General features: G+C 67.5%; 232 protein-coding genes, 4 tRNA genes and 3 pseudogenes (1 of these 239 running past the window's edge). 134 read left to right on the top strand and 105 right to left on the bottom strand.

Annotation, left to right across the window (positions count from 1 at the left end; genetic code table 11):
• The 7 genes from AVZ66_RS08525 to moaA form a co-directional block, all read right to left on the bottom strand.
• A tRNA-Leu gene (locus AVZ66_RS08525) sits at positions 1 to 85 on the bottom strand.
• A gap of 125 nt (positions 86 to 210) precedes the next feature.
• Positions 211 to 954 carry a DNA-directed RNA polymerase subunit D gene (locus AVZ66_RS08520; protein WP_058983657.1) on the bottom strand — a complete coding sequence of 248 codons (744 nt, stop codon included), beginning with the start codon at positions 952 to 954 and terminating at the stop codon, positions 211 to 213.
• A 3-nt stretch (positions 955 to 957) separates the two neighbouring features.
• Positions 958 to 1,341: a 30S ribosomal protein S11 gene (locus AVZ66_RS08515; RefSeq protein WP_058983656.1), complete on the bottom strand. Its 384-nt coding sequence runs from the start codon at positions 1,339 to 1,341 to the stop codon at positions 958 to 960.
• 6 nt (positions 1,342 to 1,347) lie between these two features.
• Entirely contained in the window at positions 1,348 to 1,860 is a 513-nt protein-coding gene (locus AVZ66_RS08510) for a 30S ribosomal protein S4 (RefSeq protein WP_058983655.1), read from the bottom strand.
• Positions 1,860 to 2,366, bottom strand: coding sequence for a 30S ribosomal protein S13 (locus AVZ66_RS08505; protein WP_058983654.1), 507 nt, complete (start codon positions 2,364 to 2,366; stop codon positions 1,860 to 1,862). Before AVZ66_RS08505 ends, AVZ66_RS08510 begins: the two co-directional genes overlap by 1 nt.
• A gap of 22 nt (positions 2,367 to 2,388) precedes the next feature.
• Positions 2,389 to 2,471: transfer RNA gene (locus tag AVZ66_RS08500), tRNA-Ser, on the bottom strand.
• A 166-nt stretch (positions 2,472 to 2,637) separates the two neighbouring features.
• Positions 2,638 to 3,675 (bottom strand): GTP 3',8-cyclase MoaA, encoded by a 1,038-nt coding sequence (moaA, locus tag AVZ66_RS08495; RefSeq protein WP_058983653.1) that lies wholly within the window; start codon positions 3,673 to 3,675, stop codon positions 2,638 to 2,640.
• Between the two features lie 152 nt (positions 3,676 to 3,827).
• On the opposite strand from moaA, the gene AVZ66_RS08490 reads away from it, so the two are divergent.
• Complete coding sequence (locus AVZ66_RS08490; protein ID WP_058983652.1) at positions 3,828 to 4,871, top strand: Mrp/NBP35 family ATP-binding protein; 1,044 nt, start codon at positions 3,828 to 3,830, stop codon at positions 4,869 to 4,871.
• Positions 4,872 to 4,883: 12 nt separating this feature from the next.
• Positions 4,884 to 5,099, top strand: coding sequence for a hypothetical protein (locus AVZ66_RS08485; RefSeq protein ID WP_058983651.1), 216 nt, complete (start codon positions 4,884 to 4,886; stop codon positions 5,097 to 5,099).
• Between the two features lie 3 nt (positions 5,100 to 5,102).
• On the opposite strand, the gene AVZ66_RS16230 is transcribed toward AVZ66_RS08485, so the two are convergent.
• Positions 5,103 to 6,044: a hypothetical protein gene (locus tag AVZ66_RS16230; RefSeq protein ID WP_157575639.1), complete on the bottom strand. Its 942-nt coding sequence runs from the start codon at positions 6,042 to 6,044 to the stop codon at positions 5,103 to 5,105.
• On the bottom strand, positions 6,034 to 9,327 hold the full coding sequence (locus AVZ66_RS08475; protein WP_058983649.1) for a PKD domain-containing protein: 3,294 nt from the start codon (positions 9,325 to 9,327) through the stop codon (positions 6,034 to 6,036). The genes AVZ66_RS16230 and AVZ66_RS08475 overlap by 11 nt, the downstream gene beginning before the upstream one ends.
• A 223-nt stretch (positions 9,328 to 9,550) precedes the next feature.
• Between AVZ66_RS08475 and AVZ66_RS08470 the strand changes: the two genes are divergently transcribed.
• Together AVZ66_RS08470 and AVZ66_RS08465 are read left to right on the top strand one after the other, a co-directional pair.
• On the top strand, positions 9,551 to 11,437 hold the full coding sequence (locus AVZ66_RS08470; RefSeq protein WP_058983648.1) for a 2-oxoacid:acceptor oxidoreductase subunit alpha: 1,887 nt from the start codon (positions 9,551 to 9,553) through the stop codon (positions 11,435 to 11,437).
• Positions 11,438 to 11,440: 3 nt separating this feature from the next.
• Entirely contained in the window at positions 11,441 to 12,379 is a 939-nt protein-coding gene (locus AVZ66_RS08465; protein WP_058983647.1) for a thiamine pyrophosphate-dependent enzyme, read from the top strand.
• 93 nt (positions 12,380 to 12,472) lie between these two features.
• Here the strand turns inward: AVZ66_RS08465 and AVZ66_RS08460 are convergent, their stop codons facing one another.
• Positions 12,473 to 13,747, bottom strand: coding sequence for an IS200/IS605 family transposase (locus AVZ66_RS08460; protein WP_058983646.1), 1,275 nt, complete (start codon positions 13,745 to 13,747; stop codon positions 12,473 to 12,475).
• Positions 13,748 to 13,800: 53 nt separating this feature from the next.
• Here AVZ66_RS08460 and AVZ66_RS16605 point away from each other — a divergent pair, with 53 nt between their 5' ends.
• The 6 genes from AVZ66_RS16605 to AVZ66_RS08435 all read left to right on the top strand — a co-directional run bounded on the left by AVZ66_RS16605 (position 13,801) and on the right by AVZ66_RS08435 (position 19,071).
• Entirely contained in the window at positions 13,801 to 13,938 is a 138-nt protein-coding gene (locus AVZ66_RS16605) for a hypothetical protein (RefSeq protein WP_197407743.1), read from the top strand.
• Between the two features lie 229 nt (positions 13,939 to 14,167).
• Positions 14,168 to 14,596 (top strand): HTH-type transcriptional regulator LrpA1, encoded by a 429-nt coding sequence (gene lrpA1, locus AVZ66_RS08455; protein ID WP_058983645.1) that lies wholly within the window; start codon positions 14,168 to 14,170, stop codon positions 14,594 to 14,596.
• Positions 14,597 to 14,651: 55 nt separating this feature from the next.
• Positions 14,652 to 15,128, top strand: coding sequence for an SRPBCC family protein (locus AVZ66_RS08450; protein WP_058983644.1), 477 nt, complete (start codon positions 14,652 to 14,654; stop codon positions 15,126 to 15,128).
• Between the two features lie 115 nt (positions 15,129 to 15,243).
• Entirely contained in the window at positions 15,244 to 16,101 is an 858-nt protein-coding gene (locus AVZ66_RS08445) for a DMT family transporter (RefSeq protein ID WP_058984687.1), read from the top strand.
• 102 nt (positions 16,102 to 16,203) lie between these two features.
• Entirely contained in the window at positions 16,204 to 18,264 is a 2,061-nt protein-coding gene (locus AVZ66_RS08440; protein WP_058983643.1) for a bifunctional UDP-sugar hydrolase/5'-nucleotidase, read from the top strand.
• Between the two features lie 66 nt (positions 18,265 to 18,330).
• Entirely contained in the window at positions 18,331 to 19,071 is a 741-nt protein-coding gene (locus tag AVZ66_RS08435; protein ID WP_058983642.1) for a DICT sensory domain-containing protein, read from the top strand.
• On the opposite strand, the gene AVZ66_RS08430 is transcribed toward AVZ66_RS08435, so the two are convergent.
• From AVZ66_RS08430 to AVZ66_RS08420, 3 genes are all read right to left on the bottom strand, one after another.
• Positions 19,072 to 19,470 (bottom strand): thioesterase family protein, encoded by a 399-nt coding sequence (locus AVZ66_RS08430; protein WP_058983641.1) that lies wholly within the window; start codon positions 19,468 to 19,470, stop codon positions 19,072 to 19,074. It lies immediately after the preceding gene.
• Positions 19,471 to 19,522: 52 nt separating this feature from the next.
• Positions 19,523 to 21,322, bottom strand: a complete 1,800-nt coding sequence (locus AVZ66_RS08425; protein ID WP_058983639.1) for a DEAD/DEAH box helicase — start codon at positions 21,320 to 21,322, stop codon at positions 19,523 to 19,525.
• 345 nt (positions 21,323 to 21,667) lie between these two features.
• On the bottom strand, positions 21,668 to 23,602 hold the full coding sequence (locus tag AVZ66_RS08420) for an aldehyde ferredoxin oxidoreductase family protein (protein WP_058983637.1): 1,935 nt from the start codon (positions 23,600 to 23,602) through the stop codon (positions 21,668 to 21,670).
• Between the two features lie 173 nt (positions 23,603 to 23,775).
• Between AVZ66_RS08420 and AVZ66_RS08415 the strand changes: the two genes are divergently transcribed.
• Genes AVZ66_RS08415 through AVZ66_RS08405 form a run of 3 tightly spaced genes read left to right on the top strand, consistent with a single transcriptional unit; the run spans position 23,776 to position 24,706 of the window.
• Positions 23,776 to 24,162, top strand: a complete 387-nt coding sequence (locus tag AVZ66_RS08415; RefSeq protein ID WP_058983635.1) for a hypothetical protein — start codon at positions 23,776 to 23,778, stop codon at positions 24,160 to 24,162.
• The gene (locus tag AVZ66_RS08410) at positions 24,159 to 24,443 is read left to right on the top strand and encodes a ubiquitin-like small modifier protein 1 (RefSeq protein ID WP_058983633.1); all 285 of its coding nucleotides are present in this window, start codon (positions 24,159 to 24,161) and stop codon (positions 24,441 to 24,443) included. The genes AVZ66_RS08415 and AVZ66_RS08410 overlap by 4 nt, the downstream gene beginning before the upstream one ends.
• Positions 24,440 to 24,706 (top strand): hypothetical protein, encoded by a 267-nt coding sequence (locus AVZ66_RS08405; RefSeq protein ID WP_058983631.1) that lies wholly within the window; start codon positions 24,440 to 24,442, stop codon positions 24,704 to 24,706. The genes AVZ66_RS08410 and AVZ66_RS08405 overlap by 4 nt, the downstream gene beginning before the upstream one ends.
• Here the strand turns inward: AVZ66_RS08405 and AVZ66_RS08400 are convergent.
• Positions 24,703 to 25,062, bottom strand: a complete 360-nt coding sequence (locus AVZ66_RS08400; protein ID WP_058983630.1) for a hypothetical protein — start codon at positions 25,060 to 25,062, stop codon at positions 24,703 to 24,705. The genes AVZ66_RS08405 and AVZ66_RS08400 overlap by 4 nt on opposite strands.
• A gap of 102 nt (positions 25,063 to 25,164) precedes the next feature.
• Between AVZ66_RS08400 and AVZ66_RS08395 the strand changes: the two genes are divergently transcribed.
• Positions 25,165 to 25,560, top strand: a complete 396-nt coding sequence (locus tag AVZ66_RS08395) for a MoaD/ThiS family protein (protein WP_058983628.1) — start codon at positions 25,165 to 25,167, stop codon at positions 25,558 to 25,560.
• On the opposite strand, the gene msrB is transcribed toward AVZ66_RS08395, so the two are convergent.
• Together msrB and AVZ66_RS08385 are read right to left on the bottom strand one after the other, a co-directional pair.
• Entirely contained in the window at positions 25,557 to 25,985 is a 429-nt protein-coding gene (gene msrB, locus AVZ66_RS08390) for a peptide-methionine (R)-S-oxide reductase MsrB (protein WP_058983626.1), read from the bottom strand. The two genes, AVZ66_RS08395 and msrB, sit on opposite strands and share 4 nt — an antisense overlap.
• A gap of 44 nt (positions 25,986 to 26,029) precedes the next feature.
• The gene (locus tag AVZ66_RS08385; RefSeq protein ID WP_058983624.1) at positions 26,030 to 26,665 is read right to left on the bottom strand and encodes an alpha/beta hydrolase; all 636 of its coding nucleotides are present in this window, start codon (positions 26,663 to 26,665) and stop codon (positions 26,030 to 26,032) included.
• 141 nt (positions 26,666 to 26,806) lie between these two features.
• Here AVZ66_RS08385 and AVZ66_RS08380 point away from each other — a divergent pair, with 141 nt between their 5' ends.
• Complete coding sequence (locus AVZ66_RS08380; RefSeq protein WP_058983622.1) at positions 26,807 to 27,169, top strand: helix-turn-helix domain-containing protein; 363 nt, start codon at positions 26,807 to 26,809, stop codon at positions 27,167 to 27,169.
• A gap of 202 nt (positions 27,170 to 27,371) precedes the next feature.
• Positions 27,372 to 27,755, top strand: coding sequence for a DUF5820 family protein (locus AVZ66_RS08375; RefSeq protein WP_058983620.1), 384 nt, complete (start codon positions 27,372 to 27,374; stop codon positions 27,753 to 27,755).
• Positions 27,756 to 27,767: 12 nt separating this feature from the next.
• On the opposite strand, the gene AVZ66_RS08370 is transcribed toward AVZ66_RS08375, so the two are convergent.
• Complete coding sequence (locus AVZ66_RS08370) at positions 27,768 to 28,244, bottom strand: AAA family ATPase (RefSeq protein ID WP_082678816.1); 477 nt, start codon at positions 28,242 to 28,244, stop codon at positions 27,768 to 27,770.
• Positions 28,245 to 28,698: 454 nt separating this feature from the next.
• On the opposite strand from AVZ66_RS08370, the gene AVZ66_RS08365 reads away from it, so the two are divergent.
• Complete coding sequence (locus AVZ66_RS08365; protein WP_058983617.1) at positions 28,699 to 29,145, top strand: UPF0179 family protein; 447 nt, start codon at positions 28,699 to 28,701, stop codon at positions 29,143 to 29,145.
• On the opposite strand, the gene AVZ66_RS08360 is transcribed toward AVZ66_RS08365, so the two are convergent.
• Positions 29,088 to 29,924, bottom strand: a complete 837-nt coding sequence (locus AVZ66_RS08360) for a succinylglutamate desuccinylase/aspartoacylase family protein (RefSeq protein WP_058983615.1) — start codon at positions 29,922 to 29,924, stop codon at positions 29,088 to 29,090. The genes AVZ66_RS08365 and AVZ66_RS08360 overlap by 58 nt on opposite strands.
• A 101-nt stretch (positions 29,925 to 30,025) precedes the next feature.
• Here AVZ66_RS08360 and AVZ66_RS08355 point away from each other — a divergent pair, with 101 nt between their 5' ends.
• The 6 genes and pseudogenes from AVZ66_RS08355 (at position 30,026) to AVZ66_RS08330 (ending at position 37,084) form a co-directional block, all read left to right on the top strand.
• Positions 30,026 to 30,508, top strand: coding sequence for a DUF309 domain-containing protein (locus AVZ66_RS08355; protein ID WP_058983613.1), 483 nt, complete (start codon positions 30,026 to 30,028; stop codon positions 30,506 to 30,508).
• Between the two features lie 44 nt (positions 30,509 to 30,552).
• On the top strand, positions 30,553 to 30,975 hold the full coding sequence (locus AVZ66_RS08350) for a DUF5684 domain-containing protein (RefSeq protein ID WP_058983611.1): 423 nt from the start codon (positions 30,553 to 30,555) through the stop codon (positions 30,973 to 30,975).
• 54 nt (positions 30,976 to 31,029) lie between these two features.
• Positions 31,030 to 32,174, top strand: a pseudogene (dgoD, locus tag AVZ66_RS08345) (galactonate dehydratase).
• 148 nt (positions 32,175 to 32,322) lie between these two features.
• Positions 32,323 to 35,877, top strand: a complete 3,555-nt coding sequence (locus AVZ66_RS08340; RefSeq protein WP_058984686.1) for an MMPL family transporter — start codon at positions 32,323 to 32,325, stop codon at positions 35,875 to 35,877.
• Positions 35,874 to 36,626 (top strand): TrmB family transcriptional regulator, encoded by a 753-nt coding sequence (locus tag AVZ66_RS08335; protein ID WP_058983609.1) that lies wholly within the window; start codon positions 35,874 to 35,876, stop codon positions 36,624 to 36,626. The genes AVZ66_RS08340 and AVZ66_RS08335 overlap by 4 nt, the downstream gene beginning before the upstream one ends.
• A gap of 32 nt (positions 36,627 to 36,658) precedes the next feature.
• Entirely contained in the window at positions 36,659 to 37,084 is a 426-nt protein-coding gene (locus AVZ66_RS08330) for a GNAT family N-acetyltransferase (RefSeq protein ID WP_058983607.1), read from the top strand.
• 1 nt (position 37,085) lies between these two features.
• Here the strand turns inward: AVZ66_RS08330 and AVZ66_RS08325 are convergent, their stop codons facing one another.
• The 3 genes from AVZ66_RS08325 to AVZ66_RS08315 form a co-directional block, all read right to left on the bottom strand.
• Complete coding sequence (locus AVZ66_RS08325; protein WP_058983605.1) at positions 37,086 to 38,204, bottom strand: hypothetical protein; 1,119 nt, start codon at positions 38,202 to 38,204, stop codon at positions 37,086 to 37,088.
• A 180-nt stretch (positions 38,205 to 38,384) separates the two neighbouring features.
• On the bottom strand, positions 38,385 to 38,807 hold the full coding sequence (locus AVZ66_RS08320) for a GtrA family protein (protein WP_058983603.1): 423 nt from the start codon (positions 38,805 to 38,807) through the stop codon (positions 38,385 to 38,387).
• Positions 38,808 to 40,235 carry a sulfatase gene (locus AVZ66_RS08315; protein WP_058983600.1) on the bottom strand — a complete coding sequence of 476 codons (1,428 nt, stop codon included), beginning with the start codon at positions 40,233 to 40,235 and terminating at the stop codon, positions 38,808 to 38,810.
• A gap of 199 nt (positions 40,236 to 40,434) precedes the next feature.
• Here AVZ66_RS08315 and AVZ66_RS08310 point away from each other — a divergent pair, with 199 nt between their 5' ends.
• Positions 40,435 to 41,385: a MoxR family ATPase gene (locus tag AVZ66_RS08310; protein ID WP_058983599.1), complete on the top strand. Its 951-nt coding sequence runs from the start codon at positions 40,435 to 40,437 to the stop codon at positions 41,383 to 41,385.
• Here the strand turns inward: AVZ66_RS08310 and AVZ66_RS08305 are convergent, their stop codons facing one another.
• The 7 genes from AVZ66_RS08305 to AVZ66_RS08275 form a co-directional block, all read right to left on the bottom strand.
• The gene (locus AVZ66_RS08305; RefSeq protein WP_058983597.1) at positions 41,386 to 41,628 is read right to left on the bottom strand and encodes a glutathione S-transferase N-terminal domain-containing protein; all 243 of its coding nucleotides are present in this window, start codon (positions 41,626 to 41,628) and stop codon (positions 41,386 to 41,388) included.
• A gap of 33 nt (positions 41,629 to 41,661) precedes the next feature.
• Positions 41,662 to 43,176 (bottom strand): hypothetical protein, encoded by a 1,515-nt coding sequence (locus tag AVZ66_RS08300; protein ID WP_058983595.1) that lies wholly within the window; start codon positions 43,174 to 43,176, stop codon positions 41,662 to 41,664.
• The gene (locus AVZ66_RS08295; protein ID WP_058983593.1) at positions 43,173 to 44,528 is read right to left on the bottom strand and encodes a DUF58 domain-containing protein; all 1,356 of its coding nucleotides are present in this window, start codon (positions 44,526 to 44,528) and stop codon (positions 43,173 to 43,175) included. The genes AVZ66_RS08300 and AVZ66_RS08295 overlap by 4 nt, the downstream gene beginning before the upstream one ends.
• Complete coding sequence (locus AVZ66_RS08290; RefSeq protein WP_058983591.1) at positions 44,525 to 45,112, bottom strand: hypothetical protein; 588 nt, start codon at positions 45,110 to 45,112, stop codon at positions 44,525 to 44,527. The genes AVZ66_RS08295 and AVZ66_RS08290 overlap by 4 nt, the downstream gene beginning before the upstream one ends.
• On the bottom strand, positions 45,109 to 47,655 hold the full coding sequence (locus AVZ66_RS08285; RefSeq protein WP_058983590.1) for a transglutaminase domain-containing protein: 2,547 nt from the start codon (positions 47,653 to 47,655) through the stop codon (positions 45,109 to 45,111). The genes AVZ66_RS08290 and AVZ66_RS08285 overlap by 4 nt, the downstream gene beginning before the upstream one ends.
• A gap of 80 nt (positions 47,656 to 47,735) precedes the next feature.
• Complete coding sequence (locus AVZ66_RS08280; RefSeq protein WP_058983589.1) at positions 47,736 to 47,945, bottom strand: hypothetical protein; 210 nt, start codon at positions 47,943 to 47,945, stop codon at positions 47,736 to 47,738.
• 31 nt (positions 47,946 to 47,976) lie between these two features.
• Positions 47,977 to 48,564 (bottom strand): AsnC family transcriptional regulator, encoded by a 588-nt coding sequence (locus AVZ66_RS08275; RefSeq protein ID WP_058983587.1) that lies wholly within the window; start codon positions 48,562 to 48,564, stop codon positions 47,977 to 47,979.
• A gap of 129 nt (positions 48,565 to 48,693) precedes the next feature.
• Here AVZ66_RS08275 and AVZ66_RS08270 point away from each other — a divergent pair, with 129 nt between their 5' ends.
• The 8 genes from AVZ66_RS08270 (at position 48,694) to fdhF (ending at position 55,894) form a co-directional block, all read left to right on the top strand.
• Positions 48,694 to 48,891 carry a heavy-metal-associated domain-containing protein gene (locus AVZ66_RS08270; RefSeq protein ID WP_058983585.1) on the top strand — a complete coding sequence of 66 codons (198 nt, stop codon included), beginning with the start codon at positions 48,694 to 48,696 and terminating at the stop codon, positions 48,889 to 48,891.
• 58 nt (positions 48,892 to 48,949) lie between these two features.
• Positions 48,950 to 49,318 carry a hypothetical protein gene (locus AVZ66_RS08265; protein ID WP_058983584.1) on the top strand — a complete coding sequence of 123 codons (369 nt, stop codon included), beginning with the start codon at positions 48,950 to 48,952 and terminating at the stop codon, positions 49,316 to 49,318.
• Between the two features lie 47 nt (positions 49,319 to 49,365).
• The gene (gene msrA / locus AVZ66_RS08260; protein WP_058983582.1) at positions 49,366 to 49,899 is read left to right on the top strand and encodes a peptide-methionine (S)-S-oxide reductase MsrA; all 534 of its coding nucleotides are present in this window, start codon (positions 49,366 to 49,368) and stop codon (positions 49,897 to 49,899) included.
• Positions 49,900 to 50,005: 106 nt separating this feature from the next.
• The gene (locus tag AVZ66_RS08255; RefSeq protein ID WP_058983580.1) at positions 50,006 to 51,142 is read left to right on the top strand and encodes an extracellular solute-binding protein; all 1,137 of its coding nucleotides are present in this window, start codon (positions 50,006 to 50,008) and stop codon (positions 51,140 to 51,142) included.
• Complete coding sequence (locus AVZ66_RS08250; protein ID WP_058983578.1) at positions 51,142 to 52,047, top strand: ABC transporter permease; 906 nt, start codon at positions 51,142 to 51,144, stop codon at positions 52,045 to 52,047. Before AVZ66_RS08255 ends, AVZ66_RS08250 begins: the two co-directional genes overlap by 1 nt.
• A gap of 68 nt (positions 52,048 to 52,115) precedes the next feature.
• Entirely contained in the window at positions 52,116 to 52,943 is an 828-nt protein-coding gene (locus tag AVZ66_RS08245; RefSeq protein ID WP_394326158.1) for an ABC transporter permease, read from the top strand.
• Positions 52,944 to 52,945: 2 nt separating this feature from the next.
• The gene (locus AVZ66_RS08240) at positions 52,946 to 53,695 is read left to right on the top strand and encodes an ABC transporter ATP-binding protein (RefSeq protein ID WP_082678815.1); all 750 of its coding nucleotides are present in this window, start codon (positions 52,946 to 52,948) and stop codon (positions 53,693 to 53,695) included.
• Between the two features lie 93 nt (positions 53,696 to 53,788).
• The gene (fdhF, locus tag AVZ66_RS08235; RefSeq protein ID WP_058983575.1) at positions 53,789 to 55,894 is read left to right on the top strand and encodes a formate dehydrogenase subunit alpha; all 2,106 of its coding nucleotides are present in this window, start codon (positions 53,789 to 53,791) and stop codon (positions 55,892 to 55,894) included.
• A 249-nt stretch (positions 55,895 to 56,143) separates the two neighbouring features.
• On the opposite strand, the gene AVZ66_RS16225 is transcribed toward fdhF, so the two are convergent.
• Complete coding sequence (locus tag AVZ66_RS16225) at positions 56,144 to 56,395, bottom strand: hypothetical protein (protein ID WP_157575638.1); 252 nt, start codon at positions 56,393 to 56,395, stop codon at positions 56,144 to 56,146.
• Positions 56,396 to 56,522: 127 nt separating this feature from the next.
• The gene (locus tag AVZ66_RS08230) at positions 56,523 to 58,841 is read right to left on the bottom strand and encodes a cation-translocating P-type ATPase (protein ID WP_058983573.1); all 2,319 of its coding nucleotides are present in this window, start codon (positions 58,839 to 58,841) and stop codon (positions 56,523 to 56,525) included.
• Positions 58,842 to 59,070: 229 nt separating this feature from the next.
• Here AVZ66_RS08230 and AVZ66_RS08225 point away from each other — a divergent pair, with 229 nt between their 5' ends.
• Complete coding sequence (locus AVZ66_RS08225) at positions 59,071 to 59,478, top strand: pyridoxamine 5'-phosphate oxidase family protein (RefSeq protein ID WP_058983570.1); 408 nt, start codon at positions 59,071 to 59,073, stop codon at positions 59,476 to 59,478.
• On the opposite strand, the gene AVZ66_RS08220 is transcribed toward AVZ66_RS08225, so the two are convergent.
• A complete protein-coding gene (locus tag AVZ66_RS08220; RefSeq protein ID WP_082678867.1) occupies positions 59,475 to 59,753 on the bottom strand; it encodes a DUF2249 domain-containing protein in 279 nt (92 codons plus the stop codon). The genes AVZ66_RS08225 and AVZ66_RS08220 overlap by 4 nt on opposite strands.
• A gap of 95 nt (positions 59,754 to 59,848) precedes the next feature.
• Here AVZ66_RS08220 and AVZ66_RS08215 point away from each other — a divergent pair, with 95 nt between their 5' ends.
• Positions 59,849 to 60,502, top strand: coding sequence for a helix-turn-helix domain-containing protein (locus AVZ66_RS08215; RefSeq protein WP_058983566.1), 654 nt, complete (start codon positions 59,849 to 59,851; stop codon positions 60,500 to 60,502).
• Positions 60,503 to 60,505: 3 nt separating this feature from the next.
• Here AVZ66_RS08215 and AVZ66_RS08210 read toward each other — a convergent pair whose 3' ends face one another.
• Both AVZ66_RS08210 and AVZ66_RS08205 read right to left on the bottom strand, forming a co-directional pair.
• Positions 60,506 to 60,937, bottom strand: a complete 432-nt coding sequence (locus tag AVZ66_RS08210) for a type II toxin-antitoxin system VapC family toxin (protein ID WP_058983563.1) — start codon at positions 60,935 to 60,937, stop codon at positions 60,506 to 60,508.
• Positions 60,938 to 61,180, bottom strand: coding sequence for an AbrB/MazE/SpoVT family DNA-binding domain-containing protein (locus AVZ66_RS08205; RefSeq protein ID WP_058983561.1), 243 nt, complete (start codon positions 61,178 to 61,180; stop codon positions 60,938 to 60,940). It lies immediately after the preceding gene.
• A gap of 111 nt (positions 61,181 to 61,291) precedes the next feature.
• Here AVZ66_RS08205 and AVZ66_RS08200 point away from each other — a divergent pair, with 111 nt between their 5' ends.
• Entirely contained in the window at positions 61,292 to 62,620 is a 1,329-nt protein-coding gene (locus tag AVZ66_RS08200; protein ID WP_058983559.1) for a hypothetical protein, read from the top strand.
• On the opposite strand, the gene AVZ66_RS08195 is transcribed toward AVZ66_RS08200, so the two are convergent.
• Positions 62,621 to 63,097, bottom strand: a complete 477-nt coding sequence (locus AVZ66_RS08195) for a hypothetical protein (RefSeq protein WP_058983557.1) — start codon at positions 63,095 to 63,097, stop codon at positions 62,621 to 62,623. It abuts the gene before it with no gap.
• Positions 63,098 to 63,134: 37 nt separating this feature from the next.
• A complete protein-coding gene (locus tag AVZ66_RS08190) occupies positions 63,135 to 63,440 on the bottom strand; it encodes a CGCGG family rSAM-modified RiPP protein (RefSeq protein ID WP_058984685.1) in 306 nt (101 codons plus the stop codon).
• Positions 63,441 to 63,630: 190 nt separating this feature from the next.
• Here AVZ66_RS08190 and nirK point away from each other — a divergent pair, with 190 nt between their 5' ends.
• From nirK to AVZ66_RS08175, 4 genes are all read left to right on the top strand, one after another.
• Positions 63,631 to 64,701 carry a copper-containing nitrite reductase gene (gene nirK / locus AVZ66_RS08185; RefSeq protein WP_058983555.1) on the top strand — a complete coding sequence of 357 codons (1,071 nt, stop codon included), beginning with the start codon at positions 63,631 to 63,633 and terminating at the stop codon, positions 64,699 to 64,701.
• Positions 64,702 to 64,830: 129 nt separating this feature from the next.
• A complete protein-coding gene (locus AVZ66_RS08180) occupies positions 64,831 to 65,367 on the top strand; it encodes a hypothetical protein (RefSeq protein ID WP_197407740.1) in 537 nt (178 codons plus the stop codon).
• Positions 65,367 to 65,540 (top strand): hypothetical protein, encoded by a 174-nt coding sequence (locus AVZ66_RS16220; RefSeq protein ID WP_157575637.1) that lies wholly within the window; start codon positions 65,367 to 65,369, stop codon positions 65,538 to 65,540. Before AVZ66_RS08180 ends, AVZ66_RS16220 begins: the two co-directional genes overlap by 1 nt.
• A gap of 50 nt (positions 65,541 to 65,590) precedes the next feature.
• Positions 65,591 to 65,821, top strand: coding sequence for a DUF2249 domain-containing protein (locus tag AVZ66_RS08175; protein WP_058984684.1), 231 nt, complete (start codon positions 65,591 to 65,593; stop codon positions 65,819 to 65,821).
• Between the two features lie 10 nt (positions 65,822 to 65,831).
• Here AVZ66_RS08175 and AVZ66_RS08170 read toward each other — a convergent pair whose 3' ends face one another.
• The 5 genes from AVZ66_RS08170 to AVZ66_RS08155 all read right to left on the bottom strand — a co-directional run bounded on the left by AVZ66_RS08170 (position 65,832) and on the right by AVZ66_RS08155 (position 69,148).
• Positions 65,832 to 66,869, bottom strand: a complete 1,038-nt coding sequence (locus AVZ66_RS08170; RefSeq protein WP_058983553.1) for a sodium:calcium antiporter — start codon at positions 66,867 to 66,869, stop codon at positions 65,832 to 65,834.
• A 233-nt stretch (positions 66,870 to 67,102) separates the two neighbouring features.
• Positions 67,103 to 67,492 carry a PIN domain-containing protein gene (locus AVZ66_RS08165; RefSeq protein WP_058983551.1) on the bottom strand — a complete coding sequence of 130 codons (390 nt, stop codon included), beginning with the start codon at positions 67,490 to 67,492 and terminating at the stop codon, positions 67,103 to 67,105.
• On the bottom strand, positions 67,489 to 67,641 hold the full coding sequence (locus AVZ66_RS16600; RefSeq protein WP_197407739.1) for a hypothetical protein: 153 nt from the start codon (positions 67,639 to 67,641) through the stop codon (positions 67,489 to 67,491). The genes AVZ66_RS08165 and AVZ66_RS16600 overlap by 4 nt, the downstream gene beginning before the upstream one ends.
• 53 nt (positions 67,642 to 67,694) lie before the next feature.
• A complete protein-coding gene (locus AVZ66_RS08160; protein WP_058983549.1) occupies positions 67,695 to 68,894 on the bottom strand; it encodes a TIGR04347 family pseudo-SAM/SPASM protein in 1,200 nt (399 codons plus the stop codon).
• On the bottom strand, positions 68,891 to 69,148 hold the full coding sequence (locus tag AVZ66_RS08155; protein WP_058983547.1) for an Htur_1727 family rSAM-partnered candidate RiPP: 258 nt from the start codon (positions 69,146 to 69,148) through the stop codon (positions 68,891 to 68,893). The genes AVZ66_RS08160 and AVZ66_RS08155 overlap by 4 nt, the downstream gene beginning before the upstream one ends.
• Positions 69,149 to 69,311: 163 nt before the next feature.
• Here AVZ66_RS08155 and AVZ66_RS08150 point away from each other — a divergent pair, with 163 nt between their 5' ends.
• A complete protein-coding gene (locus AVZ66_RS08150; RefSeq protein ID WP_058983545.1) occupies positions 69,312 to 70,394 on the top strand; it encodes a radical SAM protein in 1,083 nt (360 codons plus the stop codon).
• A gap of 2 nt (positions 70,395 to 70,396) precedes the next feature.
• Here the strand turns inward: AVZ66_RS08150 and AVZ66_RS08145 are convergent, their stop codons facing one another.
• On the bottom strand, positions 70,397 to 70,765 hold the full coding sequence (locus AVZ66_RS08145; protein WP_058983543.1) for a helix-turn-helix domain-containing protein: 369 nt from the start codon (positions 70,763 to 70,765) through the stop codon (positions 70,397 to 70,399).
• 165 nt (positions 70,766 to 70,930) lie between these two features.
• Between AVZ66_RS08145 and AVZ66_RS08140 the strand changes: the two genes are divergently transcribed.
• The 3 genes from AVZ66_RS08140 to AVZ66_RS08130 are packed head-to-tail and all read left to right on the top strand — an operon-like array spanning position 70,931 to position 73,377.
• A complete protein-coding gene (locus AVZ66_RS08140) occupies positions 70,931 to 72,079 on the top strand; it encodes a multicopper oxidase domain-containing protein (protein WP_058983541.1) in 1,149 nt (382 codons plus the stop codon).
• Between the two features lie 9 nt (positions 72,080 to 72,088).
• Positions 72,089 to 73,102 (top strand): halocyanin domain-containing protein, encoded by a 1,014-nt coding sequence (locus AVZ66_RS08135; protein ID WP_058983540.1) that lies wholly within the window; start codon positions 72,089 to 72,091, stop codon positions 73,100 to 73,102.
• A gap of 47 nt (positions 73,103 to 73,149) precedes the next feature.
• Positions 73,150 to 73,377 (top strand): hypothetical protein, encoded by a 228-nt coding sequence (locus AVZ66_RS08130; protein WP_058983537.1) that lies wholly within the window; start codon positions 73,150 to 73,152, stop codon positions 73,375 to 73,377.
• A gap of 2 nt (positions 73,378 to 73,379) precedes the next feature.
• On the opposite strand, the gene AVZ66_RS08125 is transcribed toward AVZ66_RS08130, so the two are convergent.
• The 3 genes from AVZ66_RS08125 to AVZ66_RS08115 all read right to left on the bottom strand — a co-directional run bounded on the left by AVZ66_RS08125 (position 73,380) and on the right by AVZ66_RS08115 (position 75,731).
• Entirely contained in the window at positions 73,380 to 73,976 is a 597-nt protein-coding gene (locus AVZ66_RS08125; RefSeq protein ID WP_058983535.1) for a hypothetical protein, read from the bottom strand.
• An 82-nt stretch (positions 73,977 to 74,058) separates the two neighbouring features.
• Entirely contained in the window at positions 74,059 to 74,661 is a 603-nt protein-coding gene (sod, locus tag AVZ66_RS08120; RefSeq protein WP_058983533.1) for a superoxide dismutase, read from the bottom strand.
• Between the two features lie 68 nt (positions 74,662 to 74,729).
• A complete protein-coding gene (locus AVZ66_RS08115) occupies positions 74,730 to 75,731 on the bottom strand; it encodes a PLP-dependent cysteine synthase family protein (protein ID WP_058983531.1) in 1,002 nt (333 codons plus the stop codon).
• Positions 75,732 to 75,853: 122 nt separating this feature from the next.
• Here AVZ66_RS08115 and AVZ66_RS08110 point away from each other — a divergent pair, with 122 nt between their 5' ends.
• The 7 genes from AVZ66_RS08110 (at position 75,854) to AVZ66_RS08080 (ending at position 83,526) form a co-directional block, all read left to right on the top strand.
• Entirely contained in the window at positions 75,854 to 77,050 is a 1,197-nt protein-coding gene (locus tag AVZ66_RS08110) for an acyl-CoA dehydrogenase family protein (RefSeq protein ID WP_058983530.1), read from the top strand.
• 107 nt (positions 77,051 to 77,157) lie between these two features.
• Positions 77,158 to 79,443, top strand: a complete 2,286-nt coding sequence (locus AVZ66_RS08105) for a nitric-oxide reductase large subunit (RefSeq protein WP_058983528.1) — start codon at positions 77,158 to 77,160, stop codon at positions 79,441 to 79,443.
• A 58-nt stretch (positions 79,444 to 79,501) separates the two neighbouring features.
• Positions 79,502 to 79,586: transfer RNA gene (locus AVZ66_RS08100), tRNA-Leu, on the top strand.
• Between the two features lie 144 nt (positions 79,587 to 79,730).
• On the top strand, positions 79,731 to 80,519 hold the full coding sequence (locus AVZ66_RS08095; RefSeq protein WP_058983526.1) for an inositol monophosphatase: 789 nt from the start codon (positions 79,731 to 79,733) through the stop codon (positions 80,517 to 80,519).
• Between the two features lie 57 nt (positions 80,520 to 80,576).
• Entirely contained in the window at positions 80,577 to 81,026 is a 450-nt protein-coding gene (locus AVZ66_RS08090) for an Lrp/AsnC family transcriptional regulator (RefSeq protein WP_058983524.1), read from the top strand.
• Between the two features lie 57 nt (positions 81,027 to 81,083).
• Complete coding sequence (locus AVZ66_RS08085; RefSeq protein ID WP_058983522.1) at positions 81,084 to 82,220, top strand: DUF63 family protein; 1,137 nt, start codon at positions 81,084 to 81,086, stop codon at positions 82,218 to 82,220.
• A gap of 313 nt (positions 82,221 to 82,533) precedes the next feature.
• Positions 82,534 to 83,526 carry a hypothetical protein gene (locus tag AVZ66_RS08080; protein ID WP_157575636.1) on the top strand — a complete coding sequence of 331 codons (993 nt, stop codon included), beginning with the start codon at positions 82,534 to 82,536 and terminating at the stop codon, positions 83,524 to 83,526.
• Positions 83,527 to 83,964: 438 nt separating this feature from the next.
• Here the strand turns inward: AVZ66_RS08080 and AVZ66_RS08075 are convergent, their stop codons facing one another.
• The 3 genes from AVZ66_RS08075 to AVZ66_RS08065 all read right to left on the bottom strand — a co-directional run bounded on the left by AVZ66_RS08075 (position 83,965) and on the right by AVZ66_RS08065 (position 88,729).
• Complete coding sequence (locus AVZ66_RS08075) at positions 83,965 to 85,665, bottom strand: YcaO-like family protein (protein ID WP_058983519.1); 1,701 nt, start codon at positions 85,663 to 85,665, stop codon at positions 83,965 to 83,967.
• A 72-nt stretch (positions 85,666 to 85,737) separates the two neighbouring features.
• Positions 85,738 to 86,556, bottom strand: a complete 819-nt coding sequence (tbsP, locus tag AVZ66_RS08070; RefSeq protein ID WP_058983515.1) for a transcriptional regulator TbsP — start codon at positions 86,554 to 86,556, stop codon at positions 85,738 to 85,740.
• A 97-nt stretch (positions 86,557 to 86,653) separates the two neighbouring features.
• Positions 86,654 to 88,729: a hypothetical protein gene (locus AVZ66_RS08065; protein ID WP_082678813.1), complete on the bottom strand. Its 2,076-nt coding sequence runs from the start codon at positions 88,727 to 88,729 to the stop codon at positions 86,654 to 86,656.
• Positions 88,730 to 88,833: 104 nt separating this feature from the next.
• Between AVZ66_RS08065 and glyA the strand changes: the two genes are divergently transcribed.
• Both glyA and AVZ66_RS08055 read left to right on the top strand, forming a co-directional pair.
• Positions 88,834 to 90,081, top strand: coding sequence for a serine hydroxymethyltransferase (glyA, locus tag AVZ66_RS08060; RefSeq protein WP_058983514.1), 1,248 nt, complete (start codon positions 88,834 to 88,836; stop codon positions 90,079 to 90,081).
• A gap of 92 nt (positions 90,082 to 90,173) precedes the next feature.
• Positions 90,174 to 91,067: a bifunctional methylenetetrahydrofolate dehydrogenase/methenyltetrahydrofolate cyclohydrolase gene (locus tag AVZ66_RS08055; protein ID WP_058983513.1), complete on the top strand. Its 894-nt coding sequence runs from the start codon at positions 90,174 to 90,176 to the stop codon at positions 91,065 to 91,067.
• Positions 91,068 to 91,079: 12 nt separating this feature from the next.
• Here AVZ66_RS08055 and AVZ66_RS08050 read toward each other — a convergent pair whose 3' ends face one another.
• Positions 91,080 to 91,787, bottom strand: coding sequence for a hypothetical protein (locus AVZ66_RS08050; RefSeq protein ID WP_058983512.1), 708 nt, complete (start codon positions 91,785 to 91,787; stop codon positions 91,080 to 91,082).
• 106 nt (positions 91,788 to 91,893) lie between these two features.
• Here AVZ66_RS08050 and AVZ66_RS08045 point away from each other — a divergent pair, with 106 nt between their 5' ends.
• From AVZ66_RS08045 to AVZ66_RS16595, 4 genes are all read left to right on the top strand, one after another.
• On the top strand, positions 91,894 to 93,189 hold the full coding sequence (locus tag AVZ66_RS08045; RefSeq protein WP_058983511.1) for a S9 family peptidase: 1,296 nt from the start codon (positions 91,894 to 91,896) through the stop codon (positions 93,187 to 93,189).
• A gap of 177 nt (positions 93,190 to 93,366) precedes the next feature.
• Positions 93,367 to 93,780: a hypothetical protein gene (locus tag AVZ66_RS08040; RefSeq protein WP_058983510.1), complete on the top strand. Its 414-nt coding sequence runs from the start codon at positions 93,367 to 93,369 to the stop codon at positions 93,778 to 93,780.
• 31 nt (positions 93,781 to 93,811) lie between these two features.
• Positions 93,812 to 94,771 (top strand): DUF1028 domain-containing protein, encoded by a 960-nt coding sequence (locus tag AVZ66_RS08035; RefSeq protein ID WP_058983508.1) that lies wholly within the window; start codon positions 93,812 to 93,814, stop codon positions 94,769 to 94,771.
• 42 nt (positions 94,772 to 94,813) lie between these two features.
• Positions 94,814 to 94,960, top strand: a complete 147-nt coding sequence (locus tag AVZ66_RS16595; protein ID WP_197407738.1) for a hypothetical protein — start codon at positions 94,814 to 94,816, stop codon at positions 94,958 to 94,960.
• A gap of 256 nt (positions 94,961 to 95,216) precedes the next feature.
• Here AVZ66_RS16595 and AVZ66_RS08030 read toward each other — a convergent pair whose 3' ends face one another.
• Together AVZ66_RS08030 and AVZ66_RS08025 are read right to left on the bottom strand one after the other, a co-directional pair.
• Positions 95,217 to 96,809 carry a DASS family sodium-coupled anion symporter gene (locus AVZ66_RS08030; protein ID WP_058983506.1) on the bottom strand — a complete coding sequence of 531 codons (1,593 nt, stop codon included), beginning with the start codon at positions 96,807 to 96,809 and terminating at the stop codon, positions 95,217 to 95,219.
• 64 nt (positions 96,810 to 96,873) lie between these two features.
• Entirely contained in the window at positions 96,874 to 97,119 is a 246-nt protein-coding gene (locus AVZ66_RS08025) for a helix-turn-helix transcriptional regulator (protein WP_058983505.1), read from the bottom strand.
• Positions 97,120 to 97,293: 174 nt separating this feature from the next.
• On the opposite strand from AVZ66_RS08025, the gene AVZ66_RS08020 reads away from it, so the two are divergent.
• A complete protein-coding gene (locus AVZ66_RS08020; RefSeq protein ID WP_058983503.1) occupies positions 97,294 to 97,572 on the top strand; it encodes a PadR family transcriptional regulator in 279 nt (92 codons plus the stop codon).
• A 2-nt stretch (positions 97,573 to 97,574) separates the two neighbouring features.
• On the top strand, positions 97,575 to 97,823 hold the full coding sequence (locus AVZ66_RS08015) for a hypothetical protein (RefSeq protein ID WP_058983498.1): 249 nt from the start codon (positions 97,575 to 97,577) through the stop codon (positions 97,821 to 97,823).
• Here AVZ66_RS08015 and AVZ66_RS08010 read toward each other — a convergent pair whose 3' ends face one another.
• Positions 97,824 to 98,966: an AI-2E family transporter gene (locus tag AVZ66_RS08010; protein WP_157575635.1), complete on the bottom strand. Its 1,143-nt coding sequence runs from the start codon at positions 98,964 to 98,966 to the stop codon at positions 97,824 to 97,826.
• A gap of 97 nt (positions 98,967 to 99,063) precedes the next feature.
• On the opposite strand from AVZ66_RS08010, the gene AVZ66_RS08005 reads away from it, so the two are divergent.
• The gene (locus AVZ66_RS08005; RefSeq protein WP_231727092.1) at positions 99,064 to 100,368 is read left to right on the top strand and encodes an MgtC/SapB family protein; all 1,305 of its coding nucleotides are present in this window, start codon (positions 99,064 to 99,066) and stop codon (positions 100,366 to 100,368) included.
• Positions 100,369 to 100,433: 65 nt separating this feature from the next.
• Complete coding sequence (locus tag AVZ66_RS08000; protein ID WP_058983495.1) at positions 100,434 to 101,810, top strand: aminotransferase class III-fold pyridoxal phosphate-dependent enzyme; 1,377 nt, start codon at positions 100,434 to 100,436, stop codon at positions 101,808 to 101,810.
• On the opposite strand, the gene AVZ66_RS07995 is transcribed toward AVZ66_RS08000, so the two are convergent.
• Positions 101,811 to 102,218, bottom strand: coding sequence for a plastocyanin/azurin family copper-binding protein (locus tag AVZ66_RS07995; RefSeq protein ID WP_058983492.1), 408 nt, complete (start codon positions 102,216 to 102,218; stop codon positions 101,811 to 101,813).
• A 135-nt stretch (positions 102,219 to 102,353) separates the two neighbouring features.
• Here AVZ66_RS07995 and AVZ66_RS07990 point away from each other — a divergent pair, with 135 nt between their 5' ends.
• Positions 102,354 to 104,246, top strand: a complete 1,893-nt coding sequence (locus tag AVZ66_RS07990; protein ID WP_082678866.1) for a GAF domain-containing sensor histidine kinase — start codon at positions 102,354 to 102,356, stop codon at positions 104,244 to 104,246.
• 9 nt (positions 104,247 to 104,255) lie between these two features.
• Here the strand turns inward: AVZ66_RS07990 and AVZ66_RS07985 are convergent, their stop codons facing one another.
• Together AVZ66_RS07985 and AVZ66_RS07980 are read right to left on the bottom strand one after the other, a co-directional pair.
• Positions 104,256 to 104,573 carry a hypothetical protein gene (locus AVZ66_RS07985; protein WP_058983489.1) on the bottom strand — a complete coding sequence of 106 codons (318 nt, stop codon included), beginning with the start codon at positions 104,571 to 104,573 and terminating at the stop codon, positions 104,256 to 104,258.
• Between the two features lie 56 nt (positions 104,574 to 104,629).
• Positions 104,630 to 105,358 (bottom strand): DUF6612 family protein, encoded by a 729-nt coding sequence (locus AVZ66_RS07980; protein ID WP_058983487.1) that lies wholly within the window; start codon positions 105,356 to 105,358, stop codon positions 104,630 to 104,632.
• Between the two features lie 117 nt (positions 105,359 to 105,475).
• Here AVZ66_RS07980 and AVZ66_RS07975 point away from each other — a divergent pair, with 117 nt between their 5' ends.
• Positions 105,476 to 106,438, top strand: coding sequence for an A/G-specific adenine glycosylase (locus AVZ66_RS07975; protein WP_058983484.1), 963 nt, complete (start codon positions 105,476 to 105,478; stop codon positions 106,436 to 106,438).
• Here the strand turns inward: AVZ66_RS07975 and AVZ66_RS07970 are convergent, their stop codons facing one another.
• Positions 106,439 to 106,870, bottom strand: coding sequence for a universal stress protein (locus tag AVZ66_RS07970; protein WP_058983481.1), 432 nt, complete (start codon positions 106,868 to 106,870; stop codon positions 106,439 to 106,441).
• Positions 106,871 to 106,987: 117 nt separating this feature from the next.
• Between AVZ66_RS07970 and AVZ66_RS07965 the strand changes: the two genes are divergently transcribed.
• The 5 genes and pseudogenes from AVZ66_RS07965 to AVZ66_RS07945 all read left to right on the top strand — a co-directional run bounded on the left by AVZ66_RS07965 (position 106,988) and on the right by AVZ66_RS07945 (position 112,458).
• Complete coding sequence (locus AVZ66_RS07965; RefSeq protein WP_058983479.1) at positions 106,988 to 107,575, top strand: thymidine kinase; 588 nt, start codon at positions 106,988 to 106,990, stop codon at positions 107,573 to 107,575.
• 1 nt (position 107,576) lies between these two features.
• Complete coding sequence (locus tag AVZ66_RS07960) at positions 107,577 to 108,215, top strand: YIP1 family protein (protein ID WP_157575634.1); 639 nt, start codon at positions 107,577 to 107,579, stop codon at positions 108,213 to 108,215.
• A gap of 51 nt (positions 108,216 to 108,266) precedes the next feature.
• Positions 108,267 to 108,503 carry a hypothetical protein gene (locus AVZ66_RS07955; RefSeq protein ID WP_272931448.1) on the top strand — a complete coding sequence of 79 codons (237 nt, stop codon included), beginning with the start codon at positions 108,267 to 108,269 and terminating at the stop codon, positions 108,501 to 108,503.
• Between the two features lie 80 nt (positions 108,504 to 108,583).
• A pseudogene (locus AVZ66_RS07950) lies at positions 108,584 to 110,709 on the top strand (OB-fold nucleic acid binding domain-containing protein).
• Between the two features lie 51 nt (positions 110,710 to 110,760).
• On the top strand, positions 110,761 to 112,458 hold the full coding sequence (locus tag AVZ66_RS07945) for a tRNA uridine(34) 5-carboxymethylaminomethyl modification radical SAM/GNAT enzyme Elp3 (protein ID WP_058983475.1): 1,698 nt from the start codon (positions 110,761 to 110,763) through the stop codon (positions 112,456 to 112,458).
• A gap of 333 nt (positions 112,459 to 112,791) precedes the next feature.
• Here the strand turns inward: AVZ66_RS07945 and surE (AVZ66_RS07940) are convergent, their stop codons facing one another.
• Positions 112,792 to 113,565, bottom strand: a complete 774-nt coding sequence (gene surE / locus AVZ66_RS07940) for a 5'/3'-nucleotidase SurE (protein WP_058983473.1) — start codon at positions 113,563 to 113,565, stop codon at positions 112,792 to 112,794.
• Between the two features lie 104 nt (positions 113,566 to 113,669).
• Between surE (AVZ66_RS07940) and AVZ66_RS07935 the strand changes: the two genes are divergently transcribed.
• The 7 genes from AVZ66_RS07935 to AVZ66_RS07905 all read left to right on the top strand — a co-directional run bounded on the left by AVZ66_RS07935 (position 113,670) and on the right by AVZ66_RS07905 (position 121,833).
• On the top strand, positions 113,670 to 114,476 hold the full coding sequence (locus tag AVZ66_RS07935) for a ZIP family metal transporter (protein WP_058983471.1): 807 nt from the start codon (positions 113,670 to 113,672) through the stop codon (positions 114,474 to 114,476).
• Between the two features lie 192 nt (positions 114,477 to 114,668).
• Positions 114,669 to 116,792 carry a ribosome rescue protein RqcH gene (gene rqcH, locus AVZ66_RS07930; protein WP_058983469.1) on the top strand — a complete coding sequence of 708 codons (2,124 nt, stop codon included), beginning with the start codon at positions 114,669 to 114,671 and terminating at the stop codon, positions 116,790 to 116,792.
• A complete protein-coding gene (locus tag AVZ66_RS07925) occupies positions 116,792 to 117,412 on the top strand; it encodes a DUF4013 domain-containing protein (RefSeq protein WP_058983468.1) in 621 nt (206 codons plus the stop codon). Before rqcH ends, AVZ66_RS07925 begins: the two co-directional genes overlap by 1 nt.
• Before the next feature lie 50 nt (positions 117,413 to 117,462).
• Positions 117,463 to 118,530, top strand: coding sequence for an mRNA surveillance protein pelota (locus tag AVZ66_RS07920; RefSeq protein WP_058983466.1), 1,068 nt, complete (start codon positions 117,463 to 117,465; stop codon positions 118,528 to 118,530).
• Between the two features lie 64 nt (positions 118,531 to 118,594).
• Positions 118,595 to 120,064 (top strand): globin-coupled sensor protein, encoded by a 1,470-nt coding sequence (locus AVZ66_RS07915; protein ID WP_058983465.1) that lies wholly within the window; start codon positions 118,595 to 118,597, stop codon positions 120,062 to 120,064.
• A gap of 41 nt (positions 120,065 to 120,105) precedes the next feature.
• Positions 120,106 to 121,302, top strand: coding sequence for a cation:proton antiporter (locus AVZ66_RS07910; protein ID WP_197407737.1), 1,197 nt, complete (start codon positions 120,106 to 120,108; stop codon positions 121,300 to 121,302).
• Between the two features lie 42 nt (positions 121,303 to 121,344).
• Positions 121,345 to 121,833 carry a cation:proton antiporter regulatory subunit gene (locus AVZ66_RS07905; protein ID WP_058983463.1) on the top strand — a complete coding sequence of 163 codons (489 nt, stop codon included), beginning with the start codon at positions 121,345 to 121,347 and terminating at the stop codon, positions 121,831 to 121,833.
• A 1-nt stretch (position 121,834) separates the two neighbouring features.
• Here the strand turns inward: AVZ66_RS07905 and AVZ66_RS07900 are convergent, their stop codons facing one another.
• Positions 121,835 to 122,620 (bottom strand): MBL fold metallo-hydrolase, encoded by a 786-nt coding sequence (locus AVZ66_RS07900; RefSeq protein WP_058983461.1) that lies wholly within the window; start codon positions 122,618 to 122,620, stop codon positions 121,835 to 121,837.
• Between the two features lie 513 nt (positions 122,621 to 123,133).
• On the opposite strand from AVZ66_RS07900, the gene AVZ66_RS07895 reads away from it, so the two are divergent.
• From AVZ66_RS07895 to AVZ66_RS07890, 3 genes are all read left to right on the top strand, one after another.
• Positions 123,134 to 125,905 carry an ATP-dependent helicase gene (locus tag AVZ66_RS07895; protein ID WP_058983459.1) on the top strand — a complete coding sequence of 924 codons (2,772 nt, stop codon included), beginning with the start codon at positions 123,134 to 123,136 and terminating at the stop codon, positions 125,903 to 125,905.
• A 40-nt stretch (positions 125,906 to 125,945) separates the two neighbouring features.
• The gene (locus AVZ66_RS16215; RefSeq protein ID WP_157575633.1) at positions 125,946 to 126,116 is read left to right on the top strand and encodes a hypothetical protein; all 171 of its coding nucleotides are present in this window, start codon (positions 125,946 to 125,948) and stop codon (positions 126,114 to 126,116) included.
• 137 nt (positions 126,117 to 126,253) lie between these two features.
• Positions 126,254 to 127,357 (top strand): sensor histidine kinase KdpD, encoded by a 1,104-nt coding sequence (locus AVZ66_RS07890; protein WP_058983457.1) that lies wholly within the window; start codon positions 126,254 to 126,256, stop codon positions 127,355 to 127,357.
• Positions 127,358 to 127,360: 3 nt separating this feature from the next.
• Here the strand turns inward: AVZ66_RS07890 and AVZ66_RS07885 are convergent, their stop codons facing one another.
• Positions 127,361 to 127,873 carry a hypothetical protein gene (locus AVZ66_RS07885; RefSeq protein WP_058983456.1) on the bottom strand — a complete coding sequence of 171 codons (513 nt, stop codon included), beginning with the start codon at positions 127,871 to 127,873 and terminating at the stop codon, positions 127,361 to 127,363.
• Between the two features lie 86 nt (positions 127,874 to 127,959).
• On the opposite strand from AVZ66_RS07885, the gene AVZ66_RS07880 reads away from it, so the two are divergent.
• The gene (locus AVZ66_RS07880; protein WP_058983453.1) at positions 127,960 to 128,973 is read left to right on the top strand and encodes an alcohol dehydrogenase catalytic domain-containing protein; all 1,014 of its coding nucleotides are present in this window, start codon (positions 127,960 to 127,962) and stop codon (positions 128,971 to 128,973) included.
• Here AVZ66_RS07880 and AVZ66_RS07875 read toward each other — a convergent pair.
• Together AVZ66_RS07875 and AVZ66_RS07870 are read right to left on the bottom strand one after the other, a co-directional pair.
• Positions 128,970 to 131,684 (bottom strand): ATP-dependent helicase, encoded by a 2,715-nt coding sequence (locus AVZ66_RS07875; protein WP_058983451.1) that lies wholly within the window; start codon positions 131,682 to 131,684, stop codon positions 128,970 to 128,972. The genes AVZ66_RS07880 and AVZ66_RS07875 overlap by 4 nt on opposite strands.
• Positions 131,685 to 131,740: 56 nt before the next feature.
• Complete coding sequence (locus AVZ66_RS07870; RefSeq protein WP_058983449.1) at positions 131,741 to 132,895, bottom strand: hypothetical protein; 1,155 nt, start codon at positions 132,893 to 132,895, stop codon at positions 131,741 to 131,743.
• A gap of 177 nt (positions 132,896 to 133,072) precedes the next feature.
• Between AVZ66_RS07870 and AVZ66_RS07865 the strand changes: the two genes are divergently transcribed.
• The 3 genes from AVZ66_RS07865 (at position 133,073) to AVZ66_RS07855 (ending at position 135,165) form a co-directional block, all read left to right on the top strand.
• Entirely contained in the window at positions 133,073 to 133,321 is a 249-nt protein-coding gene (locus AVZ66_RS07865) for a hypothetical protein (protein WP_058983447.1), read from the top strand.
• 46 nt (positions 133,322 to 133,367) lie between these two features.
• Positions 133,368 to 134,528 (top strand): cystathionine gamma-synthase, encoded by a 1,161-nt coding sequence (locus AVZ66_RS07860; RefSeq protein WP_058983446.1) that lies wholly within the window; start codon positions 133,368 to 133,370, stop codon positions 134,526 to 134,528.
• A gap of 61 nt (positions 134,529 to 134,589) precedes the next feature.
• Positions 134,590 to 135,165 carry a hypothetical protein gene (locus tag AVZ66_RS07855; protein ID WP_058983444.1) on the top strand — a complete coding sequence of 192 codons (576 nt, stop codon included), beginning with the start codon at positions 134,590 to 134,592 and terminating at the stop codon, positions 135,163 to 135,165.
• Positions 135,166 to 135,199: 34 nt separating this feature from the next.
• On the opposite strand, the gene AVZ66_RS07850 is transcribed toward AVZ66_RS07855, so the two are convergent.
• Both AVZ66_RS07850 and cyaB read right to left on the bottom strand, forming a co-directional pair.
• Complete coding sequence (locus AVZ66_RS07850; RefSeq protein WP_058983441.1) at positions 135,200 to 136,420, bottom strand: methionine adenosyltransferase; 1,221 nt, start codon at positions 136,418 to 136,420, stop codon at positions 135,200 to 135,202.
• Between the two features lie 80 nt (positions 136,421 to 136,500).
• Positions 136,501 to 137,121 carry a class IV adenylate cyclase gene (gene cyaB, locus AVZ66_RS07845; RefSeq protein WP_058983440.1) on the bottom strand — a complete coding sequence of 207 codons (621 nt, stop codon included), beginning with the start codon at positions 137,119 to 137,121 and terminating at the stop codon, positions 136,501 to 136,503.
• Positions 137,122 to 137,238: 117 nt separating this feature from the next.
• Here cyaB and AVZ66_RS07840 point away from each other — a divergent pair, with 117 nt between their 5' ends.
• Both AVZ66_RS07840 and AVZ66_RS07835 read left to right on the top strand, forming a co-directional pair.
• Positions 137,239 to 137,439, top strand: coding sequence for a hypothetical protein (locus tag AVZ66_RS07840; protein WP_058983437.1), 201 nt, complete (start codon positions 137,239 to 137,241; stop codon positions 137,437 to 137,439).
• Between the two features lie 72 nt (positions 137,440 to 137,511).
• Positions 137,512 to 138,438 (top strand): peptidylprolyl isomerase, encoded by a 927-nt coding sequence (locus AVZ66_RS07835; RefSeq protein WP_058983434.1) that lies wholly within the window; start codon positions 137,512 to 137,514, stop codon positions 138,436 to 138,438.
• A gap of 73 nt (positions 138,439 to 138,511) precedes the next feature.
• Here the strand turns inward: AVZ66_RS07835 and AVZ66_RS07830 are convergent.
• Both AVZ66_RS07830 and AVZ66_RS07825 read right to left on the bottom strand, forming a co-directional pair.
• A pseudogene (locus AVZ66_RS07830) lies at positions 138,512 to 139,137 on the bottom strand (RAD55 family ATPase).
• 27 nt (positions 139,138 to 139,164) lie between these two features.
• Complete coding sequence (locus tag AVZ66_RS07825; RefSeq protein ID WP_058983432.1) at positions 139,165 to 139,770, bottom strand: hypothetical protein; 606 nt, start codon at positions 139,768 to 139,770, stop codon at positions 139,165 to 139,167.
• A 120-nt stretch (positions 139,771 to 139,890) separates the two neighbouring features.
• Between AVZ66_RS07825 and pyrB the strand changes: the two genes are divergently transcribed.
• The 3 genes from pyrB (at position 139,891) to AVZ66_RS07810 (ending at position 142,428) form a co-directional block, all read left to right on the top strand.
• Positions 139,891 to 140,802: an aspartate carbamoyltransferase gene (pyrB, locus tag AVZ66_RS07820; RefSeq protein WP_058983430.1), complete on the top strand. Its 912-nt coding sequence runs from the start codon at positions 139,891 to 139,893 to the stop codon at positions 140,800 to 140,802.
• Entirely contained in the window at positions 140,795 to 141,253 is a 459-nt protein-coding gene (gene pyrI, locus AVZ66_RS07815; RefSeq protein ID WP_058983428.1) for an aspartate carbamoyltransferase regulatory subunit, read from the top strand. Before pyrB ends, pyrI begins: the two co-directional genes overlap by 8 nt.
• 296 nt (positions 141,254 to 141,549) lie before the next feature.
• Complete coding sequence (locus AVZ66_RS07810) at positions 141,550 to 142,428, top strand: hypothetical protein (protein ID WP_058983426.1); 879 nt, start codon at positions 141,550 to 141,552, stop codon at positions 142,426 to 142,428.
• Here the strand turns inward: AVZ66_RS07810 and AVZ66_RS07805 are convergent, their stop codons facing one another.
• Positions 142,429 to 142,890 (bottom strand): GNAT family N-acetyltransferase, encoded by a 462-nt coding sequence (locus tag AVZ66_RS07805; protein ID WP_058983424.1) that lies wholly within the window; start codon positions 142,888 to 142,890, stop codon positions 142,429 to 142,431.
• Positions 142,891 to 142,921: 31 nt separating this feature from the next.
• Complete coding sequence (locus AVZ66_RS07800) at positions 142,922 to 143,479, bottom strand: NUDIX domain-containing protein (RefSeq protein WP_058983422.1); 558 nt, start codon at positions 143,477 to 143,479, stop codon at positions 142,922 to 142,924.
• Positions 143,480 to 143,627: 148 nt separating this feature from the next.
• On the opposite strand from AVZ66_RS07800, the gene AVZ66_RS07795 reads away from it, so the two are divergent.
• Positions 143,628 to 143,864, top strand: coding sequence for a hypothetical protein (locus AVZ66_RS07795; protein ID WP_058983420.1), 237 nt, complete (start codon positions 143,628 to 143,630; stop codon positions 143,862 to 143,864).
• A 44-nt stretch (positions 143,865 to 143,908) separates the two neighbouring features.
• Here AVZ66_RS07795 and AVZ66_RS07790 read toward each other — a convergent pair whose 3' ends face one another.
• Together AVZ66_RS07790 and AVZ66_RS07785 are read right to left on the bottom strand one after the other, a co-directional pair.
• Positions 143,909 to 145,147: a sulfatase-like hydrolase/transferase gene (locus AVZ66_RS07790; RefSeq protein ID WP_058983417.1), complete on the bottom strand. Its 1,239-nt coding sequence runs from the start codon at positions 145,145 to 145,147 to the stop codon at positions 143,909 to 143,911.
• A 2-nt stretch (positions 145,148 to 145,149) separates the two neighbouring features.
• A complete protein-coding gene (locus tag AVZ66_RS07785) occupies positions 145,150 to 146,082 on the bottom strand; it encodes a hypothetical protein (RefSeq protein ID WP_058983415.1) in 933 nt (310 codons plus the stop codon).
• A 162-nt stretch (positions 146,083 to 146,244) separates the two neighbouring features.
• Here AVZ66_RS07785 and AVZ66_RS07780 point away from each other — a divergent pair, with 162 nt between their 5' ends.
• From AVZ66_RS07780 to AVZ66_RS07755, 6 genes are all read left to right on the top strand, one after another.
• Complete coding sequence (locus tag AVZ66_RS07780) at positions 146,245 to 147,258, top strand: lysylphosphatidylglycerol synthase transmembrane domain-containing protein (protein ID WP_058983413.1); 1,014 nt, start codon at positions 146,245 to 146,247, stop codon at positions 147,256 to 147,258.
• A gap of 65 nt (positions 147,259 to 147,323) precedes the next feature.
• Complete coding sequence (locus AVZ66_RS07775; RefSeq protein ID WP_058983412.1) at positions 147,324 to 148,292, top strand: glycosyltransferase; 969 nt, start codon at positions 147,324 to 147,326, stop codon at positions 148,290 to 148,292.
• A gap of 50 nt (positions 148,293 to 148,342) precedes the next feature.
• Positions 148,343 to 148,762: an RNA-binding protein gene (locus tag AVZ66_RS07770; protein WP_058983410.1), complete on the top strand. Its 420-nt coding sequence runs from the start codon at positions 148,343 to 148,345 to the stop codon at positions 148,760 to 148,762.
• Between the two features lie 47 nt (positions 148,763 to 148,809).
• On the top strand, positions 148,810 to 150,366 hold the full coding sequence (locus AVZ66_RS07765; protein WP_058983408.1) for a hypothetical protein: 1,557 nt from the start codon (positions 148,810 to 148,812) through the stop codon (positions 150,364 to 150,366).
• 50 nt (positions 150,367 to 150,416) lie between these two features.
• On the top strand, positions 150,417 to 151,121 hold the full coding sequence (locus AVZ66_RS07760; RefSeq protein WP_058983405.1) for an RNase P subunit p30 family protein: 705 nt from the start codon (positions 150,417 to 150,419) through the stop codon (positions 151,119 to 151,121).
• Positions 151,105 to 151,767, top strand: a complete 663-nt coding sequence (locus AVZ66_RS07755; protein ID WP_058983403.1) for a class I SAM-dependent methyltransferase — start codon at positions 151,105 to 151,107, stop codon at positions 151,765 to 151,767. Before AVZ66_RS07760 ends, AVZ66_RS07755 begins: the two co-directional genes overlap by 17 nt.
• 285 nt (positions 151,768 to 152,052) lie before the next feature.
• On the opposite strand, the gene AVZ66_RS16210 is transcribed toward AVZ66_RS07755, so the two are convergent.
• On the bottom strand, positions 152,053 to 152,244 hold the full coding sequence (locus AVZ66_RS16210) for a hypothetical protein (protein WP_157575632.1): 192 nt from the start codon (positions 152,242 to 152,244) through the stop codon (positions 152,053 to 152,055).
• Between the two features lie 201 nt (positions 152,245 to 152,445).
• Here AVZ66_RS16210 and AVZ66_RS07750 point away from each other — a divergent pair, with 201 nt between their 5' ends.
• The 3 genes from AVZ66_RS07750 to AVZ66_RS07740 are packed head-to-tail and all read left to right on the top strand — an operon-like array spanning position 152,446 to position 154,526.
• Complete coding sequence (locus tag AVZ66_RS07750) at positions 152,446 to 152,922, top strand: Rpp14/Pop5 family protein (RefSeq protein WP_058983401.1); 477 nt, start codon at positions 152,446 to 152,448, stop codon at positions 152,920 to 152,922.
• Positions 152,923 to 152,924: 2 nt separating this feature from the next.
• Positions 152,925 to 153,740 (top strand): archaeal proteasome endopeptidase complex subunit alpha, encoded by an 816-nt coding sequence (gene psmA, locus AVZ66_RS07745; protein ID WP_058983400.1) that lies wholly within the window; start codon positions 152,925 to 152,927, stop codon positions 153,738 to 153,740.
• A gap of 60 nt (positions 153,741 to 153,800) precedes the next feature.
• Positions 153,801 to 154,526: a ribosome assembly factor SBDS gene (locus tag AVZ66_RS07740; protein WP_058983398.1), complete on the top strand. Its 726-nt coding sequence runs from the start codon at positions 153,801 to 153,803 to the stop codon at positions 154,524 to 154,526.
• Positions 154,527 to 154,550: 24 nt separating this feature from the next.
• Here AVZ66_RS07740 and AVZ66_RS07735 read toward each other — a convergent pair whose 3' ends face one another.
• Positions 154,551 to 154,868 (bottom strand): FUN14 domain-containing protein, encoded by a 318-nt coding sequence (locus AVZ66_RS07735; RefSeq protein WP_058983396.1) that lies wholly within the window; start codon positions 154,866 to 154,868, stop codon positions 154,551 to 154,553.
• 103 nt (positions 154,869 to 154,971) lie between these two features.
• On the opposite strand from AVZ66_RS07735, the gene hflX reads away from it, so the two are divergent.
• Complete coding sequence (gene hflX / locus AVZ66_RS07730; protein ID WP_058983394.1) at positions 154,972 to 156,279, top strand: GTPase HflX; 1,308 nt, start codon at positions 154,972 to 154,974, stop codon at positions 156,277 to 156,279.
• Here the strand turns inward: hflX and moaC are convergent.
• From moaC to AVZ66_RS07715, 3 genes are read right to left on the bottom strand one after another with little or no spacing between them, the layout of a single operon-like run.
• Complete coding sequence (gene moaC / locus AVZ66_RS07725; protein ID WP_058983392.1) at positions 156,276 to 156,857, bottom strand: cyclic pyranopterin monophosphate synthase MoaC; 582 nt, start codon at positions 156,855 to 156,857, stop codon at positions 156,276 to 156,278. The genes hflX and moaC overlap by 4 nt on opposite strands.
• A complete protein-coding gene (locus AVZ66_RS07720; protein WP_058983390.1) occupies positions 156,850 to 158,286 on the bottom strand; it encodes a bifunctional ADP-dependent NAD(P)H-hydrate dehydratase/NAD(P)H-hydrate epimerase in 1,437 nt (478 codons plus the stop codon). Before AVZ66_RS07720 ends, moaC begins: the two co-directional genes overlap by 8 nt.
• Before the next feature lie 39 nt (positions 158,287 to 158,325).
• Positions 158,326 to 158,604 (bottom strand): acylphosphatase, encoded by a 279-nt coding sequence (locus AVZ66_RS07715; RefSeq protein ID WP_058983388.1) that lies wholly within the window; start codon positions 158,602 to 158,604, stop codon positions 158,326 to 158,328.
• Between the two features lie 557 nt (positions 158,605 to 159,161).
• On the opposite strand from AVZ66_RS07715, the gene AVZ66_RS07710 reads away from it, so the two are divergent.
• Positions 159,162 to 159,824, top strand: coding sequence for a hypothetical protein (locus AVZ66_RS07710; RefSeq protein ID WP_058983386.1), 663 nt, complete (start codon positions 159,162 to 159,164; stop codon positions 159,822 to 159,824).
• Positions 159,825 to 160,106: 282 nt separating this feature from the next.
• Here AVZ66_RS07710 and AVZ66_RS07705 read toward each other — a convergent pair whose 3' ends face one another.
• Complete coding sequence (locus tag AVZ66_RS07705) at positions 160,107 to 161,012, bottom strand: DNA-3-methyladenine glycosylase (protein ID WP_058983384.1); 906 nt, start codon at positions 161,010 to 161,012, stop codon at positions 160,107 to 160,109.
• Positions 161,013 to 161,100: 88 nt separating this feature from the next.
• Between AVZ66_RS07705 and AVZ66_RS07700 the strand changes: the two genes are divergently transcribed.
• Positions 161,101 to 161,502, top strand: coding sequence for a DUF555 domain-containing protein (locus AVZ66_RS07700; RefSeq protein WP_058983381.1), 402 nt, complete (start codon positions 161,101 to 161,103; stop codon positions 161,500 to 161,502).
• 45 nt (positions 161,503 to 161,547) lie between these two features.
• Here the strand turns inward: AVZ66_RS07700 and AVZ66_RS07695 are convergent, their stop codons facing one another.
• The gene (locus AVZ66_RS07695; RefSeq protein WP_058983379.1) at positions 161,548 to 161,787 is read right to left on the bottom strand and encodes a UPF0058 family protein; all 240 of its coding nucleotides are present in this window, start codon (positions 161,785 to 161,787) and stop codon (positions 161,548 to 161,550) included.
• Positions 161,788 to 161,922: 135 nt separating this feature from the next.
• Here AVZ66_RS07695 and AVZ66_RS07690 point away from each other — a divergent pair, with 135 nt between their 5' ends.
• On the top strand, positions 161,923 to 162,321 hold the full coding sequence (locus AVZ66_RS07690; RefSeq protein ID WP_058983376.1) for a translation initiation factor IF-2 subunit beta: 399 nt from the start codon (positions 161,923 to 161,925) through the stop codon (positions 162,319 to 162,321).
• Position 162,322: 1 nt separating this feature from the next.
• Here the strand turns inward: AVZ66_RS07690 and AVZ66_RS07685 are convergent, their stop codons facing one another.
• From AVZ66_RS07685 to AVZ66_RS07650, 8 genes are all read right to left on the bottom strand, one after another.
• Entirely contained in the window at positions 162,323 to 162,505 is a 183-nt protein-coding gene (locus tag AVZ66_RS07685) for a hypothetical protein (RefSeq protein ID WP_058983374.1), read from the bottom strand.
• 49 nt (positions 162,506 to 162,554) lie between these two features.
• Positions 162,555 to 162,947 (bottom strand): DUF2267 domain-containing protein, encoded by a 393-nt coding sequence (locus AVZ66_RS07680; RefSeq protein ID WP_058984680.1) that lies wholly within the window; start codon positions 162,945 to 162,947, stop codon positions 162,555 to 162,557.
• Positions 162,948 to 163,032: 85 nt separating this feature from the next.
• Complete coding sequence (locus tag AVZ66_RS07675) at positions 163,033 to 165,045, bottom strand: PGF-CTERM sorting domain-containing protein (RefSeq protein WP_058983372.1); 2,013 nt, start codon at positions 165,043 to 165,045, stop codon at positions 163,033 to 163,035.
• Positions 165,046 to 165,288: 243 nt separating this feature from the next.
• A complete protein-coding gene (locus AVZ66_RS07670) occupies positions 165,289 to 165,591 on the bottom strand; it encodes a hypothetical protein (protein ID WP_058983370.1) in 303 nt (100 codons plus the stop codon).
• A 73-nt stretch (positions 165,592 to 165,664) separates the two neighbouring features.
• Positions 165,665 to 165,940 (bottom strand): winged helix-turn-helix domain-containing protein, encoded by a 276-nt coding sequence (locus tag AVZ66_RS07665; RefSeq protein WP_058983368.1) that lies wholly within the window; start codon positions 165,938 to 165,940, stop codon positions 165,665 to 165,667.
• Positions 165,941 to 166,016: 76 nt separating this feature from the next.
• Positions 166,017 to 166,301, bottom strand: coding sequence for a DUF357 domain-containing protein (locus AVZ66_RS07660; protein WP_058983366.1), 285 nt, complete (start codon positions 166,299 to 166,301; stop codon positions 166,017 to 166,019).
• Between the two features lie 66 nt (positions 166,302 to 166,367).
• Positions 166,368 to 166,574 (bottom strand): type II toxin-antitoxin system RelE/ParE family toxin, encoded by a 207-nt coding sequence (locus AVZ66_RS07655; RefSeq protein WP_082678809.1) that lies wholly within the window; start codon positions 166,572 to 166,574, stop codon positions 166,368 to 166,370.
• Entirely contained in the window at positions 166,564 to 166,839 is a 276-nt protein-coding gene (locus tag AVZ66_RS07650; protein ID WP_058983363.1) for a ribbon-helix-helix domain-containing protein, read from the bottom strand. The genes AVZ66_RS07655 and AVZ66_RS07650 overlap by 11 nt, the downstream gene beginning before the upstream one ends.
• 121 nt (positions 166,840 to 166,960) lie before the next feature.
• On the opposite strand from AVZ66_RS07650, the gene AVZ66_RS07645 reads away from it, so the two are divergent.
• From AVZ66_RS07645 to AVZ66_RS07630, 4 genes are all read left to right on the top strand, one after another.
• Entirely contained in the window at positions 166,961 to 168,283 is a 1,323-nt protein-coding gene (locus tag AVZ66_RS07645) for an FAD-dependent oxidoreductase (protein ID WP_058983362.1), read from the top strand.
• Positions 168,284 to 168,325: 42 nt separating this feature from the next.
• On the top strand, positions 168,326 to 169,087 hold the full coding sequence (locus AVZ66_RS07640) for a hypothetical protein (protein WP_058983360.1): 762 nt from the start codon (positions 168,326 to 168,328) through the stop codon (positions 169,085 to 169,087).
• Between the two features lie 45 nt (positions 169,088 to 169,132).
• A complete protein-coding gene (locus tag AVZ66_RS07635; protein WP_058983358.1) occupies positions 169,133 to 169,417 on the top strand; it encodes a hypothetical protein in 285 nt (94 codons plus the stop codon).
• 122 nt (positions 169,418 to 169,539) lie between these two features.
• Positions 169,540 to 169,728, top strand: coding sequence for a DUF2188 domain-containing protein (locus AVZ66_RS07630; protein WP_058983357.1), 189 nt, complete (start codon positions 169,540 to 169,542; stop codon positions 169,726 to 169,728).
• Between the two features lie 20 nt (positions 169,729 to 169,748).
• Here the strand turns inward: AVZ66_RS07630 and AVZ66_RS07625 are convergent, their stop codons facing one another.
• Positions 169,749 to 169,949 (bottom strand): hypothetical protein, encoded by a 201-nt coding sequence (locus AVZ66_RS07625; protein WP_058983355.1) that lies wholly within the window; start codon positions 169,947 to 169,949, stop codon positions 169,749 to 169,751.
• Positions 169,950 to 170,014: 65 nt separating this feature from the next.
• On the bottom strand, positions 170,015 to 170,674 hold the full coding sequence (locus AVZ66_RS07620) for a 2,5-diamino-6-(ribosylamino)-4(3H)-pyrimidinone 5'-phosphate reductase (RefSeq protein WP_058983352.1): 660 nt from the start codon (positions 170,672 to 170,674) through the stop codon (positions 170,015 to 170,017).
• Between the two features lie 104 nt (positions 170,675 to 170,778).
• Between AVZ66_RS07620 and AVZ66_RS07615 the strand changes: the two genes are divergently transcribed.
• The 4 genes from AVZ66_RS07615 to AVZ66_RS07600 all read left to right on the top strand — a co-directional run bounded on the left by AVZ66_RS07615 (position 170,779) and on the right by AVZ66_RS07600 (position 177,311).
• On the top strand, positions 170,779 to 172,047 hold the full coding sequence (locus AVZ66_RS07615; protein WP_058983350.1) for a Single-stranded DNA binding protein: 1,269 nt from the start codon (positions 170,779 to 170,781) through the stop codon (positions 172,045 to 172,047).
• A 76-nt stretch (positions 172,048 to 172,123) separates the two neighbouring features.
• On the top strand, positions 172,124 to 173,671 hold the full coding sequence (locus AVZ66_RS07610; protein ID WP_157575631.1) for a hypothetical protein: 1,548 nt from the start codon (positions 172,124 to 172,126) through the stop codon (positions 173,669 to 173,671).
• A complete protein-coding gene (locus tag AVZ66_RS07605; protein ID WP_058983345.1) occupies positions 173,672 to 174,421 on the top strand; it encodes a metallophosphoesterase in 750 nt (249 codons plus the stop codon).
• A 61-nt stretch (positions 174,422 to 174,482) separates the two neighbouring features.
• Positions 174,483 to 177,311 carry a DEAD/DEAH box helicase gene (locus tag AVZ66_RS07600; RefSeq protein WP_058983343.1) on the top strand — a complete coding sequence of 943 codons (2,829 nt, stop codon included), beginning with the start codon at positions 174,483 to 174,485 and terminating at the stop codon, positions 177,309 to 177,311.
• Here AVZ66_RS07600 and AVZ66_RS07595 read toward each other — a convergent pair whose 3' ends face one another.
• Positions 177,312 to 177,902 (bottom strand): response regulator, encoded by a 591-nt coding sequence (locus AVZ66_RS07595; RefSeq protein ID WP_058983341.1) that lies wholly within the window; start codon positions 177,900 to 177,902, stop codon positions 177,312 to 177,314. It abuts the gene before it with no gap.
• Positions 177,903 to 177,989: 87 nt separating this feature from the next.
• Positions 177,990 to 179,051, bottom strand: coding sequence for a nitrogen regulation protein NR(II) (locus tag AVZ66_RS07590; RefSeq protein WP_058983339.1), 1,062 nt, complete (start codon positions 179,049 to 179,051; stop codon positions 177,990 to 177,992).
• A gap of 98 nt (positions 179,052 to 179,149) precedes the next feature.
• Between AVZ66_RS07590 and AVZ66_RS07585 the strand changes: the two genes are divergently transcribed.
• Complete coding sequence (locus tag AVZ66_RS07585) at positions 179,150 to 179,707, top strand: GNAT family N-acetyltransferase (protein WP_058983338.1); 558 nt, start codon at positions 179,150 to 179,152, stop codon at positions 179,705 to 179,707.
• A 406-nt stretch (positions 179,708 to 180,113) separates the two neighbouring features.
• Positions 180,114 to 180,248: a hypothetical protein gene (locus tag AVZ66_RS17050; protein ID WP_058983335.1), complete on the top strand. Its 135-nt coding sequence runs from the start codon at positions 180,114 to 180,116 to the stop codon at positions 180,246 to 180,248.
• Between the two features lie 15 nt (positions 180,249 to 180,263).
• Here the strand turns inward: AVZ66_RS17050 and AVZ66_RS07575 are convergent, their stop codons facing one another.
• Positions 180,264 to 180,701 carry a DUF5796 family protein gene (locus tag AVZ66_RS07575; protein WP_058983334.1) on the bottom strand — a complete coding sequence of 146 codons (438 nt, stop codon included), beginning with the start codon at positions 180,699 to 180,701 and terminating at the stop codon, positions 180,264 to 180,266.
• Positions 180,702 to 181,089: 388 nt separating this feature from the next.
• Here AVZ66_RS07575 and AVZ66_RS07570 point away from each other — a divergent pair, with 388 nt between their 5' ends.
• Together AVZ66_RS07570 and AVZ66_RS07565 are read left to right on the top strand one after the other, a co-directional pair.
• Complete coding sequence (locus tag AVZ66_RS07570; RefSeq protein WP_058983332.1) at positions 181,090 to 181,944, top strand: shikimate kinase; 855 nt, start codon at positions 181,090 to 181,092, stop codon at positions 181,942 to 181,944.
• Positions 181,878 to 182,207, top strand: coding sequence for a chorismate mutase (locus AVZ66_RS07565; protein WP_058983330.1), 330 nt, complete (start codon positions 181,878 to 181,880; stop codon positions 182,205 to 182,207). The genes AVZ66_RS07570 and AVZ66_RS07565 overlap by 67 nt, the downstream gene beginning before the upstream one ends.
• A gap of 274 nt (positions 182,208 to 182,481) precedes the next feature.
• Here AVZ66_RS07565 and AVZ66_RS07560 read toward each other — a convergent pair whose 3' ends face one another.
• The gene (locus tag AVZ66_RS07560) at positions 182,482 to 182,898 is read right to left on the bottom strand and encodes a hypothetical protein (protein WP_058983327.1); all 417 of its coding nucleotides are present in this window, start codon (positions 182,896 to 182,898) and stop codon (positions 182,482 to 182,484) included.
• Positions 182,899 to 183,113: 215 nt separating this feature from the next.
• Here AVZ66_RS07560 and AVZ66_RS07555 point away from each other — a divergent pair, with 215 nt between their 5' ends.
• The 3 genes from AVZ66_RS07555 (at position 183,114) to AVZ66_RS16205 (ending at position 184,065) form a co-directional block, all read left to right on the top strand.
• The gene (locus AVZ66_RS07555) at positions 183,114 to 183,344 is read left to right on the top strand and encodes a hypothetical protein (RefSeq protein ID WP_058983326.1); all 231 of its coding nucleotides are present in this window, start codon (positions 183,114 to 183,116) and stop codon (positions 183,342 to 183,344) included.
• 8 nt (positions 183,345 to 183,352) lie between these two features.
• On the top strand, positions 183,353 to 183,754 hold the full coding sequence (locus AVZ66_RS07550; protein WP_058983324.1) for a PIN domain-containing protein: 402 nt from the start codon (positions 183,353 to 183,355) through the stop codon (positions 183,752 to 183,754).
• A 119-nt stretch (positions 183,755 to 183,873) separates the two neighbouring features.
• Positions 183,874 to 184,065 (top strand): hypothetical protein, encoded by a 192-nt coding sequence (locus AVZ66_RS16205; protein WP_157575630.1) that lies wholly within the window; start codon positions 183,874 to 183,876, stop codon positions 184,063 to 184,065.
• Here AVZ66_RS16205 and AVZ66_RS17045 read toward each other — a convergent pair whose 3' ends face one another.
• From AVZ66_RS17045 to AVZ66_RS07530, 3 genes are all read right to left on the bottom strand, one after another.
• Positions 184,066 to 184,197 carry a hypothetical protein gene (locus tag AVZ66_RS17045; protein ID WP_269432467.1) on the bottom strand — a complete coding sequence of 44 codons (132 nt, stop codon included), beginning with the start codon at positions 184,195 to 184,197 and terminating at the stop codon, positions 184,066 to 184,068.
• 185 nt (positions 184,198 to 184,382) lie between these two features.
• Complete coding sequence (locus AVZ66_RS07535) at positions 184,383 to 184,769, bottom strand: PIN domain-containing protein (protein WP_058983318.1); 387 nt, start codon at positions 184,767 to 184,769, stop codon at positions 184,383 to 184,385.
• Complete coding sequence (locus AVZ66_RS07530; protein ID WP_058983316.1) at positions 184,766 to 185,011, bottom strand: AbrB/MazE/SpoVT family DNA-binding domain-containing protein; 246 nt, start codon at positions 185,009 to 185,011, stop codon at positions 184,766 to 184,768. The genes AVZ66_RS07535 and AVZ66_RS07530 overlap by 4 nt, the downstream gene beginning before the upstream one ends.
• A gap of 277 nt (positions 185,012 to 185,288) precedes the next feature.
• Here AVZ66_RS07530 and AVZ66_RS07525 point away from each other — a divergent pair, with 277 nt between their 5' ends.
• From AVZ66_RS07525 to AVZ66_RS07515, 3 genes are all read left to right on the top strand, one after another.
• Positions 185,289 to 185,813 (top strand): hypothetical protein, encoded by a 525-nt coding sequence (locus AVZ66_RS07525; RefSeq protein WP_058983314.1) that lies wholly within the window; start codon positions 185,289 to 185,291, stop codon positions 185,811 to 185,813.
• A gap of 654 nt (positions 185,814 to 186,467) precedes the next feature.
• Complete coding sequence (locus tag AVZ66_RS07520; protein WP_058983312.1) at positions 186,468 to 187,175, top strand: DUF47 domain-containing protein; 708 nt, start codon at positions 186,468 to 186,470, stop codon at positions 187,173 to 187,175.
• A gap of 55 nt (positions 187,176 to 187,230) precedes the next feature.
• A complete protein-coding gene (locus AVZ66_RS07515) occupies positions 187,231 to 187,872 on the top strand; it encodes a hypothetical protein (protein WP_058983310.1) in 642 nt (213 codons plus the stop codon).
• A gap of 78 nt (positions 187,873 to 187,950) precedes the next feature.
• On the opposite strand, the gene AVZ66_RS07510 is transcribed toward AVZ66_RS07515, so the two are convergent.
• From AVZ66_RS07510 to AVZ66_RS07490, 5 genes are all read right to left on the bottom strand, one after another.
• The gene (locus tag AVZ66_RS07510; protein ID WP_058983308.1) at positions 187,951 to 188,184 is read right to left on the bottom strand and encodes a hypothetical protein; all 234 of its coding nucleotides are present in this window, start codon (positions 188,182 to 188,184) and stop codon (positions 187,951 to 187,953) included.
• Positions 188,185 to 188,238: 54 nt separating this feature from the next.
• A complete protein-coding gene (locus AVZ66_RS07505; RefSeq protein WP_082678808.1) occupies positions 188,239 to 188,805 on the bottom strand; it encodes a GNAT family N-acetyltransferase in 567 nt (188 codons plus the stop codon).
• A 66-nt stretch (positions 188,806 to 188,871) separates the two neighbouring features.
• Positions 188,872 to 189,648: a 5'/3'-nucleotidase SurE gene (surE, locus tag AVZ66_RS07500; RefSeq protein ID WP_058983306.1), complete on the bottom strand. Its 777-nt coding sequence runs from the start codon at positions 189,646 to 189,648 to the stop codon at positions 188,872 to 188,874.
• A gap of 95 nt (positions 189,649 to 189,743) precedes the next feature.
• The gene (locus AVZ66_RS07495; protein WP_058983304.1) at positions 189,744 to 191,135 is read right to left on the bottom strand and encodes a small ribosomal subunit Rsm22 family protein; all 1,392 of its coding nucleotides are present in this window, start codon (positions 191,133 to 191,135) and stop codon (positions 189,744 to 189,746) included.
• On the bottom strand, positions 191,122 to 191,853 hold the full coding sequence (locus tag AVZ66_RS07490) for a prephenate dehydrogenase/arogenate dehydrogenase family protein (RefSeq protein ID WP_058983302.1): 732 nt from the start codon (positions 191,851 to 191,853) through the stop codon (positions 191,122 to 191,124). Before AVZ66_RS07490 ends, AVZ66_RS07495 begins: the two co-directional genes overlap by 14 nt.
• Before the next feature lie 134 nt (positions 191,854 to 191,987).
• Here AVZ66_RS07490 and AVZ66_RS07485 point away from each other — a divergent pair, with 134 nt between their 5' ends.
• Genes AVZ66_RS07485 through AVZ66_RS07475 form a run of 3 tightly spaced genes read left to right on the top strand, consistent with a single transcriptional unit; the run spans position 191,988 to position 194,990 of the window.
• The gene (locus AVZ66_RS07485) at positions 191,988 to 193,358 is read left to right on the top strand and encodes an ATP-binding protein (RefSeq protein ID WP_058983300.1); all 1,371 of its coding nucleotides are present in this window, start codon (positions 191,988 to 191,990) and stop codon (positions 193,356 to 193,358) included.
• A 49-nt stretch (positions 193,359 to 193,407) separates the two neighbouring features.
• On the top strand, positions 193,408 to 193,977 hold the full coding sequence (locus AVZ66_RS07480) for a HalX domain-containing protein (RefSeq protein WP_058983298.1): 570 nt from the start codon (positions 193,408 to 193,410) through the stop codon (positions 193,975 to 193,977).
• 50 nt (positions 193,978 to 194,027) lie between these two features.
• The gene (locus AVZ66_RS07475; RefSeq protein WP_058983296.1) at positions 194,028 to 194,990 is read left to right on the top strand and encodes a PAS domain-containing protein; all 963 of its coding nucleotides are present in this window, start codon (positions 194,028 to 194,030) and stop codon (positions 194,988 to 194,990) included.
• Between the two features lie 10 nt (positions 194,991 to 195,000).
• Here AVZ66_RS07475 and AVZ66_RS07470 read toward each other — a convergent pair whose 3' ends face one another.
• On the bottom strand, positions 195,001 to 196,176 hold the full coding sequence (locus AVZ66_RS07470) for a Xaa-Pro peptidase family protein (protein WP_058983295.1): 1,176 nt from the start codon (positions 196,174 to 196,176) through the stop codon (positions 195,001 to 195,003).
• Positions 196,177 to 196,281: 105 nt separating this feature from the next.
• Here AVZ66_RS07470 and aroA point away from each other — a divergent pair, with 105 nt between their 5' ends.
• The 5 genes from aroA (at position 196,282) to AVZ66_RS07445 (ending at position 200,799) form a co-directional block, all read left to right on the top strand.
• On the top strand, positions 196,282 to 197,565 hold the full coding sequence (aroA, locus tag AVZ66_RS07465) for a 3-phosphoshikimate 1-carboxyvinyltransferase (protein WP_058984678.1): 1,284 nt from the start codon (positions 196,282 to 196,284) through the stop codon (positions 197,563 to 197,565).
• Positions 197,566 to 197,631: 66 nt separating this feature from the next.
• Positions 197,632 to 198,783 (top strand): chorismate synthase, encoded by a 1,152-nt coding sequence (gene aroC / locus AVZ66_RS07460; protein WP_058983294.1) that lies wholly within the window; start codon positions 197,632 to 197,634, stop codon positions 198,781 to 198,783.
• A 128-nt stretch (positions 198,784 to 198,911) separates the two neighbouring features.
• Positions 198,912 to 199,241, top strand: coding sequence for a hypothetical protein (locus AVZ66_RS07455; RefSeq protein ID WP_058983292.1), 330 nt, complete (start codon positions 198,912 to 198,914; stop codon positions 199,239 to 199,241).
• A gap of 61 nt (positions 199,242 to 199,302) precedes the next feature.
• Positions 199,303 to 199,935, top strand: coding sequence for a uracil-DNA glycosylase family protein (locus AVZ66_RS07450; protein WP_058983290.1), 633 nt, complete (start codon positions 199,303 to 199,305; stop codon positions 199,933 to 199,935).
• 99 nt (positions 199,936 to 200,034) lie between these two features.
• Positions 200,035 to 200,799, top strand: a complete 765-nt coding sequence (locus tag AVZ66_RS07445; protein ID WP_058983289.1) for a DUF2064 domain-containing protein — start codon at positions 200,035 to 200,037, stop codon at positions 200,797 to 200,799.
• 224 nt (positions 200,800 to 201,023) lie between these two features.
• Here AVZ66_RS07445 and AVZ66_RS07440 read toward each other — a convergent pair whose 3' ends face one another.
• Positions 201,024 to 202,208, bottom strand: coding sequence for an orc1/cdc6 family replication initiation protein (locus tag AVZ66_RS07440; protein WP_058983287.1), 1,185 nt, complete (start codon positions 202,206 to 202,208; stop codon positions 201,024 to 201,026).
• A gap of 353 nt (positions 202,209 to 202,561) precedes the next feature.
• Between AVZ66_RS07440 and AVZ66_RS07435 the strand changes: the two genes are divergently transcribed.
• A tRNA-Ser gene (locus AVZ66_RS07435) sits at positions 202,562 to 202,644 on the top strand.
• A gap of 92 nt (positions 202,645 to 202,736) precedes the next feature.
• Positions 202,737 to 203,063: a DUF5785 family protein gene (locus AVZ66_RS07430; RefSeq protein WP_082678807.1), complete on the top strand. Its 327-nt coding sequence runs from the start codon at positions 202,737 to 202,739 to the stop codon at positions 203,061 to 203,063.
• Between the two features lie 101 nt (positions 203,064 to 203,164).
• On the opposite strand, the gene udk is transcribed toward AVZ66_RS07430, so the two are convergent.
• The gene (gene udk / locus AVZ66_RS07425) at positions 203,165 to 203,914 is read right to left on the bottom strand and encodes a uridine kinase (protein WP_058983285.1); all 750 of its coding nucleotides are present in this window, start codon (positions 203,912 to 203,914) and stop codon (positions 203,165 to 203,167) included.
• A 197-nt stretch (positions 203,915 to 204,111) separates the two neighbouring features.
• Between udk and AVZ66_RS07420 the strand changes: the two genes are divergently transcribed.
• The 3 genes from AVZ66_RS07420 to AVZ66_RS07410 all read left to right on the top strand — a co-directional run bounded on the left by AVZ66_RS07420 (position 204,112) and on the right by AVZ66_RS07410 (position 206,581).
• Complete coding sequence (locus AVZ66_RS07420) at positions 204,112 to 204,657, top strand: cyclic nucleotide-binding/CBS domain-containing protein (RefSeq protein ID WP_058983282.1); 546 nt, start codon at positions 204,112 to 204,114, stop codon at positions 204,655 to 204,657.
• Positions 204,658 to 204,836: 179 nt separating this feature from the next.
• On the top strand, positions 204,837 to 206,033 hold the full coding sequence (locus AVZ66_RS07415; RefSeq protein WP_058983280.1) for a phosphoglycerate kinase: 1,197 nt from the start codon (positions 204,837 to 204,839) through the stop codon (positions 206,031 to 206,033).
• A 38-nt stretch (positions 206,034 to 206,071) separates the two neighbouring features.
• Complete coding sequence (locus AVZ66_RS07410; protein WP_058983277.1) at positions 206,072 to 206,581, top strand: GNAT family N-acetyltransferase; 510 nt, start codon at positions 206,072 to 206,074, stop codon at positions 206,579 to 206,581.
• A gap of 99 nt (positions 206,582 to 206,680) precedes the next feature.
• Here the strand turns inward: AVZ66_RS07410 and AVZ66_RS07405 are convergent, their stop codons facing one another.
• Positions 206,681 to 206,914, bottom strand: coding sequence for a DUF2249 domain-containing protein (locus tag AVZ66_RS07405; protein ID WP_058983275.1), 234 nt, complete (start codon positions 206,912 to 206,914; stop codon positions 206,681 to 206,683).
• 99 nt (positions 206,915 to 207,013) lie between these two features.
• Here AVZ66_RS07405 and AVZ66_RS07400 point away from each other — a divergent pair, with 99 nt between their 5' ends.
• Together AVZ66_RS07400 and AVZ66_RS07395 are read left to right on the top strand one after the other, a co-directional pair.
• Positions 207,014 to 207,247, top strand: coding sequence for a hypothetical protein (locus AVZ66_RS07400; protein WP_058983274.1), 234 nt, complete (start codon positions 207,014 to 207,016; stop codon positions 207,245 to 207,247).
• A gap of 55 nt (positions 207,248 to 207,302) precedes the next feature.
• Positions 207,303 to 208,298 (top strand): DUF5784 family protein, encoded by a 996-nt coding sequence (locus tag AVZ66_RS07395; protein WP_058983269.1) that lies wholly within the window; start codon positions 207,303 to 207,305, stop codon positions 208,296 to 208,298.
• Here the strand turns inward: AVZ66_RS07395 and AVZ66_RS07390 are convergent.
• Genes AVZ66_RS07390 through AVZ66_RS07380 form a run of 3 tightly spaced genes read right to left on the bottom strand, consistent with a single transcriptional unit; the run spans position 208,295 to position 214,421 of the window.
• Entirely contained in the window at positions 208,295 to 210,334 is a 2,040-nt protein-coding gene (locus AVZ66_RS07390) for a bacterio-opsin activator domain-containing protein (RefSeq protein WP_058983267.1), read from the bottom strand. The two genes, AVZ66_RS07395 and AVZ66_RS07390, sit on opposite strands and share 4 nt — an antisense overlap.
• A gap of 3 nt (positions 210,335 to 210,337) precedes the next feature.
• Positions 210,338 to 210,790, bottom strand: coding sequence for a response regulator (locus tag AVZ66_RS07385; RefSeq protein WP_058983265.1), 453 nt, complete (start codon positions 210,788 to 210,790; stop codon positions 210,338 to 210,340).
• Positions 210,783 to 214,421, bottom strand: coding sequence for a PAS domain-containing protein (locus AVZ66_RS07380; RefSeq protein ID WP_058983263.1), 3,639 nt, complete (start codon positions 214,419 to 214,421; stop codon positions 210,783 to 210,785). The genes AVZ66_RS07385 and AVZ66_RS07380 overlap by 8 nt, the downstream gene beginning before the upstream one ends.
• A 93-nt stretch (positions 214,422 to 214,514) precedes the next feature.
• On the opposite strand from AVZ66_RS07380, the gene AVZ66_RS07375 reads away from it, so the two are divergent.
• Positions 214,515 to 216,911 carry an ATP-dependent DNA helicase gene (locus AVZ66_RS07375; RefSeq protein ID WP_058983261.1) on the top strand — a complete coding sequence of 799 codons (2,397 nt, stop codon included), beginning with the start codon at positions 214,515 to 214,517 and terminating at the stop codon, positions 216,909 to 216,911.
• On the opposite strand, the gene AVZ66_RS07370 is transcribed toward AVZ66_RS07375, so the two are convergent.
• Positions 216,908 to 217,756 carry the 3' portion of a Gfo/Idh/MocA family protein gene (locus tag AVZ66_RS07370; RefSeq protein ID WP_058983259.1) on the bottom strand. The gene runs 117 nt beyond the window's last position, so the window shows 849 of its 966 coding nt (coding positions 118–966); the start codon falls outside the window, past its right edge; the stop codon is at positions 216,908 to 216,910. The two genes, AVZ66_RS07375 and AVZ66_RS07370, sit on opposite strands and share 4 nt — an antisense overlap.

The raw sequence follows: 217,756 nt of genomic DNA, 5'->3' as shown, positions 1-217,756 counted from the left end.
TGCAGGGAGCAGGATTTGAACCTGCGAACCCCTACGGGACAGCGCCCTGAACGCTGCGCCTTTGGCCTAACTTGGCTATCCCTGCACGGCCGCGGTGGCGCTTCGCTTCTCTGTAGCTCCCGACCCTTTTTACCGATTTCGATTGCCGGGCCCGAGGCTCCAGGGGCAGGAGTGGGCGTCGGCGCGGTAGTGTGGGTCGGAGCAATCATGTTATATTTGGACTGCCTGTTCGAGTTCGTCCGCGCGGTCGACCAGGGAGTCGACTGCTCGGAGAACTAGCTCTGTTACGGGCATCGAGCCGTCGGATTCGACGTGGAAGACGAACGCGCCGGGGACGTCCTCGACTTCGAGCTCCTTGCCGGGGTACCGGTTCGTGAGGTCGTTGTCGAAGTCGTCGGTCGGCACGAGTTCGCCGTCCTCCTCGAGAACGCCGCGGAGCATCTGTGGCTCCTCGTCGGCGTACTCGTCGGCGTCGCCGACGACGTTCACGCGCTGGAGGTGTCGGTAGCCGACCGCGACGCCGCCTTGGTGTTTGGCGTGGTCGCGGCCGTAGCCGAGTTCCGCGTCGGCCTCCAGTTCGAGACGCTGGTCGTCTTTGAGCTCGATGATGGGGATGTTCTCGTCGGCGGCTGCCACTTCGGGGTCCTGACAGACCAGGTCCCCGGAGTACGCCGTCCCCGGGCCCTCGACGTCGAGCGCGAGCGTGACCGTGTCACCCTCCGCGAAGTCCTCGGGCGTCGTCAGCGGGACGAGGCCGAGGCGCAGCGCGAGCTGTTCGTCGAACATCACACTGGAGTTCTCGACGAACCGGACGCTGTCGATAGACAGCGTCGGAACGTCGGCGATAATCGCTCGCCGAATACCGTTCGCGAACGCCGGCGTGATGTTGCGAACGACGAACCGGGCTTCCCGTTCGTCGCGGTCGATGAATTCGACGTCGAAGTCCGTGCTCATGGCTTAGTACCCGCTGTTCTTCGGCGGACGCGTCCCGTCGTGGGGGACGGGGGTCACGTCCTCGATGCGGCCGATTTCGAGACCGGCGCGAGCGAGCGCGCGGATGGCGGCCTGCGCGCCCGGACCCGGGCTGCGCTGGAGGTTACCACCGGGGCCGCGCACGCGAACGTGCACTTTGTCGATGCCCTGGTCTAAGACGTCTTCGGCGAGCTGTTCGGCCATCTGCATCGCGGCGTACGGCGACGCCTCGTCACGGTTCTGCTTCACCACGGTACCGCCACTCGACTTTGCGAGCGTCTCGGCGCCCGTCTCGTCGGTGACCGTCATGATGGTGTTGTTGAACGAGGCGTGGATGTGCGCGATGCCCCATTTGGTGTCGTCAGCCATATTGTGTTACTCCTGTGCACCGGCGCGAGCCGGGTGCAGTTCGTCTGTGAGGTCGCTTCGTTCGTCGAACGCGATGGCGTCCTCCTCGGAGACGTCGACCTTGTAGGAGGGTTCCGTGACGCGACTCCCGTCGACCGTGATGTGGCCGTGGGAGATGAACTGACGGGCTTGCCCGACAGTGTTCGCGAGACCCTCGCGGTAGACGACCGTCTGCAGGCGGCGTTCGAGGACATCCGTCACGTCGAGCGACAGGACGTCGTCGAGGCTCTCCTGATTGGAGAGCACGCCGATGCGCTGCAGGCGCGAGACGAACTCCTCGCCGCTGACGGCCTCCGTGCGGCCGAGCAGGCGGCGCGCCTCGCGGCGGAAGTTGCGCAGTTCGGACTGCGCACGCCAGAGTTCCTCCTTGTTCTTCAGGCCGTACCGGGAGACGAGGTCGCTCTCCTCGGAGATGCGTTCGCCCTGATACGGGTGATTCGGCGTCTCGTAGAACTTGGTGTTCTCACCTGGGAGCGCCATTATTCTTCCTCACCCGCTGCTTCTTCTGCCTGTTCTTCCTTGATAGCCTCGACGTTGACGCCGATGGTACCTTCCGTACGACCGGTGGACTTGGTGCGCTGACCGCGGACCTTCTGTCCGCGCTCGTGTCGGATGCCCTTGTAGGACCGAATCATCTGCATCCGATTGATGTCCTGGTCGCGCGTCAGGTTGACGTCGTTGCCGGTGACGTGCTGGGTCTCGCCGGAGTAAAAGTCGTTCCGACGGTTCGTGAGCCACTCCGGAGCGTGGTCTGCGAACTCGTTGACGGCTGTCTTGATGTCGTCGATGATGTCGTCATCAAGACGGCCAATCGTCGCGGTGCGGTCGACATCCGCGTTCTCCGCGACGACTCGCGAGACTCGTCGGCCGATGCCGTCGAGTTCCGCGAGCGCACGCTCGACGGACTTGGTACCGTCGAGGTCTGTCTGCCCGATGCGGACGAAGTACTGAATGTCCTCGTCCGCGTCTTGTTCTTCCGAACTCATGTTTTGGTGTTGTGTGGAAAGGCGTCGTGGCGGGGATTTGAACCCCGGAGGCTTACGCCACAGAGTTAGCAACCCTGCGCCTTGACCAGGCTAGGCTACCACGACACGCTTTCGGGTGTATCTTCGCCCTCTCGGACTCGGGACCTGGCGCCCCTACAGTGACTGCGTTCGTGAGAAATCGCGGCCCGTACTTAAACATCACGAAAGGGCGTTGGTGGAGCCTGCCAACCGGACCCACGACTGCATCCCTTCGACCGACAACTGAGCGGCGTCAGTTCGTGTGGTCGGTGCCGCCGTCCGCATACACTTCGACGTAGTCGTCGTTGACCTCCCAGCCGCCGTCGCCGTCCTCGACCATGTACTCGCCGTAGTACGGCACGCGGTTCTCGACGGTCTCGCGGAACGCCTCGCGAATCTCGTCCCTCGACATCTCGCCCATCGACCGCAGGTCGTCGTTGCGGTTCAGACACCCCTTCAGGTAGCCTTCGTGTGTCACGCGCACGCGGTGGCAGTTCGCGCAGAACTCCTCGTTGCCGACGGGGTCGACGATTTCGACCATCCCACCGTCGGACTCGTCCGACGAGGTGTCGCTCGCGTCGCTCGCGACACCACCGTTCACGTAGTACCGCCGTCGGTCGTGCATCTCGCGGTGTTCGACGCGGTCCGCGCGCTCTTCGAGCCAGTCGTGGACGTCGTCGATGTCGACGGCCCACTCCGGGTGGCCCGCGATTTCCGGCATGTACTCGATGAGCTGGAGTTGGAGCGCGTCGTTCTCCGCGACGTGGTCGACCATCTCCGGCACGTAGCCCGCCGTCTTCCGGAACACGACCATGTTCAGTTTCACGGGGTCCAGCCCGGCGTCGACGGCCGCCCGCACGCCTTCGAGGACCTTCTCGTAGGCGCCGCTCTTCGTGAGCGCCTTGAAGTCCTCGGCGTCCAGCGCGTCCTGAGAGACGTTCACTCGTTCGAGGCCCGCGTCCACGAGGTCCTCGGCGCGTCCCGGGAGGAACGTCCCGTTGGTCGTCATCGACACCTCCATCGAATCCGGAGTGCGTCGAATAATCTCTTCGAGGTCGTCCCGGAGCATCGGCTCGCCGCCAGTGAGTTTCACCTTCTCGACGCCGAACTCCTCGACGACTTCGAGGAACCGCACCACGTCGTCCGCGCTCATCTCGTGGTCCCGTGGGTCCATCGGCCCGCGCGTGTCCCCCAGCCCCTCGTTGTGGCAGTAGACACAGTCGAAGTTACAGCGGTCCGTCAGGGAGACCCGGACGCCGGAGACCTCGCGCCCGAACGAGTCCGAGAGCATGCTGGTATGTGGCACGCACAGACGCTTAAACTCGTGGGTGTAAGCGGGGATTTCGTAACCCCTAGACGTTACGTTCGGGTTGCAGTGTGTGCTTGCGGCCGCACGTTCGTTCGACACAACCCTTATCGGCGCACCGTCTCCTACTCGCGGGCATGAACGAAGACGACGTGCTGGACCTCCTCCGCGACGTCGAGGACCCCTCCCTCGACGACGACATCGTCTCCCTCGGCCTCGTCAACGACCTCGACGTCGACGGCGACAAAGTCACGCTCTCGCTCGCACTCGGCGCCCCCTACTCGCCGACCGAAACCGACATTGCCGGCCGCGTCCGCGAAGTCCTCTCCGACGCCGGCCTCGAACCCGACCTCACCGCCGCCATCGCCGACCGCAACGGCGGCGATGTCCTCCCCGGCGTCAAGAACGTCATCGCGGTCGCCTCCGGCAAAGGCGGCGTCGGCAAGTCCACTGTCGCCGTCAACCTCGCGGCCGGGCTCTCCGACCGCGGCGCCCGCGTCGGCCTCTTCGACGCCGACATCTACGGCCCCAACGTCCCCCGCATGGTCGACGCCGACGACCACCCACGAGCCACCGAGAGCGACACCATCGTCCCGCCCGAGCGCCACGGCATGAAACTCATGAGTATGGCGTTCATGGTCGGCGACGACGACCCCGTCATCTGGCGCGGCCCCATGGTCCACAAGGTCCTCACGCAACTCGTCGAAGACGTCGAATGGGGGAACCTCGACTACCTCATCGTCGACCTCCCACCGGGCACCGGCGACACCCAACTCACCATGCTCCAGACGGTTCCGCTCACCGGCGCCGTCGTCGTCACCACTCCGCAGGACGTCGCCGTCGACGACGCCCGCAAAGGACTACGCATGTTCGGTCGGCACGACACCACCGTCCTCGGCATCGCCGAGAACATGAGCGGGTTCGTCTGCCCCGACTGCGGCGGCACCCACGACATCTTCGGCAGCGGCGGCGGCCAAGACTTCGCCGACGAGAACGAACTCCCGTTCCTCGGCTCCATCCCGCTCGACCCCAGCGTCCGCCAAGGCGGCGACAGCGGCGAACCAGTCGTCCTCGACGACGACAACCAGACCGGCGAAGCGTTCCGCGAGTTCGTCGCGGAAACCGCGGACATGATCGGCCTCGTCCACCGGCGCAGCGCCAGCCAACCGGCGAAACACTGACGACCCACGACGATGCCTGACTACGACCACGCCGACAAACGCGACGTCCTCCGAGACGTCGCCGACGACCTCCGGGAAGAAGACTCCGAGGAAGCCGAACGCGTCGCTGCCATCGTCCACCGCGTCAGCGACATCTACGACGAAGACGAGGACGTCGACGCCCAGCACGTCTACCTCAACATGCGGAATATCCTCCAAATCTCCGAGCAGGGCGGTATCGAGCGCTGACGCCTACCGTCGTCGCCAGAGAACTGCCCCAACTAACACGACAACCACGAGTACCGCGCCCGCACGCCGCTGGAACGGTGACAACGCCTCGTCGTCGACATACCCCTCGCGGTACTGCCGCGCCGTCTCGTTACTGTAACTGACATCGGCCGTTCCCCCCGGAACTTGCTCGAAGTCGTCGTCCCACGCGTTTGCCGTCTCGTTCGGCTTCGCGAGGAACTCCTTCTGGTCGAACTTCCCCGCTGATTGGTTGTAATCGTCGTAGACCATCACTTTCCCAGCCACAACTTCGCCCGGTCCCTCGTTCAAATCCAATCTAAACTCGCTCGTGTTTCCAGGCTGTGGAGCCCCGATTTCGAATTCTCCCTCTGTTCCGAATGTCTCCGCTCTTACGTGGATGCCGTAGGCTCGCTTCCCCGGGTTGTGGACTGTAGCGAATAACTTTGTTTGATTACCTCTTCGAACAAGTTGAATATTTTTGATATATGGGGTTGATGTCTCTGGGCTTGATGCGTTTAAGTTCTGAGTGAAATTGAAGTCAAACTCCTGCCCACCAGCATTCACACTAACTGTGTGGTTATCTTGAGCAACGCTCAGATATGGCGTGATGTTGTCTGAGATGGATTTGGACTCTCCGCTTTCCAAATCAGGCATTTTAGGGCTGAATCCGGTATCATCAACCAATAATCCAAATGCACTTGAAACCTTCATCTCTCCCTTATTCTCTACGTTCACGCATATCCTATTTTCATGCTTAGAGAATTGTATTGTATACGTCACATGGAGTCCAACTCCAGGCTTCTTTTCAGTAGCAACATGCTTCGCTGCATCTACACAGGAGTTTTCGGACTGTTTGTGGTTATCTTCTATAGGAACGCTTGTCGCAGGCGGAACAACCACGAGACAGACTACGAGTACTGTGAGAATGATGCCTTTACTCGCCATACTTTTCCTCAACTTTCTCGGTTAATATATCTTCAATCTTTTCTACATCGAATAGCCCGCCCTCGGTATGTTTGACCGTCCGGTAGATATCCTGACTCTCCATCTCTGGCAGTTGTTTCGTGCCTTCGCGTGCGTAGTACTTGGTGAGCGTGACGTCTGCTCGGCCGATGGTTCTCGAAACCGAGCTACGATCTCTGGGGGAGCTTGTTTCCACCGTCTTCGTTCCAGTCTGCTTGCTGAGCGTCCACTGCTTGCTCAGTGAAATTCCACTGATGTGCACGTCTGCAGACTTCGCCGCGCTCTGCGCTTGGAACCGCCCGTGAACCGTCTTCCACGGTTGCCATTCGTACGATGCAGGCTCGACTAGAGTTCGGTTCTCCGCCAAGTACACTGTTCTAGTCTTGGAGTGCTGGCGTTCCACTTCGTACTCGTACTGGCGTTCGTACTCCGGTTCGCGGACGGTGACTCGCCGAAGCTCACCGGTGTAGTCGTGAGTGATGCTTCGGGGGCGTGTCGACCAGTATGTTTCTTCGACTGTTCTACTTCGCGTGACTTCCTTCGTTCGGGTGACCGTGTGTTCCTCCTCTACTGTCTCCCTCGTCTGGTACACCATGCAGCCGAACATACCGCACTTCTCTTTGAGGACGATTTCAGTCTCTGTGGTGGTGTACGTGTCCTCGTAACTGACGCTCGTCTCGTAGTACTCGGTCGTCTCGTAGCTGTACTTCTTCTCGGTTCGGTATCGAGCATCTCTGATCTTTTGCTGACGGGTGTCCCCGGTAAACGTCCCAGTACCACCTCTATCTGACCGCCACTCTGTTTCTGTCGTGGTCCACGTTTGCGTTTCTGTCGTCGTCCCCTTCGCGGACCACTCTGGATTCGATTCGAGGAAAAATCCTCGTCGACCCTGCTCGTAGAACCGCGTCTGGTCTACGTCGTATTTCGCGGGATTGGTCTTCACGTACTTCTCTAACTGGTACTCGCGACCCGTGTCGTCTACTTGCCGAACCTCGTATCCAGAATCCATCAGGTTATCGCGAACGGCCCCGTTGGTCGTTCGTCGGTTCGTGTATTCGGGACGTTCGACCAGATACGATATCGTCGTCGAGACATCTGTTACCTCGCGGTACGCAGACGCGTACACCACTGGCTGAGGCACCGTCGTGTTGTACTCCATGTGGGGGTGCTCTGTGGGGTACGACGAGAGGTTAATCGGGCCGTCACGGAACGCTTTCGCAGGAATCTCGACGGTCCATCGATGATGTCGTCCCATAGCCTCTGGATCTGGGTCATCAAGTTCGCCCGGTTGCTCCTTGAAGAGCGTATGATCGGTTACGTATCCCCGCTCCGGACGAACTTTGAACGAGGTGGCATTCTCGTACGTCATCTTTGTCAGATAGTACCGCTCAGAATATACCGAGACAGTAACTGTCTCGTTCGGGTAGAACGGTCCCGTATCCTCGATCGTGGCCTCGATTAGATCTGGGGCAAACCAATCTAACAAGCCCGACGAATTGGTTTTCTGGTGTTGCCCATCCACCACTTGCAGCCATATGACGCTGGTAGCTGAAAGAGCTATTTGGGAGTCTTCATGCTGATTGCTATCGACTCCTTGCCAGTGGTAGTCTACCGGCGAGCCGTCGGGGTCGAACGACCCACCCGCATCGAGAACCATCCCTTTTATCCGATTGTGCTCGGTCTGCGGGTCAACAGTCTCAATCTGGATTTCTGGCGGAGCGAAAGTAACCTGAATTGAGTCGTTAGTTCTGTTCGTATAGTCATCAATGCGCCAAGCCACCTTAGAACTCGATTCAATGGGTCTGACTTCGTCTCTATATGTGGATTTCTTCAGAACCAACATATTCTCCGATTTTGATTCTTTGATGAGGTTGGAACTCCACTTGGTTCCTGGCATACGTATCGTTGATTCTATTTCATCTGGCTCGACCCCGTTCAGGTCGACCTTAACCCGATACGTAGCCGTGTACCGTGATTCGTCGATGCGTGGATGATACTGGTCGAGCGGGCCCTCTTGTACGAATCCAGCCGAGACGACTTCGGGTGGTCCCGGAACGTTGACAGTACGAATGGCGACGTCGGTCTGACCGCGGGCGTCACGTGCCCGGACGGTAATCGTGTGGGTTCCTGGTTCGAGGGACTCGAGGTACGTGATCGTGGTTAGGCTGTCCCCGCTAACGCGGCCACCGAGATTGTCTGTGGTGTGCGTCTCGACCGATTCTCCGTCCACGTGCACGGTCACAGTGTGGAGGTTCCCGTAGTCGTCCGTGGCGTCGATAGTGACGGGGACGACACTAGCATTTTCGACTTCGACAGTCGTCAGTTTGGGTGCCGGGTCGGCAACGATAGTTCGGCTGCCGTCCGCGAACGTGGCGACACCGGCGTCAGTCGCCGCGTATAGTTCGTGAGTACCTGCAGTGAGCAAACGCGTGGTGCTGGTTCCAATGCCGACTCGTCGCCCGTCTTGGAACCACGAGCCGGAGACGCCGTTCGTGAGTTCGTAGTCGGCGACGAGTTCGCCGTGCCCGGTCACGAGCTGCGGACCGACAATGTCGGCATTATCGGGATTTCCGCCCGAGCCACCGGTTGTCGTGCCTGTATTCGAGGGTTCGGTGACGCTAATGGACGTTTTGGCGTTGTCTCGCTGGCCGTCTTCGTCGATTACGGTGACGGAGACGGCGTGCGTTCCGGTGGTCGGGAACCGGACAGTTCGTGTCGTGGTGTTCGCGTCGCCAGCAATCGCGTCAGTTGTGACGCGTTCGCCGTCGACGCGCCAGACGAGTCGGTCGAGGGGCGCGTTACCGGCGTTTGCGTCGGCGGTGAATCTGACGGGTTCGCTAGTCGTCGTCGCTGTTGGTCCAGCGAGCGACACGGCGGGTGGGTCGCCGGGTTCGACGGTGACGTAGAGAGTGTCGTTCGCCGTGGCACCGTCGTCGTCGATGACTTTGAGGGTGACGCGGTACGTGCCGGTGGCTTCTGCTTCGAAGTTGGTCTGCTGGCAGTTCTGGCACTGTGGCGTCGTGGCGTTCGTCGCGTCGCCGGACTCCGCGGTGACGGTCCACTCGTAGTGTCGGATTGTTCCGTCGGGGTCGCGGGACCCGCCGGCGTCGAGGTAGACGGTCGTGGCGCGAGTTACCGTCTGGTCGAGGCCGGCGTCGGCGAGCGGCGCTTCGTTGGCGGTGGCGGTACCGTTCGTGGGGGCGATTCCAGCGGTCGTAACGGCCGCGATGACGAGACACGCGGTGAACAACCAATCTGCTTTCACGCTACACGAAGTTGAAATCGACACCTGTTATTTAAAAATTCGTAGCTGAATCTCAAGTATTATAATTGCGGGTGTGAGCGCCGGCCTCGGTTACCGTGTCGAAGTTCAGGGTCGCCTACAGCATTCCTTAATCATCTTTCCGTGATAATGGATAGCAAACGATTTAGTGTGAGTATGACGAACACCATACTAACGGTCCGAGCACGGGCCAGAGGGTTACACTATGACTGATGATGAACTCATTTGGCGAGTGGCGGGGGGTTCCGGCGACGGAATCGACTCCACGAGCCAGAACTTCGCGAAGGCGTTGATGCGTTCGGGCCTCGACGTCTTCACGCACCGACACTACCCGTCCCGCATCCGCGGCGGCCACACGTACGTCGAGATTCGTGCGCGGGACGAGAACGTAACGTCGCGCGGCGACGGTTACAACTTCCTGCTCGCGCTCGGGGACTCGTTCGCACGCAACCCCAGCGAGCACGCCGTCTACGGCGACGAGGAAGTGAAGCCGCTCTCCGAGAACCTCGACGACCTCCGCGAGGGCGGGGTCATCGTCTACGACGAGGGCCTCCTCGACGTAGAGGACGTCCCGAACTTCGAGGAGCGCGCCGAGGAGAACAACTGGCACGTCTATCCGCTCGACCTCCGGTCGCTCGCCAAAGAGCACGGCCGCGAGGTCATGCGCAACACCGCGGGCGTGGGCGCGACGGCCGCGCTCGTCGACATGGACCTCGACCACATCGAGGACCTGATGTCGGACGCGATGGGCGGCGAGATTCTCGAACAGAACCTCGAAGTCCTCCACGACGCCTACGAGCAGGTCAACGACATCGACGACCAGCCTGACCTGACGGTGCCGAAGGGCGACCACGACGAGGAGCAGGTCCTCGTCTCCGGCAGCCACGGCATCGCGTACGCGGCCATCGACGCCGGGTGTCGGTTCATCTCCGGGTACCCGATGACGCCGTGGACGGACGTCTTCACCATCATGACGAACCTCCTGCCGGACATGGGCGGCATCTCCGAGCAGGTCGAGGACGAAATCGCGGCGGCGGCGCTCGCGGTCGGCGCGAGCCACTCCGGCGTAAAGTCGATGTCCGGGTCGTCCGGCGGCGGCTTCGCGCTGATGAGCGAGCCGCTCGGTCTCGCGGAGATGACCGAGACGCCGCTGGTCCTGCTCGAAGCGATGCGCGCGGGTCCCTCGACGGGGATGCCGACGAAGCCCGAGCAGGCCGACCTCGAACACATCCTGTACACGTCTCAGGGTGACAGCCACCGCGTCGCCTTCGGTCCCAGCGACCCGAAGGAGTGCTACGAGCAGACGCGGACCGCGTTCGAGCTCGCCTACGACTACCAGATTCCGGCCATCGTGGTCTACGACCAGAAGCTCTCCGGCGAGTACCGGAACGTGGACGCGTCGTTCTTCGACCGCGACCCGAAGCCGGACCTCGGGAGCACGCTCACCGAGGACGAGATTGCGGAGGCGGCCCACGACGAGACCGGGAAGTTCGAGCGCTTCCGGACGGACGGCGTCGAGGACGGCGTCAGCCCGCGCTCGATTCCCGGCCAGTCGGGCGGCCGGTATCTGGCGTCCGGCAACGAGCACTGGCCGACCGGCCACATCGCAGAAGACCCCGACAACCGCGTCGCGCAGGTCGAACGCCGGCTTCAGAAGCTCGACGCCATCCGCGACGACCTCGACGACCGCGACCAGCAGGTCGTCTACGGCGACGAGGACGCGGACTTCGGGCTCATCGTCTGGGGCAGCCAGCAGGGCACCGTCGAGGAAGCCGTCGCACGCATGAACGACGACGGGAACGCGGTGAAGGCGCTGGGCGTCAGCGACCTCGCGCCGTTCCCGGTCGAGCGCGTGCGGGAGTTCGTCGACAGCGTCGACGAAGCCATCGTCGTGGAGATGTCCTCGACGAAGCAGTTCCGCGGCCTCATCCAGAAGGAGGTCGGGGACTTCGGCGGCAAGCTCTCCAGCCTCCTGAAGTACAACGGCAACCCGTTCGAGCCCGCCGAAATCGTCGAAGCGGTCGAGCTCGAACAGGACGGCGGCGGGGAACCGACCGCTCAGACTACCCTCGAACCTGCGACAGGTGACTAATCCATGAGTAAAGCGTTCAGCGCAATCGGAGAGGATCGGGAGGTCGAACGGGACGAGTTCACGCCCGGCATCGAGCCGCAGCCGACGTGGTGTCCTGGCTGCGGTGACTTCGGCGTCCTGAAGGCGCTGAAGGGTGCGATGGCGGAACTCGGCAAGGACCCCGAAGAGGTCCTGCTGTGTACCGGTATCGGCTGCTCCGGGAAGCTCAACAGCTACTTCGAGAGCTACGGCTTCCACACGATTCACGGTCGGTCGCTCCCCGTGGCCCGCGCCGCGAAGCTCGCCAACGACGGCGTCGAAGTCGTGGCGGCGGGCGGCGACGGCGACGGCTACGGCATCGGCGGGAACCACTTCATGCACACCGCCCGGGAGAACCACGACATGACCTACATCGTGTTCAACAACGAGGTCTTCGGACTCACGAAGGGCCAGACGTCGCCGACGTCGCCGAAGGGCCACAAGTCGAAGACCCAGCCTCACGGCTCCGCGAAGGACCCGATTCGTCCGCTCTCCCTGAGTCTGACGTCCGGTGCGTCCTTCGTCGCTCGCACGGCGGCCGTGAACCCGAATCAGGCCCAGGAAATCATCGTGGAAGCCATCGAGCACGACGGCTTCTCCCACGTCGACTTCCTGACCCAGTGCCCGACGTGGAACAAGGACGCCAAGCAGTACGTCCCCTACGTCGACGTGCAGGACAGCGACGACTACGACTTCGACATCACCGACCGCCGCGAGGCGGCCGAACTGATGCACGAGACCGAGGACGCCCTCTACGAGGGCACCGTCCTCACCGGTCGCTACTACAAGGACGAGGAGCGCAACTCCTACCAGCAGGAGAAGCAGCAGCGCGGCGACATGCCCGAGGAACCCCTCGCGGAGCGGTACTTCGACGAGGACTACGACTGGGAGCGCTCGTACGACATCATCGACCGCCACAAATGACATCCTCCCCGGCGTGAACAGAGAGGGACGAAGTCCCTCAAGCAGTCGGGCAAGCCCGACGACGCCGGGGTTTCCTCGCGCTGGGGGTATCGCTTACCGGCCCACGGAGGCAACTTGCGGGTTCGTATGTTCCTCGTTGGGAACTGAGCGTGGCGACTCTGACCAGTGATGGTCGTCCCACTTGAGGCATACAGGTCGTGCCATCGACCGTGTTACCGTTGTCTGCCGTCTCAAGAACGTCTCTGACGCCACGAGGTCAGCGTGACCCTCGAATCCACACGGGCACGTCAGCGTGTCGCGGTGGCGCGTCGTATCTTCTGTCGAACCACAGTTCGGACACTCCTGACTCGTCCACGCCTCAGACCGTACTTCCACTGAGATGCCGTATTCTTCGGCGGTACACGCCAGCCGGTTCACGAACGCTCGGAACGCCCAGAAGTTGTGCGTTTTCGCGTTCGTCTCCACCGACCAGTGCGTTTCAAGTACGTCCGTCAACGCCCCGACGTACACTGTCGAAACGCCTTCGTCGTACAGCCGTTCGATGAGGTCACGGGCGAGCGCATCTTGGGCGTGGTCACGCCGCTTGGTACGTCGGTCGTACAGGCGGCGGATACGGTGACTACTGTACCGACCTTCCTCCAAGAGCGATTGGAGTCGCGCGATTTCTCGCGTCGTTGCGCGGAACCGCTCAAACAGGTCGCGTCCTTCGTACAAGAGTTGGGTGCCGGTTGTGGTTGTGCAGGCGACGAGGTTGTTCGCACCGATGTCCAGAGCGGCTTCTTCCGAAGCCAGTGGGTGTGCCAGTCGAGAATCATCGACGGTGACTGGCTGAAAGGCCCTGAACGTTTGTGCTTGCTCGTCGTAGAACAACTCTAACCGGCCCTGCTTTTCGTACTCCTTCCAGTTCGGGTCGCCTCGAACTTCGAGCCGGAGGCGTTCGTGGTATCCAAGTCCGTACTCGTCTTTCAGGTCTTGGCCGACGAGAATTTCGAGCCGGGAGTATTCGCCCCATTCGACGGAGTACGACGTGTTGCGAATGTACGCCCGGAGTTCGCGTCCGTCTTCCGAGTTCCCCCAGAATCCGGGCTTGCCGTTAGCTTCGCCCTTCTCCTTGAGCGCGAAGAACGACTTCCATGCTTCGCGGTTCTTACGTTCGATTTGTTGAACTGTCGAAGCACCGACCGTCCCGCCATAGCGCCCACGGTACTCGCTGATGTCCCACACGTCGCCGTCTGGGTCAGCGTAGTGTTCGCGGCGTTCGTAGTTGATTTCGTTCCAGAGAGCGGCAGAAGCGTCCAACAGGTGTCGAAGCAACTCCTCGTCCTCATCGGACTGGGGAATCACATCGAACGTGTTGGTCCGCTTCATCGACTACTGGTTATATCGGAATGCACATAAATGTGTGGCTTGTGTGTTACTATATGGTCGAAGTCCGAATCGAGTTCGATGACGAGGAACAGTATGAACGGCTAAAGGAACTAAAAAAGCACCGTGGGTTGACCTGGAAAGGGTTGCTCCTCGAAGGCGAGAAGAAAGTCAGAGAAGATACTCCAGAATAATCATCGAACGTAGATTGTGAAGGAGTATCGGATTTACGCCCGCCCCAAACGCCGGGAACTCTCTCTTTGAATCAGGTAGCGTTCCCCTGTGGATCGGTCTCGATTTTCTTTCACGCGCCACACGTCCGAGTAGCCGCCGGCTTCGGCGAGCGACCACGACGCTTCTCGCGGCCCCGACGCGACTTTCTCATTCGGAAGATATTTTTTCACAGCCACCAAACCGTGGGGTGTGAGTACCGAATCGACGGAAGACCGAATTCTCGCCGCGCTCGAGGAGGACGCGCAGGCGTCGTACGCCGACATCGCCGCTCGCGCGGACGTCTCGAAGCCGACGGTCCGGAAGTACATCGACAAACTCGAAGACGAAGGCGTCATCGTCGGCTACTCGGCGGACGTCGACCCGAAGAAGCTCTCGGGGCAGTCCATCGCGCTCGTGGGCATCGACGTGGCCTCCGAGCGGTACGTGGAGGCGACGCGTGACCTGAAGGCGTTGGACGCGGTCCACGCGCTGTACACGTCCAGCGGCGACCACATGCTGATGGCTGAAGTCCGGGCCGCCGACGGCGACGCGCTCGGCGACGTCATCAGCGACGAGATTCTCGGTATCGACGGCGTCACCGCCGCCCACCCCTCGTTCCTGCAGGAGCGACTCAAGTAACCGCAGTCGACGTGACCGCCGCTGGAGTTTTGCCGGCGCCCCGCCAATAGCGTGTATGGCGACCTTCGAGCGGGAGTTGCGGGTTCGCGCGCCGCTTGCCGACGTGTGGGCGTTCCACTCCACCATCGACGGACTGCGGTCGTTGACGCCGGGTTGGATGAACCTCCGCGTGGAGGAAATCGAGCATCCGGGTGACGGACCCGAGACGCACGTCTTGACGGCGGGAACGCGGATTCACGCGTCCGTGCGGCCGTTCGGCGTCGGGCCGCGGCAGACGTGGGTCTCGCACATCACCGCCCGCGAGGAGGACGAGGACACCGCGTACTTCGTGGACGTGATGGAGGAGGGGCCGTTCCCGGAGTGGGAGCACACGCACCTGTTCTACGCGGACGGCGACGAGACGCTGATTCGCGACCACGTCGAGTACAGCGCGCCGGTCGGCGGCGTCGGCGACGAACTCGCGGTGTTCGGACTCGCGCCGATGTTCTGGTACCGTCATCGGCGTACTCGCGACATCCTCGACGGGTCGTAGCACTCTCGGCGAGTCCGCGCTGCGGGCGCGACTCGCGGCGGACCGCGAGCGTAATTCCTTTTCGCGCGGCCGGCAACGTGCAGCCGTGAGCGCCGACGACCCCGTCGTACCGCCGATGGCCGCCGTCGCGGTCGCTGTCGCTGCGGTGAGCACAAGCGCTATCCTCGTGGAGCTCAGCGACGCGCCGCGCGTCTTGAAGGCGGGCTATCGGGTGTTGTTCACGACCGCGTTCGTCGCGCCGTTCGCGTTCCGACGCCGCCGCGAGTTCGCTGACATCCCCGGTGCGGACTGGCTGGTCGTGAGCGCAGCGGGCGTACTGTTGGCGGTCCACTTCGCGTCGTGGTTCGCGTCCATCGAGTTCACGAGCATCGCAGCGTCGACGACGCTCGTGCAGACGCAACCGGCGTTCGTCGCGGTGGGTGCGTGGCTGCTGTTGGACGAGCGCGTCGGCGCGCGCGTCGCCGGCGGCATCCTCGTCGCCATCGCGGGGTCCGTGCTGCTGTCGGCGGGTGACTTCCTCGGTGGCACAGCGGTCGGTGCGGCCCCGGGACTGGGGAACGCGCTCGCGGTCGTCGGTGCAGTCGCCGGCGCCGGGTACGTGCTCGCTGGGCGGTCGGTGCGTCAGCGACTCTCGCTGGCGCCGTACGTGTTCGCCGTCTACGGCGTCTGTACGGTCGTGTTGTTCGCCGTCGCGGTCGCGCTCGGACTGCCGCTCGTGGCGTACCCGGCCCACGAGTGGGTGCTGTTCATTGGGATGGCAGTCGGCCCAGGACTGCTCGGTCACACGGTCGTCAACTGGGCGCTGAAGTACGTCGAATCGAGCGTCGTCAGCGTCTCCCTGCTGGGTGAGCCGGTCGGGAGCACGCTGCTCGCGCTCGCTGTCTTCGGACAGGTGCCGGGCGCGTTCACTGTCGTGGGCGGCGTCGTCGTGCTCGCGGGCATCGCGGTCACGACGACGGGCAGAACCACCTGACATCCATAGACGTGCATAGTTCTCCCTAGATTCCGAGCGCCTTCGCGTGATTTGACCACGAACGAGTAATTTTTTGTGGGTGGTTTCGGATGGCTGACGTGCATGCGAAGCGTACACTCCGCGCTCGTGGTCTGTGTCCTGCTGGTGGCAGCGGCGGCCGCGCCGGCCGCAGCGGCCCCGGCGGACGCTTCGTCGCCGGCAGTCGACGCGCCCGCAGTCGGGAGCGTCGACGCCGAAGCGAACGCGACCCAGGACAACGGCACCACGGTCACGATTCTGTCGTACAACGACATCCAGACGGCGATTGCACAGAACGGCACGGTGCCGCAACTCGCGACGCTCGTCGAGCAGCGTCGCGCCGCCCACGACAACCCGACGGTGCTGCTCGGCGCTGGCGACCAGGTGAGCCCCAACTCCCTGTCGCCCATCTCCAAGTGGCGCACGCCCGTCGACGTGCTGAACGAACTCGACCCGGCCGCGGAGGTCATCGGGAACCACGACCTCGACTACGGCTTCGAGGCCGTCGGGAACTTCTCGGACGCCTCGGAGTTCCCGTGGCTGCTCGCGAACGTTGTCGACGCCGAGACTGGCGAGCCGGTCCCCGGCACCGAGCCGTACACGGTCGTCGAGAAGAACGGCGTCCGCGTCGGCGTTGTTGGCCTCGTCGACCAGAAAATCAAGTCCAAGACGGCGGTGGACTTCGCCAAACAGGGCTACGAGCTTCAGGACTACGCCGAGGTCGGCTCGGAGCACGCGACGGAACTGAAACAGGAGGAGAACGCCGACGTGGTCGTGGCGCTCGGACACTTCGGCGTCCCCGTCGCCGAGGAGTTCGCGAACAGCACCGACAACGTCGACGTGGTGTTGGTCGGTGACGACGAAATCAAGTACCCGCCACAGGAGACTGACGGCGTCGTCATCAGCGAGGCCGCGGGGCGCGCGGCGTACCTCGGCGAACTCAACCTCACCGTGCAGGACGGCGAGGTAACCGACTGGAACGGCCGCCTGATTCCGACGACGGAGAACGTCACCCACGACGAGAACGTCTCGCAGATCATCGAGGAAGCCCGCGGCGAACAGCTCTCGCGGGTCGCCGGTGAGACCGAGGTGCAACTGGACGCGCGGTTCTCCTCGAACTACCACGACGAGACGAACTTCGGGAATCTCATCACTGACGCGTTCCGCTGGAAGTCCGGCGCGGACGTCGCCATCACGAACGCGGGCGGCATCCGCTCGAACGGCCAGTACGGCCCCGGGAACCTCACCGCTGGCGACGTGTTCAGCGTGCTGCCGTTCAACAACCACCTCGTGACGATGGAGTTGACCGGCGCGCAACTGGAGCAGGTGCTCCAGAGTCAGGTCGTCACCGCCGAGAGCGAGACCGGCCAGCAGTACGACGCCGAGGCCCAACTCCAGGTGAGCGGCGTCACCTACGAGTGGCTCGGCCACGAGCGAACGGACGACCAGATTCGGTCCGCGTACGTGAACGGCGAGCCCCTCGAACAGGACGAGACGTACACGGTCACGGTGAACTCCTACATGGCGGGCTGGGACGGCTCCCCGCTCGCGAACGCGACCCGCACGAACGTCGACTACACGATGTACGGCGAGGTCGTCTACAACTACGTGGACGAGCAGGGAACCGTCTCGCCCGACGGTGAGAACCGCATTCGCCGCATCGACTACGAGACCGACGCGGGCAGCGTCGAACTCGACGGCGAGGGCGACGCCTCGGTGTCCTTCGAGAAGCCGACCGCCGAGAACGCCACGTCCGTCGACAGCGAGAGCTTCTACGCGCTGAACGCGGCGAACGAGCGCGTGAACGCGTCCGGCGCGTCCGTCGCGGACGGGACGGTCACGGTCACGTTCGCGGACAGCGACCTGCAGTCGCTGGCGGCGTCCGGCGACGTCGAAGTGTACGGCCAGTACAGCGTCGACGGCACCGATCGACCGTACTTCGAGTCCTCCGTGGTGAACGCGGAGGTCGACGCGAACGTCATCCAGCAGACGACGGCGGCGACGACCACGGCGCCCGCGACGACCGCGGCTGAGACGACCGCAGCGACGACTGGCGGCGAATCCGGCGGCACCTCGCCCGGATTCGGCCTCGGCGCGGCCGTCGTCGCCGCGCTCGGTGCAGCGCTGCTCGCACGCCGCGAGTAGTTCTCGGCGGGTGTCCCCGCCACGCGGATTTATAGGGTGCGCGCGACACGACACCTGTACGTAGTGATGGCTGACGACGCACCCCCGTTGCCGGACATCATCGACGGCGTCGACGAGCGCGCGCTCACGCTGACGCTGTACAACGTCGACGTGCCCCGCGGCGTGCTCTCGGACATCCAGTCGTACTTCGACGTGCAGTCGGTGAACCTGCGGCGCGCCGCCACCGACGACGGCATCCCGCGGAATTTTGTCGTGCTCCACGACGACAGCAAGTTCCTCGCGTCGTCGTCGCTGCAGTCGTTGTACCGAGTGGTTCGACCGGACTCACCGCTCATCGACGTCTCCGCCCCGGAGGAGATCGAGTACCCGGAGTTGTTCCGCCACATCGACCAGTCGATATTCACGGACTACGGCCGCGACCGGATGGTGGTCGCGTCCCGCGAAATCGAGTCCAGCGCCCACCAGCTCGGCGGGACGCTGCACGCGGGCTTCCAGCGGCTGTCGAACCTGCGGCCGCAGTACCGCCTCTACGAACGGCTCGCGGCCGCGGGCGTGGAGACGCACATCTACGGGCGGCCGAACTGGGACGTGCCGACCGACGCCCACGCGATTCACGCCTACGAGGACGACGAAATCACGGACACGTGGTTCGTCGTCTTGGACGCCGACCGCGACGAGGACAAGCGCGCGCTTCTCGCGGAGGAGCGCGAGGACGGCCAATTCCACGGCTTCTGGGCGTTCGACACGGACCTCGTCGACACGATTCTCGACCGACTGCGCGCGTTCCCCGAGACCGGGCCGGCGTAGTCAGCCGTCCACGGGTTCGAAGGACTCCCGCCACTCGTCCGGGACCGGCTGGCTCTCCCCGGTTTCGGGGTTGAGAGTGACCTGCACCGACTCGCCCTCGACGGCCACCGTATCGCCGTCGCGGACCTCGTAGGCCATCGTGAAACTCGACCCGCCGACGTCCGTGACGCCGATAGCGACCTCCACGCTGTCGGCGTACTCGACGGTCCGCCGGAAGTCCACGTCGAGGTGCGCGACAACCATCGAGATGTCGTCCATCGCGAGGCCGGCGTACTCCGAGAGGTACGCCACGCGGGCTTCCTCCATGTACGTCACGTAGACGGCGTTGTTGACGTGTCCGAGCGTGTCGTGGTCCTGGTAGCGCACATCGACGGTGGTCGCGAACGGGAACTCGGTCATCGTCGGCAGTGCGCCTGCCGGCGGCTTAACGACCGTGGTTGGGGCAGCCCACTCAGGCTTGTTCGCTGCCGGACTCCGTGACGCGAACGCCCTTCGCGGCGAGGTGGCGCATCCTGCTGCGGGCGTCGTCCTCCTCCTCGGTGCCGCGCGTCGCCAGCACGAACAACAGCGACTGGCCACCCGGCCGCATCGTACGGCCGGCGCGCTGAGCGCCCTGCCGTCGACTCCCACCGAGTCCCGACGCGACGACGGCGAGTTCGGCGTCCGGCAGGTCGATGCCCTCGTCGCCGATGCGGGAGACGACGAGCGTGTCCAGCGCGCCCGTGCGGAAGCGGTCGAACAGCGCCTCGCGTTCGGCGTGGCGGGTCTCGCCGTTGACGAACGGCGCGTCGATTGCGTCGGCGAGCCGTTCGCCCTGTTCGAGGTAGTCCACGAACACGAGCGCCTGCTTGTCGCCGTGCTGGTCGAGGAGGTGGCGGACTTCGTCGTCTTTCGCGGGGTTCTCGGCGGCGAGGCGGCGGCGCGTGTGCCCGCTCTCGGCGGCGTACTCGTAGCGGGCGTCCTCGTCGCGCCACGGCACGTACCGGATCTCCACCGTCGGCTCTGCGACGTAGCCCGCGTCGAAGAGGGCGTCCCAGTCGGTGCCGATGGGCGGCCCGACGAGCGTGTAGATGTCCTCCTCTTTGTCGTCCTCGCGGACGGGCGTCGCGGTGAGGCCGAGGCGGTGCTTGCTCTGGAGGTCCGCCGACCGGCGCGCCACCTCCGCTGGGATGTGATGGACTTCGTCGTAGACGACCAGCCCCCACTCGCGGTCGTCGAAGACGTGGCGGTGGCGGTCCATCCCCGCCGTCTGGTAGGTCGCGATAGTGACCGGCCGGACTTGCTTGCTGCCGCCGTGGTACTCTCCGATTTGGTCGGGTTCGAGGCTGGTGTGTGCGAGTAGTTCCTCGCGCCACTGCGCCGCGAGTTCGCGGCTCGGCACCAGAATCAGCGTCTCGCCGCCGACGGCTTCCAGCACGCCCATCGCGGCGACCGTCTTCCCCGACCCCGGCGGCCCGACGAGCACGCCCGAACTCGCGTCGACGAAGCGGTCCACCCAGTCCTGCTGGTAGTCCCGGAGTTCGAGGTGGAGGTCGACGTCCAGCGGCTCGCCGGATTCGAGGTCGCGCTCGTCCTGCACGGGGTAGCCGGCCTCGTAGAGCGTGCGCTTCAACTCCGCGACCTTGTTCTCGGCGACCCACGCCTCCGTGTCCGAGATGGGCGCGCGAATCACGTCGTCGGCGAGGTGCTGGTCGGCGACGTTCCCCAGCAGGCTCTCGGTCTTCGCTTCGAGGACGACGTAGCCGTCCTCGTGCGTCACGAGCCGGAAGCGCGTCGCGCGCGTCCACTGCTCTTCGACCCAGTCCTTCAATCCGGGGCAGTCCCGCGGGAGCACGCGGTCCATCGCCGCCAGCAAGTCGTCCAGACTCTCGAACGGCGCCGCCCACACGTCCTCCTCGCGGACGACGTACCGGTAGCTCCCTGTACGGGTGGTGTCAGCGAGGTGCGCGAACCGCGACAACTGGGCGCGCGTGAACTGCTCGGGCTGGTCGACGACTATCTCCCGGCGGTCCGGAAACGGCACGACGCGCTCGCGGTCCGTGAGTTCCAGCCAGTCCCGAGGATACCACACCACGGGGTCGTTCTCCACGTCCGCGCGCTCCACGTCCCCCGTCTCCGCGAGTTCCGCGAGCGCGTCGGCGGCCTCCGCCTGCGTGCAGTCCAGTTCTCGGGCGACCTGCGCGGCGGTCGCGACCGGGCGACCCACGGCTTCGAGCGCGTCGTGGAACGCCTCCTTGGAGATGTCAGTCACTGCAGCGTCGTAGGGCGCGCGCGGAAAAACGGGTTTCGGGTCTAGGTGTCGGAGCACGTCGGGCATTCGTTGTCTTCTCATACACCTGAAAGCCCTCGGCGTCCACGACTCGGGCGGCTCTCACGGCTCGCTACGCTCACCGTTCGAGAACGTCGAGGCCTCCCTTCGGTCGGCCTCGCACTCGCTGCGCCCTTCGCTCACTCCGTTCGCTGCAGTGCTTACTTCGCCGGCCTTCGTCCTGGACGCCTCGCCCTTTCAATCCGCCAGGCCCCTGCCGATTGTCGAGCGGGCGTCGCTACGCCGGCAAGTCGGACAGCAAAAGAACGTGGAACGTCGATTGGAGCGCTAGTCGTCCGCGGACGCTGCGCCGCTCGACGAGACGCCCGTGCCGGGGCCGAGGTCGATGCCGAGTTCGTCGAGTTTCTCGTCGGGCACGACGCCGTCCACCCAGCCGCGGTCCCGGTAGTACTCGTCTTTCATCGCGTCCAGTTCGCAGAGTTCGCCCTCGATGCCGCCGCCCGCGGGCACCGCGTCTTCGGCGCCCTTCACGAAGCGGTCCGGGAGCGTGTCGTCGTCGCCGTCGAAGCCGGCGAGGTTGTTGTAGTAGCGTTCGAGGTTGTAGATGCGCTCGCCCGCTTCCAGCAGTTCCTCCTCGCCGACGTCGCGGCCGGTCATGCCGTTGTACTGGTCGATGTACTCCTGGACGCCCTCCGCGAACGCGTTGAACTTGCAGATGTCGAACGAGTCCGAGATGGCGTGGAGGTCTTGGAACGTCGCGGTGAGTTCGCCTTTGCCCTCCCAGTCGGTGGGGTCGACTTTCTCCGGGACGCCGAGAATCTCGGCGGCGGGCGTGTACCCGCGGAGGTGGCAGCCGCCGCGGTTTGACGTCGCGTACCCGATGCCCATGCCTTTCAGGCCGCGCGGGTCGTAGGCGGCGATGGCCTGCCCCTTCACGTCGAGGCGGCAGTCGTGGGCGCCGAGTTCCTCGGCGGCGCGCTTCTGCCCGTCCGCGAGGGTGTCCGCGAGGTGAGTCTCGCGCTCGCCGATCTTCTCGATCATCTCGGTCATCGCGTCGGTGTCGCCCCAGTCGATGCCCTCGCCGTCGTCGATGTAGCCCTTCTCGGTGGCTTCCATCGCGAACGCGAGGAGGTTCCCGGTCTCGATGCTGTCGATGCCGATGTCGTTACACCGGTCCATCATGACCGCGATGAGGTCGCGGTCGTCGTTCATGGAGTTCGGGCCGAGCGCCCACGCGGGCTCGTACTCGTAGGACTCCATGCGGACGTTGAGGTCCTCGCCCTTGTGGTGGACGTCGACCTCGACTTCCTTCTTACACGCCACGGGACAGGAGTGACACGTCGGGTCGTCGACGAGGATGTTCTCCTCGACGTTCTCCCCGGAGACCTTCTCGGAGTCGATATTCGGTTCGTCGGGCTCGGCTGTCGCCTCGGAGGTCGTGGAGGTGAACCGGCCGTTCCGGGTCGGGAGGCCCTCCATCTCCTCGGTGAGGTTCATCAGGACGTTCGTCCCGTAGACGGAGAGGCCGCCCTCGTTGGGCGCGGTGACGTCGGACTCCTGAATCGCCTGCATGGCGGCCTTGTGGCCCTCCATGAACGTCTCGCGGTCGGCGGGTTTGGGCATGTCGGTGCCGGACTTGACGACGACCGCCTTGAGGTTCTTCGAGCCCATGACGGCGCCGGTGCCGCCGCGGCCGGAGGCACGGTCGTCCTCGTTGATGATGCAGCCGAAGCGCACCTCGTTCTCGCCGCCCGGCCCGATGGCCATTGTGGAGAGGTTCTTGCCGTACGAGCCCTCAACTTCCTCTTCGAGGGTGTCGATGGTGGCGTGGATTCCCTCGCCCCAGAGGTGGCTGGCGTCGCGGAGTTCGAGTTCGCCGTCCTCGACGACGGCGTAGACGGGGTCGTCGGCTTTCCCCTCGAAGAGGAGGCCGTCGAAGCCCGCCCACTTGAGGCGCGCGCCGCTCCACCCGCCGTGGTGGGAGTCGGTCACGGTGTCCGTCAGCGGGGACTTCGTGACGACGGCGATGCGGCCGCTCATCGGGGTCTGGGTGCCCGTCAGCGGCCCGGTCATGAACGTGAGGAGGTTGTCCTCGGAGAGCGGCTCGACGTCGGGGCCGTTCTCGAAGACGTACTTCACGCCGAGGCCGCGCCCGCCGATGTAGTTGCGGGCGTCCGCCTCGTCGATACTCTCGTACTCGACGTCGCCCGCGCTGAGGTCGACGCGAGCGAGTTTGTCCTTGTACCCACCTTGGTCAGTCATAGTTAGTGCTCTTTCGTTACATACGGACCGTGGCGGCATAGTAATTCCCACGCGACCGTAACCGATACCGGTTACAATTGCCACCCCCACCCGACCGCCGTCCCCGACTCCGGATTCCGGCGGACGTCGGGCCCAGCGGGGGATTTATGCTCGTCGACGCGCCACGACGAAGCATGGAAACGGTGTCACTCGGCGTTCCGGAACCGATTCTCGACACACTCCCCGCCGACAGCGAGGACACGGCCAAGGACATGCAGCAGGCCGTCGCTGGCTGGGAGCGCCGCATCAACGACGCCATCGAGGCAGCCGACACCGACGAGGAAGCGGTGTCGTACGTCGTGGACGCCGTCGAACGACTGGAGTCGCGACTGGAGCGCTTCGACGAGTTCGTCCCGGAACTGCGCGCGTGGGGCCAGTCGCCCATCTACGCCATCGCGTGGCGGAACCTCTACGCGGAACTGGTCGCCCAGATTTACGACCACGAGGAACTCGGCGCGGCGCTGGACCGCGAGCGCAACCAGCGTCTCGTCGAGGACGGCATCCGGTTCGGGAACGCATGAACGTCGAACTCCGCTTCTTCGCGACGTTCCGGCAGGCAGTCGGTCAGAAGGTCGTCGAGCGCGAGTACGACGAGGGGACGACTGTCGGCGAGGTGCTGCGCGGACTCGAAGCCGAGTACGAGGGTCTCGACGGACAACTCGTGGAGGACGACGACCTCCGCCCGCACATCAACGTCCTGAAGAGCGGCCGGGAGGTGCTCCACCTCGACGGCATGGCGACGGAACTGGAGGACGGCGACCAGTTGAGCATCTTCCCGCCGGTCGCAGGTGGGAACAGATGAGAGAGGAGCGGGAATTCCGCGGTATCTCCGTGCGCCTCGCGCGGAACTATCTGGAGAGTCTGGGCGGCAGCGCCGTCGACGACCACACCGTCGAAGCCGACGGCTGGCGCGCGGAGCTGTCCGCGGAGAAGGTCGCCATCGGGCCGTCGCTGGAACTCACGGAGGTCACGGTCGCCTTCGAGGCCGACGAGGCGTTCGGCGACGACGCCTTCGACGAGATAATCGAGGACTTCCGCCGGAAGGCGATGCGCGCGGGCGGCTAGGGGCCGACGGTTTCGAGGCTGTCGACGAGGCGCTGGGAGAACTCGACTTCGGTGAGGTCGCCGTCCGCGAGCGCGACGAACCACGATTCTTCGGCCCGCCAACTGCCCAGCGGTTCGTCGTCGAGGTCCGTGACCGTCGCCTCGACGCTGCGCACGGGCCAGTCCCGCTGGTCGAACAGTTTCCGGAAGTCGTTGACGACGTCGCCGACCTGCTGGTGGGGAATCTCGCCGTTCGCGTCGGCGGCGGCGGACTGGTAGGTGAGGTGGTAGGTGTCGTCGTCGACGGCGACCTCGCGGAGGTAGCAGCCGTGGTTCGTGAGTCGCGATTCGAGCGCGAACTCGCGGTCCTCGTCCATCGACTACGGTGTCGCCCGCGAGCAGCATAGGCGTTTTCCAGTCGCTCGGGCGCGAACACGTTCGGGACCGAGATTACGCAGCGGGACCTCGAAAATCTCTGTATGAGCGTTCAGCATGGCGGCAAAGCCGAGACTGCGACGACCACCGTGGAGGTCGGCGCGACCGGCCACGTCCGCCGCGAACTCGGCGAGCACACCTTCGAGTTCACGTTCGAGGGCGACACCCTCGGGGAGTTCCTCGACGCGTTCTTCGAGGAGTACGGCCTCGAAGAGATGCTGCTCGCGGAGAGCGAGGAAGAGGAGACGGCGGCGACGTGGGTGAACTACCCCGGCGACCCGCCGGGCCGCTGGGAGCGCAACCCCGAGGGCGAGCGCACGCGAGCGTACGCCCGAGTGCTCGTGAACGGCCGATTCAACGAACTGCTCGACGGGTTCTCCACTGAACTTGAAGCGGGCGACCGCGTCGCGCTCACGTACCCGTTCTCGTACTGCTTCTAGTCCTCGGCCTCGAAGTCGAGCGCGGCGGAGTTGATGCAGAAGCGCTCGCCGGTCGGCTCCGGGCCGTCCTCGAAGACGTGGCCGAGGTGGCCGCCGCAGGTCGCGCAGACGACTTCCGTGCGCACCATGCCGTTGCTGTGGTCGGGCCGGCGCTCGACGGCGTCGCTGTCGGCGGCGTCCCAGAAGCTCGGCCACCCGCAGTGCGCGTCGAACTTCGTGTCCGCGTCGAACAGCACCTCGCCGCAGCCCGCACACCGGTACGTGCCGTCGTCGTCGCGGTCGACGTGCTCGCCCGAGTAGGGGCGCTCGGTGCCCGCTTCGCGCAGCACCTCGTACTCCTCGTCGGTGAGTCGCTCGCGCCACTCCTCGTCGCTCTCGGGGACATCACGGGTGTCCGCGCCGTCGGTCTCGGGGCTGTCACTCATGGATTCGGATAGGTGCCGACGGCGGGTAAACGTACAGGTCGCGCCTAGAGGTCGCCGAGGATGTCGGCGGCGTGGTCGAGTTCGTCCTCGTTGACGGTGTGTCCCATCCCCTCGTAGATGCGCTCGGTGACATCGGCGTGCATCGACTCGAAGACGTCGCGGGTCTCGTGGACGCGGGACTCGGGAATGTGGGGGTCGCGGTCGCTACAACCGAGGAAAATCGGGGTGCCGTCGAGGTCGCCGTCGTGGTCGTGCGTGGTGCCCTCGGGGCCGTGGAGGCCGCCCGAGAACGCGACGAAGCCGCCGTACTCGCGGGGGTTCCGCCCGAGGAACTCACTTCCCAGACACGCGCCCTGCGAGAATCCGAGGAGCGCGACGTTCTCTGCGGGGACGTGCTCGGTGACGTCGTCGAAGACGTCGTTGACGAGGCCGAGCGCGGAACTGAACCACGGCTCGTTCTCCTCGGTCGGTTCGAGGAAACTGTTCGGGTACCACGTCGCGCGGGCTGCCTGCGGCGCGACGAACGCGGTGCCCTCGCTGGGGAGGTCGTCGGCGAACCCGAGCATCCCGCTCGCGCGAGCGCCGCGGCCGTGCAGGAGAATCACGGCGCGCTCGGCGTCTTCGAGGTCGGGGCCGCGGTGTTCGACCGGCTGTCCGGCGTGGGGGTCGGCGTCGCTCATGCCACTGGGTAGGCCACGCACACGTAAACCGTTGGGCTAACCCCGGAGCTATCCGGTGACGGCGGCGTCACCAGTGCAGTGTCACTCCGATACCTGATTCCAGTCGGAACCACTATGGGTGCCGGCCGCCTACGCGGTGACATGGCAGACGAGCGATACAGCGAGGAGGCCTGCAGCGTCATCGACTCGCTGGAACAGATCGGCTCCCAGTGGCGACTCATCGTGCTCCACGACCTCCAAGAGGGCGAGAAGCGGTTCAACGAACTCAAGCGCTCCACGGACGCCAGTTCGCGGACGCTCTCGCGCGTCCTCGACGACCTCCAAGAGATGGGGTTCGTCAACCGACGCCTCGAAGAGGAGTCCCCGGTGGCGACGTACTACTCGCTGACCGCGAAAGGCGAGTCCCTGTTCCCGGTGTTCGACGCCATCGAGGAGTGGGCCGAGGAGTGGCTCGGCGACGACGCCGACAGCGTCGATGCCGCCGCCACGCTCGCCGACAGCTGAACGGATAGGCCGGGGTGCGGAGTGAAAGTGGAACGAGCCGCGCTGCGCGGCTACCCTCTCGATAACGCACGCTTCTGCTGCTGACTCCCCGCTATACTTCGAGGGAGTTCGCGTTTCACTTTCACCGCCAGCGGGCGCGAGCGGTCGCCGCGCGTCTACCCCGAACCGGCAGACCTTACGGCGCTCGCGGGATAGCACGCTCATGACCGCGTTCGACGACCTCCCCGAGGGCTGGCGGGTGTGGAACGACGACGAGGACGGCGCGATTCTCGTCTACCGGCCCGATGTCTTCGACACCCAGCAATTCCCCGCGCCCTGTCTCCCGACGATTCGCGTCGCGCGCCGCCCGCCCACGGAACGCAAGCGCCGCTCGCACTCCGCACCCGACAGTTGGTTCGTTTCCCTCCGCCTCGAACCCGAGGTCCGCCTCAAGGACGCCGACGCGCGCTTCGACGACCGCGAAGCCGCCGACACCGGCGCGGTCGACCTCGCTGTCCGCTTCGACGCGGGCGACGTCGACTACCGCGGTGCCTACCAGCTCCCCCGCGACGACTACCTCGACGAACTCGACGAACTCACGGGCTGACCGCCGCTACTCCTATTCTCGGGTGTGTTCCACATCGACTGTCTCTGCCTCGCGGAGCCATTCCTGCACGTGCTCGTACGCGAGGTCGACGGCGGTCTCCACGCGCAGGATGTCGGTGTCGACGGTGAAGTCCGCGTCGGGCCAGTCGAACTCGTCGTAAATCGTCTTCACCGCGCGGTCCGAGACGCCGTCGCGCTCGTAGTTCCGCCGGATACAGGTGTCCCGGTCCGCGGTCACGAGCACCACGTAGACGTCCGGGAACTCCCGGATTCGCGCCTGCCACTTCGCCTTGTAGAACGTCCCGTCGAGCAGCCAGTTCGCTTCGGGAGCGTCAGCAACGCGCTCGAACAAGTGGTCGTACACTGGCGTCGCGAGGTCGTCCGTATGCACGACCCGGAAGTCGTAGCCGTCGGCTTCGAGCCGCCGATTCAGGCCCAGCGCGACCGTGGTCTTCCCCGCGCCCGGCGGCCCACACACGACCAGTATCACACCTATGCTGTCGGTGCTCGGTCGGGTAGATGTTCGGGCTAGGTCTGGTGTTCGTACGAGTGTTCGCACGAGTGGTCGACAACACCACCTCGAAAGCCCCGACTGGCTTCGGTCGCGCGGCTCGCTGCGCCCTTCACTCACTCCGTTCGCTGCAGTGCTTACGTCGCCGTGCTTCCCGAAGCCAGTCGCCCCTTTCAGTCCACCCAACTACCGGCTGACCAACCGGCTACGGGCGGATTGAAAGGGGCGGGTCGCTCGGCGAAGTACGCCGAAGTAAGCACCGAGAGAGCGAAGCGAACGAGGCGCGCAGCGAGGCGCACGAGCCGAGCGATCCGGGGCTTTCGAGGTGGTGTTCTAGACTGCTACCGCGTAACGCCGAGAACCAAAATCGTGCTCGAGAAGAAGCCGTCCTGCTGGCGAGGGGCTTAACCACGCGCGAGCCGAATCCCCGACCATGTCTATCACGCTGCTCGGGTCGCGGCTGGCGGAGCCGGGCACCGAGTTCGTCTACCGCGGGGAGTCGTCGGCCTGCGAGGGGTGTCCGTACCGGAAGCAGTGCCTGACGCTCGAAGAGGGCGTCCGCTACGAGGTCAGCGAGGTCCGGGAGGGCGGACAGGTGCTGGACTGCGCGGTCCACGACGAGGGCGTGGTCGCGGTGGACGTGGAGCCGGCGTCCGTGAAAGCGAACGTGCCGTCGAAGGGCGCGTACGCGGGGAGCAAGGGGAAGCTAGCGGGGGCGTGCCCGCACACGGAGTGCCCGAGCCACGAGTACTGTGAGCCGGCGGGCGCGGCGTTCGACGAGGAGTACCAGATTCAGGAGATTCTCGGGGACCCGCCCCACGACTACTGCGCGCTGGACAGGGAGTTGACGCTCGTGGAGTTCGCGCCGTCCGAGGACTGACCGACGGTGCCGCGATGTTGGCCGCGGTAGCCGAACTGGCTCGCGTAGCCGTACGGCGACAACAGCACCGGGAAGAAGGGGTCGTCGGCGACGAGTTCGTGGCCGTCGGCGGCAGCGAACGTCTCGCCGCGCTCGACGCGCTCGAAGTTCTCGACGAACACCTCGTACTCGTCGGCCGGCGGTTTGGGAATCGACTCGCCCATCTCGAAGACCGGAATCTCTCGCTCGACGGCGCTGCCGGGAAGCGCGCCGACCGCGGTGAGGAACTCGCGGGCGAGGCGGAACGCGTTCTCCGCGGCCGTCTCGGTGCCCTGCAGGCCGGCTTCGGCTTCGATGATGTCCGCGTCCGACGCGAACAGTCGACCTTCGCCGAAGCCCTGCGTGTCGACGGTCGCGACTATGGGGAGTCGCGGGACGATGTCCGGAATCGCGCCGTCGAAGCCCGCGGTGATGGCGAACGGGTCGGCGTGGGACTGCGTGGAGTGCAACGAGAGCACTGTACAGCCCCGGATTTCGTCGGCGAGGCGGTGGGCGAGTTCGACCTCGTGGGCGTCCGCGGGGACGTCCTCGCCGAACGAGCGATTGAGGTCGGCGTCGATGTAGCGGACGTTCTCCTCGAGCGCGCGCTCGTTCGCGACGACGAGTTTCACCGGTTCGAGCACGTCGGGGTCGGCGTCGAGGAGGCGTTCGACGGCCCGGGCGCCACAGGGCTCGTCGCCGTGGACGCTGCCGACGACCGCCAGTTCGGGCTCCCCGTCGCCTAGCTGTTCGACTCGCATCGTCACCTCATAGCGGACGCGGACGCATAGGGGTTGTCGTTGCGGCTATCGCGGCGGACGCACCGACGGGATTACGGCCCACCGGGCCGAACCCGAGCGTGATGGACGACCACACCCGCGACCCGGGCGTCGCGCCGCCGTTGGGGAACCCGACCGGCTGGCTCGCGGACCGACGGGTGTGGGAGCACGCGACGCTGCGGCGCGCGACCGAACACGGCGTCCGCCTCTACAACAGCGACGAGTTCCACGAGTCCCACGACTGCTTCGAGGACGAGTGGTACAACTACGGCAACGGCACCACGGAGTCGGCGTTCCTCCACGGGATGGTGCAGGTGGCGGCGGGCGCGTACAAGCACTACGACTTCCGCGACGACGACGGAATGCGCAGCCTCTTCGAGACGTCGCTGCAGTACCTCGACGGCGTGCCCGGGGACTACTACGGGGTGGACGTCGACGACGTGCGAACGACGCTACGCGCGGCCCTCGACGACCCGACCGTCCTCGACGGTTGGGGCATCCGTATCGACGACGCCGCGCCGACCGCGTATCCGGCGGACTACGAGTACGTCGAGCAGTTGGAGTGACGTTCCGGAGTTTTTTACCACCGTAGGGTGGTAGTAGGCTTGGAATGACATTCGATAGCTTCCTGTTGCCCCTCCAGTCGAGCGCCGGGGACGCCATCGGCGGCCTCTTCGCCTTGCTCTTCGCGCTGGTCGTGTTGGTCGCCGTCGTCGGCGGCACGTGGATGACGTTCTCGAAGGCCGGGGAACCCGGCTGGGCCGCGATTATCCCGATATACAACCTCTACGTGATGCTCAAAATCGGCGGCAACGAGTGGTGGTGGCTGCTGTTGTTCCTCGTCCCCATCGTCAACATCTTCGTGGCCGTGAAGATGTTCGTCGACATCGCGAGGTCGTTCGGCTTCGGCGTCCTGTTCGGCATCGGCCTGTGGCTGCTGCCGGTCGTCTTCTTCCCGGTGCTGGGCTTCGGCGACTACGAGTACCACGGTCCGGGCGGACGCGGTCCCGGCGCGAGCGGCCAGCTCAACTGACCACCCGCGAGCCGACCGGAACCACTAACGGGCGGCCAGTCAGTGCTTGCCGTAATGCGAATCACTGACTACGAGCTGTTCCACGCCGCCCCGCGGTGGCTGTTCTTGAAGGTCACGACCAGCGACGGCACCGTCGGCTGGGGGAGCCGGTCGTGGAGGGGCGCGCGAAGACCGTCGAGGCGGCGGTCGAGGAGCTGTTCGAGAGCTACCTGCTCGGCGAGGACCCGACCCGCATCGAGGACCACTGGCAGGCGATGTACCGCGGCAGCTTCTACCGCGGCGGTCCCGTGCTGATGTCTGCCATCGCCGGCATCGACCAGGCGCTGTGGGACATCAAGGGGCAGACACTCGGCGCGCCCGTCTACGAACTGCTCGGCGGGCCGGCGCGGGACCGGATTCGCGTCTATCAGTGGATTGGCGGCGACCGACCGGACGACGTCGGCGAGGCCGCTGCGGAGAAAGTCGACGCGGGGTTCACGGCGCTGAAGATGAACGCTACCCCCGAGATGCGCCGCGTCGACAACCCGAAAGCCGTCGACGAGGCCGTCGATCGAATCGCCGCGGTGCGCGAGGCGGTCGGCGACGAGGTGGACATCGGCGTGGACTTCCACGGGCGCGTCTCGAAGCCGATGGCCAAACGACTGGTCGCCGCGCTCGAACCGTACGACCCGTTCTTCGTGGAGGAGCCGGTGCTCCCCGAGCACAACGACGCGCTCCCGGAGATTGCGGCGAAGACGACGACGCCCATCGCGACCGGCGAGCGGATGTACTCGCGGTGGGACTTCAAGGAGGTCTTCGAGCAGGGGAGCGTGGACGTGATTCAGCCGGACCTCTCGCACGCCGGCGGCATCACCGAGGTGAACAAGATCGCGTCGATGGCCGAGGCCTACGACGTGGCGCTGGCGCCGCACTGCCCGCTCGGGCCGGTGGCGCTGGCGTCGTGCGTGCAGGTCGACGCCGCCGCGCCGAACGCGCTGATTCAGGAGCAGAGCCTCGACATCCACTACAACGAGGGCAGCGACGTGCTGGACTACCTCGACGACCCGTCCGTCTTCGAGTACGAGGACGGCTACGTGGAACTTCCCGAGGGGCCGGGGCTGGGCATCGACGTGGACGAGGCGGCGATTCGCGCGGCCGACGAGCCCGACTGGCACAACCCGATTTGGCGCCACGAGGACGGCGGCGTCGCGGAGTGGTGAGGGCGGCCGACGCGTTCCCCGCCTGCAGCGAGTAGTCGCTACAGGTCCCGCTCCTTTCGGTGTGTTTATGTACGGTGTAGCTGTCAGTATCATCCGAGAACCACACTGTCAGTATGATTCTACCAACAGCATTCCGGGGGTGGCTGACGTGAGCCGTATCGGCGACATCGCCGCTCTCGTGACGAAACACAGCAAAGCAGCCATCGCAATCATGCTGGTGTTGACCCTCGTGGTCGGCGCCGGCGCGCCGATGGTCAGTCAGTCCTCGTCGCTGGACCAGTTCCAGACGCAGAGCGACGAGTCACAGAAACTCGACTACATCGAGGAGAACTTCACGTCGGGCCCGGATAACACGACGACCGTCCAAATCGTCGTCCGCGACGGCAACGTCCTCACGAAGAACGCACTCGTCGGCACGCTCGAATACGAGCGCGCGCTCTACGACAACGAGACAATCAACGAGACGCTGGCGAGCGACAGCGCCATCACCGGCATCGCGAACGTCGTCGCCACGGCGTCCATCCAGCAGGAGGAGGGTCGCGAACTCCAGACCACCCTCCGAGAGTTCGAGCAACTGAATCAGACCGTCCAGTCCGAACGGGCGGCGCTCGAACAGCGCGCGACCGAACTGAACGCGACTGCTGAGTCACTGCGCGCGGAACTCACGTTCCTCCGGCAGAACCCCGGCGCGAGCGTCAGCGCGGCGTTCGACCGGGTGCGCGCGAACTCCTCGGTGACCCTCACCGACAGCCACTACGCGACCTTCGAACAGGCCGCGAGTGACCTCCGGAGCGCGAGCAGCCAGTCCGAAGTCGAGGCAGCCTACCGACTCGGTACGCAGGGCGTCCTCGAAACGGAGTACGCGGCCCTCGAAGCTCGCTCGGACGAACTCGAAGCGCAGGCCGAGCGCCTCCAGGAACTCGGCGACGAGCTACAGACCCAGCGCGCGGAGTTCGAGAACGCCAGCGATGCGTCGCTGGACGAACAGCTCACGCAGCTCCGGTCGCTGAACGACTCACAGGTCGAGTCCCTGGTCACGACCGTGCTCGCAGGCGGGCAGAACGGCGGCAACGGCCAGTCCGTGTTCGGCCTGATGCCGACCGCCTACGACCCGGGTTCGGCCACCGCGGAGGCGACGATGCTCGTCGCCACCCAGCAGACCGACAGCGAAGTGCCGGCCGGCGGGCAGGTGACGAGTGACGCCATCATCGACGGCCAGCTCGCGATGCAGGACCTCGGCGAGGACCGCGACCAGGACTACCTCGTCTTCGGGGGCGGCATCATCAGCCACGAAATCAACACGTCGATGACCGACAGCCTGCTCATCGTCGGGCCGCTCGCCATTCTGTTCGTGCTCGTGGCGCTCGCGGTCGCGTACCGCGACGTCCTCGACATCGTGCTCGGCCTGTTCGGCATCGGCGCCGTCCTCGCGTGGACGTTCGGGTTCATGGGCTGGGCGGACATCCCGTTCAACCAGATCATGATCGCGGTGCCCGTGTTGCTCATCGGGCTCTCCATCGACTACGCGATTCACATATTCATGCGGCACCGCGAGGAACGCCTCGGTGCCACCGACGACCCCGACAGACCCGCCGACCCGCGCGGGTCGATGCGCGTCGCGCTCGCCGGCGTCGGCGTCGCGCTCGTGTGGGTGACCGCCACGACGGTCATCGGCTTCCTCTCGAATCTCACGAGCCCGGTGCCGCCAATCGGTGACTTCGGCATCGTCTCCAGCGTCGGCATCCTCGCCGCGCTGCTCGTGTTCGGCGTGCTGATTCCCGCGCTGAAAGTCGAAATCGACAGCTTCCTCGAGTCCCGCGGCTGGGACCGCAAGAAGCGCGCGTTCGGTACCGGCGGCGGCCGCTTCAGCGAAGTGCTGTCGTTCGGTTCGAAGGCCGCCCGGAAGGCGCCCGCTATCGTGCTCGTGATCACGCTGCTCGTGACCGCCGCGGGCGCGTACGGCGCGACGAACGTCGACACGTCGTTCAACCAGCAGGACTTCCTCGCGGAGGACCCCGCTGACTGGATGAAAGACCTCCCGGAGCCGTTCGCTCCCGGCGAGTACACGGCGAAGTCGAACCTGAACTACGTCAACAAGCGGTTCTCCCCGGAGAACTCGCAGGCGCAGGTGTTAATCGAGGGTGATGTCGCCACCGACAGCGCCCTCCAGCGGATTCAGGCGGCCCGTGACGCCGCCGCAGAGAAGAACGTCACGTACACGCTCGCGAACGGCGAGCCCGCTGTGCAGGGGCCGCTGTCGACGATGCGTTCGGTCGCAGCGTCCAACGAGACGTTCAACGCGACGTTCAACGCCGCGGACACCGACGGCGACGGCGTCCCGGACCGGAACGTCGAAGCCGTCTACGACGCGCTCTACCAGACCGCGCCCGAGCAAGCGGGCTCGTACCTCCACCAGACTGACGACGGATACAGCGCGGCGCGACTCGTCGTCTCCACGCAGGGGAGCGCGTCGGGCGACGCCATCACCGAACAGATGCGCGACGTCGCGGAGGTTGCCTCCGGGGACGGCCTCGAAGCCACCGCGACCGGCAGCGCCATCCTGAACAAAATCGTCCAAGACCAGCTGCTCGACACCGTCATCCAGAGCCTGCTGGTGACGCTCGTAGCTGTGTTCGCGTTCCTGATGGCGACCTACCGGATTACGGACGGGAGCGCGACCCTCGGTGCGGTCACGCTGCTGCCCGTGGTGTTGAGCGTCGCCTGGATTCTGGGGACGATGTACGTCTTCAGCATCCCGTTCAACGTGCTCACGGGGATGATTACGAGCCTCACTGTCGGGCTCGGGGTGGCGTACAGCATCCACCTCAGCGAGCGCTACATGCAGGAACTGGAGCGCACCGACACCGTCTGGAACGCGATGCGGACCGCAGTCACCGGCACTGGTGGCGCGCTCCTCGGGAGCGCCGCGACCACCGTCGGCGGGTTCGGCGTGCTCGTGTTCGCCATCCTGCCGCCGCTCCAGCAGTTCGGCGTCATCACCGGCCTCACCATCGTGTACGCGTTCCTCGCGTCCGTGCTGGTGTTGCCGACGCTGTTGGTCCTCTGGACGAAGTACTTCGGCCCCGAGGACGCGAACTTCGGCGGTGACGGGGACGACCCCGACCCGCCCGCAGACGACAGCGACGAGTCGACGACGGACGCCGAGACGGCGACGGCAGCGGCCGGCGCCGACACGACGGCGGGCGCAGACGCGGCGACACGGACGCTCAGCCGCACGCTCGTCCAGCCCGGCGGGACTATCACCGCGACGGTCACTGTCCCCGCCCGAGAGGGTCGCGTCGTGCTCACGGAGACGGTTCGCGGCGGCACCGTGACCGACTACGACACCGACCCCGAGCCGGTCGACACCGTCGTGGACGACGACACCGTCTACGTCGCGTGGCGCCTCGACGGCGACGCCGCGTCGCTCAGCTACGATGTCTCCGTCGCGGAGACAGCGCCCGACGGCTCCGACGTGGAACTCTCCGGGCACGTGCTCGCGGACGGCGACGAACGCGCTGTCGGCGGCGACGACGGGGCCGCGGTCGTCTCGGACATCTTCGAGCGCGTGTTCGCGCAGGCAGAGGTCGCCGACGCCGACCTCGCGGAAGCCAGCGCGGCGTTCGAGGACGGCGAACTGACGGCGGACCAGTACGACCGTGTGGTCCGGGAGTGGGCGCGTGAGCGCCCGGAGGGCCGATGAACGACGAGGACGCAGTCGGAGCGCTCAAGCGCCTCGGCCTGTCGACGTACGAAGCTCGGGTGTTCGTCGCGCTCCAGAAGCTCGGCGCGGGCACCGCAAGCGAGGTCGCGGACATCGCCGAGGTGCCGCGCTCGCAGGTGTACGGCGCAGCCGAGGACCTCGAAGGCCGCGGGCTCGTCGACGTCGAGCAGTCGAACCCGACGCGGTACCGGGCTGTCGGCGTCGAGGAGGCCCGCGAGCGCCTCTACCGCCAGCTCCGCTCGGAGAGCGACGCCGCCTTCGACTACCTCGATTCGGTCCGCGAGGAGTACGGCGCCACCGAGGAGAGCGAGTCCATCTGGACGGTCCGCGGGCAGTCCAACGTCGTCTCGCGGACCGCCCAACTGATCGAGTCCGCCGAGGAGCGCGTCGTCTACGGTACCGACGACACCGCCCACACGGAGCCGGCTGTCCGTGACGCGCTCGCGGGCGCCGTCGACGCCGGCGTCGACGTGACTGTCGTCAGCGAGGCCGAGGCGGTGCTCTCGGTCGCCCGCGACCTCGGCGCGCGCGGCGTCTCCGTGGCGCAGCAGCCGACGCCGGACATGGGCGCCGAGCGCGTCGTGATGGTCGACGACAGCGCGGTGCTGGTGAGCGTCGCCAGCGACGACGGCACCGAGACCGCGTTCTGGAGCCGCGACACCGGCTTCGCCGCGATGCTGTCGTCGCTGCTCGGCGAGTTCGTCGCGGATGTCGCCGGCGAGCAGTAGGGGTTTTCCGCCTCGCCGCCCGACCCACTTCTATGCCGGTCGTGGTAGCCGACACCGACGCCCGCTACGAGGATGCGCTCAGCGTCAGGTACGCCGTGTTCGTCGACGAACAGGGCGTCCCCGAGGACCTCGAAGTAGACGACCACGAGGACGACGCGCGCCACTTCGTCGCGTACGACGACGGCGAGCCAGTGGGCGCTGCGCGCCTCCGCGAGTACGAGGCCGGCGTCGGGAAAGTCGAGCGCGTCGCGGTCCTCGAAGCCCGGCGCGGCGAGGGCTGGGGCGCGGCGCTGATGGACGAACTGGAGCACGCGGCCCGCGAGCGCTACGACGAGCTCTACTTGCACGCCCAACTGCCCGCTGCCGGGTTCTACGACGAGCGCGGCTACGTCCGCGACGGCGAGGAGTTCGAGGAGGCGGGCATCCCGCACGTGGCGATGCGGAAGCGGCTCTCGTAGGCTACTCCGGTCGGTGTTCGAGGCCCGTCACCAGCGAGTAGACGGTGCCCCCGCCCCTGTGGTGGAGTTTCGCCGCCGCGAACGCGTACTCGCCGCGGGCGCGGTCGTCGTGGAGCGCGAACGACGTCCCGTTCTCGTCGGCGGTCACGTAGACCGCTTCGCCCGGTTCCAGCGGCGCGTCCGTGGTGACTGTCCCGGTCACGTCCGGGAAGATGCGCGCCTCCCACCCTTCGAGCGATTCCATCCCGTAAGCTTCGAAGGTCGTGTTCGCCGAGAGCGTCGCTCCGCCGGTGTTTCGGAGTTCGAGCGCGCGGCCGTCCTCGACTATCGACACGGAGAGCTGCGGGAGACTATCGACCCACGACGGCTGCCCCGTCCACTCGGCGTCCGCGTCCAGCGAGAGCGACGTCTCGACGGACTCCCGGTCGTCGCCTGTACCGTAGTCGTAGGACGCCTCGACTCTGTGGACGACGCCCTCGGGCGTGACGAGCGCAGTTCCGTTGTACGTCGGGGCGATGTCCGCGTCCGGCGCGGGCTCGTCGGCGGTGAGTTCCACGAGCGTCCGGCCGCCCCGCTCCACGGTCCCGTTGACGGTGTAGTTCCCGAGGACGAACTGCGTCGCGAGTCTGTACTCCACGTCGAACGGGTCGCCGTCGGTCAGCCACCCGTCCGTCCCGGGGGTGGTGGTGTTCTGCGTGACCCGGTACAGCGTCGTGTTCCGGTTCTCGACTTTGTGGCGGACGAAGCCGTACTCGCCCGTCTGGTAGGACTCGCTCACGATGCGATTGCCGTTCTCGGTGCGGTCGATGGTGGCGTAGAACGGCGTCGGCCCGTCGCCGTGCGCGTACGTTTTGACGCTCGTGTAGTTCGAGCGGTTCGCCTCAGTGGTCAGCCGCACCGACTCGTTCGCGGTCGCCGCGAAGTGCGCGTCCGCGAGGACGGTGCTGTTCGCGAGCGTGCCGTTGTCCGCGACGCCCGGCGGGTACTGGTCGACGCTGACGTTCGGCGACCACGTGCCGGTCGTCGGGGACGGGGTGTTCGTGCCGCCGCTACAGCCGGCTGTGACGAGGAGGAGGGCGACGCAGGCGGCCAGCGCCGCGCGTCGTGTCGGGGACCGCATAGAATTACCCGACGGCGTGGCGTGTAAAAATACTGTCGCTCGTCGGCTCCCGTCACCACTCCGTCTCTCGATTCCGCGGCATCGACGACCGCTAGAAGACGCTCGGGAGGCCGCTGCGTGCGCCGAGCGTGACGAGCCGCCGGGCGAGCCTGCCGACGAACGTCGCGGTGGGTGCGCCCGCTACCCCCACGTCCACTTCGCGTCGAGGACGTAGCGGTAGAGGCCGCTGACGAGGATGGCGAACGCGTTCGCGAGCAGGTACGGGAGCGCGCGCCACTCCACGAGCGCGAACAGCACGCCCACCTGTATCGGAATCGCCGACCCCCGTATCACGTTCGTCTTCAGCAGGCCGACGAGGTAGTCGACGGTGCCGGTGTTGCGGTACTTGCGGAACGTCCACGCGTTGTTGAGGATATACGAGAGGACGATGGTGATTTCGATGGCAATGATCGCGCCAACGAGGTAGTTGAGGCGCCCGATGTCGACGAACAGCCACAGCAACACCATCTGGACGCCCGCGGTGAACGCGCCGACGGCGACGAACCGCCGTAACTGCACCGCGAACGGCCCTTCGTAGAGGCCGCGGAGGTAGCGCCGCACCATCTACTTGTAGCCGAGTGCTTCCAGTCGCGCGCCGAGGTCGCCGTCCACCTCGGTTTCGGTCGTCCCGCTGCGGTTCCGGATGGTCGCGGCGTGCTCGTCGGCGAGCAACGCGAACCGCTCGACGACGGCTTCGGCTTCCGGCGTCGGGTCGACCGAGCGGTCCTCCTGCTGGTCGGGGTCCGAGGGGCGGTGGTAGAGTTCGGTCTCCTCGGTGTCGACGTTCTCGATGTACGTCCAGTCCTTGTCGCGGACGCTCACGAGCAGGTCGCCGTCGTCCAGCGACCGCGGAATCGGCTGGGCGGTCACGGAGTCCCCGCGCACCGTCACGGACACGACCGGCTCGTCGTCGGGTTCCTCGCCGTCCAGAACCGTAGACGCCAGCGAGTCGCCCTGCCAGTCGGCGTCGGCGTCGACGCCCAGCAGATCCGTGATTGTCGGCGGAATCGAGTCGAGTGCGACCTGCTGTTCGACTCGTCGAGATTCGGCGCCGGGCACGTCCACGACGAACGGCACGCGAATCAGTTCGTCGTACAGTTTCGGGTAGTGCGCGAGGTGGCCGTGCTCTTGGAACTCCTCGCCGTGGTCGCCCGCCAGCATCACCGCCGTCTCGTCCGCCACGCCCTCCGCGTCGAGCGCGTCGAGGAGTCGGCCGATGCTGGCGTCGACCTGCCGGACGGCGGCCTGATACAGCGTGCGGAGGTCCGCGAGCGTGCGGTCGCCGACCTCCCACCCGAGGCCCGTGCGGGTGTGCGCGAGCAGCATTCGGTGCGTGCCGAGCACGTTCGAGGACACCTCCCGGATGTACCGCGGCGCGGGCACGTACGGCGTGTGCGCGTCCATGTAGTGAACCCACAGGAAGAACGGCTCGTCGGCGTCCTCGACGAACTCGGTGGCTGCGTGCTCGACGTCGAACATCCGGGACGTGTCGAGGAACGGCCGGTCGTCGCTGTCGCCACGCAGCCACGACCCCGCGCGGCGCACCGGCGACGTCGCCAACTGCAGCCACGCCTCCACGGTCGGATGGGTGGCCAAATAGCGGCTGTAGATGCTGGAGCCGACGCTGGCGACGAACGGCTCGAACTCGTCGAAGCCCTCGTCGTAGCCCCAGTGGGAGGTCAGAAAGCCGTTCGCGGCGTTGAATCCGCCGGTGGCGACGCCCGCTTCCGAGAGCGCCGAGGCGAGCGTCGGCGACTCGCTGACACCGACCTCGTCGGAGTCGGAGAACACTGGCCGGGAGGACAGCATCGACGGGAACGAGAACGGCGTCCAGTTGCCGTTCGCGAACGCCCGCTCGAAGACGGTCCCTCGCTGCGCGAGGCGGTCCATCACCGGCGTGTGTCGCTGTTCGTCGTGCGCTCCGATTGCGTCCGCTCGGAGCGAGTCCACCGTGACGAGTACGACGTTCGAGAGGTCTGTGTCAGGTCCCATGTTCGTCGGTTGCTGCCGTCCCCTGTTCGAGGCGTGCCCCTTCCTCGAACGACGCTAGCACGCACTCCTCTCGGTGGGAGCCGTGTAGGCGTTTCGCTGGTTAGTCGACTCGACGGGCCGGCGAAGTATTAACTGAGCGGTTGTTTGCCGTGGGAGTAGGCGACAACTACAAGGACGGCGGCGGCGACCCACGACTCGAATGGACGCCGACACCGCCGCCCGGACGTGCACCGACGTGATAGACGCGGTCAGCGAGGCGGTCGTCACCGACCGCGCGTTCCTCGAAACCGTCCTCTCCGGTGCGCTCGCTCGCGGTCACGTCCTCCTCGAAGACGTGCCGGGCACCGGGAAGACGCTGACTGCGCGCAGTCTCGCGACCGCGCTCGGCTTGGAGTTCACGCGCGTGCAGTTCACGCCCGACCTCCTCCCGTCGGACATCACCGGCTCGCACGTCTACGACGCTCGCACGGAGTCGTTCGAATTCAACCCCGGTCCCGTGTTCGCGAACGTCGTGCTCGCGGACGAAATCAACCGCGCGCCGCCGAAGACCCAAGCCGCGCTCCTCGAAGCGATGGAAGAGGGACAGGTGAGCGTGGACGGCGAGACTCACCAGCTCCCGGAGCCGTTCTTCGTCATCGCGACCCAGAACCCCGTCGAGCAGGAGGGAACGTTCCGCCTCCCCGAGGCTCAGCGCGACCGTTTCGCCGTGAAAGCGGGCATCGGCTACCCCGACCGCGCGGGCGAACGCGAACTCATCGACCGCCGTGCCGACCGACAGACCACCACGCCCGAGGTGTCACAAGTCGTCCCCGACGACGCGCTCGCGGACCTCCAGCGCGTTCCCGAATCGGTCGCGGTCAGCGACGGCGTCCGCGACTACGTCGTCGACATCGGGCGCGCGACCCGCGAGGACGACCGCGTCGAGGTCGGCGTCAGCCCACGGGGCACTCAGCGACTCTTCGAGGTGGCTCGCGCCCGCGCCGTCGTGCAGGGCCGCGACTACGTCACCCCCGACGACGTCAAGCAGGCGGGCGAACCCGTCCTCGTCCACCGACTCGTGCTCACCGGACAGGCCACCGTCGAGGACGTCGACGCCGCCGACGTGGTTCGTGACGTCCTCGACAGCGTCGAAGTCCCCGCTGTCTCGTGACTACTCGCCGTACGTCTCGTAGAGATAGTCGACGATATCGCCGCTCTCGTTCATCCCCTCGACGCCGTGCTCGGGGTCGACGAGCACGGGCACCTGCGACTGCCCGCTGACTTCTCGAACTTCGTCCCGGCGGAACCCGAAGAAGGAGACGCGCTTGGTCTCGTAGTCGAGGCCGAGGTCGTCGAGCGCGCGCTCGACCTTCCGGCAGTACGGGCACAACGGCTGCACGTAGAGCGTCCGCATACTCCAGAAATCGACCGCCCCGGTGTTAGTTCTTCACTCCGCGAGTGCGCCGACCAGCACCGCCAGTCCCACTCCTGCCGCGACAAGCGCGACCAGCGCCGCGCTCGCGTCGGGCGTCTGGAAGCCGGCTGCGACCCCACCGACGAGCATAGCGGCGTAGTACGCGAGCACGCCCACGGCGACCGCGGCGGCGACGTGGACGACTTCCGCGCGGGCCGTCGGCGCGTGGCGCTGTAGTCCCGCGGTGAGGCCGACGCCGTACTCGCCGACATCCCACGCGACCATCCCCGCGGCGACGAGCGCGAACACGAACTCGCGTGGCGCGCCCTGCGTGCCGGCGGCGGCCGCGGCGACCACGAGCGCGCCGGCGGCGACGGCGGCGGGCGCGCTGCGCTGCGGAATCGCGCGAATCCAGCCCAGTCCCGCGAACGCCAACAGGAGACCGGCGAGCGCGGCCAGCGGCGCGAGCAAGCTGACGAGCGCCAGCGCCGGTTCGCCGAACGTCGCGACGACGCCCTCGAAACTCGCCCGCGCCTGCTGTGGGAGCGCGCGCCGCAGTTCCGCGACGATGCGACCCGCGAACAGGACGCCGACGACCACCGCGAGCACGCCGCCGCCCGCGGCCGGTGCGACCCGGCGCAGGCTCTCTCGGTGGTCGCCGGTCGCGAGGCGCGCGACCCGCAGCACGGCGACGACGAACACGGAGACGGCGGCGGTGGCGAGCAGCAGCGTGCGGACGACGCCGGCGGACGCGAGCGCGCCGACCAGCGAGACGACGGCGTCGGGCATCTGGGCGACGGCGCGCTCCGCGAGTCCGGAGACGAACGCGACGAACACGACCGCCCAACTCAGCACGAACAGCCGCCAGACCGACAGGCAGGCGACGACGACCGAACGGCTGGCTCGCGAGACGCTCTCGCGGCGGTCGCGGGGCGCGAATTCGACGAGCGGCGCGGCGGCCACGCCCGCGGCGAGCGCGCGCGCCGTCGCCGCGACGAGCACGAAGAACACGACCACGTCGACGCTGCCTCCCGTGGGCGAGTGCACGAGACCGATGAGCGCGCCCGCCACGTCGCCGAGTTCGCCGAGCACGCCGACGTTCTGCTGGACGCGTCCGACGAGCGCGGCGACGGTCGCGAGGAACGGGAGGACGGTGGTCGCGACGACGACGGAGAACGCGCGACCGACCGCGCCACCGCCCACGCCGCCCGTGAACGCGGCCGTCGCGCCGAAGCCCGCGGCCCCGAACGCGAGGACCACCACGGGGTCGAGGACGTCAGCGAGCAGCGGGAGGTCAGCGGCCGAGAGCCCGGCGGCCGCGAGGACGGTGACGCCGCCGACGGGCGCGAGCACGGACGCCGCGAACACCGCCAGCGGCTCCTCTCGGGTGGCGAGACCGGTCGCCACTGCGAGCAGTCCGCCGCCCGCGGCCGCGGCGAACGCCAGCAGACCGTACGTGGCGCGAGCGTCGTTGACGGCGAACACCACGACTGCGAGCATCGCGGCGCCGGCAACCAGCGTCGGCCGTCGCGCGGTCTCGGTGCTCATCGCTTTCCCTCCCGAATCGTGGCAGTCGCCCGCGCGACAGCGCTGGCGAGCGGTTCGTCGGGCGACCAGTCGACGACGCGCGCACCCGTCGCCCGAATCGCCGAGAGCGAGAGCGCGCGGTCGGCCGCAGCGAGCGTGCGACCCGGTGTGTCCGTTGTGGTGACGTCCGGGCTGACCGCGGTGACGTGGTGGCCGTCGGCCGCAAGTCGGCGCGTCAGCGCCACGGGGAACTCGTCGAGTGCGGGCGAGCAGACGACGACCTGCGTGCCCGGCGGCACGCGCTCGGCGAACCGCCCGACGCGCGCGTCGTCGCCGGCGCCCAGCCGACTCCCGCCGTCGGTCGCGGCCGCTCGCTCACCGGACTCGTTCTCGGCTTGATTCGGTGATGCAGAGTCACTCGCACGGGCGTCGACGGCGGCGTCGAGCACGGTCGCGATGCGTGCGTGGTGCGCGTCGCCCGTGCCCGGCGACACCCACGCGGGGTCGGCGCCGCCGGTAACCGGGTCGTCGATGCCGAACACCGCGAGGCCGACCCGGTGCCCGGCAGTCTCCAGCGGCTCGACCGCACGCGCTGCGGCGTACGCGGACAGCGACGCTCCCGACGGCGTGCCGGACCGAGCGGTCGCGTCGCTGGCGTCGCGGGCGTCGACGGCGAGTACGACCGCGGCCGCGCGCCGCTCCCGGTAGTTCACCGTGGAGAGTTCGCCCGTCTTGGCGTACCGCCGCCAGTTGATGCGGCTCGCCGGGTCGCCGCGCTGGTACTCTCGCGTGGAGTGGAACTCGATTCCCGGCCCCCCGGAGTCGGTCGGGAGCGTGCCGGCGTGCGCGGTCGTCTGCCGTCGCAACGGCACGTCAGCGACGGTCACGCGGCAGTTCAGTTCGCTCGCGCCAGTCGCGTCGACGTCGACCGTGTGCGCGTCCGTCGCGCTCGCGCCGCGGACGCTGACGGTCGGGTCGCCGAACGGGAACTGCCCGCGGTCCGCGACGACGGTGTACTCGACGGTCGCCGAACCTCCTGCTGGGAGCGCGAGTGCGGCGTCCGGCGAGCCGTCCACGACGCGGAGGTCCTCGGGCACGCCGTCGGCGACGCGGACGTCCGCGAGTGCGCTGTCGCCGGCGTTCTCGACGGTGAGTCCGACGGCCACGCGGTCGCCGGGCAGCGGCGACTCCGCCGAAAGCTCGCGGGTCACCTGCACCGCGTCGCCGCCGCGCGGGACCGAGAGTGCGCCGTAGAGGACGAACACGAGCGGAATCACGGCGGCGACGAACAGCGCCGACCGGCCGCTGGCGACGCCCGCGCCGGCGAGCACGAGCGCCGCCAGCAGGCCGCCCGTGAACCGGGACTGACTCACCGCGACCCCTCCGTCGCGAGGCTATGGACGGCGTCAACGGCGCGCTCGACACGCCGCCGGAACGCGCGGTCGGCGTGCACCCACCCGCGGAGGCGCTCGCCGAGCGGGTACCGGGGCGCGCGCTCGTCCCCGAGGAACGCCGCGGCGACCGGGTCGTCGGTCCACTCGCCGCGCGCGACAACGGCCGCGGCTTCGTCCCGCGAAACGCCGCGGGTCTGCGCGCACGCTCGCACCGCCGTCTCGTGAACGCGGTCGCGGATTCGCGGCCGCGCGTCGCCGGCGAACGCGTCGCCGCCGTCCGCGATGCGGTCGAGCGCGCCGTCGACTGGCTGTCCGGGGTCGCTCACAGACTCGTCGTCGTCCGCGTCCGCGAGCGCCGTCTCCGCGGTCGGCTCGGTCTGCCGGCGCCGCCGGAGCGCGTACCCGACGAGCGCGGCGCCGACGAGCGCGGTCGCGAGCGTCGCGTCTACCCCGCCGGCGGCGCCCACCAGCGACGCGGGCGCGAGTCCCGCGAGCACGCCGACGGCGACCGCGACGCAGACCACGCCCACCGCCGCGAACAGCGTCTCGCGCAGCGAGGTCACTGTTCGCCCTCCTCGCGGTCGTCGCGAACCGAGTCCAGCGCCTCCTGCGCGCGGTCGACGCGCGACGACTCCGAGCGGCCGCCGTACGCCGCGTCACGGAACGCGGCCGTGAGCGCCTCCACGGGCCGCTTCGGGAACCCGCGCGCGACGGCCTCTCGCGCGACTTCTCCGGGCGTCTTCGTCTCCCAGCGCTCGACGCCCACGACGCCGACGAACCGCCGCCACACCGCTTGCAAGCGTCCGTCAGCCGCGTCCGCGTTCGCGTCGACGCTCCGTTCGCCGCCCGCGTCCGCGTCACTCCCGCTCGCTCTGCCGGCTGCTGCCGCGGCGCCGGCGAGCCAGCCGCGAACGTCAGGGAAGCGGATGCGGCCGGGGAGGGACGCGAGCCACGCGAGTACGCCCCGCCAGCCGTCCGCCGCGGCCGCTCGGAGTTCCGCCGCGAGGTCGTCGAGCCTGCCCGCGAGCCCGACGAGCGCGCTGACTGCCGACGATACTGCGCCGCGGGCGAGGGCGGTGAGCGCGTGCGCGACTGCGGACGGAGTGACGCCCCGTCGCTTGGCTCCCATCACGACGCCAGCGAGCGCGCCGACCGCCGCGAGCAGCGCGGCCACGGCGGACGGCAACACCCACCCGATGTACGTCGTCGTGGTCTTCCCGCTGGCCGCCGCTGCGACCGCCGGCGCGCGGGCCAGCGGTATCTCGAAGGAGACGGAGCCGTCCGCGTCGGTCGTACCGACGCGCTCGCCCGCGACCGTGACGGCCGCACCGCCCACGGGTTCGGTCCCCGACGTGACGCGCGCCGTGGCTGCCGTGCCGGGCAGCGGCGCGAGAAGTGACGGAGACACCGCGATAGCGAGGTCGTCGACGGGGTACGTGGTCGTGTCGGTGAGGTCGTCTCGGGACGCCGTGACGTCGAGCACGCCGCTGGCGTCCTCGGGTATCCGGACCGCGATTCGGCCGTCGTCGTCCGTGCGGCCCTGTTCGACGCCGCCGACGCTGACCGTCGCGTCGGGGAACGGCCGGCCGCCGACAGTGACCGTGAGCGTGCGCTCGGCGCCGGGTTCGACGTCGCCGTCGAAGTCGAAGCGGACGTCGCTGTCCACGTCGAACGTCTGCGCGGAGTCGTTGCCGTCGTCCTGCTGGGCGACCGCGGGCGACGAGACGCTGTACGCGCGGTCCTCGCCAACACCCGCGAGCGCGCTCGTGGTGGTGAGGTTGACCGTCGTCGACACCTCGACGCGCAACTGTTCGGCGTACGGGACGGTGAACGCCACCGTACCGTTCTGGTCCGTCTGCCCAACGCGCTCGCCGTTCACGACGAGCGCGACGTTACGAGCGGGCAGGCCTGCAGTCGTCACGCTCGCGGTGACGCGTTCGCCAGGCACTGCGGTCCGGTTCAGGGAGACCGCGAAGTCGCGTTCGTCCTCGTGGAGCGCGTCGCGGGCGCTCTCGCGGGCGTCGCCGGGCGTCGGGTCGAAGCGCACCCAGCCGATGTCCTCGAAGTACACTTCCACCCACGCGTGGGCGTCCGCGCCGCGGACGAGGTACCGGCCGTCGCCGACGTACTCGCCGCCCGCGTAGCCGACGACGTAGCGCGCCGGCACGTCCTGCGAGCGAAGCATCGTCGTCATCGCGGTGGCGAAGTACTCGCAGTAGCCCGCGTCCTGCTCGAAGAGGAACTGGTCGGTGATGTGGTCGCCGGGTTCGGGCACGTCGGTCAGCGAGTACGTCTTGTTCGATTCCAGATAGCGCTCGATGCGCTTCGCGGCGTCGTAGCGGTTGTCGGCGTCACCGACCACGTTGCTGGTGCGCTCGCGGACGCGGTCGGTCGTCTCGACAGTCGTGTACTCGGCGTCGACGACGCTGCCCGCGACGCGGACGTTGTCGAGGACGCTCGGCGCGGCCAGCGGTTCGACGCTCTGCACGCGGTACGTCTGCCCCTCCGTGAACGCTGGCTCCGCGCTGATGCCGCTGGTCGGCGTCAGCGACACCGTCGATATACAGTCGCCGTCCCCGCACGTGAGGTTGACCGGGCGCCACGGCGTCGGCACCGAGGTCGCGGGCCGACGGAGCGTAATCTCGTTCCACTCGGTCTGGAGCTCCGACGCGGGCAGCGGTGGCTGCACGCGATTGACGTGCTGGCGCTCCCAGCCCGACCCGGTGTAGGTCGTGTACGCTTCCGTCCGCCAGTACCGCGACTCGTCGGCCTCCGCGAGGAAGTGCGTCTCCGTCGCGTTCGCGCGCTGCCCGGGCGACATCGGCCCGCCGACGCTCGTCGACCGCCCGGGCGTCAGCGCGCCGAACGCGGACGAACCGAACCCGAACTCGCCCTGCTGGCTGCTCACTTCGCCGAGGAGCGCGTCGACGCCGGGAATCTGCCGCAGGAGGCTCGGCACGTCGCCGGGCGCGGGCGGCGAGTCGAGGCCGCCGAGCGGGGCCTGCCCGGCGAGCGCGGGCGCGGCCGTTGCGGCGGTGACGAGGCCGACGGCGAAGACGACTGCGAGGAGGGCGCGCCGTGCGTCGGGACCGGGGGCGTCACTCATTCGTCTCCCCGTTGGCCGCCACGCCACGTATATGATTCGGAGAATTCGACGGTCGCCGGGGACGAAGCACCCAGTCCTCCTCAGTCGGCGTCCACAATCCCGAGCGCCGCGAGCACGGCCTGCCCGAACAGGGCGACAGCGAGCAGGACGCTCGCGAGGAACAGCGGCGCGGCGAGCAGGCGCGCGGTCCGGTACGGGAGTACGAGCCGACCGAATCCGAGGGTGACGAAGCTCGCGCCGACGAGCGCGAACAACAGCAGCGACCGCGAGACGAACGCGTTCCGGTTCACACGCACTCACTCGCGCGCGGCGGCTTAGCCGTTAGGCTTCGGCGTCGTGGCGGTCGTAGCGCTCCTCGAAGCGCGCGAGACACGACGAACAGCAGAAGTGGTAGCGGTCGCCGTCGATGCGCGCCGTCTCGCCCTCGCTGGTGACGGTGTTCCCGCACTCCGCGCACGCCATCGCGAACTCCTCGCCGACGCTGGGGTGCCACTCGGCGTCCGCGAGCAGCGTCACCTCGTAGTCGTGGAGGCGCTCAATGCCGACGGTCTCGGTCACCCACGAGCGCACGTCCTCGACGGGGAGCCGGGCCGAACACACCACGTCGCCGCTGGCGGTGACGAAGACGTGTTCGACGGCGTCCGCGCTCCCGACGGCCTCGCGGACGGCGTCGACGTCGCCCGGCGGGACCGAAAGCTCCACGAGGACGTTCGCGCCCTCGCGGAGCCGCGAGCGGTCGATGTCCACGGTGAAGCGCTCGATGACGCCGCTATCGCGGAGGTTCGCGACGCGGTCGGAGACCGCGGGCGCGGACAGCCCGACGTCGTCGGCGATGTCGCTGTACGGGCGGCGGGCGTCCGCCGCGAGCAGTTCGAGGATGCGGCGGTCTGTCTCGTCGAGGTCCGACATACCCACGACTCCGAGGCAGAGACACAAAGCGATTTCGCAGTGATGGGCTCGAATCCAAAGCGAATACTGGCGGAAAGCCGAACGTCGTGAGGCGAAACTGCATTAATGCGCCGATACCTACGTTCTCGTGTGTCCCGAACCATCACCGTCGAAGGAATGAGCTGTGGCGGCTGTGAATCGACCGTCGAGGACGCCCTCGAAGGCGTCGCCGGCGTCGAGAGCGCGAGCGCGGACCGCGAGCGCGACGCCGCGACCGTCGAGGGCGACGCGGACGCCGACGCGCTCGTCGGTGCAGTCGAGGACGCCGGCTACGACGCTTCCGCGTAGTACCAGCAGGCGTCGCGAGAGACACAACCCTCAACCGCCGACCGCTCGAAACCGAACTGTGACTGATTACCGGCCCGGACAGTGTAACATCGGTAGCAAGCAGCGCCAGCGCCGCGGCCGAATTGCCGCGCTGGCGTTCCTCGCGGCCGCCGCGCTGGTCGCCGCGTACGCCGCCGGCGCGCTCCCGGAGCCGCTGTTGCTCGCCGTGTTCGTTCCGCTGGCGGTCGGCTTCGAGTGGGCGTTCCAAGCCTACGAGTCCTTCTGCGTGCGGCTGGCGTTGGCGGGCCAGTACGCGTTCGGCGACGACCGCGCGGACGTGCCGGACGCCGCGAACCGGCGCACGGACCGACTGTACGCCGCGAAAATCACCGCGACGAGCGTGGTGCTCGCGGCCGCGGTCACGGCCGTTCTCGAATTCGCGGTCTGACCTCGGCGTCCGCGTCTGTTAACTGGCGGGCCAACCAACTGTGGGGTATGACGACGGAGACAGCGACGTTCGGCGGCGGGTGTTTCTGGTGCGTGGAAGCGGCGTTCGAGCAGCTCGCCGGCGTCGAGGACGTCACGTCGGGGTACGCCGGCGGGGACGTCGAGAACCCCTCGTACCGCGAGGTCTGTAACGGGACGACCGGCCACGCGGAGGTCGTGCAGGTCGAGTACGACAGCGACGAACTCGCCTACGAGGACCTCCTCGAAGTGTTCTTCGAGGTCCACGACCCGACGACGCTGAACCGGCAGGGGCCGGACGTCGGCGAGCAGTACCGCTCGATACTCCTCTACCACGACGACGACCAGCGCGAACTCGCCGAGGCGTTTGTCGAGGAACTCGACGCCGCCGGCGCCTACGACGACCCAATCGTCACCGAAATCGAGCCCCTTGAGGTGTTCTACCGCGCCGAGGACGAACACCAGAACTACTTCGAGAAGAACCCGAATCAGGCGTACTGCTCGGTGAACGTCGCGCCGAAAGTGGCGAAGGTGCGCGAGCAGTTCGCCGAGAAGGTGCAGTGACGCCTCTGTACGGCACTGTCTAGCACACCCTCGGTGACGAGTCGCCTAGACGCGTCAACCATCCTATTATAAACGCGTTTGTGGGGCGTCGGAGTTCGACCAGACGATGCCCGACACACGTCGCAACGTGGTTCGCTCGCTGGGCGCGCTCGCGGCCGCCGGCCTCGCCGGCTGCGTCACCGAGAACGCCAGCAACGACGCGTCCGGCGGTGGCGGCTCGGAGACGTACACCGTCGGCGCCGGAGAGTACGAGACGACCGTCGAGGCGTCGGCGTTCCCCCAGAAGCTCTACTTCTACTGCGTGCAGTCCGGCTGGATGAACTGGCCGTCGGTGATGTCCGCCTTCGAGGACGAGTACGGCGTCGCCGTCAACGACGACGACCGCTCGTCGGGGGAGGCGCTGACGCACATGCGCTCCCACGAGAACAACATGACCCACTCGGGGTACAACGGCGGGTACACGTACGGCATCGTCGCCCGCAACGACGGCTTCACGCAGGCGTACAAGCCGCAGGGCTGGGAGCAGGTACCGGACGCCCTGAAGACCGACGACCACCACGTCACCGCCACCCGGCGCGTCACCACCGCCGTCACCTACCGGAAGGACATCTACGAGGAGCGCGGCCTCGACGAACCCGAGACGTGGGAGGACCTCCTCCACCCCGACGTCACGCAGGACCTCGCGCTCCAGACGCCGCAGGCCGCCGTCGGTCTCGCCGCCGCGCTGTCCATCAACAACGCCCGCGGCGGCAGCATGGACGACCTCCAGCCCGTCATCGACTACTACGGCGAGATTCAGGACGGCGGCGCGGAGTTCACGGACAACTTCCTCGCGCAGTTCTCCCGCGGCGAGTACGCGACGTTCGTGCGCTACGACTACTCCGGGCTCGACCTCAAGTACAACAACGAGGAGGTCGCCGAGGAGAACGTCGGCGTCGCGCTGCTCGGCGGCGAGAACGGCAATCAGGGCGCGCTCAACATGCCCTACGGCTACGCGCTCCTCGAAGACGCCCCCAACCCCGAGGCCGCGAAGCTGTTCATGGACTACGTGCTCTCGCTGGAGGGCCAACAGCAGTTCCTCGACGCGTACGTCCGCCCGATTCGCGCCGACGAACTGGAGCTGCCCGACGAGTTCATCGACAGCGCCGAGTACGACCGCACGGAGTTCCAAGTGGACTACGGCGCGCTCGTCGACCAGCAGGAGTCCATCATCCAGGAGATAACGCGGGGCGCGGGGCTCTGATGTCCGTCGCGGGTCGGCTCGCCGACTCCGTGACCGCGCCCGACTGGCTGCTCGCGCCGGTCACGGAGCGCGACCGCGAGCGCCGCCGCATCGTCGCGCTGTGCCTGCCGTTCGCCGCGCTCGCGGTCGTCGCGGGCGTCTTCCCGCTCGTGGAGGTCGCGCGCATCAGCGTCTCCACGCAGACCTACGACTCCGTCGGGTTCACGCTCGCGGCCTACGAGACGCTGCTGACGGACCCCTACTACCGCGGCGTCGCGGTCAACACGCTGTGGTTCGCGGCCGCGACGACGGTGACGGCGGTGGGGCTCGCGGTCCCCATCGCGCACGCCCTCGAAACCTACGACCTGCCCGCCGGCGACCTGCTCGTGACGCTGGTGTCGTTCCCCATCAGCCTCCCGGGCATCGTCGCGGCGTTCATGGTGCTCGTGCTCGTCGGGAACACCGGGCTGGTCACCAGCGTCGTCGCCGCGTTCTCCGCGGCGAGCCCGCTCGACCTCGCGTTCGGCACGACCACCAGCGGGCTGTTCCTCGCGTATCTCTACTCGATGATTCCGCGCGCCACGCTCATCCTCCGGGGCGCGTACGCGGAGGTCGACGACCGCCCCGCGGAGGCCGCCCAGAGCCTCGGCGCGACCCCGTTCCAGACGTTCCGGTACGTCACGCTCCCCGCGATTCGGCCCGCCATCACGGGCGCGCTCGTGCTGACGTTCCGCACCGCGCTGGCCATCTTCGGCACGCTGCTCGTGATTCAGAGCCTCGTCGTCTGGACGCTCCAGATTTCGCGGGAACTCGGCCCGGGCTTCGACCTCCGCGTCGCGGGCGCGATGGCCGTCGCGTACTTCGCGTTCGCGTTCGCGTTCACCGCGCTCGCGCTCCGGTACACCGAAGCGGAGGTGGGGCTGTGAGCGCCGACGCGCCCGCCGACCGCCGGGTCGCGCCCTCCCGGCGGTTCGGCCGCGCGGCCGTCGTCGCCGTGCTCGCGGCGACGCTGGCGTTCCTCATCCTCCCGGTCGCGTACACGTTCGTCGGGTCGTTCGCCACGCGGATGACCGGCGTCGTCCCCGAGGGACTGGGCACGCTGGACAACTGGCGGGTGGTGTTGGGGCTCGCGGACACCATCGGCTCCCAGCGCAGCATGGGCTGGACGACGCTGGTCGCGCTCCCGAACGGAATCGGCATTCAGGTGCCCGCGGAGTTGGCGTTCAGCGTCGCGCTCGCGCTCGGCGGCGTCGCCATCAACGTCGTCGTCGGCGTCCCTATCGCGTACGCCGTCGCGCGCTACGACTTCCGCGGCAAGGAGTGGGTGGACGCGTTCTCCGTGCTCCCGCTCGTGCCCGGGGTCGTCCTCGGCGTCGCGTTCCTGCGCGCGTACCCGAACCTCTCCGCGACGAGCTTCGGCCTCATCGTCGGCTACTCGCTGTTGAAGGCGCCGTTCATGGTGATGGCGGTGCGCAGCGAGTTCGAGTCGATGGACCTGCGGCGCATCGAGGAGAGCGCGCGGTCGCTGGGCGCGTCCTGGCCGCGGACGTTCCTCACCGTAATCGTGCCGCAGGCGCGCTCGGGCATCCTCGCGGGCGCCATCATCTGCTGGACGCTGGCGGCCGCGGAGTTCAACTTCTCGTACATCGTCTACGCGAAGGGCACCCAGCCGCTGGCGCTGTTCCTCCAGCGCCACATCTCGAACAGCGCGTTCCCGCAGGCCGCGGCCGCGGTGTCGCTGTTCTTCTGCATCGTCGTCGCGGTCACCGTCGCGCTCCAGCGCCTCGGGAACCGCGGCTTCGACGCTATCGGAGGCGACTGACTATGGCACGTGTAACACTCGACTCGGTGACGAAGGCGTACGGCGACACGAAAGCGATAGACGACGTCTCCGTGGCCGTCCCGGACGGCGAGACGCTCGCCGTCGTCGGCCCCTCGGGCTGCGGGAAGACGACGACGCTGCGCACCGTCGCGGGCTTCGAGACGCCCGACGCGGGCGGCGTCTACTTCGACGACGGCGAGGTCACGCACGTCCCGCCGGAGAACCGCAACGTCGGGCTGGTGTTCCAGTCGTACGCGCTGTTCGAGCACATGACCGTCGCGGAGAACGTCGCGTTCGGCCCGCGGATGCACGGCGTCGACGGTGAAGAGCGACAGCGCCGCGTCGACGAGCTACTGGAGCTGCTGGACATCGCGGAGCTGCGCGACCGCGACCCCGCGTCGCTGTCCGGCGGTCAGCAGCAGCGCGTCGGCGTCGCCCGCGCGCTCGCCATCGAGCCCGAGATTCTCCTCTTGGACGAGCCGATGACCGGCCTCGACGCGAAGCTCAAGAGCCGGCTCCGGGAGGAACTCGGCGACCTGCTGGACCGCCTCGACGTCACCGCGCTCTACGTCACGCACGACCAAGCGGAGGCGATGGCGATGTGCGACCGCATCGCCGTGATGAACGGCGGCGCACTCGAACAGGTCGGGACGCCCGCGGAGGTCTACCACGAGCCCGCCACCGAGTTCGTCGCGGAGTTCGTCTCGCTGGACGGCGTCGACCTCGACTTCCTCGACGCGCCGCGCGCCTGAGCGGTTCCCACGCGCTCGGCATCGCGGAAAGACTCTTGCCCGCGCTTGCTAGAGTGACACACATGACTGGCGGCTCAACGGAGGCGGTCGGGCGTGTCGAGTGAGGAACCGACGAAGACCATCTGTCCGTACTGCGGCGTGGGCTGCGGCATCGGCGTCCGGCAGGGCGAGGAACCCGGCGACGTCAGCTTCGCGCCGTGGGGCGACGCGCCGGTCAACGAGGGCCGCGTCTGCATCAAGGGCGGCGCGGCCGCGCAGGTCGTCGCCCACGAGGACCGGCTGACCGAGCCGCTGATTCGGGAGGACGGCGACCTCCGGCCGGCGTCGTGGGACGAAGCCCTCTCGCGGGTGGTCGCGGAGATGGAGGCGATTCGGGACGAGCACGGCCCGGACGGGATGGGGTTCTACGCGTCCTCGAAGACGATGAACGAGGAGAACTACCTCCTCCAGAAGCTCGCGCGGCGGTACGGCACGAACAACGTCGACAACTGCACGCGGATGTGCCACGCGTCGACGGTGTACGCGCTCCGCGAGAGCCTCGGCGCGGGCGCGATGACCAACAGCATGGCCGACCTCCGCGACGAGGCCGACGTCTTCTGGATTCAGGGCGCCAACCCCGGCGAACAGCACCCAATCGCGAACAGCCAGTACTTCCGGCAGGCGGTGCTGGACGGCGCGACCGTGATTCAGGTCGACCCGCACGCGAACAAGACCACGGAGTCGTTCGACATCGCCGAGTCGGACCGCCACATACACCTCCAGTTGGAGCCGGGGACCGACATCCCGCTGCTGAACGCCGTCCTGAAGACCGTCTTAGAGAACGGCTGGGTGGACGAGGAGTTCGTCGCCGGGCGCACCGAGGGCATCGAGGACCTCCGGGAGACGCTCGCCGACTTCGACAAGGCGGCCGCTGCGGAGGAGTGCGGCGTCCCGCTCGACGCCATCGAGCGCGCGGCCGACGTGTACGCGACCGCGGACAACGCCGCCATCTTCACGGGGATGGGGATGAGCCAGCACGCCTGCGGCGTGGACAACGTCCAGAACGAAATCAACCTCGCGCTCGTCACCGGGAACGTCGGGCGGCCCGGGACGGGCGTGAACCCGCTGCGCGGCCAGAACAACGTGCAGGGCGCCAGCGACGTCGGCGCGATGCCGAACGTCCTCCCGGGCTACCAGCCCGTCGAAGACGACGAGGCCCGCGCGGCCGTCGAGGACGTCTGGGGGTTCGAGATTCCCAGCGAGCCCGGCCTCACGAACGTCGAAATCACGCACAGCATCGGCGACACCGTCCACGGTCTCTACGTCATGGGCGAGAACCCAGTGATGAGCGAGCCGAACGCCGACCGCGTCGCGGACCTCCTCTCGGAGACGGAGTTCGTCGTCGTGCAGGACATCTTCCCGACGGAGACCGTCGACTTCGCGGACGTCGTGCTGCCGGCGACGACGTGGGCCGAGCGCGGCGGCACCGTGACGAACACGGACCGCCGCGTCCAGCGGATGCGGGGCGTCGAGAACGTCCACGAGCACACCCGCCACGACCTCGACATCCTCACCGAGGTCGGCGCGCGGCTGTTCGGCGAGGATTCGGGCTTCGACGGCCCCGAGGACGTCTTCGAGGAGCTGCGCGAGGTCTGCCCCATCTACCACGGGATGACCTACGACGAACTCGGCAAGACCGGCCTGCACTGGCCGTGCTACGAGCCCGGTGACGAGGGCGACCAGTTCCTCTACGCGGACTCCTTCGACACCCCGAGCGGCCTCGGGCAAATCGAGGGCGTGCGCCACCAGCCCCCGCGGGAGACGCCCGACGAGGAGTACCCCCTGATTCTGACGACGGCGCGCCTCGAAGAGCACTACAACACGGGGACGATGAGCCGGCGCTCGGCGACGCTCTCCCGCCAGCACCCCGAGAACTTCGTGGACGTCCACCCCGCGGACGCCGAGCGGTACGGCGTCGCGGACGGCGACAGCGTGACGCTGCGGTCGCGTCGCGGCGAAATCACGCTGCGCGCGAACGTCACGGAGGCAATCAAGGAGGGCGTCGTGTGGACGACGCCGCACTTCGCGGACGCCTCGGCGAACGTGCTGACGAACGACGTGCTCGACGAGCGCGCGAAGATTCCCGAGTACAAGGCCGCCGCCGTCGACGTGACCGTGGCGGAGCGCGGTGCGGACCTCGACGCGCACGCCGACGACTGACTCCGCCGCTTTTCGAGCGCCGCGAGCGCGGGCAAAACACTTACTCGCGTTCTACGCGTCGGAAGTGGTCGTATTCGCAAGCCTCGGGCTGGCGTGGTGACTCGGCCCGCGAAGCCGATAGAACCTGCGTCTCTACTCTGTTTTTTGAACCGTACTCGCGAGAACTCAAAGTAATCGCGATTGGTGGGATATGATCCTCCGGTACGCCCTATAGAGAAGATGGTAGGGTGGAGAATCTACACTTCGGTTCTATTCGTCCGACATCATGTCGTAGACGCTAATCGCCAGAAGTAGAATCTGAAGAAGAAGCGATATTAAATCAATCATAATTGTTGTGTTGCTATTCGTCCCATTATGGATTGGTGTACGAACCGCCTCACCAGAGCCATACAGTTTTACCACATCAGAAATCGATAGAACGAGTGGTAGAGCACTTCCTACGGGTCTTTCCCGCATTTCATCAAATGCCGATTTAGAATTCGGGCCAGATGTTAAACTCATACATATTACTTATTTCTACAGACATAAAAATGTTTTGACCATTCTGAGATGTCAACTCCGTTTTTGTCTCCCCTTACACTTACCAAGGTAAGATTAGCCGATTGAGGTAAACCACGTAGCGACGCTGCTACTCCTCGCCCTCGGCGTCCAGTTCCGGTTTCACGCGCGAGAGCCGCATCGCGTTCGCGGTGACGGCGGTGGTCATGCCGGCGTCGCCGACGAGGACGGCGACCCAGATGGGGACGAGGCCGAGGGGGACACCCGCCGCGAGAATCGCTTTCGCGGCAAGGCTCGACCAGACGTTCTGCCGGATGACGCCGGTGGTGCGGCCGGAGAGGTCGTAGAGGTACGGGAGCCGAGTCAGGTCGTCGCCCATCAGCGCGATGTCCGCCGTTTCGAGGGCGGTGTCCGTGCCTGCAGCACCCATCGCGACGCCGACGGTGGCGGTGGCGAGCGCGGGCGCGTCGTTGACGCCGTCCCCGACCATCGCAACCGCTTCGAACTCGTCGGTGAGGTCCTCGACGGCTTCGACCTTCTGCTCGGGGAGCAGTTCCGCGCGGAACTCGTCGACGCCCACCTGCTCGGCGATGGCGGCGGCAGTGCGCTCGTTGTCCCCGGTGAGCATCACGGTGTGTTCGACGCCGAGGTCGCGGAGGCGCTGGACGGACGCCTTCGCCTCGGGGCGGACCTCGTCGGCGACCGCGATGACGCCCTCCAGTTCGTCGTCAGTACCGACGAGGACGACCGTCTTGCCCTCGCTCTGGAGTTCGGGCACGAGGTCTTCGAGGAGGTCCAGGCAGTCGTTGCGCTCGCAGAGGTCGCGGCTCTTCTGCGTGACTACCCCGCCGTCGGTGGCGGCGTGGACGTGCGAGAGGTCGAACCCGAGGTCCGCGAAGTAGCCGGGTTTGCCCGCGTAGTGGGTGGTGCCGTCGAGGTCAGCGCGCACGCCCTTCCCGGTGACGCTCTCGAAGTCCGAGACGGTTCGGCTCTCGATGTCCCGGTCGGCGGCGTGCTCGACGATGGCGTCCCCGATGGGGTGTTCGCTGCGGGCTTCGAGGCCGCGCGCGCAGCGTAGCACGTCCTCCTCGTCGTTGTCACCGAGCGCGACGACGTCCGTGACGGTGAGTTCGCCCTTCGTGAGCGTGCCCGTCTTGTCGAACGCGACGGCGTCGACGGCGCCCATCGCTTCGAGGTGGTTGCCGCCCTTCACGAGCACGCCGTTCTTCGCGGCGCTCGTGACACCCGAAACCACCGAAACGGGCGTGGAGATGACGAACGCGCAGGGGCAGGCGAGCACGAACAGCGTGAGGCCGCGCAGAATCCACGTCGGCCACGACGCCCCGAAGAACAGCGGCGGGACGACGCCGACGAGGATGCCGGCGCCGACGACGACGGGCGTGTAGTAGGCGGCGAAGCGCTCGACGAACTGCTCGCGGTCGGTCTGGTTGGCTTGCGCGTCCTCGACCATCTCGACGATTCGCGCGAGCGTGTTCTCCGTGGCTTCCGCGGTGACTTGGACTTCGAGGTAGCCGGCCTCGTTGATGGTGCCGGCGTACACGTCGTCGCCCTCGGTCTTGTCGACGGGGACGCTCTCGCCCGTAATCGGCGCCTGGTTCACCGCGCTCTCGCCCTCGACGACCACGCCGTCCATCGGAATCTTCTCACCCGGCCGGACGACCACGCGGTCGCCGACGCGGACGTCTTCGACGGGAATCGTGACCTCCCCGCCGTCCCGCCGGACCGTCGCTTCGTCCGGCGAGAGTTCCATCAGCTCTTCGAGGGAGCTGCGCGCGCGGTCCATCGAGTACGACTCCAGGAGTTCGGAGACGCTGAACAGGACCGCGAGCGTCGCCGCTTCGAAGTAGAGGCGCTCGCCGAACGCGACGCTGGCGGCGACGGCGCCGAAGATGGCGACGGACATCAGCAAGTCGATGTCGAGGTTCAGGCTCTTCAGCGAGTAGTAGCCGCCGCGGACGATGGGCTGGCCCGCGATGAGGATGCCGCCGAGGAACGCGGCGTCGGACAGCAACACGTCGCTGCCCAGCACTTCCGCGATTGCGGCGTTCGAGCCGGGGAGGAGGAACTCCAGCAGGAAGCCGGCGGCGACGAGGACGCCGCTGGCCCACGTCTTCAGCGCGCGCGGACTCGTCCAGACGGAGCCTGGGCTGGCGGGCTCGGTGCGCTCGCCCTCGCTCTCGCCGGACCGGCCGGTCACCTCGTAGCCCGCGGACTCGATAGCGGCGACCAGCTCGGCTTCGTCGGCCTCGTCGGGGTCGTAGGTGACGACGACGCGGCCGGTCGTCGGCTGGGTGTCGAAGGAGTCGACGCCGGCCACGCCGTCGAGGGCGTGTTCGACTTTGCCGGCGCAGGACGGGCAGTCCATATCGGGGACCGACAGTCGGGCGGTCAGGGTGGCGGCTGTCTCGCCGGCGGCGTCGTCGGTCATTGTATCTGGACCTACGGACTACCCAGTTATTAATTCAGCTGTTAGAACGACGGCTCGCTATGAGTTATTGTATTAAAAGAAGCAGCTCGTGTTGTTAACTCGGCTGACTGTCGCCGGTTCCCACGACGTTGGAACGACGGCCGCGATTAACGGCGTCCTTCGAGTACGGGGGCTGTGTATGTCTGATTCGACGTCTCCAGCGTCTGCGTCCTCTGCTCCCGACGTTCAGATGAGCGACGACGCCGTGTCGGAGTATCTCCAGTCGGCGGGCGACGGCGTGCTCACGCTCCACGCGGACGACCCGCGCTCGATTCCGGTCTCGTTCGGCTACGACGACGAGACTGACCGCTGCGTGTTCCAACTGCTGTCCGCGGCCGACGGCGCGGACACACACCCGAGAGAAGAGACGCCCGCGACGCTCGTCGCCTACGATGTCGACTCGCCAGACGACTGGGCGAGCGTCGTCGTCGACGGCGTCCTCGCCCGCATCCCGGAGCCCGGTCCGGACGAACAGCGGACGTACGCCGAGCAGGCGACGAGCGTCGGAATGAGCGTCTTCGACGCCGACCCCGCGGTGTTGGACGCGACGTGGTACGAACTCCGCCCGACGGACGCGACCGGGCGGCAGAGCCCCTAGGGGTCGGCGACCCAGATGCCCGTGACGACGGCGTCGTCGGCCTCGACGGTCGCGTACTCGTAGCCCCGGTCGCCGAGTTTCGGGTAGAGGTGCTGGGGCGCGCGGTCGTTGACCTGCACGAGGACGACGTCGTCGGCGAGGTCCGGCAGCGTCTCCAGCGTTTGCACGAGCGGGTTCGGCGGCCCCATCTCGCGGACGTCGAGCAGTTCGCGCTCGCGGTCCAGCGGCACGGGCGTCTCCGAGAGGTGGGCGTGCCAGTCGGTCGTCGTGGTCATGTCTGAACTGTCTCGCTCCGTCGCCCCCACCGTTTCCCCGAACATATTCGGGAATACTTCTTGAGGCTGGGGGCAGTATGTACGAACATCTTCGCATGGCACGAGCACAACTCAGTATCGACCTGCCCGACTCGGTGTGGATTTCCGAGGTGTCCACGCGGTACCCCGACACGCTGTTCCGCGTTCTCGCCGCGTTCCCGGACGACGAACACGGCGTCGCGCTCCTCGAACTCACCGGCCCCGACGTCGTCGACGTGCTCCGGGATATGCACGAGGCCGACGGCGTCGAGGACATGGAGCCGCTCGAACGCGACGACGACTCCGTGCTCGTCGAGTTCGAGACCAGCGAGCCGTTGCTCCTGTTGACCCTCCAGGAGGCCGGCCTCCCGCTGGAGCCGCCACTGGAGGTGTCGAACGGCAGCGCCACGCTGGAAGTCGTCGCCCCGCACTCGAAGCTCTCGGCGCTTCGCGACCAGCTGGACGCCTTCGGCATGGACTTCGAGGTCGGCTACCTCTACGAGTCCGGGGACTCCGAGCGCCTGCTGACCCCGCGCCAGCAGGAACTGCTCGGCGCCGCCATCGAGGCCGGCTACTACGACACCCCCCGAGAGTGCACGCTCACCGACCTCGCGGACGACCTCGACACCGCCAAGTCCACGCTCAGCGAGACGCTGCACCGCGCCGAGGAGACGGCCATCAAGCAGTTCGCGAGCAACCTCCCGCGGTTCGCCGACCAGAACCTCGCCTGACTGCTACGGGCCGTACGGGTCGGTCGCGGTGTCGAGCCGGTAGACGTCGTCGGCACGGTCGAAGTCGTCGTCGAACGCGTACAGGTAGCCGAGCCCCTCGGTCTGCATGTAGGCGACGATGCACGCGTCGACGAACGAGAACGACGCGTGCTCGCGGAACAGGTCCTTCCCCGTCGCGAGTGCGTCGCCAGTGAGCGACGCGACGTGGAATCGCGGATTCGTCTCGATGCGGCCGAGGAAGTCCACCGCGGCTTCCTGCCCGGCGTTCACCGTCAGTCCGTTCAGCGTCTCCGCGAGCACGAATTCGAGGACGACGCCTTCGGGCAGCGTGCCGTCGTCGACGCCTCGGAGAATCGGTAGCGCGTCGTCGTGTCTCGCGTCCCGGCGGTACGCCGCGGCGTACAACACCGACGTGTCGAGAACGGCCCGCGGCATCTACTCGACGCCCCACGCGTCGTGTGCCGTCGTGCCGTCCGTATCCGTGTCGCCCTCGTAGCCGTCGAAGTCCGCGAACGTCCCGGCGTCCTGCTGGACGACTTCCACTCGCACCGTACCGTCCTCGACAGTCCAACGGAGCCGGTCGCCGTCGTCGATGTCGAGTTCCCGGCGGATGCGCGCGGGGATGTTCGCCTGGTTCCCCGACACCTTGCTCTCCGCGTCGGTGTAGTCGCTGTTCATAGGAGCCGATACGGTGCCCACTCGCAAAAAGTCTAGTGTGCTCCCACACTACCCCGGCGGGCGAACACGTTCGGGAGAATTCGCACCCGCTACCACCGTCACAGTTCAGACATGAGCGCCGTCCCCGCCGGACTCGCGACCGACCAACAGCCGCCGATGACGGTGCCGCTGCGGTACTTCCTCGCCGGCTTCGCGTTCCTGCTCGCCGGCGGCGCCGTCGGCCTCGCGAACGTCGCGGGCGTCGCGCCCGGATTCGCGCGGCTCGCGCACGTCCACCTCCTGCTCGCGGGCTGGGTCTGTCTCACTATCATGGGCGCGATGACGCAGTTCGTGCCCGTCTGGTCGAACGCCCCCGTCCACTCGCGGCGGCTCGCGAACGCCGCGCTCGCGCTCGTCGCCGTCGGCGTCGCCGGCATCGCGGGCGCGTTCCTCGCCGCCAACACTCACTGGATTCACGGCTTCGGCGGCCTGCTCGTCGCCGGCATCTGGACGTTCGCGTACAATCTCGCACGCACGCTCCCGCCGGTCCGCGAGTTCGACGCCACGGAAGCCCACTTCGCGTTCGCGCTCGCGTGCTTCGTCGCGCTCGCCGCGCTCGGGTTCGTGCTCGCGTTCGACCTCTCGACATCCGTACTCCCGTTCGCCGGCATCGCGCGACCGCAGGTCGTCGGCGCGCACGCCACGCTCGCCGTCTTCGGCGCGATTCTCTCCACCGTCTTCGGCGCGCTCTACCAGCTCGCGACGATGTTCACGCAGACCGAAATCGCGGGCCGCTCCCGCCACCTCGCGCACGTGGAGTACGCCTACCCCGTGGGTGTGGTCGCACTCGCTACCGGCCGCCTCTTGGCTGTCGGCCCGCTCGCCGTCGCCGGCGGCCTCCTGATGACCACGGGCGCGCTCGCGTTCGCCGTGCTGCTCGCCGCGAAACTGTACGAGGGCCGCGTCGAGCGCACGCCGATGCTCACCCGGTACGCCGTCGCCGCCGTCGCGCTCGCCGCGTGGAGCCCGCTTGCCGCTCGCGAGTGGCTGGCCGCGCCGCTCGCCAGCGACGCGCTGTTCGGGCCGACGATGGGTGTCCACCTCCTGTTCGTCGGCGTCGTCGGCTTCGTCGTGATGGGGTCGCTGTACCACGTCGTCCCGTTCATCGTCTGGGTACACCGGTACAGCGACCGCCTCGGCTTCGAACCGGTGCCGATGATAGACGACCTCTACGACGACCGCCTCGCCGCCGCCGACGGCCTGCTCGTCACGCTCGGCGCCGCCACCCTGATTCTCGGGCAGACGGGCGTCGCACCCGAGGCCGCCTCGCTCGTCGGCGGTGTCGCGCTCGCTGCGGGCTTCGTCGTGTTCACGGCGAACCTCGTCGGCGTCGTCTACCGGCACGGGCGCGTGCTCCCCGAACGGTTCAGCGGCCAGCCCGAGAGCGAGAACGCGGACTGACTACCGCGCCCGCTCGACGGCCCAGCGGCCCGCCGCGCCGAGGGCGTACCCGCTCACGCCGAGCGCCACCGCCGCCATCAGTCCGAAGTCGAGCGCCGTCTCGACGCCGCCCACGAGTTCGGCTCGCGCCGACCCGTACGCAAACCCCAGCATCCGCGGGTGCGTGTATCGTCCGGCTTCTGTCCACTCGCCGGTGAGGTAGCCGACCAGCGGCGGGAAGACGTACCCCCAGAGAGCGACCAGCCACAGCGACCCTATCCCGGAGAGGAGGCCCGCGCGGGCGACGCCAGCGCCGATGGCAATCGCGGGGACGACGACGAGCCACCCGGAGAAGTCGTAGAGGCGGACATCGAACCCGGCGAGGAACGCGACGGATGCGAGCGCGAGAACGGCCACGACGGTCGCGAGCAGCACGCGCCGGGGGCGTCGCTCGCCGAGAACGACGCGCTGGAGGGTGTCGGCGTCGGGGCGCCGCATACTCGGGCTTCGAGCGGCGCTCCGGTAAGCGTTCGGGCTACTCGAGCACGCGGACGCGCGTGACGTGGCCGCCGCAGCCGCACTGGTCGACGTACTCGTAGGCGACGCTGTCGCCGAACGCGTCGTCGAGTTCGCCGTAGAGGTACGCCTCGGGGTGACCGTGGTCGCCGTGCGTGACGAGGTTCACGTGGTAGCCCGTCGCGGTGGATTCGACCGCGTCGAGCGCTTCCTCGACGACGAGCGAGCGGTCGTCGGCGTGCTCGTCCTTTTCGAGGTTCGCGGACCACGAGTTCTGGTGGACGCCGTCGACGGTTTCGGCCTCGTCGTGTGGTGCTGATGCCATACGCGTCTGTTCGCCGTCGACGCGGATGAACCGCGTCCCGAACACGTTCGCTTCCGTCGCGCGCCGACCACCCGCTCACGGGTTTATAAGCACGGGCCGAATCGATTCGGGCGATTCGCCGGAGAACGAGAAACGCAGACCCGCTTGAAGGGGTTGCCGCGTCATCCTCCGAGTGAAGAGGTGCCCACCAATGTTCGACACCACCCGTCGGCGCGTGCTGCAAGGCCTCGGCATCAGCGGAACCGCAGCAGTCGCGGGCTGTACCGCTCCCGGCGGTGAGAGCCCGGCGACCGAACAACCCCAGCAGAACGCCGCAGCGCAGACGACCCAGCCGGACGTCGACCGCGTCGCAGCCGACCCCACGGACGTCCCGGACCCCGTCGACTGGTCGTCCCCGAAGCACCACGAGGTCGAACTCGACGTGACGGAGGTCACCGCCGAAATCGAGCCCGGGGTCACGTTCAACTACATGACCTTCGACGGGCAGGTGCCCGCCCCGATGATTCGCGTGCGCCGGGGCGACACCATCTCGTTCACGCTGAACAGCCCCGACGACAACGCGATGCCGCACAACGTCGACTTCCACGCCGTCTACGGCACGGGCGGCGGCGCGGGAGCGAACGCCGTCAACCCCGGGGAGACCAACGGCGTCGACTTCACCGCGAAGTACCCGGGCGCGTTCATCTACCACTGCGCCGTCCCGAACATGGACATGCACATCTCCAGCGGGATGTTCGGGATGATTCTCGTCGAACCCGAGGACGGCCTGCCGGAGGTCGACCGCGAGTTCTACCTCGGCCAGCACGAAATCTACACGAACAAGGACGCCGGCGAGGAGGGGCACCACAAGTTCGACATGAACGCGATGGCCAGCGAGGAGCCGACGTACGTCGTCTTCAACGGCGAGAAGTACCCGTTCACGCCGGACCGCTACGGCCGCCTGCAGGCCGAGTCCGGCGACAGAATCCGGGTGTACCTCGTGGACGGCGGTCCGAACGGCTCCTCGAACTTCCACCCCATCGGGAACGTCTGGACGAAGGCCCACCGCGACGGCGCGCTCGGGACCCCAGAGGAGTACGTCCAGACGCTGAAGGTGCCGCCGGGAAGCTGCATGATGGGGGAGATGGACACGCCCGTTCCCGAGACCATCAAGCTCGTCGACCACGCGCTCAGCCGCGTCGTCCGCAAGGGCTTGCTCGCCGAAATCGAGGTCGGCGGCGAACCCGACGAAGACATCTTCGACCCCGACCCGAACGTCTAGCCCGCTAATCGCCACTCCGGTCACTCACTCCTTCCCGACTGCTGGCAGTTGCGGCGTCCGTGCTCGCTCGCTGCTCGCACGAACACGTTCGGGGCTACGCATAGCGGGACGCGGCCCGTTTTGTGAAACATGTATGGCTTGGGCTCGCAGTCCGACGACGCGCTCGCCCCCGAGGGTGAGTTCGACCCCGACGTGAACCCCGACCCCGGCGCGTTCCTCGCCGGGCACGACGTCCTCGACGGCGACGACCACGTCGCGTTCCACGAACTCACCCGGGAGCTGTTCGACGAGCGCGGCGTCTACGACATGACCTTCGGGTACAACCTCGCCGACCTGAACCGCGACACCCGGCACAAGGAGGCGGGCTACCGGTACGCCGTCGACGCCGACGACCCGTCGGTGTTGCGCGCGGAGTTCACGCCGACGACGCCGTTCTGCCCGCAGAGCCACACGCTCACCGTCGGCTCGTTCCGCGCGTGGAACGGCCTCAGCGAGCGCCACGACTACGACCTCGTGCGCGTCCGCGTCGCCGACGCCCACCAGCGCAGCGACGCCATCAACGAGGAACTCCGCGACCTCGAAGAAACCTTCCTCGAAATCGGGGAACTCCCCGACGAGGACGCCGACGACACCGGTGATACGGCGCCGGCCGGCGCACCGTTCTGATGGCCTCGACTGCCGTCGGCCTGCTCGGTGGACGCACCCTCGAAGCGCTTGCCGTCGCAGTCGCCGCGCTCGCGGCCGTTCTCGCGGACGGCCCCCGCGCGGTCCCCGTCGCCGCCGCCGTCGGGTTCTTCGCGGCGAAGTCCGCCCGGAGCCTGCGGCTCGCGGTCGCGTGACGAACACCTTCGGGGAAACCGCTTGGCTGCTGTCCGCAGAACAGTCGAGTATGGCGACGACTGCCGACACCGACGCGCGCCTCGACGCGCGGGACATCGACGGCGAACCGTTCAGCGACATCGTCGCGGAACTAGAATCGCTGGAGGACGGCGAGACGCTGCTGTTGGTCAACAGTTTCGAGCCCGAGCCGTTGTACAACGTCCTCGACGACCGCGGATTCGACTACGAGACCGAGCGGGTCGCCACCGACGAGTGGCGCGTCTACATCACGCCCGCGTAGCGCTACTGACTCAGACGCCCTTGACGAGGTTCGTCAGCCCGACCGTCTCCGAGACGGCCCACGCGACGAACGCGGCGTAGGCGACGAGCAGCGTGTACGCTTCGACGCCGGTCACCGAGAGGTCGGTGCGCAGGATGGCGAACAGGAGCACGGTCGCCAGCGTCAACACGCCCAGCATCGGGACGGCCACCGCGAAGTTCACCGTGACGGCGCCGACGAGGAGCACGCCGACCGGAATCGCCACCAGCAGGTCGAACGTGTTCGACCCGAGGACGTTCCCGAGGCTCGTGATTCCCTTCCCCGCTTTCGCCGCCCGAACGCTCACGAGCGCGTCCGGGAGGCTCGTCGCGGCCGCGACGACGGTGACGCCGGCGAGGAACTCCGGGATGCCGAACGTGTGCCCCAGCGATTCCACGGCGCCGACGAGCTGCTCGACGGCGACGAGGATGAACAGCAGCCCGCCCGCGAGCCGCGCCCACTCGCGGCCCACCGCGATGCCCTCCGGTGCGACGGGCGCGTCGTGGTCACCGACGTCCTGCCACTGCACGAAGAGGTACAGTCCGTACAGCAGCAGCGGGAGCACCGCCAGCGAGCGCGTGAGTCGACCGGCCAGCACGGAGCCGCTGGCGACGGGCTCGTAGATGACCGCGAGCGCGAGCGTGACGACGAGCGCCGAGACCGCGATCATGTAGAACTGGGCTTCCTTGTAGACGATGGTGCGGTTGGTTTCGAGGTGGCCGTCGGTGGCGATGCCGGCGAGCGCGGGGATGACGAGGATGTTGAAGATGGCGGAGCCGACGATGGCACCGACGCCCATGTCGAACGTACCCGCCAGCGCCGTGAAGACGACGCTCGCGAGTTCGGGGAAACTGGAGCCGACGGCGACGACGATAGAGCCCTGCACGACCGCGGGGAGGCCGTAGTACGTCGAGAGGTGTTCGGCCGACGACTCCAGCCAGCCGCTGCCGAACCAGACGAGGCCGGTCGCAGCGACGATTACGAGCACATTGACGAGCGGCGTGCTCGGAAGGAGGCCACCGAGGGGCATGTGTGCGGCCAGAACCGGTAGGACGTTAATCGTTGGTGGAACGGAGCGAGGGCCTGCTGGTCAACAGCTTCGAGCCCGAACCACTGCACGATGTCTCGGTGGACCGTGGACTACGAGACCGAGCAGGTCGCCGCCGACGGGTAACGCGTCTATCTCGCTCGAATCGGAGCGGGAAACCAGCCCGGCGTACTCTGGATTTTCGGAAACAGTCTGTCTTAGGGTTCGGGAGAAGGCTACAGCACGTCACTCGGGAGCATCGCACCGTGTTCGACTAGTTCTCCGTCGAACGAGACGAGGGTCGCGCCGAGTTCGTCAGCGGCCGCGAGAACGAGCGCGTCCATCGGGTAGAGCAACGTCTCCGACTGGAGCTGATTAGCCGCCATCACGTCCGACGCGTCCGTGAACGTGACAGTCGCTCGGGACGCAATTCGGTTCTCGATTTGGTCGATTCGGTCGCGTTCGAACTGTTTCTTCTTCGTCAGCACGCTCCGGAGTTCCATCAAGCTCAACACGGAAACGAACGTGTCGTCGGCCTCGTTGAGGAGTTCGACGGCCTCGTCTGACCGTTCCGTATCGCGGGTGACTGCTGCAATGAGAACGTTCGTGTCGAGAAGCAGCTTCATAACCGCTCGCGAACGTCACGGACCGCCTCGACGGAGTCGACCTCGACATCGACGGCCAGCTCTTCGAGGGCGTCGCCGAGCGGGACGGACTCGTCGTCTTCTGGGTCTGAACCCATGAACTCCCTGAAGTCGTCCGTAGTGAGACTCATGCCCGTGAATTACACTGCTGCTCGCAAAAGTTTGCTGGTGAATGCCCTCGTTTTCAGTCCGCGTGCGCGTCGCCGAGCGCGCCGCGTTCGGCTTCCGTGAGGTAGCACTTCGGGTCGGGGTCGAACGGGCCGCCCGCGCTGAGCGCGCGCAGCCGCGACCCGCCCCGGCAGATGGACTGGTACTGGCAGCCTGCGCACTTCCCCGTGAGGCGGTCGCTGCGGTCGCGCAGGCCCGAGAGCAGCGGATTGGTCTCGTCGCTCCAGAGTTCGCTGAACGGGCGGTCGCGGACGTTCCCCAGCGAGTACCCCTGCCAGAACTGCGTGAGGTGGACGTTCCCCTGATAGTCGACGTCCGCGATGCGCTCGCCGGTCGGGTCGCCGCCGTTCGCTTCGAGGTAGTGGTGGATGCGGTCGGCCTGCGCGTCGCCGAGCGCTTCCTGCGCGTACTCCACGAGGAACCCGGCGTCCGCGTAGTTACCGACGAGCAGCGTCTCGATTTCCTCGCCGCGCTCGTGGTACTCGCGGGTCATCTCACAGACCGTGCGGACGGCCTCGCGGGTGTCCGCCGGCGAGAGGTCCAGATTCGAGATGTCGGCGCCGCGGCCGCCGTAGTCGAGGTGGTAGAAGCAAAAGCGGTCGACGCCCACGTCGTGCAGCAGGTCCACGACGTCCGGGAGGTCGGGCGCGTTCGCTTCCGTGATGGTGTAGCGGAGCCCGGTCTTGAGGCCGGCGTCGAGGCTGTTCTCGATGCCGCGGACGGCCGCGTCGAAGGCGCCGTCCTCACCGCGGAACTCGTCGTTGCGCGCCGGGAGGCCGTCCACGGAGACGCCCGCGTACTGCAGGCCGGCGTCGCGCAGGGCTTCGGCGCGCTCCTCGGTCATGAGGGTGCCGTTCGTGGAGAGCACGGGCCGGATGCCGGCGTCGCTGGCGTACGCCACCAGCTCCTCCAAATCGTCGCGGACCATCGGTTCGCCGCCCGAGAACAACACGACGGGGATGCCGAACGCCGCGAGGTCGTCCAGTAGGTCCTTGCCCTCAGCGGTGGAGAGTTCGCCGGGCGCCGTCTCGGTGTCTGCGGCCGCGTAGCAGTGCGAGCAGTAGAGGTTGCACTGCTTCGTGAGGTTCCAGACGACGACGGGGCGCTGCTGTTTCTGTTCGGTGATCTGCTCGCTGCTGGAGCCGTCGGCGGCGTCGTAGCGCAGGCCGTCGCTCTCGGCGTCCAGCCCGCAGAGCAGCTTGCTGACCGAAATCACGCCGACTCACCCTCGCTACCGAGCGCGTGCGCGGTGTAGCGGCGCGTCTCGTCGGCGGGACAGAGCCAGATGTCCCGGGCCGTCCACCCGAACAACTCGCCCGCTCGGTCGTGGGCGCCGTCCGCGTCCCCGGCGGTGACGCTGCCGACGTGCTTGAGCGCGTCGTCGGCGTCCTCGCGCACGAACACCTCCCACTCGCGGCCGGTCGCCGACCGCGGCGTGTCCTGCACCCGCGTTCGGTCCTGTGAGTCCATGTCGCCGGCTACAGTCTCCGTGCAAAAGGCGGGCACGCGCGTTCCCGCAGGCTGGGAACCGACACGACGAACAAAGTCCCGTCGCGCCGTCGCTCCACGTGAGGCGGCGCCACCGTGTGGGACCGAGCCTGTCACCTGCCCAACCGCCGCCTCGATTGCAACGATGACGCCAGTAGACACCGACGAGCGCCCGTTCGTGCTCATCTGGGAAGTGACGCAGGCGTGCGAACTCGCGTGCGAGCACTGCCGGGCCGACGCGACGCCGGACCGCCACCCGGACGAACTCACGACCGAGGAGGGCAAAGCCTTGCTCGACGACGTCCGTCGGTTCGGCGACGGCCAACTCGTCGTGCTCTCCGGGGGTGACCCGCTCGCGCGCGAGGACGCCGTCGAGTTCGTCGAGTACGGCACGGACATCGGCCTCCGCATGACGGTCACGCCGAGCGGGACGCGCTCGCTCTCCACGGCGGCCGTGAACGCGCTCGCGGACGCTGGCGTGAAACAACTCGCCGTCAGTCTCGACGGCGCGACGCCGGATGCACACGATTCGTTCCGCGGGGAAGCCGGCAGTTTCGAGGAGACTGTCCGCGCAGCACGCGACGCCCGCGAGGCGGGTGTGCCGCTGCAAGTCAACACGACGGTCTGTTCGCAGACCGTCGAGAACTTGCCGGCCATCCGTGACCTCGTCAGCGAGTTGGGTGCGGTGCTGTGGAGCGTGTTTTTCCTGGTTCCCGTGGGTCGCGGGCGCGTCCTCGACCCGATTTCGCCCGAGCGCGCCGAGGACGTGATGGAGTTCCTCGACGACGTATCCCGCGAGGCGGAGTTCGGCGTGAAGACGACGGAAGCCCCGCACTTCCGCCGCGTTCGCGCTCAGGCCGCACAGGAGCGCGGCGGGGGCGGACCGAAGCGCCGCGGCGGCATCACCGCCGGCGACGGGTTCGCGTTCGTCAGTCACACGGGCGACGTTTACCCGTCGGGGTTCCTGCCGGAGTCTGCGGGGAACGTCCGCGAGCAGTCTGTTGTGGATGTCTACCGGGACAGCGACCTCTTCGAGTCGCTCCGGCGCAAGGACGACCTACAGGGGAAGTGCGGCGCGTGTTCGTTCCGCCACGTCTGCGGCGGTAGCCGGTCGCGAGCGTACGCTGCCACCGGCGACCCGATGGGGAGCGACCCGCTGTGTCCGCACGTGCCCGAGGAGTACGACGGCCCGCTGCCCGAGCGGCAGGCCAGTCCGGCCGACGACTGATTCTACTCGCCGTCGCGGCTGCGGTCCAGCGAGACGTGGAGTTCGTTGTCGTCGTCGATGCGAATCGTGGCTTCCTCCAGCGTCGCCCGATAGCGGGTGGTGTGGTAGCCGTCGTCGCGGAGTTCGGTCTGGGTTTCGAGGAGGCCGACGTCCGAGAGCGTGTGCAGCTTCCGGTATGTCGAGGACAGCGAGAGGTCGGTGGCGTCGGCGACCTCGCTTGCCGTGATGGGGTCGCGGGCGCAACAGAGGACGCGCCGGCAGAGCGGGTCGGTGAGCGCGTCGAGGGCGGCCGCGGGGTCGGTTTCCTCGGCGGCCTCGAAGGGGCCGCGGAGCCGCGCGTCGGCGTCTGTCTGGTCGACGTTGGTCTGCATCACCGACTACTCGGGTCGCGACGAGGGTATGCCGACGGCCGAACATATTCGAGAGAGGATTTGGCGAACATATTCGGGCCGTTCCCGCGCGGTGGGAATCGTTTCCCGACTCCGAGAATCACCGACTCGGGCTTTACCGGGGACAGTCTACGGTGAGGTGTACACATGAGTGACCGTATTGGCGCACCCGGCTACGGCATCTCGCGGCGAGAGTTCATCGCGGCGACCGGCGGCACGAGCGTCGCAGCGCTCGCCGGCTGTACTGCGCCCGCAGAGCAGGGAACGAGCGTGACGAACACGGCAGCAAGCCAGCAGTCCTCGCAGTCGAGTCTCCCGACGACGAGTCCGCCGGAAGTCGTCGACGCCACCGAACAGGGCAACCAAGTGACGCTCCGGTCCGTCCCCGCAGTCCACGAAGCGCACCCGATTGATTCGATGGGCGGCCCCGTGGAACTCCCGCGCGTGTGGGCGTTCGCCACGGAAGACGGCGACCCCAGCGTCCCCGCCCCCATCATCCGCACCGAGGAGGGCGAGGACATCGAAGTCACGCTGGACAACACGGACGGCAAGCGCCCGCACACCGTCCACTTCCACGGCGCGCAGAAAGCGTGGAAGGACGACGGCGTTCCGACGACCACGGGCATCACCGTCCAGCCCGGCGAGAAACACACGTACACTGTCCCCGCGAACGTCCCCGGCACCCACATCTACCACTGCCACTACCAGACCCACCGCCACATCGACATGGGGATGTACGGCATCTTCCGCGTCGACCCGAAGGGGTACGAGCCGGCGGACAAGGAGTACTTCATGACGGTCAAGGACTGGGACTCCCGCCTCAACCGGAAGATGGCCGGCGAGGACGTCTCCTACAGTCCGCGCACGCGCAACCCGGACGTGTTCACCATCAACGGCAAGGTCGCGCCGCGCACCCTCCACCCCGAGGACGGGTCGCCCATCATCGTCGACAAGGGCGACACCGTGCGCATCCACATGGTCAACGGCGGCTACATGAGCCACCCGCTGCACATCCACAACCACCGCTTCCGGCGCGTGGAGAAAGACGGCGGGCAGATTCCCGACGCCGCCCAACACGAGATGGACGTCACGAACATCGCGCCCGCCGAGCGCCACACCATCGAGTTCGAGGCCAACGCTCAGCCGGGCATCTACCTGATGCACTGCCACAAGGTCAACCACGTGATGAACGGGTCGTTCTACCCCGGTGGGATGCTCACCGGCGTCGTCTACCGCGACGTGATGGACACGGACATCTTCGCCCAACTGATGGAGTACGCGGGCTACGAGGCGTAACTCACGACCATGACCCTCGACGACACTCCCACGGCAACGAGACGCAGCGTGCTGAAGACGACGGCCGCAGCGGGCGCCGCGGCAGCCACCGGCGCGGCGTTCACCGGGGGCGCGCTCGCGCAGGACGCCGACCTCGAATCGTGGTTCAGTAACACCTCGAACTACGACGGCGTCGTGGACAAGACCGGGAACTCCGAGGTGACCGTCGAGGTCGGCGTCGAAGCCAACGGCAGTTCGTACGGCTTCGGTCCGGCGGCGATTCGCGTCGACCCCGGCACGACGGTGACGTGGAAGTGGGTCGCCGGCTCGCACAACGTCGCCGCCGAAGACGGGAGTTTCGAGAGCGAACTCACCAACGAGTCGGGGTTCACGTTCACGCACAAGTTCCAGGAGGAGGGCGTCACGAAGTACGCGTGTACGCCGCACAAGACGATGGGGATGAAGGGCGCCGTCGTCGTCGGCGACGTCGACGTCGGTTCCGCGTCCGCCAGCGGCTCCTCGGAGAGTTCGGAGTCGAGCAGCCAGCAGGTCGACTTCGGCGGCTGGTTCGAGGGCGTCAGCAACTTCGACGGCGTCGCGGACAAGACGGGGCAGTCGGAGGTGACCGTCGAGGTCGGCGCCGAGGCCAACGGCGGCCCGTACGGCTTCGGTCCGGCGGCGATTCGCGTCGACCCCGGCACGACGGTGACGTGGGAGTGGGTGGGCGGCACCCACAACGTCGTCGCCGACGACGACAGCTACGAGAGCGAGCTCACCAACGAGTCGGGGCACACGTTCACGCAGACGTTCGACAGCGAGGGCGTCTCGAAGTACTACTGCAACCCCCACAAGACGATGGGGATGAAGGGGGCTGTCGTCGTCGGCAGCGGCGGCGCGAGCAGCGGTGGCGGCGGTGGCGGAGGTGGCGGACTCTCGACGTCGGACGTCGGCGTGCTCGCGTTCGCGGGCGCGCTCGTCGGCGGCCTGCTGTCGCCGTTCGCGCTGCGCGCGAAGAAGTCCTCGTCGTCGCCGTCGAATCGGTGACGACGGCCACCGAACACAAGTAGCTCCGGGCAGTCCGACCGTCCACCATGGACGAAGCACTCGAAGTCGTTGAACTCGCGGCCGACGCCGGCTTCGAAGGCGCGCTCGTTTGGGTGTTCCGACTGCTCGGGCTCGTGGTCGCGCTCGCGGGACTGGGCCTGTGGCTGCTCGCGGACTTCTCGTTCCTGTGGATTCCCGCGGTGCTGCTCGTCGTCGGCATCCTGCTCGCCGTCGTCCCCGACGTCCTGCTGTCGGTGGTCGAACTCGCGGGCTGACGCTACTCGTTCTGAATCGTCCGCTCGGTGACGTACACCGGATACCTGTCCTCGTGCGTGCGGCCGGCGAAGTGAATCGTCGCGTCGACCGTGTGCGGGGTCGCGCGGACGGCTTCGGGGCGCGACGCCGCCGGCTCCCAGAGCACCTCGCCGTCGCGCGAGAGGTGGGTGGTCAGCGCGACCGTGATTCGGAGGCCGTCCTGCTCGCCGCGAGTGCTGACGCCGACGGTCGGCGTCTCGTCGCCGGAGAGCCGCTCGTCCAGCAGCGAGCGGACGTACTCGGCGGCGACCGACGCGCCCTCGACGTGGCCCCACTCCTCGAAGGGCTCGTAGGCGTAGTCGACGACCTCCTCGCCGGCCATCGTCGCCGGATACCGCACGGTGTCGTTGGACTCGACGTACCGGTAGTCGTCGTCCGTAACCGTGCGCTCGACGGTGGCCTCGGCGGCGCCGCCGCGAACCGGCTCGCGCTCGGTCGGACTGCTCGTCGTCGGAGGCTCGGTAGCCGTCGGGTCGGCGTCGTCCGGCGCGGAGAGACAGCCGGCGACCGGGAGCGTGCCGGCGGCTACGAGGCCGAGAACGCGGCGTCTGGAGGGCATCGCGCGAACCGAAACGGGGAACCGATAAAAGTCTTCAGGGCGGCAGTGATGCCGGACGGCGGGCCGACGGTCGAATGCGGCGTTACTCGAACTTCTCGACGAGGTCCGCGTAGCGCGCGGACGGCTCGTCCCAGTCGACGACGTCGAAGAAGTTGTCGACGAAGTCGCCGCGAGCGGGGCCGTAGTCGTAGTAGTAGGAGTGCTCCCAGACGTCGAGCGCGAGGATGGGGTGCGAGCCCCAGAGCGCGCCCTTGTCGTGTTTGTCGACGACGACGTTACGGAGCTGCTCGGAGTGGCTGTCGTAGACCAGCAGCGCCCAGCCACCCGCCGCGGAGGCGGCCGCGCGGAACTCGCCCTCCCAGGCTTCGTAGGAACCGAAGTCCTCCTCGATACGGGCTCGCAGGTCTCCCTCGGGCTCGTCGCCGCCCTCGGGGCTCATGGACTGCCAGAACAGGTCGTGGAGGATGTGGCCGGAGCCGTTGTGCGTGACGTTCCCGATGGCGCCAGCCGACGACGAGAAGTCACCCTCCTCGCGGTTGGCTTCCAGGGTCTCCTCGGCGGAGTTCCAGCCGTTGACGTAGCCCTGATGGTGCGTGTCGTGATGCCACGTCAGCACCTGCTCGCTGATGTGCGGTTCGAGAGCGTCGTAGTCGTACGGAAGCGGCGGCAGTTCGTAATCAGACATTCCAATTAACCCTAACGTACCCCTCCCTCTTGGTGGTTTCCGGAAGCGCGTTTTAGTTGGAAATCCAACTACTCGTCGTAATCGACGTACGGCTCCCGGTCCGGGTAGCGGTCGCCGCGGTCCGGCAGCGGCACGACCACGACGTCCTCTGCGTCGAGCGTGCCGCGGGCCGCCAGCCGCTCGACCAGCGCGAGCGCGCCGCCGGTCGAGGGACCGACGAGGAACTCGCCGCCCACGCGGAGTTCCGAGCGCACGAACTCGCGGGACCACTGGCCGGCGTCCCGAATCGGAATCGTCGCGCTCTCGTGGCGTCGCCGCAGCCGCCGCACCCACTCGTAGGCGGTGGCCGTCTCGACGTACTCGCGGGCGTCCAGCGCGTCCGCCTCGAACGTCTCGGGGACGAACGTCGAAGGGTCGTGCATGTGCTTCAGGCCGGCGACGTCGTGGTCTTTCGCCGGCGGTTCGTAGCCGTGGACGTGCACGCCGCGCGGACGGAGCGCGTGACTCACGCCGACGAGCGTGCCGCCGGTGCCCGCGCCCGCGACGAAGTGCGTGACCTCACCGGCGGTCTGGTCCCAAATCTCCGGGCCGGTCGTGCCCGCGTGGACCGCGGGGTTCGCGGGGTTAGCGTACTGGTTCGGGTAGACGTACTCGTCGGGGTGGTCGTCGACGAGCCGCCGGCACTCCTCGACGAACGCGTCGTAGCCCGCGTCGGCGTCCACGAACCGCAGTTCGGCGCCCGCGTCCCGAATCGCGTCGACCTTCCCGCGGCCGGCGTCGTCGGGCAACACGATTTCGACGTCGTGGCCCCTCGCGGCGCCGACGCGCGCGACGGCGGCGCCCGTGTTCCCGCTGGACGCCTCGATTATCGTGCGTCCGTCGTCGAGTTCGCCGCGCGCGGCCGCGGCGTCCAGCATCGACTTCCCGACGCGGGCTTTCACGGAACCGCCACCGTGGCCCGCCGTCCCGAAGTTGAACCACTCGGCTTTCCCGTACACCGTCGGCGCGACCCCGGCGCCGAGTTCGACCAGCGGCGTCCGCCCGACCTCACTGGGGTCGGCGTCGTCCATGCGGGGGGCTTCGACGGGTCCCAACAAAAGCAGTTGGGCCGGCTCGCCACCGCTCGAAGAACGCCGCGAGGATTGCCAGTAGTTTACGAGTGCTTTTGTCCCGGTGTGCGGTACACTCACACATGGACTTCGGACTGTCCGACGAGCAGCAGGCGATTCAAGAGGAGGTCCGCCGGTTCGCGGACAACGAAATCCGGCCGGTGGCCTCCGAGTACGACCGCGAGGAGAAGTACCCCCACGAGGTCATGGACGAGGCCGCGAAGGCCGGCCTGCTCGGCCCGACGATTCCGCTGGAGTACGGCGGCGCCGGCTACTCCGCGCTCGAATCCGCGCTCATCGTCGAGGAGCTGTTCGCCGCCGACCCCGGCGTCGGCCTCTGCGTCTCCAGCGCGGGCTTCGGCGCCGAGTCCCTCATCGAGTTCGGGAGCGAGGACCAGAAGGAGCGCTGGCTCCCGGACATTGCCTCGGGCGACGCCATCATGGGGTCTGCCATCAGCGAACCCGACACCGGCTCGGACGTCTCCAGCGTCTCCACGCGCGCCGAACGTGACACCGCCGAGCAAAGCTCGGCGAGCTCTTCGCCGCCTGAGGCGGAGAAGAACGGCGACGAGTTCGTCATCAACGGCAACAAGATGTGGATCACGAACGGCTCCGTGGGCGACTTCTTCGTCGTGCTCTGCCAGACCGACCCCGACGCCAGCGGCCGGTACAACGGCTTCAGTCAGATTATCGTCGAGTCCGACCGCGACGGCTTCGAGGCGGACAAAATCACGGGCAAGCTCGGCATCCGCGCCAGCGACACCGCGGAACTCCGGTTCGACGACGTGCGCGTCCCCGAGGAGAACCTCGTCGGAACGGAGGGCGGCGGCTTCCTCCAGTTGATGCAGTTCTTCGACGAGACGCGCACGATGGTCGCCGCGCAGGGCGTCGGCATCGCGAAGGGCGCCGCCGAGCGCGCGCTCGACTACGCGCAAGAGCGCGAGCAGTTCGGGCGCCCCATCAGCGACTTCCAAGCCATCGAGCACAAACTCGCGGAGATGCACACGCAGACGGAGGCCGCGCGCACGCTCACCCGGAAGTCCGCGTGGAGCGTCGAGAACCGCGACGACCAGCTCACCGCGCTCGCGTCGATGGCCAAGGAGTTCGCGTCCCGCGTCGCCGTCGAGGTTGCCGACGAAGCCGTCCAGATTCACGGCGGCGCCGGCTACGTCGACGACTTCGACGTCGAGCGGTTCTACCGGGACGCCAAAATCACCCAGATCTACGAGGGTACCACGGAGATTCAGAAGAACGTCATCGCTCGCGAACTCCTCGAGTAGCGCACGCGAACATCTTCGCTATCCCGTACATCCCGGTGTAGCGGCTCCGTGCCCACGGACTTAGAATCCGCCGCAGCCTTTTCCTGCGTCGAATTGAACGCCGCAATATGGACGTCACTAGGTCGACGCTCGCGAAGATACTCGCGGTCGTGTTCGTCCTGAATCTCGTCGTCATGGGCGCTGGTGCCGCCTACTCCTACCAGCACCAGCCGCCGATTCCCGACGAACTCGTCGGGCCCGACGGCGACGTGGTCGCCACCCACGAGTCGATTCAGGACGGCAAGGCCGTCTTCCAGTCGAACGCCCTGATGAACCACGGGTCGATTCTCGGCAACGGCGCGTACTTCGGCGAGGACTACACCGCCGACGCGCTCGAACTGAAAACCCAGTTCATGCGGGAGTACTACGCCGACGAGCGCTACGGCGAGGCGTACGGCGACCTCTCGGCCGAACAGCAGGCCGGCGTCGACAGTCGCGTGACCGCCGACCTCGACCGCACGATGTCCGGCGAGACCGCCGAGTACACCGCCGCGGAGGCGTACGCCCACGAGCAAGTCCGAGAGGTGTACGTCGAGCGCTACCACGAGGGCGACGCCGAACGCGGCATCCCCGAGGGCATGATCGGGTCCGCGGAGGACGCGCGGAAGTTCGCGGACTTCGCGATGTGGACGGCGCTGGTCTCACACGCGAACCGCCCCGGTACCGACCACAGTTACACGAACGACTGGCCGTACAACCCACTGGCCGGCAACGAACCCACGGGCGGCACGATGGTGTGGAGCGCCATCGCGATGGTGTTGCTCGTCGGCGGCGCCGGCCTCGGCGTCTGGCTGTACAACAGCATCGACCTCCCCGAACCGTCCACGAAGGGCATCGAAGTCCCCGACCCCGCGGAGGTGAATCTGTTGCCGAGCCAGCGCGCCGCCACTCGGTTCATCCCGGTCGCGGCGCTGTTGTTCGTCGCCCAAGTGTTACTCGGGGCGTTGCTCGCACACTACTACGTCGAGCGCGACGCGTTCTTCGGCATCGGTGAAGCGCTCGGCGTCGACGTCATCCAGTGGCTGCCGTTCGCCATCACGAAGACCTATCACCTCGACTTGGGCATCCTCTGGATTGCGACGATGTGGATCGGCGCCGGTCTGTTCCTGCCCGGCCTCCTGACCGGCCACGAACCCGACCGCCAAGAGTCCGCCATCAACGGCCTGCTCGGCACGCTGCTGTTGGTCGTCGTCGGCGGGTTCGTCGGCATCTACCTCGGCTCGCAGGGCTTCTTCGACGGCCAACTGTGGTGGCTGCTCGGCAACGAAGGCCTCGAGTACGTGGAAGTCGGGCGCGTCTGGCAGATCGGCCTCCTGCTCGGGTTCGCCATCTGGGCGTTCCTCGCGTACCGCGGCCTCAAACCCCTGCTCGCCCGCGAGCAGCGCTTCGGACTTGCGCACATGATTCTGTACGCGGGCGGGTCCATCGGCCTACTGTTCGTCGCGGGGATGCTGTACACGCCCGACTCGAACATCGTGATGACGGAGTTCTGGCGGTGGTGGGTCGTCCACATGTGGGTGGAGGGCGCCTTCGAGTTCTTCATCGTCGCCATCGTCGGCATCACGCTCGTCTCCATGGGCCTGCTTCGCAAGCGCTCCGCGGAGAAAGCCGTCGCCCTGCAGGTGCTGTTCGTGATGGGCAGCGGCGTCATCGGCGTCAGCCACCACTACTGGTGGATCGGCCAGCCCGACGTCTGGATTCCGTTCGGGAGCGTCTTCTCCACGCTGGAACTCGTCCCGCTGATTCTCATTCTCTTCGAGGCGCTCGGCCAGTACCGCGCGCTCTCGGCGAGCGACGAGACGTTCCACTACAAGCTCCCGTTCGCGTTCATCATCGCCTCCGGCGTGTGGAACTTCGTCGGCGCGGGCGTGCTCGGGTTCTTCATCAACCTCCCGCTCATCAACTACTACGAACACGGCACCTACCTCACGGTCGCGCACGCCCACGCCGCGATGTTCGGCGCGTTCGGGTTCCTCGCGCTCGGCATGGCGACGTACATGCTGCGGCTCTCCGTCGACCCCGAGAAGTGGAACGGGAAGCGGCTCTGGTGGGCGTTCTGGCTGTGGAACGCCGGCCTCGCCGTGATGGTCGGGCTCTCCCTGCTCCCCGTGGGCTTCCTCCAGCTGGAAACCGCGTTCACGGAGGGGTACGCCGTCGCGCGCTCGCTTTCGTTCTACAACCGCGACCTCGTCCAGTTGCTGTTCTGGGCGCGGTTCCCCGGGGACACCATGCTCATCCTCGGCACCGTCGTCTTCGCCTACGACGTCGTCCGCAAGCGCTTCCTGCTCCGGGACGTCGAAGACGACGCCTCCACGGGACCGGTCGCCTCGCGCGTGCTCGGCGACGACGACTGAGCGCCCCCACCCCGATTCGCAACGCCTAAACCCCGCACGCGCCGACTACTCGACGCGTGCGAGGGTAGCCAAGCTCGGCCAACGGCGACGGACTCAAGATCCGTTCTCGTAGGAGTTCGAGGGTTCGAATCCCTTCCCTCGCATCGCCGGCGCCTCGCGCGCCGCGGGATGCGGGAAGTCCGCGAGGCGGACTTCCCTCGCAAAAACGCTTCTGTGTGACTACCCGGACAGCGACGGCGACGGTTCGGACCGACGACTCTTTGGGGTGTCAGGCCGCCACTCCGGGCATGAACGAGGACCGCGCGAGCGTCGCCGAACGCGCCGCGCTCGCAGGCAGCGAAGTCGCGCTGGAGGCGTTCCGCACGGGCATCGACGTGGAGACGAAGTCCGGGAAGACGGACGTCGTCACGCAGGCCGACCGGGACGCCCAGCGCCGCGTCATCGAAGTGATTCGGGAGACCCACCCCGAGGACGCCATCGTCGGCGAGGAGGAAGACGAACTGAAGGAAGTCCCCGAGACGGGGGCGGCGTGGGTCATCGACCCCATCGACGGCACGAACAACTTCGTGCGCGACACCCAGATTTGGGCGACCTCTGTCGCGGCCGTCAAGGACGGCGAAACGGTTGCCGCCGCGAACGTACTGCCCGCGCTCGGGGACACGTACGTCGCTGGGGACGGCGAGGTGGCGCGCGACGGTGAGCCGGTCGCGGTCAGCGCGAAGACCGACCCGGAGACGTTCGTCGTCGCACCCACCATCTGGTGGGACTTCGACGACCGCGACCAGTACGCCCGCGCCTGCGACGCCATCGTCTCCCGGTTCGGGGACATGCGGCGCTACGGCTGCGCGCAGGCCGTCCTCTCGATGGTCGCCAGCGGGCAACTCGAAGGCGCGATTACGAACGTCACCGTGAACGCGTGGGACTCCGTCGCCGGCGTCCACCTCGTCCGGCAGGCCGGCGGCGTCGTCACCGACGTCCACGGCGACCGCTGGGAACCCGGCTGTGACGGACTCGTGGCGTCGAACGGCGAATCCCACGACGTCGTGCTGGAGGCCGCGCAGGACATCGAGGGGTAACGCCGGCGGCCTGCGCGAGCAGTAAGCGTATTGGGGGTCTCTCCCGACGACTCCCGTATGGAGTTAGACGAAACGGACCGCGAGATTCTGCGCGCGCTCCAAGCGGACGCCCGCAAGCCGTTCAGCGAGATCGCCCGCGAAATCGAGATGTCGAGCGCGACCGTCCACGACCGCGTCAACCGCATGGAGGAAGCCGGCGTCATCCGCGGCTACCACGCCGACATCGACCCGAAGGAAGCCGGCTTCGGCACCTCCGCGGTCGTCGGCCTGCGCGTCGAACAGGGCCGCGAACAGGAGGCGCTCGACCGCCTCGCGGACATCGACGGCGTCCAAGAGATACACCTCACGACCGGCGAGTGGGACATCGTCCTCCGTGTCGTCGCCGAGGACACCGGCACGCTCCGCGAACTCATGTTCGAGGAGATCGCGGACGTCGACGGGTTCGCGCGCTCCCAGACGATGGTCGTCCTCGCCACCGAGTACGAGTCCCACGAACTCCCGCTGTAGTCGCAGAGCCGGCGACAGACCGCAACGATAAAACAGCCACCGGCCACGTCTCCGAACATGACTTTCCCCGAGACCGACCGCGAACGCGCGTGGACCGCGGTCGTCGGCGTCGCGCTCGCCGCCCTCGTCGCCGGGTCGATTCTGTTCCCCGACAGCGTCTACGGCGGCTTCGTCTGGCACTACTTCTGGGGTCCTGTTGTCGCCGACGCCAACGGCGCGCAGTGCGCCGCGTGGAACGGCGGCGCCGTCCGACTCCTCTACAACTCCAGCGCGTGCACCGCCGCGGCCGAACCCGTCGCCTACCCCGGCTACACGCTCGTCTCCGAGGTCGGGTACGCCGTCACGCTGCTCGTCTCGCTGGTCGGCGTCACGTTCCTCCTCGACCACCTCGAAGTCGGCGAGGACCTCGACCTGCTGTACGCGCTGTTCCCGTTCGTCCTGCTCGGCGGCGCGCTCCGCGTCGTCGAGGACGCCAACGACGCCGCCGCGGCCGCCCCGGGCGTCGAGCAGTTCCTCGACTACCCCGCGAACACGCTCATCATCAGCCCCGTCATCTACTTCGTGATGTTCGCCATCACGCTCGCCGCGCTCGTCGCGTGCGTGTCCCTCGCGCGCCGCACCACCGTCTTCGAGGACTACTACCGCCCGCTCGCCGCCACCGGCACCGCGCTCCTCACGGCGACTGTCGGCTTCCTCGTCTACCTCTCCGCGACCACCGAGTACGTCTCCCTCCATCCCCAGTTCACGCTGCTCACGGTCCTGTTCGCCACGATTATCACGGCCGTCGTCTGGTACGCCGTCCGCCGCTACCTCCCGGACGTCGCCTCCGGCACCGAACTCGCCGGCGCCGTCGTCCTCTGGGCGCACGCCGTCGACGGCGTCGCGAACGTCATCGGCCTCGACTGGGCCGCCGAACTCGGCCTCCCGTACGACCTCGTGGCCAAACACCCCGTCAACGCCGCCGTCGTCGACATTACCCAGAACGTCCTCCCCGCCTCCATCATCCACTACACGGGCGACGCGTGGCCGTTCCTCCTCGTCAAAATCGCCGCCGCGCTGTTCGTCCTCTGGCTGTTCGACGACCAACTCCGCGCCGAAGCCCCACGCTACTTCACGCTCATGCTCGTCGCCGTCATCGCTGTTGGGTTAGGTCCAGGAAGTCGGGATATGCTGCGTGCGACGTTCGGGATATAACACGCACTTTTTGCTGCGCTCGCGGCCTCCGGCCGCTCGCTTGCAAAAACTTGCGGAAAAAGCACTCCTCCCTCACTTCGCTACGCTCCGTTCAGTCGTCGGCCCGCGAGCCGAAGGCTCGCGGTGAACCGCGGCGCGAGCGCCGCGAATGCTGGCAGCTACCGCAGTGTGACTAAGGCCACTAATCCTCTTGTTTCGTACGTACCCCCATCGATGACAGACAACACAGGTGGGTAGAACTGGACCGAGAGCTGTAACCAATGTTGATATCACACCGCCATAGTTACATCAAAGTAAGATAATTCCGACACGAATGATAATTCCTGATTTACTCGATAAGGGTCTGCTTGTCATGCCAGTCAGCAAGGACGAGATCTCCATTCCCGGTCCTGGTAATTATTCTTCGGCTCAAGAAGACCAGTGGTCGGTAAATCGGTGGGAGCAAGAACTTGAAGAAAGAGGACCGGAATTTGCGCTTGCATATTGGCATAAACATATGGAGTATGCGCTGTCACATGTTAAAGACCACATACCTCTCTTCGAGACCAGTTCTACGAAATTGGATGGAGAAGAATATCAAAAGGTAGAAAGAGCAGATTACGGTACGTCAGGGAGGCCGGTTCTTTCTCGGAACGAACGCTTCGAGGAAAATGTTGACCACGCTGGAAAAGTCATCTCCCTCCAGTATGCTATCGACTCCGACAAAGAGCCAGAAGAGGTCGCTGAAGAGATTCCTTATGACTTCTCTCCGGGCTCTATCGACTCGCTGAGGGCGTTGGTGGAGCAAAAGGGTGCGGCAATGGTGTATAATCAAGATAATCCCGCACTGTTCTCGATATCCCCGATTTCGAAGAACACCTCGATGAACGGAGTTCTTTATTATATGTACCGTCAGTCGGAGAGCGGCGGATACCTTCCACTGTATATTGGAATGTCAGATAAATTGGGGCGCGATGATGCCTCCCTTGGCTGGAATTTCAAGAAAATCACCAGCTCAAGTGTGTTCGGCCGATGGGGGTACGGTGACTCACAACACCTCGGCGAACTTAGTAAAGCTGTGTTCTCGGATTACTATGACGAGGCAGAACCGAAGTATAAGCGCTGGCGGGATGAACTCTTCATCGACCAGAGTAGGTTGTTGAGGACGCCTGTGTTCATCGGGATGGTTCCGTATTTCGATCGAGACATCCACAGGGCCGAAGAGATAATGATAAAAGTCGCTTCGAAAATCTTCGATAGCCCAAAAATAGACAACGATGTATTGGGCCACCGATTGTTAAATGTAGAATATGCTAACAAGAGGTAGTGGGCTACAGAGTGCCCAAAGCAAAGATAAGCGAGGGTAATCTTACAATCTAGTCGTTATTGATTGAATCCAACCAATCAATAGCCTAACCGCTCTTTTTCGGTCACTCCGCGACCGTCTCCTCAACGATTCCGGTTTCTTCGTCGCTGAGCCCATAGAGTTCGTAGAAAATCTTGTCGATGAAGTCGTCCGTGTGCCCGGTTTTCGCTCCAGCTCCTCAGCTCATGGGGTCTCAGATTTGAAGAAGCTATTTTACGGATATGCACACGAAACCGAGACGCTGGTGTGCATATCTGCTATCGGACGTCTGTAAGACTGTCTCCGGATTCCGTCTACGCTCAGACCTTGACGAAGTTCGAGTGAAATAGCGTGTTGAGTCACTCGAAATCACCGAGTGAGGCGCGCTTGTATGTACGAACTCTCCAACCGAGAAACGGCTCAGGGGAAGGGGTGGAACGGCTTGTCCAGCCGCGCCTGAAAGCCCAATTCACGGGGAACCTCGCGCGAGCGCTCGCCGAAGAACGCCTCGTCCACGAACAGCGGCTGAGCCTCGGGCACTAACACCCGCACAGCCTCGAAGCCCGCGTCCGCCAAGTCGCGAGTGGTGAGCCGGGCGGCGTAGGCGTCGAGGTCGGCGTCCGCGAGCGCGTCGAGGACAGCGTCGAGTTCGGCGCGGCCTTCCGGCGCCTCGTCTGGGCCCACGTCGCCGGCGGGAATCGTCGTCTCCGGGTCGACGAACCCGCGGACGTCGCGGGGGAAGTCGGCGTACTTGCCGATGGCGCCGTCCTCGCCGGCGGCCTGCTCGGGGCCCATGGCGCGCAGTTCCATCCAGTTCTGGAGGGCTTCGCAGAGCGCGTCGCGGGCGGCGGCGTCGGCGTCGAGGTCGGCGGCGGACCCGAGCGCGAAGCGCGGCCACTCGTCGCGGTGGACTGCGACCGCGACGACGGGGACGTCGACGTCCTGTGTGCACAGCAGCGCCGTGACGTCCAGATTCTCGGCGCTCGCGCGGCGTTCGAGCTCGTCGAACTCGGAGTCCTCGACCTGGAGGCCGAGCGGGTCGAACGTGGAGTACCACGACAGCATCGTGGCGTCGCGCTCGACCGTCTCGTAGAGCCCCGACAGCACCGCGCCGACGCCCGAATTGCCGAGGCCGAGGCCGGTCGTAATCGTTCCCGGGCGGTCCTCGGGCGGCGGGAAGACGACGCGGTCCGCGGGGAGCAGCGCCGAGTCGCCGGAGTCGAGAGTTTGGCCGCGCACCCACTCGATTTCGTCCGGCTCGTCGCTCGCATCGTCCGGGCGCACGAAGCGCGACGGCGACACGGCGTCCTCGTGGTCGGCGGACGCCGTCTCGAAGTCCGCTTCGCGGTAGACGCCGGCGGCGTAGCGCTCGAACCCCTCGCCGACGGCCTTCATGTAGGCGGCGTTCCAGTCGCTTGCGACGCCCGCGGACTGCGTCGAGGCTTCGGCGTCGCTGAACGGCGACGTGTCGGTGCCCACGGCGAGGTAGTACGGCGCGGGGAACGACTCGCGTTCACCGACCGCCGAGAGCACGCCGACGCGGTCGTCGACGAGCGGCTCCGCTGCGGCGAGCGCGTCGTCCAGCGACCGGTCGTCGTCGTCCAGACTGAGGTCGCCGCTGGCCCCGTCGTCCGCGCACGAGCAGTTCGGGACGGGCGCGAGGGTCCTCTCGGCGTGCGGGAGTTCGAGGACAGTCCCCGGGGAGGCGTTCCCGCGGAGCGCGTCGACGGCGAGGCGGCCGGCGTGCGCGCCAGCGAGGCGCACGGCGCTCCGGTCGGCGCTCGGCGATTCCGCCGGTTCGTGGCCCGTCGCGGTCACGCGCGCCGCCAAACACTCGAAACACGGCCCCTCCGGCCCGAGCAGCGAGACGCCCGCGTCGATGTCCGCGAGCGGGCGGCCGCCGAGGCCGCCGACTTCGACGGTGAGCAGCGGCGTGTCTCCGCTCCGGGCGTGCTCGTTGGCGGTCCCGAATCCGCCGGAGCCGGCGACGCCGACGACGACGGCGAACTCGGCGTCAGCGACGCCCGCCACGTCGGTCGATTCTACGGCGGCGTCGACGTCCCCCAGCGCGTCCCGGACGGCTTCGACGGCCGGACCGTCGCCGACGACGGCGACGGTCACGGCGACTCCTCCAGTAGCATAGCTACGGGGTGGGGCGACGAGCGGAAAACAGTACGGGATTCGACGGAGGGCTTACGAGAGAACCGACTGGGCGACGTTCGCGAGTTCGGCCGAGGGCGCGTCTTCGAGGCGCTCGTCGGCGAGCTTCAGGCGGAGGCGCGGCCGCCCGACATCGATGGGGACTTTCTCGGTGTCGATGAGTCCGAGGTCTTCGAGCTTCGTCTTCGTGCGGGAGAACGTCGCCTTCGACGCGATGCCGACGTCCTCGCCCCACTTGCTGATGTCGTAGAGGAGTTCGCGGTTCTTCGCGGCGACCAGCAGACTGACGGTGACTTCGTCGAGGCCGTCGCCGTCACCGCGTGCGGTCTCCATCGAGGCGAGTACGCTCTCGAAGTCCTCCTCGACCTCCGGGCTGATGTCGTCACCGAGCGTCTGTCGGACGCGGTCGATGGCGGGCGTGCGGAGCGTGAACTGCCCGGCGGCGGCCCAGTCGTCGGCGACGGCGTCGTAGGCGGTCTCGGCGAACTCGGCGTCGTCGGTGGTGAGGCCGCCGACGAGGCCGCCGACCTCAACGAGCGCGACGGTTCGGTCCTCCGTGACGAGCATCGAGGAGCGCGCGTCGCCCTCGAACACGCGCAGTTCCAGCGCGCCGTCTTCGACGAGGTTCGCGGCGTTGCTCGCGACGATGAAGTCGTCGGTGACGTCTTTCAGCGTGCGCTCGTCGCCGAGCAGTCGGATGGTCGGAAGCTCTCCCTCGTAGGCGTTGGCGACGTCGACCAGTTCCTCGACGGTCTCTCCGGCGGGGTTCACGACGAACAGCTCGCCGGGTTCGGCGTCGAGGACGGTGCGGACGACGGCGTCGACGCTCGTCCCCAATAGATTCTGTGACATCTCTCTATGGGTGTAGGGTGACGACGTATTTAATTTTACCGGAGGGAGAGCCAGTAAAACCGCGGGAAACGCGCGTTAGCGGCGTGTTTCGCCCGTTTCACGTCGTGGCCGCGTTCGGCCGGAGGAGCGCGGCGGCCTCGTCGGACCAGTAGAACTCGCCGTCCACCACGACGGGGTGGTCGGCGCCCGCGAGCAGTTCCGCGAGCTCGGCCGCAGGCAGTTCGAACTCCGTCGAATTCCCACACAGGCGCGGCCGGGACGCGGCGTCAGCGTCGACCTCGTACCAGCAGCCGTGGGCGTCCGCCGCCACGTACTCGTAGGTCACCTCGCAGACCCCGGAGCCGCTGCGGTCGACGTGCGCGACCCGCGCGCCGTCGCCGTCCGTCCGCGAGAGCGTCTGCATCCCGTCGCCGACGACCGCGTAGTCTTTGCCCATGCGGATGCGCCGGCGCGCCAGCCGGAGCGCGGTCTCGATGGGGAAGCCGTGGACGAGCAGTTCCGCGAACGCGGTGCCGACCTTCGCGGCTTGCTCGTCGAGGACTTTCCGCAGCGTCACCGCGCCCGCGACGCTCCCGCGCTCGACGAGGTCGACGCCCTCGTAGTACGACCCGCAGGCGTTCAGGAAGAACGTCTCGACGTTCGTCTCCGGGGTGTCCTCGACCGCGAGGTTGCCGTCCGCGCAGCGCAGTCCTTCGACCTCGCAGTGGCCGATGTAGTGGAGGAACTCGTAGTGGTCGCCGAGCACGTCCGCGAGTTCCGTCCGCGTGAGGTCCTCGAAGAACGAGACGTCCATCGGCAGCGACTCGGCGTGCGCCTCGTAGACGTCCGCGACCGCCTCGTGTTCACCGGTCATGCTGCGGTCGTTGAGCACCACCGCGACCGACAGCTCCTCGGTGTGCTCGCGGCGGTAGTCGAGGTGATTGCGGTAGGCTTCGGGCTGGCTCTTGAACACGTCGATGGGGGTGCCGTCCGCCAGCCAGCCCTGCCAGCGGCCGCCGCGGAGCTTCGGCTTCAACATCTCGACGGTGGCGACGGGGCCGGGCGGCCCGCGGTAGAAGTCGTCGAGCGTGCGCTCCAGCAACTCCTCGCTCTCCAGCGCGGCGGTTTCGGGCGGGTAGACGAGCGCCAGTCTGTCGAGGAGGAACGGCAGCGTCTCGACGTGGTCGAGATTCGGCGCAACGTGCATCGAGAGGTGCCACTCCGGGAGGTCGTCCGCGACGCGCTCGAAGGGCGCGTCGAGGTACGTCGCGAGCCGTTCGTCGGGCGCCGCATCGTAGGCCGCGCCGGGGTCGATATCGAGGACGTCCAAGAGGTCGTGTTCGGCGAGGTCGACGCCCGACTCCGCAACGGGGGCCGCGCGCCGACGTTCTGGTGGGACGGCCGTACGGACGAGGCAGTCCAGCCAGAACGCGCGCGCCAACAGCCGTGGCACTTCCACGGGTAGCGCGTCGAGGGTGTAGTCGAGGCCCGCCGCCGGCGCTCGGAGCCGTGGCGTTACGCCCGCGTCGACGGTGACGTCGGCGCCGAGGTAGTACGCCAGCGGCGCCGCGACGAACACGTCCTCCAGCGAGCGCGGCACCCGCAGTTCGATGCCGGTGTCGGGCGTCTCGGCGGCGACGGCGTCCGGCACGTCCACCTCGTCGCCGAACGCGAATTGGGGCGGGTGCGTGCGCTGGTGCCACGACGACCGCTCGGGCGTCGTCGTGCGGTGGGCGGCCGGCGCGTGCGTCACCGCGGTCGCGACGCCGTCCAGCGTCTTCGGAATCGTAATTGTCTCAGCGGGCGAGCGCGCGTCGCTCCTGAATCCGACCGCGACGGCCGTCGGTTCGTCGAAGGTGACGGTCACTCGGTCGCCGCGCTCCACGACTGCGGGGCCGTCGAACCCGACGAGCACGTCGACGGCACCGCTGGCTTCGAGGACGTACTGGCCGGCGTCGAGACGGCGACGCGAGCGCGCCGAGAGGCGGTCGGTGCGCTCGTTCGACGCGAACAGGGACGCGTCGCTGGCGGGTACGGAGAGCCGCGTAGTGACACCCGAGATGGTGGCGTCCGCCGGCCACGCGAGGGCCCGTCCCCCGCGGGCCTGCCGCCAGTCGGGTGTTCGAACCGTCACTCGGCTGCCGGCCGCGTCGGTCGCGACCACGCCGGTTCCGGTTTCCTCCCACTGAATCACGCGGGTATCACGTACTCCCAGTAGGCTTATATTTCTGTCGAGGAATGGTACTGAATTATGGCGGCCTCGGTAGACTTATGCCGCGCGCACCGGCCACTCTAGGCATGAGCTACGACGACGTCCGGGAGGTCGACCCGGCAGTCGCGGACGCGCTCGTCGGCGAGCGCCACCGGCAGAACGACACACTGGCGATGATCGCCAGCGAGAACCACGCGAGCGAGGCTGTCCTACAGGCCCAGAGCAGCGAACTCACGAACAAGTACGCCGAGGGCTACCCCGGCGAGCGCTACTACGGCGGCTGCGAGTTCGCCGACGACGTCGAGGAACTCGCCATCGAGCGCGCGAAAGAGCTGTTCGGCGCGGACCACGCCAACGTCCAGCCCCACAGCGGGTCGTCGGCGAACATGGGCGTCTACTTCTCCGTGCTGGAGCCCGGTGACAAGATTCTCTCCCTGGACCTCACGCACGGCGGCCACCTCAGCCACGGCCACCCCGCGAACTTCGCGGGGCAGCTGTACGAGGTCGAGCAGTACGAGGTCGACCCCGAGACCGGCCGACTGGACTACGACTCCCTGCGGGAGAAGGCCGAAGAGTTCGAACCGGACATGGTCGTCTCCGGGTTCTCGGCGTACCCCCGCGAGGTCGAGTGGACGGAGATTCAGGCGGCCGCCGACGCCGTCGACGCCTACCACATGGCGGACATCGCGCACATCACGGGCCTCGTGGCGGCGGGCGAACACCCCTCGCCGGTCGGCGTCGCGGACTTCGTCACCGGGAGCACGCACAAGACCATCCGCGCGGGCCGCGGCGGCATCATCATGTGCGACGAGGAGCACGCCGACGACGTGGACTCGGCGGTGTTCCCGGGCGCGCAGGGCGGCCCCCTCATGCACAACATCGCGGGGAAGGCCGTCGGCTTCAAGGAGGCGCTGGACCCGGCGTTCGACCAGTACGCCGCGCAGGTCGTACGAAACGCGGAAGTACTCGGTGAGACGCTCCAGGACCACGGCTTCTCGCTGGTCTCGGACGGCACGGACACCCACCTCGTGCTCGTTGACCTCCGCGACTCCCACCCCGAGGTCTCCGGCGGCGACGCCGAGGAAGCCCTCGAAGAGGTCGGCATCGTCCTGAACGCCAACACCGTGCCGGACGAGTCCCGGTCGGCGTTCGACCCGTCGGGCATCCGCGCCGGCACGCCCGCGCTGACGACCCGCGGCTTCGACGAGGACGCGATGGAGACGGTCGGCGACTGCATCGCGAAGGTCGTGGACAACATCGGCGACGCCGAGGTGTACGCCGAGGTCGCAGCGACCGTCGAGGACCTCTGCCACGAGCACCCCCTCTACGACTGATTGTTGGGCGTTCGTGAATATTCTTCACGGACGAACCGATATTTTATGCACGAACCGCCGAATTGAAGGCGGGCGAGCGCGCAGTCCCGAACATGACCAGCATCATCGACGGGAACGCCGTCGCGCAGGAAGTACGGGACGGCCTCGGTGACGCCATCGCAACGCTGGACGACGCCGGCGTCACGCCGCGACTCGCAACCGTTCTGATGAACGACAAGCAGGCCAGCGAGACGTACGTCTCCATGAAACAGCGGGACTGCGAGGAGGTCGGCATCGCCGCCGAGGACGTCCGCATCGACTCGGACGCGCCCGCCGAAGAACTGTTCGAGACGGTCGCGGACCTGAACGCCCGCGACGACGTCCACGGCATCCTCGTACAGGACCCCACGCCCGAACACGTCCCCGACGAGCGCGTGCTCTCCGCCGTCGACCCCGCGAAGGACGTCGACGGCTTCCACCCCGAGAACGTCGGGAAGCTCGTCGCCGGGAACGCCCGGTTCAAGCCCTGCACGCCCCACGGCATCCAAAAACTGCTGGAGAGCGAGGGCGTCGACACCGAGGGGAAGGAAGTGGTCGTGGTCGGCCGCTCGAACATCGTCGGGAAGCCGCTCGCGAACCTGCTCGTCCAGAAGGCCGACGGCGGGAACGCCACCGTCACGGTCTGTCACAGCCGCACGGACGACCTCGCAGCGCACACGCGCCGCGCGGACATCGTGGTCGCGGCCGCCGGCGTCACTGAACTCGTCGACGGGTCGATGCTCTCGGAGGGAACCGTGGTCATCGACGTCGGCATCAACCGCGTCGACGCCGACACCGAGAAGGGCTACGAGCTGGTCGGCGACGTGGAGTTCGAGAGCGCCAAGGAGAAGGCCAGCGCCATCACGCCCGTCCCCGGCGGCGTCGGCCCGATGACGCGCGCAATGTTGCTGTACAACACCGTGAAGGCCGCCGGCGAACAGACCGGCGTCAACGTACAACTGCCGTAGTTCGGCGGCTCCTCAGGCCAGCGCGTCGAGGCGGGTGCGCGCCCGCTCGACGCCCGACTCGTCGCCGCGGAGCGCGGCCGCGATGGCGCGCGCCGCTTCTACCAGTCGCTCGCTGTCCCCGGGAGCGACATCGCCGTCCAGCGCCTGCACGCGCTTGGCGTGGTCGCGGAGGCGTTCGAGCAGTCCGCGCTCGGGTTCGGGAACTTCGCCGTCGCAGTACGTCCGCACGTCCGCGCGGTAGGCGTCGACGGCCGCCGCGTACCCGAGTCCGCGAACCGCCCGCAGCGACTCGGGCACCTCGTCGGGCGCGGGTCGCTGGCCGTCCTCGGCGCCGTTCAGCAGTGCGAGCACGTAGCGCTCCGCGTCGTCGCTCGTTCGGAGCGCGTCCCCGAGCAGGACGGCCGCGCGACGGAGTTCCTGCGCCGCGAGGTAGGTGTCGTCGAGGTCGAGGAGGTCCCCGCCCGAGACGAACCCACGGGACTGACAGTAGTCACGGCACGCGTCCGCCGCGGGGTCGAGCGCGCCGCGGAGGTCGCCGTCCGCGGCGGCGTCGCGGGCGGCCGAGAGGTCGAGGTCGGCGTTCCCGTCGGTATGCGTGCTCCGCTCGCCGACGCCGACGCTGCGCATACTCCCGCAATCGGGGCACTCGACGCTCCCCGTCTCGTAGTACGACCACCGCGTCCCACACGATTTGCACTCCCGTTCGCCGCGCACATCCATACGCTCCCCTTCGACGCGGCGAGCCAAAACGTCGGTGTCTCGCGGCGGCGCCGAACGTATTCTACCACCAACCTATTTGTCGGGTAACAGTCAACCATCCATCCTGATGGCCCCCGAAAGCAACCCGGTCCGCGCCGTCGCCCGCGAGTTCGCGGCCAGCGTGGGCGAGGGCGACCCCGCCGATGCCGCCGACCTGCTCTCCGAGACGGGCACCGAGGAAGCCGTCGAGTCGTTCCCCGAGGAGTTCCAGCAAGGCGAACTGGACGCCGAAGCAGCGCTCCGGGAGTACCACCGCGGCCTCTACGGACAGTACGGCGACTTCGAGGGTGTGGAGACGGTGGCCGCCGAGGCCGACTGCGCCATCGTCGAACTCGGCTTCGAGGACGGCGCACAGACGCTCGAACTCGGCGTCGAGGATGGGTCGGTCGCGGACCTCTGCTTCCCGACGTCGTACGCGCCGCCGCTGTACGCCGACTGCAACGCGTTCGCGGAGCGGGACGTGACTGTCGACGCCGACGACGCGACGCTGAACGGCAACCTCGCCGTGCCGGAGGGCGACGGCCCGTTCCCCGGCGTCGTACTCGTCCACGGCGCGGGCATCCACGACCCGGACGGGACGGTCGGCGCGACGAAGATTCTCCGGGACTTCGCTTGGGGACTGGCGACCGACGGCGTCGCCGTCCTCCGGTACGAGAAGCGCCTCCGGGACCACGACGTTCCGGACGAGGCGTTCACGCTCGACAACGTGGTCGTCGACGACGCCGTCGCCGCCGTCGACGAACTCGCGGCGGCGGACGCGGTGGCCGAGGATGCGCTGTTCGTGGCCGGCCACAGTCAGGGCGGGATGGCCGCGCCCGGAGTCGCCGAGCGCCACGGCAACGTCGCGGGCGTCGTCAACCTCGACGGGCCCGCCGACCCCGTCTTCGACCCCGAGGACGTGGACATCCTCAAGTACGAGTTCGAACCGGACGGCGACCTCGACGAGGAGCAGGCGGCCCAACTCGAAGTCCAGGAGGAGGCCGCACGCCGCATCGCAGCGGGCGACTACGAGGTCGATGAGACGCTGTGGAGTCGCCCGGGCGCGTGGCACGACAGCGTCGCGGACTACGACCCGCGCGAAGCCCTGCGGCGCGCCGACTGCCCGGTGTTCGCGGCGAAACCGTATCGCGTCGACGAGGACCGCCAGCCGGAACTGACGGAGTGGGCGCGACAGGGCTACGAGGCGTGGCGCGACGCCGACCTTCCATCGGGGAGCCGCACCGAGCGCTACGAGGGACTCGGCCACTACTTCCAGGAGGGGTACGCGCCGTCGTCGATGCTCTCCCTGTACTTCGGCGGGAACGCCGCCGAGTTCGTCGTCCACGACGTCGCCGAATGGGTCGAAACCATCGCGGACGCGTAGGTGCTTCTACTGCTGGTCCGACAGTCGGCGTCTGTCCCACCACTGGAGTTAACTACGAGTGTCTGCAACGCTCTCCCACGATGCCGAGTCAGAATCTGACGACGCCGGCAGCCGAGGATAGAGTAAGCCACGGCGACGTGGCTGGTCGAGAAATCCGACCGCTCGCCTGACCTCTCGGTGCGACGGCGCGGCGACCGGGTCTCGGTCGCTGTCGACGGCGAGGAACTGCTTCTCTCCCGCGAGGACGCCGTCCAGCTACGCGACTCGCTGGACGACGCACTGACCGCTCGCGAGACGTTCGTGAACACTGTCGGCGTCCACCGCACGGACGGCGCGTACGTCGTCGAACGACGGGACGCCGACTCGTCGGGCAACCGCAAGGTGTTCGACTGCTTCGACGCGCTGGAGCGCCTCTGCGAGCGCCTGCCCGCGGACTTCACGGCCGACGATCTCTCGCAGAGCGGACTGACTGCGGGGCGCCGGCACATGGTGTTGTGGCACCTCGTCGAGCACCCCGGGTTCACGGTCGAACTCGCGAGCAGGCAGCCGTTGACCGCCCGAAAGACGGCAACGGGGGTGGGCGAGCCGTAGGCTTTTGCCCGCGGCCGGCCACCTGCCCGCCATGACGTTCTCCATCGTTGCGCGCGACCCCGAGACCGACGCGGTCGGGGTCGCCGTCCAGTCGAAGTTCGTCGGCGTGGGCGCGGTCGTCCCGTTCGCGAGCGCGGACGCCGGCGCAATCGCCACGCAGAGTTTCGCGAACGTGGCGTACGGCCCCGACGGCCTCGACTTGCTCCGCGAGGGCCACTCCGCTGACGAGGTGGTCGAGCAGTTGACTGACGAGGACGAGGACGCCCCCGAGCGCCAAGTGGGCATCGTGGAAGCACCTGCTTCCACGGCCCGTCAGACGGAGTCTGACGATGTCGTCGGGCAGGCCGGCTCCGTCGCGGCGTTCACCGGCGAGGAGTGCTTCGACCACGCCAGCGACCGGCAGGGCGAGAACTACACCGTCCAGGGGAATATTCTGGAGAACCGAGAGACAGTGGACGCGATGGCGGACACGTTCGAGGAGACCGAGGGAGGTCTCCCGGAGAAACTGATTGCGGCGCTGCACGCGGGCAACGAGGCGGGCGGCGACCAGCGCGGCGAGCAGTCCGCGGCGCTGTACGTCGCCAAACCCGAGGGCGGCTACGACGGCGGGAACGACCGCTGGATAGACGTCCGCGTGGACGACCACGACGCGCCCATCGACGAACTGGAGCGCGTGTTCCGCGTCTACGACGTGACGCTGCTCGAACGCGAGGACCCAGACGAGTACCGCGAACTCGACGGCGAGACGGCCGAAGCCGTCGGAAGCGCGCTCGCCGACCTCGGGTTCTACGACGGGACGCCCTCCGGGGAGTTCGGCGACGACGCTCGCGACGCGCTCGAAGCGTTCCGCGGGATGAACAACTTCGAGAACCACGACCTCGCCACGCTCGAAGACGCGCTCGCTCGCGGGTGGAGCGACGCCGACGGGGACGGCGAGGACAAACTCGTGAACGCCATCTGGCACGGGCTCTCGCGCCTCGACCGGCAGTGAGCTGTCACGGGTATTGATACGGCCGGCGCTCCGAACCCGAGTATGCGCAGCGAGGAGGAAATCCGCGAGCAGTACGAGTTTCTCGTCGAGGAACTGGAGTCCGAGGAGATGAACCACGAGGGCGTCCGCGAGATGTTCACGTACTACCGGCGCGCGCTCGGCTGGGTGTTAGAAGAAGAACACATGTAGCGGCAGCCGTTACTGCCGGGGATAGGTTTATTATCGTCGACCGTTTTGACTCAGGTGACGCTTCGCTTTGGAGGGCCGAAGCGTCAGCGGGGACCAATTCAGGGCGGCTGCGGGGCCGGATTTTTCCCGGCTCCGCATCCTTTTCCGTTGCACTGTGTTCACAGCGACAGCGCTGTCGGCCTCGTTCTGAGAAACCGCGTCGAGAGCGACTGCAAAAGACCGCGCAGGTGGGTCAGAAAAAGCGTTCGCCGGGTCGCTACCAGAGGAACATCGGCCAGACGAACTGGAACAGCAACCAGATGACCACCGTCAGCACCGCGGTCATGAGGAAGTTGAGGACGACGCCGGCGCGCATCATGTCCCGCTGTTCGAGGTAGCCGGAGCCGAACACGATGGCGTTGGGCGGCGTCGCCACCGGGAGCGCGAACGCGAAGCTCGCGGCGATGGCACCGCTCACCGCGAGGAAGATGGCAGCGGACTCCTCGGCGAGCCCGAGCGTCGCGGCGAGGATGCCGCCGATGGAGACGAGCACGGGCACGATGATGGTGGCGGTGGCGGTGTTGGAGGTCATCTCCGTGAGGAAGATGACGAGCAGGACGACGGCGGCGACGATGGCGACGATGGGGAGGCCGGTGAGCGAACTGAAGATGGATTCGGCAATCCACCGCGTGGCGCCGCTGTTCGCGAACCCGGACGCCAGCGAGAGGCCGCCGCCGAAGAGGAGAATCGTCCCCCAGTCGATGTCCACGAGGTCCTCCCACTCCGTGGTGTCCGCGAGGACGAGCGTGGGGATGGCGTAGAGGCCGACCATGACGTAGTAGAGCAGGCCCTGGTAGCCGCCTTCGGTGCCGAAGAGGGTCGGACCGCTACCGCCGAACAGCGTGGTGTGGAGGACGTTCGCGGTGTCGGCGCTCAGGCCGACGGTCTCGAAGAGCCACCAGACGGGGCCGCCGAGGCCGCCCAGAACCCATAGGCCGGCGGTCGCGGTGAAGATGTACGCGACGCGGCGACCGCGCGTGCTCAGTTCGCCCTCCTCGCGGAGGTAGCGGCGCGCTTCCTCGCGGGCGCCGCTGACGTCTTCGATTTCCGGTGGGTAGAGCCAGTACGTGAGCACGTACCAGACGAGCGGGAGCGTCACGACGACGATGGGGAGGCCGATGAGCAGCCAGTCGGCGAACCCGATTTCGTAGCCGAGTTGGTCGTTGAGGACGCCCGCGACGACGGCGTTCGGCGGGGTGCCGATGAGCGTGCCGACGCCGCCGACGCTGGCGCCGTACGCGGTCCCGAGCAGCGTCGCGACTTGGACGTTCGTCGTGGCGTCACCGTCGCCGGCTTCCGTGAGTTCGTCGCGGCCGACGACTTGCGCGAGGACGCCGACGGCGATGGGCGTCATCATCGCGGAGGTGGCGGTGTTCGACACCCACATCGAGAGGAGGGCGGTGGCGACCATCACCGCGAGGATGAGTTTGCGGGGGCTGGATCCCATGCGCGCCATGATGTACAGCGCGATGCGGCGGTCGATGTCGTACTTCTGGAGCGCGTTCGCGAGCATGAACCCCGCGATGAACAGGAAGATGAGGTGGTCGGCGAACGGCGCCAGCGCCTCGTCGAGGTCGCCGAACACGCCGAACGCGGTGAGCAGCGCGGGAATCGAGAGCGCCGTGACCGCGAGCGGAAGCGCGCCGGTCACCCAGAGCACGCCGGCGAACGCCATCGTGGCGATGGCGTACTTCCCTTCGAGCGCGAGTCCTTCGGGGGTCGGTGCGAGCGCGATGGCGGCGGTGACCGCGAGCGCGAGCGCGAACACCGCGAGCCGTCCGCGAGCCGAACGAACGTCCATCTGTATCATTGATACAGGCGCACTGTCGACTGCTATCGTTAATGATTAACGGATTCACTCTCGGCGCAGCGGCTCAGAAGTGCTCGACGAGAACCTCCACCTGTTCGTCGTCGAGTTCGGCCACGTACAGGTCGAAGAGTTCGTGCAGTCGCTCGACGGAGAGGCCGCGGTTCCCGCTCTCCAGCATCGAGACGTGGGCCTGCCGCAGGTCCGCCACCGCTCGTTCGACGTCGCGCTGGCTGAAGTCGGCGGCGACGCGGAGGAGGCGCCACGCTGTCGGCGAGACGTCTGCGAGGTCGTGGGTGTCCACGCCGGCCATGTGGGCGTGTCGCCGGGCGGTCGGCATAAAGTCCGGGGGACAGCCACAGCACCGACGCGAGTCACCGATTTCGACATGTCACTTCGATATATGCCGGGTCGTTCTCGGTAATCGGCATCGCAATCCCCTATGCTTATGCTTTCCGAGACCAAAGTCGTAACGAGAGCAAGACATATGTACGACCTGACAGGGTTCCAGCGTGACCTCCTCTACGTCGTCGCCGGACTGGACGAGCCACACGGCCTCGCCATCAAGGAAGAACTCGAGGAGTACTACGAGTCTGAGATTCACCACGGCCGACTCTACCCCAACCTCGACACCCTCGTCGACAAGGGCCTCGTCGACAAGGGCCAACTCGACCAGCGAACCAACTACTACACGCTCACCCGCCGCGGCCGCCGCGAAATCGCCGCGCGCCGCGAGTGGGAACAGCAGTACGTCGACCTCGACTAACTGTGGTCTCCTCGCGGACGGCTACCGCCGCCGTCGGCGTGCTCGCGAGTGTGGCCGTCAGCGTCGCCGCGTGGGTCTTCTTCGACGTCGCCGTCTTCTTCCTCGCGGTTCCGCTGATTCCGCTGTTGTTCCGCCGGCGGACCGAGGAATCAGAACCAACCGTCTACGAGTGCCCGGAGTGCGCGTTCAGCACCCGCGACCCCGAGTTCGCGTACTGTCCGCGGGACGGCGCTCGCCTCGAAGAACAGTAACTACGCCTCCTCGCTTTCGTCGGATTCGGAGGCAGCGGTCTGCTCGCCGTCGCTGGCGGTCACGACGTCGCCGCCGAGCGCGGCCGGCGAGATCTCCTCGCCCGCCAGCAGTTCCGGGAGCACGAGCCTCGTGAAGTGGACGACGAACACGAGTACGAGCGGGCCGAGGAACAGCCCGTACCAGCCCCACAGCAGCGGCCCGAAGACGTACGACAGAATCACCAGACCGAGGTGGATGTCCCGCCCGGAGACGTACGGGCGCAACAGCAAGTCGGGAATGAAGTCCACGACGACGGCCGCGACGCCGACGAACGCCGCCACGAACACGTACCCCGTCCCGTGCTGGAACGCGACGAGCGCGAGCCACCCCGCCAGCGGCATCCACACGAGTTTGATGCCGACCACCGGGACGAGGCTCGCGATGCCCGTGATGAGCCCGAACAACACGGGATAGGGGATGGCGATGCCTGCGGGCGAGAGCGCGTCCAGCGCCGTGTACGACACCGCGGCGATGACGCCGGTGGCGAACGCGAAGACGATGTTCCCGAAGAACACCGTCGAGAGGTCGCTGTCGACCGCCCGCGCGTACGCCTCCGCGACGCCGTTGCCGTCCGTGAATCGGCGCTGGAACCAGCCGCCGAGACGGTGGTCGTCGCGGAGCAGGTAGAACGCCACGATGACCACCGCGAACAGGTGGATGAACAGCGTGCCGAGGAAGCCGACGTACTCCAAGGCGTTGCTCGCGGACGCCGTCAGCGCCTCCTGTACGGACGGCTGGTTCAGGAACGCCTGCGGGTCCTGCACGATACCAGAAACGTCGAAGTACGGGTCGAGGAGCGCGCCGACCTGCCCGAGGTCGGCGTTCTGCGCGTCGACGAACTGGTCGAGTTCCTGCAGGCCGACCGCCGTCGTGTACGCGACGACCAGCATCGCGGGGAGCGCGAGCGTCACGAGCGCTACTACGGCGCGAATCGTCGGCCGGGGAATCCACCGTTCGAGGCGGCGGTAGACGGGCCGCGTCGCGTAGTAGACGAACACCCCGAGCACGAACGTCCCGAGGAACGAGTAAACGGTGAACGCGAGCGCGCCGGCGAGTACGGCAGCGACCACCCACCACGCGAGTCGACCACGGTTGACGTCCATCACCTAAGATACTGACACGACCACGCAAAAAGATTCGCCGACGACCGCGTTCGCGCCAGCCCGCAACTTTTTGCCCGCCCGCGGTGAACGCCAGAGAGTGCCCGGAGTCATCGAGTCGCTGGCGAACGCCCCCGTGGACAGCCGCGTGGTCCGCCTCGCGCTGTCCGTCGCGCTCGGCCTGTTCATCGGACTGGAGCGCGAGTGGTCCCAGAAGGCCGCCGGCATCCGCACGTTCGCGCTCGTCAGCGTCCTCGCGACCATCTTCACCCAGGTGGACACGGAGCGGTGCGCGGACGCCGCGGGCGTCTGTCCGCCGTACCTCTCGGGCGTCGGCGCGGTGTTCGTCATCGTCGTCGCGGGCGTGCTGATGGTCTCGGGGATGCGCGACGAGGACGAGGGCCTCCACCTGACGACCGCCGTGAGCCTGATGGTGGCGTACGGCGTCGGCGTGCTCGTCGCCGTCGATGCGGTGCTCCCGGCGACAGTCGTCGCCGTCACGAGTTCCGTCCTGCTGGTGTTCAAGCGCGAACTCCACGGGTTCGCGTGGGGGCTCTCCCGGCAGGAACTGCGCTCGACGTTCGAGTTCGCGATTCTGGCGTTCGTCGTCTATCCGCTGCTGCCAGCCGGCACCGTCGCGGTCGGGTCGGGGCAGTACGCGGTCGAAATCGAGCCGCGCGTCGTCTGGCTGATGGTCGTGTTCGTGGCGGGCATCGGCATCGTGAACTACGTCGTCGTGAAGACGTACGGCGGCCGCGGCATCGCCGTCACGGGCTTCTTCGGCGGGTTGGCGTCCTCGACGGCGGTCGTCGGGACGATGCTCGACCACGTCGGTGAGCGCGCTGAGACGGCGTCGTACGCCGTCGCGGGCGTCTTGTTGGCGAACGCCGCGATGGCGCTCCGGAACCTCCTCATCGTCGTCGTGTTCACGCTCTCGACGGGGGTGCTGGTGGCCGCAACGGTCCCGCTCGTCGTCATCGTCGTCGGCTGCATCGGCGTCGCGGCGGCCACCGCGGACTGGTCGACGCGCGTCGAGATGGACTTGGAGAGCCCGTTCTCGATGCGGAACGCGCTCGCGTTCGGCGCGATGTTCCTCGTCGTCGTGGTCGCCGGCGGGCTCGCACAGACCCAGTTCGGCTCCGCCGGCCTCTACGCGACCGCGATTCTCTCCGGACTCGTGTCGAGCGCCGGCGCGACCACCTCCGCCATCGTGCTCTACCGCACGGGCGCGATTTCGGGGACGGCCGCGACTGTCGCCGTGCTGCTGGCGACCGCCTCCTCCATCGGCGTGAAGGTCGCGCTCACCGCGACCAGCGACAACCGGTCGTTCGCGTACCGCGTCGCGGGGTACAGCACGGCCCTGCTCGTCGCGGGCGGCGTCGCGACCGCTGTCGTCGCGTTCTGACGGCTGGTGAAGCTTGCCCCAACCGTAACGAATGGCTTTTGTCGGCGGCCCGGGCAACCACTACCATGGACAGGGAGACCGCCGAGCCGAGCGTCCGCAGCCTTCCCGGCGAGAAAGCCCAGCAGTGGGTCGACTACCACCACGAGCACGCCGCCCCCAGCACGTACGTCTACGAGTTCGTCTGGGACATCACCGAGGAGGCCATCGGCCCGTTCTGCACGGACGTCGACGGCAACGTCCTCATGGACTTCACGAGCCACGTCGCGGCCGCGCCGTTCGGCTACAACAACCCCAAGATTATGGACCGCTTGGCGGAGTTCGACGTCGTCGACCCCTCCAAGATTGCGGGCCAGGACTTCTACGCGAGCGGCGGCTGGCCACCCGAGGACGCCGACGTGCCGACGTCGACGCAGCTGCTCCACCGGCTCACGGACATCACCGAGGAGTACGGCCTCGACCAGGTCTTCCTCTCGAACACGGGCGCAGAGGCCATCGAGAACGCCATCAAGATCTGTTACGCGAACGGCGGCCACCGCGCGTTCACGTTCGACGGCGCGTTCCACGGCCGCACGCTCGGCGCGCTCTCCCTGAACCGCTCGAAGACCGTCCACCGCCGCGGCTACCCCGAAATCGGCGGCGTCGTCTCCGTGCCGTACTGCTCCTGTGAGGGCGCTTGCGACTGCGGGTGGAAGACAAACGGTCCCGGCGGGAACGCCATCGCGGACAAACTCCACCCCGAGCGCGGCGTCGTCGACCCCGAAGAAGTGGCGTACCTCGTCCTCGAACCCCAGCAGGGCGAGGGCGGCTACCGCGTCCCGAGCGACGAGTTCGCCGACGACATCGCCGAGATTCAGGAGACGTACGACATCCCCGTCATCGCCGACGAGATTCAGTCCGGTCTCGGCCGCACGGGCGAACTCTGGGGCGTCGACCACACCAGCATTGACCCCGACGTCATCACCTCCGCGAAGGGTCTGCGCGTGGGCGCGACCGTCGCCAACGAGGACCTCTTCCCCGACGAGACCGGCCGCCTCTCCTCGACGTGGGGCGCGGGCGACCTGCTCGCGGCCGCGCAGGGCGTCGCCACCATCGACGCCATCACCAGCGACGGCCTCCTCGACAACGTCACCGAGCGCGGCCGGCAGGCCAAGGAGATTCTCGCCGACGACGCGCCCGAGTTCGTCGATGACGTGCGCGGGAACGGCCTGATGCTCGGCGTCGAGTTCGACACCAAGGACCGCCGCGAAGCCGCCGTGAAAGCGTGCCTGGAGCGCGGGCTGCTGTTGCTCGGCTGCGGCCACAAGACGCTGCGGCTGCTCCCGCCGCTGGACGTCACGGAGCGAGAAATCGACCTCGCGGTGGGCGTCTTCCTCGACGCCCTCGACGATTCGAAGGTCACGCGCGCCGGGCCGTCAGGCGGCCACAGCGACGACGTGCAGTAGCTACTCCTCGACGACGATTGCGCCGGTCATCCCCTGCGTTCGGTGCGGGGTGCAGACGTACTCGTAGCGGCCCGGGACCTCGAACGTGAACTCGAAGGAGAACCCGCGCCCCTCGATAGTTTCGTGGCCCGACCAGTCCGCGTCGGCAGGCTGACTCGTCACGGCGACGTTGTGCGTCCCCGACAGCCAGACGAAGCGCACGGTCGTCCCCGTCGAGATACTGAGTTCGGCGGGGGCGAAAACGTAGCTGCCGTCGGGGCCGACTTCCACGACTTCTGTTCCCTCCGGGGCGTCGAGGGCTTCGACCTCGCCGCTGCTGGAGCCACCGCCGAGACAGCCGGCGAGCGTGGCCGTCGCGCCGATGCCTGCGGTCGCGCGCAGTACGTCGCGTCGCGTTCGGTCTCGCATACCGGGCCCTCGGGCTGTCAACAGTATAACTCGGTCGTCTCGTCGCTACGACGGTCGGCGACGACGAGAGCTATCGTGGAACCGAGACGAACGTCTATACGTTTCGGTGCCCTCCCAGTAGAGAGAGCAGTGACGATGCCCGACGACGCACACGACCGCCGGCAATTCGACGTCGACGCTCGCGGCACCCTCGACGCCCTCGCGGCGCCCGTGGTCGCGTTCGACGCGGACGGCCGCCTGCGGTACTACAACGACGCCGCCCTCGACCTCGCGGGCGACGCCGCCGCGCTCGCTGACGCCCACGTCGCCGACGTGTTCGGCGCCGTCACGCTGGCGACCCTCCGCGACGCTGTTGACGGGCCGTCCCTGAACGCGGTGTTTGCCGGTGCTGACAGTCGGACGCCAGTCGAACTCCGCGTGTCGCGGCGGTCCGACGACGACGGCCTCGTGGTCGTCGCACAGGAACGAGCCGGCGACAGTCAGCTAGTGGCGGACCCCGACGGCGTCATCGACCGGATGACGGACGCGTTCTTCGCCGTCGACCGCGACTGGCAGTTCACGTACCTCAACGACGAGGGCAGGTCGATTATCGAGGCCGCGATGGTCGACGCGCCCGAGGACGGCCTCGTCGGCACGTCGATATGGGACGTGATTCCGGCCGCCGTCGACACGGAGTTCTACGACCAGTACCACGAGGCGATGGCGACGCAGGAACCGGTCGCGTTCGAGTCCTACTACGAACCGCTGGACACGTGGCTGTCCGTGCACGCTTACCCCTCCGAGAGCGGCCTGTCCGTCTACTTTCGGGACGTCACCGAACGCCACCAGCAGGAGGACCGCCTCCGCGAGCGCGAGCGCGTCCTCCGAGACGTCCACGACATCACGGCCGACACCGACCTGTCGTTCACCGAGCAAGTGAACGCGCTCCTCGACCTCGGCGCGGACGTCCTCGGCACAGACGCCGGCGGCCTCTCCCACATCCAGGGCGACGTCTACGAGTTCGAAGCGATTCGCGGCGACGTCGACACCCAACCCGGGGACACCGCGGCGCTATCCGCGACGAACTGCGAGCGCACCGCCGCCACCGAGCAGACGCTCGTCATGGCGGATGTCGCCGCCGACGCCCCGGAACTCACGGACAAGGCGGGCTACAGCGAGTGGGGTATCAGCTGTTACCTCGGCGCGCCCGTCTTCGTCGACGGCGACGTCTACGGCACGCTGTGCTTCTACGGCAAGGAACCGCGCCGCGAGCAGTTCTCCGAGTGGGAGGTGACGCTCGTCGACCTGCTCAGTCAGTGGGTCAGCTACGGCCTCACCCGCCGCGAGTCCCGCAAACGCCTCGAAGCCCAGAACGAGCGCTTGGAGCAGTTCGCGTCCATCGTCTCCCACGACCTCAAGAACCCCCTGAGCGTGCTCGACGGCTACCTCGAATTGGCCGCCGAGACCGGCGACCCCGACCACATCACGAAGTGCCAAGAGACCGTCGACCGCATGGCGGACCTCGTCGACGACCTGCTGGCGCTGGCGCGCGCCGGCGACGGCGTCGACGACCTCCAGTCCGAGCACCTCGGCGACCTCGCGCACCGCGCGTGGGAGTCGGTCGCCAGCGGCGACGCCGAACTCACCGTCGACGCCGACGCCACCGTACTCGTCGACGAGACCCGCGCCGTCCAACTGCTCACGAACCTCTTCCAGAACTCTGTGGAACACGGTTCCACGGGCCCTGCCTCGCAGGCCCGGCAGGACGCTGTCGAGCACGGCTCCACGGACGACGAGGTGGGCGTCAGGGTCACCGTCGGCTTACTCGACGACGGTGAGGGCTTCTACGTCGAGGACGACGGCCCGGGAATCCCCGAGGCCGACCGCGAGAACGTCTTCGACGCGGGCTACTCCACGAACCCGGACGGCACCGGGTTCGGCCTCCACATCGTCGCGGAAGTCGCGACCGCCCACGGCTGGGGTCTCAACGTTACCGACAGCGAGACGGGCGGCGCGCGCTTCGAAGTCAGTCGCGTCCAGTTCGACTGAACGCGGCGCTCAGAACTGGTAGCGCCGGTCGTCGTCGTCGGGCTGCTGGACCGCCGCGCCGCCGGTCATCTCGTCGAACGTCATCCCGGAGAGGTACTCGTCGTAGGTCACGTCGTACGTCGAGCGCAGGTGGAAGTCCAGTCGGCCGGACTCGGTCGTCGACTGGAACAGCAGGTGAATCGCGCGCCGCAGCAGTTCGTCGGTGTCGGCGTCCAGCGCGGCGCCCAGCATCGCCAGTTCTTGACGGCTCTCGCGGTCGAGGAACGCGTAGTCGTCGAGGTCGTCGTACGCCAGTTCCACGTCGGTTTCGAGGTCGTCGAGACTCATACGCGGGACGTGTGCTGGCGCCGGCATACGCCTTTTCGTTGCTCGTGGCGCCCGTCTCAGGCGGCGACGCTCCCGCGTGCGGCCTGCGTGGTGGCGGCGTCGGGCACCGAGATGTTCACCGGTTCGCCGTACGCCGAGAACGTCATGGTGGCGTTCGCGTCCGTGGTCTGGTCGTTGATGGACATCTCGAGGTCCATCTCGACCTGCCGCAGTCGGTGGGTGTCGTTGGCGACGTACATCCGGTAGGTCGCGGACTCGATGCCGACCTCGTCGAGGCCTTGCCCCTGTTGGGCAATGACGGACTTCACGTCGGACGGCTTGGGGTCCACGCGCAGCACCGTCGTCGCCACGCCGTCGACAGTCGCGGACCCCGCGACGGTGACGGACCCCGATTCGAGGAGCGCGCGCTGCCGGTCGATGCCGGTGCTCTCGTTCCACGGCTCCCGGTCCGAGAAGTCGCGAGTCTGCCAGACGCCGCCGACGTTCACGTACGCGGTCGTTCCATCGATGTACGTCGTCGTCTGTCGGCCGAGAGCCGACGCGTTCACGCGCGCCTGCTCGGCTTCGTGGTCGAAGACGCCGCGCTGCGTCATCGACAGTGTCTGTCCGTTCGCGGAGATGTTCATCCGCATCTCCATGCGGTACGTGTCGACGTCGGCCATCGCATCAACCACGTCGCTCTGTATCTGTGGCGTGTCCGCCGTGTCGTCGCTGGAGAGGCCCGTACAGCCCGCAGTGACGAGCAACGCGGCGACACAGACCGAGAGGAGGACTCTTCGTCGCATCGAGCGCGACTTCCCGTCGCCGTAACTTAATCGCCGCGGGCGTTCTCCCCACTTGCAACTCGCGGGCCGCGACCGCGAACCAGCACCCCTAAGCGCGCGACCGAACAACCCGTGGCCATGACTGAGGGGGACGGGGAGTACGCGCTCCCCAGCGACGTGGACGCCGTCCGCGACGCGCTCGTGTCGTGGTACGAGGACGGCCACCGGGACTTCCCGTGGCGGCGCACCGACGACCCGTACGCCATCCTCGTCTCCGAGGTGATGAGCCAGCAGACCCAACTCTCCCGCGTCGAGGACGCCTACCACGCGTTCCTCGAACGCTGGCCGACGACCGCGGAGTTGGCGGCCGCCGACCGCGCGGACGTCGTCGGATTCTGGTCGGCGAACAGCCTCGGCTACAACAACCGCGCGAAGTACCTCCACGAGGCCGCCCAGCAGGTCGAAGAGGGAGAGGTCGGTCCGGCAGACCGACCTCCCGGAGACGGCGAAGCCGTCGAAGGCGGCGAGTTCCCCGAGACGCCCGACGAACTCTCGGAGCTGATGGGCGTCGGCCCGTACACCGCCAACGCGGTCGCGTCGTTCGCGTTCGACAACGGCGACGCCGTCGTGGACACGAACGTCAAGCGCGTGCTCTACCGCGCGTTCGACGTGCCGGACGACGACGCGGCGTTCGAGGACGCGGCAAACGAACTCATGCCCGCCGGCGAGTCCGAAGTCTGGAACAACGCCATCATGGAGTTAGGCGGCGTCGCCTGCGGCAAATCCCCGAACTGCGACGAGGGCGGCTGTCCGTGGCGCGAGTGGTGTGCGGCGTACGCTTCCGGGGACTTCTCCGCGCCCGACGTTCCCGAGCAGTCCACGTTCGAGGGGAGTCGCCGGCAGAAGCGCGGGCGCGCGGTCGGCGCGCTCCGCGAGCACGGCGAACTCGAACTCGACGAACTCGGCCCGCGAGTGCGCGTCGACTACGGCGGCGACACCGGCCGCGAGTGGCTCCGGGAGTTGCTCGGTGACCTCGCCGACGACGGTCTCGTCGAACTCGAAGACCGCGGCGAAAAGACGGTCGCTCGCCTCGCGACGTAGCTACGCTTCCTCGTCCTCTCTGACCGTCAACACGGGGACGTCGGCGGTGCGGACGACGCGCTCCGTGACGCTCCCGAGGAGCGCGCGGTCGAGGCCGCGGCGACCGTGCGTCCCCATCACGACCACGTCGATGTCCTCGTCGGTGACGTACTGGAGGATAGTCTCGTAGGCACCGCCCTTCATCACGACGCCGACGGCTTCGACGTTCTGGTCGGTTGCCTGCTCGACGACGTCGTCGACGACCGCCTGTCCCTCCTCTGTGAGCGGGTCGACCACGTCGTCCTCGAACGTAACGGTGCTGTACTCGGTCGTGTCCGCGACGTAGAGGACGTGGAGGTGGGCGCCGTAGCGGTCCGCGAGTTCGATTGCGTGCGGGACTGCTGCGTCCGCGGCGCCGCTCCCGTCGGTGGGTAACAAGATGTTGTCGTACATACGCCGCGAGAGGCGGGCCGGCACAAAATAGGTGCGGGTGGATTTCGGGCTGGTAGGAACCGCCGCGCCGCCGAAGATGAGCAAGCGTTTTGCCCCGCGACCACCCCCGTTGTGACCATGCACGCGATCACGAACTCCGGGTGGGTGGAAGTCATCACCGGGAGTATGTTCTCCGGGAAGACGGAGGAGCTACTGCGGCGGCTGCGGCGCGCGGAAATCGCGGGCCAGTCGGTCGCGGCGTTCACGCCCGCCATCGACGACCGCTACGGCGAGTCGACGCTGGGCTCGCACGCCGGCCGCACGTGGGACGCGAGGGTCGTCGACACCACCGCGGAGGGCGTCTCGAAGATTCCCGGCTACCTGAACGGCGAGGAGGTCGTCGCCGTCGACGAGGCGAACTTCTTCCCGAACGAACTCGTCGACGTCTGTCAGGAGCTCGCCAGCGACGGCCGCCGCGTCGTCGTCTCCGGCACCGACCAGACGTTCCGCGGGGAGCCCTTCGAGCCGATTCCCCAGTTGATGGCCGTCGCGGAGTATGTCGAGAAGTTCCAAGCCATCTGCACGCAGTGCGGGGAGCCGGCGACCCGGAACCAGCGCCTCATCGAGGGCGAACCCGCCCACTACGACGACCCGACCATCATGGTCGGCGCGGAGGAGTCCTACGAGGCACGGTGCCGGAACTGCCACGTCGTCAAGCGAAACTGAAATGACCACGTGGGTCGAGCCGGAGGGCGGCCGCGAGCGCGGGCCAGTGGGCCTCGCGAAGGCGTTCACGCAGGTACTTCTGAACCCGACGACGTTCTTCGACGAAGCGGTCTCCCCCGGTGACCAAGCGCCCGGACTGGTGTTCGCGATGGCCGTCGTCCTCGTCTCGCAGGGCACACGGCTCGCGCTCGACCCCGGGCGCGCGCTAGACTTCCCGGCGCCGTCCTGGCTCGCCGCCCTCCTCACGCTCGCACTTGCTGTCCTCCTCGTCGCGCCCGCCGCCCTCCACGCGCTGTCGGCCGTCGAGACGCTCGCGCTCGCCGCCGTCGTCCCCGACCGCGGCGGCGTCAGCGAGACTGTGCAAGTGCTCGCGTACGCGAGCGCACCGTGCGCGCTTGTCGGCGTCGGGATTCCCGCAGTCACGTTCGTCTGCGGACTGTGGGCGTCCGCGTTACTCGTTCTCGGCACTCACATTGTCCACGACACCTCGCTCCCGCGAGCGCTCCTCGCCGTGCTCGTTCCGGGAGCGCTCGCGTACGGGTCCGGGTTCGGCTGGTTCGGTGCCACCGTCGCGCTGTTCCCTCCGGCCGCCGACTACATGCCGTGGGTCGGGCGGGCCGCCGCAGTGCTCGGTGTTTAGTGCGTCGCCCGCGAATCCACTCGCGTGCTCAACATCAACCTCTCGGATTTCATGGTGGAACTGAACGACGGCGCCATCAAGAACGTCGGCCCGTCGAACAAGACCGCCGAGGCGAAACTGTTCGACGTCGACTCCGCGCAGGCCCGCGAGTTCGGTGACAAGCGAGTGAAACTCGTCTTCGAGGACGACGACGGCAACGAGGTGCAGGTCGCGCTGTTCCCCGAGGACGTCCGCGACATCGCCGACGACGTAGCGGCGCTCGAAGCCGACAGCCCCGTTTTCGAGTGACGCCGGCGAGCCCTCACAGCGCCCGGAACACGGGCGGCTTTCGATAATCGTTTACGGCAGCACCCGCTTTCTCGATGCAAATGGGTACCTGTATCATCTGCGGCTCCTCCACGGACGGCCGCGTCTGTAAGACCCACGAGGAGGACGTCGCCTTCGAGTTCCGCGGCACTTCTCCCGACGAACTGACACCCGGTCGCTACTACACGGGCACCATCGACGGCTTCGCCGACTTCGGCGTGTTCGTCGACATCGGTGACTCCGTCACTGGTCTGCTCCACCGCAGCGAAGTCCCCGGCCGCCTCGAATCGCTGGGCTGGGACGCCGGCGACAAAGTGTACGTCCAAGTCACGGACGTCCACGACAACGAGAACGTCGACCTCGGCTGGTCGATTCGGCAGGGCGACCGCGACTTCCGCGGCCACCTCGTCGACGATCCGAGCGCGGAGACGAACGCCGAACTCCCCGACGAAGAGCCGGACGAGACCAGCACCGCCGACGGCGGTACCCCGGTCTCCGAGACCACCGAGTTCGACGCCGAACCCGACGAGTCGGCGTCCGAACCGGAACCGGAGCCCGAACCAGCCGACGAACCCGAGACGACCACCGACGAGGACGCGACCTCCGGAGACGAGGCAGTGACCGCCGAGGAGACGACCGACGAGGAGTCCGCTGCGGAGTCCACCGAGGAGTCGGCTGAAGCGTCCGACGAGGACAGCGACCCCGAGCGCGTGCCGATTGCCGACCTCGAAGACCACGTCGACGAACACGTCACGGTCGAGGGCGAAATCGCGAACGCGCGACAGACCAGCGGCCCGACCGTCTTCGAAGTCGCCGACGAAACCGGCGCCATCGACTGCGCCGCGTTCGTCGAAGCCGGCGTCCGCGCGTACCCCGAGGCCGAAGCGGGCGACGTCGTCCGCATCGTCGGCGAAGTCGAGCGCCGCCGCGGCGAACTCCAAGTCGAGACCGAGGAACTCTCCGAACTCGACGGCGCCGACGCGCAGGCCGTCGAAGCACGCATGGAGGACGCGCTCACCGAGCGCGCCGCTCCCGAGACGACTGACCTGCTCGCCGCCGACGCCGCCGTCGAAGCTATCACCGACGACCTCGTCGACGCTGCGACGGCCATCCGCCGTGCAGTCGTCGAATCCCGACCGGTCATCCTCCGCCACACGGCGACCGTCGAAGGCTACGTCGCCGGCACCGCAATCGAGCGCGCGCTCCTCCCGCTCATCCGCGACGAGCACGCCCGCGAGGACGCCGAGTACCACTACGTCGACCGGCGCCCGCTCGACGACGCGTTCTACACCATCGACGACGCAACCGGTGACGTCACTTCGATGCTCGAAGCCGCCGAGCGCCACGACGAGAAACACCCGTTGTTCGTGCTCGTCGGCGCCGGCTCCACCGGCGAATCCACGGACGCCATCGACCTGCTGGACATCTACGACGCGGACGTGGTCGCCATCGACGGCGGCTACACCGACGACGCCGCGGGCGCAGATGTCCTCGTCAGCCCCACTGAAGCCGGCGAAGCACCTGTGAACACGGGCGCGCTCGGCTCGCAGCTCGCCGCGTTCGTCAACGACGACGTCCGCGAGGACCTCTACCACCTGCCCGCCGTGGCGTACTGGGCCGACACGCCCGACGCCTACGCGGACCTCGCCGCCCAGACCCACTACAGCCCGAACACGCTCGCCGAACTCCGGGACGCCATCGCGCTGGAAGCGTTCTACCAGTCCTACGAGGACAAGCGCGAACTCATCTCTGACCTGCTCTGGGGGAGGCCGACGACTCGCTCATCGAGCACGTCTCCGAGCAGTTCCGCGAGCGCCTCGAGACCGAAGTCGCGACTGCCGAACCCCACCTCGACGTGCGAGGGCAGGACGGCGTCGCCTTCGAGACGCTGGACGTGGACGCGTACACCCACGAGTACGACTTCCCACCGGTCGACCTGCTGCTGGACGCGCTCTACCGGCGCCGCGACCGCGCCGACGTGCTCGTCGGCGTGAGCGGCGACGAGATTCGCGTCCGTAGCGGCGACACGGTGGACGTGCGCGCCGTCGGCGAGACGGTCGCCGACGAACTCCCCGAGGCCGGTGTCGAACCGCGCGGCGCACGCGACGGCCGCATCGAGTTCCTCTCCGGCGAGAAGGACGCGGTCGTCGACGCGGTCGTCGACGCCATCACCGACCAGCTCGCCTAACTGCGGTCCGCAACGACACGCTTTTTCGCCCGCGGAGGCTTCTACGGAGTAATGAGCGCGGACGCCGACCCCGCATTCGAGGCCGCTTGCGAGGAGCTCGTCGAACGAATCCTCGACGGGGACGTCGGCAGAGACGACGTCGAGAGCGCGAAACTAGAGGTGTGCTCGGAGCACTCCGCACCGAAGGTGCCCAAGCACTCCGAGCTACTGGACTTCGCGCCCGACGACCGTCGCGACGACCTCGAAGACGTCCTCCAGCGCAAGCCCGTGCGGACCGCGTCCGGCGTCACGCCGGTCGCCATCATGACGAGCCCGCACATGTGCCCGCACGGCAAGTGCCTCTACTGCCCGGGCGGGCCCGCCAGCGAGTTCTCGTCGAGTCAGTCGTACACGGGCCACGAGCCGGCGGCCGCCCGCGGCGTCCAGAACGACTACGACCCCTACGGGCAGGTGACGCTGCGGCTCCACCAGCTCCGGGAAATCGGACACCCGGTCGACAAGGTGGAACTCATCTTGATGGGCGGGACGATGACCGCGCGCAGCCACGACTACCAGGAGTGGTTCGTGAAGCGCGCGCTCGAAGCGCTGAACGACTTCGACCCCGAGCAGGAACCCAACCCCTCGGAGTCCGAATCGTTCGCCCAAGACCCCGAGGAGTACGACTTCCGCTATCTGGAAGACGTCATCGCGGACAACGAGTTCGGCGACATCCGGAACATCGGGACGACGTTCGAGACGAAGCCCGACTGGTGTGACCCCGAGCAGGTCGACCGAATGCTCGACCTCGGCGGCACCAAAGTCGAGGTGGGCGTGCAGACGACCTACGAGCGCATCAACCGCGAGATGCACCGCGGGCACGGCGTGCAGGCGTCGGTCGACGCGAACCGCCGGCTGCGCGACGCCGCGTTCAAGGTCGGCTTCCACATGATGCCGGGCCAGCCGGGCATGAGCAAGGAAATGTGCTTGGAGGATTTCCGGCGACTGTTCGAGGACGAGAAGTGGAAGCCGGACTACCTCAAAATCTACCCGACGCTGGTCGTCCGCGACACCGTTACGTACGACATGTGGCGCAACGAGGAGTTCCAGCCGCTGCAGAACGAGGAGGCCGCCGAGCTGGTCGCGGAGGTCATGGACATGATTCCGCGGTACACGCGCCTCCAGCGCGTCCAGCGGGACATTCCCGCTGACCACATCGACGCCGGCGTCTGGAAGTCGAATCTCCGCCAGCTCGCGTGGGAGAAGATGGACGAGCACGGCTACACCTGCGAGTGCATCCGCTGCCGGGAGGCCGGGATGAACGACGAGGAGCCGGAGAACGTCGAACTCGACGTGATGACCTACGACGTCGCGGGCGGCACGGAGCACTTCATCAGCTTCGAGGACTTCGAGAAGGACCTCCTCGTCGGGTTCGCGCGCCTTCGCTTCCCGAACGACACCGTGCGGGACGAACTGGAGGACGCGGCGCTGCTGCGCGAACTCCACGTCTACGGCGGCGAGGTCGGGGTCGGGGAGTCGCCACGCGACTCCGAACCAGCGAGCGGCGGCACGCCGCGAGCAGGCGACGACACTGCGGACGGCCAACACCAGCATCAGGGCTACGGCCAGCGCCTGATGACGCGCGCCGAGGAGATGGCCGCCGACGCCGGCTTCGAGAAGCTCAGCGTCATCTCCGGAATCGGCGCGCGCCAGTACTACAAGCAGAAGCTCGGCTACCGACAGGACGGTCCCTACGTCAGCAAGCGACTGTAGGCGGATTGGGGGCTTACAGGCGGCTGCGTCTCGCGGGGCGGTCGCCGCACTCAGCGTACCGATTGCTCGGCTCGGAGCGCCCCGCGGCGGGATTCAGGTCACGCAGCGGGTTGGTCGCGCTCTCGTACTTGAACGTTCGCGACGGCGAGCGCAATTTGAAACAGGACAAGCGTCCGCGAGCGAGTGGTTCGAAGAACCCGAGCGACGCGGTTCACTCGCGGCTTCGCCGCGAGGCCGACGAGCGAACGGAGCGCTAGCGAAGTGAGCGAGGAGTGCTTTTGGTGTCGGTTTTGCCGAGGGCGCGCGAAGCGCGCCCGCAGCGCAAAAGCGCCCTCAGAGGAGCCCACCAGTGGTGGCGCCGTCGGCGACGGAGTGGGGGACAGTCAGCGGAGTGACGCTGATTTCGTTGTCGACGCAGGCGTGGCGGTCGGTGCCGGCGGGGTCGGGGATGTTGCGGTCGAAGAATTCGTGCCAGAAGCGGTCTTCGACGTCGATGCCGGTTTCGGTGAACTCCGCTTGGAGTTCGTACTCTTCGGTCGGGCGGGTGATGCGTTTGACGGGGTTGTCGGCGTACTCGGTGGCGGGCGCGTTCACGGAGAGGTAGTCGGCGGTCGGGAGGACGTCGCCGGCGACGAAGTCGGGGAGGATGTCGGCGACGGTGTCGGCGGCGGTGTGGAACTGGTCGTACGTGGGGTCCCACTCGCCGGCGGGGTCTAGCTCCCAGTCGTACATGGAGACGGCGACGGCGGGGAGGCCGAGGAAGGAGGCTTCCATGGCGGCGCCGACGGTGCCGGAGCGCGCGAGGATGTGCGCGCCGAGGTTCGGGCCGTCGTTGCAGCCGGAGACGACGACGTCGGGAGTGAAGTCGAGGGCGGCGACGGCGACGGCGACGCAGTCGGCGGGGGTGCCGTGGACGGCGTAGCCGTCTTCGCGGTCGTCGTAGTCGAGCGTCTCGAACGTCCGGGTCTGGCCGGTGCCGGACTGTTCGGCGGCGGGCGCGACGACGGTGACGTCGTGGTCGTCGGCGAGGCGGTCGCGGAGCGCGCGGATGCCGGGGGCGTCGATGCCGTCGTCGTTGGTGAGGAGCACGGACAGCGACTCGGTCATTGCGCGTCGCTACTCGCTCGCCGGGTGTATCCGTTCCGGTCTGGTGGACGGCGGGCCAGCGACGGGACCTCGAGTTTAAGCGGGCGGCCCGCGACTGCTCGCGTATGTTGGAGTCGTGGTTCCTCGCTGTCGCTGGCAGCGACCCGGTGATGCAGGCGCTGGTCGCGGGCATTGTTATCGCGGGGTTGAATCTCCTCGGGGCGCTGCTCGTGGTGGTCTGGCGGGACCCCTCCCAGCGGTCGCTGGACGGCGCGTTGGGGTTCGCGGCGGGCGTGATGCTCGCGGCGAGTTTCACGAGCCTCATTCTGCCGGGCATCGAACTCGGCGGGCGGAACGGCCTGCTGGAGGTTATCGCCGGCATCGCGCTAGGGGTGTTGTTATTGGATCGCGCGGACCGCTGGGTGCCACACGTTCACGTGCTCGTCACGGGCCGCAAGCGTAGCGACCAGACGATTTCGGAGGCGGAACTGGCGCCGCTGCTGTTGTTCATCGTCGCCATCACCATCCACAACATGCCCGAGGGACTGGCGGTCGGCGTCGGGTTCGGCAGCGGGAACGTCGCGGAGGGGTTGTCGCTGATGCTCGCCATCGGCATCCAGAACATCCCGGAAGGGCTGGCCGTCTCGGTGGCGGCGGTGAACGCGGGCTTCGACCGCACGACGTACGCCGCGCTCACGGGAATCCGGGCGGGGCTGGTGGAGATTCCGCTGGTCTTACTCGGCGCGTGGGCGGTCACCGTCTCCAGCGCGGTTCTGCCGTACGCGATGGGGTTCGCGGCGGGCGGGATGCTGTTCGTCATCAGCGACGAAATCGTCCCGGAGACGCACTCTCGGGGGAACGAGCGCATCGCGACGCTGGGCCTGATGCTCGGCGTCGTCGTGATGCTGTATTTGGACGTGAGTCTCGCGTAGCCGGCTGGCTTTGGCTCGTTCGGGCACGCGGTTCACGGCTCCTTCCAGTCGCCGTTCACTCAACCGTGCCCTCGCTCCACTCGGGCACACGGCTCGCGGGTCGCTACGCTTTCCGCTCGCACCTAGTTGTCCGGCTTCGCCGCGCCACCCAGACCGTAAGGCAGAGGGATTCCCCCCGTCAAAACGGTGAGCATGGACCAGAAGCGGGAGCTGACGAGCGTCGACCTCGTCGCCCTCACTGCGGAACTCAACGGCTATCAGGGGGCGAAAGTCGACAAGGCCTACCTCTACGGTGACGACCTTCTGCGGCTGAAGATGCGGGACTTCGACCGCGGGCGCGTGGAACTCCTCATCGAGGTCGGGGACACGAAGCGCGCGCACGCCGCGGCGCCCGAGCACGTCCCGGACGCGCCGGGGCGCCCGCCGAACTTCGCGAAGATGCTGCGGAACCGGCTGTCGGGCGCGGACTTCCACGAGGTTCGCCAGCACGGCTTCGACCGGATTCTGGAGTTCGAGTTCCGCCGCGAGGACCAGGACACGACCATCGTCGCGGAGCTGTTCGGTGACGGCAACATCGCGGTCGTCGACCAGAACGGCGAGGTCGTGGACTCGCTGGACACCGTCCGCCTGCAGTCGCGGACGGTCGCGCCGGGCTCGCAGTACGGCTTCCCGAGCGCGCGTGTCAACCCGCTCGAACTGGACTACGAGGGATTCGTCGCGAAGATGCGCGAGTCGGACACGGACCTCGTGCGGACGCTCGCGACCCAGTTGAACTTCGGCGGGCTGTACGGCGAGGAACTCTGCACGCGGGCGGGCGTCGAGAAGACCAAGGACATCGACGACGCGGACGAGGAGGAGTTCCGCGCGCTCTACGACGCCAGCGAGCGCTTGCTCGACGCGATTCGGTCCGGGGACCTCGAACCCCGCGTCTACTTCGAACCGGGGGACGGCGAGGACGAGGACGGGAAGGCGGCTCGCGGCCAGCGCGTGGACGTGACACCGCTGGCGCTCGAAGAGCGCACCGACCTGCCCGCCGAGGCGTACGACCGGTTCAACGACGCCTTGGACGACTACTTCACGAACCTCGACACGACCGAGGAAGAAGAGAGCGGGGAGGCGGTCTCGAAGCCGGACTTCGAGCAGGAGATTCAGAAGCACCAGCACATCATCAAACAGCAGGAGCAGGCCATCGAGGACTTCGCCGAGCAGGCCGATGCCGAGCGCGAGAAGGCCGAACTGCTGTACGCGAACTACGACCTCGTCGACGACATTCTCTCGACGGTGCAGGACGCACGGGACGCGGGCCACGGCTGGCAGGAAATCGCGCAGACGTTCGAGGACGCCGCCGGCGACGTTCCGGGTGCGGATTCGTTCGCGGGCATCAACGAGTCCGAGGGAACCGTACGCATCCGGTTGGACGACCACACCATCGAGGTCGACCCGGCGTGGGGCGTCGAGAAGAACGCCGACGAGCACTACAAGGAGGCCAAGCGAATCGAGGGGAAGCAGGAGGGCGCCCGCGCGGCAATCGAGAACACGCGCGAGGACCTCGAAGCCGCCAAACAGCGCCGCGAGGAGTGGGACGCCGAACCCGACGAACCCGACGAGGACGAGGCGGACCGCGAAATCGACTGGCTCTCGCGGTCGTCGATTCCGATTCGCAAGCAGGAGCAGTGGTACGAGCGGTTCCGCTGGTTCCGCACGTCGGACGGCTTCCTCGTCATCGGCGGCCGGAACGCCGACCAGAACGAGGAACTCGTGAAGAAGTACATGGACCGCTACGACCGCTTCTTCCACGCGCAGGCCCACGGCGGCCCGGTCACGGTGTTGAAGACGTCCGCGCCGAGCGAACCCTCCAACGACATCGAGGTGCCCGAGTCGAGCAAGCGACAGGCCGCCCAGTTCGCGGTGTGTTGTTCCTCGGTCTGGAAGGACGGCCGCGGCTCCGGTGACGCCTACATGGTGACGCCCGACCAAGTGTCGAAGACGCCCGAGAGCGGCGAGTACCTCGAAAAAGGCGGGTTCGCGATTCGCGGTGACCGCACGTACTTCCGGGACCTGCCCGCGGAGTGGGCGGTCGGCATCAGTTGCGAACCGCACACGCGCGTGCTCGGCGGCCCCATCGACGCCATCGCGGACGATGTCGAGGCAACCATCGAACTAGAGCCGGGGAGGTACGCGCAGGGCGACGCCGCCAAGCGCATCTACCGGGAGTTCCGCGAGCGCTTCGCCGACGAGTCGTTCGTCCGGAAGGTCGCCAGCCCGGACGAGATTCAGAAGTACATGCCGCCGGGCGGCAGCCGCATCCGGGACTGATGCGGGACGCGCTGGCGTACCCGCTGGCGGGTGACGCCGAGGACCGCTTCCTCGGCGGGTGGATTCTCCACTTGCTGCACGCGCTCGTCCTGCCGGCGCTCCCGCTGGTCGTCGTTGTCGGCCACCTCGCGGGCGTGACGCGGGCGGCGGCGACGGGCGCGGAACCGCCGTTGTTCCGCGGGTGGCGGACGCTTGCCGCTGACACCGGCCGTACGCTCGTCGTGCTCGCCGCGTACGGGGTTCCGTCGGCGGCGACGCTGTACCTCGGGGCGCTCGTGTTGCCGTCGGAGACGAACGTCTCCGCGGTGCCGATTGCACTGCTGGCCGGCGGCCTGCTCGGCATCCTGTTGCCGCTGGCGTACTCGGCGCCGGCGAGCGTGGCGCACGCTGCTGTCTCGCGGTCGCTACGCGCGGGATTCGACCCGAGCGCCGTCGGGCCCACGCTCCGTGACGCCCGGTACTTCACGCGGTGGGCGGGCGGCGTCGCGGCGCTCGCGGTCGGCGTCGGGTTCGCGGCGTGGCTGGGCGAGTACCTCGTCGGCTACCTGCTGGCGTTCTACTGCGAGGTGTTGGCGGCCGCGTGCTTCGGCTGGGGCGCGGCGACGACGACGAGCGCGTAGGCGGCCCGAGAGTAGCAGGACACTTGGGCGTCCCACGCCTCGGACCGGGTATGCAACTGAAGGAGCGCCGGCAGGTCGAGGGCGGCGGCGAGCGCATCACGCTCGTCCCCGAGAGCCTCGACGACCTCTGGCACCTCGCGTACGTCCTCGAACCCGGGGACCTCGTGGCGGGCGACACCCACCGCCGCATCCAGCGCAACGACGACCAGATGCGGGACACGGGCGGGGAGCGCGAGCACATGCACGTCACCATCGACGTCGAGGACGTGGAGTTCCACAAGTTCTCGAACCGCCTGCGAGTCGCTGGCACCATTTCGGACTGCTCGCGGGAGGACCAGCTCGGCCTCCACCACACGCTGAACGTTGAGGAGCGCGAGGAAATCGAGGTCGAGAAACACTGGAAGCCCGACCAACTGGAGCGGCTGAACGAGGCCGTCGAAGCCACGGACCAGCCCGACGTGGCAATCGCCACCGTCGAGGAGGGCGAAGCCTACATCCACGTCGTCCAGCAGTACGGCATCGACGAGTACGGCTCGTTCACGGGGACCACGGGGAAAGGCGAGTACGCTCGCTCCCGCGAGGAACTGTTCGAGGATGTCGCGAGCGCGCTCTCGCACCTCGACGCTGACGCCATCATCCTCGCCGGCCCGGGGTTCACGAAGCAGGACGCGCTCGACTACATCCAAGAGGAGTACCGGAGTCTCGCGGACAAGATTACGACCGTGGACACGAGCGCGGTGGGCGGCCGCGGCGTCCACGAGGTACTCAAGCGCGGCGCCGTCGAGGACGTCCAAGAGGAGACGCGCATCGCCGAGGAGTCCGAACTCATCGACGAACTCACCGACCAGATTGCGACCGACGGGAAGGCCGCCTACGGCATCGAGCAGGTCGAGAAGGCCGTCGACTTCGGCGCCGTCGAGACGCTGCTGATTCTGGACGAGCGCCTGCGCAAGGAGCGCGCAGGCGAGGGCGACTGGGACGTCGACGTCAACGACCTCGTCACGCAGGTCGAACAGCAGGGCGGCGACGTCACCGTGTTCAGCCACGAGTTCGCGCCCGGCGAACAGCTCCGGAACCTCGGCGGCGTCGCGGCCGTCCTGCGCTACCGGATGGAGTAGGCCGGCTCTCAGTTCTTGGGATTGCGGCCAACGTATAAGTGACCGAGCCGGGAACGCCACCGCGATGGCTACTGATAAATCCCCTCGCGTAACCGAAGACGTTCGCGGCGGGGTTGACGGGGACGCGCTCGCGGACCGCATCGGACTGGACGACGAGGAAATCGCGTGGCGAAAGGAGTTCACGGACATCGACGACGCGGACGAGGCGGCGCTGGCGGGCGAGTCCGAGTTGTTCGAGTCGGTCGCCGAGGACCTCGTGGCGGACTTCTACGACCACCTCCGGGAGTTCGACCGCACGCTCGACATCTTCGGGCGCTCGACGAAGACCGTCGACCAGCTCAAGCGCACGCAGACACAGTACCTGCTCGGACTCGGTCGTGGCGAGTACGACCGGGAGTACGTCGAGCAGCGCGCCCGCATCGGGAAGATTCACGACCTCCTCGACCTCGGGCCGGAAGTGTACCTCGGCGCGTACACGCGCTACTACGAGGGGCTGCTGGACGCGCTCGTCGAGGACATGACTGCGGACCGCGGCGACGACGCCACCGAAGCCGTCGAGGACCTCGTCGAGCGGTTCCTGCCGATGCTGAAACTGTTGACGTTCGACCAGCAGGTGGCGATGGACACGTACATCGACTCGTACGCCCAGCGCCTCCAGTCTGAGGTCGAGCGCCGCACCGAGCTCGCGAACGCGGTCGCGGAGGACGTCGAAGAGCCGCTGGCTGAGCTGGCCGACGCCTCGCGGGACGTCGCCGAGCGCGCCGACGAGATGCAGGCGTTCACCGACGAGCAGGTCGACCGCACGGAGAGCGTCGCTCGCGAGGTGTCGAGCGTCTCCGCGAGCATCGAGGAGGTGGCGGCGACCGCGGCGGATGTCCGCGAGACCAGCGAGGACGCCGCGGCGTTGGCGGGTCGCGGCGAGCAGGCGGCCGACGACGCGCTCGACGTGATGGCCGACATCGAAGCCGCCAGCGACGGCGTCGCCGACGACGTCGACAAGCTCCGGGAGCGCGCCGGCGACGTCGAAGAAGTCACGGCGGTCATCGACGACATCGCCGAGCAGACGAACCTGCTCGCGCTGAACGCCTCAATCGAGGCCGCGCGCGCCGACGAGGCCGGTGAGGGCTTCGCGGTCGTCGCCGATGAGGTGAAGGCGCTGGCCGAGGAGTCCCGCGAGCAGTCCACGCGCGTCGAGGAACTGGTCGGGGACATGCAGTCGGACACGGAGGCGGCGGTCGAACGCCTCGACGAGATGAACCGCCAGATCGAGGACGGTGTCGGGCGCGTGGAGGAGGCCATGGAGACGCTGCGCGAGATCACGGACGCGGTCGAGGCGGCCGCCAGCGGCGTCCAAGAGGTCTCGGAGGCGACCGACGAGCAGGCGACCAGCGTCGAGGAGGTCGCGGAGATGGTCGACGACGTCGACGACCGCACGGCGGAGGTCGCGGCGGCGCTCGACGACATCGCGGCCGCGACCGAGCGCCAGCGCCAGACCGTCGACGACGTCCGGGAGTCAGTGTCGCGGCTGACCTGAGGAGGGCAACGGCTTTCTCGGTGGCGCCGCGAGTGGGCGGCGTGGCGGACTTGACGCTGCTCGGTATCGGGCTGGTGTTGGTGGCGCTGGCGGCAGCGGGCCTGCTCGCGCGCCGGGTCGGGCAGTCGGTCATCCCCGCATATCTCGTGGTCGGGATGCTCGTCGGGCCGCACGCGCCCACCGTGTTCGGATACCGGCCGACGCTCGTCGCCGACCCGGAGACGGTCGCGCTGCTGGCGGACCTCGGCGTCGTGTTGCTGTTGTTCTTCGTCGGCCTCGAACTGAGCCTGGACGCGCTCTTCGAGAAGGGCGATCAGGTGCTGGCGGGCGGCGCCATCGACGTGGGCGTGAGCCTCCCGCTGGGGTTCGCGGTCGGCCTGCTGTTGGGGTTCGATTGGGTGGCGTCGCTCGTGCTCGCGGGCGTGCTGTTCAACTCCTCGACGGTCATCGTCGCGAAGCTCCTGCTGGAGTTGGACTGGATTGCCAACCCCGAGAGCGAGGCGATTCTGTCCGTCGTCGTCGTCGAGGACGTGGCGACCGCGGGCTACCTCGCGGTACTGTCGGCGGTCCTGCTCGGCGCCACCGACGTCGGCGCGCTCGCGGTCGACGTCGCCGTCGTGGTCGCGCTCGTCGCGGCTGGCGCGGTGGTCGCGCTCCGCGGGACGAAGGTCGTCGAGCGCCTCCTCGACGTCGAATCCGGGGAGCTGTTCGTGTTGCTCGCGCTCGGCGTCGCGGCGACCGTCGCCGGCCTCGGCGACCGAGCGGGCGTGAGCGCCGCGGTCGCGGCGTTCCTCGTCGGCACCGCCGTCGGCCGGACGACGCTCACTGACCGCGTGGAGGGATTGCTGTCGCCGTCCCGGGACCTGTTCGCGGCGCTGTTCTTCCTCGCGGTCGGACTCTCCACGAACCCCGCGCTCATCACCCGCGAGGCGTGGGCGGTCGCCGTCGCCGTCGCCATCACGATTCCCGGCCAGTACGTCTCCGGCTACTACGCGGGCCGCCAGTTCGACCTCGAACCGCGGCGCGCGTTCCGCGTCGGGTCCGCGCTCGCACCCCGCGGCGAGTTCGCGCTCGTCATCGCCGCGCTCGCCGCCAGCGTCGGCACCACGCCCGTGCTCACCGAACGCGTGCCCGCGTTCACCGTCGGCTACGTGCTCGCGACGAGCATCCTCGGCACGCTCGCGATGCGGTACAGCGACCAGTTGTGGGCGGTCCTCCCGTGGGCCGACGCGCAGTGAGCGGCGGTGGGCTTTTGCGGGCGCCCGTCGAACCTCGGCGTGATGACTGTCCGCGAGACCGACCTCCCGAACGTCGGCCGAAAGTACGAACTCGACCTCGCCGCCGGCGGCCGGCTGTCGGTCGTCATCGATCACGACGGCACGCGGACGCTGTACCGCCAGCCCGCCGGCGACGGTGACGCCGAACGCGTCGCGGAGCTCACGGGCGAGGAGGCCCGCCAGTTCGGCGCCGTCCTCGGCGGTGCGTACTTCCAGCCCGCCGAATCCGAGACCGCTGACGTGCCCGTCGGCGACGCCCGCATCGAGTGGTTCGATGTCACCGACGACTCGCCGCTGGCCGGGAACTCCGTGGGTGCCTCGACGATTGGAGAATCCGGCGCGACGCTGCTTGCCATCCAGCGCGGCAGCGACACCATCGCGAACCCCGGCGACGAGGAAGTCATCGAGTCCGGTGACGTGCTCGTGACACTGGGCACGCGAGCCGAACAGCGAGACCTAGAGGCCACCGTCAACAAGGACAGCGACGCCTGAACTACTGGGTTTCGACGACGAGGCCGTCCCGCGCGAACGCGACGTGGCCGTCGAAGTGTTCCTCGATGCTCTCCTGCATCTCGCGGTGCTTCCCGTCCGTGTGCGGGTAGAGGTGCGTCAAGTACAGTTCGTCGACGTCCGCGCCAGCGAGCGACTCCCCCAGTTGGGTCGGCGTCGGGTGGTTCGAGACGTCCACCTCGTCGGGGAACGAGCAGTCGTGGACGAGCACGTCGCAGCCGTCCGCGAACGCAGCCATCCCGGCGAACGCTTCGGTGTCCGCGCTGAACGCGAGTTCGCCGTCGAAGTTGTACGCCAGCCCCGGCATCGAGTGCCGCGTCTCGATGGCCTCGACGTCGAAGCCCGCCACCTCGAAGCCCCCCACGTCGACGTCCCGGAGCGTGAGGTCCACGCGGTCCTGCAGGTATTCGTGAACGTCCAGCAGGTCCGTCACCAACTCCTCCGTTCCCGTCGGCCCGACGACGGTGAGGTGTTCCTCTCCCGCGAGCCAGCGCGCCTTCAGCAGCGGCAGGAGGTCGCTGACGTGGTCGAGGTGGTGGTGAGTGAGCAACACCGTGTCCACGCCTTCGTAGCCCACGTCAGTCCGCGCGAGCGTGTGCAGCACGCCGCTCCCGCAGTCCACGAGCAGCCGGCTGTCGGGCTGCTCGCGGGCGTCCTGCCCGCTCGCTCCATTCGCGGCGGTTCCCGCCGCGCGCTCGAGGAGGAGTCCGGTCTGCATCCGGTCTCCCGTCGGCATCGCGCTCCCCGTCCCGAGGAACGTCAGTTGCATACCCGAAGCCGCGGCCGGAAGGCGGTTAACGGTTCGGGGTACGTGTTCGTGGCTTCGGTAGGCAGGTGCGCTCGGGAACGCTGCCGTGAACACCTAGAAAGCCCCGGCGGGCTCGCGGTCGTTCGCTCGCTGTGCTCCTCGTCACTCGCTGCGCTCGTTCCTGCGGTGCTTGTTCCGGGAGAGCAAGCTCTCCCGGCGTTCGCCTCACTACGTTCGGCTCACCGTCGCGAGACGACCAGGCAAGCGCGAGCTCGCCGCCCCTTTCAATCCGCCCGTAGCCGGTTGGTCAGCCGGTAGCGGGGTGGACTGAAAGGGGCGAGGCTGTAGACGAAGGCAGGCGAAGTAAGCACCGCAGCGAGCGTAGCGAGCGAGGAGCGCAACGAGCCTCCCGAGTCTACAGCCTCGGGGCTTTCGAGGAGTCGTAAGCAACGACGGCCACGAAAAACCCATACCAAACCAAAACCCCTAGCGGCGTCAGACACTTGCCGTACGGGAGCCAAGCACACGCGAAGGATGGGTCCCGAGTCGGAGGCGGCGACGCGGTCGGCAGACGACCATCAGTCCTCGGACCGCGAGATTCTGGACGCGCTCGACCCCGCAGTCCGGGAGTGGTGGGTCGACCGCTTCGGGCCGCCCGAGCAGGACGGCGGCTGTCTGACGCCGCCCCAGCGGGAGGCGATTCCGCTGATTCACGGGGGCGAGAACGCGCTCGTTGCCGCGCCGACTGGGTCGGGGAAGACGCTCGCGTCGTTCACCGCAATTTTGAACGAACTGTTCGAGCGCGAGCAGGCGGAAGGACTGGACAACGAGGTCTACTGCCTGTACGTGTCGCCGCTGAAGTCGCTCGCGAACGACATCGAGCGCAACCTCGCGAACCCGCTGGACGGTATCGCGGGGCGACTCGCGGAGCGCGGCGTCGAGACGGACGTCCGGCAGGCGATTCGCCACGGTGACACCTCCGACTACGAGCGCCAGCAGATGCTGGAGTCGACGCCGCACATTCTCAATACGACGCCGGAGACGCTGGCGATTCTGCTGAACTCGCCGAAGTTCCGGGAGAAGCTCCGCAGCGTCGAGTACGTGGTCGTCGACGAGATTCACAGCCTCGCCGACTCCAAGCGGGGGACGCACCTCTCGGTGAGCCTCGAACGCCTCCAGCGACTCGCCGGCGGGTTCACTCGCATCGGCTGTTCGGCGACGGTGGAGCCGCTCGGAGACATCGCTCGGTTCCTCGTCGGATTCGACAGCGCGGAGTCTCGTTCTGCGGACGAGCCGAGCGGGCAGCGTCCGCGAGGCAGCGGCGACGCTCGCGAGTGCGAAATCGTGGACGCGCGGTTCGCGCGCGACTACGACCTCCAGTTGTCGTGCCCGACGCCGGACCTCGTGAACGCCTCGACGGGCGCCGTCAACGACGCGTTCTACGACGAACTCGGTGACCTCGTCGCAGACAACGACAGCACGCTCGTGTTCACGAACACGCGCTCGGGCGCCGAGCGCGTCCTCGAGAACCTCCGCGAGCGCGGCGTCGTCGATGACGAGGAGTCCGCGTGCCACCACGGCAGCCTCTCGAAGGACCGGCGCACCGAGGTCGAACAGCAGTTGAAGGAGGGGTCGCTGTCGGTGACCACGACGTCCACGAGCCTCGAACTCGGTATCGACATGCCCCACATCGACCTCGTGGTGCAGGTGGGCTCCCCCAAATCCGTCGCCAGTCTCCTCCAGCGCGTCGGGCGCGCGGGCCACCGACCCGGCCGGACGGTGACTGGGAGAGTCATCGCGCTCGACCGGGACGAACTCGTGGAGTGCGCGGTGATGCTCCAGCAGGCCGAACAGGGATTCGTGGACCGCGTCCACATCCCCGAGCGCGCGCACGACGTCGCCGCACAGCACGTCTACGGCATGGCAATCGAGGGACCGCTCCCCGAGCGCGAGGTGCGGGCGACGCTGCGGTCGGCGTACCCGTATCGCGAGTACACGGACGCGGACTTCGAGAGCCTGTTCCGGTACCTCACGGCGGGCTACGACGGTCTCGAAGACCGGAACGTGTACGCGAAAATCTGGCGGGACGAGAACGACCCGCCGGGGGGCGACGACGGCGACCCGGAGGACCCGACGTCGGGCACGCACCACTACCCGGACTTCGAGGTGGGCGAGCGACTCATCGGGAAGCGCGGTCGGCTCGCGCGCCCGATTCTCCTCCAGAACCTCGGGACGATTCCGGACTCGTTCGCGGTGAACGTCCACGTGCGCGGCGACGACGAGTGGGTCGGCCAACTCGACGAGAGTTACCTCGACACGCTCGAAGCCGGGGACGTGTTCGTGCTCGGCGGGGATCGGTTCGCGTACCGCTACCGCCGCGGGTCGAAGGTGTACGTCGACCGGACGAGCGAGCGCGCGACCGTGCCGTCGTGGTTCTCCGAGCGCCTCCCGCTGTCGTACGACCTCGGCCGGGAAATCGCGCGCTTCCAGACCGAGCTAGTCGAGCGGTACGACGAGGGCGGTGCGCCCGCCGTGCGGCGGTGGTTGCGCGAGTTCCCCGTGGACGCGAACGCGGTGCGCGCGCTCGCCCGGATGTACGACGACCAGATTCAGTACGCGGGCGTCGAGAGCGTCAGCACGACCGACCGCATCGCCGTCGAAGAGGTCAAGGACCGCGACGAGTACCGGCGGCGCTACCACGTGCGAACGCCGTACGGCCGGCGGTTCAACGACGGCCTCTCGCGGCTGTTGGCCTACCGCTGTGCGAACGAGGCGAACGCGAACGTCGCCGTCTCCGTGGCGGACAACGGCTTCACGCTCGCGATGCCGCTGAACCGCAAAGTCGACGTGGCACAACTCCTGCGGAAGACCGACCCGGAGACGGCCCGCGAGACGCTGCGCGCGGCGCTCGACGGCACCGACCTCCTCCAGCGGTACTTCCGCATCGACGCGACCCGGTCGCTGCTCGTGTTGAAGCGCTACAAGGGCCGCGAGAAGTCCGCGAGCAAACAACAGGTCGCAAGCGAGATGCTGCTCGGGTTCGCGGAGGGCCTCGAAGACTTCGCCGTGCTCGACGAGACGTACCGCGAGCTAATCGAGGACAAACTCGATTTGGCGGGCGTTCGCGAGGTGCTGGCGGGCGTCCAGTCGGGCGATATCGAGGTCACGGAGACGACGCTGCAGTCGCCGTCGCCGCTGTCGTTCGGGCTGGCGACCCTCTCGGCGAGCGACGTGGTGCTCGCCGACGACGAGGACGCGGTGCTGCGCGCGTTCCACGAGCGCGTCCGCGAGCACGTCGACGACTGACCGGCGAAGCGCTTATCCTCGCTGCCGGCGCAACTCGCGTATGCCGGTCGTTTTCACGCCGTACTTGAAGCGCGTCGGTGAACGCGTCACAGCAACCGACAGCGACGACGAACGCGTGAGTGGGCTGTCGACCCGCCGCCTCGCGCTCGGCGCCGCCGTCGCTGCGGTCGGCGCGGCGCTCGCCGCGTGGCGGTTGCAGCGCGCAAAGTGAGTCGAAGACCGTCGCAAACCGGCCGACACTGACGAGACTGAGAGGACGCTCCGAAATGTCGGAAAAGCGTTCATTCGCCGCTGACGGCGACGAAAACGCCGACGCATTAACGGTCCGTGCCTCGAATAGGTGAAACTATGGCGAAACGGGAGCGCGACCGACCGGCAGCCTCGGTCGCGCACTGGTGGTTTTTCGCGTACGCGGTCCTCGGGTACGTCGCCGCCGTCGGCTACGGGTTCCACGTGGATTGGACCGTCGCGGTGGGGCTGGAGGCGCTCATCGTCGGCGCGCTCGCGACGACGCTCGTCTACTCTGGCGTGGACGCGGAGAGCCGCGACATCAGCCCGACGGGGGTCGTTCGCGCGGCGGGATTGACCCTGTTGACCGGCGTGGCGTTCTCGCTGCTCGCGGTCGCCGTCGCGCTCGTCTGGCAACTGGAGGGCCACCCGGTCGTCGACACCGAGTTCATGGTCGTGTTCGCGATGTGGCTCGGGCTCGCGGTCGGCGCGCAGACGAGCCTCTACGCGGTCGCCGCCGAGGAGAAGCGGACGCGGCTGGCGGACCTCGTGAAACTGCTCACGATGAACCAGCGCGTCCTCCGGCACAATCTCCGCAACGGGCTGTCGGTCGTCGACGGCCACCTCCAGAACCTCGAAGACAAGGTCGGCGACGGCGACGAGGACGTCACGGTCGCGCGCAACCACGTCACCGAGTTGCTGGAGAACAGCGAGCGCACGCGCCGCATCTTGGACATCTGGGAGAGCAATGCCTGCCGCGAGCAGGACGCCGGCGCCGTCCTCGCGCACGCCGTCGAACGGCTCCGCGAGCGCTACCCCGAAGCCGACGTGGAAGTCGAGACTAGCGATGACGCGGTGGTGTCGGCGCACCCGGCGTTCGCGGACGCGCTCTACGAAGTCCTCTCGAACGCCGTCGAACACAACGACGACGTACACATCACGGCGTCCGTGACGAACCCGCCGGGCGACGACGTTGTCGTGTCGGTCTCGGACACGGGTTCGGGCATCCCCGGCCACCAGTACCACGTGCTCGACCAGCCCGAGGAGACGGAGCTCTCGCACGTCAGCGGCCTCGGCCTCTGGCTGGTCTACTGGACGGTCCGTGAATCCGGCGGCAGCGTCGACTTCACCGACGACGGGGAGGGGACGACAGTCCGGTTCCGGCTACCTGACGCGACGGCGCGCCCCGGGCTCTGGGAGCGCCTCGTCGGGCGCGTCCGATAGCTGTCACTCGAGGTACGGCTGGAGGACGGCGCCGAAGCCCGTGATGCCGACGACGACCGCGAGGAGGGCGCCGACGCCGGTCGCCGCGAGCGCGCCGTTGATGGTCGCCGCGACGAGCAGCGCCTTCAGCCAGCCGTCCTCGTGGCCGACCAGCCGGTCGGCGATTGCGAGGTAGGCGACGGCGGCGCCGACCGCCCAGACGACGTACGCGACCAGCACCAGCGGGAGCGCGACGACGATGCCGACGACGGTGAACACGAGCAGCACCGCCATCAGGGCCAGCGCGAGGACGCTGAACAGGCCGTACGCGAACGAGTTCACGGGGTCGTCGAGGACGCGCGCCATCAACGTCTCGGTGCGCTCGGGGAACACCGCGACCGCGATGGCGCCCACAACGAGCGTCGTCAGGAACGCGCCCACGGCGCCGCCCGCGAGCCCCTGTCCGAGCGTGACGTCGATGTCGAGCCCGGAGCCCGCTTGCGCTATCGCCGTCGCCGCGGCCACGAGTGTCTCCATCCGATAGTGTTGGCCGCGCACCGGGATAAAGGCAGAGGCGGCGGCCACCCGTATTCCTATCCGACAGCCGGACGAACGCCGACGCGATGCGTGCCGCAGCATTCACCGAGTTGACCGGCCCCGACGGCGTCGGCGTCGTCGACCGACCGGCCCCCGAACCGGGCGCCGGCGACGCCGTCGTCGACGTGGAAGCGTGCGCCATCAACCGCCACGACCTCTGGATTCTGGAGGGCGACTCCGCGATGGTCGACGCCGACGACCTCCCGTTCGTCAGCGGCCTCGACGTCGCCGGCACCGTACGCGGCGTCGGCGAGGACGTCACGGGTGTCGAACCCGGCGACCGCGTCGTGCTCTGCCCCAACGAGACGTGCGGGGAGTGCGAGTTCTGCCGGGAGGGTCCCGAGAACCTCTGTGCGGAGTTCTCGCTGTTCCACGGCGGCCTCGCCGAGCAAGCGCGAGTGGACGCCAGCCGACTCGTCGTGCTCCCCGACGGCCTCGACACGACCACCGCGGCGGCGCTGCCGACGGCGTACGTGACCGCCTACCACATGCTCCGCCGCGCCGAGGTCGGGCCGACCGACCTCGTGTTCGTCCCGGGCGTCACGGGCGGTGTCGGCGTCGCTGCGGTCCAACTCGCGGACGTACTCGGCGCGCGAACGGTCGGCACGTCGTCCTCGCAGTCGAAACTCGACCGCGTGACCGGCCTCGGACTCGACCACGCGATTCGCGGAACTGACACGGACGAACTCCGAGCGGAAGTGGAGGCCGTCGGCACCCCGGACGCCGTGCTCAACCACCTCGGCGGCGAGTACACCGAACTCGGCCAGCGCGTGCTCCGCCGCGGCGGACGCATGGTCGTCTGCGGGCGGACCGCGGGTGGGCGCTCGGAAATCGACGTTGCGGACCTGTTCCTCGGTCACAAGCGAATCATCGGCTCCACGATGGGGACGCAGGGCGACCTCGAAACACTCGTCGACCTCGCGGCGAGCGGCGACCTCTCCCCGGAAATCGACGAGACCTACGCGCTCGAAGAAACCGGCGCGGCGTTCGCCGCGATGCAGAACCGCGACACCGTGGGGAAAATCGTCGTCACGCCCTAGTCGAGGCTCGCCCAGTCGACCATCCGGTCGTACAGCGGCTCCGAGCGCAGCGCCGTCTCGTCGCCGACGAGCACGAGGCTCTTCTTCGCGCGAGTGAGCGCGACGTTCACGCGCCGGTGGTCCTCGAAGATGGGGCCGTCGAGGCTCCCCGTCGCCACGAACGACACGACCACGACTTCCTTCGAGGAGCCTTGGAAGCGGTCGACTGTGTCGACAGTGACGCCCTCCGGGACGCGCCGCCCGATTTCCGCGACCTGCGCGCGGAACGGCGCGATGACGCCGACCTTGGCGGGGTCGACGCCCGCGTCGACGTACTCGCGGACGATTTCGCCGACGCGCTCGGCCTCCGCGGGGTCGACGTGCGCGTCGCTCGTCCCGGGTACGTCGTGGAAAGAGACTCCGTTCTGGACGGAACCGCCCGTCTCCACCCCCGAATCGGCGAGCGTCTGCCCAGCTACTTCGCCCGTTGCGGGCCGGAGTCGCCCGTCGTAGAACTCCTCCGAGGAGAACGCCTGAATCCGCTGGCTCATCCGGTACTGCTGGTCGAGCATCACCGAGGCCTCCGGGTATGTTTCGTGGAGGCGCTCGAACAGCGACTTCGATAGGCGGCCGCCCGAGCGCACCACTGGCGGGAGTTGCTCGTGGTCGCCGACGAGCACGAAGCGCTCGCCGCGGTTGATGGCCGCGAGCGTGTCCGGTTCGGTGAGCTGGCTGGCCTCGTCGACGAGCACCACGTCGAACTCCTGCTCGCGCATCACCCGGGACCCGCTCGTGGCGGTGGTGGCGGCGACGACGTCGGCGGTCTGGAGGGCTCGCGCACACTCCGCGGGGTCGCCGGACTGGTTCAGTCGGAGGTCCTGCATGTCCTCGCGGATTCCGTTCGAGGTTCCGACGCGCACGATGTCGGAGAACCCCTGCTCGCGCAGCGCTTCGAGCGCGTTGTCCACGGCGCGGTTCGTGAACGCCGACAGCAGCACGCGGTCGCCGCGCTCGACGAATTCCCGAATCAGCGTCGCGATGGTGTACGTCTTCCCCGTGCCCGGCGGCCCGTGGACGAGCGCGAAGTCCTCGGCGTTCAACGCCTTGCTGACGGCTTCGTTCTGCGCGTCGTTGTTGTCGACGACGCTGTACTCCTCGTCCGCGAAGTCCGGGCTCTCCCGGTCGAAAAGCACGTCTTTGCGGCGCTGGTCGCCCTTCAGGAGTCCATCGTGGAGTGCGGTGAGCATCCGGTCGACGCTCAACTCGGAGGGGTAGACGTCGAGGCGCCGGAGATCGACGGGTTCGTCGGCGGTGACGACGACGCGCTCCGGGGAGAGCGTCTCCACGCGCGCCATCTCCGCGGTCCCCCGCACGGGGTCGCCGTCGGAGGCGAGCACGCGGTCGCCCTGTCGAATCTTGGACGCTGCGGCGGTCGGTCGCTTCGCGGTCAGCCGCCAGCGGCCGTCCGGCAGCTCCTCATTGCCCGCGGGTTCGAGGTCCACGACTGCGCGGTCGTCGGCCGCGCGCTCTTCGGCCGTCTGCTCCCAGAGCTTGCGGTACTCGTCGTGGACGGAGTCGCGCTCGCGCTCGATTGCGGCGTAGATGTCGTCGAAGTACGCGCGTTCGTCCTCGGGGAGCGGCTCGCCGAGTTGGCCGGCCTTCGACTCTTGGTCGAGGCGACCCGACACGACCATGCAGGTGTCCTGCTCGAAGCAGTACTCGCACTTGGCGTCCGCCTCGAACCCCGTCGGTGGACTCTCCTCGTGCTCGATGGCCGCGAGGTGGTTGCGCTGGCGCACCACGAATTCGAGGAACCCCTTCCCGATGGAGAACTCCTTGGCGGGCGAGAGGTCGCCGGAGGCCTCGCTGCGGTCGACGGCCGCGTTCTTCGTGTACAGGAGGGTTCCGGTGTCGGCGTTCACGCCGCGGTCGTCCAACATCAGCGCGTAACACGCCGCCTGCACCTTGTCGTGGAAGCGCGGGTCGCGGTTCGTGTTCTTCCCCGTCTTCAGTTCGACGGGCATCCCGCGACGGATGGCGTCACAGCGACCCTTGATGCCGAACGTCTCCGAAATCAGGGTGTACTCCGAGCGCCAGTCGTCGCCCGCGCGCCAGCCCTCCGCGCGCTCCTCGGTCGTGCCGCCGTCCCCTGAGAGGTGGCCCTGCTGGAGCCATCCCTCGATGGCCGCGGCGTTCGCGCGCACGTCGGCCTCCACTTCCTCGCGGTCGCGGCCCAGGAGGCCGAGTTCGAGACCGGCGTCGTCCACGCGCTCGGCGACCGCGTCGTCCAAATCGCGGCCCCGGAGCAGGTCCCCGAACACCTCGTGGACGATGGTCCCCTTCGTCACCGGATATTTGAGGGGGAGCCCGGAGAGCTTGTTCAGGTAGTAGAGGCGCGGACACTGCACGAACGACCGGATGTTCGTCACGTCCACGAGGAAGTCCGGCTCGACGACGACGTACGACTCCTTGCTCGTCGAGTACTGCACGTCGCCGTTCCACTCCTCTTCCTCGGCTTCGGTCACCAGCAGCTCCATCCCGGGTTCGAGGTACTGGACGGTCTCCGTCCACTTCCCCCACAGCGTCACGCGCACGGACGCCCCGGGGTCGTCGGCGGCCGCGTCGCTGTCCGCGTCCGGCCGGACGTGGACGTCGAGCACGTCCCGGTCGCCGTACTGCGTGTTCACCGACCGCACCTCGTCGACGTCGGTCACCTCGCCCCGTACGTTCACGGGAGAGGTGTGGGGAGCACTGCGAAAAACCCTGTCGCTCGCGGGAGTCCGCCGACTCAGGCCGCACTGTTCACCACGAAGTCGAACGCGAGCGACGTGACGTAGGGGAGCACGAGTGCGAACAGCACTTCCTGTAGCATCGCGACGTCGAGTGGGAACTCGCTTGTCGAGTCGACTTGTTGGATTCGGAGGTAATCGTACGTGTATTGGTCGACGCTCTCAGGGGAGTTCGGTTCAGCGTACGGGAGGCGGTCGTCCGTGTCACCGACCTGCCTAGACCGCTGTGCGAGCGCGTCGATCTTTGCCTCCTTGGCATCCCCCACGAACGACTTGACCCAGAACATCGGCGCAAAGAAGAAGATCAGTCCGACTGCCAACCCCGACAAGAGTAGTGCAGACGAGAACATGCTTGTGGGACTGGCACCGACGCCGACGGTCTGGAAGGTAGTGAACAACGTGAGCAGGACGAAGTACGAGACGGCGACACTCTTGAACAGGTCGCCAGCGGGAGACAGACCCGCGAACCCGTGCGGATCCGAGAAATCTACGAGGCGGGCGCGCCGAATCTTGAACGGGAGGAGGACGAGGACGCCGACGACGACGGTCAGGAACTCTGCACCGATTGGGTAGAGCACAAACGGGATGACGAGGTAGAACCGGATACCCGCGACAACCGGACCGGTGAGTTCGGCCACCGGGCCGACGAGACTATCTGGGTTCGCGAGCAGTTGCGCGGCGTACGCCGCGAGACCGGCCAGCAGAATGGCACCGAACACGCGTCGTGGTGCGAACTGTTCAAGGTCGGCGTCCGTCTTCCCGGTCGGTGACGCCGGAACCCCGATTACGGTCAGCATTCGTCCGGCCAGCCCACCACCTATCTCAACCGCCTGCACGTCGTCGTCGATTGCGTCGGGAAGGTCCGCGACGACAGCCGCGTACTTGGACTTCGTGCGGAGGAGCACCCAGATGACGGCTGGCCACGCAACGAGCTGGAACACTTCGCCTGGGTTGACGACGATGGAGAGCACGCCGGTCTGAAGCCACCCGACCACGGACAGGAGCGGAAGGTGGAACGCGACGGCAGTGACGACGAAAAGGTACGGCGACAGTTCCTCACGCTGGAACAGCGTGCGTGCGACGGAATCAAAGCCGAGACGGTCCGCGGTGCGCTCAATCCACAGGTCTTGGACCTCGAACTCCGACTCGGACATCAGTACGGGAGATGACACGTATGCGGGCACAAAAGTACTTCCCTGTGCTGCAAACAGACCTAACTTACTCGCACCCCTTCATGTAGGCATGAGCGACGACGAAAGCGAGGAGACCGTGCAGGTGTAGTTGGTCGAGCGGACGTACTCCGACGACGTATCGGCGAGCGAAGCGAGCCGATGCACGTGAGAGCGTGCTCTCACGGCGAGCAGAACATCATCATCCTCACGTACGCGACGCCGGACGGCGAGCGGTACTTCCGCAAGGAGCGCGCGCTCACCAGTTTCTCGGACGTCCGAGACACGACCGCAGCGGTCGAAGCCGACCCCGGGAATCTCGGGCAGACCGGCGACCCGGACCTGAAAGAACAGTACGCCGCGGAGGCACAGCGGATGCAGGACGTTCACGACCCCGACGACGTCATCTAGGCCGTCAACGAACAGACCTAACTCGCGTGCGGCCGACGCTCCGAATATGAGCGACGACGACGAGCACTTCGAGACGCGAGCCATCCACGCCGGGCAGGAGCCCGACGAGGAGACTGGCGCCCTGATGACGCCCATCTACGCGAACTCCACGTACGAGCAGGACGCGCCCGGCGACCACCGCGGCTACGAGTACAGCAGGACGGGCAACCCGACGCGGACCGACCTCGAAGCGAACCTCGCGAGCCTCGAAGGCGGCGACTTCGGGCGATGTTTCTCCTCGGGGATGGGCGCCATCAACACCGTGATGAACCTGCTCGAATCCGGCGACCACGTGGTCGCGGGCAACGACGTCTACGGCGGCACCCACCGCATTTTCACGCAGGTCTACGAGGAGTACGACCTCGAGTTCGACTTCGTGGACACCACCGACCACGACGAGGTCCGCGCGGCGATGAGCGAGGACACGGAACTCGTCTGGGTGGAGACGCCGACGAACCCGCTGATGAACGTCAACGACATCGACGCGCTCGCGGCCATCGCCCACGAGTTCGACGCGCTCTGCGCCGTCGACAACACGTTCGCGACGCCGTACCTCCAGCGCCCGCTCGAACACGGTGCCGACATCGTCTGCCACAGCCTCACGAAGTACCTCGGCGGGCACTCCGATTTGGTGGCGGGCGCGCTGATTACGGACGACGAGGACCTCGACGAGCGCCTCGCGTTCTACCAGAACTCCGTCGGCGCGACGCCGAGTCCCTTCGACTGCTTCCTCGTGCTGCGCGGGACGAAGAGCCTCGGCGTGCGGATGGACCGCCACTGCGCGAACGCGCAGGAACTCGCCGAGTGGCTGGACGCCCACGACCGCGTCGAGCACGTCTTCTACCCCGGGCTGGAGAGCCACCCGGACCACGAACTCGCGACCGAGCAGATGGACGACTTCGGCGGGATGCTCTCCTTCGAGTTGGACGCCACCCTCGAGGAAGCCAGCGAGTTCGTCGCCGAGACCGAGGTGTTCACGCTCGCCGAGTCGCTGGGCGGCGTCGAGTCCCTCATCGAGCAGCCCGCGGCGATGACCCACGCCGCCATCCCGAGAGAAGAACGCGAGGCTGCGGGGCTGACGGACCCGCTCATCCGCGCGAGCATCGGCATCGAGCACGTCGACGACCTCGAAGCGGACCTCCAGCAGGCGATGGACGCCGTCTTCTAGCGCTCAAACCGCTCTTTCACTCCGGAGAAAGCGTTTATCTGGGCCACTCGTCGGTCCGGGCATGCACCGCCGAACCTACCTCGGCGCGCTGGCAGCCACCGCGCTGGCCGGCTGCACGAGCGCGCCCGCCGACTCCGCGGACGGCTCGGGGTTCCCGTACGCGCTCGTGAACGTCCAGACCGACGACCCGCCCGTCGCGGACGCCACCGTCGAGGTATCCGTCACTGAAAACTTCTCGACCGACCACCCCGCGCGCCTCGACGTCGCGTTCACGAACGACGGCGACGAGTCCCGGACGTTCGTGTTCGGGTCGCTCGTGCCGTGGGACGCGATTCGCGGCGGCCACGAGGACGGCGACGCCACGCTCCTCTTGTCGCCGAACGCCGGCGTCACGCCCGACGAACCGAGCGACGACTGCTGGCAGGCGACCGACGGCGTCGCCCTTCCCGCCGTGATGCGCGAGGCGACGCTCGACCCCGGAGAGACTGTCAGCCGCGAATTCAGCGTGCTCGCCGCCCACGACAGCCAGCAGTGCCACCCGACGGGAACGTACCGCTTCGAAGATAGCAACTACCTCGGGAGTGGCTGGGGGTTCAGCGTGGACGTCGTGTCGGTCGTCGAGAACAGAGAGCAGTAGGACGGCGAGGACACACCGCCGCGCGGCACGGCGTTCAGAAGGTGTCGAGTTCGCCGTCGATGACGCGCTGGGTGACGTCGGTGATGTTCGCGAGTTCGGCGTCGACGATTTCCTCGACGTCGGGTTCGACGTCGGCCACCGAGAGGCCGTCCTCGGTGACGACGTGGACGTCGGCGACGTGGGGCTGGTCGATGGGGCGGCCGATTTGGGAGAGCAGGCGGACGCGGAGGTCGCGGATGCCCGCCACCTCGTCGACGATGTTCTCGGCGATTTCCGTGGAGACGAGGTTGTATATCTTCCCGATGTGGTTGACGGGGTTCTTCCCGGAGGTGGCTTCCATGCTCATCGAGCGGTTCGGGGTGATGAGGCCGTTCGCGCGGTTGCCGCGGCCGACGCTGCCGTCGTCGCCCTGTTCGGCGCTCGTGCCGGTGGTGGTGAGGTAGATAGAGCCCGACTCGTAGTCGTCGGCGGTGTTGACGTGGACGGCGACCTCGCGGTCCGTGTAGTCGGTCGCGAGGTCGTGGACGTGTTCGCGCAGCGCCTCGATTTCGGCCTTGTAGGCGTCGAGGTCGTCGACGTAGGCGTCGACGAGCGCGGCCGCGACAGTGAGGTCGATGTGGTCGCCCTCGCGTTTGCCCATGACTTTGACGTCCTCGCCGATGGCGGGGTTGTCGTCGCCGTACGGGCCGTTGAGGGATTTCTCGGTCTCGTAGACGATGCGCTCGGTCTCCGTGAACGGCGCGTGGCCGACGCCGAAACTGGTGTCGTTGGCCATCGGCACGGCGGGGCCGTCCTCGACGAACACCTCTTGGAGGTCGCCGGAGCCTTCGCCGAGTTTGACGTCGACGACGACGTCGGTGTCGAGGTCGAGGTTCGGGAAGTTCTCGCGGAGGTAGTCGCGGGCGGCTTCCAGCGCGATGGACTCGACGGGGATGTGATACTCGGTGCCGTCGGCGTCGACGTAGTGGCTGGTCGCGCGGCCGACGACGAGGATGTAGATGGGTTCGATGACTTCGCCGCCGCCGAACGCGGGCGCGGCGGTGCCGGCGACGAGCTGCGTCTCGTCGGTGTTGAAGTGCAGCACTTCGCCGACGCGGTCGAGGTACTCGCGGGCGAGACGCTCGCAGACGTGTTCGGCGATGCCGTCGCAGATGGAGTCGGGGTGGCCGAGGCCTTTTCGTTCGACGATTTCGACGTCTTCGTCTTCGACCGCACCGCGGTCGAGAGACTGCACTTGGATGTTCCGCTCGGTCATTACGCAAGTCTTGCCCTGCTCCGCTTCTATAACTTGCGAAAAGCACGGGGAGTAGAAATATGCCCAGTGCGCATATAGCGTCAGTCGTCGGCGAGCTTGAGTCCGAGGTACGACGTCCGAATCTGGTCGTCCGGGTCGAGGCCCAACTCTCGGAGCAAGTCGTAGGCCTCCTCCCGTGCGGCTTCGACCTCCCCGTCGGTCTCCACTTCGGTCTCGACTTCGACGTACTCGCCGACGCCCTCGACGGCGTCCAGCAACACCTCGAACGCCCCCACGTGGTGGGTCTCGCGTAGTTTCCGTACCGTCGCGGCGGGGTCGAAGCCCAGTCGCGAGAGGATTTCGCGCATTTCCGCGCCGCTACCGACAGGCGTCTCGAACTCCTCGCGAGACTTCGATTCGGCCTCCAGCAGCGGCCCCTTGTACGTCACGCGGGACTCCCCGTCGACCCGAGACTCGCCGTCGAGCACCGCGTCGATGGCTGCCCCCAGTCCGCCATCGATGTCGTCGCGCTCGAACGATTCCGCCGCCGTTGCGACCCAGCGGACGCGCAGCGCTTCGTCGGTCGCTGCGAAGTCGCGGTGCGGCGCGTCGAAGTACGTGTCCGCCTGTGCCACCGTCCCGACGCGCTCGGCGCCGGCGTCCACCAGCGCCGCGCGGACCGCGTCGTGGTCCGCCGGCACCTTCACCTCCACTTCGTACATGTCCGAGTGCTTGCGGCCGCCGCGGAAAAACACGGCGCTTCCGAGCACTCAATAGCACTCCGTACGGCTCTTAGCAGGCGTTATCTCACACTCGCTCGAAGCCCGAATCGAGTCACGATGTCCACCGAAACCACCCGTGGTGTCGCCCGGTCGAGCGACGACGCCGACCCGACGCCGCTGGACGCGACCGTCGTCCGCTACCAGAACACGCCCGACCGCTGCACGCTCTCGCCGCCGAACGTCGACCCGGACCGGCAACTCACCGCGTGGCTCTCTGTCGACGCCGACGCCCTCGTCGCGTTAGCCGAGAATCGGTAATCGCGGCAGTCGCGGTGCGTCTCGCGGCCGCGAAACGTGATTCTTAAGGGTGGAACGGGAGTGCGTAGTGGTATGAGCGACGAAACTGAGGCCGAGACGGCCGACGAATCCGAGACAGAACAGGGCGGACTCCAGGAGGGAGACTTCGTTCAGCTCTCCTACTCCGCCTACACGGTCGACAGCGGCGAACTCGTCGACACCACCGACGAGGACGTCGCCGAGGAAGAGGGCGTCGACACCGAAGAGCAGGAGTTCTCCCCGCGCACCATCGTCATCGGCGAGGGTCACATCTTCGACGCCGTCGAGGACGACCTCATCGGCAAGGACGTCGGCGACACCGGTACCGTCGTCGTCGAGCAGGCGTTCGGCGAGTACGACGAGGAGGAAGTCCGCACCGTCTCCGCGAACAAGATTCCCGAGGACGAGCGCTACCCCGGTGCGCACGTCGACGTCGACGGTGAGCACGGCCACGTCGAAGCCGTCATCGGCGGCCGCGCCCGCGTCGACTTCAACCACCCGCTCGCCGGCGAGGACGTCGAGTACGAGTACGAGATTCTCGATCAGGTCGAGGACACCGTCGAGAAGGCCCGCGGCCTCCTCCAGATGTACTTCGACGCCGAACTCGACATGCACCTCGAGACCGACGAGGTCGAGGAGGAAGTCACCGAGGAGAACGACGACGGCGAGACGGAGACCACCACGGAGACCGTCGAGAAGGAGACCCTCTACATCGAACAGTCCCCGGAACTCCAGTTCAACCAGCAGTGGATGATGGGCAAAGACCAGATTCTGAACCAGATCATCGACATGCTGGACATCGACCGCGTTATCGTCCAGGAGATTATCGACGGCCAGCCCGCTGGCATGCCCGGCATGATGGGCGGCATGGGTGGCATGGGCGGCGAGGATCTCGGTGACGTCGAGGACGCGCTCGAAGACGCCGACGTCGACGCCGACGAAATCGTCGACGAACTCGACATCGACGAAGACGAAGCCTAACGCCGGCTTCCGATTCCGGCCGCTCGGCCTACTTTTATCGCAGAACGAACGAAGGAGCCGCTGGTAGCGCCGGCTACGCGATGTCGCGGCTGGTGTCGACCTGCACGCGCTCGCCGAGGTTCAGTTTTATCGAGGAGTCCAGGGCGTTGCCGCCGCGGAACTTCGGGACGGTGAGTCGGGTCTCGACTTCGTCGTTGGTCTCCTCGACGCGGAGTTTGAACACGACGTCGGCCATGTGTTCGGTGGTGCCACGCAGTTCGGGGTTGTGGTCGCTGTCCAGGCAGTGCAGGACGGCGATGCCACCGACGTTCCGCATGTGGTTGGCGAGTTCGTTGAGGAAGTTCTCGTAGCGCCCGCGGTCCGCGCGTTCGAGGGCGTCCGCGGGGTCGATGACGACCGTCGACTCCGGGGGGACGCTGCGGAACGCGCGGCGCGCGTTCTCGATGGCGTCGGCGCCCGGGATGTAGCCCACTTCGGGGTCGCCGGTGGGCGCGTCTGTCGCGTCGAAGGCGTCGCGGACGGCTTGCTCGGTCCGGTTCGTGGTGAGGTACAGCGTGGGGCGCGGCCGCGTGAGTTCGTACAGCAGTAGCTCTCCTTGGCTGGCCGGCGGTGCCTCGTAGGCGACCACCGTTCCGGCCGGAACCCCGCCCCGAGTTCCCGGTCGAGGACATCCACACCAGTGGAGAGCCGCTCGCGCATGATGCCACCGTAGGGGACGGACGGAGGTTAAGTATTTGGCTCCACGTAGTCTGCCAGCCTCGCGTACGCTGCGGCCGTCTCCGTGGCGTCTAGCGGCGTCGCGGCGGCGGGAACTGCCACGGTATCGGCGGCTGTCGCCCCCGCCAGTCCCGCTGGGACGGTGGTCGCGCGAACGACGGCGACGGCGCGAACCGGCGTGCCGACGGCGCGCGCCATCGCGGTGGTCTTCACGGCGTCCTCGACACCCTCTCGGGTGTCGGTTGCGACGACGACGCAGGCGTCTGCGGCGCGCAGCGGCCGGACGGCGGCCTCGCTTGCGCCGGCGGGACAGTCCAACAGCGTCGGCCGCGACTCGGGGAGCGCGTCGAGTGCCGCCGCGAGGTCGTCGCCGTCCGCGTCGCCCGCCGGGAGCACGTCGACACCCGGAACCTCCGAGGACTCGTGGACGCGCGCATCTGTGGCCGCTCCGACGCCGGGGTCGCGGGGGACGCCCGCTCGCAAGTGTAGGTTCGGGGCGTCGAGGTCGCAGTCGACGACGAGCGGGCGGCGCCGCCGCTCGACGAGCGCGCCCGCTGTCCCGAGCGCCGTGGTCGTCTTCCCGCTGCCACCTTTACCGCCCGCGACTGCCAGCACGCGAACGATTGGTGCCGGCTTCGCACTTGAACCTCCGGCCGCGAGTGGGGCGCGGTGGCACGCCACGGACGGCGGGCCGCTCCGGGAGTTTTACGCTTCCGGGGGTCGCGTACTGAACCGATGCGTCACGACCACCTCCTCACCGCCAAACAGCTCTCGCGGGCCGACATCGAGACGGTCCTCGACAGGGCGGCGGTCTTCGACGACGACCCGGCAGCAGCCGGCGAGCGCCACACCGACGCGCTGCTGGCGCTCTGTTTCTTCGAGCCGAGCACGCGCACGAAGATGAGTTTCGAGACGGCCGCCAAACGCCTCGGCGGCGACGTCGTCGACATGGGCTCCGTGGAGTCCTCCTCCGTCAAGAAGGGCGAGTCGCTGGCCGACACCGTCCGCGTCGTCGAAGGGTACGCCGACGGCATCGTGCTCCGCCACCCCAAGCAGGGCGCCGCGAAGATGGCCAGCGAGCACGTCGACGTTCCCGTGGTGAACGCGGGCGACGGCGCCGGCCACCACCCGAGTCAGACGCTGCTGGACCTCTACACGATTCGCGAGCACGCCGGCCTCGACGACATCTCCATCGGCATCATGGGCGACCTGAAGTACGGCCGGACGGTCCACTCGCTGGCGCACGCGCTCACGAATTTCGACGTCCGCCAGCACTTCGTCAGCCCCGAGAGCCTGCGGCTGCCACGCTCTGTCAGATACGACCTCCACGAGGCCGGCGCGCAGGTGCGCGAACACGAGGAGTTGGAGGCCGTCCTCCCGAACCTCGACGTGTTGTACGTCACGCGCATCCAGCGCGAGCGCTTCCCCGACGAGGACGAGTACGAGGCCGTCGCCGGCGAGTACAGCATCACGCCGGAGACGCTGGAGGTGGCCAAAGACGACCTCGCGGTGATGCACCCGCTGCCCCGCGTGGACGAAATCGCGGCCGCCGTCGACGAGACGGAGAACGCGACGTACTTCGAACAGGCACACAACGGCGTCCCGGTCCGAATGGCCCTCCTCGACTTGCTCCTCGACGATGACTGACACAGAACTCCGCGTCTCGAAGATTCAGAGCGGCACCGTCATCGACCACGTCTCCGCCGGGGAGGCGCTGCACGTGCTCAAACTGCTGGGCATCGACGGCACCGAGGGGACGACGATGAGCCTCGGGATGAACGTCCCCTCCGATAGGATGGGGCGCAAGGACATCGTGAAAGTCGAGGGGCGCGAACTCAGCGACAGCGAGGCGGAGGTGCTGTCGCTCATCGCGCCCGAAGCCACCATCAACATCATCCGCGACTACGACGTCGTCGAGAAGCGCCGCGTCGAACCCCCCGAGGAGGTCGGCGGCGTGCTCGTCTGCCCGAACCGCGAGTGCATCACGAACGCCGGCGAACCCGTCGACCCGACGTTCGCGGTGCTGGACGACGGCCTGCGCTGCGAGTACTGCGGCGAAATCGTCCGCGAGGACATCACCGCTCACCTCCGAGACTGACCGACCTGTCGGCCGTGAATCACGGATTCGTGCCGACCCCGCAAAGCGTTTAGTGCAGGGCGCCGATAGTGTCAAGCATGGCAGGGAAGCTAGTGAAAGCCGCCGCCGTACTGTTCGTCATCGCCCTCGTCTGGAAGTTCGTCCTCGGGGGCGACGAAGCGCCCGAACCGGAAGAAGTCGACCGCATCGACTGACGCCGCGTTCGGTCCCCGTTCCGCCCGCTCACCACCTCCGTTTTCTCGCCGTCGCGTGCCGAGAGCGAACGACTTAGGCGGCCCGCCGGCCAAGCCGCGTCTATGTACGGCGTCGTCACGCGGAACGCCGAGGAAATCGAGTGGCCGGAGTTCGACCGCACGTTCTACGAGGTCAAAGACGTCACCGGCCGCCACACCGACCCGCTGGAGGACGCCGTCAGCATGGTGTCTTGCTTCGGGGACAACGCCACCGCCGGCACCGAGCCCGACCTCGTGCCCGTCGACGACGAGGGCAACGAGGCCACCCGCGACCAGCCGTACTTCGACTGGTCGTACATCTGCCCGCTGGCCGAGGACTACCGCGAGGGCCTGTTGACGGTCATCGAGACGTGCGCGGAGGTCAGCGGCGACGTTCGCCTCGACGACGTTGGGTTCCCGCGCGACGAGTACTGTCACTGCGAGCGCTGCGAGAGCGCGTTCGAGGAATGGGTGGAACAACGTTCCACCGGAGAGTCGAGCGGGCGGAGCCCGCGAGACACCGAGTTCGACAACTGGTACGACTGGCGCGCGAGCGTCATCACGGAGTTCGTCGCGGAGGCCGCCGACCGCATCCCCGGAACGACGTATCTCACCCTCTACCCCGACCCGTATCCGGGACACCTCTACGAGCGCGCGGGCCTCGACGTCGAGGCGCTCGCCGAGCACGTCGACGAGTTCGTCGTGCCGCTGTACGACACGAACTACGGCACGACGTACTGGCTGGAGACCATCGCCTCCGGCTTCGAGGACTTGCTGGACGCGCCGTTCAGCGTCGAACTGTACGCCGTCGACGTCGAGGTCGAGAATCTGGTTCACGCCACCGAAGTCGTCGAGGAGTACGCCGAGGGCGTGTTCTTCGGCTACGAGGCGAGCAACGCCCGCGCCACGCTCCGCCGGATGGACGCCGAAGAGCGCGAGGGGAAGTCCTTCGGCCCGGAGTAGTCAGAGGCGCTGGCGGAGGCTGCGGAACTTCGGCTCGAAGCCGTGGTTCTCGTAGAACGCCATCGCGGCGTGGTTGTCCACGTGCACGGAGAGGCTCGCGTACTCGCAGTCGCGCTCGCGGCCCCACGTCTTCATGCGGTCGAGCAGACTGCCCGCGACGCCTTCCCGGCGGCGCTCGGGGACGACGTAGAGGCCGTCGACGTAGCAGTTCTTCCCGCGCGTGTACAGCGCCGGCGACGACGCGACGCCGCCGGAGACGACGCCCACCGGTTCGGGGTCGTACGCGACGAACATCGTGCGGTCGGCGTCGTCCAGCCACCGCGAGCAGTCCTCCTCGCCGACGACGCGCTCGTCGAGGTCGCTGAACTCGGGGTCGAGGACTTCGGCCTCGCGGTACGCCGGCCGCAGCAGCCGGTCGGCGACGGCCGCTCGTTCGCTGTCCGCCGGCACGCGCACGTCCATACGCCAGCGACGCGGAGCGGCGAGAAAAGCGCTACGAGAGCGCGCGCTCGCGCCAGCGCTGGAGGTCGCTGCGGTCGCGGGTGTCCTCGGGGAGGTCCGCGAACCACGCGGCGGCCGAGATTTCGCCGTCCGGGTCTCGGACTTCGAGCGTGGTGTCGTCGGCGCACGCCTCGAACACCGGGAGGACGCCCCACGCGGAGTGGCCGCTGGAGTGGAACGCCACCGTAGTCACCATCGCGAGGCCGTGGTAGGTGGCGTCGACGCCGGCTTCTTCGGCGAGTTCGCGCTCGGCGGCCTCGCGGAACGTTTCGCCGTCGTCGACGCCGCCGCCGGGGAGCACCCAGAGGTCGACGTCCTCGTGGCGCACCAACACCACGTCGCCGTTCTCCCGGTAGACGACCGTGTGCGCGCCGAAGGGTGCGCCCGTCCGCTCGACGCGCTCGGCGAGCGTGCGGAAGCGCTGTCGGGAGACCGACCGCCGCCGGTCGAACTCGATGAAGTCCTCGTGAGCGTCGGTCAGCGCGTGATAGGCGCGTTCGGCGCGCTGTTCGGCGCGACTCGCGAGATACCAGAGGTCATCGACGGGCATCGCGTTGCGGTGCCTGCGGGCGGTTCGACGGCGCTGCGAGCGGGGCGAGAGCGGGGGTCATAGCCGGCCGTACGAGCGACTCGCACGTTACCGTTTCGGAGCCGCGAAACCGGGTCGCTTTTGAATCGGCCGCGGGAACTGTCGAGGCATGAGCTTCGAAGAAGACGACGAGGTCGTCCTCCACGACAAGCACAGCGAGTACGACGGCGAAATCGGCACCGTCACGCAGGTCGTCGAGACGATGTTCGGCGAGCCCAACTACACCGTGAGCTTCGACGACGGGCAGGAAGCCGGCGTGCCCGAGGACAACCTCGAAGCCGCCGAGAACGACGAGAGCGAGGAGGACCCCGACGAGGGCGAAGACGAAGAAGTCGACGACGCCTAACCCGGTCTCCGTTCTCCGCTGTTCTCCGCCGCCGAGCGCCTGCTTCAGAGATAGCCGAGGTCTTCGAGGCGCTCGTTGATTTCCAGCATCTCGACGTCCGTCGGGTCGACGCCGCGTTCGGGGAGGCGTTCGCGGAGTTCGGCTTCGAGGTCGGGGTCGTCGACGCGTTCGAGTTGTCGGGGGTTCGCGTCGGCGTCGTAGAGGCCGGGTTCCCAGTCGCGGTCCGGGTACTCGATGTACGTGGCGTCGTCGTAACGGACGGCGCGCGCCCAGTTGCGTTCGCGGTGCAGCGACGCCCCGCACGCCCGCATGTACGCCACGCGGTCGTCGACGCCGGGTTCGATGACGTCGCCGTCGGTCTCGTGGTCGACACCGAGCGCGTCGAGCAGCGTCGGCAGGACGTCGATTTGCCGGACTTGAGCGTCGACCGTCGCGGAGTCGACGCCGGGGCCGGCGAGCACGAACGGGACGTTCGTCGTATAGTCGAAGATGTTCTCGCCGTGGCCGTTCTCGATGAAGTGGTCGGTGACGTCCGGCCCCCAGTCCGCGAAGTACTGGTTGATTCGCTCGACGGCGCCGCGGGTGTCGACGCCGCCGTAGTACTTCACGGCGTCCCGCAGGGACTTCACGAGCAGGCGCAGCGGGTTGTCGCGGTGGGTGATGCTCTCGCCGTGGTCGCCGACGACGGCGACCACCGTGTCGTCGGGGACGGCGTCGACGAGCGCCTCGATTTCGCGGTCGAGCGCGGAGAGCGCGCGGCCGTACGGCGTCTCTCCGTACTCGGGGCTGTCGAACTCGGCGGGGACGTGGATGTCCTCGTGAATCTCCCAGAGGTGGACGAACGCGGCGAACGGCTCCGGGAGGTCCGCGACCCTATCGAGGCCCTCCTCGCGCCAGTCGCTGAACATCGACTCGTCGCGGTCTCGGCAGTCGTAGGCGTCGAACCCGCGGTCGAGGCCCGTCTCGGGGACGAGCGGGCCCGTCGCCATCGCCTCCGTGTGGTAGCCGGCGTCGCCCAGAATCTCGGGCATCGACTCGACGTCCGTCGAGAGGCTGCCGCGGCGCAGCGACTTGATGCCGTTTCGTTCGCCGTACGCGCCCGTCAGCAGGCTGGCGATTGCGGGCGTCGTCGTCGTCGCAGTCGCGTACAGCTCTGTGGACTCGCGGCCGCGTTCGCGGAGGTCGTCGAGAAACGGGGTGTCGACGGCGTCCCGGTGCAGGAAGTCTTCTCGGAGGCAGTCCACCACGACCAACAGGAGGTTCGGGGAGTCGGGAGCGTCCATAGTCACGTTCGGTAACCGAGGTCTTCGAGGCGTTCTTCGACGACGTCGCCGCCGTCGCCGGTGTCGTCGCGGCCCGCGGCGTCGGGGTCGCGGCTGTGCGTGTCCGTCGCGGTCGTCTCGCACCACGGCACCTCCCGGAGGACCGGTAAGTCGACGCCGCCCGGGTGGCCGTAGACGTGGTGTTCGCCGAACGCGTTGCCGTGGTCGGCGGTGACGACGACGCGCTCGGCGTCGAGGTTCTCGAACAGCACGCCGAGGTCGCCGAGGACGTATTCGAGGTTCTCTCGGTAGGTCTGCCACGCGTCGGCCTCGCTGCGCCGGCCGAAGCGGAGGTCGTCCCAGACGGACATCTCGTCGTCGCCGAACGCGTCCAGTTCGACGCCCTCGCTTCGCTGCTCGCGCTCGACGACCGACGGGAAGTGCGGCTGCATGTAGTGGACGACCACGCGGTCGGCGGTCGTCTCGCGGCCAGTGCGGATGGCGGCGTCCGTCACCGGGCGCGGCGGAATCGTCCCGAGGTCGTCGTCCCACGCGTACCGCCACACCTCCTCGACGCTGTGGAAGCGGTCGTGGTCGATTTTCGACGCGGAGTAGGGGTTGCCGGTGACGTACGCGAGGTCCGCGAGCGCGTCGTCGTCGGCCCCGCCGAACACCGTCTCCAGCCACTCCACGGAGGAACTGGCGGGCGACGTCCGCGACCCCGGATTCTCGGGGAGGAAGTCGTGGTCGGCGTCCGCGGTGACCGCCTCGAAGAGGTCCGCGCGGCACGCGTCCAACACCACGAGAACGTCCCAGTCGGCGTCCAGCACGGGGTCGGGGTCGGTACTCGACTGCACGGAGTAGGCCACCAGCGACGCGAGTTCGCGGACAGCGTCGGCGCCGCGGTAGCGGAGGTTGCGGGCGGCGTTGACCGCCTGAGCGGGCACGTCAACCATCGGCGGCTGTGGTCGTCTTCTCGAACATTTCGGGGAGCGGTACTCGGTGAGCCGGTCGTGACGCGCGGAGAAAAAACCTCCTATTCGCGGGGCAACACGACGGTTCGGTGGTCACCCGCGGGATTCGATGGATTGATTCACGCCCGCCCGCCAGTCGGAGGCGTGCAGCGAGAGGACCTGCTGGCGACGGTGGCCGGACTCGCGGGCGCAGCGCTCGTGTTCGCGGTCATGTTCTGGGTCGTGGACGCCCGCGAGGTGTTCGCGGCGGCTCGCTCCGCGGACCCGGTGTTGCTCGCGGGCGTCGCGGGCACGATACTGCTGTGGAACGTCTCGTGGGGACTCGCGCTCTGGAACGTCCTGCGCGCGCTCGACATCCGGCTCCCCCTCCACACCACAGTCCTCGTGAACGCCGCGGGCGCGTTCGCGAACCACGTCACGCCGTTCGGGCAGGCCGGTGGCGAGCCCGTGACCGCGTGGCTGCTGTCGAAGACCGCAGACACGGACTACGAGGTGGGACTCGCGTCCATCACCAGCCTCGATGCCATCAACGTCGTGCCGTCGCTGGCGTTCGCGGCGGTCGGCTCGCTCTACTACGTCACCACCCAGACGGGCGGCGAACTCGGCTTGCTGCCGCTGGGCGTGCTCGCGGCGGCCGTCGTTCTCCCCATCGTCGCGGCGGTCGTGTGGCGCTACCGGACGGCGATTCGCGGACGCGTTGGCGGGACGGTCGCGGCGGTCCTCCACCGCGTCGTCGGCGCGATTCCCCGCGTCTCCCTGCCCGACGCCGACGACCTCGCCGCGCGACTGCGTGGGTTCACGGACGCCGTCGGCCGGGTCGCCGTCTCCCGGGAGCGACTCGTCGCCGCGCTCGGCTGCTCGGCGCTCGGCTGGGCGTTCCAAGCCCTCGGGCTCTGGGTCACGTTCCTCGCACTCGACTCGTTCGTCCCGATTTACGTCCCCTTCTTCGTGTTGCCGCTCGGGAAGGTCGGCTCCGCGCTCCCGACTCCCGGCGGGCTCGGCGGCACGGAAGCCATCAACGTCACGCTGCTCACGCTGCTGACGGCGGTGAGCGCGCCGACGATTGCGGCGGTCGTCACGATTCACAGCGTCGGCGGCTACCTCCTGACGACCAGCGTCGGCGCCGCCGCCACCAGCGCACTCGGCGTCCGGTCGTGAACCGCCCGCGTCCGGAGCGTTTTATACCGCTCGCGCACTGACGTAGACGCACACGTGACCGCGACATGAGCGGGACGCCCCCGAAAGTCGCCGTCGCCCACTACTGCGAGGGCGCCGGCCACGCGACCCGGATGCTGGCGGTCGTCGAGGAACTGGAAGGCGCCGGCTACGACGTGGTGCTGGCGGGCGGCGGCCCCGGGACGAAGTTCGTCGAGGCGAACGGCTACACCGAGTTCGAGCCCCGCGACCTCGACTTCGTCGGGGACTTTCAGGGCGGCGGCCTCCTCGACGTGCTGAAGCACAGCGGCCCCGCAATCTACGAGCGAATCAGCCAGTACCGCGAGTGGTTCGACCGCGAAGCACCCGCGTTGCTCGTCACCGACGACATCTCCGCGGCAATCGCCGCGTCACTGCACGGCCAGCGCTACGTCTACCTCTCGCACGACCCCGCGGACTTCTACGCGAACCCCGTCGAGCGCGTCGGCGCGTGGGTCCGCAACCGCGTCGCGCGCCGCGGCGCCGAGCAGTTCCTCGTGCCGAAAGTCTGGGACGGCGACCCCTCGATTCCGGGCGCCGACGGCGTCCCGCCGATGGCGCCCGCCGGCGGCGCGCCCGAAGCGGACGTCGACGTGCTCGTCGTTCCGAGCGAGTTCAGCGTCGACCCCGACCGACTCGCGGACGCGCTGGAAGCGCGCGGCCGGGACGTGACGCTCGTCGGCGGCGACGACTGGGAGCTACAGGAGTCCCTCCAGCCGTTCATCGCGGGCGCGAACCTCGTCATCTGCAGCGGCTACTCCACCGTGATGGAGGCCGCCGTCGCCGGCACGCCGACCATCGTATTGCCGGCGACGTCAGAACAGCGCGGCGTCGTCGACGCGCTCGCGGACACCCCCGGCTTCTACGCCGCGGACTCGATTGCGGGCGTCGAGGCGCTCCTCGACAGCGTCCGAGCGCCCGACCCGCACGCGAACGGCGCGAAGCGCGTCGCGGAAGTCGCCGCGACGTACCTGCCCGAACCTCCGCGAGCCGACTAGCCGACCGCCAGTAGCGACGCTTTTACCGCCGGCCGTCCTACGGCGGCGTAATGAGCGAGGTTCCGTTCCACTACGTCGACCTCCGGGCGTTCTGCTACGGCACGGAGGACGAGGTCCGCGTCGCCGACGCGCTCGGCCACTTCCTCCCCGACGACGTCGAACTCGAACGCGCCGAAAGCGAGGGCCACCTCGGCGACCGCATCGTCGTGCTGTCCGCGCGCGTCGAGCGCGCCGACGAGATGCGCCACGTCCTCGGCCAACTCCGCGACGGCGCCGACATCGAGCGCATCCGCGAGGAACTCGACCAGCGCGTCGACGACAACTGCTCGCTGTTCGTCCACCTCGACAAACAGGAGGCGTTCCTCGGCGACGCCCGACTCGGCGACGGCATCGCCCTGCGCGCGAAAGTCGAAGCCTACCCCGCGAAGAAGGAAGCGGCCGTCGAGAACGCCCGCGAAGCGCTGTCGTAGCGCTCCACCAACCGTCTTTTTCCCGCCGTGGTCGCTAGCCGGCGACGATGGCTCCCACGCTCCGCGACGCCCTCCACGTCGCCCTGAACCGACCGCGCGTGTTCGCACTCGCGGGCACGACGCTGGCCTGTGAGGCCGTCGTTCGCCTCGCGTTCGCCGCCGTCCACCCGGTGCTGGCCGTCGCCCTCCCGCCCGTCGTCGCGCTCGGTGTGCTCGGCGCGGCCGCGCCGACAGTACGCTCCGCCGTCGCCGCACCCGACGAACCGTTGCAGTGGACCGTCGGCGAGACGCTCCGCGAACGCGGCCCGCTGCTCGTCGCTGTCGCCGTCGCCGGCCACGTCGTCGCGCTCGCACTCGGCACCGCCGCGTTCCTCCTCGTGGACACGCCGCTACGGGCCGCAGTGTACGCAACGGGCGGGTCTGTCTCGACGACGACGGTCCACGTCGCACCGCTGGCCGGCGTCGCCGCGGGCGCCTTCGTCGCGTGGGGATTGCTCGCGCCCACCGTCGAACGCGCCGTCGCGGGTGACGGCGTTCGCGCCGCAGCCACCGCGCCGCTCCGAGCACTCTACGACCGACGACGGACCCGGCCCGCGCTCGGCCTGTACCTCGCGTGCGCGCTCCTCGCGGCCGCAGTCTTCGCCGCCACGCTGCTCGTACCCGAGGCATACGCGACGCAGGAAGCGGCGCGCCTCGCAGCCCTCGCGACGGCGGGTGGTGTCGCCGTCCTCCTCGTCCTCCTCGGCGTCTTCGTCTACCCGGCGCACGTCGCGCTGGCCGCCACTCGGTCACGCCAACCGCGTCCAGTTCCGTTCCGGCGGGTCGCCGTCGCGGCGCTCCTCGTCGCGGCGCTGGTCGCTGGCGCGAGCGCGGTCCGCGTGACCGAGACGCGCCCCGGCACTCCGGGAGACGCCGCAACGACGCTTCCGGCGGACGCGACGAGTGCGTACGCGGCGGCGCTCGACCACACAGCGGCGCTCGACCATCGAATCGTCGTCACCGAGCGCCGCGGCCCTGAGGAGGTCGTCGCGACGGCCGCCGTCGAGCGCTCCGCGCGCCAGTTCCGCGCGTCCCTCGAACGCGACGACCGAACAGCCGTCGGGTACGCCGACAGCGGCGTCACCTACCGCTTGCGCGGCTACTCGTCGGACGTCTTCAGTCTCGGTTCGTTTCGGGTCGACGGCGACGCCGCGCGCGCACTCCCGGGGTACTGGGAGGCCACCGACGAGTACACGGTCACGGACGGCGTCGGCGCGGGCTACGGGCTTCCCGCGCCCCGAACCGGTTCGTGGACGATACGAGCAGCCGTGAACGCCACGCGGACGGTCGAACTGACCGGCGGGGAAGAAGTGTTCGCCGCGCTCCACGGAACCCGTGCAGAGAACGTGACCGCGGAGACGGCGTGGGTGCGAATGCGCGTCGACGCCGGCCGGGGCGTCGTCCTCGGTGGGCGAGCGCGCCTAAACGCCACCGTCGACGGCAACCGGTTCGTCCGGAACCTCAGTTACACCGTCGAGACGGGTGCTGGCGTGGACGCGCGTCGGCCCGACGCGCTCGGGTCGCGGTCGCTCGCCGAGTGGACGTGGGACGTGTTCGCGTACTGAGCCGCCGGCGAACGCACGCGTTTTTACGCGCCGACCGAGAACGAACGGTCGTGTACGAGGCCGTTCACGCGCACCCGGACGGCGACAGCACCGTCGCGCGGTTCGCCGCGACAGCCGCGAGCGTCGGCTACGACGGCGTGGTGGTGCGGAGCCGTTCGGACGCCCGCCCGGACGTCGATTACGAGGGCGTCGCCGAGGAGTACGGCATCGACGTGGTGTCGGGCGTCGAACTCGACGCCGAGGACACGTCGCAGGCGAGCGGCGCCATCGGCAGTCTGCGCGACCAAGCGACGGTGCTGTCGGTGCGCGGCGGCACGCCCGAATTGAACCGATTCGTCGCGGAGTCACCGCGAGCGGACGTGCTGGCGGGGCCGATGCGCGGGAGCGGCGACGTGAATCACGTCGTCGTGAAGGCTGCCAAGCGCAACGCCGTCCACGTGGAGTTCGACTTCTCAGCGGTGTTGCGCGCCAGCGGCGGAGAGCGCGTGCAGGCGCTGCGCGGCCTGCGGAAACTCCGCGAACTCGTCGACCACTACGACGCGCCGTACGTCGTGAGCGCCGACCCCGAGTCGCACCTCCACTTACGCGGGCCCCGCGAACTGCTCGCCGTCGGCGAGGAAGTCGGGTTCGAGCGCGACCAGATTCGGCAGGGGCTGGCGGCGTGGGGCGAACTCGCCGAACGCAACCGCCACCGGACGTCCGAGGAGTTCATTGCGGAGGGCGTCGAACGTGGCAGGTATGAAGAAGACGGTTGACGAGCACGCCGCGCGCTTCGACGAACTCGCGGCCAGCTACGACGACGAGAAGTCCGCGGAGTACAACGAGTGCGTCGCGCTCGTCCTCGAACACGCTGCGCCCGACAGCGACGACACCGTCCTCGACTTGGGGTGTGGGACGGGTGCCATCGCGCTCGGCCTCGCCGAGGACGCGGGTCGAGTCGTGGGTCGCGACATCAGCGAGGGGATGATGGACGAGGCGCGGCGCAAAGCCGACGAGCGAGGCTTCGAGAACGTCGAATTCGGCGAGGGCCAGTTCCGCGAGCCGAACTTCGACGGGGATGTGGACGCCGGGTCGGCGGAGCCGCCCCGTGCAGACGCTCGCGATGCGAGCGTCGACATCGTGACCTCGAACTTCGCGATGCACCACCTCAGCGACGCGGAGAAGCGCGAGGCCATCTCCGTCATCGCGGGCCTCGGGCCGCGGCGAATCGTGCTCGGGGACGTGATGTTCTTTGGCGAGCCGGACCCTGAGGAGCCGTTCTACAGTCCCGAGGTGGACGACCCCGCGACGGTAGGCGTGCTCGCGGACGCGTTCACGGACGAGGGGTACGCGCTCACCGCCGTCGAGATGGTCCACGAGCAGGTCGGCGTGCTCGTCGCGGAGCGACAACAACCACAGTAGGAACTACGGAATCTAAAATACGGCGGGATCAACGCTGGGGCCCGCCTGCAACCCTTGACCAGTGACTACTCTGTTCGTCTCCGAAATAAAAGTGTCGGCGTCGCGACTGCAGTAGCTGATTAGCCATCTAAAATACGGCGGGATCAACGCTGGGGCCCGCCTGCAACCCTTGACCAGTTAATAGTACACCGTCGCGTCTTAAAATTCTATTGGACGTAATTCGCAGCGCTCGAAAGGGGCAAAGCCCCGTTCGGTTTCGCGCCGATACTCCAGATGGACAGTCGCTCAGAGGTACGCACCGAATGCGTACAGGACGAGGACAACTCTCAACAGCCAGTACGCTGCCTTGAGTGTCCGCGTCGCCGTCTCCAGTACGTCCCACGGTGAGGGACACCGGAGCGTGATGTCGACTGCCCACCGCCGTCGGGAACGTTCGTCCCCGTGCTTTGCAGTAGGCATCTTCGAATTGATGCCCACCACTCAGCGTCCACCGGGAGGACGCTGCACCTGGTCAAGGGTTGCAGGCGAGCCCCCCAACTTCGACTGGCGGTGGGTCTTTTCGCCGCGACCTCTCGGCCACGGCTTAGCCTGCCATTCATGCTGGAAGCATATAAACGGTCAAACAGCCCGACGCCGTTGTACGAAACGACCAAATGCCCGCCGTATGAATCTAATACAGTGAAACACCTCCCGAAGCACCTCCGGCCGCGGTGGCGCTACCTCGCCGTCGACCTGGAGGCGTGGCCCGACGCCGACGTCTCACAGGGCGACTTCCAGCGCAGCGTCTGGTTCGCCGCGCAGAACCTCTACGGGGACACCGGCAGCGCGGACGCCGACCTGCGCGTGCTGCAGTTCTCGTTCGCGGACGGCAGCGGCGACGCGCTCGTCCGCGTCCGCCACGGCGAAGTCGAGCGCGGGCGGGCGGCGCTGGCGTGCGTCGACGACGTGCGCGGTGACGCTGTCAGGGTGGCGGTATGCGGCGTCTCCGGCACGATACGCGCCGCTGAGGAAAAGTATTTAGGACGGCCGGGTGAATCCGCAGCCGAAGCCAGCGTCGCGTTCGCGGGCGACACCCGCCCGGCAGTCAGCCGAGGTGACCTCGTCGACATCGAGTCCGAGGACGGGTTCGTGGGCGCGACGGACCTCGACTGCTAACCATGCAAGGACAGAACCAACAGCAGGCCTACGACCGCGGTATCACGATTTTCTCGCCGGACGGCCGCCTCTACCAGGTGGAGTACGCCCGGGAGGCCGTCAAGCGAGGGACGCCCAGCATCGGCGTGCGCACGGACGGCGGCGTCGTCCTCCTCGTCGACAAGCGCATCAGTTCGCCGCTGATGGAGGAGGCGTCCGTCGAGAAGATTCACAAGGCGGACAACCACGTCGGCATCGCGAGCGCTGGCCACGTCGCCGACGCCCGCCAGCTCATCGACTTCGCGCGTCGCGACGCCCAGGTCGAGCGCGTGCGCTACGACCAGCCCATCGGCGTGGAGACGCTGACGAAGGACATCACCGACCACATCCAGCAGTACACGCAGGTCGGCGGCGCGCGCCCGTTCGGCGTCGCGCTGCTCATCGGCGGCGTCACGGACGGCGAACCCCGCCTCTTCGAGACGGACCCCTCCGGGACGCCGTACGAGTGGAAGGCCATCGCCATCGGCGAGGACCGCTCGACCGTGCAGGGCTTCCTCGAAGACCACTACGACGAGTCGCTCCCCCTCGACGAGGGCGTCGAACTCGCGCTCCGCGCGCTCGGCGAGATTCGGGAGTCCCTCCAGCCGGAGGGCGTCGGCGTCGCCACCATCGACGCCGAGACGGGCGCGTTCATCGAGCTGACCGACGACGAAATCGGCGAGTACCTCGACGAACACGACTTACTCGGCGGAGAAGACGAGGACGGCGACGCGGGCGAACCGGGCGACGGTGCCGAGGACGCAGGCGACGACGCGGGCGACGACACCGGCGAGGAGTAGTCGCGACCACCCGGTTCGGCGGGAAAAGCTCTTTTAAGTACACCCGTCGAAGTCACACGCATGATATCACTCGACGAGGCGGTGACCGCGCGCCTCGAAACGCACGGCGAGCGCTTCGAAGTGCTTGTCGACCCGGACGCCGCGCTCGCGATGAAACGCGGCGAGTTCGAGGGCGACCTCGAAGACGTCATCGCGGCCCGCGACGTCTTCGAGAACGCCTCCCGCGGCGACCGACCCGCCGAAGAGGACTTAGAGGAAGTGTTCGGGACGACCGAACCCATGGACATCATCCCCGAGGTCATCGAGCGCGGGGAGATTCAGATTACCGCCGAGCAGCGCGCGGAGATGCAGGAGCAGAAGCGCCGGAAACTCATCAACACCATCACGCGAAACGCGGTGAACCCGCAGATGGACAACGCCCCGCACCCCCCAGAGCGCATCGAGAGCGCGCTCGAAGAAGCCGGGTTCACGGTCGACCCGATGGAGACCGCCGAGAGCCAAGTCGACGACGCGCTGGACGCGCTCCGGCCCGTGATTCCGATTCGCTTCGAGGAAGTGACCGTCGCGGTGAACCTGCCGCCGGACTACGCCGGCAGCGGGCAGGCCAAGATTCGAGAGTTCGGGCAACTCGACCGCGAGGAGTGGCAGGCCGACGGCTCGTGGGTGGGCGTGCTGACGTTCCCCGCGGGGATGCAAAACGACTTCTTCGACCTCGTCAACGAGGTCTCGGAGGGCGAGGGTGAGACGACGATAATCAAGGAGAAAGGCGAACTCGACACGCGCTGAGCGGTCGACGCGGCGGTTTCGGCGTTACCCTTTCTTGAAGCCGACGAGGAAGCCGCCGGTGAAGCCGGCGCTGACCGACAGCGTCGAGAGGATGGTGTTCACCCACGACGGCGGGGCGGCGCCGTTGGCGGCCTGCGTGAGGTCGAGCATCCCGCCGGTGAGGCGGTCCCAGTCGACGGTGAGGATGCCCCGGGATTCGAGGAACTTGAACAGCGCGAGCTCGAGGCCGACGATGACCGCGATGAGCTTCGCGACCTTCTTCGCCGCGAACCCGATGACGGCGCCGATGCCAGCGCCACCCCCGAACTCCAGGCCGAGGGTCGTGAAATTGATGTCCGGCATGGTCGCTCATCGGCGAGCGACCGGTAAGTCTCTTTTGTCAGACGCGGTGACGACACCGGCCGCGCCCGGGGCTTAAGTACCAGCGGCGCCTACCACGTGACAAGTGACCGGAACAACGACGAAGACGGCGGTCGTCGCCAAGCGCGTCGACGAAGGGGGCGCCGACACCGCCGAAATTAGGGAACTCGTCCGCGCGGCGGGCTACGAGGTCGGCGGCGAAGTGACGCAGACGCGCACGGCCGACCCCGCGCTCCAACTCGGCGAGGGGAAAGTCGAGGAGCTCGCGGCCGTCGTCGCGGAGACGGGCGCCGAGCGCGTGGTCTTCGACAACCGACTCGGCCCCTACCAGACGTACAACCTCGGCAAGCGCCTCCCCGAGAACACGGAGGTCGTCGACCGCTTCCGCCTCATCCTCGACATCTTCGGGCAGCGCGCCCAGACGCGGAAGGCCCAACTGCAGGTCGAGCTCGCGGAGCTCCGCTACGAGCTGCCGCGCGCGGAGGCGAAGACCAGCCTCGCGAAGCGCGACGAGCGCCCCGGATTCATGGGGCTGGGCGAGTACGACGAGAGCCGCGAGCAGGACATCAAAGCCCAGATCAGCCGCATCCGGGACGAACTGGAGAGCATCGAGAAGACCGAACAACAGCGCCGCGAGACGAGACGCGAGTCCGGGTTCGAGTTGGTGGCGCTTGCGGGCTACACGAACGCCGGGAAGTCGACGCTGCTGCGCCGCCTCGCCGACGACCTGGACGTCGACGAGAACGAGGACCTCCACCCCGATCTCGACACCACCGCGGAGTCCCAGAACAAACTGTTCACGACGCTCGGAACGACGACGCGCCGACTGGAGATGGACCGCCGGGACGTCCTGCTGACGGACACGGTCGGGTTCATCAGCGACCTCCCGCACTGGCTCGTGGAGTCGTTCAAGTCCACGCTCGAGTCCGTCTATCAAGCGGACCTCGTCCTGTTGGTGGTGGACGCCAGCGAGTCCATCGACGAGATTCGCGAGAAACTCGTGACGAGCCACGACACGCTCTACGAGCGCAACGAGGCGCCCATCGTCACCGTGTTCAACAAGGTGGACAAGGTCGGCGACGACGAGCTCGCCGAGAAACAGGAGGCGCTGTCGGCGCTCGCGCCGAACCCCATCGCGGTCAGCGGCAAGGACGGCATCAACCTCGACGCGCTCCGCGACCGCATCGACGCGGAACTCCCGCCGAGAGAGCGCGAGACGCTCGTCCTCCCGATGACCGACGAGACGATGAGCGTGGTGTCGTGGGTCCACGACCACGCGTACGTCCGCGACGTCGACTACGACGACGAACAGGTCGTCGTGGACTTCGAGGCGCTGCCGACTGTCGTCGAGAAGTCGCGCGCGAAGGCAAGCGACCTCGTCGTGGAAGCCTAGAGTTCTCGTTTCTCCTTTCGGACCACTTCCACGCCCTCGATAGCGGTGCCCGGGTACTGGCCCTCGTCGTCCTTCTCGGCGGCCTTCACCATGTCCCAGACGACGTTCAAGCCAGTCGTCACGCCCTCTAGCGCCTCCATCTCGCAGCCCGTCTTCCCGGTGGTCTCGACGGCGACTTCGAGGACGACGCGGTCGTCGCGCACGTCGAAGTCCGTCTCGACGTTCGTAATCGGAATCTGGTGGCACATCGGAATCGTCTCCCACGTGTGCTTGACCGCCTGCACCGCGCCGACGCGCGCCGTGGCGAGTACGTCGCCCTTCCCGATTTGGTCGCCGCGAATCGCGTCGACGGTCGACGCCGAGAGGTGAATCTCGCCGCGCGCGACCGCACGCCGCGCCGTGTCGGGCTTGTCGCCGACGTCCACCATCTGCACGTCGCCGTCTTCGGTCGTGTGCGTCAACTCGTCTGCGCTCTCCGCTCCTCGTTCCGAGGTCTCCGTCTCGTCGGCCTCGCGGGTCGCGGCTTCGCCGCTCCCTCGTTCCGAGGTCTCCGTTCCGTCGACCTCGCGGTCACTCATCGTCGTCACCCCACAGCGCCGCCGGGAGCGCATCCAGCAGGTCGGTGGCGAGCAGGCCGTAGCCGTGGTCGTCGACGACGTGGTCGCCGGCGGCCCCGTTCGCGTACGCGCCGACGCTCGCCGCGGGGACGCCGTCCAGGGTCGAGAACATCGCGGCCGTCGCGCCCGCGAGCACGTCGCCGGTGCCGCCGACGGTCATCCCGGGGTTCCCAGTGCGGTTGACTCGAGTCGTCTCGCCGTCCGAGACCACGTCGTAGGCGCCCTTCACGAGCACCGTCTGCCCGAGGTCGGCGGCGAACGATTCGAGGGCGTTCGCGCGCTCGCGCCAGCCCTCGGCACTTGCTCCCCCCATCTTCTTCAGTTCCCCTTGGTGGGGCGTACAGACGAGGTCCGCGTCCGTCTCCACGTCCGGAACCACCTGCAGCGCGTCGGCGTCGACGACCGCCTTCCCGTCGTAGGCCGCGAGGAAACGCCGGACTGCAGCGAGGGTGTCGTCGGCGTCGCCGAGACCCGGCCCGAGAAGGACCACGTCGACGTCGGCGGCGCGGTCGAGAATCTCGTCGACGTGCTCGGGGAGCAGGCGCGTCCCGACGTACGCGTCGACGATGAGGTTCTCGCTGTACCCCTGCACGGTGTCGGCGATGCTGTCGGGGACCGCGAGGTACGCGAGGTCCGCGCCCGCTCGCAGCGCAGCCTGCGCGCTCAACGCGGGCGCGCCCGTGTACGGGCCGCCACCGACGACGAGCACGCGCCCGAACTCGCCCTTGTGGGCGTGCGGGTCGCGTTCGAGTTGCTGGAGGTCGCCCGGGCCGACGAACAGTTCCGCCGCTTCTGGAATACCGATGTCTGCAACCGTAACGTCCTCCCGGTCCACGAGTGCGGGCTTCACGTCGTGGAACGTCACCACGCGGTCGGCGTCGACGGCGACGCCTGGGGTCTCGCCGGTGTCCGCGTCCATCCCGGAGGGCACGTCCACGGCGACGGCGGGCGCGTCCGCGTCGTTGATGGCTTCGATAGCCGACGCCTCCGGTTCGCGTGGCGCGCCCGAGACGCCCGTTCCGAGCACCGCGTCGACCACGACATCCGGGTCGCCGATGTCGAGGGCGCTGGCGTCTTTCACGACTTCCGTGGGAATTTCGGCCTGCTGGAGCGCGCCCCAGTTCGCTCGGCTGATGTCCGTCGTGATGGTCTCGGGGCGCCCGAGCAGGTGGACCGTGACGTCGTACTCGCCGAGGAAGCGCGCCGCGACGAAGGCGTCCCCGCCGTTGTTCCCGCGGCCCGCGACGACGGCGATGCTCGCGCCCGCGTCGGCCGTCTCGCGGACGGCGCGCGCGACGGCGTTCCCGCTGGACTCCATCAGTTGCTCGCGCGGCACGCCGACCGCCGCCGCGTTCCGGTCGACGGCGGCCATCCGCTCGCTGGTAATCATGTCCGGACGTTCAGTGGGGAGCGCCGTAAAAACTCCGCGTCAGCGCCGAATCTCGAAGCTGTCGTGGCCCTCGGGGTCGTCGTACTCAACCTCGACATCGTCGACGCGCGCCGCGGGACTGCCCTCGTGGCACCACTCCACTATCGCCTCGACGTCGTCCTCGGGTCCTTCGAAGACGGCTTCGACGCGGCCATCTTGGAGGTTCCGCACCCAACCATCGACGCCGCGCTCGGTGGCTTGCTCTCGGGTGGTCGCGCGGTAGTAGACGCCCTGTACCTTCCCGGAGACCAGCACGTGTGCGCGAGTGCGCTCGCTCATGCGATGGCGTGCGGCGGCGACGGTCAAAAAGCCACGCGCCGATTCGTCACCGCCCGAGCGGAGGTGGTAGAACAGCACTCAACCGAGGGTGGTGTTCAAATAAGGATTAGACTGAACTCGGCTTTAGCCGGTGACTCAGCCGATCTCCTGGTGGATCGAAAGGGCGAGGCGGTCTCGGCGAACCCCGACGAAGCAAGCACGTCAGCGACCAACGGGAGCGAACGCGCGCAGCGAGTCGCGGGAGTCTCGTGAGTGAAACGAACGAGACCTCGGGAGACGAGCATAGCGAGTCTCCCGCTGGCCGAGACCGTCGAGGGCTTTCAAAACACAACGTCGTCTCCGCTCGTCTCGTCTGCTTATCTGAACACTGCCCAACCCAGTCCGGCTGATTGCAATCAAACTAGCGGGCCTGTTCAGCGCCGCTGACCGATGCGAACGAATCGGCCGCTATCGAACGCGTGGAGTCGCTCGGCGGTGCCGTTCGAGGCACTCCTATTCACAATTTTCCGCAGCGACCAACAATAATATATAGTAATTGATATTATGGCCGTAACGCGATGTCTGGGAGTGATGATGACGACGAGGGGGATGCCGGCAGGGGACTAACCGACGCGAAGCGCCACGCTTGGTCAGAGGGTCAGAAAACCATCGAGCATCAAACCGAGAAGATACACCAAGAAGACGACAAAGCAATCGGCATCACCCGACTGAACATTCTCGTCTTAGGGATTCTCACCAGTGGAATTTCGCTGTCGATTCGCAGTGACAAAGTCTTAGCATCGAACTTTCTCAACACGCACGTCGTGTTGGGTGTCGCCTCGCTCATCGTCTCAACTATCGTTGCCTCGATGGCGTACACGTCGTCCAGTTTCGAGATGGGGCTCGGAGCGAAACCGATGCGCGACCTCGCGGAGGGAAACATCTCTGCAGAGCGGTACTTTGAGAAGTTGGGGGAGGAGTATCCGACGTGGGTGGAGAAGAACCACGATGTCCACCGGTTCAATTCCTACGCGATTACGTGGGCGCTCATCTTCTCGATTGCTGGATTCACGCTGCTTATCGGTGGACTATCCGTCGGAGCGACTGGCTACCGGGGACACGGGATGTCGTACATCCTCCTCGTCGCGGAGATTGTGGCCATCCTAGTCCTTGGTGTATTAGTGTACTCCTCGGACTTCTTCTTCAATAAAATCATGAATATTCGGGATAATGGCTTCTGAGGCCGCGATAATTCCTACTGAAAGTGAACATGACCGATTACCAAAATCTTAATGGGATGCAGCCCCGAGAATAGCGTAAGTCATGCCCCCGAGTGACCAAAAGTCGCGTGAGGGGTCTGATTGGGGCGAAACCATGTCGAACTCGCCCGAATATGGACCTGTGAAGAGCCTTCGAATCGTTTACCGCAGGCTACGCGGACACGACCGATAGCCCGCAACAGCGGCGAACCTATTTTTGCGGTGTGGTAGACGGCGGCCAGGAGTTCAATCTACAACACCTAATTACGTCTCTCTGTCCGCCGAATTTCCACCGCTTCGGAGGAAGTGGAAGAGGTACGTCTGCGTGTAGCCGGCGTAGGGGCCGAGTTGCGCGCGAATCGCGCGGGAGGTGTCGGCGTAGTTGCCGCGGTCGCAGTCCGGGTAGTGGTCCTCGATGGCCGAGCGAATCCACGTGTCCAGCGGGACCGCTTCGAGGTACCCCAGCGAGAACAACAACACGCAGTCCGCGACCTTGTCGCCGACGCCGACGAACTGCGTGAGTTCCTCGCGGGCGAGTTCGTACGCGCGACCGTCGATGTCGCGCTCTGTGAGTTCCTCGGAGGCAACCATCTCGGCCGTGCGCTGGACGTACGGCGCGCGGTAGCCGAGTTTCAGTTCGCGGAGGTCGTCCTCGGTTGCGGCCGCCAGCGCCTCGGGTTCGGGGAAGGCGTGGACGGTCTCGCCGTCGTACTCGACGGGGTCTCCGTACGTCTCGCGCAGGGATTCCTGCATCGCGAAGATGCGTTCGACGCGCATCTGCGCCGAGCAGATAAACGAGATCAGGCAGCCGAAGAAGGGGTCGCGGACGATGCGGAGGCCGTCGTAGGCGTCCCACGCGGCCTCAGTGAGGTCGTCGCCGGTGGCGGCGGCGCGAATCTCGTGGAGGTCGTCGTTCAGGCCGAGCAACTCGCGGACGATCGGGGCCGCGTCCGTCGTGGACTGCCACTCGATCGCGTCCGCAGTCTGACGGACTTCCACGACGTCGCCGTCGACGACGGTGCGGTACCACGCGTTTCCACCGGACGCGCCGTCTGTCTCGTAGGTCGCGCCGTCGGGCCGCCACCAGAGGTACGTCTGGCCGCTCTCGATGGTAGCTTGCACGTCGACCGCGCCCGCAATCTCGGTTGTCGGGATGGCGCCGCGCTCCATTTCGTGTGGCGTTGGCCGCGCTCGGGCAAGACGGGTTCGGTTCCGGGCCAAACTTCTTCTACGTTGCGTGTGAACGTCTCACGTAGTCATGGACTGTAGGGTGGTCGTCGAAGCCGCTGTCCCCGTCTACGACGTCGATACCCCCGACGAGGCGGTCCGCATCGCCATCTCGAAGACCGGCGAGCTGCTGAACCCGGACCTCAACTACGTCGAAATCAGCATGGGCGAGCGCGCGTGCCCCAGCTGCGGCGACGACCTCGAACCCGCGTTCGTCGCGGCGGACGAGGCCCTCGTCGCGCTCGAACTGGAGATGAGCGTGTTCAACGTCGAGCGCGAGGAACACGCCTCGCGTATCGCGCGCAAGGAGATCGGGCAGCGACTGGAGAACATCCCGCTGACCGTGCTGTCCATCGAGGAGGAAGTCGAAGAAAGCGGAGATGGAGACGGAGACAGCGAAGATGGAGACGGAGACAGCGAAGGGGAAGCGTAGCGCTGGAGAGCGTGAGTACGTCAGGAGACGTCTTGTGTCGCCGCGTCAGTCAGCTTGGGCGGGGACGGCTTCCTGCTCTTCGGGTTCGTCCATCGCCGAAGTGATGCCGCCCGCAAGCGCGAAAACAGCCGCTTTGTGGTCCGTCTTCGATTTGTGAATGGATGTCGGTCGTACGCCGAGATCTTCGTACTCGTCGAGAGAAATTTTGTCTGCTTCGCACTCCTCGTAGTAGTTCCCGACCTCTGCGAGGAGGCCGTGGAGGTGGATGAGCTCCTGCTTCTTCATGGCAGCCAATTCTAACGGTCACGGGGTTATAGTATTATCCTGAGAGGTGTTACCACGGCTCTCTCGAACGCGGGCGATTTCGGGGCGACCCGGGTTTTTGAAAGGCTTTTGTGCGGGCCGCTACTTCGTCCGGGTATGGACTACGAGGAGCAACTCGACCGCGCGATGCAGGAGAAGCCCGACGTCGCGGGCAGCGAGAGCCGGTTCGAGGTCCCGGAGCCGAACGTCCGCGAGGAGGGCAACGTCACGGTGTACGAGAACTTCCAGGACACGCTCGACCGCCTCGGCCGCGAGCAGAATCACGTGCTGAAGTTCATCCAGAACGAACTCGGGACGAGCGCCCAAATCGACGAGAACGGGCGCGCCCGATTCACCGGTGGGTTCCGCCAGCGCCGCGTCGAGGCCGTCCTCGACGAGTACGTCGACACGTACGTCACGTGTCCCGAGTGCGGGCTGCCGGACACGAATCTGGAAGTCGACGACGACACCGAACGCCTCCACTGCGAGGCCTGTGGCGCCCGGTCGGTCGTCTGAGTTACTGCAACCGTTTCAAGTTCTCCAGGTCGCGGTCGGTTCGCATGAACTCCGCTGTCCGCCGCGTGGCGTGACAGTTCGGACAACTGAAGTTCTTGTCGTGCGTGGGTAGGTCGCTCGGCGTACTCTCCCACTGTTTCTGACATTCAGGACAGACCAACTGCACGTACGCCTCGTGCGCCATGCTCCCCAGTCGAACGGCTGCCGGGAAAAAGGTTGAGGCCCCGCGTCGTTCAGTAGTACTCGTCGGTGCCGACGAGCTCGAAGAGGTCGTCGTAGTCCTCTGGGAGCTGGGCGGTGACGTCCTGGAGTTCGCTCTCGGGCACCGCCTCGTCGACGACGTCCATCACGACTTGGGCGTAGAAGGCGGCGTCGGCATAGTCGGCGTTCGCGCGCTCGGCGACCCGCTGGACGAAGTCGTCGTAGTCGAATATCTGGCCGGAGTCGGCGTCGTGGAGGAAGATGTCTATCTCCATCGGGAGCGGGCCTGCGAGGTCGGACGCTTCGCCGGGCTGCAGGCGCTCGCCGAGCGTGGTGAGGACGGCTCGGGTGACTCGGATTGCTTCGCCACGGGAGGCCAGTTCGGCACGGTTCTGGACCGCACCGACGAACTCGTCGTGCTTCATGAACGTGTGGACGTAGACAGGCACCTGAAAAATGGCTGGTGGCCGCTCCGGAGCGCGCTGGACCGTAGCAGCGGGGACGAGCGCGTTACTGCTGGCGGACCGCCAGCAGCGCGGCGCCGAGGACGGCGACGACCGCGATGCCGATACCGAAGCCGGGGACGCTCCCGCCGGATTCGTCGGCGGACGTGCCATCAGCCTCGGTGGGCTGCATCGTCTCAGTCGTCTCCATCGTCTCGGTGGTCGTCGTCATCGCGGGGGCGTCCACCGTCGCAGAACTCATCACGGGTGCGCCGGAGGCGACGTAGGGACCGTCGGCGCTGCCCTCGGACTCGACGAACGTGTACGTCTCGTCGCCGTCGGAGTCGACGTGCGCCATCGCGAACACGGTCGTCTCGCCGGCGAGCTCGCTGTCGAGGCTGACTTCGACGTCCTCGTGCGTGCCGGGCGAGAGATACATCGAGGTCCCGACGACGCTGTCGAAGACCGCGCCCTCGGCGAGCGTGCCGTCGTGAATCGTCACGAACCCGCCGTTCGCGAGCGTCACCGAGTCGACGACGACCGTCGACCCGTCGCTGTCTTGGTCGCTGACGACCGTGACGGCGTTCACGGACGCGTGTGCGGTGTCGACGACTGCGCCGCCGTTCGCGGTGAACGGCCCGTCGTCGCTGCCTTCGGAGGTCACGAAGTCGTAGGACTGGTCGCCGTCGGTGTCGACGTGCGGCATCGCGACGATAGTCTGGGACTCGTTGACGGGGTCGTGGAGCGTGACTTCGACATCCTCGTGGTGGCCGGCTTCGAGGTACATCGACGTGCCGACGACGCTACCGAGCGTCTCGCCGGCGAACAGGGAGGCGTCGTGAATCGTCACGAACCCGCCCTCGCTGAGGTCCACGGAGTCAACGACGACGGTGTGGCCGTCGGACTGCTGGTGGTCGACGCTGACCGAGGCGGAGACGGTCGCTGCGGCGGTGTCCACCACGGCGCTCCCGTCGGCCGTGTAGGGACCGTCTGCGCTGCCCTCGGACTGCTCGAAGGTGTACGCTTCGTCGCTGTCAGTGTCCATGTGCGCCATCGGGACGAGCGTGCCGTCCTCGGTGTAGGGGTCGTCCAGCGCGACGCGGACGTTGCGGTGGAGGCCGGGTTCGAGGTACATCGACGTGCCGCGGATACTCTCGAAGACGGCGCCCTCCGTCACGCTGCCGTCGTGCACGGTGACGAAGCCGCCCTCGGGCAGGAACACGGAGTCGACGACCGCGGAGTGGCCGCCAGTGGTCTGGTTCATCGCGCTAATCGAGGCGGTGTCGGACTGCGTGACCATCGCGGTGTCGACGACCGCTTCGCCGTTCATGTCCACGACGGGGCCGTCATCGGCCCCCTCGGAGGTCACGAAGTCGTAGGTCTGGTCGCCGTCAGAGTCGACGTGCGGCATCGGAATCACCGTCTCGTCGCCGACGGACTCGTTCAGTTCGACGCGGACGTTCTCGTGGACGCCCGCGGAGAGATACTGGGAGTGCCCGACGACGCTGCCGGTCGCGTCGCCGTCGAGGAGGCTGCTATCGTGGACGGCGACGAACCCGGCCTGCGCGAGTTCGACGCGGTCCACGACCACGGAGTCGCCGTCGGTCGGCTGGTCGGTCATCGAGACAGTCGCGGACGCGGTGACGTTCGCGGCGTCGACGACGGCGCCGCCGTCAGCGACGTAGGGGCCGTCGGCGCCCGCGTTCGCGGACACGAACTCGTAGATTCGGTCGCCGTCAGTGTCCTTGTGGGGCATCGCGACGAGCGTGTCGTCTTCACTGAGTGGCTCGTCGAGGCGAACGGTGACGTTGTCGTGGGTCCCGGGTTCGAGGTACGCGGACGACCCGACGACGCTGGCGAGCGTCTCGCCGTCCTGCACGCTGCTGTCGTGAATCGTCACGAACCCGCCGTTCGGGAGCGTGGCGCTGTCGACAGTGACCGTCTGGCCACCGGAAGTCTGTGCGTCGAACGTGACGCTCGCAGTCGCCTGCTGGTCGGCCGCCGCTGCCGCGGGTGCGACAGCGAACAGCGAGCCAACCACGACGGCTGTGAGCACGAGTGCTTTGATGCGTTCCCGCATACCCCAGTCGACACCCGGTACTTGAAAGAAGATCTCCCGAATTCGGACCCAATTTACCCCGGAAACCCGCCAAATTGCGTCCCTAGGGCGCTCTAGGAGCAATATCAATCAGCTGCTAAGTCTCGAATTTCGGTGTCGAAACGGGCCGTCGCAGGGGCGCGGTGTCGGAGGACGGAGTAGCAGCGGTGCTGGTCGGTGCCGACGAATCAGCGACGCGAGTCGGAGCAGCGAGTCAGTGCCGGGTCAGTCCCACGTCACCCACAGCAGGAACGCGATGGCGGCGGTTTCGAGGAGCCGCAGCGCCATCATCGCCGTCGCGGAAATGGACGGTAGCCCGCTGAACCACGCCGTGAGCGCGTCGTGCATCACGAAGTAGTAGAGGCCGAGCGCGTTCTCCCCGAGCAACAGCAGGCCGAACACGAGCAGGCCGAGCGTGTGTTTCGACTGAATCTGCCGGTAGTTGCGAACCCACACGCTGCAGAGCGCGAGCAGCGCGACGACGTTCACCGCCATCGCCGCTCGCGTCACGTCCGCCCAGACTGTCATCTACACCACCGTTGGCAGGAGCGGTAGTTATACGCTTTCCCAAATTCGGCCGGTATTCCCCTAGAATCGTGCATCATTCGACCTCCTCGATGATTTCCTCGATGGTGTCCCAGTTGTCGCGGGCCGCGTCCGTCGGCAGGTACACCGCGCCGTAGTCGTCGCCACTGGACTGCAGGATGTCGTTCTCGACGAGCACGTCGAGGTGGTGCCGGACCGTCTTGTAGTCGAGGTCCAAGTCCTCCGCGAGCTGGTTCGCGTTTCTCGGCCGGTCCGCGAGCGCCCGCAACAGGCGCACGCGGTTCGGGCCGCCGCGCGTCCCCGTCAACACGTACCAGAGCGCGGCTTCCATCGACTACTTCGAAACGGCGCAGTACCGTAAAACTACCCGACACAGAACGGCGTGCCGGCTCCGGTCGCGCGAGCGCCTACACGGTGAACAGGTGGCCGGTCTCGGGCACGTCGAAGAGGCCGATACGGGCGCCCGCGTCGAGCCACGCGTGCCCGTAAGAGAACGCAGCGAGCGCGTTCACGGGGTCGTCGTTCTCGCGGAAGTGGCGGCCGTCGTCGAGGTACGATTGAGCCATCTCCTCGTACTCGGCGGCGGCTTCGCCCAGCGGCGTGTCCGCGGGCGGGACGGCTTCGGCTTCCGCGAGCGCGTCCGCGAGCAAGCCCTCGTAGCGGTCCATCTTCTCGTGGAGGTCGGCGGGCATACCCGAGTGTGGGGGGACGCGGGGCGTAAGCGCTTGGGTAGTCGGACGTGAAATCAGCAGTGCGGGTCAGTCGTCACCGGGTTTGTACGCGCTACCGCGTTGCTCGATGGTGTACACGTCGAGTAGTTTCGCTTCGTGGTCACACACGGCGCCGAGGCGGAACGCACCGATTCGGAGCTTCGAGTGCGGGACGCCAGTCAGCGCGTCGAGGTCGTCGTACGTTCGTTTCGCTGGCGCGCGGAACTGCCACGTCCACTCGCCGTCACTCGTCATCGCCGAGAATGTCCTCGCGGGAGAACGTCTCGCTGTCACCGGTGCGTCGTGCGTGCTCGACGGCAGCAATCTCCTTCCAGCTCTCGCGAGTCAGGCCAGGATGCCGGACCGCGTCCCGGAGCGCCTCGCGGATGAACTCGCTCCGGCTGTTGTAGCCTTCGTCCTGCCACGTGGCGTCGACGTCCGCGAGCAGCGACTCCGTCAGCCGGACGTTGATGTTCGTCTTCTCCGGTTCGCCCGCGTCGTTCGTATCTGCACCAGACATACGTACGTGTTACACAAGCTCGGGCAAAAGCATTCTGCCGTCGTGAACGAGGGGCTCCGATGTGCCGGCACACTTCCCGGCCAACACAACGTACAAACACCGCGGCCACCGACTAGGACGTATGACCGACGAGCCCCGAGTGGAAATCTACACGAAGACAGACTGCTCGTACTGCGAGAAGGCCAAGGACCTCTTCGACGCGAAGGGCGTCGACTACGTGACGTACAACGTTACGGGCGACGAGGAGCTGTTCGCGGAGATGAAAGAGCGCGCGAACGGCCGCGAGACGGCTCCCGAGGTGTTCATCGACGACGAACTCATCGGCGGCTGGGACGACACGCACGAACTCGACCAGTCCGGCGAACTGGACGAGAAGCTCGGGATTGCGGACAATAGCGCCGACGACGTCGTCGAACACCGCAAGCTCGTCGTCACCGGGACGGGCATCGCGGCGCTGACGGCGGCCATCTACGCGGCGCGCTCGAACAACGACCCGCTGCTGTTCGAGGGCGACGAGCCCGGCGGCCAACTCACGCTCACGACCGACGTCGAGAACTACCCGGGCTTCCCGGAGGGCATCTCGGGGCCGGACCTCATCAACAACATGAAAGAGCAGGCCAAGCGCTTCGGCTCGGAGCTCGAACACGGCGTCGTCGAGAACGTCGACGACACCGTGCGGCCGTTCCGCGTGGAGCTCTCGAACGGCGATGTCTACACGGCCGACGCCGTCATCGCGGCGTCCGGCGCGAGCGCGCGCACCCTCGGCATCCCCGGCGAGGACGAACTCATGGGCTACGGCGTCTCGACGTGTGCGACCTGCGACGGCGCGTTCTTCAAGGGCGAGGACATGGTCGTCGTCGGCGGCGGCGACGCGGCCGCCGAGGAGGCGTCGTTCCTCACGAAGTTCGCGGACACCGTCTACCTCGTCCACCGCCGCGAGAAACTGCGCGCGGAGGACTACTGGGAGGAGCGCATCGAGGAGCACGTCGACAACGGCGACATGGAAGTGCTGTGGAACACGGAAGCCGTCGAGGTCAACGGCACGCCCGACTCCGGCGTCGAGGACGTGACGCTCGTCCGCCACCCCGAGGGACACCCGACCGCGAAACTCGAAGACGACGAGACCGAGCAGTTCTCGCTCGACGTCGGCGCGTTCTTCGTCGCCATCGGCCACACGCCGAACACGAGCTACCTCGAAGACACGGACGTCGAACTCGACGACGAGGGCTACATCGTCACGCACGGCGGCAAGGGCGGCGGACAGACGCTCACCGACGTCGAGGGCATCTTCGGCGCCGGCGACGTCGTCGACTACCACTACCAGCAGGCGGTCACCGCGGCCGGCATGGGCTCGAAGGCCGCGCTGGACGCCGACGACTATCTCGAGAGCGAAGCGAGTGCGAGCGCCGCCGAGGGAACCGAGGCCGCGCCCGCCGACGACTGAGCAGTCAGAACGTTTTTCCGCGGCTGGGCGAGTGCAGTTGTCATGTCGAATCGAGTAGCGGCTCTCGCTGTCGTGGTGCTCGTGTTGCTCGCTGGTTGTAGCGGCGGGCTATCCGGCGGCGACGGGTCGACTGATGGAGCGTCGTCTGACCTGCCGCCGGTCGCCGAACAGTCGTGGGCCAACGACAACGAGACGGTCGACTACGAACGACTGCAGGAACAGCACGCGAACGCGCTCTCGAACGCCACCTCTTACGAGTATACGCAGGGCAGCGCCACGGAGGACGGCGTCGAGTCTAACACCCGACTCGCCGTCGACCGCGAGGCGTCGACGGTGCTGCTGGAGACCTCGACTGCGCGGGACCAGTCCGAGCGCGTCCAGCACACGTACGTCGCCGACGGCGTCGCGTACTCGCAGTCCGGGACGGACGGCGACTACCAGTACAGCAGTCAGAACGTGACCGACGAGCAGTTCCAGCGGCTCGTCACTCAGACGTCCCAACTGCGGACGACCGGCGGCGTCTTCGACGCCCTGAACTTCGAGTACGCGGGGACCGAGGACGGCGCGTACCGCTTCGAGGCCGACGACATCGCGTCCTCCGAGGAGACGAGCTTCAACGCGTCGAACGTCGTCGAGTCGTCGGCGACGCTCGTCGTCGACGAGGACGGCTACGTCCGCACGCTGTCGCTGACGCTGACTGTCGACCAAGGCGACGGCGAGCGGACGGCGTCGCTGGAGTTCTCGACGAGCGGCGTCAACGAGACGAGCGTCGAGGAGCCGTCGTGGACGGACGAAGCGGCCTGAGCCCGTATCCACACCCATTTTAGGCGCGGTCCCGTCTGTGCGGGCATGGACGAAGCCACGTTCACCATCGAGGACCCGGACGGCGACACGAACGAAGTGACGATGCCCGCGCGCCTCGTGGAAATCTTCAGCGAGGAGGACGACGAGAGCGAAGCGCAGGTCGTCGGCGACATCGCGCTGATGGCGTTCGCGCAGCGCGCCCACGCTCTCGTCCACCACGGAGAGGGCGAACCGACCGAGGAGCTACAGAACGTCGAGGAGGCCGTTCTCGACCAGTTCGAGGAGCGCTTCGGGCAGACGTACGCGGAAGCGACCGGCCACCAGCACTAACTCGTTTTCGTCGGGCTGGCGGGTTCGCTCGGCGTCGAAGCGCCGGGCGAGCGAACTCCTGTTTCGGTTCCGAACCGCATTAGTGACGTAATTTTAAGGTATCGGGCGTCAGTGTTCGTAGCATGACAGAGTATCACGTGTCCCCCGCCGCGAACCAGTGGCAAGTCAAGAAGAAGGGCGGGTCAGTCGTCTCGAACCACAGGAAGAAGCGGCCCGCGCGGGAGCGAGCACAGGACGAAGCGAAATCGGGCGACCGCATCGTCGTCCACCGCCAGGACGGCACTATTCAGGAGAGCATCGAGAAGTCGTAGACGCGCACGTCTCGCGGGGGTTATCCGGCGACGAGCAGACCGAGGAAACCGAGCACCACGCCGGCGTACGCGAGCGGCTCCAGTCCGTCGAGGAGGCCGCCGACGAGCGTGACCTGAATGGCGAACAGCAGTAGCTTCGTTCCGGTTATCGACGGCTCCCCGCCGTTTTGCTTCGCCCGCCGCACGCGTGCGAGTACTCCGGCCGCGTCGGAATCTGGCATACCGGGTAGTTCGAGCGACGGAAGAAAAGTGCGTTCGTCGAGTGGACTGATTGCGCCGGCCAGACCTAGCAGTCGTATTCGAGGAGGACGCCGTCGTCGATGCGTTCGACGCCCGCCAGTTCGAGTTCCGGGAAGTCGTCGACGAAGCCGTCGCCGTCCGCCAGCGTGGGGGCGTCGCGGCCGCCGATAATCTTGGGTGCGACGAACACCGAGAGTTCGTCCACGAGACCTTCCGCGAACAGCGAGAAGATGAGTTCGCCGCCGCCCTCGACCATCAGGTCCTCGACGCCGTGCGCCGCCAGTTCGTCCAGCGCCGCGGGGAGCGCGACGCGGTTCTCGCCCGCGACGACGACGGTGGCGCCGGCGTCTTCGAGCGTCTTGCGGTGTTCGAGCGGTTCCTCCTCGGCGACGAGGACGAACGTCTCCGCGGCGCCGTCGAGCACGCGAGCGTCCGGCGGCGTGCGGGCGTGCGAATCGGCGACGACGCGGGCCGGCTGGGGGGTGTCGCCGCGGGCGTCGCGCTCCGCGACGAGGTCCGAGTCGTCGACGGTCAGCGAGGGGTTGTCCGCGAGCACGGTGCCGACGCCGACCATCACGGCGTCGACGCTCGCGCGCAGTTCGTCCACGCGCCGGAAGTCCCGTTCGCCGCTGATGGCGACCTGCTCGCGGCGGCGCGTCGAGAGCTTGCCGTCCGCGCTCATCGCGGCGTTGACGACGACGTGCATACCCGGGGTAGGCGGCGGCCGCGGGAAAGCGGTTTCGTGTCTCCGCTTCACGCGCGCCCGCTCGCGGGAACGCTTTTACGACAGGCTGCCCGAACTGTACACGCATGAACATCGACGACCACGCCGAGGAGCTCGCCTCCGACCTCGGTGTAGACAAAGCGGAGGTCAAAGAGAACCTGCAGAACCTCGTGGAGTACAGCGTTCCCGTCGAGGAGGCCAAGCGCAGCCTCCGTCGGAAGTTCGGCGACGACTCGGGCGGCGGCTCCAGCGGCCCAACCGCGGAGGACATCGTGGATGTCGGTCCCGACTCGGGCAGCGTCACCGTCACCGCGAAAGTCCTGACGGCCGGCAAGCGCTCGATTCGCTACCAGGGCGACGACCACGTCATCGGGGAGGGTGAACTCGCCGACGAGACCGGGAAAATCTCGTACACTGCGTGGGAGGACTTCGGTCTCGAACCCGGCGACACTGTCACCATCGGGAACGCCAGCGTCCGCGAGTACGAGGGTGAACCCGAGCTCAACTTCGGGGAGTCTTCGACCGTGAGCAAGGCCGAGGACATCGACGTGCCCTACGACGTGGGCGGCGACCGCGACCTCGCCGACCTCGCGCCGGGCGACCGCGGCCGGAACGTCGAAGTCCGCGTGACCGAAGTCGAGACCCGAACCATCGACGGCCGGGACGGCGAAACGGAGATTCTGAGCGGCGTGCTCGGCGACGAGAGCGCGCGCCTCCCGTTCACCGACTGGAACCCCCACGACGAAATCGAGGAGGGTGCGTCCGTCCGCCTCGAGGACGTCTACGTCCGCGAGTTCCGCGGCGTCCCGTCCGTGAACGTCTCGGAGTTCTCGACGGTCACGGCGCTCGACGAACCCGTCGAAGTCGGCGGCCCGACCCGGATGGCGATTCGGGAGGCCGTCGACCGCGGCGGCGCGTACGACGTCGAACTCGTCGGGAACGTCATCGAAGTCCGGGACGGCTCCGGACTCATCCAGCGCTGTCCCGACTGCGGGCGCGTGGTCCAGAAGGGCCAGTGCCGCCAGCACGGTGACGTGGAGGGCGAGGACGACCTGCGCGTGAAGGCGATTCTCGACGACGGCACGGACACCGTGACGGTGATTCTCGACCGCGAACTCACCGAGGAGGTGTACGACGGCGACATCGAGGACGCACGCCAGCAGGCCCGCGACGCGATGGACCAAACCGTCGTCGCGGACACCATCGCCGAGAAGCTCGTCGGCTCCGAGTACACGGTCCGCGGCCACCTCTCCGTGGACGACTACGGCGCGAACCTCGAAACCATCGAGTTCCGCGAGTCCGCCGACGACCCCGCGGAGCGTGCGCAGGCCTTCCTCGCGGAGGTGGACGCATGAGTTCCGTCTCACGCTTCCTCACCACGGGTGAGACTGCGCGCGACGACCTCACACTCACCACCACGGGGTGGTTCGCGTGAGTTCCTCCGAGGACGAGGAGGTCAACCGCCGCGAGGTCGCCTACCGGCTGTTCGCCGCGGAGTTCGAGGACGCCGACTACAGCTACGCCGAGAGCGACGAGGAGCGCGCGCCGAATTACGTGGTGACGCCGACCGGCGCGCGCGTCAACCGCGTGTTCGTCGTGGGCGTACTCACCGAAGTCGAGCAGGTCAGCGACGACGTGGTGCGCGCGCGGGTCGTCGACCCGACGGGCGCGTTCGTCGTCTACGCCGGCCAGTACCAACCCGAGGCGCTGGCCGCCCTCGAATCCGCGGACACGCCGTCGTTCGTCGCGGTGACGGGGAAAGCCCGTACGTTCCAGCCCGACGACGCGGACGTCATTTACACCTCGATTCGCCCCGAGGAGGTCAGCGAAGTCGACGCCGAGACCCGCGACCGTTGGGTGGTGTCGACGGCCGAGCAGACCGTTGATCGCGTGGCGACGATGGCGGCCGCCCACGAGGGCGTCGAGCGCGGCGACAACCTCCGCGAACTGCTGGAGGGCGCGGGCGTCCAGCCCGGGCTCGCGGCCGGCATCCCGCTGGCGCTGGACCACTACGGCACGACGCCGGCGTACCTCGACGCGGTCCGCACGCTCGCGCTCGACGCGGCGCGTGTCGTCGCCGGCGAGCGCGACGAAGTCGGTGAACTCTCCGTCTCCCCGAGCGACGAGGGCGACGCTGACCTCGGGTTCGCCGCAGACCTCGACGTGGACAGCGAACCCAGCGAGGACGAGGAAACCGAGCCGAGCGGTGAAGCCGAGTCGGAGACCGAGGCCGAGCCGGTCACGGAGCCGGAAGCCGAAGGGTTCGGCGCCGAGCAGCCCGACGGCACCGCGGCCGACGACGAGGCGCTGGACGAGCCCGAGGCCGAGGGCTTCGACGGCGACGAAACCGGCGAGTCGGCCGCCGAACCGGACGAGGAAGAACCCAAACCCGAGAGCGAACCCGGCCCGGCCGCGGAGACGCCCGAACCCGACGACGTGGCCGCGGAGGCCGCGCCCGAGGACGGCGAGGCGGCCGGGGACGGCGAGATGTACGAGCTCTCCGAGGAGGAGCGCGAGGAAGTCAAGGAGAACTACGACGTCGGCTTCTCCACCGGGTCGGAAGTCCCGGACGCCGGCGAGTCCGACATCGACGTTCCCGACCCCGACGAGGAACCGGCCGAGGGCGAGGCGTCGACTGACGACGACCTCGGTGACTTCGACGCCGACGACGAGGCGTTCGACGAGAGTCAAGTCGAGGACAGCGACGACCTCGACGACTTCACCGAGGACGAGTACGACGAATCTGACTCGGACAGCGAGGACTCCGAGGCCGCGGAGATGGACCTCGACCTCGAAGACTACGTCGTGGAGCTGATGGACGAACTCGACGACGGCGACGGCGCGGTCCGCGAGAACGTCGTCGCGACGGCGGCCGACGAGCGGGACGCCGACAAGGGCGAAATCGAGGACGCCATCCAGGAGGCGCTGATGAGCGGGCGCTGCTACGAGTCCGGCGACGACCACCTGAAAGCCATCTAGATGCCGCTGGTCGAGCCGGTTCTCGGTGAGCCTGCCGCCGTCGCAGACGTTAGCGGTGGCGGCGCCGCCGAGCGCGCGCTCGTCGTAGCGGACTACCACGCGGGCATCGAGGTGTCGCTGCGGCGGGAGGGGCTGGAAGTCCAGAGCCGCGCCGAGGCGCGCCGCGAACGCGTCCTCGACCTGCTGGAGCGGACGCGAGCGGACCGCGTGGTCTTCCTCGGTGACCTCGGGCACGCAATCGGGACGCCGGAGGGCGCCGAGCGCGAGGAACTCGCGGCGCTGTTCGACGCGCTCGACGTGCCCGTGACGCTCGTTGTCGGGAACCACGACGGCGGCCTCGCCGACGAATTCGACGTGGACGCGACGCCCCCGGAGGGCGCGCGCTTCGGCGACGTGGGGCTCGCACACGGCCACACGTGGCCCGCGCCCGACGTGCTGGAAGCCCAGACGGTCTGCGTCGGCCACGAACATCCCACTGTTCGGCTCGAAGACGAGGTCGGAGGAACGCGCGTCGAGCGCGCGTGGCTTCGCGGCCCGCTGGACGCCGCGCCGTTCGAGGAGTACCACGGCGAGGAACTGGACGTACAGGGCGACCTCGCGGTGTTCCCGGCGTCCAACGACCTCTCCGGCGGGACGTGGGTGAACGTCGAGGGACAGGGATTCCTCGCGCCGTTCCTCCCCGCGGCATCCCCGGACGCGGAAGCCTACCTGTTGGACGGTACGCGGCTCGGGCGGTACAGCGACGTCTGAGCGGCGGCAGCGCCTTCGCCCGGCAACGTGCTTATTCGGGTCGCATCCCTACCTTCGGGAGATGACTGAGACGCGGGGGATGGACGCGTTCTCCCACCTCGGGGAGGAGGTGCGCGCGGCGCTGTCCGAGCACGGGTTCTCGACGCCGACGGAGCCACAGCGCCGCGCGATTCCCGCGCTCGCGGACGGCCGGAACGGCCTCGTCGTCGCGCCAACCGGGACCGGGAAGACGGAGACGGCGATGCTGCCCGTACTCAATAGCATCGTCGAGGAGGGCGCCCCCGAGGGGTTCGCGGCGCTGTACGTGACGCCGCTACGCGCGTTGAACCGCGACATGCGCGAGCGCCTCGACTGGTGGGGGGAGACGCTCGGCCTCGACGTGGACGTCCGGCACGGCGACACGACGCAGTACCAGCGCGGGAAGCAGGCCGACGACCCGCCGGACGTGCTCGTGACGACGCCCGAGACGCTGCAGGCGATGCTCACCGGGGAGAAGCTCCGGGACGGCCTCGCGGACGTGCGCCACGTCGTCGTCGACGAGGTCCACGAACTCGCGGGCGCGAAGCGCGGCGCCCAACTCTCGATTGGGCTGGAGCGCCTCGTCGAACTCGCGGGGGGCTTCCAGCGAATCGGCCTCTCGGCGACGGTCGGCGACCCGAAGGAGGTTGGTGCGTTTCTCACTGGAGGGCGGGGCTGTGAGATTGTCGAGGTGGACGTCACGTCGAAAGTCGAGTTCACCGTCAAGGAGCCCGAAGTCACGGACGGCGACGAACGCCTGAGCAACGAGCTGATGACGTCGCCGTCGATGGCGAGCCACGTGCGCGCCATCCGGGAAATCGTCGACGAGCACGACTCTACGCTAATCTTCGTGAACACGCGCCAGACCGCGGAGGCGCTGGGGTCGCGGTTCAAGGAACTAGACGCCAACATTGGCGTCCACCACGGCAGCCTCTCGAAGGACGCCCGCATCGAGGTCGAAGACCAGTTCAAGGCCGGCGACCTCGACGGCCTGCTCTGTACGTCCTCGATGGAACTCGGCATCGACGTGGGCCGCATCGACCACGTCGTCCAGTACTCCTCGCCCCGGGAGGTCGCGCGCCTGCTCCAGCGCGTCGGACGCGCCGGTCACCGCCGCGACGAGGTGAGCCACGGCACTGTCATCACGGGCAGTCCGGACGACACGTTCGAGGCGCTGGCCATCGCGCGGCGCGCCGGCGAGGGCGACGTGGAGACGATGCAGATTCACCACGGCAGCCTCGACACGGTCGCGAACCAAATCGTCGGCGTGGTGATGGACTTCGGGGAGACGAGCGCGCGCCACGCCTACCAGATAGTGACGCGGGCGTACCCGTTCCACGACCTCGCCGAGGAGACGTTCCGCGAGGTGGCGATGGAACTGCACAACAACCGCGTCGTCTACGTGGACGAGGACGACGACACCGTCTCGAAGTCCGGCGGGACGTGGCAGTACTACTACGCGAACCTCTCGATGATTCCCGACGAGGAGACGTACGCCGTCTACGACATGGCTGGGGGCCGGCAGGTCGGAACGCTGGACGAGCGCTTCGTCGTGAACTTCGCGGAACCCGGCGCGACGTTCGTCCAGCGCGGGGAGATGTGGCGAATCACGAACATCGACGAGGAAGAGGAGGAAGTCAATGTCTCCCCCATCGAGGACCCCGCCGGGGAGGTGCCGTCGTGGACGGGCCAGGAGATTCCCGTCCCCTACGAGGTCGCCCAGGAGGTCGGGGAGATGCGCGAAGTCGCGGCCGACCAGTTCGACGCTGCCGCGACCCGCGACGCGGTGTCGCGAGAGTTCACGGCGCGCTACCCGACGGATGAGTACACCGCGGGCGAGGCGCTCGAACAGGTCGAGTACCACGTCGACAGCGGGAACGCGATGCCCAGCGACGACCGCATCGTCGTCGAGCAAGAGGGCCAGACTATCGTCGTGAACGCGGCGCTCGGCCACGAGGCCAACGAGACTGTGGGCCGGTTGTTGTCGGCCTTACTCGGCCAGCGAACCGGCTCCTCGGTGGGCTTGGACGTGGGACCGTACCGAATCGAGTTGGACGTGCCCGCGCGCATCAGCGCGAACGACGTCGTGGACCTGTTGCGTGAGACCGACCCCGAGCACGTCGAGCCGCTGCTGGAGTTGAGCCTCAAGCAGTCCGAGACGCTGAAATTCACGCTCGCGCAGGTCGCCGCAAAATTCGGCGCGCTCAAGCGTTGGAAGGGCAGAGACGGCGTCGGGCTGTCGCGGCTGCTGGGCGCGCTCGAAGACACGCCCGTCTACGACGAGGCAGTCCGCGAGGTGTTCCACACCGACCTCGATGTCAAGCGCACCAGCGACGTGCTGGACGCGATTCAGTCGGGTGACCTGGAGGTCGCCATCGAGGGAGAACGAACGGCCATCGGCGTCGGCGGCCGCTCGTCGGGGTCCGAGTTGCTCACTCCGGAGAACGCGGACGCCAGCGTCGTCCAAGCGGTCAGGGAGCGCATTCAGGACGACCGCGTGAAACTGTTCTGCACGCACTGCGAGGACTGGGAGCACGAGACGAAAGTCCGGCGCGTCAGCGACCAACCCGAGTGCCCGCACTGCGGGTCGACGCGCGTCGCCGCGCTGTCGCCGTGGGCCGACGACGCGGTGAAGGCGGTGCGTGCCGACGACAAGGACGACGAGCAGCGCGACCGCACCGAGCGCGTCTTCCGGAACGCGAGCATCGTCCAGAGCCACGGCAAGAAAGCGATTATCGCGCTGTCCGCGCGCGGCGTCGGCCCTCGGAACGCCGCCCGCGTCATCAACCGCCACCGAGAGAACGAGGCCGACTTCTACCGGGACATCCTCGAACGCGAACGGGAGTACGCCCGTACGAAGGCGTTCTGGTAGTCAGAGGTCGCGGAACGCGGCTTCGAGGTCGTCGTCGTCCATCTCGCCGACGGCGTCGTCGAGTTCGCTGTCGAGTTCCTCGCGTCGCTGTACGAGTTGCTGATAGGTATCGCTGTCTTCCAGTTGGGACGCGCGCTTCTCGTCTTCGAGCGCCGCGATCTTCCGGGAGACGGCGAAGAACTGGCGGGACTGGTCGCCGAACGACGACAGCCCGAGGAGGTTCTCGACGGTGTCCTGGATTTCCGCCTGGTCGACGGGCTTGGTGAGGTACGTGTCGAAGGGCATCTCCGCGATGTCGAAGTCGGGGTCGACGGCGGTCACCATCGCCACCCGGCAGTCGAGGCCGCGCTCGCGGAGGCGTTCGAGCACCTCGTCGCCCGAGAGGTCGGGCATGTGGCGGTCGAGGAGGACCACGTCGACGTCCTCGTCGGCCTGGTCGAGGGCTTGCTCGCCGTTCGTCGCGGTTCGAACCTCGTAGTTGTCGGGCAGCCACAGCCCGTAGGCTTCCGCGACGTTCGCCTCGTCGTCCACGACCAACACGACCGGGTCGTCGTGGTCGAGGCCTCCCTCCGCGGCGCTCTCAGTAGACATCTCTGGACTCCTGCTTCGACGCGACGGTACTTGGATGTAGTGGCACGCCGACGGAGCGCCGCCTCAGGGTGTCAGGCGTTCGAACAGTCACGCTGACTCGTCCTCGTCGTGCCGGCGGACGCCCTCGAACTCGAAGCGCGCGCCCCCGCTCTCGCTGTCGGTCACGCTCACTGTCCAGCCGTGGGCGTCCGCGATGCTCTCGACGATGTTCAGCCCGAACCCGGTGCCGTCGGTGTCGGTCGTGAACCCGTAATCGAAGACGTCCGCGCGGTCGCCCTCCGGGATTCCGGGGCCGTCGTCAGCGACGTAGAATCCCGACTCCGCGGCGAGCGGGCCGACATCCACGGTGACGGTGTCGCCCGCGTGGCGGACGGCGTTCCCGAGGAGGTTCTCGAACAGCGAAAGCAGGCGCTCGCGGTCCGCCTGCACGACGCCGACGTCTTCGACGCGGAGCGTCCCGTCGGGGCTGCCGACGGTCTGCCACGCCTCCTCGGCGACGCCGGCCAGCGACACGGACGTGGGTTCGCCGACGGTCTGGCCCTGCTTGGTGAGCGTCAGCACGTCCTCGATGAGGTTCCCCATGCGGTCGTGGACGTGTTCGAGTTCGTCGAGGTACTCCGTCGGGTCGTCGGCGTTCTTCGCGAGCGCGACCTGCGCGCGCGCCGTGTTCAGCGGGTCTCGGAGGTCGTGGCTGAGGATGCCCGCGAACCGCTCCAGTTGCTCGTTCTGCCGTTCGAGCTTTTGCTCGCGCTCCACGCGGTCCGTGACGTCGCGCATGATGCCGGAGAACACGCGCTGGCCGTCGTACTGGTGTTCCTCGAACGTGATCGAGAGTTGGACCTCGTGGCCGTCCTTGTGCTCGCCCGGGAGTTCGACGTCGTTCCAGTCGATGGTGCGGTCGCCCGACTGGATGTACTCCGCGATTGCGGCGTGGTGTGCGCCCTGGAAGCGCTCGGGCATCACCACGGTGAGGGGTTCACCGACGAGTTCCGCGGGCTCGTAGCCGAACACGCGCTCGACCGAGCGGTTCGCGAACAGAATCGTGCTGTCCGCGTCGATGCTGATGATGGCGTCCGAGCCGTGTTCGACGAGCGTTCGGAAGAACGACTCGTCCTCGACGACCCCCGCTGGTTCGGTGTCCGTGCTCATCCCAGGTACGGCAACACGAACGGCGACCAGTCGGATTATTCTGACGGCGACCCGGCGGAACCGCAACGCGTTCCACGCCGCGCCCACGAGTGGCGGCCATGAGCGAGGACACGCGCTACGTACTGTGGCCGAACGGCCTGCGACCGCCCGACGTCGACGTGCCCGACGGGTACGCGCTCCGCACGAGCAGCCTCACCGGTCGGGACCGCCGAGCGGTCGAGGAGTTGCTCGGAACGGCCGGCTGGGACGCGGACGTCGACTCGTTCCGGGACCGCGTGCTGCCGAACGGCTCGTTCGTCGCCGTCGAGCGCGCGACGAACGCCGTCGTCGGGACGTGCTCGGCCGTCCACGACCCGAACGCGGGCGACCACCGCTTCCCGTTCGGCGGCGCGCTATCGTCGCTCGTCGTCGCCCCAGAACACCGCCGCGAGGGATTGGGGCGCGCGCTCGCTGCCGCCGCCACCCGCCGGCTGCTGGACGCGGGCTACGACAGCGTGCGCGCCGGCGTCGAACCCGACCGCTATCCGGCGCTCTCGCTGTACCTGAACGCCGGCTACGCGCCCTGCATCCTCGACGAGGACGACGTCGGCCGGTGGCGCGATATCTTCGACTACCTCGGGCTGCCGTTCGACCCCGAGCGGTGCCTGCGGCCCTAACAGTAGTTGCTAGCGCGGTTTATGTATTCAGACCGGCCCCTGAAACTGACAGGGCCGAATCGGTAAGTAGGTGTGCCCACGTACCTTTTTGCGCCTCGGGTGCGCTCGCTCCACTCGCGAACCGCTCGGCGAAAAATCTACGCTAAAAAGGCTGAACGCTCGGCTCCGCCTCGCGTTCAGTGAATCGCGCTCACTCCGTTCGCGCGAATGCTCGTCGTTCAGCTGTTTACCCGAACGTAGCGGCTGTTTCACCCCCTACGCCGAATAAAGTAACCGTGTTTTCAACTACTGCTAATTCGACGACCCGAGTTCCGCGAGAAGACCGAATCCGTCGGCGAACTAACGGCAGTGAGGCCGGCATCTCACCGGGGCAACGGTTTTTAGCTCGGACGACGGAACTCCAAGCATGGTCGAGGAGACTGAGCGAGACGACATGCTCTGGTACCGCTGCGAAGAGTGCGGGCTGATGTTCGACGACCCGGGGGACGCCGAACAGCACGAACAGAACTGTGACGCCGAAGCCCCCTCGTACCTCCAGTAGCGGGCCCGGCGCTGGCTACTCGTCCCCGTCGGCAGCGAACAACTCGAACGAGCGCTCGCCGAGCTCGTCCTCCTCGAAGACGAACACGCGGCCCCGCGCCTCCTCGGGGTCGGCTTCGATTTCTATCGCGTACCCGTCGGCGCGCACGGTCACGCCCGGGAACAGTTCCTCCGCCTCGTCGGGGTCCAACAGCACGCGGCCGACGCCGGTCGATTCGAGAATCTCGTCGTGGGTCTTCCGGTCGTTCACGTACACGAGGACGCCCTCGGTCTCCGTCGGGTCCGTGACGAGGACGTGGACGTCCTTGCCCGGCCGGCACCGCACCGTCCCGTGGACTTTCTCCGGGACGCCGTTGTAGAACGTGCGGCGGCCGTCCGTGTACTCGACGTAGACGCCCTCCTCTTCGAGGTCGACGCCGAGAGTGCTCGGCGCGATGTCGTTGCGGGCGCTCATGTTCCAGCGTTGCGGGCGGGCGTGGAAAAGGGCGCCGTTTGCGTGGTGCGCCGGCGGCACACCACGCCGAAGCGAACGCGGAGCGTAGCGATGCGTGAGCAGCGTGGTCGACCGCAGGGAGACCACGTTTACGCGAGCGGGGAGCGCAGCGACCCGCGAGCGGCCGACCGCATCGGCGACCCTCTATAGTAGTGCGAGCAGCGGAGCACATCGGCCCGCTTCGACGTTCGCGGTTCACCGCTCACCGTGTCGTGCCCTCGCTTCGCTCGGGCACGCTGCTCACGGCTCGCGGTGCTCGCCGTTCGCTTCGACGTGCTCTCCCGCTGGTCGAGCACGCTCTCCTTGCCCGAAACGCCAGTCGTAAATACGGGCCGTGGCAGGACAACACATGGACGGCCGTGCAGCAGCGCCAGCCGCGGGCACCGTGTTGAACGCGCTCGCGACGGGCATCGGGTCGGCGTTCGCGCTCGACTTCGACGTGACAGCCGAGGTGTCGCTGGACGCGGCCGCCGACGGCGTCACCGGTAGCGTCGCCGACCACCCGGACGCCGACACCGCACTCGTGGAGCGCTGCGTGTCGCTGGTGACCGACGAGTACGGGCACGGCGAGGGCGGGACCGTCCACACGGACAGCGAGATACCGATGGCGTCGGGCCTGAAGAGTTCCAGCGCAGCAGCGAACGCCACGGTGCTGGCGGCGCTGGACGCGCTCGACGAAGCCGAGTCCGTCGACCGCGAGCGCGCCGCACGCCTCGGCGTCGCGGCCGCCCGCGATGTCGGCGTCACCGTCACGGGTGCGTTCGACGACGCCTCGGCGAGCATGCTCGGCGGACTCACGATGACGGACAACCGCGAGGACGAGTTGCTGTTCCGCGACGAAGTCGAGTGGGCGGCGCTCGTGTGGACGCCCCCCGAGCAGTCGTTCTCCGCGGACGCCGACGTCGCGCGCTGCGAGCGAATCGCGCCGATGGCCGACCACGTCGCCGACCTCGCCGCCGACGGCGAGTACGGCACCGCGATGACCGTCAACGGCCTGGCGTTCGCGGCGGCGCTCGGCCACCCGACCGAGCCAATCGTGGACGCCCTCCCGCACGCCGACGGGGCGTCCCTCTCGGGCACCGGCCCGAGCTACGTCGCCGTCGGCGACCACGACGCACTCACGGAGGTGAAACCACTATGGGACGAGAACCCGGGGACAGTCCGGCTGACGACGACGCAGCTGGACGGGGCCCGGACGACATGAGCTTAGAGGAACTGCGCGAGGAAATCGAATCAATCGACCGCGAAATCGTCGACCTCATCGCGCGACGCACGTACGTCGCCGAGACTATCGCGGAGGTCAAAGACGACCGCGGAATGGCGACCACCGACGAGAGCCAGGAGCAAGCGGTGATGGACCGCGCCGGCCAGAACGCCGAAGCGTTCGGCGTCGACCCGAACCTCGTGAAGGCCATCTTCCGGCTGCTCATCGAGTTGAACAAAGTGGAGCAAAGAAGCAATCGGTAGTCAGAGAACACCCACTACAGGCGCTCTAACACTGGTTTAGTCGCGGGATCCCCCTCTCGATTGTTCATCAATTGTTCCGGACTCGATGAGCAGCCGGAAGATTCGATGTTAGTCTGCTGCTTGGGCTACGACCACCGTTGCAAACAACCCGAATTCAGTATAGATGACCAGACCTCGCTAAGTACAGTATAGAAGTGTATCAACGGTAACTCGAAAATCGCGCTATTCTCCCCCTCCTTCTGGTGACGTCGATTGTTGCAGTAGCGTGGTCAGATTAATTCGTGGCGAATCGTTCGTAGACGAGTGCGAGGCCGATGGAGAGAATCGTAATTGGAACGGCGAACAGCAGGGTTAACGGTACGGCTTCGACGACTGCTTCCCTGAGGGGACTGGGTGCAATATTCCCAAGTTCAACGAGGCGAATGAAAACTGCGTAGATGGGAGCGAAGACGATGAGGAAGGTGACCAGCACCCCTCGATTCTCGTGATAGTAGTATGCAGCGGCCAGTAGGAGCAACACGACAACGCCGCCTTGAGTAGTGTTCACGAGGAGCGGAACAATATCTGTGTCAAATAGGGACGAAATATAAACTGCTGAGAATACTGCGACTGAGAGGAGGATTGCTATCGCAGTTCTATCGACCGCTTGACCGAAGCAGTATTCCACGATATTTGTTTTCGACACGTTCATTAACGGTAGAATGGCCGAATAATAGAAAATCCTTTTCCGGTAGATCTGGTGTCCGAAACGTAATTCGCCAATCTACTAACCGGTTATTTCGAGGCTTCATAGCTGGAAATCAGAATTCTTAGCGGTTCATACCCGAACAATATGGAGATTAGGGGGCTCTCGAACCAGTCGATGCACCGCAAAGCACAATATTCTGTGTCTACAAAGTTTCCTGTATGCCTAGTATCACCGTCAACGTGGACGACGAGCTCAAAGACCGAATGGAGAGACACCCAGAGATCAACTGGAGTGAGGTCACTCGACAGGCCATCCAGGAGAAAATCGAGGCCCTCGAAGTGATGGACGAACTCACCAGCGAGAGCGAGCTCACTGAGAGCGACGTGACAGAGATTGCGGATCGAATCAACGAGCGTGGACGCGAGCGCGTCGAAGAACAGTCGGACTAGCCTCTTGGATGAAGCTGGTTATCGACGCCAACGTCGTCATCTCTGCACTCATCGCCGATTCGAAAACACGTGAACTCATCGTCACGCTCGAACCCGACTTGTTGACGCCCGCGTTCGTCCACGACGAACTCGGGAACTACGAAGCCCTCATCGTCGAGAAGTCCGGGATGAAACCGCAGCGCGTCCAGCAGTTCATCGACCTCCTGTTCCAGTACATCGAGGTCGTCCCCGCAGACGAGTTCCACCCCTACATCGAAGAGGCCGACGCGGCGATCGGCGAAACCGCTCCCGACGACGTGCTATACGTTGCGTGTGCCTTGGCTAGCGAAGCCGGCATCTGGAGCGACGATTCCGATTTCGACGAGCAGGACGTCGTCGAGACGTACTCGACGAGTAGCCGGAAGATTTGATGTTCGTCCGCTGCTTGGGCCACGACCACCGTTTCGAGCAAACCGAATCCAGTGTAGATGACCGGATCTCGCTAAGTACAGACGAACGGTTAAACGGAGTACGCTTTGAGAGGGCAATTATGGGAATTAACGCGTGGTTGGAGGGGAAACCCCTTCTTGGACAAGCACTGATTGGCGCGGTCGTCGTTGCCATTGTCACCTTCGCGTTGAACTATTCATCGGGCCCGATTGCGGCGGCAGGTACAGCGGCTATTTCCGCGGTCGTCATCGGCGGCGCGTACTATCTCGGACTCCGAGTGTTCAGTGAGTGATTAGCCGAACTCGTTGTGGAGAATCCCTCGGAGGTCGTAGAAGTTTGCAACGACTGCGCAGACGACCATCAGGAGGCCGGCGGCGAAGAAGGCGACTAATCCTACAGTACTCCCGAAGAGTCGGTCGGGCATGAGGAAACCGAGTGCAATCACTCCCATACAGAGGATAGCGACACCAACAACAAAGGCCGCGCCAAATCCTCGGAGAGACGGGCGAGTCACCATACCAGATTACATCTCCGCATCCGTGAAAACTGTGTGGTGAAATCGCACGCCAACTTATCGGCTGTTTCACCCACCGTCCGAAGGAATTTACGTCAGTCCTCGTCGGTCGGTTCGAGTGGGACTCGTTCTACCTCGACGTCTTCGTAGTCTCTCTCGGGGGAAAGCACGTCCATCCCTCGCGTTTCCGCAGTCGCCGCGTGGAAGGCGTCGAACGGCGTCATTCCCTCGTCGTAGTAGTTGACGGCTTTCAGCACTACCTGTTTCTCTTCCTCATCCCGTACAGGGACGAGTTCGAGCAGGTTCGCCACCAGCGGTACGTAGTCGAACTCGTAGCGTTCCCGTGCGAGCAGGAGTTCGAGATACGAGAACGGTGACGTTTCGACGTCGTGCTCGGCGAGGGCGTCCTCTGCGGAGCCCTGCAACCAATCAGAATCTTTGGCGAGCGCGAGCAGGAAGTCCATCTCGACGTACACTGTCATCTGTCGCCGCCCGCTTGCTCGGCCTCGTCTTTCGCCTCGGCCTCGATGTCCGCTCGAATCTCCTCGAAGGATGCATCGTGAAGCTCGCCTGCGGCCTCGCGGACAGCGGCGAGCGGGTCGTCCGCGACCGGAATCAGCTCGATTCTGTCCTCGTAGGTGACGATGTGGTACTTCTGACCGTACTTCTCCCGTACCTCCTTCGGGATGTACAGCCGTCCCTGGCCATCCGTCTCTGCCGACATAGATGAGGGTACGTTACCACTGACAAAGAATCTTACCACTAGATTGATTTTGGTGGCGCTCAGCACCCCTTCTCGATAGCGTGTATGGTGGAATTCACCCCTTTGAACAAAGTGGAGCAAAGAAGCAATCGGTAGCCCAAATCAGGCGTGTAAGAGTGACTTTCAGGGCGTTCTCGCCGCGATTCTGTTCGCGCTCGGGTTGCTGACGAATGAGAATGATAGTTCAAATAGATGCACCCCCAGTAGTATTATTGTGCTCTGGTTGCAATTGAGTAGTATGACTGGTGAAGCGCCCGGAATCGAGACGTGGAAGGAGAACACGAGCGCATTCGACCGCGTGCGCTCTGTTGCGGTCACACTCAGCGAACCTCGGTCGGCAGATTGGATCGCCGACGAAGCAGCTGTGGCAGGAAACACCGCCAGAGACCACTTGGGTCGTCTCGTGGAGATGAACGTGCTGCAACGGCAGACTGGAGCGCAAGCAACGCTGTACCAGCCTGACCCGCTGTACACACGCATGCGGTCGTTGCGAGAACTGCTGGACGGTCGTGACCGTGACGACTTGATCGACGTGCGAGCGGAGCTGTTAGAGCAGATTGAGTCGTGGAACGAGGAGTACGATGTGACCGCCGCGAACGAGCTTCGTGAGCAGGCCGCGACAGTCGAGACTGCGGAACAGACGCGTGAATTGCGTCGTGTGGCGGCGGATTGGGACGTGGTTCGGTATCGACTCAATTTGGTCGAAGATGCCATCGAGCACTACGCAGAGTACTCGTCTGGTGGGGCGCCGGCCCGGGCGTAATCGTGTTTGCTGCTGATGGCGGGTACGATTCAGGGGAAGCGTCACACGCTGCGTTGTTGGAGATGCGACGGAGTGCTGAGAAGCATCCTGCTGTTGAACAGGCACGCGGGCATCCGTCGTCGTTGTTCACGCAAGTGCGGATGGATGTCCTCCCGGAGCGCCTCGGTCGGTCGTCGAGTTCAGGCGTGCTGACCGTGCGTTGGTATGCAGGCGACACCAGAGACGCCCGTCCAGAGTTCTCGTTCCACTACAGCGAGGAATCCGGGTTCGATTGTGGCTGGCATCACGAACCGAACCCACACGTGGATGGATGGGGGCATCACCAAAAGCGGCAGTCCGCCGCTGACGAGTATCAGTATGCGGCTGTGTCGTTCGGGAGTGAACAGCCGGTACGTGTGTTTTGGGAGGTTTTGGAGCGATTGGAGTCGGGGGAGAAGTGACCAGGCGGTCTGTGACTGTAATTCTCAACCACGGATTCGACAGAACAGAATCGAAACCAAGAGTGGTTTCACTGCAATCCAGTATGGATTTTAGCGATTTGAACAAGGTCGAACAGCGGGAGAACCGCTGATCCGGCGGGATACGGTCGGCTATTGCGGCGTACGGACTCCTCATATCAACCTCTTTGCGACTGCCGGTGCCATCCTCGAATAGATGTCACCCGAGGCCACTCCGGAGTTCTCGAAGCGGGTCGTCGACCGGACTGACGCGTACCTCGACCGCATCAGCGAGTGCGTGGAACTGCTGTCGCGACTCGTCGAAGAGTACGAGGACGGTGATTCGTCGCGGGCCCTCGTCGAGGAGATTCGCGCCGTCGAGAGCGACTGCGACGCGAAGAGCCGGCGAATCAGTGCGCTCGTGACGAACACGACCGTCAAGGAGTTCGGCATCCGCAACTCCCGCATGCACCTCAACGCCGAGCAGGTGGTGCGGCTCTACCAGTTGCTCGACGAGATTCCGAACACGGCCGAGCGGGTCGCGGAGGACCTCTTGACGGTCTCGCCGGCGAGGCGTCGTCGGTGCTTCCGGCGTTACCGGGAGATGGTCGACCACGCGACGGCGGCGATGGCGTCGCTCGGCGACGCCGTCTACGAGTTCGTCCGCCTGCTGTGTTCGGCGACCGAGACGGGGTCGATAGCCGGACACGTCGAGGCGATTCGGGCCGCCGAGACGGAGTGCGACAGCGTGCGGAACGCCGTGGTCGCGGACGTCTTCGACGCGGACGTCCCCGACCCGCTGGTGTACCGAGAGTTCGCGTTCCTGTTCGACCAGCTCGTCGACGCGATGGAGGACGTCGCCGACCAGTTGGTCCTGCTCTCCAGCAGCGAGCAGTGGATTACGGCTGAACCCGAGAACCGGTGACGCGAGCGGGGCGGCCGCCAGAGCGGTTATGTCGCGGGCGGCAGTATTCACGGTGATGAATCGCCGAGACGTACTTCGAGCGGGTGCAGCGGTCGGATTCACGGGTCTCGCTGGCTGTGTCGTGCCGAGCGGTGGCGGCGACGACGCGGTGTTCACCGAGAGTTTCGAGGACGGTATCGGCGACTGGGAGACCGGTGCAGCCATCGGCCCCGAGGTCGACCTCGCGGAGTTCGAGTGGGATGCCGCCGTCTCGGACGCGCAAGCCGCGACGGGCGAGCGGTCGCTGCGCGTGTGGAACGAGGGGTCCTACGACGACGGCGTGACGTGGGCGGTCCACCCGGTGTCCGTCGAGCCGGGGCGAGCGTACGACATCGAAGTCGAGGGGCAGTTCTGGAGCGAGTCGGAGTCGTTCAACACGATTCGGCACGCCCTGATGCGCCTCGGCCCGGAGCCGCCGGCGGCAGAGGAGGACTTTCCGCGGCCCGGCGTCAACACCGACGACCTCGGCGAGACGCCGTACGGCGGTCTCCGGGAGCCGTTGTGGCTCGCGGACGGCTGGCACGACTACGAGTTCGAGTGGACGACGCCGGAGCTGTCGACGGACACGCTGTACCTCGCGGTCGGCACCGCGGTCATCTGGGAGGCCGACGCGACCCACTATATCGACGACCTTCAAGTCACTGCCGAGGTCCGATGACCGAGGACTCGTCGCCGCGCTGTCGAAGTGGTCATGGGATTCGCGAGCGTCGACTTCGGGCGTCCGTAACGCCGCGCGTCAGGACTTGTGCGTGAAGATGAGCGCGCGGTTGTCGTCGACGCCGACGCAGAGGTCCAGTTGCTGGGAGAGGTTCAGGCTCGTGGGGTTCTGCTTGCAGACGACGAGGTCCGCGAACGGTTCGTCGCAGGCGGGACACGCGACCGACACCGTGTTCTGGTAGGTTTTCAGCGCCTCGTTCTCCTCGCGAGGGGTCAGCGACGAGACGAGCTCGTCGAGGTCGACGTCCTCCATACCGGGAAACTCGTTCACACCCTCATAAATGCTGGCTGACGCGCGCTGACCGACTCAGAGGTACCGCGACATGCGGTGGGCGGCGCCCATCGGGTTCACCGTCGAGAAGCCGGCGCGCTGGTAGAGCCGCTGGGCGTCGCGCTTCCACGCTTCGACGGAGAGCCAGACGTACTCGACGCCCTCGCGACGGGCGTGTTCGAGGCCGACCGCGAGGAGGTTCGTACCGATGCCCGCGCGCTGGAAGTCCTGGTGGACGAAGATGGCGAGTTCGTGGCGCCCAGTGTCATCCGGGACGAACATCACGTGTCCGACGACGTCGCCGTCCACGACAGCGACGACGTTCGGGCCGTCGAGGACGCCGTCGAGCCAGTCACGAATCGCGTCCTCGCCGAGCGGTGGCGTCCCCTGTGCGCGCTGGGCGGGGTCGAAGTCGTCGTACATCGCGACTAGCGACTCGAAATCGCCGTCCTCGTAGGCTCGAACGGTGACTTCGCGGCCCTCGGCGTCCGTGAACGTCGACGGCGGCGGCGTGAGCGAGATTCGCTCGGGGCGCAGTCGGGAGACGAGTCGGCGAGCGAGCCCCGTGACCCGCGGCAGGACCCCGTCTGACGGCGACGACATCGAGTGAGTCATTCACTCGCGCTGTATAAATATCTGGTTGCGAGGGTTAACGATGGTGAATTCGGGTTAGTCGTAGGTCTCCGCGAGCGCGTCCAGCGCCTCGTGGTGTTCGGTACTGTGGGGCGCGGTGAGCGGCGAGACGGAAACGTGGCCGTCGACGACGGCGCGGCGGTCCGTACCGGGCGGGTCGGGAATATCTCCCTCGTCCATGCGGTCCCACATTCGGTCGTGGAGCGTGATGGTGCCGCCGTCGCGAGCGGCGGTCATGTCGTAGCCGTGCGAGGGACGCGTCACCACCATCTCGCCCGAGGCGTCCGCGCCCGGATGGGGGGCGTTCACGTTCAAGTAGTCGGCGTGCTCGAAGACGCCGGCGTCGAGGGCGTGCTCGACGAGGTACGTGGTCGCGTCGACTGCGGCCTCGTAGTCCGAGGGCTGCGTGGGTTCGCCGAAGTCTTCCTCGGTGAGGAACAGCGAGGACGCGATGGCGGGCACGCCGAAGAACGCGGCTTCGACGGCCGCGCTCACGGTGCCCGAGCGCCCGAGCACGTACATCCCGAGGTTCGCGCCCTCGTTGACGCCCGCGACCACGACGTCCGGGTACGGCCCGAGCGCCTCCAGTCCCGCAATCACGCAGTCCGACGGCGTCCCGTCGATGGCGTATCCGAGTTCGTGCTCCTCGACGGCGACCTCGTGGGACATCGCGCGCCCGGTCGAACTCTTGTCGGTCGTCGGCGCGACGACGGTGACGTTCCCGACATCGCCGAGGCCCTCGGCGAGCGCTCGAATCCCGGGCGCGTCGATACCGTCGTCGTTCGTAACGAGAATTTCCAGCGAATCCGTCATTCGTCCGTCATCGGCTGGAACGTCGGCGCGCCTACGCAAGAGCGTGTCGGCGCGCGGCAGAATACGCTGGGAACGAACGGTTCGAGAGTCAGCGACTACGCGCTGTCGACGACCGTCTCCTCGTCGACGACGAGGTTGTACGCTTCCTCGTCGTCGTTCCAGAGCACGAGCGCGGACTCCACGGAGAGCAGGTCGCCGTAGTCGGCGCGCTGGAGGTCGCGGTTGAGGCTCGTCGGTCGGACGAGTACCGCGTAACAGTCCTCGCTCTCGCTGCCGTCGCTGACCTTGAACAGCGGATTGGCGTCCTCGTCCGCGAGGTTCCGGGAGAGCTTCGCGAGCACGGCGTCCACGCGGTCGGTGACGCGGTCGTCGGCGTCAGCGAGCTTCAACAGCCGGTCGGCGGACAGCGAGACGTCGTGCTGGCGGACGCCGTCCGTCCGCAGCAGCGAATACGAGAACCGGACTTCGGTGTGCGTGAACTCCGAGGGGCGCTGGCTGGCGCCCGCGAGTGCTTCCTGAAAGCTCGGCGCGTCGACGTCTGGGCGCTCGTCGAACGTCCAGCCGCGGTCGGCCGGCCGCTCGCCCGGCCACAGTCGCGGCGTCGGGCCGTAGACGGTCGCGCCACGGGATTCGAGGTCGCGTTCGACCTCGCGGAGGTGCGTGCTCGTGTTCTTGTCCGCGGGGGCGAGGCCGAGGAATGTCCCGTCCTCGGCGAGCGCGTCGACGTACTTCTGGGCGGTCTCGACGGGCTGTTCGAGTTCGCTGAGCACGCTACAGGCGAGCACGAGGTCGTACTCGCCGTCCGGGTCGAACGTCTCGGCGGTCTCGCGGTGAATCGTCGGGTGGACGTTCTGCCCGGTTTCGTCGAGCAGTTCGTCGAGCACGGCCGCGGCGGCGCTCGGTTCGACCGCGTGGTACTCCACGAGCGCGTCCTCGGGCAGGAAGTCGAAGAGGCCGAGCGCGGGGCCGCCGACGCCCGCGCCCACGTCCAGCACGCGCACGTCGTCAGTCAGGAGGCCGCCATCTGCGAGGTCGTCGAGAGCGTACTGGACCGCAGCGTAGTACGTCGCGAGGTGGTAGACCGCGTACCCGAGCGCGACCTCGTCGTCGTACTCCACGGCGTGCTGGCGGTAGTAGTCCTCCTTGAAGCGCCGAATCGTCTCCCGGAGGACACTCCCGGAGTCGTCGCGGTGCCAGTCCGGCCCCCACTGTTCGACGAGCAAGTCCTCGACAACGCGCTCGTACTTCTCTGGGAGCGCGCTCACGCCGTCGAACTCTGGGCGGACCGGCTCGCCGCTTGCGGGGACGAACGTGCCGTCGTCGCGCTCCACGACGCCGAGGTCGGCGGCGTGCTCGCGCAGCACCTGCCGGACGACCCCCGCGTGTGGTTGGTCCGCAACGTACTCGCAGAGTTCCTCGGGGTCCAGCGGCCGCACGTCTCGCAGGTACTTCGCGGCGTCCAGCACCGCGTCCCTATCGACTGGCATCTTCGTACACCCCCTCGAACTCCTCGTAGTCGGCGTCAGCGAGTCGCTGGGCGGCCGCGGCGACGTCAGCGGCGCCGTCGAACGCGTCCTGAATGTCGGCGTACACGCGCGCGTTCCCGCCGGTCACGCGGTCGGCCAGCGCCGCGAGGTCCTCGTAGACGGGCGTCGCGAGTTCCTCTGGCACGTCGTCGGCAGCGAGCGCGAACGCCAGCACCGCCGCGTGCGCTCGCCCCTGAATCGTCACCATCGCCTCGTCGTGCTCGGCGGCGCCGACGTCCACGAGGTCGTTGCCCGCGTCCTCCAGCCACTCTCGCACGCGGTCAGTCGCCGGTCCGGGTGCGCTCTCCGCGACCGCGATGCGGCCGGGAGCGTGCTCGGGCGCGAACAGCGGGTGGAAGCTCACGCGTTCGCGGGCCGGCGCGTGCTCGGCCATCGCCGTCAGCGGCGCGCGCATCTCGCCGGTGAAGTCCACGACGGCCTGCTCGGCGCGGCCCGCGTGGCGTTCGACGGCGTCGACGGCGGCGCCCATCGGGACGGCGACGGCGACGACGCCGAACGACTCCTCGGTGTCCAGCGGGACGGCCGCCGCGCGGCGGTCGAGTGCCGTCGCTGCCGCTCGCGCGCGCTCCTCGTCGACGTCGGTGAACGTCACCGGCGCGTCGACCAAGTCCGCGAACCAGCGGCCGACATCGCCGGCCCCCACCACGAGTACGTCCATCGGTTTCCGATAGCGTCCGCCCCGGCAAAAGGAGTTCGTTCACGAACTCCTCGCGCAAACCGCCGCGTTCGCCGATTTCCGGCGTTGATAATTCGACACGTGGATATTTATGTCCCAACAGAAACCGGTCGAGCGTGCCGCAGTTAGACACCCGTCGTGCAACCGAGCAGCCGGCCCGTGACTGGCTCGTCGCGGCGTTCGGCGCGATTCTCACGGCGGCCGCCGTCGCGCACTTCGGGAACCACGGCCACAACCGGCCGGTGCTCGTCGCGACGACCGTCGGGCCGGCGGTCGGTCTGCTGGCGTACGGCGTGTGGTTCCGGTACCGCGGCCGGGACCGAGCGCGCGCCGCGACGGTGGCCACGTGGTCGGTCGGCGGGGCGGGCATGGTCCTCGCGCTCAGCCTGTGGACGATGTTCGTCGGCGGGTACGGCGACGGGACCGCGGTCGACCACGTGTTCATCCAGCACACGAGCGTCGGCGCGCTCGGCGCCGCGGTCGCGGGGACGTACAGCGAGCGCGCACGCCACCGCTCCCGCGTGCAGGTCCGACTCAAGCGCGCGCTCGACGCCGCGATGGACGGCGTCGCGGTCCTCGACGCCGACCGACACGTCGTGTACGCCAACGACGCCTTCCGCGAGGAGTACCGCACCGACGGCGGCGTCGCTGGCACTCACTGGTCGGCGTACTATCCGGACAGCGCCGCGGACCGCCTCGCGGACGTCTTCGCGGAACTGGACGCTAACGGGGACAGCGACGACCACTGGCACGGACAGGTGGTGGCGCGCCGCGAGGACCGGCGCACGTACCCACAGGAGTTGTCGATGACGTCGCTGGGCGACGACGGCTACGTCTTCGTGGCGCGGGACGTCACCGACCGCGAGGAGCGCGACCAGCGCCTGCGCGTGCTGAATCGCGTGCTCCGGCACAACGTCCGGAACTCGCTGAACGTCGTGCTCGGGCGGGCCGAGCGCGTCGCCGACCACCACGACGACGCGGACGTCGACAGTATCGTCGCGGCGGCCGAAGACCTGCTCGACGTCAGTGAGAAGGCGCGCGTGGTCGAACGCGTGCTCGGCGCGAGCGAAACGAACGCCGCCGCCCTCGACAGCCTGCTCGAAGCAGAACTGGAGCGCGTGCGTTCACAGTACCCCGACGCCGTCTTCGATGTGTGCGGCGAAGCGGACGTCGAGGTCGACGCCCGAATGCGGTTGGCGGTTCGGGAGCTTCTGACGAACGCCGTCGAGCACAACGACAGCGACCCGCCCCGCGTGACCGTCACCGTCGACGCCAGCGACCCCGTCGACCTCCGCGTGTCGGACAACGGCCCCGGTATTCCCGAGCACGAGCGCCGCGCGCTCTCCGGCGTCACCGAAGAGTCGCTCCAACACGGCTCCGGCATCGGCCTGTGGGCGGTCTACTGGCTCGCCCGTCACTGCAACGCCGACGTGGGCGTTCCCGACGAGAACACAGTCAGTATCCGCCTGCGAGCCGGCGATTGTTGATACGCAGCGGGAAAGAGTTAAACGAACCCGCGAACTTGATTCGAGCGAGATGCCTGAACGGGCGACGGTCCTCATCGTCGAGGACGAGCGCGAACTCGCAGACCTCTTCGCCGACTGGCTGACCGACAGCTACGACGTACGGACGGCGTACAGCGCTGCGGACGCGCTCGACGAACTCGACGAGGAGACGGACGTCGTGTTGCTGGACCGTCGGCTCCCCGAACGCTCCGGCGACGACGTCCTCCAGACCATCCGCGACCGCGGCCTCGACTGTCAGGTCGCGATGGTGACCGCCGTCGATCCGGACTTCGACACGCTGGAACTCGGCTTCGACGCGTACGTCGTCAAGCCCGTCGAGCGCGACGAACTCGAACCGCTCGTCAAGCGGTTGCTCGCTCGCTCGCTGTACAACGAGGAGGTCCAGCGGTACTTCGCGCTCGCGTCCAGACGGGCGACCATCGAGACGACGAAGACGGACGCCGAACTCGCGAACGACGACCGCTACCAGCAGCTCTGTGCGGACATCGCCGAACTGCGCTCGAACCTCGACCAGCGCATCACCGACCTCGACGACGACGACTTCCTCGCGGTGTTCCACGACCTCCAGACCCGCGAGTGAGCCACAAGTGACTAACGCGGCCCCTGCTTCAACCCGATTGAATTCCCGACATGGGCGAACAGATGTACGTGGTGTTCGTCAGCGCGCACCAGCGGTCGCGCGCGGCGGCAAAGCGCGCGCTCCCCGAGCACGCGCCGCTGACAGTGACCGCGCTCCCGACCGCGGCCGCCACGCTCGACGCGCTCTCCGAGGGGAACGTCGACTGCGTCGCCGTCGAACACGCCGCCGACGGCACCGACGGCTTGCGGCTTCTGCGACTGGTTCGTGACACCGACCCCGCGGTCCCGGTCGTCGTCTACGAGGCTGCCGGCGCCGGGTCGATAGCCAGCGACGCCATCTCCCTGAACGTCACCGGCTACGTCCGCGACGGCGACGAGGACGACCCGTGGAGCGCGCTGGCCGGGACGTGCCACGACGCCGCGGCGACGTACCGCGCCGAGCAGGACGTCGCGATGCTGAACGACCTCGCGCGGAACGTCTACGAGCGCATCACGGACGGCTTCTTCGCGCTCGACCGCGACTGGCGGTTCACGTACCTGAACGACGCCGCCGAGGAGATCCTGGAGGTCGAGGCCGACGACGTCGTCGGGGAGAACATCTGGGACGCCTTCCCCGCGGCGGTCGGCACGGACTTCTACACGGAGTACCACCGCGCGATGGCCGCCCAAGAGCCCGTGACGTTCCGCGAGCGCTTCGAGCCACTTGAACACACCTTCGAAGTGCGGGCGTTCCCCTCCGAGGACGGTCTCTCCGTGCACTTCCGAACCGTCGTCGACGACGGGGGCGCCCAGCGAGCCGACCACCTCCTCGAACTGACGAGCGTGCTCTCCTCGGACTTACTGGAGTCCATCGACGTGCTCCGCGCGGACTTGGAGGCGGCACGCGCGGGCGACGACGGGGATGCGGCGCTGGAGGATGCGATGGCGTCGTTGGACCGAATGGAGTCGCTGGTGAACCACGCGATTCGCCTCGCCAGCGAGCGCCCGACGCCACAGCAGTCAGACGACGAGTGACTGCGGTCGGTCAGTCCGCGAGCGAAATCTCGTACTCCGTGAGGTTCTCGTACCCGTCCTCGGTGACGACGACGATGTCCTCGATGCGGACGCCGCCGACGTCGGGATCGTAGAGACCGGGTTCGATGGTGACGACGTGGCCGGGCCGGAGTTCCGGGCCGCCCACGGAGAGCGCCGGTTCCTCGTGGACATCGAGGCCGACGCCGTGCCCCGTCGAGTGGATGAACCCGGTCTCGGTCTCCGGCTCGGTGTAGATGGTGGGGAAGCCGTGGTCGTCGTAGACGTCGACGACGGCCTGATTGACGTCCTCACCGGTCGCGCCCGGTTCGAGAACGTCGAGCGCGGCCTCCATTGCCTCGTGGGTGACGTCGTACCACTCCTGTTGGCTGTCGCTGGCGTCGCCGTTGAGGAACGTCCGCGTCATGTCCGCGTGGTACTTCGAGTCCTTGTCCCGCGGGAAGATGTCGACGACGACGAACTCGCCGGCTTCCAGCGGCCCGCTCCCGCGGTTGTGGGGGTCGGCGGCGTCCCGCCCGCACGCCACGATGGTCTCGTCGAGCGCACAGCCGTGGCGCAGCAGTTCGATTTCGATCTCCCGCTTGACGTACTCGCTCGTGAGTACGTCCCCGTCGAAGACGAGTTCGCCGTCGTCGTTCGCCTCGGCGCCCCGAATCAGTTCCTCGGCGCGCGCCATCGCCGCCTCGTTGGCCTTCTGGGCGGCCCGCACGTGCTCGACTTCCTCGTCGGTCTTCGTCGCGCGAATCTCGGAGACGACGCCGTCGTCGTCGGGGTCGACGCTGACGCCCTCCGCCCGGAGTTCGTCCGCGACGGCCACCGGGAACCGGCGCTGAACGGCGAGCGACTCACAGCCGACGTCGCCGAGGAACTCCACGGCGGCCAGCGCGTACGCCGTCTCGGCGCCGTGTTCCGCGCGCTTCTCGTCGAAGCCGTACTCCGAGAGCCGGGCCACGACGTCCGCGCGGCTCTCGGATTTCGCGCGCCCGTACTCCAGCGGACCCGTGAGGATGCCGGTCGCTTCGGGCGTGTAGACGGCGAAGAACGGGTCCGGCGCGGAGAACCCGGTCGTGTAGTAGAGGTCGCTATTCGAGTCGTCGTCGTGGAACGCGTACCCGTCCAGCCCTCGCTCGTCGAGGAACTCGTCGAGCCGCGAGAAGTCGGGGTCCATACCGTCGAGTCCGCGCGGCCGCCGCAAAATCCTACCGCCTCCGGCCAACTGGGAAGCCTCACCGGCGTCGGAACCCTGATACCAGACGCCGCCGTCGCCGTACGCATGGACGTCACTGTCGGAACTTCGCGGGTCGCGGGTACCGCTCGCGCCCCGCCGTCGAAGAGCTACACGCACCGCGCGCTGCTGGCGGCGGGGTACGCGTCGGGCGCACTGGTCCGGAATCCGCTCGTGAGCGCGGACACGCGGGCGACCGCTCGCGCCGTCGACCACTTCGGCGGGGACGCCGAGCGCGTGCAGACCGACTGGGAGATTACGGGATTCCGGGGCGCTCCCGACGTGCCCGCGGACGTCATCGACTGCGCGAACTCGGGGACGACGATGCGGCTGGTGACGGGCGCGGCGGCGCTCGCGGACGGCGCGACGGTGTTGACCGGGGACGCGTCGCTGCGCTCGCGGCCGCACGGCCCGCTACTCGATGCTGTTGCTGACCTCGGCGGCGCGGCCCGGTCGACGCGCAGGAACGGGCAGGCGCCGCTCATCGTGGACGGCCCGATGACGGGCGGACGTGTGCAGATGCCGGGGGATGTCTCCTCGCAGTTCGTCACGTCGCTGCTGATGGCTGGCGCGCTCACCGACGACGGCGTGGAAATCGAGTTGACGACCGAGCTGAAGTCCGCGCCGTACGTCGACATCACGCTGGACGTGCTGGATTCGTTCGGCGTCGACGCCGCGGAGACCGACTTCGGCTACCGCGTGCCCGGCGGGCAGAGCTACGAACCGAGCGACGGCGAGTACGCGGTTCCGGGGGACTTCTCGTCGGCGTCGTACCTGCTGGCGGCGGGCGCGCTCGCGGGCGGCGACGAGGTCGTCGTGGAGGGCGCGCACCCGAGCGCGCAGGGCGACGCGGCAATCGTCGACGTGCTCCGGGAGATGGGCGCGGACATCGAGTGGCGGAAGGACGCTGGTGAAATCGTCGTCGGCGAGTCCTCGCTGGACGGTATCACGGTCGGCGTCGCCGACACCCCGGACCTCCTGCCGACGATTGCGGTTTTGGGGGCGGTAGCGGACGGCACGACGCGGATTACGGACGCCGAGCACGTCCGCTACAAGGAGACCGACCGCGTGGCGGCGATGGCCGAAGAACTCGCGAAACTCGGGGTGTCCGTCGAGGAGGAACGCGACGAACTCGTCGTCCACGGCGGCGACAGCGACCTCGAAGGAGCGCGCGTGGACGGCCGCGGCGACCACCGCATCGTGATGTCGCTGGCGGTCGCCGCGCTCGTCGCGGACGGCGAGACGACCATCGCGGGCGGCGAGCACGTCGACGTCTCGTTCCCCGACTTCTTCGACGCACTCGCGGGCCTCGGCGCCGACGTCGACCGCTGACGGTGGGCGCGATGATCCGTTGCGCGGACTGCAAGCCATAAGCCCCTCGGGACGTATGCTCCGGTAATGAACGGTAATCGCTTCGGGCGACTGTTCCAGGTGACGACGTACGGCGAGAGCCACGGCAAGGGGATGGGCGTCGTGGTTTCGGGGTGTCCCGCGGGACTGGAACTCGACGAGGAGACGATTCAGCGCGAGCTCGACCGCCGGAAGCCCGGCCAGTCGATGATTACGACGTCGCGGGGCGAACCCGACGAGGTGACCATCAACTCCGGGATTCAGGACGGCTACACGACGGGCACGCCCATCGGCATGACCATCCAGAACAAGGACGCCGAGTCCGGGAAGTACGAGCCGTTCGTCACGGCGCCGCGGCCCTCCCACGGCGACTTCACGTACTCCGCGAAGTTCGGCACGCGTAACTGGGGCGGCGGCGGGCGTTCCTCGGCCCGCGAGACGGTGAACTGGGTCGCGGCGGGCGCGATTGCGAAGGAGATTCTGGAGCAGGAGGGCGTACAGGTGAAAGCCCACGTCAACCAGATCGGGGACGTCGAGGCGCCCGAGGTGTCCTTCGAGGAGATGCTCGAACACACCGAGGACAACGACGTGCGCTGCGCGCACCCGGAGACGGCCGCGGAGATGCAGGAACTCATCGAGGACTACCAGGAGCGCGGCGACTCGATTGGCGGCTCGATTTACTTCGAAATTCGGGGCGTGCCGCGCGGGCTGGGCGCGCCGCGCTTCGACTCCGTGTCGGCGCGTCTCGGACAGGCGATGCTGTCCGTCCCGGCGACCACGGCGTTCGAGTTCGGACTGGGTCGCGACGCGCGAACGTACGCCGGGAAGGAGCGCAACGACGACTGGGAATTTGATAACGAGGGGGAACCAGTGCCGGTGGAGAACGACCACGGCGGCCTGCAGGGCGGCATCACCACTGGAGAGCCGATTTACGGCGAGGTGACGCTGCACGCGCCCACGTCGATTCCGAAGAAACAGCAGACGGTCGACTGGGAGACGGGCGAACAGAAGGAGGCGCAGGTCGTCGGCCGCCACGACCCGGTGCTGCCGCCCCGGGGCGTCCCCGTCGTCGAAGCGATGCTGAACGTCACCATCCTCGACTTCATGCTGCTCGGCGGGCGCATCAACCCGGACCGCCTCGACGGCCAGCCTGGCGAGTACGACACCGACTACCACCCGAGCAGCCCGCGCAACGAGTAGCTCGGCGCTCGGGTGCCGCGGCCCCCTTTCTGCCGTGCGACGCGAAACCGCGCGACGGGAGCGCCGAACAGAGGCGTCTATAGGCCTCTTAGTCAGGCTTATGCCCGCGGCCGCGAGTCCTCACGGCGATGGGCCACCGGTGTATCGCGTGCGGCGAGCCCGCGGGCTACAACCGCGCGGTCGTCGATACTGTCGGCGGCGTCCGCGTCGGCGCGCTCTGCGTGAACTGCGAGCGCGCGGAGTTCGGCCGCAGCCTCGAACGCGGCCGGTGGCGGGGCGTCGACGGCTGCGCGTTCTGCGACCGGGACGGCTTCTACGCGCTCCCGCAGTGGGTGCCCGACTGCCGGCGCGACGACGCCGCACTCGTCTCCACCGTCGCCTACGAGGTCACTGAGGCCACCGCCACCGTCTGCGACGAACACCTCCACGCGCTCCGCGACGGTCGAACGCGGGGCTGACGTCGCGGGCGCCCGGGGCCGAGCGAAGCGGCTTTTTGCGCGCGGGCCTCAGTCCCGGTAGATGGACGCTCATCAGGACGGCCCGCAGAACCCCTACGGGATGGACGAGGACTGCCGGAACTGTCCCGGGCTCTGTGACGTCCGCGAGCGCGTCATCCACGGCTACGGCGACGTCGGCGCGGACTTCGTGTTCGTCGGCGAGGCCCCCAGCGAGGGCGCCGAGGCGACGGGGGTGCCGTTCACGGGCGACGACGCGGGCGAGCGCTTCCAGCACATCCTCGGGAGCGTCGGCCTGAACTACTCGCTGCCGTCCAGCGACGAGCCCGAGCTGGACAACGCCTACCTGACGTACCTCGCGCGCTGCCGCCACCCCGACCGCGCGCCCAGCGACGAGGAGGTCGTGACCTGCGAGCCGTACCTGAACGCCGACATCCGCATCATCAACCCCGAGGTGCTCGTTCCAGTCGGCCAGCGCGCGCTCACGGAACTCGGGAAGGAGTACACGACGACGCCCGCCGACGACCTCGACGTCGAGAAGCACCACGCGACGTCGATTCGCGGGCGCGGGTTCGAACTCGCACCGATGGTCCACCCCGCCGACCAGACCGACGAGCAGGTCGACGAGTACGTCGACTTCTTCCTCGACTTGCTGGACACGGACTACCGGCAGACGAAGGGCCGGCGCGGTCGCTGACGCGACCGCTTCGTGGGGGCGAACGCGGCGGTTGCTGGAGGGAACTAGCGCGGGCACCGTATCGCGGTGTTCAAGCGTCCCCCGGACGGAGGGCAACGTATGACTGTCGTCGCCGTCACGGTGGACCCGCCGCGGGAAGGACTCGTCCTGCCGGAATTGGCAGCCACGTCGCCGCTCTCCGAGCGCGAGGCCGCATCGCTGTACGAGGCGATGGCCGCCGACGCGTTCCACGCGGCCGCCGACAGCGGCGGCGACCTGCTCGTGAACTACCGCCCGGACGACGAGATTCCCGACGAGCACGTGCCCGAGGGCGCCGACGCGGAACGGGAAGTCCGCGAACTCGTCGAAGACGTCCTCGATGAAGAACAACTGGAGGAGGCGCGCGTCGAAGTGCAGGTCGGGTCCTCGAAGCACGCCCGCGTCGGGAACACGGTCACGCACTTGCTCGACCGCGAGGGCGTGGCGTCGGTCTCTGTTCTCGAACCCGACACGCCGCTGGTCGCGCGCAAGCACGTCGACAGCGCGGCGCTGAAACTCCGCCGGAATCCCGTCGTCGTCGGGCCGTCCCGGGAGGGCAGCCTCTACTTCGCTGGCTTCCGCGAGCCGATAGACTTCGAGGGCGCGTGGAGTCCGCCCGAAATCGAGAACGTGACCGCGCGCGCCGTCGACGCCGGCCACGACGTCGACTTCCTCCACGAACACACTCGCGTACGCACCGGCAGCGATCTCGTCTCGGTCGTCGCGGAGATTCGCGCGCGCCGTGCCGCCGGCCGCGTCGTCCCCGCGTTCACGACTGCGTACGTCGAAGACCTCGGTCTCCGCGTCGAGGAAGCAGACGACGACCGCGTGCTCGTCCGCGAGTAAGGAGCGCGGGCGGGCCCCCGTTTGCAAGTGTTGTTCTCGTTCGTGGGGTGGGTCACCGGTGTCTTCTCCCCCACCCCGTTTTGCAAGTGAAAGTAGCTCGGGGACAGGCGGGGTAGCCGGCAGGAGTCCCCCTCCCACCCCCGGTTTTCGAGTGTTCGAACGTAGAACCAAGTGGTGGTCAGCGAGTGCTCGGCGAAAATGCGTGGAAGAACGTCGCGAGGATGTCAATCGGTTTCGTCGGCCATCGCTTCTCGCACCATCTCCGCGTCGACGTCGAGTTCGTACTCGAAGAACTGGCCGCCGCCGCGCCCGTAGTTGCGGTCGTGCTGGCGGAGGAATCCCAGCATCGAGAGGTCGTTGAGGTGGTCGTGGACACTACGCTGGCTCAACGGTTCGGCCGCGTACTCCGCGGCGACGTCCTCGTACACCTCGTAGAGTTCCTTCGCGCGGGCCGGCGTCTCCCCGCTGACCGATATCTGTGTGACCGCGAGCAGAACGTACTGGCCGTGCGTCGTGAGGTCCTTGATGGAGTCCTTGATACGGCCGCGTTCGACGCGCTCGACCGCCGTGTCGACATCTTCCTCGGAGACGACTTCCCGGCCGTCTTCGACAGCGACGTTGACAGACTCCCGGAGCAAGTCGATCGCCTGTCGCGCACTTCCCCGGTCACGGGCTGCGAGCGCCGCACACTGCGGGATGACGCCGTCGTCGAGAACGTCGCCGCGGAGGCCGCGCTCGGCGCGGTCGGTGAGAATCGTGACGAGTTCGTTCGCGTCGTACGGCGGGAACTTGATTTCGCGCTCGCAGAGCGTGTCCTGCACTTTCGGCGAGAGGTCGTTGCGGAACGTGTAGTCGTTGGAGATGCCGACGACCGCGACCTGCGAGTCGGAGATGTTGCCGTTCGTCTTCGCGCGCGGCAACTGGTAGAGCAGCATGTCGTCGTCGCCGAGGTTGTCGATTTCGTCGAGCACGATGAGCACGGTTCCCTCTCGTGCTTCGATTTCGTCGAACAGCGCGTTCAGCACGTCCGACGTCGACAGCCCCGTAGTGAGCGGGTCGCGGTCGGTGTCCGCGCGGAGTTCGTTCACGAGCGCGATTGCGGCCTGATACGACGAGGGGTGGTGGTGGCAGTTGACTTCGACGCTCACCACGTCGTCGACGCCCTCGCGGTCTTCGGCCTCGTATTCGAGGGCGTCCATCATGTACCGCGTCACGGCGGTCTTCCCGACGCCGGTCTTCCCGTAGACGAAGACGTTGTCGGGCTCCCAGCCGTCGACCACGTCTTGGAGGGCGTTGGCGTACTGGTCGATCTCCTCGTCGCGTTCGAGGATTTCCTCGGGCTCGTAGTGATCCTTGAGGACGTCCTTGTTGGTGAACAGCTCGACGCGGTCACGGAACGGCGTCTTCATCGCTTGCGAGTGGCTTTCTGCCCATCCACCATAATACCCTCGGTTCTATCGTTTCTTCAGTTTCGTGTGTTCGTTGGTGTGTTCGTAGTACCCACACCGATATTTCTCCTGCTGCCGTAGCGCCGCGGCACCTGCACCCGCTACCGACCCTTTCAATTCTCCCATAACACTTGCAAAACGGGGTGGGCGTGTTGCCGCCGTGGTTACTCATCCGAAATCGGTGGTCGCATCGACCGACGTTCGCACGGCCCCTATCGTTCCCCGTCGAACACTCGAAATCCGGGGGCGGGGGCGTTCCCGACTGCCGGACAACGACAGTTTGAACCGTCCACTCGTCGTACGGTCGCTCGCGTGGTGAGGTGGCAGAGCGGCCTATTGCGCCGGTCTTGAAAACCGGTGGCGTTACGCCTCCTGGGTTCAAATCCCAGCCTCACCGCTAACATTCTACACAACTCGTTTCTCGTGGAGCCGAGAATCTCCTGCGCGGATTGAGAAACGGTTTTGGGGCCGGCGGCGAACGACACGAGTATGGCAGAGATGGAAGACCCCTCGGGCCGGGACTGGGTCCACGACCCCGACGGCGAGAAAGGCAGCGAGGGCGGCCGCAACTACGACATGGCGGTCCTCTCGAAGATGACCGACGAGCACGACGACTTCCCGCTGGAGAAATCGGCGTTCGTCGAGGAGTTCGGCGACTGGCCGGTCCGAATCAACCACGAGAAGGTGCTCTCCGTGGCGGAAATCTTCGAACACGTCGAGGAGGACGAGTTCGAGACGAAGGTTGGCTTCCACAAGGCGGTCGGAGACGGCCTGCGGCGCGCGAACATCTGGGACTACCACCCGCCGAACCGATAGCGCGCCGCTAGAATTCCGACAGCGTAGCAGCCACCCTCTTCTCGGAACGTGACGCGGGTCAATGGGGCGTGACGCGCGTCGGTGGAATGACGCGCGTCGAATTACTCGTTGTTCTCCGCCGCGCCCGCGTCGAGTTCGTCCCGTAACTCGTCACTGATTTCGTCGTCGCTGGCTCCGTCGTCGCTGAATTCGCGCTCGTAGCGCTCCTCGTCGCCGCGCACCGCCCACGCCGCCATCTCCGAGCTCTCGGCCTGCACTTTCTCTTCGAGGAGGTTGACAGCGACCGCGTTCGCGCCCTCCGGGATGATGATGTCGGCGTCTTTCTTCGTGGGTTCGATGAACTGCTCGTGCATCGGCTTGACCGTCGAGAGGTACTGGTCCATCACACCTTCGAGGTCGCGGCCGCGGTCGACGACGTCGCGTTCGATGCGGCGGAGGATGCGGACGTCGGCATCCGTCTCGACGTAGATGTGGAGGTCGAGCATGTCGTTGACGTTCTCGTCGTAGAGCGCCAGAATCCCCTCGAGCACGATGACGTCGGTGGGTTCGACGGTGACACGTTCGTCTTTGCGGAGGTGTTCGGTGAAGTCGTACTGGGGCATCTCGACGGACTGCCCGGACAGCAGCGCGTCGAGGTGTTCGCGGAGGAGGTCCCACTCGAACGCCGAGGGGTGGTCGTAGTTGACGCTCTCGCGCTCCTCGAAGTCCATGTGGCTGAGGTCCTTGTAGTAGTTGTCCAGCGGGATGAGGGTGGCCGCTTCCTCGACGTTGTCCGTAATCTCGCGGGCTACCGTCGTCTTGCCGGCGCCTGTCCCCCCGGCAATGCCGATAGCGAACGACGGGATGGTCATTGCTACACGGGAGGGGAGGCAACGATGTTGAATCCCGCGGTTCGACCCGGCAGTGAGAAGGGTTTGCAGCGACCTCCGGAGAACAGTTTGCAGTGACCTCCGAAGAACAGTTTGCAGCGGCCTCCGAGAACTTCGCTGCCGCGACCTATACGCGTTTTGGGAATACCTTTTAGCACGACTGCGTGCTACGCTATCTCATGGCACAGTTAGCGCTCAGGGACGTGCTCTCCCGGGAGTTCGTCGGCGTCAGCGAATCCGACGAACTCCTCGACGCGGTGGAACTGATGCGGGCCGAGAACACCAACAGCGCGGTCGTCCTCCGCGGCACCGACCCGGTCGGCGTCGTCACCGCCGAGTCCGTGATGGACGCGCTGCTGGACGGTCATGACCCGGATGGCGTCACCGCCGCGGACGTGATGGACGGCCCGCCGGAGTCGCTGTCTCTGGACGCCTCCGTCGCCGACGCCGCCGACTTGATGGGGCGGACCGGCGACCCGCGTGTGCTGGTCGCGGACGACGACGGCGTCCACGGCGTCGTGGAAGCGCGCGACGTCGCACCCACCGTCGAGAAGCAACTCCGCGGCGCGCCCGGAGCGCCCTCGGGCCGGCCAACCGGCAACGAGCAAGCCCACTCCGAGAGCAGCTACGCCGAACAGGGCGTCTGTGAGAGCTGTGGCGGGCTCGCGCACGAACTCGTGGACGTCAACGGCCAACTGCTCTGCCCGGAGTGCCAGCCCGTCTGACGGACCGTTCCTCGTCCACACCCCCGGCTCCCGGGACCCCTTCCCGACCCGTCTCTGTCCCTCGAGCGCACGACGCCAACCACGAGTGTTTACTCGCGTTCGAATTGTCGAATTCGGGCGTGTGACTGGCCGCGGCGGACAGAAACGCCTATGCACGCAGATTCTCTCGGACCCAGTACATGGCGATACGGACCCTCGACGACCTCGACGCGACGGACACCGCGGTCGGGGTGCGGGTCGATATCAACAGCCCGCTGGCCGAGGACGGAACGCTCGCCGACGACGCTCGCCTGCGAGCGCACGTAGACACGCTCGACGAACTGCTCGACCGCGGCGCGCGCGTCGCGATTCTCGCCCACCAAGGCCGACCGGGCGGCGACGAGTTCGCGCGCCTCAACACGCACGCCGACCGCCTGGACGAACTCCTCGACAACCCGGTCTCGTACTGCGACGCGACGTTCTCCGCGGAGGCCCGGGACGCCGTCGACGCCCTCGACTCGGGGTCGGCGGTCCTGTTGGAGAACACGCGCTTCTACAGCGAGGAGTACATGGAGTTCGCGCCCGAGCGCGCCGCGGAGACGTTCCTCGTCTCCCGGCTCGCCCCGGTCTTGGACGCGTACGTCAACGACGCGTTCGCGGCCGCGCACCGCTCACAGCCGTCGCTGGTCGGGTTCCCCGAACTGCTTCCGTCGTACGCGGGCCGCGTGATGGAGTCCGAACTGGACGTGCTGGGCTCCATCGAGGAGACGCCGACGCCGCGGACGTACGTCGTCGGCGGCGCGAAAGTCCCGGACTCCGTGACGGTCATCGAGCACGCGCTCGCAAACGGACTCGCCGAGGACGTGCTCGTGACCGGCGTGGTGGCGAACGTCTTCCTCGCGGCGGCAAACGTGGACATCGGGAGCGCGAGCACGGAGTTCGTCAAGGACAACGGCTACGAGACCGAAATCGAACGGGCGGGCGCGCTCCTCCGCGCGTACGGCAACACGATTCGCTTGCCGACGGACGTCGCCGTCGAGCGTGACGGCGAGCGCGTCGAACTCGCGGTCGCGAACCTCCCACCGGGAGAGAACGAGCCGCTCCAAGACGTCGGTAGCGCCACCGTCGACGCGTACGCTGCGGTTCTCGAAGACACCGGGACGGCGGTGCTGAACGGGCCGGCGGGCGTCTTCGAGGAGGAGACGTTCGAGGACGGCACGCGCGGCATCTTCGAGGCCGCGACGAAGGCCGACTTCACCATCGTCGGCGGCGGCGACACGGCCGCGGCCATCCGGAAGTTCGGGCTCTCCGGGTTCGAGCACGTGAGTACTGGCGGTGGCGCTGCGCTCCGACTGCTCACGGCCGAGCCGCTGCCCGCCGTGGAGGCGCTCCGATGACGGCACTGACCGCGGCCTCACTCGCGGAGGGACGCTAAATGGAGGTGGCGGCTGCGACCGGTGACGACGTCGAAGCTGTCACGGAACTGTGGGTGGCGCTCGCTCGCGAGCAGCGCGCACACGGCTCGCACTTGTTCGCGGCGGAGAACCGCGAGCAGGCCCGCGACCTCGTCGCGCAGTACGTTCACACCGGCGACTGCGGGGTGGTCCGGCACGCCGGCCAGCCCGTGGGATTCGTGATGTTCCACGTCGAGACGGGGTTCTTCGAGACGGACGCCACTCGGGGCGTCGTGGACAACGTCTACGTGCTGCCGGACGCTCGCGGCGACGGCCTCGGGTCGTCGCTGCTCGACTACGCGGAACACCAGCTACGCGAGGCCGGCGCGGACATCCTCGCGGTCGAAGCGCTGTGGGACAACGAGGCCGCGCGCCGCCTCTACGAGCGCCGCGGGTACGCTCCGCACCGCGTCACGATGGAGAAGCAGGCCGACGGAGACGGGGACGGCGACGCGTCAGCGGACGCGCCCACGGACGCAGAGTCGGAGTGAGGTGGGGTAGCAGAAGCGCAGTTGAGTGGTGATGAGAAGGAGCCGGCCGGCGTGTGCCGGCGGAAAGCGGGCACGACGCAGGAGGGAGCCTCGCTCAGCTCACACCTTGGGGAGTGTCGCGACGAACTCGCTGGGACCTCGCTGTTCGACCTCGTAGGCGTCCGCGTCGAAGGATTCGACTTCCGCCTGCAGCTCGTAGAACAGCGGCTTTGGCTCGTGGTCGTTGACGAGTTCGAGCGCTTCGCCGCTGTCTAACTCCGCGAAGGCGTCGTGTATCTTGGGGTGGCGTTCGGGCGGCGGTACCTCCCGCAGGTCGAGTGTTTTCGCTGCCATCGTGGTCGGTAGTTTGCGGTCCCCGCGGGTGTGTGTTCTCCCGAATATATTCGACAGACCGCCGAAACATTCATACCGAAGGGCGTGGTATGTAGTCACATGTCAATCTCGGAGGCGGACCTGCGACTCGGACAACCCGTACGCGTCACGCGCCAGTCGGCGGACAAGGCGAAGCTCGCGGTCCACGGCTACGACCGCCACCAGCACTTCGGCGACGACGGCGTCGTCACCGACGTCCGCGCGGGCAGCGACGGCCCGCGAATCGTCGTGCGCTTCGACGACTACGGCCGTGACGCGGTCACGTACCGGCCGAAGGAGCTCGAAGCCGCCTAACCGCGTTCCGGCGCGCCGACGACAGACTCATCCCTCCCGCAGGCCTACTCCGCGTGTGGCGAAACCGCTGCGGTTCCGGCGCTCGACCGAATCGTGGAGTGCCGACCGCGTCCACGACCTCCTCTACAGAGACCTCGACGACAACCTCGGCGCGCGCAGTTCGACGCCGTGGTTCAAACCCCCCGAGGGCTACGAGGCCCGGCGGTTCGACGTGGACAACGGCGACACCGCGCTGTTCTGCTGGAACCGCGACGGCGGGTGGTGGCTCGGCAACACGGAGACGCCGGAAGCGCTCTGGCGGACGGACAAGCAGTCGTTCGCCGAGGCGCCCGCGGATGTCTCCGAGTGGGCCCAGCGGGAACTCCTCGCGGAACTCCACGACGAGGACCCGTGGCTCGCCGACTACCCCACGCTGTCGTGGTTCTTCCTCCCCGTGTTCTGCTCGAAGGACGGCCGCGAGACGACGCGGGAGTTCTTCAGCGAGCACGCCGCCGGCTTCCCCGACGCGGACGCCGCGGACGCGCTCGCGTTCTACGAGTCCTTCCTCGACACCGGCATCCTCGACGACGAACGGCACGTCATGGCGGGGAAACTCGGCACCTCCGAGTTCCTCGACTTGGCGCGCGCCAGCGCCGCGATGAGCGAGTTCCACGCCGCGTGGCTGCTCCACGAGGCCGGCTACGAGGTCACCCCCGAAATCGAGGTGACGACCGGGCACTCGCTGGACTTCCGCGCGGACCGCGAGGGCGAACACGGCGTCCTCGTCGAAGTGACCCGTCCCGTACCGACGAACGACCGCGCCGCGAACACGCCGATTCGAGCGGTCAAGGAGACCGCGGAGACGAAGACCAGCGGCCAACTGGAAGCCCACGGCGGCGGCGCGGTCCTGTTCGTGGACTGCTCGTCGTTCCCGGACGACGAGTGGCGCCGCGTCCGCGGCGAACAGCCGGACGTCGGCCACCGGCCCGCGGTCGTGTTCCGCGTGCGGCCCGACGGCTCAGTGGACGGCTACACGAAGGGGTCGGTGCCGCTGTCGCTCCCGCAGTTCTAGTCCGACGCCTCGTCCCCGACGATGCGCGCGAAAATCTTGTTCTCGGCCGCGCGCAGGTGCTGTGAGAACGTCGGCCCGGCGATGTCCAGCGACGCCGCGACGTCCTCGCCGCTGGTCGCTCGCGGCCACTCGAAGAACCCCGCGAAGTACGCCGTCTCGACGACGGTGCGCTGGCGGTCGGTGAGTTCGTTCGCCCACACGTCGGCAACGCGGTCCCCGCGCTCGTCGTCGCCCGTGACCTGCCGGCGGGCCACCGCCTCCGCGGACTCGTAGGCGTCCTGGACCTCGTCGACGACCGCCCGCACGTCGACGTTCTGAGGAAGTTGGACCCGAACCCGGACGTCGTCATCGACAACAACCTCCTCGACGGAGCCGTCCATCGACGCCACCGTGGTCGTCAGCGGCGGGTCCGAGAGCGGGAGTTCGAAGCGCACGTTGTCGCCGTGCTCGCTGACAACGCTCGCCGCTCCCCACCACGGTACCTCGCCGGCGAGCGCCGACAGGTCGTCCATCGTGTCCGCGGCCGTGGTGCCGTAGACGATGAACTCGCCGTCGCCGACCGGAATCGTCCGCTCGAAGGTCACGGGCGCCGACGGGGCGCGGTCGGCGCCGAACGCCTCGGCGGTGTCCGGAATCCGGAACTCCAGTTCCACGACCGCGTCGCTCAACAGCGCGCGCTTGCGCTCGGCGGCCGCGATGGCGTGCCCGACGAGGCGACCGAGGTGCTCGACGACGGTCCGCTCCTGTTCGCGGAACGCGTCCGAGCGGTCGGCGTACACGTTCAACACGCCGTACGTGGTGTCCTCGTGACGAATCGGGATGGCGGCCGACGACCGGAAGCCGTACTTGTCGGCGACATCGCGCCACGGCTCGTAGTCGATGTCGTCGTAGACGTCGACGACGGTCTGTATCTTGCCGGTGCGGAGCGCGCGCCCCGTCGGGCCTTCGCCGGTCGGGTCGTCGGGATCCACGGACAGCGACACGTCGTCGAGGTAGCCGTCGGTGCCGGCGCTCGCGCGCACGCTCACAGACTGCGTCTCAGAACCCGGTTCGGCGACCCACGCGAACTCGTAGGACGGCGACGCCGCGAGGCGCTCGCAGGTGATACGTTCGATCTCCTCACGCGTGGACTGCTCGACGACCGCGCTCGCGACGTCGCGGATGACGCCGTTCAACTGGTTCAGCGCGGCGAGGCGCTCGCGCTGGGCTTCCAGTTGGCGTTCGTACTCGCGCTGTTCGGTGACGTCGCGGGTGTAGACGACGAACCCGTCTATCGCCGGTTCGTCGAGGAGGTTGCGCCCGCGCCCGTCCAAGAACACCCACGAGTCGTCCGAGCAGCGAATTCGGAAGTCGACGGTCGCGCGGTAGTCGGGGTCGCCGGCGAGTCGGTCGAACTCCTCGCCGACCGCGGCACGGTCGTCGGGATGGATGTAGTCGAAGGCGTTCTCACCGACCAGTTCGTCGGTGTCGTAGCCGAGCACGTGCTCCACGGACGGCGTGACGTACTGAATCGTTCCGCCCGGGTCGACGATGGCGTTGACGTCCGTGGACTCCTCGATGAGCGCCTCGTAGCGCTTCTTCTCGCGGCGGTGCGCCCGCCGCTCGATGGCGTGGTGGACCGAGCGCACGAGCAGCTCGGGGTTAATCTCGTCTTTCACGAGGAACTCCTCGGCGCCGCGGCGCAGCGCCTCCATCCCGACTTCGCGGTCGGTCAGTCCGGTGAGGACGACGACCGGCACCTCGGCGTGGTGGTCGAGCAGCGTCGTGAGCGACTCCAGTCCCTTACTGTCGGGGAGTCCGAGGTCGAGGAGGACGACGTCGGCGCTGGCGTCGTCGAGGTGGTCGAGGGCGTCGTCGAGGCGGGTCTCGTGGACGAGCCGGTCGGCTTGCGCCCCGACACCGTCACCGACGAGCGCGTCGTCGTCGAACGAGCGCGCCTCCAGCGAGACGGCGTCGTCCAGCATTTCGCGGATGTAGCGGGCGTCACCGGGGTTGTCCTCGACCAGCAGGATTCGGGGGCGTGCGTCGTCGCTCATGCGTCAGTCGGTGTTCGGCGGGAGTTCGACGAGCGTCAACCAGAACCGCTCGAAGGACTGAATCACGTCGACGAACTCGTTGGGGTCGATGGGCTTCGTGAGGTACGCGTTCGTGTGCTGTTCGTAGCTCCGCACGACGTCCTCCTCGGCCTCGGAGCTCGTGAGGACGACGACCGGAATCGTCCGCAGGTCGTCGTCGGTCTTCACTTCTTCGAGGACGTCGAGACCGTCCACTTTCGGGAGGTTCAGGTCCAGCAACAGCAGGTCGGGCCGCGGGGCGTCCTCGTAGTCGCCGCGCTGGTGGAGGAAGTCGAGTGCGGCTTCCCCGTCGTTGACGTCGTGGAGGTCGTTGGTGATTTGCGCTTCCGCGAACGCCTCTCGCGTGAGGCGCACGTCGCCGGGGTTGTCTTCGACCAACAGGATGTCGACGGGTTCGCCGTCGCGGTGCTCAGTCATCGCGTTGGTCCCTGTCGGGGATACTGAAGTAAAACGTTGCCCCCTCGCCGGGTGTCGACTCCACCCAGATGTCGCCGCCGTGGCGTTCGACGATGCGCTGGACGAGCGCCAGCCCGACGCCCGTCCCCTCGTGTTCGTCGTGGGTGTGGAGCCGCTGGAACACCTCGAAGATTCGGTCGGCGTGGTCGGGGTCGATGCCGATGCCGTCGTCGCTGACCGAGACCACCCACTCGCGGTCGCCGCGCTCGGCGGACACGCGGACCGTCGGCTCGTCGCCGCCGTACTCGATGGCGTTGCTCAGGAGGTTCCCGAACACCTGCCGGAGCTGGTCCTCGTCGCCGGAGACCGTCGGAAGCGACTCGGCGACGACCGTCGCGTCGTTGTCCACGATTTTCACCTCGAAGTCCCGGCAGACGTCCGCGAACACCGCGTCGAGGTCGACCGACTCGAAGTCCGCGTCGCGCTCCACGCGGGAGTACTCCAGCAGCGCGTCTATCATCTCCTGCATCCGGTCGGCGCCGTCGACCGCGTAGTCGAGGAACTCCCGGCCGTCCTCGTCGAGTTCGTCGCCGTACCGGTCCTCGATGAGCGAGAGGTAGCTGGACACCATCCGCAGCGGCTCTTGGAGGTCGTGGGAGGCCGCGTACGCGAACTGTTCGAGGCGCTCGTTGGACGCCGCCAAGTCCGCGACGAGCTGTTCGCGCTCGGCGTCGTAGCGCTCGCGCTCGATGGCGTCCGCGAGGACGTTCGCGACGCTCTGCACGAAGTTGACGTCCTCCTCGGAGAACTCCTGAACGGCGGTGTCGTGGGTCTCGAAGATGCCCCACGGGTTCTCGACGGAGCCGATTATCGTACTGATACCGCTCTGCGCGCCGTTGTCCACGAGCAGGGCCGGAGCGTCGAATCGGTCCTCCGCCTCGAAGTCCTCGACGACGACCGGCTCCTCCGTCTGGAGCGTGTACCCGGCCTGCGACCGCTCGGCATCCGCGTCGATGGTCGCCGACCCGACGACGTCCTCGCGCCAGCCTGCACCCTCCCGCATCAGTAGCTCGCCGTCCGACTCGTCGAGGTCGAGGACTTTGCCGTACTCGTTGTCGAGGACGTCCGCCACGCGGCGGGTCGCTTCGACCATCAACTCGTCGAGGTCGTCGGCTTCGAGCGCGCGCTGCCCGAGGTCGGCGACGACCCGCTGCTGGTGCGCGCGGCGTTCGAGCGTGCGGTCGCGGTCGGCGCGCTCGGTGACGTCGGTCATCGTGATGACGCCGCGCACGACCTCGCCGTCGTCGTACACCGGCATCCCGCGGACCTCGATGACGCGCTCGGAGCCGTCCGCGGCCTCGATGTCGTAGACGTCGGGCTCGACCACGGGCTCGCCGTCCAGCACGCGAGCGAGCGCGTACTCGTCCGGCTCGACGCGCTCGCCGGAATCCGCCCACCACGCCGTGTACTGGTCGTACTCGTCGACGGACTCGGCGTCGAAGTCCGCGCCGCCCCAGATGCGTTTCGCGATGCCGTTCGCCTCCACGAGTTCCCCGTCGGCGTTCGCGACGACGACGCCGACCGGCAGCACCTCGAACAGCGTCTCCAGTTGCTCGCGGTGCTGTTCGATTTCGCGCTCGGCGCGCTTCTTCTCGGTGATGTCCGTAATCGCGCCCGGGAACGTCACTGCCTCGCCGTCCTCGCACTCGACGTAGCCGCGCGCGACCACCCAGCGGACGTCGCCGTCGGCGTCGTAGACGCGGTACTCCTCCTCGTACTCGCCGCACGTCTCGACGGCCTCGTCGATGGCGGCGGCGACGCGCTCGCGGTCGTCCTCGTGAATCGAGGCGACGAGCTCCGACAGCGGCACGCCCTCGCGGGCGCGATCGGGGTCGATGCCGAACAGGCGTGCCAGCGAGGCATCGGCGACGAAGCGGTCCTCGGGGACGTGCCACTCCCACGTGCCGACCGCGCCCGCTTGTGCGGCGGCCTCCATCTGGGATTTCGCGTCCGCGAGCGCCTGTTCGCGCTCCCGCTGCTCGGTGACGTCTTGGACGACGAGCATTCCGCCGTCGACGTCGCCGTCCGGGCCGCGAGTGGGGAGGACGCGCGCGGACAGGTGCGTTCCGTCGAACTCCGTCTCGAAGCCCTGCGGGTCGCCGTCGAGGGCCGCCTCGAAGTGTGGCTCGAGTTCCTCGACGAGATGGTCCGGGTAGATGTCGTGGACGCGGCGGCCGACGCGGTCCTCCGGCGAGATGTCGCCCTCGCTGACGAGTTCGCCGCCGACAGCCGTGTACCGGAGGTCTTCGTCGAAGAGGCCGACCGCGCCGTTCGGGAAGTTCTCCACGAGCGTGCGGTAGCGCTGCTCGCTCTCCTCGATTCGGCGCCGGCGGTCGCGGCGCTCCGTGACGTCCTGTGACATTCCCATCGCTCCCGTGACTTCGCCGTCGTCGTACACGGGGAAGATGTGGAACTGGGTGGCGCGCTCGCCGACTTCGCACTCGAAGGTGCTGGCCTCGCCGTCCAGCGCGGCCCGGTACCGCGGCACGAGCACCGCCGCCAACTCCGGGGACAGCACGTCCTCTGCGTGCTTGCCTTCGAGGTCCTCGGCCGTGCTGTCCTCGGTGTCGACCGGCGACCCGCCGACCGTCACGTACCGGAGGTCGTCGTCGACGAGTGCGACCGCGCCGTTCGGGAAGTTCTCCACGACCGTCTCGTAGCGCCGCCGCGACGCTTGGAGCGCGTCGTTGCGCTGTTCGAGTCGCTCGCGGGTGCGCTGCTGGGTGAGTTCGTAGCTGACCCACTCGGCGGCGAGTTCCACGAGCGTGACCTCCCACTCGGAGAACCCCCGAGTGCGGGGTTCGGAGCCGAGGAGGCAGAGCGTCGCCTGCACGTCGCCGTCGACGACGACGGGCGCGCCGAGGAAACACGACAGGCCGAGTTCGGTGTTCGCCGCGCGGTCCGCGAACCCCGGGGCGTCCGACGCGATGTCTTGGAAGACGACCGTTTCATCGGTCTCCACGATGCGCTCGCAGTTCGTCTCGTCGAGCGTGAATTCCTCGCCGAACGCCACGGGGATGTCCGCTCGCGCGTCCACCAGTTCGAACGTGTAGTCGCTGCCGTCGACCTTCGACAGCGACGCGTACTCGGTGCCGATGGTCTCCCGGACGATTGACAAAAGCGCCGCCGCGCGCTCCTCGAACGTCCGGTCGGCGTCGGTCGTCACGTCGTGGAAGTCTTGCAGGATGCGCTGGCGCTCCGCGGGGTCGTGCGCTCGGTCCCCAGCGTCGCCAACGGCAGGCGCGAGCACGCCGACAGCGCCCGTGCCACCATCTGAACTAACTCCCCGCAACCGCAACTCGAAGGGCGTAGACGCGCCGCCCGCGCCGTCCACGGTGACCGTCAGCGTCGCGTCGGCGTCGTCGGCGAGCGCGCGCTCGATTCGGTCGGCGTCCTCGCCGAACAGCGCCGCGAGCGGCTCCTCCACGGCGTCGTCGGCCGCGCGGCCCGTCTGTTCGACGAACGTCTCGTCGACGCCCGTGATTTGACCGTCGGCGTCGACTTCGAGGACGCCGCCGTCGACGGCAGCGGCCAGCGCCTCGTACCGTCGGCCCGTCGACCCCGAACCCGCCGCCGTCTCCCCCTCTTCCATACCCACTCGAAGCGCAGTTCCACGGAAGAATCCACTGGCCGCCCGTTCGCCAATCCGTACGTTCATACCTCGTGGCGCCCCACCCTGTACCGAATGGGCGACGACGACTGGCGCGACTTCTTCGGATTCGACCGGCCCTACGACCAGCAGGCCGACGCCATCGACGCGGCCATCGACGCCGGCGAGCGCGGCGGCTACCTCGCGATGGAGGGGCCCTGCGGCACCGGGAAGACGATGGCGGCGCTGACCGCGGCCGCACAGCTCGTGCGCCGCACCGACGACTACGAGCGCGTGTTCGTCGTCACCCCCGTGAAACAGCAGCTCCAGCAGTTCGTCGCGGACCTCCGGCAGATGAACTCGGGGCTGGACGAACCGCTGAACGGCGTCGCGCTCGTCGGGAAGCGCGACCTCTGCCCGTACGGCCGCGAGGACATCTTCCCCCGAGATGCGAGCGTCCACGACCGCTGCGAGGACCTGCGAGAGTCCACCGCCGGCCTCGTGGAAGCCGACGGCGAAGGCGGGAGCTTCGACGGGCAGGACGCCCGCGAGTTGACGGAACTGCGCGCGACGGACGCGCTCGACGACCCGTGGTGGGACCCCGCAAAAGCCCGCGACTTGGCGCGCTCCGCTCGCGCGGACGCCAGCCACACGCTCTCCGAGAATCCGCTCCGGACCGACGGCGCGGACTCGCCGTACGTCCCCGTCCAGCCGAGCGCGCCCGACGACTTCGCGGACGGCGATCCGCCGCTGTTCTGCCCGTTCGAGGCTGACTGGTACGGCCGGAACAAGGGCTCGCTGGTCGGCTTCGACGTCGGGGACTACAACGTCGTCACCAGCGAGGACTTCCTCCCCGCCGCTGTCGAGCACGGCACCTGTCCGCACCGCGTCCAGCAGGTCATGCTCGACCACGCGGACGTGGTCATCGGGAACTACAACCACCTCTTCGACCCGCAGACGCGCGGGCTCACCGAACACTTGCTCGACGAGCGCACGTTCGTCGTCGTCGACGAGGCGCACCGCTTAGAGGAGCGCGTCCGCGACCTGCTCTCCGACCGCGTCGGCCGCCACACGCTCGCTCGCGCTCGCAACGACCTCCGCGAACTGCTCACGACGGCCAAGCAGAGCGAGTCGAACCGCCAGCAGGTCAGAGACGAACTGAAGAGCTACGAGGTCACGCTGGACGCCGTCGAGGAAGCCGTGGAGTTCCTCGGCGACGTCTCGGAGTGGCTGGACGACCGGGTCGCGGAGTACCTCGCGAATGAGGGTCACGACCCGAACCGGCCCCGCGACCTCCCGGAGTACGACCACGAGATTCCGCTCCGCGACCCCGAGACCGACGAACCCGACGACCTCACTCGGTGGGCCGAACAGGAGGGGTACACGGGCGGCCTGTGGCGGTCGCTGGCGGACATCGGCACCGCCGTCGCGGCGATTCTGGAGGACGACGGGGACCGCTCGGCGGTCTGTGGCGCGGTCGGCGTCACCCTCCAGCGGTGGTGGGAACGCGACCACGCGACGTACTTCCGGGAAATCGAACTAGAGCACGCGCCCAAGGACTCCGGGCGCGCCGGCGCGGCGTGGGCGGAGTCGTACACGCCCGCGCTGGTGACGTACAACTGCATGCCGGCGCGCGCGCTCCGCGAGACGTTCGCGGGGCTGGGCGGCGGCGTGCTGATGAGCGCGACGCTGGAGCCGCTGGACGTGTTCCGGGAGGTCACCGGCCTCGACAGGCTCGAAGCGGGCGCGGGTGACGCCGAGGCGCGGCCAGTCGTGGAACGCCGCTACGACCTGCGGTTCCCCGAGGAGAATCGCGCGAGCTTCATCGTGGACGCGACGCCGTTCACGGCGCGCAACCGCGGCGACCCGACCAGCGAGAACGCCAACCAGACCCGCGAGCAGTACCGCTACGTCCTCCGCACAATCGCGCGGACGCCGGGGAACGTCCTCGTCTGCATGCCGAACTACCGGGAGGCCGCGTGGGCGGGCGACTACCTCGAAGACGCGGTCGAGAAGCCCGTGCTCGTCGACGAGTCCTCCAGCAACGAGGACACGGACGCGCTCAAGCGCCAGTTCTTCCGCGGCGACGGCAAAGTGATGGTGACGAGTACGCGGGGCACGCTCACGGAGGGAGTCGACTACGACGGCGACAAACTCGCGGCGTGCGCCGTCGTCGGCGTCCCGCTCGTGAACGTCGGGTCGCCAAGAGTTCGGGCCGTCCGCCGGGCGTACGCGGACGCGTTCGGCGAGGACCACGCCTTCGAGTACGCGCTGACGGTGCCCGCTGTCCGCCGCGCGCGACAGGCCATCGGGCGCGTGATTCGCGGTCCCGAGGAGGTCGGCGTGCGGGCGTTCGTCGGCCAACGCTACGTCGAGGGTGCGCGCCACTCCGTCTTCGAGTACCTCGGCCCCGGCGAGCGCGAGGAGTTCACGCGGATGACGCCGGAGTTCCTCGGCGACCAGCTAGACCTGTTCTGGAGCGAGCACGCCTAGAGCGGAATCGTGTCGCCGGTCGCCGACGATTCGTAGATGGCGTCGATGGCGCGCATGTTCGCGATGGCTTCGTTGCCGTCCGTCAGGGGGTCGCGGCCGCCGTCGACGCTCGCCGCGAAGTGCTCGATTTCGAGGCGATAGGAGTCCACTGGGTCGAACGTCTCCTCGACGGTCTTCTCGTCGGTCCCCCAGCGAAGCGAGGTCTCCGAGCCGCCGGGGTTGAACGCCGCGTCGGCTTCCAGCCAACCGTCGGTGCCCTCGACGCGGTAGGTCTGGTGGAACGGCGTCTCGAAGCTCGCTTCGATGGTGGCGGTCGCGCCGTCGTCGAACTCGAAGGTCGCCGCGACCTCGGTGTCCACGCCCGCGCCGCGACGGTCGTGGGTGTGCCCGGAGACGAGCGCGGGTTCCCCGAGGAACGTGCGCGCGGCGCTGACGGGATAGCAGCCGACGTCCATGAGCGCGCCGCCGGCGAGGTCGGGGTCGAGGCGAACGTCCGGGCCGTCCCCGAGTTGGAAACTGAACTCGGCGTGGACGTGCCGGAGGTCACCGAGGTGTTCGCGCGCGACGTCGACGGCGCGCACCGTCCGCGGGTGGTAGCGGTACATGAACGCCTCCATGAGCGTGACGCCGGCGTCCTCGCAGTGTTCGACAACGTCGACGGCTTCCGCGGTGTCCGACGCCAGCGGTTTTTCGCAGAGCACGTCGAGGCCGGCGTCGGCGGCGCGCTTCGTCCACTCGGCGTGGAGGCCGTTCGGGAGCGGAATGTAGACGGCGTCGATGTCCGCGCCAAGCAGGGCGTCGTAGCTGTCGTACGTCTCGGGGATGCCGTGGCGGTCGGCGTACGC

Source organism: Halobacterium sp. CBA1132 (assembly GCF_001485535.1).
Lineage (GTDB): Archaea > Halobacteriota > Halobacteria > Halobacteriales > Halobacteriaceae > Halobacterium.
The sequence above is the reverse complement of the archived record's forward strand: the minus strand, read 5'-3'. Positions and strand labels throughout refer to the sequence as shown.

Excerpts from the sequence above, each read along its gene's own strand:
- AVZ66_RS08520 (WP_058983657.1), bottom strand. The coding sequence starts at position 954 with ATGAGCACGGACTTCGACGTCGAATTCATCGACCGCGACGAACGGGAA.
- AVZ66_RS08515 (WP_058983656.1), bottom strand. The coding sequence starts at position 1,341 with ATGGCTGACGACACCAAATGGGGCATCGCGCACATCCACGCCTCGTTC.
- AVZ66_RS08510 (WP_058983655.1), bottom strand. The coding sequence starts at position 1,860 with ATGGCGCTCCCAGGTGAGAACACCAAGTTCTACGAGACGCCGAATCAC.
- AVZ66_RS08505 (WP_058983654.1), bottom strand. The coding sequence starts at position 2,366 with ATGAGTTCGGAAGAACAAGACGCGGACGAGGACATTCAGTACTTCGTC.
- moaA (WP_058983653.1), bottom strand. The coding sequence starts at position 3,675 with ATGCTCTCGGACTCGTTCGGGCGCGAGGTCTCCGGCGTCCGGGTCTCC.
- AVZ66_RS08490 (WP_058983652.1), top strand. The coding sequence starts at position 3,828 with ATGAACGAAGACGACGTGCTGGACCTCCTCCGCGACGTCGAGGACCCC.
- AVZ66_RS08485 (WP_058983651.1), top strand. The coding sequence starts at position 4,884 with ATGCCTGACTACGACCACGCCGACAAACGCGACGTCCTCCGAGACGTC.
- AVZ66_RS16230 (WP_157575639.1), bottom strand. The coding sequence starts at position 6,044 with ATGGCGAGTAAAGGCATCATTCTCACAGTACTCGTAGTCTGTCTCGTG.
- AVZ66_RS08470 (WP_058983648.1), top strand. The coding sequence starts at position 9,551 with ATGACTGATGATGAACTCATTTGGCGAGTGGCGGGGGGTTCCGGCGAC.
- AVZ66_RS08465 (WP_058983647.1), top strand. The coding sequence starts at position 11,441 with ATGAGTAAAGCGTTCAGCGCAATCGGAGAGGATCGGGAGGTCGAACGG.
- AVZ66_RS08460 (WP_058983646.1), bottom strand. The coding sequence starts at position 13,747 with ATGAAGCGGACCAACACGTTCGATGTGATTCCCCAGTCCGATGAGGAC.
- AVZ66_RS16605 (WP_197407743.1), top strand. The coding sequence starts at position 13,801 with ATGGTCGAAGTCCGAATCGAGTTCGATGACGAGGAACAGTATGAACGG.
- AVZ66_RS08450 (WP_058983644.1), top strand. The coding sequence starts at position 14,652 with ATGGCGACCTTCGAGCGGGAGTTGCGGGTTCGCGCGCCGCTTGCCGAC.
- AVZ66_RS08445 (WP_058984687.1), top strand. The coding sequence starts at position 15,244 with ATGGCCGCCGTCGCGGTCGCTGTCGCTGCGGTGAGCACAAGCGCTATC.
- AVZ66_RS08440 (WP_058983643.1), top strand. The coding sequence starts at position 16,204 with ATGCGAAGCGTACACTCCGCGCTCGTGGTCTGTGTCCTGCTGGTGGCA.
- AVZ66_RS08435 (WP_058983642.1), top strand. The coding sequence starts at position 18,331 with ATGGCTGACGACGCACCCCCGTTGCCGGACATCATCGACGGCGTCGAC.
- AVZ66_RS08430 (WP_058983641.1), bottom strand. The coding sequence starts at position 19,470 with ATGACCGAGTTCCCGTTCGCGACCACCGTCGATGTGCGCTACCAGGAC.
- AVZ66_RS08420 (WP_058983637.1), bottom strand. The coding sequence starts at position 23,602 with ATGACTGACCAAGGTGGGTACAAGGACAAACTCGCTCGCGTCGACCTC.
- AVZ66_RS08415 (WP_058983635.1), top strand. The coding sequence starts at position 23,776 with ATGGAAACGGTGTCACTCGGCGTTCCGGAACCGATTCTCGACACACTC.
- AVZ66_RS08410 (WP_058983633.1), top strand. The coding sequence starts at position 24,159 with ATGAACGTCGAACTCCGCTTCTTCGCGACGTTCCGGCAGGCAGTCGGT.
- AVZ66_RS08405 (WP_058983631.1), top strand. The coding sequence starts at position 24,440 with ATGAGAGAGGAGCGGGAATTCCGCGGTATCTCCGTGCGCCTCGCGCGG.
- AVZ66_RS08400 (WP_058983630.1), bottom strand. The coding sequence starts at position 25,062 with ATGGACGAGGACCGCGAGTTCGCGCTCGAATCGCGACTCACGAACCAC.
- AVZ66_RS08395 (WP_058983628.1), top strand. The coding sequence starts at position 25,165 with ATGAGCGTTCAGCATGGCGGCAAAGCCGAGACTGCGACGACCACCGTG.
- msrB (WP_058983626.1), bottom strand. The coding sequence starts at position 25,985 with ATGAGTGACAGCCCCGAGACCGACGGCGCGGACACCCGTGATGTCCCC.
- AVZ66_RS08385 (WP_058983624.1), bottom strand. The coding sequence starts at position 26,665 with ATGAGCGACGCCGACCCCCACGCCGGACAGCCGGTCGAACACCGCGGC.
- AVZ66_RS08380 (WP_058983622.1), top strand. The coding sequence starts at position 26,807 with ATGGCAGACGAGCGATACAGCGAGGAGGCCTGCAGCGTCATCGACTCG.
- AVZ66_RS08375 (WP_058983620.1), top strand. The coding sequence starts at position 27,372 with ATGACCGCGTTCGACGACCTCCCCGAGGGCTGGCGGGTGTGGAACGAC.
- AVZ66_RS08365 (WP_058983617.1), top strand. The coding sequence starts at position 28,699 with ATGTCTATCACGCTGCTCGGGTCGCGGCTGGCGGAGCCGGGCACCGAG.
- AVZ66_RS08360 (WP_058983615.1), bottom strand. The coding sequence starts at position 29,924 with ATGCGAGTCGAACAGCTAGGCGACGGGGAGCCCGAACTGGCGGTCGTC.
- AVZ66_RS08355 (WP_058983613.1), top strand. The coding sequence starts at position 30,026 with ATGGACGACCACACCCGCGACCCGGGCGTCGCGCCGCCGTTGGGGAAC.
- AVZ66_RS08350 (WP_058983611.1), top strand. The coding sequence starts at position 30,553 with ATGACATTCGATAGCTTCCTGTTGCCCCTCCAGTCGAGCGCCGGGGAC.
- AVZ66_RS08335 (WP_058983609.1), top strand. The coding sequence starts at position 35,874 with ATGAACGACGAGGACGCAGTCGGAGCGCTCAAGCGCCTCGGCCTGTCG.
- AVZ66_RS08330 (WP_058983607.1), top strand. The coding sequence starts at position 36,659 with ATGCCGGTCGTGGTAGCCGACACCGACGCCCGCTACGAGGATGCGCTC.
- AVZ66_RS08325 (WP_058983605.1), bottom strand. The coding sequence starts at position 38,204 with ATGCGGTCCCCGACACGACGCGCGGCGCTGGCCGCCTGCGTCGCCCTC.
- AVZ66_RS08320 (WP_058983603.1), bottom strand. The coding sequence starts at position 38,807 with ATGGTGCGGCGCTACCTCCGCGGCCTCTACGAAGGGCCGTTCGCGGTG.
- AVZ66_RS08315 (WP_058983600.1), bottom strand. The coding sequence starts at position 40,235 with ATGGGACCTGACACAGACCTCTCGAACGTCGTACTCGTCACGGTGGAC.
- AVZ66_RS08310 (WP_058983599.1), top strand. The coding sequence starts at position 40,435 with ATGGACGCCGACACCGCCGCCCGGACGTGCACCGACGTGATAGACGCG.
- AVZ66_RS08305 (WP_058983597.1), bottom strand. The coding sequence starts at position 41,628 with ATGCGGACGCTCTACGTGCAGCCGTTGTGCCCGTACTGCCGGAAGGTC.
- AVZ66_RS08300 (WP_058983595.1), bottom strand. The coding sequence starts at position 43,176 with ATGAGCACCGAGACCGCGCGACGGCCGACGCTGGTTGCCGGCGCCGCG.
- AVZ66_RS08285 (WP_058983590.1), bottom strand. The coding sequence starts at position 47,655 with ATGAGTGACGCCCCCGGTCCCGACGCACGGCGCGCCCTCCTCGCAGTC.
- AVZ66_RS08275 (WP_058983587.1), bottom strand. The coding sequence starts at position 48,564 with ATGTCGGACCTCGACGAGACAGACCGCCGCATCCTCGAACTGCTCGCG.
- msrA (WP_058983582.1), top strand. The coding sequence starts at position 49,366 with ATGACGACGGAGACAGCGACGTTCGGCGGCGGGTGTTTCTGGTGCGTG.
- AVZ66_RS08255 (WP_058983580.1), top strand. The coding sequence starts at position 50,006 with ATGCCCGACACACGTCGCAACGTGGTTCGCTCGCTGGGCGCGCTCGCG.
- AVZ66_RS08250 (WP_058983578.1), top strand. The coding sequence starts at position 51,142 with ATGTCCGTCGCGGGTCGGCTCGCCGACTCCGTGACCGCGCCCGACTGG.
- AVZ66_RS08240 (WP_082678815.1), top strand. The coding sequence starts at position 52,946 with ATGGCACGTGTAACACTCGACTCGGTGACGAAGGCGTACGGCGACACG.
- AVZ66_RS16225 (WP_157575638.1), bottom strand. The coding sequence starts at position 56,395 with ATGAGTTTAACATCTGGCCCGAATTCTAAATCGGCATTTGATGAAATG.
- AVZ66_RS08230 (WP_058983573.1), bottom strand. The coding sequence starts at position 58,841 with ATGACCGACGACGCCGCCGGCGAGACAGCCGCCACCCTGACCGCCCGA.
- AVZ66_RS08225 (WP_058983570.1), top strand. The coding sequence starts at position 59,071 with ATGAGCGACGACGCCGTGTCGGAGTATCTCCAGTCGGCGGGCGACGGC.
- AVZ66_RS08220 (WP_082678867.1), bottom strand. The coding sequence starts at position 59,753 with ATGACCACGACGACCGACTGGCACGCCCACCTCTCGGAGACGCCCGTG.
- AVZ66_RS08215 (WP_058983566.1), top strand. The coding sequence starts at position 59,849 with ATGGCACGAGCACAACTCAGTATCGACCTGCCCGACTCGGTGTGGATT.
- AVZ66_RS08210 (WP_058983563.1), bottom strand. The coding sequence starts at position 60,937 with ATGCCGCGGGCCGTTCTCGACACGTCGGTGTTGTACGCCGCGGCGTAC.
- AVZ66_RS08205 (WP_058983561.1), bottom strand. The coding sequence starts at position 61,180 with ATGAACAGCGACTACACCGACGCGGAGAGCAAGGTGTCGGGGAACCAG.
- AVZ66_RS08200 (WP_058983559.1), top strand. The coding sequence starts at position 61,292 with ATGAGCGCCGTCCCCGCCGGACTCGCGACCGACCAACAGCCGCCGATG.
- AVZ66_RS08195 (WP_058983557.1), bottom strand. The coding sequence starts at position 63,097 with ATGCGGCGCCCCGACGCCGACACCCTCCAGCGCGTCGTTCTCGGCGAG.
- AVZ66_RS08190 (WP_058984685.1), bottom strand. The coding sequence starts at position 63,440 with ATGGCATCAGCACCACACGACGAGGCCGAAACCGTCGACGGCGTCCAC.
- nirK (WP_058983555.1), top strand. The coding sequence starts at position 63,631 with ATGTTCGACACCACCCGTCGGCGCGTGCTGCAAGGCCTCGGCATCAGC.
- AVZ66_RS08180 (WP_197407740.1), top strand. The coding sequence starts at position 64,831 with ATGTATGGCTTGGGCTCGCAGTCCGACGACGCGCTCGCCCCCGAGGGT.
- AVZ66_RS16220 (WP_157575637.1), top strand. The coding sequence starts at position 65,367 with ATGGCCTCGACTGCCGTCGGCCTGCTCGGTGGACGCACCCTCGAAGCG.
- AVZ66_RS08175 (WP_058984684.1), top strand. The coding sequence starts at position 65,591 with ATGGCGACGACTGCCGACACCGACGCGCGCCTCGACGCGCGGGACATC.
- AVZ66_RS08170 (WP_058983553.1), bottom strand. The coding sequence starts at position 66,869 with ATGCCCCTCGGTGGCCTCCTTCCGAGCACGCCGCTCGTCAATGTGCTC.
- AVZ66_RS08165 (WP_058983551.1), bottom strand. The coding sequence starts at position 67,492 with ATGAAGCTGCTTCTCGACACGAACGTTCTCATTGCAGCAGTCACCCGC.
- AVZ66_RS16600 (WP_197407739.1), bottom strand. The coding sequence starts at position 67,641 with ATGAGTCTCACTACGGACGACTTCAGGGAGTTCATGGGTTCAGACCCA.
- AVZ66_RS08155 (WP_058983547.1), bottom strand. The coding sequence starts at position 69,148 with ATGGACTCACAGGACCGAACGCGGGTGCAGGACACGCCGCGGTCGGCG.
- AVZ66_RS08150 (WP_058983545.1), top strand. The coding sequence starts at position 69,312 with ATGACGCCAGTAGACACCGACGAGCGCCCGTTCGTGCTCATCTGGGAA.
- AVZ66_RS08145 (WP_058983543.1), bottom strand. The coding sequence starts at position 70,765 with ATGCAGACCAACGTCGACCAGACAGACGCCGACGCGCGGCTCCGCGGC.
- AVZ66_RS08140 (WP_058983541.1), top strand. The coding sequence starts at position 70,931 with ATGAGTGACCGTATTGGCGCACCCGGCTACGGCATCTCGCGGCGAGAG.
- AVZ66_RS08135 (WP_058983540.1), top strand. The coding sequence starts at position 72,089 with ATGACCCTCGACGACACTCCCACGGCAACGAGACGCAGCGTGCTGAAG.
- AVZ66_RS08130 (WP_058983537.1), top strand. The coding sequence starts at position 73,150 with ATGGACGAAGCACTCGAAGTCGTTGAACTCGCGGCCGACGCCGGCTTC.
- AVZ66_RS08125 (WP_058983535.1), bottom strand. The coding sequence starts at position 73,976 with ATGCCCTCCAGACGCCGCGTTCTCGGCCTCGTAGCCGCCGGCACGCTC.
- sod (WP_058983533.1), bottom strand. The coding sequence starts at position 74,661 with ATGTCTGATTACGAACTGCCGCCGCTTCCGTACGACTACGACGCTCTC.
- AVZ66_RS08115 (WP_058983531.1), bottom strand. The coding sequence starts at position 75,731 with ATGGACGACGCCGACCCCAGTGAGGTCGGGCGGACGCCGCTGGTCGAA.
- AVZ66_RS08110 (WP_058983530.1), top strand. The coding sequence starts at position 75,854 with ATGGACTTCGGACTGTCCGACGAGCAGCAGGCGATTCAAGAGGAGGTC.
- AVZ66_RS08105 (WP_058983528.1), top strand. The coding sequence starts at position 77,158 with ATGGACGTCACTAGGTCGACGCTCGCGAAGATACTCGCGGTCGTGTTC.
- AVZ66_RS08095 (WP_058983526.1), top strand. The coding sequence starts at position 79,731 with ATGAACGAGGACCGCGCGAGCGTCGCCGAACGCGCCGCGCTCGCAGGC.
- AVZ66_RS08090 (WP_058983524.1), top strand. The coding sequence starts at position 80,577 with ATGGAGTTAGACGAAACGGACCGCGAGATTCTGCGCGCGCTCCAAGCG.
- AVZ66_RS08085 (WP_058983522.1), top strand. The coding sequence starts at position 81,084 with ATGACTTTCCCCGAGACCGACCGCGAACGCGCGTGGACCGCGGTCGTC.
- AVZ66_RS08080 (WP_157575636.1), top strand. The coding sequence starts at position 82,534 with ATGATAATTCCTGATTTACTCGATAAGGGTCTGCTTGTCATGCCAGTC.
- tbsP (WP_058983515.1), bottom strand. The coding sequence starts at position 86,556 with ATGTCACAGAATCTATTGGGGACGAGCGTCGACGCCGTCGTCCGCACC.
- glyA (WP_058983514.1), top strand. The coding sequence starts at position 88,834 with ATGAGCTACGACGACGTCCGGGAGGTCGACCCGGCAGTCGCGGACGCG.
- AVZ66_RS08055 (WP_058983513.1), top strand. The coding sequence starts at position 90,174 with ATGACCAGCATCATCGACGGGAACGCCGTCGCGCAGGAAGTACGGGAC.
- AVZ66_RS08050 (WP_058983512.1), bottom strand. The coding sequence starts at position 91,787 with ATGGATGTGCGCGGCGAACGGGAGTGCAAATCGTGTGGGACGCGGTGG.
- AVZ66_RS08045 (WP_058983511.1), top strand. The coding sequence starts at position 91,894 with ATGGCCCCCGAAAGCAACCCGGTCCGCGCCGTCGCCCGCGAGTTCGCG.
- AVZ66_RS08035 (WP_058983508.1), top strand. The coding sequence starts at position 93,812 with ATGACGTTCTCCATCGTTGCGCGCGACCCCGAGACCGACGCGGTCGGG.
- AVZ66_RS16595 (WP_197407738.1), top strand. The coding sequence starts at position 94,814 with ATGCGCAGCGAGGAGGAAATCCGCGAGCAGTACGAGTTTCTCGTCGAG.
- AVZ66_RS08030 (WP_058983506.1), bottom strand. The coding sequence starts at position 96,809 with ATGATACAGATGGACGTTCGTTCGGCTCGCGGACGGCTCGCGGTGTTC.
- AVZ66_RS08025 (WP_058983505.1), bottom strand. The coding sequence starts at position 97,119 with ATGGCCGGCGTGGACACCCACGACCTCGCAGACGTCTCGCCGACAGCG.
- AVZ66_RS08020 (WP_058983503.1), top strand. The coding sequence starts at position 97,294 with ATGTACGACCTGACAGGGTTCCAGCGTGACCTCCTCTACGTCGTCGCC.
- AVZ66_RS08010 (WP_157575635.1), bottom strand. The coding sequence starts at position 98,966 with ATGGACGTCAACCGTGGTCGACTCGCGTGGTGGGTGGTCGCTGCCGTA.
- AVZ66_RS08000 (WP_058983495.1), top strand. The coding sequence starts at position 100,434 with ATGGACAGGGAGACCGCCGAGCCGAGCGTCCGCAGCCTTCCCGGCGAG.
- AVZ66_RS07995 (WP_058983492.1), bottom strand. The coding sequence starts at position 102,218 with ATGCGAGACCGAACGCGACGCGACGTACTGCGCGCGACCGCAGGCATC.
- AVZ66_RS07990 (WP_082678866.1), top strand. The coding sequence starts at position 102,354 with ATGCCCGACGACGCACACGACCGCCGGCAATTCGACGTCGACGCTCGC.
- AVZ66_RS07985 (WP_058983489.1), bottom strand. The coding sequence starts at position 104,573 with ATGAGTCTCGACGACCTCGAAACCGACGTGGAACTGGCGTACGACGAC.
- AVZ66_RS07980 (WP_058983487.1), bottom strand. The coding sequence starts at position 105,358 with ATGCGACGAAGAGTCCTCCTCTCGGTCTGTGTCGCCGCGTTGCTCGTC.
- AVZ66_RS07975 (WP_058983484.1), top strand. The coding sequence starts at position 105,476 with ATGACTGAGGGGGACGGGGAGTACGCGCTCCCCAGCGACGTGGACGCC.
- AVZ66_RS07970 (WP_058983481.1), bottom strand. The coding sequence starts at position 106,870 with ATGTACGACAACATCTTGTTACCCACCGACGGGAGCGGCGCCGCGGAC.
- AVZ66_RS07965 (WP_058983479.1), top strand. The coding sequence starts at position 106,988 with ATGCACGCGATCACGAACTCCGGGTGGGTGGAAGTCATCACCGGGAGT.
- AVZ66_RS07960 (WP_157575634.1), top strand. The coding sequence starts at position 107,577 with ATGACCACGTGGGTCGAGCCGGAGGGCGGCCGCGAGCGCGGGCCAGTG.
- AVZ66_RS07955 (WP_272931448.1), top strand. The coding sequence starts at position 108,267 with ATGGTGGAACTGAACGACGGCGCCATCAAGAACGTCGGCCCGTCGAAC.
- AVZ66_RS07945 (WP_058983475.1), top strand. The coding sequence starts at position 110,761 with ATGAGCGCGGACGCCGACCCCGCATTCGAGGCCGCTTGCGAGGAGCTC.
- surE (WP_058983473.1), bottom strand. The coding sequence starts at position 113,565 with ATGACCGAGTCGCTGTCCGTGCTCCTCACCAACGACGACGGCATCGAC.
- AVZ66_RS07935 (WP_058983471.1), top strand. The coding sequence starts at position 113,670 with ATGTTGGAGTCGTGGTTCCTCGCTGTCGCTGGCAGCGACCCGGTGATG.
- rqcH (WP_058983469.1), top strand. The coding sequence starts at position 114,669 with ATGGACCAGAAGCGGGAGCTGACGAGCGTCGACCTCGTCGCCCTCACT.
- AVZ66_RS07925 (WP_058983468.1), top strand. The coding sequence starts at position 116,792 with ATGCGGGACGCGCTGGCGTACCCGCTGGCGGGTGACGCCGAGGACCGC.
- AVZ66_RS07920 (WP_058983466.1), top strand. The coding sequence starts at position 117,463 with ATGCAACTGAAGGAGCGCCGGCAGGTCGAGGGCGGCGGCGAGCGCATC.
- AVZ66_RS07915 (WP_058983465.1), top strand. The coding sequence starts at position 118,595 with ATGGCTACTGATAAATCCCCTCGCGTAACCGAAGACGTTCGCGGCGGG.
- AVZ66_RS07905 (WP_058983463.1), top strand. The coding sequence starts at position 121,345 with ATGACTGTCCGCGAGACCGACCTCCCGAACGTCGGCCGAAAGTACGAA.
- AVZ66_RS07900 (WP_058983461.1), bottom strand. The coding sequence starts at position 122,620 with ATGCAACTGACGTTCCTCGGGACGGGGAGCGCGATGCCGACGGGAGAC.
- AVZ66_RS07895 (WP_058983459.1), top strand. The coding sequence starts at position 123,134 with ATGGGTCCCGAGTCGGAGGCGGCGACGCGGTCGGCAGACGACCATCAG.
- AVZ66_RS16215 (WP_157575633.1), top strand. The coding sequence starts at position 125,946 with ATGCCGGTCGTTTTCACGCCGTACTTGAAGCGCGTCGGTGAACGCGTC.
- AVZ66_RS07890 (WP_058983457.1), top strand. The coding sequence starts at position 126,254 with ATGGCGAAACGGGAGCGCGACCGACCGGCAGCCTCGGTCGCGCACTGG.
- AVZ66_RS07885 (WP_058983456.1), bottom strand. The coding sequence starts at position 127,873 with ATGGAGACACTCGTGGCCGCGGCGACGGCGATAGCGCAAGCGGGCTCC.
- AVZ66_RS07880 (WP_058983453.1), top strand. The coding sequence starts at position 127,960 with ATGCGTGCCGCAGCATTCACCGAGTTGACCGGCCCCGACGGCGTCGGC.
- AVZ66_RS07870 (WP_058983449.1), bottom strand. The coding sequence starts at position 132,895 with ATGTCCGAGTCGGAGTTCGAGGTCCAAGACCTGTGGATTGAGCGCACC.
- AVZ66_RS07865 (WP_058983447.1), top strand. The coding sequence starts at position 133,073 with ATGCACGTGAGAGCGTGCTCTCACGGCGAGCAGAACATCATCATCCTC.
- AVZ66_RS07860 (WP_058983446.1), top strand. The coding sequence starts at position 133,368 with ATGAGCGACGACGACGAGCACTTCGAGACGCGAGCCATCCACGCCGGG.
- AVZ66_RS07855 (WP_058983444.1), top strand. The coding sequence starts at position 134,590 with ATGCACCGCCGAACCTACCTCGGCGCGCTGGCAGCCACCGCGCTGGCC.
- AVZ66_RS07850 (WP_058983441.1), bottom strand. The coding sequence starts at position 136,420 with ATGACCGAGCGGAACATCCAAGTGCAGTCTCTCGACCGCGGTGCGGTC.
- cyaB (WP_058983440.1), bottom strand. The coding sequence starts at position 137,121 with ATGTACGAAGTGGAGGTGAAGGTGCCGGCGGACCACGACGCGGTCCGC.
- AVZ66_RS07840 (WP_058983437.1), top strand. The coding sequence starts at position 137,239 with ATGTCCACCGAAACCACCCGTGGTGTCGCCCGGTCGAGCGACGACGCC.
- AVZ66_RS07835 (WP_058983434.1), top strand. The coding sequence starts at position 137,512 with ATGAGCGACGAAACTGAGGCCGAGACGGCCGACGAATCCGAGACAGAA.
- pyrB (WP_058983430.1), top strand. The coding sequence starts at position 139,891 with ATGCGTCACGACCACCTCCTCACCGCCAAACAGCTCTCGCGGGCCGAC.
- pyrI (WP_058983428.1), top strand. The coding sequence starts at position 140,795 with ATGACTGACACAGAACTCCGCGTCTCGAAGATTCAGAGCGGCACCGTC.
- AVZ66_RS07810 (WP_058983426.1), top strand. The coding sequence starts at position 141,550 with ATGTACGGCGTCGTCACGCGGAACGCCGAGGAAATCGAGTGGCCGGAG.
- AVZ66_RS07805 (WP_058983424.1), bottom strand. The coding sequence starts at position 142,890 with ATGGACGTGCGCGTGCCGGCGGACAGCGAACGAGCGGCCGTCGCCGAC.
- AVZ66_RS07800 (WP_058983422.1), bottom strand. The coding sequence starts at position 143,479 with ATGCCCGTCGATGACCTCTGGTATCTCGCGAGTCGCGCCGAACAGCGC.
- AVZ66_RS07795 (WP_058983420.1), top strand. The coding sequence starts at position 143,628 with ATGAGCTTCGAAGAAGACGACGAGGTCGTCCTCCACGACAAGCACAGC.
- AVZ66_RS07790 (WP_058983417.1), bottom strand. The coding sequence starts at position 145,147 with ATGGACGCTCCCGACTCCCCGAACCTCCTGTTGGTCGTGGTGGACTGC.
- AVZ66_RS07785 (WP_058983415.1), bottom strand. The coding sequence starts at position 146,082 with ATGGTTGACGTGCCCGCTCAGGCGGTCAACGCCGCCCGCAACCTCCGC.
- AVZ66_RS07775 (WP_058983412.1), top strand. The coding sequence starts at position 147,324 with ATGAGCGGGACGCCCCCGAAAGTCGCCGTCGCCCACTACTGCGAGGGC.
- AVZ66_RS07770 (WP_058983410.1), top strand. The coding sequence starts at position 148,343 with ATGAGCGAGGTTCCGTTCCACTACGTCGACCTCCGGGCGTTCTGCTAC.
- AVZ66_RS07765 (WP_058983408.1), top strand. The coding sequence starts at position 148,810 with ATGGCTCCCACGCTCCGCGACGCCCTCCACGTCGCCCTGAACCGACCG.
- AVZ66_RS07755 (WP_058983403.1), top strand. The coding sequence starts at position 151,105 with ATGAAGAAGACGGTTGACGAGCACGCCGCGCGCTTCGACGAACTCGCG.
- psmA (WP_058983400.1), top strand. The coding sequence starts at position 152,925 with ATGCAAGGACAGAACCAACAGCAGGCCTACGACCGCGGTATCACGATT.
- AVZ66_RS07740 (WP_058983398.1), top strand. The coding sequence starts at position 153,801 with ATGATATCACTCGACGAGGCGGTGACCGCGCGCCTCGAAACGCACGGC.
- AVZ66_RS07735 (WP_058983396.1), bottom strand. The coding sequence starts at position 154,868 with ATGCCGGACATCAATTTCACGACCCTCGGCCTGGAGTTCGGGGGTGGC.
- moaC (WP_058983392.1), bottom strand. The coding sequence starts at position 156,857 with ATGAGTGACCGCGAGGTCGACGGAACGGAGACCTCGGAACGAGGGAGC.
- AVZ66_RS07720 (WP_058983390.1), bottom strand. The coding sequence starts at position 158,286 with ATGATTACCAGCGAGCGGATGGCCGCCGTCGACCGGAACGCGGCGGCG.
- AVZ66_RS07715 (WP_058983388.1), bottom strand. The coding sequence starts at position 158,604 with ATGAGCGAGCGCACTCGCGCACACGTGCTGGTCTCCGGGAAGGTACAG.
- AVZ66_RS07710 (WP_058983386.1), top strand. The coding sequence starts at position 159,162 with ATGTCTGGGAGTGATGATGACGACGAGGGGGATGCCGGCAGGGGACTA.
- AVZ66_RS07705 (WP_058983384.1), bottom strand. The coding sequence starts at position 161,012 with ATGGAGCGCGGCGCCATCCCGACAACCGAGATTGCGGGCGCGGTCGAC.
- AVZ66_RS07700 (WP_058983381.1), top strand. The coding sequence starts at position 161,101 with ATGGACTGTAGGGTGGTCGTCGAAGCCGCTGTCCCCGTCTACGACGTC.
- AVZ66_RS07695 (WP_058983379.1), bottom strand. The coding sequence starts at position 161,787 with ATGAAGAAGCAGGAGCTCATCCACCTCCACGGCCTCCTCGCAGAGGTC.
- AVZ66_RS07690 (WP_058983376.1), top strand. The coding sequence starts at position 161,923 with ATGGACTACGAGGAGCAACTCGACCGCGCGATGCAGGAGAAGCCCGAC.
- AVZ66_RS07685 (WP_058983374.1), bottom strand. The coding sequence starts at position 162,505 with ATGGCGCACGAGGCGTACGTGCAGTTGGTCTGTCCTGAATGTCAGAAA.
- AVZ66_RS07680 (WP_058984680.1), bottom strand. The coding sequence starts at position 162,947 with ATGAAGCACGACGAGTTCGTCGGTGCGGTCCAGAACCGTGCCGAACTG.
- AVZ66_RS07675 (WP_058983372.1), bottom strand. The coding sequence starts at position 165,045 with ATGCGGGAACGCATCAAAGCACTCGTGCTCACAGCCGTCGTGGTTGGC.
- AVZ66_RS07670 (WP_058983370.1), bottom strand. The coding sequence starts at position 165,591 with ATGACAGTCTGGGCGGACGTGACGCGAGCGGCGATGGCGGTGAACGTC.
- AVZ66_RS07665 (WP_058983368.1), bottom strand. The coding sequence starts at position 165,940 with ATGGAAGCCGCGCTCTGGTACGTGTTGACGGGGACGCGCGGCGGCCCG.
- AVZ66_RS07660 (WP_058983366.1), bottom strand. The coding sequence starts at position 166,301 with ATGCCCGCCGACCTCCACGAGAAGATGGACCGCTACGAGGGCTTGCTC.
- AVZ66_RS07655 (WP_082678809.1), bottom strand. The coding sequence starts at position 166,574 with ATGACGAGTGACGGCGAGTGGACGTGGCAGTTCCGCGCGCCAGCGAAA.
- AVZ66_RS07650 (WP_058983363.1), bottom strand. The coding sequence starts at position 166,839 with ATGTCTGGTGCAGATACGAACGACGCGGGCGAACCGGAGAAGACGAAC.
- AVZ66_RS07645 (WP_058983362.1), top strand. The coding sequence starts at position 166,961 with ATGACCGACGAGCCCCGAGTGGAAATCTACACGAAGACAGACTGCTCG.
- AVZ66_RS07640 (WP_058983360.1), top strand. The coding sequence starts at position 168,326 with ATGTCGAATCGAGTAGCGGCTCTCGCTGTCGTGGTGCTCGTGTTGCTC.
- AVZ66_RS07635 (WP_058983358.1), top strand. The coding sequence starts at position 169,133 with ATGGACGAAGCCACGTTCACCATCGAGGACCCGGACGGCGACACGAAC.
- AVZ66_RS07630 (WP_058983357.1), top strand. The coding sequence starts at position 169,540 with ATGACAGAGTATCACGTGTCCCCCGCCGCGAACCAGTGGCAAGTCAAG.
- AVZ66_RS07625 (WP_058983355.1), bottom strand. The coding sequence starts at position 169,949 with ATGCCAGATTCCGACGCGGCCGGAGTACTCGCACGCGTGCGGCGGGCG.
- AVZ66_RS07620 (WP_058983352.1), bottom strand. The coding sequence starts at position 170,674 with ATGCACGTCGTCGTCAACGCCGCGATGAGCGCGGACGGCAAGCTCTCG.
- AVZ66_RS07615 (WP_058983350.1), top strand. The coding sequence starts at position 170,779 with ATGAACATCGACGACCACGCCGAGGAGCTCGCCTCCGACCTCGGTGTA.
- AVZ66_RS07605 (WP_058983345.1), top strand. The coding sequence starts at position 173,672 with ATGCCGCTGGTCGAGCCGGTTCTCGGTGAGCCTGCCGCCGTCGCAGAC.
- AVZ66_RS07600 (WP_058983343.1), top strand. The coding sequence starts at position 174,483 with ATGACTGAGACGCGGGGGATGGACGCGTTCTCCCACCTCGGGGAGGAG.
- AVZ66_RS07595 (WP_058983341.1), bottom strand. The coding sequence starts at position 177,902 with ATGTCTACTGAGAGCGCCGCGGAGGGAGGCCTCGACCACGACGACCCG.
- AVZ66_RS07590 (WP_058983339.1), bottom strand. The coding sequence starts at position 179,051 with ATGAGCACGGACACCGAACCAGCGGGGGTCGTCGAGGACGAGTCGTTC.
- AVZ66_RS07585 (WP_058983338.1), top strand. The coding sequence starts at position 179,150 with ATGAGCGAGGACACGCGCTACGTACTGTGGCCGAACGGCCTGCGACCG.
- AVZ66_RS17050 (WP_058983335.1), top strand. The coding sequence starts at position 180,114 with ATGGTCGAGGAGACTGAGCGAGACGACATGCTCTGGTACCGCTGCGAA.
- AVZ66_RS07575 (WP_058983334.1), bottom strand. The coding sequence starts at position 180,701 with ATGAGCGCCCGCAACGACATCGCGCCGAGCACTCTCGGCGTCGACCTC.
- AVZ66_RS07570 (WP_058983332.1), top strand. The coding sequence starts at position 181,090 with ATGGACGGCCGTGCAGCAGCGCCAGCCGCGGGCACCGTGTTGAACGCG.
- AVZ66_RS07565 (WP_058983330.1), top strand. The coding sequence starts at position 181,878 with ATGGGACGAGAACCCGGGGACAGTCCGGCTGACGACGACGCAGCTGGA.
- AVZ66_RS07560 (WP_058983327.1), bottom strand. The coding sequence starts at position 182,898 with ATGAACGTGTCGAAAACAAATATCGTGGAATACTGCTTCGGTCAAGCG.
- AVZ66_RS07555 (WP_058983326.1), top strand. The coding sequence starts at position 183,114 with ATGCCTAGTATCACCGTCAACGTGGACGACGAGCTCAAAGACCGAATG.
- AVZ66_RS07550 (WP_058983324.1), top strand. The coding sequence starts at position 183,353 with ATGAAGCTGGTTATCGACGCCAACGTCGTCATCTCTGCACTCATCGCC.
- AVZ66_RS16205 (WP_157575630.1), top strand. The coding sequence starts at position 183,874 with ATGGGAATTAACGCGTGGTTGGAGGGGAAACCCCTTCTTGGACAAGCA.
- AVZ66_RS17045 (WP_269432467.1), bottom strand. The coding sequence starts at position 184,197 with ATGCCCGACCGACTCTTCGGGAGTACTGTAGGATTAGTCGCCTTCTTC.
- AVZ66_RS07535 (WP_058983318.1), bottom strand. The coding sequence starts at position 184,769 with ATGACAGTGTACGTCGAGATGGACTTCCTGCTCGCGCTCGCCAAAGAT.
- AVZ66_RS07530 (WP_058983316.1), bottom strand. The coding sequence starts at position 185,011 with ATGTCGGCAGAGACGGATGGCCAGGGACGGCTGTACATCCCGAAGGAG.
- AVZ66_RS07525 (WP_058983314.1), top strand. The coding sequence starts at position 185,289 with ATGACTGGTGAAGCGCCCGGAATCGAGACGTGGAAGGAGAACACGAGC.
- AVZ66_RS07520 (WP_058983312.1), top strand. The coding sequence starts at position 186,468 with ATGTCACCCGAGGCCACTCCGGAGTTCTCGAAGCGGGTCGTCGACCGG.
- AVZ66_RS07515 (WP_058983310.1), top strand. The coding sequence starts at position 187,231 with ATGAATCGCCGAGACGTACTTCGAGCGGGTGCAGCGGTCGGATTCACG.
- AVZ66_RS07510 (WP_058983308.1), bottom strand. The coding sequence starts at position 188,184 with ATGGAGGACGTCGACCTCGACGAGCTCGTCTCGTCGCTGACCCCTCGC.
- AVZ66_RS07505 (WP_082678808.1), bottom strand. The coding sequence starts at position 188,805 with ATGTCGTCGCCGTCAGACGGGGTCCTGCCGCGGGTCACGGGGCTCGCT.
- surE (WP_058983306.1), bottom strand. The coding sequence starts at position 189,648 with ATGACGGATTCGCTGGAAATTCTCGTTACGAACGACGACGGTATCGAC.
- AVZ66_RS07495 (WP_058983304.1), bottom strand. The coding sequence starts at position 191,135 with ATGCCAGTCGATAGGGACGCGGTGCTGGACGCCGCGAAGTACCTGCGA.
- AVZ66_RS07490 (WP_058983302.1), bottom strand. The coding sequence starts at position 191,853 with ATGGACGTACTCGTGGTGGGGGCCGGCGATGTCGGCCGCTGGTTCGCG.
- AVZ66_RS07480 (WP_058983298.1), top strand. The coding sequence starts at position 193,408 with ATGCCTGAACGGGCGACGGTCCTCATCGTCGAGGACGAGCGCGAACTC.
- AVZ66_RS07475 (WP_058983296.1), top strand. The coding sequence starts at position 194,028 with ATGGGCGAACAGATGTACGTGGTGTTCGTCAGCGCGCACCAGCGGTCG.
- AVZ66_RS07470 (WP_058983295.1), bottom strand. The coding sequence starts at position 196,176 with ATGGACCCCGACTTCTCGCGGCTCGACGAGTTCCTCGACGAGCGAGGG.
- aroA (WP_058984678.1), top strand. The coding sequence starts at position 196,282 with ATGGACGTCACTGTCGGAACTTCGCGGGTCGCGGGTACCGCTCGCGCC.
- aroC (WP_058983294.1), top strand. The coding sequence starts at position 197,632 with ATGAACGGTAATCGCTTCGGGCGACTGTTCCAGGTGACGACGTACGGC.
- AVZ66_RS07455 (WP_058983292.1), top strand. The coding sequence starts at position 198,912 with ATGGGCCACCGGTGTATCGCGTGCGGCGAGCCCGCGGGCTACAACCGC.
- AVZ66_RS07450 (WP_058983290.1), top strand. The coding sequence starts at position 199,303 with ATGGACGCTCATCAGGACGGCCCGCAGAACCCCTACGGGATGGACGAG.
- AVZ66_RS07445 (WP_058983289.1), top strand. The coding sequence starts at position 200,035 with ATGACTGTCGTCGCCGTCACGGTGGACCCGCCGCGGGAAGGACTCGTC.
- AVZ66_RS07440 (WP_058983287.1), bottom strand. The coding sequence starts at position 202,208 with ATGAAGACGCCGTTCCGTGACCGCGTCGAGCTGTTCACCAACAAGGAC.
- AVZ66_RS07430 (WP_082678807.1), top strand. The coding sequence starts at position 202,737 with ATGGCAGAGATGGAAGACCCCTCGGGCCGGGACTGGGTCCACGACCCC.
- udk (WP_058983285.1), bottom strand. The coding sequence starts at position 203,914 with ATGACCATCCCGTCGTTCGCTATCGGCATTGCCGGGGGGACAGGCGCC.
- AVZ66_RS07420 (WP_058983282.1), top strand. The coding sequence starts at position 204,112 with ATGGCACAGTTAGCGCTCAGGGACGTGCTCTCCCGGGAGTTCGTCGGC.
- AVZ66_RS07415 (WP_058983280.1), top strand. The coding sequence starts at position 204,837 with ATGGCGATACGGACCCTCGACGACCTCGACGCGACGGACACCGCGGTC.
- AVZ66_RS07410 (WP_058983277.1), top strand. The coding sequence starts at position 206,072 with ATGGAGGTGGCGGCTGCGACCGGTGACGACGTCGAAGCTGTCACGGAA.
- AVZ66_RS07405 (WP_058983275.1), bottom strand. The coding sequence starts at position 206,914 with ATGGCAGCGAAAACACTCGACCTGCGGGAGGTACCGCCGCCCGAACGC.
- AVZ66_RS07400 (WP_058983274.1), top strand. The coding sequence starts at position 207,014 with ATGTCAATCTCGGAGGCGGACCTGCGACTCGGACAACCCGTACGCGTC.
- AVZ66_RS07390 (WP_058983267.1), bottom strand. The coding sequence starts at position 210,334 with ATGAGCGACGACGCACGCCCCCGAATCCTGCTGGTCGAGGACAACCCC.
- AVZ66_RS07385 (WP_058983265.1), bottom strand. The coding sequence starts at position 210,790 with ATGACTGAGCACCGCGACGGCGAACCCGTCGACATCCTGTTGGTCGAA.
- AVZ66_RS07380 (WP_058983263.1), bottom strand. The coding sequence starts at position 214,421 with ATGGAAGAGGGGGAGACGGCGGCGGGTTCGGGGTCGACGGGCCGACGG.
- AVZ66_RS07375 (WP_058983261.1), top strand. The coding sequence starts at position 214,515 with ATGGGCGACGACGACTGGCGCGACTTCTTCGGATTCGACCGGCCCTAC.